199 protein-coding genes, 1 pseudogene, 4 riboswitches and 1 other annotated feature (2 of these 205 running past the window's edge) are annotated in these 230,686 nt (G+C 30.9%); of the genes and pseudogenes, 45 read left to right on the plus strand and 155 right to left on the minus strand.

What is annotated here, in order from left to right; genetic code table 11:
• From uvrB to G9F71_RS21595, 21 genes are all read right to left on the minus strand, one after another.
• Positions 1 to 679 carry the start of an excinuclease ABC subunit UvrB gene (uvrB, locus tag G9F71_RS21495; RefSeq protein WP_164948678.1) on the minus strand. It extends 1,307 nt beyond the left edge of the window, so 679 of the gene's 1,986 nt are visible here — the first part of the coding sequence; its start codon is at positions 677 to 679; its stop codon lies off the left edge, out of view.
• A 277-nt stretch (positions 680 to 956) separates the two neighbouring features.
• Complete coding sequence (locus G9F71_RS21500; RefSeq protein WP_224626538.1) at positions 957 to 1,736, minus strand: hypothetical protein; 780 nt, start codon at positions 1,734 to 1,736, stop codon at positions 957 to 959.
• Positions 1,737 to 2,075: 339 nt separating this feature from the next.
• On the minus strand, positions 2,076 to 2,477 hold the full coding sequence (locus tag G9F71_RS21505; protein WP_224626539.1) for a hypothetical protein: 402 nt from the start codon (positions 2,475 to 2,477) through the stop codon (positions 2,076 to 2,078).
• A gap of 290 nt (positions 2,478 to 2,767) precedes the next feature.
• Positions 2,768 to 3,964, minus strand: a complete 1,197-nt coding sequence (locus tag G9F71_RS21510) for an SH3 domain-containing protein (protein WP_164948679.1) — start codon at positions 3,962 to 3,964, stop codon at positions 2,768 to 2,770.
• A 289-nt stretch (positions 3,965 to 4,253) separates the two neighbouring features.
• Positions 4,254 to 4,703 (minus strand): hypothetical protein, encoded by a 450-nt coding sequence (locus G9F71_RS21515; RefSeq protein ID WP_164948680.1) that lies wholly within the window; start codon positions 4,701 to 4,703, stop codon positions 4,254 to 4,256.
• Between the two features lie 384 nt (positions 4,704 to 5,087).
• Complete coding sequence (locus G9F71_RS21520; protein ID WP_224626541.1) at positions 5,088 to 5,492, minus strand: helix-turn-helix domain-containing protein; 405 nt, start codon at positions 5,490 to 5,492, stop codon at positions 5,088 to 5,090.
• A 687-nt stretch (positions 5,493 to 6,179) separates the two neighbouring features.
• Positions 6,180 to 7,472, minus strand: a complete 1,293-nt coding sequence (locus G9F71_RS21525; protein WP_164948682.1) for a PDZ domain-containing protein — start codon at positions 7,470 to 7,472, stop codon at positions 6,180 to 6,182.
• Positions 7,473 to 7,671: 199 nt separating this feature from the next.
• Positions 7,672 to 8,952 carry a S41 family peptidase gene (locus tag G9F71_RS21530; protein ID WP_164948683.1) on the minus strand — a complete coding sequence of 427 codons (1,281 nt, stop codon included), beginning with the start codon at positions 8,950 to 8,952 and terminating at the stop codon, positions 7,672 to 7,674.
• 87 nt (positions 8,953 to 9,039) lie between these two features.
• Positions 9,040 to 9,933 (minus strand): permease-like cell division protein FtsX, encoded by an 894-nt coding sequence (gene ftsX / locus G9F71_RS21535; RefSeq protein WP_164948684.1) that lies wholly within the window; start codon positions 9,931 to 9,933, stop codon positions 9,040 to 9,042.
• Entirely contained in the window at positions 9,923 to 10,609 is a 687-nt protein-coding gene (gene ftsE / locus G9F71_RS21540) for a cell division ATP-binding protein FtsE (protein ID WP_125005272.1), read from the minus strand. Before ftsE ends, ftsX begins: the two co-directional genes overlap by 11 nt.
• Positions 10,610 to 10,876: 267 nt before the next feature.
• Positions 10,877 to 11,233: a hypothetical protein gene (locus G9F71_RS21545; protein WP_164948685.1), complete on the minus strand. Its 357-nt coding sequence runs from the start codon at positions 11,231 to 11,233 to the stop codon at positions 10,877 to 10,879.
• 116 nt (positions 11,234 to 11,349) lie between these two features.
• On the minus strand, positions 11,350 to 12,288 hold the full coding sequence (locus tag G9F71_RS21550; RefSeq protein ID WP_125005270.1) for a transketolase family protein: 939 nt from the start codon (positions 12,286 to 12,288) through the stop codon (positions 11,350 to 11,352).
• Entirely contained in the window at positions 12,288 to 13,112 is an 825-nt protein-coding gene (locus G9F71_RS21555; protein WP_164948686.1) for a transketolase, read from the minus strand. Before G9F71_RS21555 ends, G9F71_RS21550 begins: the two co-directional genes overlap by 1 nt.
• 235 nt (positions 13,113 to 13,347) lie before the next feature.
• Entirely contained in the window at positions 13,348 to 13,695 is a 348-nt protein-coding gene (locus G9F71_RS21560) for a type II toxin-antitoxin system PemK/MazF family toxin (protein ID WP_125005266.1), read from the minus strand.
• Positions 13,655 to 13,975: a CopG family transcriptional regulator gene (locus tag G9F71_RS21565; RefSeq protein ID WP_125005264.1), complete on the minus strand. Its 321-nt coding sequence runs from the start codon at positions 13,973 to 13,975 to the stop codon at positions 13,655 to 13,657. The genes G9F71_RS21560 and G9F71_RS21565 overlap by 41 nt, the downstream gene beginning before the upstream one ends.
• A gap of 159 nt (positions 13,976 to 14,134) precedes the next feature.
• Positions 14,135 to 15,295: an alanine racemase gene (gene alr, locus G9F71_RS21570; protein WP_164948687.1), complete on the minus strand. Its 1,161-nt coding sequence runs from the start codon at positions 15,293 to 15,295 to the stop codon at positions 14,135 to 14,137.
• Positions 15,296 to 15,352: 57 nt separating this feature from the next.
• Positions 15,353 to 15,994 carry a germination lipoprotein GerS-related protein gene (locus tag G9F71_RS21575; protein WP_164948688.1) on the minus strand — a complete coding sequence of 214 codons (642 nt, stop codon included), beginning with the start codon at positions 15,992 to 15,994 and terminating at the stop codon, positions 15,353 to 15,355.
• Between the two features lie 147 nt (positions 15,995 to 16,141).
• Positions 16,142 to 16,531 (minus strand): holo-ACP synthase, encoded by a 390-nt coding sequence (gene acpS, locus G9F71_RS21580; protein WP_164948689.1) that lies wholly within the window; start codon positions 16,529 to 16,531, stop codon positions 16,142 to 16,144.
• A gap of 347 nt (positions 16,532 to 16,878) precedes the next feature.
• The gene (locus G9F71_RS21585; protein WP_125005256.1) at positions 16,879 to 17,232 is read right to left on the minus strand and encodes a DUF6514 family protein; all 354 of its coding nucleotides are present in this window, start codon (positions 17,230 to 17,232) and stop codon (positions 16,879 to 16,881) included.
• Between the two features lie 368 nt (positions 17,233 to 17,600).
• The gene (locus tag G9F71_RS21590) at positions 17,601 to 18,200 is read right to left on the minus strand and encodes a hypothetical protein (RefSeq protein WP_164948690.1); all 600 of its coding nucleotides are present in this window, start codon (positions 18,198 to 18,200) and stop codon (positions 17,601 to 17,603) included.
• A 160-nt stretch (positions 18,201 to 18,360) separates the two neighbouring features.
• A complete protein-coding gene (locus tag G9F71_RS21595; protein WP_164948691.1) occupies positions 18,361 to 19,602 on the minus strand; it encodes a hypothetical protein in 1,242 nt (413 codons plus the stop codon).
• Between the two features lie 181 nt (positions 19,603 to 19,783).
• Between G9F71_RS21595 and G9F71_RS21600 the strand changes: the two genes are divergently transcribed.
• Entirely contained in the window at positions 19,784 to 21,277 is a 1,494-nt protein-coding gene (locus G9F71_RS21600; RefSeq protein WP_164952553.1) for a hypothetical protein, read from the plus strand.
• Between the two features lie 158 nt (positions 21,278 to 21,435).
• Here the strand turns inward: G9F71_RS21600 and G9F71_RS21605 are convergent, their stop codons facing one another.
• The 4 genes from G9F71_RS21605 to G9F71_RS21620 form a co-directional block, all read right to left on the minus strand.
• Positions 21,436 to 22,545, minus strand: coding sequence for a DUF58 domain-containing protein (locus G9F71_RS21605; RefSeq protein ID WP_164950775.1), 1,110 nt, complete (start codon positions 22,543 to 22,545; stop codon positions 21,436 to 21,438).
• Positions 22,546 to 22,556: 11 nt separating this feature from the next.
• On the minus strand, positions 22,557 to 23,504 hold the full coding sequence (locus tag G9F71_RS21610; RefSeq protein ID WP_164950774.1) for an AAA family ATPase: 948 nt from the start codon (positions 23,502 to 23,504) through the stop codon (positions 22,557 to 22,559).
• Between the two features lie 268 nt (positions 23,505 to 23,772).
• Positions 23,773 to 24,231 carry a COG2426 family protein gene (locus G9F71_RS21615; RefSeq protein WP_164950773.1) on the minus strand — a complete coding sequence of 153 codons (459 nt, stop codon included), beginning with the start codon at positions 24,229 to 24,231 and terminating at the stop codon, positions 23,773 to 23,775.
• A 179-nt stretch (positions 24,232 to 24,410) separates the two neighbouring features.
• Entirely contained in the window at positions 24,411 to 25,301 is an 891-nt protein-coding gene (locus G9F71_RS21620) for a DegV family protein (protein ID WP_164950772.1), read from the minus strand.
• A 195-nt stretch (positions 25,302 to 25,496) separates the two neighbouring features.
• On the opposite strand from G9F71_RS21620, the gene G9F71_RS21625 reads away from it, so the two are divergent.
• Entirely contained in the window at positions 25,497 to 28,040 is a 2,544-nt protein-coding gene (locus G9F71_RS21625) for an FAD-dependent oxidoreductase (RefSeq protein WP_164950771.1), read from the plus strand.
• 53 nt (positions 28,041 to 28,093) lie between these two features.
• On the opposite strand, the gene G9F71_RS21630 is transcribed toward G9F71_RS21625, so the two are convergent.
• A complete protein-coding gene (locus tag G9F71_RS21630) occupies positions 28,094 to 28,987 on the minus strand; it encodes an N-acetylmuramoyl-L-alanine amidase (protein ID WP_224626543.1) in 894 nt (297 codons plus the stop codon).
• A 236-nt stretch (positions 28,988 to 29,223) separates the two neighbouring features.
• On the opposite strand from G9F71_RS21630, the gene G9F71_RS21635 reads away from it, so the two are divergent.
• Positions 29,224 to 29,607, plus strand: a complete 384-nt coding sequence (locus tag G9F71_RS21635) for a hypothetical protein (RefSeq protein ID WP_164950770.1) — start codon at positions 29,224 to 29,226, stop codon at positions 29,605 to 29,607.
• 83 nt (positions 29,608 to 29,690) lie between these two features.
• On the opposite strand, the gene G9F71_RS21640 is transcribed toward G9F71_RS21635, so the two are convergent.
• From G9F71_RS21640 to yidA, 4 genes are all read right to left on the minus strand, one after another.
• Positions 29,691 to 30,374 carry a hypothetical protein gene (locus G9F71_RS21640; RefSeq protein ID WP_164950769.1) on the minus strand — a complete coding sequence of 228 codons (684 nt, stop codon included), beginning with the start codon at positions 30,372 to 30,374 and terminating at the stop codon, positions 29,691 to 29,693.
• Between the two features lie 409 nt (positions 30,375 to 30,783).
• Positions 30,784 to 31,440, minus strand: coding sequence for a deoxynucleoside kinase (locus G9F71_RS21645; protein ID WP_164950768.1), 657 nt, complete (start codon positions 31,438 to 31,440; stop codon positions 30,784 to 30,786).
• 394 nt (positions 31,441 to 31,834) lie between these two features.
• Positions 31,835 to 32,512, minus strand: coding sequence for a hypothetical protein (locus G9F71_RS21650; protein WP_164950767.1), 678 nt, complete (start codon positions 32,510 to 32,512; stop codon positions 31,835 to 31,837).
• Positions 32,513 to 32,787: 275 nt separating this feature from the next.
• Positions 32,788 to 33,612 (minus strand): sugar-phosphatase, encoded by an 825-nt coding sequence (gene yidA, locus G9F71_RS21655; protein ID WP_164950766.1) that lies wholly within the window; start codon positions 33,610 to 33,612, stop codon positions 32,788 to 32,790.
• A 345-nt stretch (positions 33,613 to 33,957) separates the two neighbouring features.
• Between yidA and G9F71_RS21660 the strand changes: the two genes are divergently transcribed.
• Positions 33,958 to 36,258: a diguanylate cyclase gene (locus tag G9F71_RS21660; protein ID WP_164950765.1), complete on the plus strand. Its 2,301-nt coding sequence runs from the start codon at positions 33,958 to 33,960 to the stop codon at positions 36,256 to 36,258.
• 235 nt (positions 36,259 to 36,493) lie between these two features.
• On the opposite strand, the gene G9F71_RS21665 is transcribed toward G9F71_RS21660, so the two are convergent.
• Both G9F71_RS21665 and cmk read right to left on the minus strand, forming a co-directional pair.
• On the minus strand, positions 36,494 to 36,670 hold the full coding sequence (locus G9F71_RS21665; RefSeq protein ID WP_164950764.1) for a hypothetical protein: 177 nt from the start codon (positions 36,668 to 36,670) through the stop codon (positions 36,494 to 36,496).
• A gap of 141 nt (positions 36,671 to 36,811) precedes the next feature.
• Positions 36,812 to 37,357 carry a (d)CMP kinase gene (cmk, locus tag G9F71_RS21670; protein WP_164950763.1) on the minus strand — a complete coding sequence of 182 codons (546 nt, stop codon included), beginning with the start codon at positions 37,355 to 37,357 and terminating at the stop codon, positions 36,812 to 36,814.
• Between the two features lie 186 nt (positions 37,358 to 37,543).
• On the opposite strand from cmk, the gene G9F71_RS21675 reads away from it, so the two are divergent.
• The 3 genes from G9F71_RS21675 (at position 37,544) to G9F71_RS21685 (ending at position 41,790) form a co-directional block, all read left to right on the plus strand.
• On the plus strand, positions 37,544 to 38,005 hold the full coding sequence (locus tag G9F71_RS21675) for a ferritin-like domain-containing protein (RefSeq protein ID WP_164950762.1): 462 nt from the start codon (positions 37,544 to 37,546) through the stop codon (positions 38,003 to 38,005).
• 290 nt (positions 38,006 to 38,295) lie between these two features.
• Complete coding sequence (locus G9F71_RS21680) at positions 38,296 to 39,792, plus strand: leucyl aminopeptidase (protein ID WP_164950761.1); 1,497 nt, start codon at positions 38,296 to 38,298, stop codon at positions 39,790 to 39,792.
• Positions 39,793 to 39,966: 174 nt separating this feature from the next.
• Positions 39,967 to 41,790 carry a MutS-related protein gene (locus G9F71_RS21685; protein ID WP_164950760.1) on the plus strand — a complete coding sequence of 608 codons (1,824 nt, stop codon included), beginning with the start codon at positions 39,967 to 39,969 and terminating at the stop codon, positions 41,788 to 41,790.
• Between the two features lie 122 nt (positions 41,791 to 41,912).
• On the opposite strand, the gene G9F71_RS21690 is transcribed toward G9F71_RS21685, so the two are convergent.
• On the minus strand, positions 41,913 to 42,857 hold the full coding sequence (locus G9F71_RS21690) for a ComEC/Rec2 family competence protein (protein ID WP_164950759.1): 945 nt from the start codon (positions 42,855 to 42,857) through the stop codon (positions 41,913 to 41,915).
• Between the two features lie 227 nt (positions 42,858 to 43,084).
• Here G9F71_RS21690 and G9F71_RS21695 point away from each other — a divergent pair, with 227 nt between their 5' ends.
• Together G9F71_RS21695 and mgtE are read left to right on the plus strand one after the other, a co-directional pair.
• On the plus strand, positions 43,085 to 43,228 hold the full coding sequence (locus G9F71_RS21695) for a hypothetical protein (RefSeq protein WP_164950758.1): 144 nt from the start codon (positions 43,085 to 43,087) through the stop codon (positions 43,226 to 43,228).
• A 359-nt stretch (positions 43,229 to 43,587) separates the two neighbouring features.
• Positions 43,588 to 44,931: a magnesium transporter gene (gene mgtE / locus G9F71_RS21700; protein WP_164950757.1), complete on the plus strand. Its 1,344-nt coding sequence runs from the start codon at positions 43,588 to 43,590 to the stop codon at positions 44,929 to 44,931.
• A gap of 71 nt (positions 44,932 to 45,002) precedes the next feature.
• Here the strand turns inward: mgtE and G9F71_RS21705 are convergent, their stop codons facing one another.
• Positions 45,003 to 45,479, minus strand: coding sequence for a hypothetical protein (locus G9F71_RS21705; RefSeq protein WP_164950756.1), 477 nt, complete (start codon positions 45,477 to 45,479; stop codon positions 45,003 to 45,005).
• A 70-nt stretch (positions 45,480 to 45,549) separates the two neighbouring features.
• Entirely contained in the window at positions 45,550 to 46,035 is a 486-nt protein-coding gene (locus tag G9F71_RS21710) for a VanZ family protein (RefSeq protein ID WP_164950755.1), read from the minus strand.
• A 147-nt stretch (positions 46,036 to 46,182) separates the two neighbouring features.
• Here G9F71_RS21710 and G9F71_RS27790 point away from each other — a divergent pair, with 147 nt between their 5' ends.
• The 10 genes from G9F71_RS27790 (at position 46,183) to G9F71_RS21755 (ending at position 55,984) form a co-directional block, all read left to right on the plus strand.
• Entirely contained in the window at positions 46,183 to 46,611 is a 429-nt protein-coding gene (locus G9F71_RS27790; RefSeq protein ID WP_411956135.1) for an SLC13 family permease, read from the plus strand.
• Between the two features lie 24 nt (positions 46,612 to 46,635).
• The gene (locus G9F71_RS21715) at positions 46,636 to 47,262 is read left to right on the plus strand and encodes a TrkA C-terminal domain-containing protein (RefSeq protein ID WP_164950783.1); all 627 of its coding nucleotides are present in this window, start codon (positions 46,636 to 46,638) and stop codon (positions 47,260 to 47,262) included.
• A gap of 227 nt (positions 47,263 to 47,489) precedes the next feature.
• Positions 47,490 to 48,623, plus strand: coding sequence for an ABC transporter ATP-binding protein (locus G9F71_RS21720; protein WP_164950754.1), 1,134 nt, complete (start codon positions 47,490 to 47,492; stop codon positions 48,621 to 48,623).
• Complete coding sequence (locus G9F71_RS21725; protein ID WP_164950753.1) at positions 48,616 to 50,193, plus strand: glycine betaine ABC transporter substrate-binding protein; 1,578 nt, start codon at positions 48,616 to 48,618, stop codon at positions 50,191 to 50,193. Before G9F71_RS21720 ends, G9F71_RS21725 begins: the two co-directional genes overlap by 8 nt.
• Positions 50,194 to 50,374: 181 nt before the next feature.
• A complete protein-coding gene (locus G9F71_RS21730) occupies positions 50,375 to 51,511 on the plus strand; it encodes an ABC transporter ATP-binding protein (RefSeq protein WP_164950752.1) in 1,137 nt (378 codons plus the stop codon).
• Positions 51,504 to 53,078 (plus strand): glycine betaine ABC transporter substrate-binding protein, encoded by a 1,575-nt coding sequence (locus G9F71_RS21735; RefSeq protein WP_164950751.1) that lies wholly within the window; start codon positions 51,504 to 51,506, stop codon positions 53,076 to 53,078. The genes G9F71_RS21730 and G9F71_RS21735 overlap by 8 nt, the downstream gene beginning before the upstream one ends.
• A 121-nt stretch (positions 53,079 to 53,199) precedes the next feature.
• Positions 53,200 to 54,336, plus strand: coding sequence for a TlpA family protein disulfide reductase (locus G9F71_RS21740; protein ID WP_164950750.1), 1,137 nt, complete (start codon positions 53,200 to 53,202; stop codon positions 54,334 to 54,336).
• A 39-nt stretch (positions 54,337 to 54,375) separates the two neighbouring features.
• Complete coding sequence (locus G9F71_RS21745) at positions 54,376 to 54,513, plus strand: CD1871A family CXXC motif-containing protein (protein ID WP_164943983.1); 138 nt, start codon at positions 54,376 to 54,378, stop codon at positions 54,511 to 54,513.
• Positions 54,506 to 55,375: a 4Fe-4S binding protein gene (locus tag G9F71_RS21750; protein ID WP_164950749.1), complete on the plus strand. Its 870-nt coding sequence runs from the start codon at positions 54,506 to 54,508 to the stop codon at positions 55,373 to 55,375. The genes G9F71_RS21745 and G9F71_RS21750 overlap by 8 nt, the downstream gene beginning before the upstream one ends.
• 24 nt (positions 55,376 to 55,399) lie before the next feature.
• On the plus strand, positions 55,400 to 55,984 hold the full coding sequence (locus G9F71_RS21755) for a TlpA family protein disulfide reductase (protein WP_164950748.1): 585 nt from the start codon (positions 55,400 to 55,402) through the stop codon (positions 55,982 to 55,984).
• Between the two features lie 82 nt (positions 55,985 to 56,066).
• On the opposite strand, the gene G9F71_RS21760 is transcribed toward G9F71_RS21755, so the two are convergent.
• From G9F71_RS21760 to G9F71_RS21775, 4 genes are all read right to left on the minus strand, one after another.
• On the minus strand, positions 56,067 to 57,113 hold the full coding sequence (locus G9F71_RS21760; RefSeq protein ID WP_164950747.1) for an LCP family protein: 1,047 nt from the start codon (positions 57,111 to 57,113) through the stop codon (positions 56,067 to 56,069).
• A 134-nt stretch (positions 57,114 to 57,247) separates the two neighbouring features.
• Entirely contained in the window at positions 57,248 to 58,666 is a 1,419-nt protein-coding gene (locus G9F71_RS21765) for a polysaccharide biosynthesis tyrosine autokinase (RefSeq protein ID WP_164950746.1), read from the minus strand.
• A 149-nt stretch (positions 58,667 to 58,815) separates the two neighbouring features.
• Complete coding sequence (locus G9F71_RS21770; RefSeq protein WP_164950745.1) at positions 58,816 to 60,408, minus strand: hypothetical protein; 1,593 nt, start codon at positions 60,406 to 60,408, stop codon at positions 58,816 to 58,818.
• 167 nt (positions 60,409 to 60,575) lie between these two features.
• Positions 60,576 to 62,159: a glycosyl hydrolase family 28-related protein gene (locus tag G9F71_RS21775; protein ID WP_164950744.1), complete on the minus strand. Its 1,584-nt coding sequence runs from the start codon at positions 62,157 to 62,159 to the stop codon at positions 60,576 to 60,578.
• A 211-nt stretch (positions 62,160 to 62,370) separates the two neighbouring features.
• Here G9F71_RS21775 and G9F71_RS21780 point away from each other — a divergent pair, with 211 nt between their 5' ends.
• Both G9F71_RS21780 and G9F71_RS21785 read left to right on the plus strand, forming a co-directional pair.
• Positions 62,371 to 64,605 carry an Ig-like domain-containing protein gene (locus G9F71_RS21780; protein ID WP_164950743.1) on the plus strand — a complete coding sequence of 745 codons (2,235 nt, stop codon included), beginning with the start codon at positions 62,371 to 62,373 and terminating at the stop codon, positions 64,603 to 64,605.
• Between the two features lie 162 nt (positions 64,606 to 64,767).
• Positions 64,768 to 65,832 (plus strand): acyltransferase family protein, encoded by a 1,065-nt coding sequence (locus tag G9F71_RS21785; RefSeq protein ID WP_164950742.1) that lies wholly within the window; start codon positions 64,768 to 64,770, stop codon positions 65,830 to 65,832.
• A 29-nt stretch (positions 65,833 to 65,861) separates the two neighbouring features.
• On the opposite strand, the gene G9F71_RS21790 is transcribed toward G9F71_RS21785, so the two are convergent.
• The 10 genes from G9F71_RS21790 to G9F71_RS21835 form a co-directional block, all read right to left on the minus strand.
• Complete coding sequence (locus G9F71_RS21790; RefSeq protein WP_164950741.1) at positions 65,862 to 67,406, minus strand: lipopolysaccharide biosynthesis protein; 1,545 nt, start codon at positions 67,404 to 67,406, stop codon at positions 65,862 to 65,864.
• On the minus strand, positions 67,399 to 68,589 hold the full coding sequence (locus tag G9F71_RS21795; RefSeq protein ID WP_164950740.1) for a hypothetical protein: 1,191 nt from the start codon (positions 68,587 to 68,589) through the stop codon (positions 67,399 to 67,401). The genes G9F71_RS21790 and G9F71_RS21795 overlap by 8 nt, the downstream gene beginning before the upstream one ends.
• A 168-nt stretch (positions 68,590 to 68,757) precedes the next feature.
• Complete coding sequence (locus G9F71_RS21800) at positions 68,758 to 69,906, minus strand: glycosyltransferase family 4 protein (RefSeq protein ID WP_164950739.1); 1,149 nt, start codon at positions 69,904 to 69,906, stop codon at positions 68,758 to 68,760.
• Complete coding sequence (locus G9F71_RS21805; protein WP_164950738.1) at positions 69,903 to 70,811, minus strand: glycosyltransferase family 2 protein; 909 nt, start codon at positions 70,809 to 70,811, stop codon at positions 69,903 to 69,905. Before G9F71_RS21805 ends, G9F71_RS21800 begins: the two co-directional genes overlap by 4 nt.
• 66 nt (positions 70,812 to 70,877) lie before the next feature.
• Positions 70,878 to 72,014, minus strand: a complete 1,137-nt coding sequence (locus tag G9F71_RS21810; protein ID WP_164950737.1) for a glycosyltransferase — start codon at positions 72,012 to 72,014, stop codon at positions 70,878 to 70,880.
• A 41-nt stretch (positions 72,015 to 72,055) separates the two neighbouring features.
• Positions 72,056 to 73,159: a glycosyltransferase gene (locus G9F71_RS21815; RefSeq protein ID WP_164950736.1), complete on the minus strand. Its 1,104-nt coding sequence runs from the start codon at positions 73,157 to 73,159 to the stop codon at positions 72,056 to 72,058.
• Entirely contained in the window at positions 73,156 to 73,650 is a 495-nt protein-coding gene (locus tag G9F71_RS21820) for a glycosyltransferase (protein ID WP_164950735.1), read from the minus strand. The genes G9F71_RS21815 and G9F71_RS21820 overlap by 4 nt, the downstream gene beginning before the upstream one ends.
• A complete protein-coding gene (pssD, locus tag G9F71_RS21825; protein WP_164950734.1) occupies positions 73,647 to 74,096 on the minus strand; it encodes a PssD/Cps14F family polysaccharide biosynthesis glycosyltransferase in 450 nt (149 codons plus the stop codon). The genes G9F71_RS21820 and pssD overlap by 4 nt, the downstream gene beginning before the upstream one ends.
• A 73-nt stretch (positions 74,097 to 74,169) precedes the next feature.
• Positions 74,170 to 75,216, minus strand: a complete 1,047-nt coding sequence (locus G9F71_RS21830) for a mannose-1-phosphate guanylyltransferase (RefSeq protein ID WP_164950733.1) — start codon at positions 75,214 to 75,216, stop codon at positions 74,170 to 74,172.
• Between the two features lie 36 nt (positions 75,217 to 75,252).
• Positions 75,253 to 75,921: a sugar transferase gene (locus G9F71_RS21835; RefSeq protein ID WP_164950732.1), complete on the minus strand. Its 669-nt coding sequence runs from the start codon at positions 75,919 to 75,921 to the stop codon at positions 75,253 to 75,255.
• A gap of 321 nt (positions 75,922 to 76,242) precedes the next feature.
• Between G9F71_RS21835 and G9F71_RS27430 the strand changes: the two genes are divergently transcribed.
• Positions 76,243 to 76,374 carry a hypothetical protein gene (locus tag G9F71_RS27430; protein WP_258880970.1) on the plus strand — a complete coding sequence of 44 codons (132 nt, stop codon included), beginning with the start codon at positions 76,243 to 76,245 and terminating at the stop codon, positions 76,372 to 76,374.
• 148 nt (positions 76,375 to 76,522) lie between these two features.
• On the opposite strand, the gene galU (G9F71_RS21840) is transcribed toward G9F71_RS27430, so the two are convergent.
• The 4 genes from galU (G9F71_RS21840) to G9F71_RS21855 form a co-directional block, all read right to left on the minus strand.
• Positions 76,523 to 77,434 (minus strand): UTP--glucose-1-phosphate uridylyltransferase GalU, encoded by a 912-nt coding sequence (gene galU / locus G9F71_RS21840; RefSeq protein ID WP_164950731.1) that lies wholly within the window; start codon positions 77,432 to 77,434, stop codon positions 76,523 to 76,525.
• A gap of 24 nt (positions 77,435 to 77,458) precedes the next feature.
• A complete protein-coding gene (gene galE / locus G9F71_RS21845) occupies positions 77,459 to 78,445 on the minus strand; it encodes a UDP-glucose 4-epimerase GalE (RefSeq protein WP_164950730.1) in 987 nt (328 codons plus the stop codon).
• A gap of 163 nt (positions 78,446 to 78,608) precedes the next feature.
• Positions 78,609 to 79,442, minus strand: a complete 834-nt coding sequence (gene rfbD / locus G9F71_RS21850) for a dTDP-4-dehydrorhamnose reductase (protein ID WP_164950729.1) — start codon at positions 79,440 to 79,442, stop codon at positions 78,609 to 78,611.
• Positions 79,443 to 79,506: 64 nt separating this feature from the next.
• Entirely contained in the window at positions 79,507 to 80,499 is a 993-nt protein-coding gene (locus G9F71_RS21855) for an LCP family protein (RefSeq protein WP_164950728.1), read from the minus strand.
• 248 nt (positions 80,500 to 80,747) lie between these two features.
• Positions 80,748 to 80,828: riboswitch (cyclic di-GMP riboswitch) on the plus strand.
• A gap of 18 nt (positions 80,829 to 80,846) precedes the next feature.
• Between G9F71_RS21855 and G9F71_RS21860 the strand changes: the two genes are divergently transcribed.
• Together G9F71_RS21860 and G9F71_RS21865 are read left to right on the plus strand one after the other, a co-directional pair.
• Positions 80,847 to 82,214, plus strand: a complete 1,368-nt coding sequence (locus G9F71_RS21860; RefSeq protein ID WP_164950727.1) for a right-handed parallel beta-helix repeat-containing protein — start codon at positions 80,847 to 80,849, stop codon at positions 82,212 to 82,214.
• Positions 82,215 to 82,555: 341 nt separating this feature from the next.
• Positions 82,556 to 83,764, plus strand: a complete 1,209-nt coding sequence (locus G9F71_RS21865; RefSeq protein WP_224626735.1) for a right-handed parallel beta-helix repeat-containing protein — start codon at positions 82,556 to 82,558, stop codon at positions 83,762 to 83,764.
• Positions 83,765 to 83,793: 29 nt separating this feature from the next.
• On the opposite strand, the gene G9F71_RS21870 is transcribed toward G9F71_RS21865, so the two are convergent.
• The 18 genes from G9F71_RS21870 to G9F71_RS21955 form a co-directional block, all read right to left on the minus strand.
• A complete protein-coding gene (locus G9F71_RS21870) occupies positions 83,794 to 85,005 on the minus strand; it encodes a hypothetical protein (RefSeq protein WP_164950725.1) in 1,212 nt (403 codons plus the stop codon).
• Positions 85,006 to 85,117: 112 nt separating this feature from the next.
• A complete protein-coding gene (locus G9F71_RS21875; protein WP_164950724.1) occupies positions 85,118 to 86,467 on the minus strand; it encodes a glycosyltransferase in 1,350 nt (449 codons plus the stop codon).
• Positions 86,468 to 86,561: 94 nt separating this feature from the next.
• Positions 86,562 to 87,713: a beta 1-4 rhamnosyltransferase Cps2T gene (gene cps2T / locus G9F71_RS21880; protein WP_164950723.1), complete on the minus strand. Its 1,152-nt coding sequence runs from the start codon at positions 87,711 to 87,713 to the stop codon at positions 86,562 to 86,564.
• A 45-nt stretch (positions 87,714 to 87,758) separates the two neighbouring features.
• Complete coding sequence (locus tag G9F71_RS21885) at positions 87,759 to 88,388, minus strand: CpsD/CapB family tyrosine-protein kinase (protein ID WP_164950722.1); 630 nt, start codon at positions 88,386 to 88,388, stop codon at positions 87,759 to 87,761.
• A gap of 27 nt (positions 88,389 to 88,415) precedes the next feature.
• Positions 88,416 to 89,084, minus strand: a complete 669-nt coding sequence (locus G9F71_RS21890) for a YveK family protein (RefSeq protein ID WP_164950721.1) — start codon at positions 89,082 to 89,084, stop codon at positions 88,416 to 88,418.
• A gap of 1 nt (position 89,085) precedes the next feature.
• A complete protein-coding gene (locus G9F71_RS21895) occupies positions 89,086 to 90,099 on the minus strand; it encodes a glycosyltransferase family 2 protein (RefSeq protein ID WP_164950720.1) in 1,014 nt (337 codons plus the stop codon).
• On the minus strand, positions 90,083 to 91,615 hold the full coding sequence (locus G9F71_RS21900; RefSeq protein ID WP_164950719.1) for a lipopolysaccharide biosynthesis protein: 1,533 nt from the start codon (positions 91,613 to 91,615) through the stop codon (positions 90,083 to 90,085). The genes G9F71_RS21895 and G9F71_RS21900 overlap by 17 nt, the downstream gene beginning before the upstream one ends.
• Entirely contained in the window at positions 91,605 to 92,795 is a 1,191-nt protein-coding gene (locus G9F71_RS21905) for a Coenzyme F420 hydrogenase/dehydrogenase, beta subunit C-terminal domain (RefSeq protein WP_164950718.1), read from the minus strand. The genes G9F71_RS21900 and G9F71_RS21905 overlap by 11 nt, the downstream gene beginning before the upstream one ends.
• Positions 92,796 to 92,830: 35 nt before the next feature.
• Positions 92,831 to 94,045, minus strand: coding sequence for a polysaccharide pyruvyl transferase family protein (locus G9F71_RS21910; protein WP_164950717.1), 1,215 nt, complete (start codon positions 94,043 to 94,045; stop codon positions 92,831 to 92,833).
• Positions 94,046 to 94,085: 40 nt separating this feature from the next.
• Complete coding sequence (locus G9F71_RS21915; RefSeq protein ID WP_164950716.1) at positions 94,086 to 95,114, minus strand: glycosyltransferase family 2 protein; 1,029 nt, start codon at positions 95,112 to 95,114, stop codon at positions 94,086 to 94,088.
• Positions 95,115 to 95,143: 29 nt separating this feature from the next.
• Positions 95,144 to 96,181, minus strand: a complete 1,038-nt coding sequence (locus G9F71_RS21920) for a glycosyltransferase family 2 protein (RefSeq protein ID WP_164950715.1) — start codon at positions 96,179 to 96,181, stop codon at positions 95,144 to 95,146.
• A 61-nt stretch (positions 96,182 to 96,242) separates the two neighbouring features.
• Positions 96,243 to 97,223: a glycosyltransferase gene (locus G9F71_RS21925; protein WP_164950714.1), complete on the minus strand. Its 981-nt coding sequence runs from the start codon at positions 97,221 to 97,223 to the stop codon at positions 96,243 to 96,245.
• Between the two features lie 55 nt (positions 97,224 to 97,278).
• Positions 97,279 to 97,848, minus strand: coding sequence for a dTDP-4-dehydrorhamnose 3,5-epimerase (gene rfbC, locus G9F71_RS21930; RefSeq protein ID WP_164950713.1), 570 nt, complete (start codon positions 97,846 to 97,848; stop codon positions 97,279 to 97,281).
• Positions 97,848 to 98,912: a dTDP-glucose 4,6-dehydratase gene (rfbB, locus tag G9F71_RS21935; RefSeq protein ID WP_164950712.1), complete on the minus strand. Its 1,065-nt coding sequence runs from the start codon at positions 98,910 to 98,912 to the stop codon at positions 97,848 to 97,850. Before rfbB ends, rfbC begins: the two co-directional genes overlap by 1 nt.
• 46 nt (positions 98,913 to 98,958) lie before the next feature.
• Positions 98,959 to 99,879, minus strand: a complete 921-nt coding sequence (gene rfbA, locus G9F71_RS21940) for a glucose-1-phosphate thymidylyltransferase RfbA (RefSeq protein WP_164950711.1) — start codon at positions 99,877 to 99,879, stop codon at positions 98,959 to 98,961.
• A gap of 89 nt (positions 99,880 to 99,968) precedes the next feature.
• Entirely contained in the window at positions 99,969 to 100,637 is a 669-nt protein-coding gene (locus G9F71_RS21945; RefSeq protein WP_164950710.1) for a sugar transferase, read from the minus strand.
• Between the two features lie 116 nt (positions 100,638 to 100,753).
• Entirely contained in the window at positions 100,754 to 101,668 is a 915-nt protein-coding gene (gene galU / locus G9F71_RS21950) for a UTP--glucose-1-phosphate uridylyltransferase GalU (RefSeq protein WP_164950709.1), read from the minus strand.
• A 522-nt stretch (positions 101,669 to 102,190) separates the two neighbouring features.
• Positions 102,191 to 103,027 (minus strand): YihY/virulence factor BrkB family protein, encoded by an 837-nt coding sequence (locus G9F71_RS21955; protein ID WP_164950708.1) that lies wholly within the window; start codon positions 103,025 to 103,027, stop codon positions 102,191 to 102,193.
• A gap of 231 nt (positions 103,028 to 103,258) precedes the next feature.
• Here G9F71_RS21955 and G9F71_RS21960 point away from each other — a divergent pair, with 231 nt between their 5' ends.
• Positions 103,259 to 104,050 (plus strand): nitrilase-related carbon-nitrogen hydrolase, encoded by a 792-nt coding sequence (locus G9F71_RS21960; RefSeq protein ID WP_164950707.1) that lies wholly within the window; start codon positions 103,259 to 103,261, stop codon positions 104,048 to 104,050.
• Between the two features lie 337 nt (positions 104,051 to 104,387).
• Here the strand turns inward: G9F71_RS21960 and G9F71_RS21965 are convergent, their stop codons facing one another.
• The 5 genes from G9F71_RS21965 to G9F71_RS21985 all read right to left on the minus strand — a co-directional run bounded on the left by G9F71_RS21965 (position 104,388) and on the right by G9F71_RS21985 (position 117,248).
• Complete coding sequence (locus G9F71_RS21965) at positions 104,388 to 104,657, minus strand: DUF1294 domain-containing protein (RefSeq protein WP_164950706.1); 270 nt, start codon at positions 104,655 to 104,657, stop codon at positions 104,388 to 104,390.
• 99 nt (positions 104,658 to 104,756) lie between these two features.
• On the minus strand, positions 104,757 to 108,350 hold the full coding sequence (locus G9F71_RS21970) for an SbcC/MukB-like Walker B domain-containing protein (protein WP_164950705.1): 3,594 nt from the start codon (positions 108,348 to 108,350) through the stop codon (positions 104,757 to 104,759).
• Positions 108,337 to 109,584, minus strand: a complete 1,248-nt coding sequence (locus tag G9F71_RS21975; RefSeq protein ID WP_164950704.1) for an exonuclease SbcCD subunit D — start codon at positions 109,582 to 109,584, stop codon at positions 108,337 to 108,339. Before G9F71_RS21975 ends, G9F71_RS21970 begins: the two co-directional genes overlap by 14 nt.
• A gap of 24 nt (positions 109,585 to 109,608) precedes the next feature.
• Positions 109,609 to 113,559 carry a helicase-exonuclease AddAB subunit AddA gene (gene addA, locus G9F71_RS21980; RefSeq protein WP_164950703.1) on the minus strand — a complete coding sequence of 1,317 codons (3,951 nt, stop codon included), beginning with the start codon at positions 113,557 to 113,559 and terminating at the stop codon, positions 109,609 to 109,611.
• Complete coding sequence (locus G9F71_RS21985) at positions 113,559 to 117,248, minus strand: PD-(D/E)XK nuclease family protein (protein WP_164950702.1); 3,690 nt, start codon at positions 117,246 to 117,248, stop codon at positions 113,559 to 113,561. The genes addA and G9F71_RS21985 overlap by 1 nt, the downstream gene beginning before the upstream one ends.
• A 450-nt stretch (positions 117,249 to 117,698) precedes the next feature.
• Between G9F71_RS21985 and G9F71_RS21990 the strand changes: the two genes are divergently transcribed.
• Both G9F71_RS21990 and G9F71_RS21995 read left to right on the plus strand, forming a co-directional pair.
• A complete protein-coding gene (locus tag G9F71_RS21990) occupies positions 117,699 to 119,045 on the plus strand; it encodes a TIGR00366 family protein (RefSeq protein ID WP_164950701.1) in 1,347 nt (448 codons plus the stop codon).
• 461 nt (positions 119,046 to 119,506) lie between these two features.
• Positions 119,507 to 119,776: a late competence development ComFB family protein gene (locus G9F71_RS21995; protein WP_125002419.1), complete on the plus strand. Its 270-nt coding sequence runs from the start codon at positions 119,507 to 119,509 to the stop codon at positions 119,774 to 119,776.
• A gap of 416 nt (positions 119,777 to 120,192) precedes the next feature.
• Here the strand turns inward: G9F71_RS21995 and G9F71_RS22000 are convergent, their stop codons facing one another.
• From G9F71_RS22000 to G9F71_RS22015, 5 genes are all read right to left on the minus strand, one after another.
• On the minus strand, positions 120,193 to 121,917 hold the full coding sequence (locus G9F71_RS22000; RefSeq protein WP_164950700.1) for a phospho-sugar mutase: 1,725 nt from the start codon (positions 121,915 to 121,917) through the stop codon (positions 120,193 to 120,195).
• 212 nt (positions 121,918 to 122,129) lie between these two features.
• On the minus strand, positions 122,130 to 123,518 hold the full coding sequence (locus G9F71_RS27655) for a nucleoside recognition domain-containing protein (RefSeq protein ID WP_411956136.1): 1,389 nt from the start codon (positions 123,516 to 123,518) through the stop codon (positions 122,130 to 122,132).
• Positions 123,519 to 123,592: 74 nt separating this feature from the next.
• Positions 123,593 to 124,351, minus strand: a complete 759-nt coding sequence (locus tag G9F71_RS27660; protein ID WP_164950699.1) for a FeoB small GTPase domain-containing protein — start codon at positions 124,349 to 124,351, stop codon at positions 123,593 to 123,595.
• A gap of 67 nt (positions 124,352 to 124,418) precedes the next feature.
• Positions 124,419 to 124,658, minus strand: a complete 240-nt coding sequence (locus tag G9F71_RS22010; RefSeq protein ID WP_164950698.1) for a ferrous iron transport protein A — start codon at positions 124,656 to 124,658, stop codon at positions 124,419 to 124,421.
• 263 nt (positions 124,659 to 124,921) lie between these two features.
• Complete coding sequence (locus G9F71_RS22015) at positions 124,922 to 125,893, minus strand: serine hydrolase (RefSeq protein ID WP_164950697.1); 972 nt, start codon at positions 125,891 to 125,893, stop codon at positions 124,922 to 124,924.
• 463 nt (positions 125,894 to 126,356) lie between these two features.
• On the opposite strand from G9F71_RS22015, the gene G9F71_RS22020 reads away from it, so the two are divergent.
• The gene (locus G9F71_RS22020) at positions 126,357 to 127,268 is read left to right on the plus strand and encodes a transposase (protein ID WP_164950696.1); all 912 of its coding nucleotides are present in this window, start codon (positions 126,357 to 126,359) and stop codon (positions 127,266 to 127,268) included.
• 348 nt (positions 127,269 to 127,616) lie between these two features.
• Here G9F71_RS22020 and G9F71_RS22025 read toward each other — a convergent pair whose 3' ends face one another.
• Together G9F71_RS22025 and G9F71_RS22030 are read right to left on the minus strand one after the other, a co-directional pair.
• On the minus strand, positions 127,617 to 128,990 hold the full coding sequence (locus G9F71_RS22025) for a sensor histidine kinase (protein ID WP_164950695.1): 1,374 nt from the start codon (positions 128,988 to 128,990) through the stop codon (positions 127,617 to 127,619).
• Between the two features lie 3 nt (positions 128,991 to 128,993).
• Positions 128,994 to 129,674 (minus strand): response regulator transcription factor, encoded by a 681-nt coding sequence (locus G9F71_RS22030; RefSeq protein WP_164950694.1) that lies wholly within the window; start codon positions 129,672 to 129,674, stop codon positions 128,994 to 128,996.
• Positions 129,675 to 129,830: 156 nt separating this feature from the next.
• Between G9F71_RS22030 and G9F71_RS22035 the strand changes: the two genes are divergently transcribed.
• Positions 129,831 to 130,049: a DUF1450 domain-containing protein gene (locus G9F71_RS22035; protein ID WP_125002434.1), complete on the plus strand. Its 219-nt coding sequence runs from the start codon at positions 129,831 to 129,833 to the stop codon at positions 130,047 to 130,049.
• 84 nt (positions 130,050 to 130,133) lie between these two features.
• On the opposite strand, the gene G9F71_RS22040 is transcribed toward G9F71_RS22035, so the two are convergent.
• A complete protein-coding gene (locus tag G9F71_RS22040) occupies positions 130,134 to 131,198 on the minus strand; it encodes an NlpC/P60 family protein (RefSeq protein WP_164950693.1) in 1,065 nt (354 codons plus the stop codon).
• A 217-nt stretch (positions 131,199 to 131,415) separates the two neighbouring features.
• Positions 131,416 to 133,539 carry a GGDEF domain-containing phosphodiesterase gene (locus G9F71_RS22045; RefSeq protein ID WP_164950692.1) on the minus strand — a complete coding sequence of 708 codons (2,124 nt, stop codon included), beginning with the start codon at positions 133,537 to 133,539 and terminating at the stop codon, positions 131,416 to 131,418.
• Positions 133,540 to 133,930: 391 nt separating this feature from the next.
• Here G9F71_RS22045 and G9F71_RS22050 point away from each other — a divergent pair, with 391 nt between their 5' ends.
• From G9F71_RS22050 to thrS, 3 genes are all read left to right on the plus strand, one after another.
• Positions 133,931 to 134,173, plus strand: a complete 243-nt coding sequence (locus G9F71_RS22050) for a hypothetical protein (protein ID WP_164950691.1) — start codon at positions 133,931 to 133,933, stop codon at positions 134,171 to 134,173.
• A 46-nt stretch (positions 134,174 to 134,219) separates the two neighbouring features.
• Positions 134,220 to 135,116, plus strand: coding sequence for a polysaccharide deacetylase family protein (locus G9F71_RS22055; protein WP_164950690.1), 897 nt, complete (start codon positions 134,220 to 134,222; stop codon positions 135,114 to 135,116).
• Positions 135,117 to 135,220: 104 nt separating this feature from the next.
• Positions 135,221 to 135,424 (plus strand) — a binding site (T-box leader).
• A 225-nt stretch (positions 135,425 to 135,649) separates the two neighbouring features.
• Positions 135,650 to 137,587 carry a threonine--tRNA ligase gene (gene thrS / locus G9F71_RS22060; RefSeq protein WP_164950689.1) on the plus strand — a complete coding sequence of 646 codons (1,938 nt, stop codon included), beginning with the start codon at positions 135,650 to 135,652 and terminating at the stop codon, positions 137,585 to 137,587.
• 69 nt (positions 137,588 to 137,656) lie between these two features.
• On the opposite strand, the gene G9F71_RS22065 is transcribed toward thrS, so the two are convergent.
• From G9F71_RS22065 to G9F71_RS22085, 5 genes are all read right to left on the minus strand, one after another.
• A complete protein-coding gene (locus G9F71_RS22065; protein ID WP_164950688.1) occupies positions 137,657 to 139,309 on the minus strand; it encodes a glutamine--tRNA ligase/YqeY domain fusion protein in 1,653 nt (550 codons plus the stop codon).
• Between the two features lie 510 nt (positions 139,310 to 139,819).
• Entirely contained in the window at positions 139,820 to 141,625 is a 1,806-nt protein-coding gene (locus G9F71_RS22070) for an ASKHA domain-containing protein (RefSeq protein WP_164950687.1), read from the minus strand.
• Positions 141,622 to 142,650: a methylcobamide:CoM methyltransferase MtbA gene (locus G9F71_RS22075; protein ID WP_164950686.1), complete on the minus strand. Its 1,029-nt coding sequence runs from the start codon at positions 142,648 to 142,650 to the stop codon at positions 141,622 to 141,624. The genes G9F71_RS22070 and G9F71_RS22075 overlap by 4 nt, the downstream gene beginning before the upstream one ends.
• Positions 142,647 to 143,318 (minus strand): corrinoid protein, encoded by a 672-nt coding sequence (locus tag G9F71_RS22080; protein ID WP_164950685.1) that lies wholly within the window; start codon positions 143,316 to 143,318, stop codon positions 142,647 to 142,649. Before G9F71_RS22080 ends, G9F71_RS22075 begins: the two co-directional genes overlap by 4 nt.
• Positions 143,319 to 143,415: 97 nt before the next feature.
• Positions 143,416 to 144,471: a uroporphyrinogen decarboxylase family protein gene (locus tag G9F71_RS22085; RefSeq protein ID WP_224626546.1), complete on the minus strand. Its 1,056-nt coding sequence runs from the start codon at positions 144,469 to 144,471 to the stop codon at positions 143,416 to 143,418.
• Positions 144,472 to 145,067: 596 nt separating this feature from the next.
• Between G9F71_RS22085 and G9F71_RS22090 the strand changes: the two genes are divergently transcribed.
• The 3 genes from G9F71_RS22090 to rsgA all read left to right on the plus strand — a co-directional run bounded on the left by G9F71_RS22090 (position 145,068) and on the right by rsgA (position 148,768).
• On the plus strand, positions 145,068 to 146,441 hold the full coding sequence (locus G9F71_RS22090) for a sodium-dependent transporter (RefSeq protein WP_164950684.1): 1,374 nt from the start codon (positions 145,068 to 145,070) through the stop codon (positions 146,439 to 146,441).
• 849 nt (positions 146,442 to 147,290) lie between these two features.
• Positions 147,291 to 147,581, plus strand: coding sequence for a CD3324 family protein (locus G9F71_RS22095; RefSeq protein ID WP_125002456.1), 291 nt, complete (start codon positions 147,291 to 147,293; stop codon positions 147,579 to 147,581).
• Between the two features lie 266 nt (positions 147,582 to 147,847).
• A complete protein-coding gene (gene rsgA / locus G9F71_RS22100) occupies positions 147,848 to 148,768 on the plus strand; it encodes a ribosome small subunit-dependent GTPase A (protein ID WP_224626547.1) in 921 nt (306 codons plus the stop codon).
• A gap of 66 nt (positions 148,769 to 148,834) precedes the next feature.
• On the opposite strand, the gene G9F71_RS22105 is transcribed toward rsgA, so the two are convergent.
• The 13 genes from G9F71_RS22105 to G9F71_RS22165 all read right to left on the minus strand — a co-directional run bounded on the left by G9F71_RS22105 (position 148,835) and on the right by G9F71_RS22165 (position 161,456).
• Entirely contained in the window at positions 148,835 to 149,266 is a 432-nt protein-coding gene (locus tag G9F71_RS22105; protein ID WP_164950683.1) for a hypothetical protein, read from the minus strand.
• 335 nt (positions 149,267 to 149,601) lie between these two features.
• Positions 149,602 to 150,804: an EAL and HDOD domain-containing protein gene (locus G9F71_RS22110; protein ID WP_164950682.1), complete on the minus strand. Its 1,203-nt coding sequence runs from the start codon at positions 150,802 to 150,804 to the stop codon at positions 149,602 to 149,604.
• 78 nt (positions 150,805 to 150,882) lie between these two features.
• Entirely contained in the window at positions 150,883 to 151,068 is a 186-nt protein-coding gene (locus G9F71_RS22115; protein ID WP_164950681.1) for an aspartyl-phosphate phosphatase Spo0E family protein, read from the minus strand.
• 273 nt (positions 151,069 to 151,341) lie between these two features.
• On the minus strand, positions 151,342 to 153,024 hold the full coding sequence (locus G9F71_RS22120) for a ribonuclease J (protein ID WP_253199233.1): 1,683 nt from the start codon (positions 153,022 to 153,024) through the stop codon (positions 151,342 to 151,344).
• A 750-nt stretch (positions 153,025 to 153,774) separates the two neighbouring features.
• Entirely contained in the window at positions 153,775 to 154,020 is a 246-nt protein-coding gene (locus G9F71_RS22125) for a hypothetical protein (RefSeq protein WP_164946685.1), read from the minus strand.
• Positions 154,021 to 154,276: 256 nt separating this feature from the next.
• Entirely contained in the window at positions 154,277 to 155,458 is a 1,182-nt protein-coding gene (locus G9F71_RS22130) for a cation:proton antiporter (RefSeq protein WP_164950680.1), read from the minus strand.
• Between the two features lie 64 nt (positions 155,459 to 155,522).
• A riboswitch (Fluoride riboswitch) is annotated at positions 155,523 to 155,588 on the minus strand.
• Positions 155,589 to 155,651: 63 nt separating this feature from the next.
• The gene (gene arsA / locus G9F71_RS22135) at positions 155,652 to 157,394 is read right to left on the minus strand and encodes an arsenical pump-driving ATPase (protein ID WP_164950679.1); all 1,743 of its coding nucleotides are present in this window, start codon (positions 157,392 to 157,394) and stop codon (positions 155,652 to 155,654) included.
• A 108-nt stretch (positions 157,395 to 157,502) separates the two neighbouring features.
• Positions 157,503 to 157,898, minus strand: coding sequence for an arsenite efflux transporter metallochaperone ArsD (arsD, locus tag G9F71_RS22140; RefSeq protein ID WP_164950678.1), 396 nt, complete (start codon positions 157,896 to 157,898; stop codon positions 157,503 to 157,505).
• A 68-nt stretch (positions 157,899 to 157,966) separates the two neighbouring features.
• Positions 157,967 to 159,034, minus strand: coding sequence for an ACR3 family arsenite efflux transporter (arsB, locus tag G9F71_RS22145; protein ID WP_164950677.1), 1,068 nt, complete (start codon positions 159,032 to 159,034; stop codon positions 157,967 to 157,969).
• Between the two features lie 117 nt (positions 159,035 to 159,151).
• Positions 159,152 to 159,580 carry an arsenate reductase ArsC gene (locus tag G9F71_RS22150; RefSeq protein ID WP_164950676.1) on the minus strand — a complete coding sequence of 143 codons (429 nt, stop codon included), beginning with the start codon at positions 159,578 to 159,580 and terminating at the stop codon, positions 159,152 to 159,154.
• A gap of 31 nt (positions 159,581 to 159,611) precedes the next feature.
• Positions 159,612 to 159,839, minus strand: a complete 228-nt coding sequence (locus tag G9F71_RS22155; RefSeq protein WP_164946691.1) for a thioredoxin family protein — start codon at positions 159,837 to 159,839, stop codon at positions 159,612 to 159,614.
• Between the two features lie 147 nt (positions 159,840 to 159,986).
• Entirely contained in the window at positions 159,987 to 161,003 is a 1,017-nt protein-coding gene (locus G9F71_RS22160; protein WP_125002485.1) for a permease, read from the minus strand.
• 93 nt (positions 161,004 to 161,096) lie between these two features.
• Entirely contained in the window at positions 161,097 to 161,456 is a 360-nt protein-coding gene (locus G9F71_RS22165) for an ArsR/SmtB family transcription factor (RefSeq protein ID WP_164950675.1), read from the minus strand.
• 244 nt (positions 161,457 to 161,700) lie between these two features.
• Between G9F71_RS22165 and G9F71_RS22170 the strand changes: the two genes are divergently transcribed.
• Positions 161,701 to 162,237: a DUF1003 domain-containing protein gene (locus tag G9F71_RS22170; protein ID WP_125002489.1), complete on the plus strand. Its 537-nt coding sequence runs from the start codon at positions 161,701 to 161,703 to the stop codon at positions 162,235 to 162,237.
• 150 nt (positions 162,238 to 162,387) lie between these two features.
• Here G9F71_RS22170 and rbr read toward each other — a convergent pair whose 3' ends face one another.
• From rbr to G9F71_RS22190, 4 genes are all read right to left on the minus strand, one after another.
• Entirely contained in the window at positions 162,388 to 162,972 is a 585-nt protein-coding gene (rbr, locus tag G9F71_RS22175; RefSeq protein WP_164946695.1) for a rubrerythrin, read from the minus strand.
• 200 nt (positions 162,973 to 163,172) lie between these two features.
• On the minus strand, positions 163,173 to 163,991 hold the full coding sequence (locus G9F71_RS22180) for a MetQ/NlpA family ABC transporter substrate-binding protein (RefSeq protein ID WP_164950674.1): 819 nt from the start codon (positions 163,989 to 163,991) through the stop codon (positions 163,173 to 163,175).
• A gap of 82 nt (positions 163,992 to 164,073) precedes the next feature.
• Entirely contained in the window at positions 164,074 to 164,718 is a 645-nt protein-coding gene (locus tag G9F71_RS22185; protein ID WP_164950673.1) for a methionine ABC transporter permease, read from the minus strand.
• Positions 164,719 to 165,717, minus strand: a complete 999-nt coding sequence (locus G9F71_RS22190; RefSeq protein ID WP_164950672.1) for a methionine ABC transporter ATP-binding protein — start codon at positions 165,715 to 165,717, stop codon at positions 164,719 to 164,721.
• A gap of 119 nt (positions 165,718 to 165,836) precedes the next feature.
• A riboswitch (SAM riboswitch) is annotated at positions 165,837 to 165,939 on the minus strand.
• A 92-nt stretch (positions 165,940 to 166,031) separates the two neighbouring features.
• A riboswitch (SAM riboswitch) is annotated at positions 166,032 to 166,152 on the minus strand.
• A gap of 303 nt (positions 166,153 to 166,455) precedes the next feature.
• Between G9F71_RS22190 and G9F71_RS22195 the strand changes: the two genes are divergently transcribed.
• Complete coding sequence (locus G9F71_RS22195; protein WP_164950671.1) at positions 166,456 to 166,863, plus strand: DUF2809 domain-containing protein; 408 nt, start codon at positions 166,456 to 166,458, stop codon at positions 166,861 to 166,863.
• Between the two features lie 166 nt (positions 166,864 to 167,029).
• Here G9F71_RS22195 and G9F71_RS22200 read toward each other — a convergent pair whose 3' ends face one another.
• The 15 genes from G9F71_RS22200 to G9F71_RS22275 all read right to left on the minus strand — a co-directional run bounded on the left by G9F71_RS22200 (position 167,030) and on the right by G9F71_RS22275 (position 177,504).
• On the minus strand, positions 167,030 to 167,635 hold the full coding sequence (locus G9F71_RS22200) for a histidine phosphatase family protein (RefSeq protein ID WP_164950670.1): 606 nt from the start codon (positions 167,633 to 167,635) through the stop codon (positions 167,030 to 167,032).
• A 52-nt stretch (positions 167,636 to 167,687) separates the two neighbouring features.
• Positions 167,688 to 168,212: an NUDIX domain-containing protein gene (locus G9F71_RS22205; protein WP_164950669.1), complete on the minus strand. Its 525-nt coding sequence runs from the start codon at positions 168,210 to 168,212 to the stop codon at positions 167,688 to 167,690.
• Between the two features lie 185 nt (positions 168,213 to 168,397).
• Positions 168,398 to 168,937: a DNA topology modulation protein gene (locus tag G9F71_RS22210; RefSeq protein WP_164950668.1), complete on the minus strand. Its 540-nt coding sequence runs from the start codon at positions 168,935 to 168,937 to the stop codon at positions 168,398 to 168,400.
• Between the two features lie 57 nt (positions 168,938 to 168,994).
• Positions 168,995 to 169,486 (minus strand): NUDIX hydrolase, encoded by a 492-nt coding sequence (locus G9F71_RS22215; RefSeq protein WP_164950667.1) that lies wholly within the window; start codon positions 169,484 to 169,486, stop codon positions 168,995 to 168,997.
• A gap of 334 nt (positions 169,487 to 169,820) precedes the next feature.
• The gene (locus G9F71_RS22220; RefSeq protein WP_164950666.1) at positions 169,821 to 170,675 is read right to left on the minus strand and encodes a cell division protein; all 855 of its coding nucleotides are present in this window, start codon (positions 170,673 to 170,675) and stop codon (positions 169,821 to 169,823) included.
• Positions 170,676 to 170,762: 87 nt separating this feature from the next.
• The gene (locus G9F71_RS22225) at positions 170,763 to 171,335 is read right to left on the minus strand and encodes a GNAT family N-acetyltransferase (RefSeq protein ID WP_164950665.1); all 573 of its coding nucleotides are present in this window, start codon (positions 171,333 to 171,335) and stop codon (positions 170,763 to 170,765) included.
• A 45-nt stretch (positions 171,336 to 171,380) separates the two neighbouring features.
• The gene (locus G9F71_RS22230; RefSeq protein ID WP_224626549.1) at positions 171,381 to 171,842 is read right to left on the minus strand and encodes a hypothetical protein; all 462 of its coding nucleotides are present in this window, start codon (positions 171,840 to 171,842) and stop codon (positions 171,381 to 171,383) included.
• 9 nt (positions 171,843 to 171,851) lie between these two features.
• Positions 171,852 to 172,496, minus strand: coding sequence for a hypothetical protein (locus G9F71_RS22235; RefSeq protein WP_164950664.1), 645 nt, complete (start codon positions 172,494 to 172,496; stop codon positions 171,852 to 171,854).
• Between the two features lie 16 nt (positions 172,497 to 172,512).
• Positions 172,513 to 173,286: an MBL fold metallo-hydrolase gene (locus G9F71_RS22240; protein ID WP_164950663.1), complete on the minus strand. Its 774-nt coding sequence runs from the start codon at positions 173,284 to 173,286 to the stop codon at positions 172,513 to 172,515.
• Between the two features lie 12 nt (positions 173,287 to 173,298).
• The gene (locus tag G9F71_RS22245; protein WP_164950662.1) at positions 173,299 to 173,550 is read right to left on the minus strand and encodes a VOC family protein; all 252 of its coding nucleotides are present in this window, start codon (positions 173,548 to 173,550) and stop codon (positions 173,299 to 173,301) included.
• A gap of 5 nt (positions 173,551 to 173,555) precedes the next feature.
• The gene (locus G9F71_RS27665) at positions 173,556 to 174,551 is read right to left on the minus strand and encodes an HD domain-containing protein (RefSeq protein ID WP_164946708.1); all 996 of its coding nucleotides are present in this window, start codon (positions 174,549 to 174,551) and stop codon (positions 173,556 to 173,558) included.
• Between the two features lie 72 nt (positions 174,552 to 174,623).
• Positions 174,624 to 175,613, minus strand: coding sequence for a GNAT family N-acetyltransferase (locus G9F71_RS22260; protein ID WP_164950661.1), 990 nt, complete (start codon positions 175,611 to 175,613; stop codon positions 174,624 to 174,626).
• Positions 175,614 to 175,783: 170 nt separating this feature from the next.
• Positions 175,784 to 176,293, minus strand: a complete 510-nt coding sequence (locus G9F71_RS22265) for a 2'-5' RNA ligase family protein (RefSeq protein ID WP_224626553.1) — start codon at positions 176,291 to 176,293, stop codon at positions 175,784 to 175,786.
• A gap of 14 nt (positions 176,294 to 176,307) precedes the next feature.
• Positions 176,308 to 176,727 carry an NUDIX hydrolase gene (locus tag G9F71_RS22270; RefSeq protein WP_164946712.1) on the minus strand — a complete coding sequence of 140 codons (420 nt, stop codon included), beginning with the start codon at positions 176,725 to 176,727 and terminating at the stop codon, positions 176,308 to 176,310.
• Positions 176,728 to 176,985: 258 nt separating this feature from the next.
• Complete coding sequence (locus G9F71_RS22275) at positions 176,986 to 177,504, minus strand: hypothetical protein (RefSeq protein ID WP_164946713.1); 519 nt, start codon at positions 177,502 to 177,504, stop codon at positions 176,986 to 176,988.
• 304 nt (positions 177,505 to 177,808) lie between these two features.
• Between G9F71_RS22275 and G9F71_RS22280 the strand changes: the two genes are divergently transcribed.
• Positions 177,809 to 178,270 carry a transposase gene (locus G9F71_RS22280; protein ID WP_164950659.1) on the plus strand — a complete coding sequence of 154 codons (462 nt, stop codon included), beginning with the start codon at positions 177,809 to 177,811 and terminating at the stop codon, positions 178,268 to 178,270.
• Positions 178,271 to 178,576: 306 nt separating this feature from the next.
• Here the strand turns inward: G9F71_RS22280 and G9F71_RS22285 are convergent, their stop codons facing one another.
• The 3 genes and pseudogenes from G9F71_RS22285 to cutA form a co-directional block, all read right to left on the minus strand.
• The gene (locus G9F71_RS22285) at positions 178,577 to 179,635 is read right to left on the minus strand and encodes a YhcG family protein (protein WP_164950658.1); all 1,059 of its coding nucleotides are present in this window, start codon (positions 179,633 to 179,635) and stop codon (positions 178,577 to 178,579) included.
• Between the two features lie 82 nt (positions 179,636 to 179,717).
• Positions 179,718 to 180,469, minus strand: a pseudogene (locus tag G9F71_RS22290) (AAA family ATPase).
• 22 nt (positions 180,470 to 180,491) lie between these two features.
• On the minus strand, positions 180,492 to 180,824 hold the full coding sequence (gene cutA / locus G9F71_RS22295) for a divalent cation tolerance protein CutA (RefSeq protein WP_164950657.1): 333 nt from the start codon (positions 180,822 to 180,824) through the stop codon (positions 180,492 to 180,494).
• Between the two features lie 166 nt (positions 180,825 to 180,990).
• Between cutA and G9F71_RS22300 the strand changes: the two genes are divergently transcribed.
• Positions 180,991 to 181,635: an HAD family hydrolase gene (locus G9F71_RS22300; RefSeq protein ID WP_164950656.1), complete on the plus strand. Its 645-nt coding sequence runs from the start codon at positions 180,991 to 180,993 to the stop codon at positions 181,633 to 181,635.
• Between the two features lie 151 nt (positions 181,636 to 181,786).
• Here G9F71_RS22300 and G9F71_RS22305 read toward each other — a convergent pair whose 3' ends face one another.
• From G9F71_RS22305 to G9F71_RS22340, 8 genes are all read right to left on the minus strand, one after another.
• A complete protein-coding gene (locus G9F71_RS22305; RefSeq protein WP_164946717.1) occupies positions 181,787 to 182,203 on the minus strand; it encodes a YjdF family protein in 417 nt (138 codons plus the stop codon).
• 213 nt (positions 182,204 to 182,416) lie between these two features.
• Positions 182,417 to 182,737, minus strand: a complete 321-nt coding sequence (locus tag G9F71_RS22310; RefSeq protein WP_164946718.1) for a carboxymuconolactone decarboxylase family protein — start codon at positions 182,735 to 182,737, stop codon at positions 182,417 to 182,419.
• 43 nt (positions 182,738 to 182,780) lie between these two features.
• On the minus strand, positions 182,781 to 183,305 hold the full coding sequence (locus G9F71_RS22315) for a PadR family transcriptional regulator (RefSeq protein WP_164950655.1): 525 nt from the start codon (positions 183,303 to 183,305) through the stop codon (positions 182,781 to 182,783).
• Positions 183,306 to 183,455: 150 nt separating this feature from the next.
• Positions 183,456 to 184,103: an HAD family hydrolase gene (locus G9F71_RS22320; RefSeq protein WP_164950654.1), complete on the minus strand. Its 648-nt coding sequence runs from the start codon at positions 184,101 to 184,103 to the stop codon at positions 183,456 to 183,458.
• A 135-nt stretch (positions 184,104 to 184,238) separates the two neighbouring features.
• On the minus strand, positions 184,239 to 185,447 hold the full coding sequence (locus tag G9F71_RS22325) for a nuclear transport factor 2 family protein (RefSeq protein ID WP_164950653.1): 1,209 nt from the start codon (positions 185,445 to 185,447) through the stop codon (positions 184,239 to 184,241).
• A gap of 973 nt (positions 185,448 to 186,420) precedes the next feature.
• Positions 186,421 to 190,356: a glycosyl hydrolase family 18 protein gene (locus G9F71_RS22330; protein ID WP_164950652.1), complete on the minus strand. Its 3,936-nt coding sequence runs from the start codon at positions 190,354 to 190,356 to the stop codon at positions 186,421 to 186,423.
• Between the two features lie 44 nt (positions 190,357 to 190,400).
• Positions 190,401 to 193,307, minus strand: coding sequence for a cellulose binding domain-containing protein (locus G9F71_RS22335; RefSeq protein ID WP_164950651.1), 2,907 nt, complete (start codon positions 193,305 to 193,307; stop codon positions 190,401 to 190,403).
• 144 nt (positions 193,308 to 193,451) lie between these two features.
• Positions 193,452 to 194,243, minus strand: a complete 792-nt coding sequence (locus G9F71_RS22340) for a flavodoxin domain-containing protein (protein WP_164950650.1) — start codon at positions 194,241 to 194,243, stop codon at positions 193,452 to 193,454.
• Positions 194,244 to 194,352: 109 nt separating this feature from the next.
• On the opposite strand from G9F71_RS22340, the gene G9F71_RS22345 reads away from it, so the two are divergent.
• Positions 194,353 to 194,949 (plus strand): TetR/AcrR family transcriptional regulator, encoded by a 597-nt coding sequence (locus tag G9F71_RS22345; protein ID WP_164950649.1) that lies wholly within the window; start codon positions 194,353 to 194,355, stop codon positions 194,947 to 194,949.
• Between the two features lie 426 nt (positions 194,950 to 195,375).
• On the opposite strand, the gene G9F71_RS22350 is transcribed toward G9F71_RS22345, so the two are convergent.
• The 12 genes from G9F71_RS22350 to G9F71_RS22405 all read right to left on the minus strand — a co-directional run bounded on the left by G9F71_RS22350 (position 195,376) and on the right by G9F71_RS22405 (position 211,684).
• Positions 195,376 to 195,930 (minus strand): PadR family transcriptional regulator, encoded by a 555-nt coding sequence (locus G9F71_RS22350; protein WP_164950648.1) that lies wholly within the window; start codon positions 195,928 to 195,930, stop codon positions 195,376 to 195,378.
• 356 nt (positions 195,931 to 196,286) lie between these two features.
• A complete protein-coding gene (locus G9F71_RS22355; protein WP_224626738.1) occupies positions 196,287 to 197,132 on the minus strand; it encodes an acetyl-CoA carboxylase carboxyltransferase subunit alpha in 846 nt (281 codons plus the stop codon).
• 2 nt (positions 197,133 to 197,134) lie between these two features.
• Positions 197,135 to 198,037, minus strand: coding sequence for an acetyl-CoA carboxylase, carboxyltransferase subunit beta (gene accD / locus G9F71_RS22360; protein ID WP_164950647.1), 903 nt, complete (start codon positions 198,035 to 198,037; stop codon positions 197,135 to 197,137).
• 16 nt (positions 198,038 to 198,053) lie between these two features.
• Positions 198,054 to 199,397: an acetyl-CoA carboxylase biotin carboxylase subunit gene (locus tag G9F71_RS22365; protein WP_164950777.1), complete on the minus strand. Its 1,344-nt coding sequence runs from the start codon at positions 199,395 to 199,397 to the stop codon at positions 198,054 to 198,056.
• Between the two features lie 94 nt (positions 199,398 to 199,491).
• A complete protein-coding gene (gene accB / locus G9F71_RS22370) occupies positions 199,492 to 199,980 on the minus strand; it encodes an acetyl-CoA carboxylase biotin carboxyl carrier protein (RefSeq protein ID WP_164950646.1) in 489 nt (162 codons plus the stop codon).
• Positions 199,949 to 200,188: a hypothetical protein gene (locus G9F71_RS22375; protein ID WP_207712065.1), complete on the minus strand. Its 240-nt coding sequence runs from the start codon at positions 200,186 to 200,188 to the stop codon at positions 199,949 to 199,951. The genes accB and G9F71_RS22375 overlap by 32 nt, the downstream gene beginning before the upstream one ends.
• 65 nt (positions 200,189 to 200,253) lie before the next feature.
• Entirely contained in the window at positions 200,254 to 200,832 is a 579-nt protein-coding gene (locus tag G9F71_RS22380; protein WP_164950644.1) for a flavodoxin family protein, read from the minus strand.
• Between the two features lie 26 nt (positions 200,833 to 200,858).
• Positions 200,859 to 201,650, minus strand: coding sequence for a 4'-phosphopantetheinyl transferase family protein (locus G9F71_RS22385; RefSeq protein ID WP_164950643.1), 792 nt, complete (start codon positions 201,648 to 201,650; stop codon positions 200,859 to 200,861).
• Entirely contained in the window at positions 201,628 to 206,697 is a 5,070-nt protein-coding gene (locus tag G9F71_RS22390; RefSeq protein WP_164950642.1) for an SDR family NAD(P)-dependent oxidoreductase, read from the minus strand. Before G9F71_RS22390 ends, G9F71_RS22385 begins: the two co-directional genes overlap by 23 nt.
• A gap of 11 nt (positions 206,698 to 206,708) precedes the next feature.
• Positions 206,709 to 207,920 carry an aminotransferase class I/II-fold pyridoxal phosphate-dependent enzyme gene (locus G9F71_RS22395; RefSeq protein WP_164950641.1) on the minus strand — a complete coding sequence of 404 codons (1,212 nt, stop codon included), beginning with the start codon at positions 207,918 to 207,920 and terminating at the stop codon, positions 206,709 to 206,711.
• A gap of 43 nt (positions 207,921 to 207,963) precedes the next feature.
• Positions 207,964 to 210,897 carry a beta-ketoacyl synthase N-terminal-like domain-containing protein gene (locus G9F71_RS22400; RefSeq protein ID WP_164950640.1) on the minus strand — a complete coding sequence of 978 codons (2,934 nt, stop codon included), beginning with the start codon at positions 210,895 to 210,897 and terminating at the stop codon, positions 207,964 to 207,966.
• 241 nt (positions 210,898 to 211,138) lie between these two features.
• Positions 211,139 to 211,684 carry a PadR family transcriptional regulator gene (locus G9F71_RS22405; RefSeq protein WP_164950639.1) on the minus strand — a complete coding sequence of 182 codons (546 nt, stop codon included), beginning with the start codon at positions 211,682 to 211,684 and terminating at the stop codon, positions 211,139 to 211,141.
• A 748-nt stretch (positions 211,685 to 212,432) separates the two neighbouring features.
• Between G9F71_RS22405 and G9F71_RS22410 the strand changes: the two genes are divergently transcribed.
• From G9F71_RS22410 to G9F71_RS22430, 5 genes are all read left to right on the plus strand, one after another.
• Complete coding sequence (locus G9F71_RS22410; protein ID WP_164950638.1) at positions 212,433 to 214,439, plus strand: serine hydrolase domain-containing protein; 2,007 nt, start codon at positions 212,433 to 212,435, stop codon at positions 214,437 to 214,439.
• Positions 214,440 to 214,566: 127 nt separating this feature from the next.
• Positions 214,567 to 215,265, plus strand: a complete 699-nt coding sequence (locus G9F71_RS22415) for a response regulator transcription factor (RefSeq protein ID WP_164950637.1) — start codon at positions 214,567 to 214,569, stop codon at positions 215,263 to 215,265.
• Positions 215,266 to 215,267: 2 nt separating this feature from the next.
• Positions 215,268 to 216,314 (plus strand): sensor histidine kinase, encoded by a 1,047-nt coding sequence (locus G9F71_RS22420; protein WP_164950636.1) that lies wholly within the window; start codon positions 215,268 to 215,270, stop codon positions 216,312 to 216,314.
• A gap of 19 nt (positions 216,315 to 216,333) precedes the next feature.
• A complete protein-coding gene (locus G9F71_RS22425) occupies positions 216,334 to 217,086 on the plus strand; it encodes an ABC transporter ATP-binding protein (RefSeq protein WP_125002566.1) in 753 nt (250 codons plus the stop codon).
• 1 nt (position 217,087) lies between these two features.
• The gene (locus tag G9F71_RS22430) at positions 217,088 to 218,365 is read left to right on the plus strand and encodes an FtsX-like permease family protein (protein WP_164950635.1); all 1,278 of its coding nucleotides are present in this window, start codon (positions 217,088 to 217,090) and stop codon (positions 218,363 to 218,365) included.
• Between the two features lie 975 nt (positions 218,366 to 219,340).
• On the opposite strand, the gene G9F71_RS22435 is transcribed toward G9F71_RS22430, so the two are convergent.
• From G9F71_RS22435 to G9F71_RS22480, 10 genes are all read right to left on the minus strand, one after another.
• Positions 219,341 to 219,910, minus strand: a complete 570-nt coding sequence (locus G9F71_RS22435; RefSeq protein ID WP_164950634.1) for a hypothetical protein — start codon at positions 219,908 to 219,910, stop codon at positions 219,341 to 219,343.
• Between the two features lie 97 nt (positions 219,911 to 220,007).
• Positions 220,008 to 220,217, minus strand: a complete 210-nt coding sequence (locus G9F71_RS22440) for a hypothetical protein (RefSeq protein ID WP_164950633.1) — start codon at positions 220,215 to 220,217, stop codon at positions 220,008 to 220,010.
• Between the two features lie 54 nt (positions 220,218 to 220,271).
• Positions 220,272 to 220,751 (minus strand): hypothetical protein, encoded by a 480-nt coding sequence (locus tag G9F71_RS22445; RefSeq protein ID WP_164950632.1) that lies wholly within the window; start codon positions 220,749 to 220,751, stop codon positions 220,272 to 220,274.
• Between the two features lie 13 nt (positions 220,752 to 220,764).
• Complete coding sequence (locus G9F71_RS22450) at positions 220,765 to 222,813, minus strand: AAA family ATPase (RefSeq protein WP_164950631.1); 2,049 nt, start codon at positions 222,811 to 222,813, stop codon at positions 220,765 to 220,767.
• The gene (locus G9F71_RS22455) at positions 222,810 to 222,986 is read right to left on the minus strand and encodes a hypothetical protein (protein WP_164950630.1); all 177 of its coding nucleotides are present in this window, start codon (positions 222,984 to 222,986) and stop codon (positions 222,810 to 222,812) included. The genes G9F71_RS22450 and G9F71_RS22455 overlap by 4 nt, the downstream gene beginning before the upstream one ends.
• Positions 222,973 to 225,105 carry a DEAD/DEAH box helicase family protein gene (locus G9F71_RS22460; RefSeq protein WP_164950629.1) on the minus strand — a complete coding sequence of 711 codons (2,133 nt, stop codon included), beginning with the start codon at positions 225,103 to 225,105 and terminating at the stop codon, positions 222,973 to 222,975. The genes G9F71_RS22455 and G9F71_RS22460 overlap by 14 nt, the downstream gene beginning before the upstream one ends.
• A gap of 4 nt (positions 225,106 to 225,109) precedes the next feature.
• Positions 225,110 to 228,388, minus strand: coding sequence for a sigma factor-like helix-turn-helix DNA-binding protein (locus G9F71_RS22465; RefSeq protein WP_164950628.1), 3,279 nt, complete (start codon positions 228,386 to 228,388; stop codon positions 225,110 to 225,112).
• Positions 228,372 to 228,587, minus strand: coding sequence for a DNA-binding protein (locus G9F71_RS22470; protein WP_164950627.1), 216 nt, complete (start codon positions 228,585 to 228,587; stop codon positions 228,372 to 228,374). Before G9F71_RS22470 ends, G9F71_RS22465 begins: the two co-directional genes overlap by 17 nt.
• A 494-nt stretch (positions 228,588 to 229,081) precedes the next feature.
• Positions 229,082 to 229,864, minus strand: coding sequence for a hypothetical protein (locus G9F71_RS22475; RefSeq protein WP_164950626.1), 783 nt, complete (start codon positions 229,862 to 229,864; stop codon positions 229,082 to 229,084).
• A gap of 651 nt (positions 229,865 to 230,515) precedes the next feature.
• Positions 230,516 to 230,686, minus strand: the 3' portion of a protein-coding gene (locus G9F71_RS22480; RefSeq protein WP_164950776.1) for a TnsD family Tn7-like transposition protein. The gene runs 888 nt beyond the window's last position; only the last 171 of its 1,059 coding nucleotides appear in the window; its start codon lies off the right edge, out of view; it ends in the stop codon at positions 230,516 to 230,518.

Below are 230,686 nucleotides of genomic sequence, written 5' to 3' on the forward strand. Positions count from 1 at the left end.
CAAATGATCTGATTTTATCTATTTCATCACCAAAAAACTCTACCCTAATTCCTTCACTGCTGGATGAAGCAGGAAATATATCAACAGTGTCCCCTCTTACTCTAAAGGTTCCCCGAATAAAATTAATGTCGTTTCTCTCATATTGTATATCTACTAATTGTCTTAATACTTCATTTCTATCCTTTTCCATGCCTTCCCGAAGTGAAACTGTAAGTTTTTTGTATTCTTCAGGATTTCCAAGTCCATATATACATGAAACTGAAGCCACCACAATAACATCATTACGCTCGAGTAACGCGGATGTAGCTGAATGTCTTAATTTATCAATATCATCATTTATAGATGAATCTTTTTCTATAAAAGTATCCGTTTGTGCAATATAAGCCTCAGGCTGATAATAATCATAGTAGGACACAAAATACTCCACACAATTGTCAGGAAAAAACTCTCTAAACTCTGAGCAAAGCTGTGCCGCTAAAACTTTATTATGAGCAAGCACCAAAGTAGGCTTTTGAACTCTTTGAATAATATTAGCCATGGTAAAAGTCTTACCTGAACCGGTTACCCCTTTAAGAGTTTGAAATTTTTTACCTTCCTCAACACCGCGCACAAGACTCTCAATAGCCTGTGGTTGATCTCCAGTAGGTTTAAACTTCGAATGTAATTTAAATTCATTCATAAAAATCACCGCCTTTTATTCCGCTTAATTCGATAACAACTATTAATTGCTATCATCTATCTGAACATTTGTTCGTCTACTCTATTTTAACTATAAGTATTTAGTATGTCAATATCTCCTACAACTAATTCACTAATAAGTACTCTAAATAGTAAGTGTGAAATTTTTCCGAAGTGACTTGCAAAAAAATTAAAAAAGCTTGCCCCATCATAACTGACAAGACAAGTAAATATAAAGTCGAATTACTATTTTCATAACTATGCCCTATAAGCACCTCTTATTTAGATTTTTTTAATATTAAGGATTCTTTTTTTCCATTCCATTCTATTTTTACTATCATATCTCTATCAGTAGATTTAGGAAATCCTGTGGGTAGTATAAGCTTGCCCGTATGAACCATGGTATTATCCATTGAGAATTCGCCCTCTTCTCCTTCACTCCTCGTATCTATTGAGTATTTTACAGCCTTTACCAAGTTAACTTCTTTCCCAGTGTACTTAAATGTATAATAAGTGTCATGTGAGTTCTCATTACCATCAATTTTATAACCTACATGCCAATTATCACTAGTGCCTTCATAATTAATTACTACATCTTCAACGCCTAAACACAAATTATTTGAAAGCCTAGAAAGTGCATCGCAACTATTTTTATCATTAGGATTATCGCCTATATATGTTAAATATTTATATATAGCTACTCGCTTTTCAGTAACAGCTTTCCATCTACTATTAGTTGTGTTAATTTCTGTTATACAGCAATAAAGCTCATTAATCGCACTAGTTAATTCATTGTGTTTTCCATTCTTACCATATGAAGTTAAATCTACTATAGATAAAGCTGTATATAAGTTAGATGCTGCTAATCTATAATAATAATTTTTTTCATCATCCTTCATTATAGTATAGTCCCGTGCAAAACAAAATTGGGACTGGGATAATGTGTATTTAAATAATTCATTTGCAGTTTTTTCTCGCCGCTTTAAACTAAAAAAACTATAAGTTCCAAACAGCAAACTAATTATTATCGCTAATATTAATAGATTTTGTTTTTTCATTAGAATTCCACCTTTGCATACCTTATCGTCTTACCTTCGCCAGGTACTTAAACTATTATAATTTTATTGGTTTTAAATCTATTCCCAGTGTTCTCATAAATAGCTACTACAATTGCTTAAATAAAAGGTGTTACATCTGCAAATACGCATATACTATATTATAACATTAAATCCAGTTAATTATATATAGTTTAATTCGCCTAATATATTCTAAAGATGCCCCCTTATTTGGAGAAAGCATTTCAGCAATATATACTTGACCTTATAGCATAATCTAAGAAAAAAAGACTTGCCTCCTCAGTCTAAACTGAGGAGACAAGTCTTTTTGCTTTATTTCAATTAAGCTTTTTCTACTTCTTGCTCGATTTCTATGTTTTCTGCATTAACAACATTTTCTTCAATAATATTATCGTCAACCTCAACTTTAGTTAGTAGCATTAAGCAATTTGAAACTTTTTTATTGACTATACCCACACCTAATATTAGAAATGCGATGCCACCATATATACCAATTGGTTCAAATATTCCTGGTAACAATTGCGATGTCAATAATGCTTTTCTTACACTAGCAATATCATATCCCTGGGTTACAGCTTGGCTAACCGTACTTTTAAATAAGAGGATATTATTAACTAATAATGCAACACCAATCAGTGCCACAACTGAAGCTACAAGATACATAACAATCGAGATAGAAGCTCCCTTTGATTTTTTAGATACATTTTTTTCTTTACTTTCCATAATAGCTTTTCCCCGTTTCTGCCCTTCAAGGCTATATTATAATTTCAATTTAATATTAAACCCATATTATTTTTTAAATAACATCTTCGTCTATTCATTAATACTAGTAGATAATTGTTGCATTAAGGTGTCAATAATGTTAACAATCTATAACCATTGAATCAAATCTTATATAAAAAAAAATAGGAACCTAAGTCCCTATTCCTTAAATATTATATACTTTTTAGTTTAAAATTAAACAATTAGTAATTGTTATGTACCCATAATAATAGTAATGATATAAATTTTACTTATTCTATTATTCTTTTACCTATTACAAAGTTATCTGCGTAATACCCGGTTAATTCAGATATTTTTACAACATCACCAGGTTTAGGACAATGTATAAATTTATTATCTCCAATATATATCCCAACATGAGATACTTCAGAAGGTACAGCTGAATTAGTTAGAAAAAAGACTAAGTCTCCCTTTTCAAGATTGTTTATATTAACAGATGCACCTATATTTACCTGGTCCATAGTCGTTCTAGGCAGATTTATCCCAAAGTTTTTATAACTATACTGCACAAATCCTGAACAATCGAATCCACCACTTAAATATTCCCCAGTAGCGTTGACTTTTGCTGGTGCTTCGCCACCCCAAACATAAGGTGTTCCCAAAAATGTATTTGAATATGACACTAAGTCATTTCCAGTTGTTTTTGTGTTATATTGTTGTCCATCTTCAACATATTCAGCTTTATTTGATGTAGTATCAACAAGACTTACATAGGATTTATATATATATCCCCATTCACCATCATACTTAATTTTATAGAACTCGCCTTGAGTTCCATATATATCTACTTTTTCCTTAGGATACTTTTTACCCATAACAATAACATCACTATCCAATGAAGCTGTTTTTCTTACGCTCAAAAAATCAGAGGCTGTAATAGTTCCAACACCTGTAGCTTTTGTTACAGGTGTTGGTGTAACACTGCTTGTACTATTTTCATTTACAATTTTTACATATAATTCACTTATATAGCTTGTTTTACCAGAGTAAGTTATTTTATAAAAACCGTTTGTATTTTCATATATTGTAACTTTACTTCCAATCTTAATAGATCCTATCACAGGATAGGTTGTCCCAGCTCCAGACCTTACATTTAAAGCATTTGCTGTTATAACTCCATATTTTTCTATGTAAGCTGGTTTTACACTCACTACACTTTTGGGAGGAGAAATATTTTTTACTATGTTTACGTATGATGTATGTGCGTATCCAATTTTCCCATTATAACTTATCTTATAAAAATCACCCTGTTTTCCAAGGGTATCTATCTTTGTATTCTTTGAAAGAAAACCTATAATGGAAGAAGAAAGTGAGGGATTTTGCCTAACACGTAATGAGTCTGTATTCACTACTCCACTATCAGCAGATGCAATTTGAGAACTCACCATTGTCAATATCATAACTATAAGCGCTATTCTTTTTTTCATTTATTTACCTTCTCTCTATATTCTAAAATTCAATTCGAGTATATAGTATACCTTAAATTACTTATGATTTTGGTTTTATATTTCGACATAATATAATTTACTAAATATTAAAATGTATTCACCCTCCCATTTATTTTGAATACTATTAAAACTTACATTAAAAATACTAGTTAAAATATGATGAAGTAATATTTAATATTATAGCACTGATATGCTATAAATTTGTTGTTTTCAGAAATTTATGATTCTTATCATAGATAAACCTAACATATATAAAATATACTAGCAATTATTCTTTACTATAGACTTTACTTACTTTTAATTTAAAGTCTAAAATTTTTGACAATGCATCTATGTCTCCTCTAAATGGGTAACATAATAGTCTATTTTCATTTTCAAAAATCATAAAAAATGCTGGCTCATTTTCAGGTATTATTATATAAACCTCTTTTACAAGTGCATTTATATATTTTCCTTGTACCTTAACAGAGGGATAAAGTGGAATTCTAATAGCATAACCATCATCTGTAAGAGGGTTGCTTTTACCATAGATATTATCCACATTTTTTATCCAACTTACAACCATATTTTGAATTTCTCTATTAACTTGAATTACTTTTACGACCTTATCTTGCTTTGGGTCAAAAATTTCTGCACATCTAAATTCTTCAGCACTAATTACTATTGAATGCATGATCATAATAAATAAAAATATAATAACTGGTGTTTTTTTAATCATAAATATCACCTCTTTATTAATATTCCCATAATGAATTATAGTTATGTCCCAATACACTTTGAATTTATGTATAGTTAAATTCTAACTATACCAATCGCCATTCATATTAACCAATTCATAAAGACCCCTCTTTATTTAATTATATATCATATCAATGTAATTATTCAAATTTTTAACAGTATTTTTTTACAATTTTATTTAGAGAATTCCCTGGAAAATGCCTGGACAACTTACATGTTTCCAGCAAAATTACCACTACCATACACACTCTGATAGCGTCTAAAAGAATTTTGGGCCCGGTCTATTGCAAAAAAAAATTGACTATGTAATTTTACAGTCAATTTTAGCAGTATTCCCTTAACGCTCTAGGATACATTTATATCTTTAGATTTTCCCTTTTACTTCTTTGATTCCTTTAATAATATAAGTAACGCCAACTGGCAAAAAAACACCTACCATTGACCAAATATAATTATCTGTAATAAATCCAATGGCCATTCCTACAATCATACCACCAACCATTAGCGACGACTCACCATCATCTTCTTCTCTTTCAACATCTTCATTGTAAACACATAATGTGTTTTTGTCCTTTACTAGGTCATCTATGGTTATTTTAAATAAATCACTTAATATTATCAATTTATTTATTTCTGGATACGTTTGTCCAGATTCCCATTTTGATACTGACTGACGAGATACATTTAATAATTCTGCAAGTTGTTCTTGTGACAATGCTTTTTCTTTTCTCAACCTTTGTAATTTTTCCGAAAAACTCAACTTGATCACCCCACCTAAATAATACCTAAACTTCGGTTGTCAAGCTATCAATTTTCATTTGCTTTTTTGTCAACTTACGGTTGCAATCACTGTAGAAACCTAAAAGTAACTATTTGTTTTATATAAATTATAATCATAAAGGTGAAATCATGAGGCTACCGCCTGAAAGAATTTCAGACTTATTCATTTTCTATATAATACTTTAATTATTATATAGAAAATTCACAGCCTATCGGCTAAAAGATTTTGGGACTGCTCCGTTGCAAAAGAATATGCAACACAGCCATATATTATGTCCCCCAAGGTTTTACCCCCAAATCTACAAAAAAAAGAAAGAATGAACTTTCTCTGGAGTGACTTGCAATACGAGACCCTGAAACTATTGAAATTCCATTTAGAAATTCTTCTTTTGCAAATATAAAATTCTCGTGAGCCTGCCAGGACGCATTTCTTTTAGGTATTTTTTCTTAGATTATGCTAACAAAAGTATATATTGCGCAGAATGCATTTGAATAAGCCTTAGTAATTCAAAATTTATTTTATTTACAGATGCGTGAAGAAAAACATATGTTTGAGCGTAAGCGAGTTTATGTTTTTTAGCAACTGTAAATAAAATAAATTTTAGAATTACTTGGCGAAGTGAAAGCATTTTAGCAATATATACTTGACCTTATAGCATAATCTAAGAAAAACCTTTTATTTTTTATCTATGTCTTTCATTTTGTCCAGCACATCTTTAAAGCTTTCATCATCCATCTTTACCACAGAGTTATCTTTTGGTAGCTCCCTTGGTACAATCACTATTCCTAGTCTTTTGTTCCCAGCTACATTGGTATAACTCATATCTTTTAATTCTCCAGATGGTTTTTTGATTTTTAAAAATAATGAACTAAAATTACCTTTAACTATATGTAAAATTTCTTCTTCAGCCTCTATTTTTTTATCATTAATTTGGACTATTAAATCGCCACTTTGAATTCCCATTTCAAAAGCAGGGGATTTAGGGGCTACCTCTAGCACCATAATTCCCTCATCGCCACTAACAAATTTAGGTTTTAAAGTGAGCTCCAAATGCTTTTCTAATTGCAACATTGCTTCATGCAGTGCAGCTGCAAATATTAAAATAAAAATTTGAACAGCTACACCAAATACCGCTAATTGAGATATGGCTGTTAAGAGCACGCCATATCCCATTATTAATGCTCCTGAAAAGAGAGTTTTCTTGCCCTTGCTCTTAGTAAAGGTAATGCTACTATAACCAATAACACCATAAAGAGCAATAGAAGCTATAATTGACTTTTCCAAGATTTTACTCGCTATAGCCCCTCTTATTGCAGGCATCCACTGTGGAGTCATTAAGCTCTGTCCTGCCACCAGGTCTGAGGTCTGAGAACTTAAAAGTATAAGTATAGAGATTGGTAATGCCCAATATCTTTTTAAGGCAAATCCACCAATAATTTTATTATCTCTATTTGTAAAAACAGGAATGGCTCCTCTTGATCCATCTATCATTACTAAACTTCCCTCTACAATATGTAATACACCCACCAAGGTCATTAATGTAAGAATATCTACGTTTATAAAATCCAATTTTGGCATATGTAGCATGATAGCTGCATATTTAAACACTAGGCTGGTTATACCTAAAACTGCACCAGAATAAGAAAAACATATAAATCTAGGCTTAAATGCCATAAAAAACAATGACAACATAAACAATAAATAAATATTTGAATTCTCATCAAAAACTAGGCCTAAAAATGTAAACAGAAGACTTGCTAGAGCCCCTGCAATAATTCCTATTACAATTTGTGATATAGTTAACTCAAAAGGTGAATCTAAACTCTCTCCCATTATCATTCTCTGCATAACCGATATTTTCTTATTTTTATTATAAAAAATTAATCCAATCATTATTAAGATAAACGCATTTGAAGGATCTACAATTGCATAAGCAACTGCTCTTAAAGTATGTATTGCAATGTCCATTCAGTAAAATTCTCCTTTCATATTGCTATGAAAAACTATATATTCCCCATATCACCCATGTAAATGCGTTACATCACCTACAGTGATGCGCTCAGCTAGTGTTATGCCATTACCTATGATGATGAGCCTCGCCTGCTGTTCTAACGGTTGTTAAAAACCAAGTATCCACCAAATTTATTGGTAGATACTTGGTATGTTATTACTTTATTTTACCCTTAGCTATCTCTAAAGCTTTCTTAAATTGTGGATCCAAAGTTCTATCATATGCTTTCTCTTTAAGTGCTTTTGGATACACCACCTCAACTTCTGGTTTTATTCCAATATGATGTATATTTTCTCCATTAGGAGTATAATATTTTGATATAGTTACTTTTAATGCAGTACCATCATCAAAACCATCAACATCTCTAGAAAACATAGTTTGAACTATGCCTTTACCAAAGGTCTTCTCTCCCACTAAGGTTCCAACCTTGTAGTCTCTGATTGCTCCTGCAAAAATTTCTGAAGCACTTGCAGATCCTTCATCAGTTAATACTGTGAGTGGCATTCCTACAGCTAGACCACCCTTAGACTTATATTCTGTCTTTTCCTTATTCTTATCTATTGTATATACTAAAACCTTTCCTTCAGGTACAAAATTAGAGGTTAAATCTACACATTGATTTAAAAGACCACCAGGGTTTCCTCTTAAATCTAACACTAGACTTTTCATACCCTTTCCTTTTAATTCCATTAATTTTTTATTGAAATTTTTAGCAGTATTTTCATCAAACATTGTAAGTTGAATATATCCAATATTTTTGTCTAACATTTCACCTTTAACTGTTACCATATCGATTTTAGCACGTTTTACACTAACTTCAAAACTGCCTTTATCTTTTCTACTAAGAGTTAAATTGACAGCTTCATTTTCCTTGCCTTTCATCATTGTAACAGCTTTTTCTAGTTCTTTTCCTGTGACAGCTGTTCCATTAACCTTTTCAATAACATCTCCTGGAAGTATTCCTGCACTTTTAGCTGGTGATGGATCGAAAGGGGCAATTACAACTATATTATTTTCTTTAACTCCTACCTGTAATCCAAGTCCTGTATACACACCTACTGTTGTAGCATTAAACTCTGCATACTCTTTTTTGTTCATAAAAACTGTATAAGGATCTTCTAGGGAATTAGTCATGCCCTTTATAGCACCTTCTACTAAAACCTCATCACTAATTTTACCATCATAATACTTATATAGTTTATTTCTCACTAAAAATAGTTTTTGAAACTTTACTACTTGGTCATAAGCGTCTCTTCCAATTATTACTTTCCCATTGGGAGTTCTTAATGAAATTTGAGTTGAAACTAATAGGGTTATTGCATTAGTGACAAGTACTATAACTATAATCCAAATAATCCATTTTGTTTTCTTTGTTTTGTGTGTGACATCATTATATTCTACAGTTTTATATTGTCCAGGTCTATTTTCATCACCCATTTTATACACCTCTTTGTAATTCTCTATATATTATTTATGTAAATATAATAAATTTATAACACTAATAAGAAAATAAATATATTGTATTTACACAATCAAGAATTTTCTTATGGACATAATACTTCCCACGGCCCCAATAACTATCCCGCCCAACATAAATTGCCATAGAATAGTGCTTAATATAAAATGAGGATTTATTAAACTAATTCCTAATAATACATTTGCTGAAGACTTTAGAAAAACCACTTTATAAGCATAATATAGTATTCCGGTAGAAATAATTGCCCCAGATACTCCAAGCATCATACCTTCAATAATAAATGGCCATCTTATAAACCAATCAGTAGCTCCAACAAATTTCATAATACCTATTTCTTTTTTTCTAGAATATAACGTAAGCTTAATTGTGTTTCCTATTAAGAACAGTGATACACTTATTAAAATTAAAAACAATACTAATCCTACTACCTTTAAAGTATTTGTTATTTTTATAATTTTATCAACTAATTCTCTAACATCATTGATTTTATCTATACCTTTTAGTCCTTCAGCAGCCTTAACTACATTATCTACTATTTCAGGTTTTTCTACACTTACAACATATGCATTTGGAAAAGGGTTCTTTTTCTCAAAACCTTGTACTAAGGATTTACTATCTTCTCCAAATTGTTTTTTTACTTTTTCTAACGCATCGCCCTTATCTTCAAATTTAATTTCTGAAACTCCTTGCACATTATCAAGTGCCTTTTGAATAACAGATTTATCACCTATTGTTATATCATCTTTAAGAAAAATTTTCACCTGTAACTTAGAACCTATTTCTTCCACTCCCGCATTAACATTAAAAACAATTAATAAGAATACGCCTAAAATAAATAGAGTAGCTGCCACTGTAGCAACTGACGCAATACTAACAGTTCTATTTCTTTTCAAACTTTTTAGTGCATCTACAAAATAATATTTAATTGTACTAATCTTCATAACCGTATCTTCCCCTCTGCTCATCTCTAGCTAGAACACCTTTTTCTATAGCTATTACTCTCTTCTTCATAGAGTCTACTATATTCTTTGCATGTGTTGCCATAACTATTGTAGTACCAGCCTTATTAATATCATTTAAAATATCCATGATACCTATTGCTGTTTCAGGATCTAAATTACCTGTTGGCTCATCTGCTATTAGCAATGTAGGATTATTTACTATAGCACGAGCAAGAGAAACTCTTTGTTGCTCTCCACCTGAAATCTCATGAGGATAAGCCATATGTTTTTTTGATAATCCGACTAAATCTAAAACCAAAGGTACCCTTTTCCTAATATCCTTTGGAGAACATTCTGTAACTCTCAGTGCAAATGCAACATTTTCATAAACATTTAAAGTATCAATTAATCTAAAATCTTGGAAAACCACTCCGATTTTTCTTCTAAAATAAGGTATCTGGTCTCTTTTTAATTTCGTTATATCTGCATTGTTTAAAATGACACTACCAGTAGTTGGTTCTATCTCTTTTAAAAGTATTTTAATAAAAGTAGATTTTCCTGCTCCACTGGGGCCTACAAGGAATACAAATTCCCCTTTTTCAATAGTAATATCAACATTTGACAAGGCTATTACATTATTATCATAAATCTTAGTTACTTTCTTAAATTCTATCATATTTAATTCTCCTTACCACTTTTCTGTAATTCATTTCAGTAAAATCCATAACAACATTATATCATAAGGACTAGGCTTATAATAAATTTTATTATAAAATTTTCGTGAATATTACTCAAAATACGCTAATTTACTTTTCTAAAAATTCACAAATAACATTTATCTTTATCGTTTCCTATAAAATTAAAATTATGAGTTATTATGAAATCCTTTGTAATATTAAAGCACTAAAGATTGATTAGCAAAAGATGCTGACTACAGCAATGATTAATAAATTTGAAATAAAACTAGGTCAATAACCGTTGAATAAACTAACATAAATAAGGAAACAAAGAATATTACACCAACTAAATTCAATTTTTCATAATACTCCATCCACTTTTCTTCATAATTTAGTGGTTCTAACATTTCTCTTTTTACAAAACCTATACCTGAAATAGCAAGACCAAAACAAGATATTCTAATAGCTGTTCTGTCTACTGAAGCTAATACCCCTTGTAGATTTAAATCACCATTGACTAAACCACTTATTACTCCAATTAAAGCTCCCATAATTATAGGAACTAAAAATATCTTTAATGATAGTATAAAACAATGTAATAAATCCTTTAAAATTTCTTTCATGCTTCTTCCTCTCCCCATAGTTATTCTTGATGTATTATATCATAAAATATCACAAAAAACATTATCGCGCAAAATAGTTAAAACCCCTATGTATTAATACATAGGGGTCCTTAAAATTATTTTAAACTGAGTCCTTTTTTAAGAGCTTTAACTATCTCATCTGTGGTTAATCCATAAGCTTTTAAAAGTTCATTTGGTTTACCACTTTCACCAAAAGTATCTTTAATTCCCACTCTCATAACTGGTACTGGGTGGTTTGAACAAACAACTTCAGCCACTGCAGAGCCAAGTCCACCTATAATGCTATGCTCTTCAGCAGTAACAATTAATCCGGTTTTTCTAGCTGCAGTAACAATTGCTTCTTCATCTATTGGTTTAATAGTGTGTATATTTAACACTTTAACCTTTATTCCTTCTTCTGCTAGTATGTTATAAGCTTCCAAAGCAGCATCTACCATAATACCTGTAGCTATTATAGTTGCGTCGTGTCCTTCTCTAAGTGTTACCGCTTTTCCAAGTTCAAATTTGTAATCTGGGTTATCATTTATTGTCTCAACACCCATTCTTCCTAGCCTTACATAACAAGGTCCATTGTATTTCGCAATAGCTTCTATGGCCGCCTGCGTTTCAATATTATCACTTGGGCTTATAACTACCATGTTGGGAATACTTCTCATTAGCGCTATATCCTCTATCGCTTGATGAGACGCTCCATCTTCCCCTACAGTTAAACCTGCATGCGTGGCACAAATTTTAACATTTAATTTCGGATAACAAATAGAATTTCTTATTTGTTCAAAAGCTCTTCCTGCTGCAAATATAGCAAAAGTACTTGCAAAAGGAATTTTACCACAAGTAGCAAGTCCCGCTGCTACAGACATCATATTTCCTTCAGCAATACCCATATTTATAAATCGATCTTCCGCAACTTTTTTAAAATCTGCTGTTTTAGTAGATTTAGATAAATCCGCATCTAAAACAACTATATTTTCATTTTCTAGTCCTAATTTAGCCAGTGCGCTTCCATAAGCTTCTCTTGTTGCAATTTTACCCATTATAGTGTACCCCCAATTTCTTCCAAAGCCATTTGGCATTGCTCTTTACTTGGAGCCGTGCCATGCCAGCTAGCTTGATTTTCCATGAAGGACACGCCTTTACCCTTTATGGTTTCACAAATTATAACTGTTGGTTTTCCTTTTGTTTTTTTAGCTTCTTCTATAGCATTCTTAATTTGAACAAAATCATGACCATCCACAGATATAGTATTCCATCCAAAAGCTGCAAATTTAGCATCTACTGGATCAGAACCCATAACCTCAGAAACGGTGCCATCTATTTGAAGTCCATTATGATCTACAAAAGCCGTTAGGTTATCAAGCTTGTAATGTGCAGCTGACATAGTAGCTTCCCATACTTGACCTTCAGCAAGCTCTCCATCTCCAAGTAAGGAATACACTCTATATGCTTTTTTATCAAGTTTTCCAGCTAGTGCCATACCTACTGCTGCTGAAATACCTTGTCCAAGTGATCCTGTAGACATATCTACTCCAGGAATAGTATTCATATTAGGATGTCCTTGAAGTCTTGATCCTAATTTTCTAAGTCCCATTAGCTCATCCTTATCAAAAAAGCCCTTTTCAGCAAGCACACTATATAATGCTGGTGCAGCGTGTCCCTTTGATAGTACAAATCTATCTCTATCAGGGTCATTTTTATTTTGTACACTTACATTCATCTCATTAAAATATAATGCAGTTATAATTTCAACACAAGATAATGATCCACCTGGGTGACCAGAACGTGACTCTGTAATCATAGTTATTATATTTTTTCTAACTTGCCTTGCAATTGCTTTTAATCTTTCTACTGTTTTTTCCATATGTATTCCTCCTAATATTTCTTTGGAACATTAATAATAATCATCTACCTATATTCCTATTTATCTTCCACAATTATTATAACAATATTATACACTATAACAACATATTTCTTAGAAATTCTACAAAAATAATTAAATAACTATAGTATTATTTAAAAAGTTATAGTTTTATTAAATTACATTAAGCTATTATTCCATAAAATAAAATAAGGGCAATGATTGCCCTTATTTTATTTTATAAACCTACGCTAATTAAAATCGCAGTATCTACTTTTTTCATATCGCTATCAGTCATATGACCAATTTTTTCTTTTAATCTTTTTTTATCCAGTGTTCTTATTTGTTCTAGCAAAACTACTGAATCTTTATTTAACCCATACTCTTCTGAAGAAATTTCAACATGAGTAGGGAGTTTTGCCTTATTTATCTGTGACGTAATAGCTGCAATTATAATAGTGGGACTGTACTTGTTGCCAATATCATTTTGAATTATAATTACTGGTCTAACCCCACCTTGTTCTGAGCCTACAACCGGACTCAAATCAGCATAAAATATATCTCCTCTTTTCACTATTGTTGTCATTAGACAAATCACTCTCCGAAAGCTTAACTTCGTAATCTTTAAAATCTTTAATATCAATTTCAAAACCCATGTCAGCTATTTCTAAATTTAATTCAGCCATTTCTAAATAACCTTGTTTCATTTCATCTATATAACTGAGTCTTTTCTTTTCCTCAATATATAGTATTATAGCTTCCCTAAAAAATTCACTTCTTTTTTTAGAATCTTTCTGGAGTGCCTTATTAAATTCAATATAGAGTGTTTCTGATAGGTTTACTACTAATTTCTTTGAAGTTGACATAGAAAATTTAATACCTCCCATTTGCTTAAACAACAATATGTACAAAATATATTATAATTCAACCTATGTCAATCTGTCAAAGAAATTATGGGTATTTTCACCCTTTTACAACAGGATTTTTACACATAAATAGTTTATTTTACATATAATACATTAATATTACACGTAATTTCTTATTTTCACAACTTTACCTTCGCTAATGTAGACTCTCGGAACTCTTTTGCCAACCATACAAACTATTTCATAGTTTATAGTTCCTATTAGATGCGCTATTGTATCCGCTGTAAACTTATTATTCTCATCTTCACCCATTAGTATAACCTCATCACCAATCTTCACTCCAGAAATATCAGTAACATCAATCATACATTGATCCATGCAAATTCTACCTATTACTGGAGCAAAGCTTCCATTTATAATAACCTTCCCCTTTTCAAATAGGAGCCTTGTATATCCATCCGCATAGCCAACTGGAAGTGTAGCTATAATACTTTCTCTTTCCGTTTTAAACTTTCTTCCATAACTCACGTATTCTCCAGGTGGCAAACTTTTTATGTGTACTACATTTGTTTTTAATGTCATTACAGGTTTTAAATTTATATTGTCCTTATTCACCTCTTCAGAAGGATAATATCCATATAATATTATTCCTGGTCGTACTGCCTCATAATGTGTTTCTGGTAAATCTATAATAGCAGCACTGTTGGCCATATGTCTTATATTTATGTTCACTTTTTTCTCTTTCAACTTTTCATAAAAATAATTGTATTTTCTAACTTGATTATAGGTATAAGTCTTATCCTCTTCATCCGCAGAAGAAAAGTGACAAAACATGCCTTCTATAATTATATTAGGTAGCTTGCTAATATTATATACTTCTTCTACACTTTCATCATTTGGTAGATAACCTATCCTGCCCATACCTGTATCTACAACTATATGAATTTTAGCTATTTTATTTTTCTTGTGAGCCATTTTTGATAATTCACTTGCAAATTCATAAGAGTATACAGCTTGTTCAATGTTATATTTTAATAAATCATCTATTAAATTTGGTGGTGTAAACCCTAAAATCATTATTGGGCATTCTATGCCTGAACGCCTAAGCTCCACTGCTTCACTTACTACAGCTACAGCTAGTCTATTAGCACCATTTTGCAGGAGCACTGGAGCCACATCTATAGCTCCGTGACCATAGGCGTCTGCCTTTACAACTGCTATGATATTTGCACTTCTAGCTACTCTTCTAATTTCTCTCATATTATAAGCTAATTTATCTAAATCAACCTCTGCCCATACAGGCCTTAAATGTCTAAACATGATCTTCACCTCATCTGTTATTGAAATTTACTTTTTGTCGTAGCTTGTAACTCCCACTTATAGAAATGGGATACTTTTCTTCTGAAATGTCGTTAAAAACTCTGATGGTTCTATTCTTACGTTTGGAAGAAAATTCGAATATGTTATGTTAATTTTTTCTTTACCCTTAATATCGTAAATAACCAATTTTTCTGGTATCATACTTTTAGTATTAACATACAGCAATGCATTATTAATATTTTTGTTGCCACCAGGTATAAATAAATCGATTACTGAATATTCAATGTCATTAATCTTTTCAATTGAATATTTTATTTCCTCATTGGTATACAATAATCCTATGTATTCTCCAATAAAACAAAGTTTAAGTACTTCGTCAAAATCTTTGCTCTGTACATACTTCGCTCCATTATTTTTATCACTAATATAAATATTCTCATTTGCTTTATAAATAAATACTCTGCTATTGTTTAGCTCTAGTTTGTATCCGCCTCCTCTCAAATAGGACTGCCTTGCCTTATAGTTAATGGTCTGCTTATCATTCTTTATATCCATGTTCATTTCTGTAGTATAACTTTCCATGTTTTTCAAAAAAGTTAAAAGATCATTAGTATTCTTAGGTTTTTTATTACAAGAAGTCATTAGTGTGAAGCTCAAAGTAAGTAAAAGTATTAAAAGTACCAGTAATTTTTTTTTCATTGTTATCCTCCTAGCATTTCTCTAGAGCAGATAGGTTTAACCCTGTTATGTACCATAACAAATCACTCTACTACTAATACTATTACTACTTCTTTCATACTATTACAAAAATTAATAATGACAATAAATCATTATCCTTGTCTATTTTTACACTTCCTCATTTTTTTCAACTTCCCATATAGCATAAGCAATTGCACTATCTTCCCCATGAGATATGCTAAGATGAATGTTATACTTCCCCTCTTTTTTAGCTATTAACTTTGCTTTGCCTTTTAAAATTACTATTGGTTTTCCAAGGGTTGTCCTGTCAATTTCAATATCTCTAAAATCAAACCCCCTAAATCCAGTACCTAATGCTTTAGCTACTGCTTCTTTAGCCGCAAATCTTCCAGCCACGTATTCCGGCCTCAAATTTCTACTTTTAAGATATTCTAATTCAGTTGCTGTAAAAATTTTTTCTAAAAAACTATTGTTGGCGACCATAGCATTTTTTATTCTACGTATTTCAATAATATCAGTACCTACTCCAATAATCAAAACTATCACTCCCAATCTTTAATCTGTACACTATAATTTTTATATTTGATTAAACACATATTTTAACTTTACTAATACTACAATAATATAATAAAATTATAATTATTTATAGTATTATTAATAAAAACTTAGCAGGAATCTACTATACCTTTAGGGTAGTGGGTATTGACAATATGTTTTATTAGTAAAATAATAACAAAATTTTTATCCTATATACTTCTATTATCAAGCTATAATTTTTTTATATAACAAAAAGAGGAGAAACCTCCTCGCCATCTTAGTTTAATAATATATCGCCACTAACTCATTACTAAAGTCACCAGAGCCCATGGCGATTTTTAAAAATATTAGCAAGTACCAATATTTTTTAGCATCTCATCAAAATCGCTAATATACTCATCTATATAGTCACCTAGTATATCAATCATGTGAATAGGTGATACTGTATTTTCATATAGCATTTTTATAAGATTTTTAACCTTATGTCTTTGAGGACTTATGTTTTCAACGCAATCCCTCTCTATAAATACCACTGTATCATCAATGATGTCTTGTCTTTCAATCTCAATACCATAGGCTTGTACTTCAGTAGATTCATTATCCATTGAAACAGAAACCTGACTCTTTACTAATCTATAAAAATAATTATGCTTTACATCAACCTCTGTTACTTTTTTAGATAAACTTTCTAAAACTACCATATTCGTCCCCCTTGTGTTATGTTATTGAAAATATAGTAACATTATTTTTCAGAAAAATCTGTCATTTCATGAAATGGGTTCAAATGTATTATCTCTTAAAACTGACAACTTCAACCTTTTGTGCCCATAATGTTATTATTAACAAAGTATCCACATGCATATCATTGTATACACATTAGCTTATTTTGTCGAAATCATGATAAATATATCTAAAAGTTTTTATATTTTAAATTGAATATATTTTGAAAAGTTGCAACTATTTTTTATTTGGCCCATAATATAATGAAAAATATAATTATTTTGTAAATATTTAGCATAATATTCTTTTATTTCGATAAATGTTTTATATATTTTTTAATCCAATAATGTTATTTGTATTTTTTTCCCTTTATTTCTTTTAGCATTTTGTGCCTATCCACACCAATGTATTTACATAAATCTTCCAATATTAATAATACTGCAATAACCATAGTACAATCTTCCTTGTAATATCCCTCTAGTTCATAACGATTTTTATACACAATAGTATTAGCTTTTTTACAACTAATAGTTTTGTATAATTCATTTAAGGTATTGTATAGTATAGAGTACGAAATTAAAATATAATCGCCTTTTGCTTTTTCACTACCATTAACTACCTCTCTAATAATTTTATTTAATGAAGTATTTTTATAATACTCTAGCATTTTTAACACATAATTATCCTGGATAAATTTACCGATTATTTCGGCATCTATCAAAGTTATTTCACCCTCTGTGTTAAAAAAAATGCTAGCATCTAATAAACCATTTTTCTGATCACTAATTTCTGATAACATTTTCCTCATTTTATAGTTGAAAAAACTAGTGAATTCGCCCTTTGTAATAAAATACTGCAGTTCTTTAGTAGACACAACATACACTAGCTCTGAAAAATTTTTATAAGCCTTATTTAGATAATTCTTATTATTGTAATCTATGTCACTCATAACCCTATGGCCCCCACTATAATAAATTAGTTGAGAATTTTAAGTCCTCTCTATTTAGTGTGGCTAATTAAATTCAAACTATACTAAAACACAGGAAAATAAATAACAAGTCAAGTATACTAGCATACTGACTTGTTATTTATTTTCCTGTGTTTTGACTTTATAGTTGCTTTTTAATGTTACTATGTCCCTTTCTAACGCTCTCCACATTTTCCTGAGTCATAGTATGCAATGAGAATTTAGCTTCGTTATATACTAGTGTCATCTCATCTAAGTTATCAGAATTATCCACATTAATTTTAGTTACATTCTTTAGTTGCGAGGCAGTCATATAAGGCTTATAAATATCTGCCCCCTCAGTTATTTTCTCAAAGCCTTTATATGTGTGGAGAATCTTATCTCTATTACTTTCACCACCTCGAAAAATTTTACCAAATAAGTTTTTAACCCAATGTTTTTTGTCCTTTTCTTTAACAATTCTTTCCTTTTCTTCTACAAATCCATTATAAATTCTTGTTTTATTTCTAAATCTTGATAAAAATTTATATATTACATATAAAATAAGTAGTAAAATTAGAATTTTAAAAATTAAAATAATGGAAGGTGGTATATTAATATCTTGATATTTAAGCGCAACCTGCTGCTTATTCAAATTCCCATTTATTATGTTTTGCTTTGGTTCAGAAATATTACGTCTTAAAATAAGTTTCCTTAGCATCTCAGAAATAAAACTCATTGGTACGCCGAAAATTGTAGTTAAAAGTGATGTTATTAGAACTAGAATTAAACCTGCTAACTTTATTAGCATATCTAATACCTTCGCAATAATTTTGTTAGCAAAATCTAAAGATAATGTAAGTACTGATATACCTATAATTATATTCGTAACTATAGATGTATTGCTCTTAACCGAATATATATATCTTCGAGTTTCCCTCATAAGTATAATAATCATGATTATATAGAGAACATGAAACCTATACATTGCATTTACAAAGTCACTTCCTAACGTAAAGGAAATCATCCAAATAAACACTAAAACTACCATAGACTTATTTATATCTTCTTTATATTGAGAGTAATCAATAGGGCTATCCTCCAATGAATAAGTTATTAAAGCCATAAATAACAAGAAAATTGTATTTATAAAAATGATTTGCCCTTTGAAAAACATGGAAGACATTACTATATTAAGTCCCAAAATCACTAGTATAAAAAGATTCTTTTTTAACTTCACGCTATTAAGATATTGTGTAAAAAAAACAGTACACAAGGTTATTAAAAACAGTTTATAATCCACTAGATTTTCAAATAACCATTTACTTAAAGTTGACCAAATTATAAAAGAAATAGTAACAAAGCTTATACTATACATACTTTTTACTTTTCTATACCAGCTCATACCGTAATCCCCCCTTTATAATCAGAGCTTTCACGGAAACTCCTTAGCTCCTGTGATTACTCATTTTTAGTATCATTAATTTTTGTTGATTCCCCCACTTTTTTTGCATAAAACACTTGACAAGTCTGTAAAATTTTGCGGTCCTCCTCTTAAAGACATGTTTTAATAGGAGGATTATTTTATGCTTAAAAATTGGAGCTCTCATGCTGATTATCAGCAATTTATTATTTCAAATCTCTCATGTTTCTACAAAGTTTTTCCTAAAAAAATTATACAACTTGAACCTTCTATATCTAAGTTGTATTGCTTAGACTTAGATATTCTTAGAGAGATATTAAAACCTTATTATTCTAATATTGGTAGACCCGCTTCTCTTCAACCTGAAATATTTCGTTCATTTTCTTTAATGCTTTTTCAAAAGGAAACAAGCATTACCAACTGGGTTAAAAAGCTTCATGCAAGTGAGTTACTTGCAACCTGTATTGGCTGCACTGAAAATAATGTCCCATCAATTGGTGCTCATTATGATTTTATCTCTAGATTATGGCTCTCAAGTCTGTCTATCGACAGAATAAAACTAAAAAATACATATCCGTATAAGAAGAAACCCGCTAAAACCAAAGAACCCGGTAAAAATAAAAAGCTTCCTAATAAAAAACCAGGTGTTGTTAAAAGAATTTCAGATTTTTTTGAAGCTGGTCGCTCATTTTCACTAAGAGCCGAAAGGCTGCTTCAAAAAATATTCTCATTAGTTGCTGTAGAGCCATCTTTTAATCTTAACCTAATAGAAAAAGATAAACTCACAGTTGCTGGTGATGGTACTTGCGTTCACTGTAAATCTTCTTACTATGGTTCTAAAGTTTGTGACTGCCGTCAAAATGGAATTTACGATTGCAAATGCCCTCGTAGACTTTCTGACATAAATGCTACCTGGGGTTGGGACAGTCATGAAAATCGTTGGTTTTACGGCTACACGCTCTATGCTTTATCTGCTTATAACAAGAAATACAAGATTGATCTACCTATTTATCTACGATTTGTAGAAGCAAGCAGACACGACAGTGTCACTGGAATAGTCGCATTAGCTGAATTTAGAGAACTGTTACCGCAGTTCTCTATATCAAATTATGTTCTTGACTCAGCTAACGATAACTATGCTACATATGAATTATGCTCTAAATGGAACATTAATCCTTTTATTGACATGAACTCCAAAAACAAAGGAAATTCTAAATATCCAGTTGCTCTAGATATTAATGAAAAAGGATTTCCTATCTGCATTGGTGTCCATGAAATGGTCTATAACGGTTATGAAAAAAGTCGTTCACGCCTTAAATGGCGTTGCCCTTTAGTTTTAAAAAAGGTTGCTAGTTGCTCTTGCCGTGAACAATGCTCACCTTCACCTTATGGGCGAGTAATCTACACTAAACCATCATGGGATTTGCGGTTGTTTACTCCTGTGCCTCGCGGCTCAAAACAATGGACAACTATTTATAAAACTAGAACCTGCTCAGAACGTATAAATAATCGTATTCTAAATGATTATAGGATTCATTCTTTACGAATATATGGTAAAAAACGTTATTCATTTATGACTATGATTGCTGGAATTAATATTCATCTAGATGCAAGACTTAAAATTTCAGGTTTTAGTATTTTAAATTTATTAGTGTAGCTGTTTAACAATCAAATGCTTTTTTCTGAAAATTCCTGCATCGTGCAGGCTTGTTTGCTATGACTATTTTTATCACTAACTGCTCTCTTAGCATAAAACTTATAGTCCTATATGGCTCTATACAAATTCAAGTTTTACATATTAGTTTCCGTGACTACTCAATCAATCTTTTCAATACCTGAAATGTGGGTCACAGTGGATTCTAAAGAAACATCTATTATTTTAATTAAAATGCCCTTTCTTTTCAATTTAGATAAAATACCAACACTGTCTTCATCTAAATATGGCGTAATAATTACATAAGTAGAATTTGGATTTAAATCTTTTATTTTACTTCTTAAATAATCACTAAATTTAATAGTAATACTATAACTCATCCTGGCACTAAGTTCCATTATTTTTCTAAGAGCATTAATATCAGGTGAAATTTCATTAATAATTTTCGTTTGCATTCCCATTAATTGACAGTTAGTCCACATTCCTGAAGGTACGCCTTCTTTAATGGCTTTAGACGCCAGTGATGCCGCCACTGTAATTCCATTTTCTATAAGTGTTGGTTGAATGGTACCCCAATAAGGCTCACCACATTGACCGTTTACTATTATTGTAAGGTCTCTATCTGATGTGAAATCGTATTCTTTTACCATAAGCCTGTCCATTTTCAAACTAGATTTCCAATGAATATCCTTCATTCTATCCTCTACGTTATACTCTCTTATGCCTTTAATATATAATGGGTCTTGATGAATCCATCTCTTAACATAATTATTACCTTGTAAATTGGTATTTGCAAACTCAACATTATTCATATTAATAAGTTTAGGATAAACCAAAATCTCTAGGAAGTCTTCTACTGCTACTGTTTCTGCAGAGCGTCCAAATAAATCTCCTACAGTGACATTAATATCTCTTAAGATGTAGGCTCCCCTTTTGTTACACTTCAATTTACAAATTCTTCTTTTTCTTTCATACCAACTTATAGTGTATTTACTTAAATGCCACAAATCCGCCCCTTCCTTAAATTTATTACTGTCTGATACAAATTCTATATCCCCTGGCATTTTTTCACTTAACATTAGAAATGATATAGGTAGCCATTTATTATTTTCAATGGTTGTAGTTAGTTTGAATTCCTCACCAGGTAATACTCTATCTTTATCAATATTTCTACTAATTTTCAGGTTATCAAACCCTTTTTTTCGTGTATACTCACCTATAAAAAAAATAATAGTTAATATGGCCAATATCAGAGCAAATTGTATAAACATAGTTTGCCCCCCTATAACTTTTCGAGTGGAGCTTGAATAGTACTTATTATTTCTTCTATAAGTGATTTACTCTTATTTCCCTGTCCTAAATCGTTCTTAAGCATTAATCTATGGCCTAAGATAGGAACTGCAAGTTCCTTTATATCCTCTGGAATTACATAGTCTCTCCCGCGCACAGCCGCAAGTGCTTGGCTTCCCTTCATCATATTTAGTGTAGCTCTTGGACTACATCCAAGCTCCACTTCCTTATGACCTCTTGTAGCACTAACTATTGCTATTATGTAATCTTTTATTTCTTCGCTAACATGTACCATAGTATAATTATTTTGAACATACTCTATATCTTCCATAGTAATCACAGCCTGAAGGTCATTTAATGGATCCGCTGTCATAAATCTATTCATCATAGCTTTCTCCTCGCTGGCATCTGGATACCCTAATGAAAGCTTCATAAAAAATCTATCTAATTGTGCCTCTGGTAATGGAAAGGTTCCAAACTGTTCCACTGGATTTTGAGTAGCAATTACGAAAAATGGCCTTTGGAGTTTTATAGTATTACCCTCCACAGTAATTTGCCCTTCTTCCATACACTCTAAAAGTGCTGACTGTGTTCTAGGTGTAGCCCTATTAATTTCATCGGCTAAAACTATTTGACTGAGTAGTGGTCCAGACCTAAACTCAAAGTCCTGATTCTTTTGATTATAATAATATATCCCAGTTAAATCTGATGGTAGTAAATCTGGTGTGAACTGTATTCTCTTAAAATTGCAATTCATAGAGCTTGAAAGACTCTTCGCAAGCTTCGTTTTTCCTAGTCCAGGAACATCCTCAATAAGCACATGCCCAGAACATATAAAAGCTACTATAATTTTATCTACACTGTCTCCTTTGCCTACTATAACTTTACCTATATTCTCCTTGATTTTGCCTCTAAATTCTTCGAATTTCTTTGTATCCATTTTAAAACCCCCCATTAGCTTATATATTTACATTTAGCGACTTATAAATTCTTTACTGTAAATATATCACATATAGTGGTCTTTTTAAATATAACATTAATATTTCTACTTGTTACTGTTTTATCAGTTTTAAAATAGTAGCTATTACTAGGTGTGACATTTCAACGTAATGACTTGCAATATAAAAGAAAAAAACTATTGAAATCGATTTAGAAATATAGCATAACCTAAGAAAAAAATCCCTCACCATTAGGTAAGAGATCATTTATTAAAGCATTTTCAAAAAAGCTGGAGCAGCTACAGCTAAACCTGTAATAATAACTCCGCATAAAAAAGATCCCACAACTGCACACATAACAGATCTTTTAAAATCCAGCTTTAAAAAAGCAGCTATTGCAGTTCCCGTCCAAACTCCTGTAGTTGGAAGAGGTATTGCAATAAATGTTATAAGCGCTATTTCTTCAAATTTTTCAAACTTAGCTTTATTTTTGCTTATCTTTCTATCAATTAGATTATAAAAGCCACTAAAAAATTTATATTTTCCTAAAAAGTCAAATATTTTATTAAAAAATATTAACACAAAAGGAACCGGTAGCAAACTTCCAAAAAAGCTTAACAAAAATACTGCTATTGGATTAATATGATACTCATATATTCCAAGAGGTATAGCCCCTTTCATCTCAATAAGAGGTACTGCCGACAGTAATACTACTTTTAACCATTCCATAAAAAATTCTCCTTATTTACATTTTTTTCTTAATGTATCTTCAAAAAAAATGACTAGTCACTATACTAGTCTTTTTTTGATACTTAATTTATTATTTATAATACTATTATAAGTATTATGATTACTTACTTTCAAGTGATATTATAAATAAAATAATATTTAACTGTATATTCACAATTCTAAATATCGATTACATGATGTTGTCTACTCTCACCAATAAAAAACACTGCCAAAGCCCCTGTCCCACTAAATCTTCCCACCACTGGTCCAATGTAATGAATAAGTACTTCTTTAACACTAACCTTTTCCAGTATCTCCTCTTTAAGTCTTACAGCTTCCTCGTAGCAATCTGCATGACAGATAGCTATGCTTTGAGTTTCAGGATCTATAATCTTATCCTTTACTATTTCTGCAAGCTTAGTTATGGATTTTTTACGACCACGAACCTTGAACACTGGCATTACACGTCCAATCTGGTTAAGCGTAAGTATAGGTTTTATATGCAGAACTAGCCCTAATGTAGCCGCTACATTAGATATTCTTCCGCCTCTTTTTAAAAAATTCAAATCCTGCACAGTAATATATGTATTTAAATTTTGTATATTTTTTTCTATTTCGCACACTATTTTCTCTGCGGTGCATCCGACCTTTTTCATTTCTACAGCTTTTCTAACCATAAGTCCTTGACCAAGTGATGCTGTTAACACATCAATAATATATATTATGACACTTGGAAACTCTTCTAATATAGCAGTCTTTCCAATATTAGCGCTATTATAGGTTCCGCTAAGACCTGACGAAACTCCAATATAAATTATATCCTGCCCACGCTTAGCAGCAGGTTCAAACATGTTGTAGAAGCTTTCAGAATTTGCTTGAGAGGTATTTGGAAGTGCCCCTTCCCTAAGATCATCAAAAAACTGTTTTTGACTTAAACTTTGTCCAAAATCATCTAAGTACTCTTTATCATTATAACTAAATGGTAACATAGCAAATGGTATGTTATTCCCATAAATATATTCCTTTGGCAAATCACAGCAAGAATCTGTCATAATAACAAAATCTCTCATTTGTACTCCTCCTACTTTTTATAATTCTGCAAATATTTCGTTAAACAATACAGTAGAAACTATAGCATAAAATGTGTTCACTGTAAAAGGAAATTGCATTTACGGGGTAAATTATTATTGCTTTCTAAATACGCCTATATTATAATGTTAAATAATAACTATTATTTTTCAATAGTAATTAAAGGAGTGTTGTAAATGAAGGCATTAGAAGTGAAAAAAGATATATATTGGGTGGGTGCACTAGACCCCAATCTTAGAATTTTTGATATAGTTATGTATACCCCTTTTGGCACTACTTATAACTCTTATGTAGCTCGCGGCAGTGAAAAAATTGCGGTATTCGAAACAGTAAAAGAGAAATTTTTTGATGAATATCTGGAAAGATTAAAGTCTTTAGACATCAATATAGAGAACATTGATTATATCGTAGTTAATCATACGGAGCCAGACCATGCAGGTTCAGTTGGTAAACTTTTAGAAATTTCTAAAAATGCTAAAGTAGTTGGTTCAGCTACAGCAATTAATTTTCTTAAGCAAATTGTAAATAGAGATTTTGAATACATAACTGTAAAAGATGGAGATATTATAAATCTTGGAAACAAAACCTTATCCTTCATTTCAGCACCTTTTCTTCACTGGCCGGATTCAATGTTTACCTATGTTGTAGAGGACAAAGTTCTTATAACTTGTGATTCCTTTGGAAGTCATTACTGTAATGCCGAAATGTACAATGACTTAAACCAAAGCGATGAAAATTATAGGGAAGCCTTAAAATACTACTTTGATGGTATTATGTCCCCCTTCAAACCTTATGTATTAAAGGCTATAGATAAAATCAAAGACCTTTCAATAGATATTATATGTCCAGGACATGGCCCTATTTTAAGAGAAGACCCTTGGAATATAGTAAATTACTACAAAGAGTGGAGCCTTCCAAGAGAATCTTCCCAGGAGCCACAAATCACATTATGCTACGTATCAGCTTATGGCTACACTGAGGCTGTGGCTAAAAAAATAGAGCAAGGCATAAAGACTTATTGTAATTTTAAAGTTAACATGTATGATGTTATACATAGCGATATGAATGATATTTTAAATAGTATAGATAAATCTGAGGGAGTAATTTTTGGTTCCCCTACTATGAATGGAGACGCACTAAAACCAATATGGGATATTTTAATAAATCTAAACCCTATAGTTCATGGCGGAAAAGTAGCTTCTGCATTTGGTTCTTATGGCTGGAGTGGAGAAGCTGTTCCAAATATAGAAGATAGATTAAAACAAATTAATCTAGATTTATATCCTTCCATGAAGTATAATTTTAAACCCACAGAAGGAGATTTAAACTTCGCCTTCAAATTTGGAGAGTCTTTTGCAGAGAAAATAGCTGAAAAACTCAAAATAACAAGTTGCCCAGTAAAGCCTTCTACACAAAAAAGATGGAAATGTGTAGTTTGCGGAGAAGAATTTGATGGACCAAACCCACCTGAAATATGCCCTGCTTGTGGAGCCAGTGCCGATCAGTTTATTCAAGTATCACAAGATGTAGTAACCTTTAGTTCTGATAAAAAAGAAAAATTCCTAATCATCGGTAACGGTGCTGCTGGATATTATGCTGCTGATGCCATAAGAAAAAGAAATAAGCAATGCGAAATAGAAATAATCTCAGATGAACCATACTTAACATACTATAGACCTTCCATCTCTGATGGTATAAGTGAAAATCTTAAAGAAGATACTTTTTATCTGTCTCCAAAACAGTGGTATGTAGATAATAACATTATCCTTACTTTAGGAGTTCAGGTTGAAAGTTTAAATCCTGAAGAAAAAAATATATTACTTAAAAATGGCAGCGCTGTTAGCTATGATAAGCTAATTTTAGCAAATGGAAGTCAAAACTTCATGATTCCTGTAGATGGAGTAGATAAACCAGGTGTCTTCACTTTAAGAAATCTAAAGGATTTAGAAGCTATTAGAAGTAAAATGAAAACCGCAAAAAATGTAGTAATTGTAGGTGGCGGACTTTTAGGCCTTGAAGCGGCTTATGAAATAAGCAAGACTGGTCTAGATGTTTGTGTGGTGGAAGTCAGTAATTCCCTACTTACTAAGCAATTAGATAGTGAAAGTAGCCTTATACTTAAGACTGCAGTTGAAAACCAAAATATCACAGTTATACTTTCCGATTCCGTAACCTCTATAGTAGGTGAAAAATCAGTTTCCTCTATTAAGCTCAAAAGCGGAAAAACACTGGAGGCAGACCTTGTGCTATTTTCAACAGGTATTGCACCAAATAAAAATATAGCCCATAAAACTAATATAATTACGAGCAGAGGCATACTAATCAATGATAGAATGGAAACTAATGTTAAAGACATCTATGCCTGTGGAGACATTGCAGAATTCAAAGGTAGAGTGTATGGTAATTGGCCTGCTGCTGTAGAAATGGGTAAAGCTGCAGGTATGAATGCAGTAGGAGAAAGTAAAGACTTATCCATCTCCCTAAGCGCCATTTCCTTTAATGCTATGGGCCTTGAATTATTGTCCGTAGGCGAAATTTCAAAAGAAGGATCTGTTGCTATTGCCTTAAAGGATGATGCAAACAAAATATACAAAAAATTATTCTTCACTGAAAACATCATAACTGGTGGTATTCTAATAGGAGATAATAAATCTTCAGCTAAACTAATAAGTGCTATCGAAAGTTCAAAATCAATAAAAGAAGTCCTAGATATCCTTTAGGTGTCAACGTTGAAAAGAACACATAAGACTTAGTTGTCTTATGTGTTCTTTTCTTATTGCATTAACGCCTTATCAATCCCCTCTGATAATGCTTTGGATAGTTTATTTTGATAATTTTCAGTTGATAGTAGCTTATCCTCTTCTATATTAGATTGAAAACCCATTTCCACTAAAATAACAGGAACCACCGACCAATTAAAACCTGTAAGATCACTTCTCTCCACAACACCTCTATTTTTTATACCAACGCCGTGGATTAAATTGTTAAGAACTATTTCTCCATATCTTTTACTTGTTTTATATATAGCCTTTGTGCTTTTGCTATCTGCTGGCACCAGCATTGATGCTCCCTTAACAACTGAATTATCATTTGAATCCGCATGAATTCTTATAACTAAGTCTGCCTTAGCCGTATTCCCAATCTTCGCCCTTGCAATATTCCCTAACATTTGTTTATTTTCTGTTTTAGTCATTATTATCTTATAGCCTTTTTTTTCTAATAAATTTTTTAGTTTAACTGATACTCCCATATTAACCAAGTACTCGGGAGTTTTTGTGTTAATACCCTCAGCCCCACCTGGCTCCTTTATTTTCATTATGTTAGAACCTGGAGCCTGCTGCTCTTTTTCCATACTAGTAACACTTGCATGTCCTGGGTCTATAACAACAACCATATCAGATTGTTTTTTCAAAGCCTTCTTATATTCTTGGGTTTTAACCTTTGTTTTTGCTATGACTGGGGTTTTAACTTCTTTTTTAGTTACAACCTTGCCTTTTGGTATTAGCTTTTCTGCTACTTTATTAGTTTTATTTATATTTCCGACCTTAACATTTATATCCTGTACAGATTTTCCATTTACTTTACTCACATAAATTGCACCATATAACGCTCCACCTATAATTGGTAAACAGATAAAAATCAATATAATCTTCTTCATTTTCGACATTTTAACACTCCTAACTCTTTTTCTTTGAAAATAGCAACAATTAATGCCTATCTTACTATTCCTTGGTGATAATGTATATACTTATATCGCTTTTAAATAAAATTTATAGATTGCAATGCAACCTTTACAAGATTTTGAGGAAAATGTTAAATGTTAAACTCCAATCATTCCCTAGTATTATAATAGGTTAAAAAACCAAAACTAAAAAATATGAATTAAAAAAAGGAGGCCTTTTCATGCCACGTAATAAAGATAAATACGTCAGCGAAGACCGTAATAAAATCGAAAAAGCTAATAGAATAGAGGAACTTGAAAACTTAGTAGAAAGCCATACTAGAACAAAGCGACATCTTGAAGAGCACTCTGACATTGCTTCACCTCAAAAAGTTAATGAATCAAGAGAAAAACAAGCTGAGAGAGAATACAACATTGAAATATTAAAGGATAAAATTATAAGCGGACAACAAATACGCTCTAATGAGTCAAAAGATCTAGAAAAAAACTATATCTTTGCTAAAGGATACATTGCTCATAACAAAGATCATATGGATATTGAAGCCTTAGATAACATGAAAGAAAAGCAGCAAAATAGAAGAGATAAGATGAGCGGATTAACATAAGAGGTAAAATATTTAAGCATAGAATTTATAAATTTTCTTGATTTTCTATAAATTAAAAACAGGCAAATCTAGAAATATAACTTCTAAATTTGCTTGTTTTTTCTTTTTAATATTTTATTTTTCTTTCCTTGTTGCTTACCCTCAATAGTTGCTGCAACCTCTAATTCTGATTTAAAAGGGTGTTTAGAAATGATTTTCGTATTTATAATCTTTATGTACTCTTGATCAATAATAAACCTATCACCATTGTCTCTTTCAACGATTAAAGTACGTGGATAGTACATTTCTCTTTTCTCATCCTTTTCAATACCCAGATGTATCCTACGTCCATAGTGAGTATCATACAGGATAAATTCGCAAGATACCTTAGAATGGCCTGTAATATTATTAAATCTTATAATTTCACAATGCCTCAATAGTTTATAAATGCATGAAAAGCAAAGAATTTTGTCCTTATCTCTAGAAAATTTTCTTTCATCTATGCTTCTTAACTTTTTAATAGTTATATCCTCATTAAAAACACCCATATAACCATTTTCACCACTATAGAATTTTTTTGACTTATAGGGCACTATATGTTGGAATCCCATCAAATGACAAAGATTAACATCTAAAAATTCCAACTTTATTATATCCTTGTTTTCTAGCTGGAGCATATATATGTTAGGGCAAATATATATATCATAAAACTCTTGCAAAAGCTTCAAAGAAATTTCAGAAATCTTGGGTAACCTATTTAAATTTAATAGCTCATCTGTAGTTAGCATATTCCCTCCATAAGGAATGTCGTAAAAAACTATCCTAAGTATAAATATTTTATAATGCCTTGTGATACTAATAAAGTCTTAACTAATAAAAGTTAAGACTCCTAAAAAAACATATATTCTAATAAAATGAACAGCATATTAGTATTTTATGCCCTAATCGGCTAAGCTCCCAGTATATTTATTGTCTCCTAGGCGAGAGTGCGGGGCTGTTCGCTTATTCCCTCACAAGACTTAAATATTTTCCAAGTCTATATACCCTATTATACTCCTCATAAACAAACAGTACAACAATATTATAGTATATTTATAATCATTGGGAATACCCAAAAGTGTACTTAAAATACCGGTTAAATATTATTTATGGAATTTCCAGTTCCAAACTCTTATTGCAAGGCACTCCGGCGATTTCTTACTTTATTTTTCCCAGTGCCCCCTCTATAATCCCTAGCACATATTTTTTATCTTTTTCATTATTTTCAAAATCTAATCCTTCCACATTTATCTTTAAAATTGGTGATATATTATATTGCTCAAAATAAGCTCTATAATTAGAATTTAGCTTTTCCCAATATTCACGTTCCACAATTTTCTCATACTCTCTGCCTCTTTTATTTATCTTATCCATAGCTGCATCCACAGATGTTTCAAGATATACAAGTAGTTTTGGCGCCTTACAATGTTCGATCATATTCTCGAACAGTTCAGCATATAACTCAAATTCTTCATTGCACATCTCACCTGAATCCTTTAACATTTTAGCAAAAATCACATCTCCATAAATACTTCGATCCATAACTGCATCTTTTACTTTTGAAGCTTCCTTAATATGCTTAAACCTTTTATTAAGGAAAAATATTTGAAGTGGAAAACTATATCTCTCTCTGTCATAATAAAATTTTTCTAATATAGGATTATCCACCACTGGCTCCTCAAAACGCACATAGCCCTTTTCTGCCATTATATTCATAAGTGTGGTCTTCCCTACTCCAACTACTCCATCGATAACTATCATATCCCAGTTTCCTCCTCTATTTATCTTACTTAGTGCCCCCTCGTAAAACCCCATAATATTATACTCTCCTTATATACTTTTAGGTATAAACCCTGCACATCTTTTAAATACTTTCATTCTAAAATTTGATTTCTATAAGCAACTCAAGACGCCTACCTATTAATAATTATTATGTCCCCCTGAGGAATGGCAATCATGAAATTTCCCCATAGTGACTTGCAATAAGAAGCGAAAAGACTATTGAAATTCCATTTGGAAATTCATATTTTGCGAATATAAAATTCTCGTAAGCCTGCCAGGACGGCAGGCTAGCGAACCCGAGCCAGGAAGGCGAGTGTGAGTGCTAGAGAATTTTATATTAGCAAAATATTAGAATTTCTTAATGGAATTTCTAGTCCCGAGCTCTTATTGCAAGGCACGCAGGAGAAACTTAATACTTTGTTATCCCCTACACAATTTTAACATTTTTCCTTTTTGAATAAGCTAAAATTATACCCAAAGCCAAGGATAAAAATGCAGCCATAAGAACTCTATACTCACCTGGCAATAAAAAAGTTATTGTATGTGCTGGTATCCAGAAAAAGGGGATAGTTTTAAAAATAACAAAACTCATAAACCCATACCAATCTATTTTGTCCGTTACAGCTCTAAGCTTAACTTTTTTAATCTCACTAAACTTTCCATGACCCAAATCTATATATGTATCGGTAAGCCTATGTAAGGTCATAAATGTAGGTCCAAAGATTAAATTCATAAAAGCACTTGTAAAAAATGCAAATAATAATTTAGCTGAAAAAGTATCAGGCACACCACTAGGCAATAACCCCTTCTTCATTGAACCAATTACTCCATTTGCAAATAAATCAAAAGCTATAACAAACCCTATACCCAAAAATCCCCAAACTATAAATTTATATATAATTCCTACAGGTTTCTTATAATTTCCAGTGACTATTCTAAGTGCTAAAAGCTCTCCCATTGTAGCTAAAATGGAAACCTTTACAAATCCCATTATGTAAGGATGTGCTTTATTAGCTAATGTATATATTTCATTAGTCCATGGAAATGCCAATAAAAAAATAATTATTAGTAATGCCCCTATCCATATTAAATCCTTTTTTTTCACTATAATTCCCCCTCTGTATTCCTTTGTATTATATCAGAATTCCAAAGCAGTTTACAGATTTTTAGGGCCAAATTGTGATTTTTTATAAATAAAAAAAGCTAGTAATTGGACTCTTACTAGCTTTTCGATATTTGTTTGAAAAAGTTTTTTTGTATTAATTTTGTCTTTAACTGGGGGGATAAAGATGATCAATACAAACTGAATTAACAGTTTCTATGTTTTTATTATATACTAATTAAATCTTATTGTCAACAACCATTATTATTTAATATTAATTATACTGCAAAAGCTTCTTCGCCATTCAAAATGAACTTATTAATTATATATGCTACTCCATCTTCTTCATTAGTTTTAGTTATAAAGTTGGCGATTTTTTTAACTTCTGGGAAGGCATTTCCCATAGCAACTCCTAGTCCAGCATATTTAATCATATGAATATCATTGCCTGCATCACCTATGCATATAACCTCTTCTTGCTTAATATTAAGTTTTTTTGCAAGGGCCGCTACTCCTGCACCTTTATTAACTGATTTATCAAGAAACTCTAAGTAGAAAGGTGCACTTCTAACTACTGTATACTTGCTACTTACCTCTTCAGGAATCTTTTGCATTATTTCCTCTATTATTTCTGGCTTGTCCACAAACATGACTTTTACTATAGTAGTATCTACAGCTACATCTTCCACAGCAATTATTTCGTTAGAAATACCATTCATTTCAGCCTCTCCCCTAGTGTATATAGTATCTTTAGGAGAAATCACACTAGTCTCTGTTAATGCATGTATATTAACATTTAGCTCTTTGCTTAGCTCATACAAATCTTTATAATCTTGGAGAGTTAATGTTGTTTTAGATATTATTTCCCCACCTTGAGAGCTTTGAACAAGTGCTCCGTTAAAAGCTACTGCATAATCATCCTCGGAAACTAAGTTAAGTTGTTCTAAATATTTTTTAAAACCAACTAACGGTCTTCCTGATGCTATTACGACTTTCACTCCATTTTCTCTCGCTTGTTGTATTGCTTCATAATTTGCTGGTGAAATTTTCTTTTCATCACTTAATAAGGTTCCATCCATATCTATTGCTATTAATTTATACATTCATAACCTCCATGTAACACATTTCTTAAAAATCACTTAACGTGATTAAATCTCTTTAAAGTATATCATGGATTTTTTCAAGTAATGGATTTCATATTTTGTAAACTTTGCGTGAATTTTTTATTTCTATATTTTTCATCTATTATAAAAGTATTTAATTTCATCATAATTTGGCTTATAATGCTTCTTTTATTACAAAATTTTTTAATTATAAATAGCTATTATGAATTTCAATACATAAAAATGTTAAGTTAGAGAAAAAGTGCTGACAAGTTTACAATATTAATATAAAATAATAACTATAATATGTAAAATAGGCTAATTCTATACAATAGGAGGCAAATTATGATGCTAAAAAAAGAAAAATCACTAATAATTACTTTATCTATTATTATTTTAGCAGCATTATTATATGCAATTTTCACATTAAATAAATTAAGCAACGCAAATACCTCATCCAATATTAAGGCTCAAAAAGGTGTATTAGAGCTTTCAAATTGGAATTTCCATAAAGATGGCTATACTTCCCTTGGAGGTCAATGGGAATTTTACTGGCAGCAATTATTGACACCAGAAGATTTTGCTACTAGTTCCCCACTTCCATCTTATATAGAAATGCCTATGGAGTGGAATAAATACAATAAAAATTACAGTTCTAATGGCTATGCTACATATACTTTAACAATAAAATTAAATGATAAATATAAAAACACCCTTTTAGGAATAAGTGTACCTTCTATGTTATCTGCATATAAATTATGGGTTAATGGAGACCTCTTTTCCTCTAATGGAATTGTTGGTACAAGCGCTTCTTCAGAACGCCCAGGCACTATACCCCTAACGAGTTATTTTATGAATAAAAGTAATAAAATTCATTTAGTACTTCAAATATCAAATTATAATTTTAGAAATGGTGGTACCCAAGACAAAATTTATCTAGGAACACAATCTCAAATGGCTAATAAAAGAGAGGCTTCCATCGCTCTTGAAATTCTTTACTTCGGTGTATTGCTTATAATGGGCTTGTACCAATTATGGTTATATGCTTTTAGAACAGATGATACTCCTAAACTGTATTTTGGTGCCCTCTGTATAACTTTATCTTTAATAGCCTTAATTGTTGGCAATAAATACTTTTTCACCATGTATAATAACTTAAGCTATAGCTTGGGGATTAAACTAAAATACTTAACTTTTTATGTTGGAGTTTATTTTATGATAAATTACATACATATACTTTTTAAAAATAATTATTCAAAATGGATTAGAAATGGTTGCAAACTTTTTTGTTTTTTCTTTATAACTACTACTATTTTTATATCCCCACTACTGTCCTCAAAGTTCCTTATGATTTTTCAAATATTCACTTTGTTAATGATTATTTATGCTGCTTTTATTATATTAAAATCATATCATAGTAAAAAACAGGGGAGTTTAATTATTGCAATTACTTGTTTAGTGCCCATTGCAATAACCGCTATGTCCATACTACGTTATCTAGGTTTGAATAATATCAACGACTATTCACTATCAGGATTCTTACTTCTCATATTTTTAAATGCTTTTATGTTGGCAATGAATGAATCTAAAGCTTACAGAAAAATAGAAAATTTATCTAAGGAAAAAGAACAGTATCTATTAGCAGAAAAACTTACAAAAGTTACCTTGCTCTTAAATTCTACCTTGAATTTACAAGAAGTTTTAGATAAATTATTAGAAAACTTAAAAGAATTAGTACCTTATGACAGTGCCTCATTTTTCATGGAAGAAAATAACCGTTTTAATGTTATGGCCGGAAATGGATTTGAAAATGTGGAAGATATATATATAATTTCTATTAATAAAGATGATGACAAGCTATTTAAAGAAATATGTAAAACTAAAACTACATTATTAGTTTCTGATGTTAAAGAAGATCCTCGTTTTAGTCTATTTATAGATAATTTTATTATTGAAAGTTGGATGGGAATACCTATACTGTTTAAAAACGAAATTGTGGGTATCTTAACATTAGATTCAACCCAAAAGAATATTTATACTAAGTATCACTGTGACATAGCTTTATACTTTGCATGCCATGCAGGAATGGCTATAGAAAACGCTAAACTACATGGTAGAACTAAGCAGCTAGCTAGCATAGACCCTCTAACTAGCTTGTACAACAGACGCAGTTTTTTTGAACTTGCAAATATAAACTTTGATAAAGCAAAATCATTTGCACAGACCATTTCAGGCATTATGATGGATATTGACGATTTCAAAAAAATCAATGACAATTTAGGTCACCATACTGGTGACCTGGTATTAAAGCATCTTTCTAAAATTTGCTCTGAAACTTTAAGTAATAGTCATATTTTAGGTCGTTTTGGTGGTGAAGAATTTATTGTTTTATTACCCACTACCTCCTTTGAATCTGCAGAAATAATTGGTGAAACCCTACGAAGTGCTGTAGAAAACAATCCTATGATTACTAGGGCATCAGGTTCAATACCTATAGCCTTAAGCATTGGAGTTGCTTCCATTACTCCAACAATACAAGATTTGGATTATTTGTTTATAGAGGCGGATAAAGCACTGTACCAAGCGAAATCTCTGGGTAAAAATCAAGTTGTATCAATAAATTTGGACACTTTAATAGTAACTTAAAATGGAGGTATATAATGAAATTGTTCAAATGGATGAACCCGTTGTAGATTATTTTACAGACTCTTAGTCTACTACATTACAAATCCCCGTAAGCAGGCCAGGGCAGATGACAATTAATAAAACAAGTATGGACTTTCTCCAAAGTGACTTGCAATTAGAATTTCTCAATCAAATTTCCAATTTGAAGTTCTTATTGCAAGGCATGCAGGAGAAATTTAATGCTTTTATTATTTTATTAAAGACTATCTATTTTTTTATGCTGACATCTTTTACAAACCTTAATTTTTTCACCACTACCCATAATTATTAGATCATACAACAATTTTATTCTTTCAGTCTTACATACAGGACAAGTTCCTCTTCCTCTCGATGGCAATTTCCACAAAGCCCTACCGCGAAATTCTTTTCCCATTTTAAATCCCCCTTTTGGTTTATTGTTCTCTAATCACTATTAATAGTATTAATTATTGAAGGAATTTATGAATGTTTTTTATTTTTATATTTCGCGGAACAAACTTTAAATAGATTGCACTTAATAATACACCAAGAAATTTTATACTTTCTCACTCACTCTTCTCACCTTATCTAAGACATCTTCTACTACCTCTTCCATACTGATATGAGAAGTATCAATAACTAAATCGTAGTTACTCGCCCTATCTATATCTATATTATAAATATCCTTAAATCTGCTAAGCTCGAGTCTCCTTCTTTCAATTATATTCTCCTTTGCTTCTTGTTTTGAAGCATATTTCTCTGATTTACCTCTTTCATTTTTCATAGCCCGTTCCACTGCAGTATCAATATCTACCTTTAGATAAATTTTAAAAGAATCGGGTATAAAATTCCATGCAAGTCTAGCATCAAAAATAAAATTTTCATTTTCTATTCCTATTTCTATAGTCCTATTGTCAACTTCACAATCTAAATTATTATCAAGCATATATTTATTGTATTCTGTTATAGATATTCCTTTTTCAACCGCTAGCTTTCTTTGTAGTTCACCTACACTAAAATAAGTATAATCTAACGCCTTACTTATAGCCTTAGCAACGCTGCTTTTGCCCGAATATAAGGCTCCTGTTATAGTTATTTTCAATTTAAAACCATCTCCAATACTTTAATTCACTAAGATAAATAATCCATGAAATTATAATATCAATTATACTTCATAATTATACTTTTTGTAACTGCTCCCTGTAACAGATAACAAGGGTTCTTCATATTATATATAATATTGATTTTATAATTATTTTCCCTGAAAAGCACTAAAAGGAGGGTTAAAATGTTTGCAAACCCATATACCATGTATGATATGAATTTATTAGAAAAGTCATTAGAAGGGATTAAATTAGCTGTTCAAGGTGAAAAAGAAGATGAATTATTCTATGATTACTTAATAAGCATTGCCCCAACAGAGGATGATAAGAAAATTATTGCTTCTATAAGAGATGATGAGCGTGGACATAATAAAATGTTTAGACAAATATATAGAAGCATAACTGGTTCCTTTGTACCGCCTGGTGAAGATGCTGAATTTGTAAAACCTATTTCTTACCTTGCTGGTATAAAAAAAGCTTTATTTGGAGAACTGAGCGCTATAGAACGATATAGAGAAATCAGAAGAGGTCTTCCATCTACAATTTATAGAGATATGCTTTTCAACATTATAACGGATGAAATAAAGCATAGTGCAAAATACAATTACTTATTTACCTTAAACAGTCCCAACATGCTAAGAAATTAACTTTTAAGCTAACTGTGACTTTGGAAATAATAGCTCTTCCGTAAATTATGAATTTTTTCTTATACTATGCTAACAAAAATATATATTAATTGGCGACATGAAAGCATTGTAGCAATATATAATTTTTGTTATAGCATAATATAAGAAAAAATAAATTGGTATTGACAAAATTAGTCACTAAGCATACAATCAAATTAGATATTACTTGATAATCATTATCGTTTTATAGGGATTAGGTATATGAAAATAAATGTGCCTTATATTAAAAATGAAAGAGAAGGTGAATATGTATGATATTCCATAGTAAAAATATAAAATCTAAAAACAATGAGGCTGAAACAAAATTTATTACATATTTTGAGGATTCAAAGTTAGAAGATTTAAATTTATCATTGGACAATGAATTACTGTCTAAAATTAGATTTACATTAGATAGTGAAGGCTTCAAATGTAAAAATGGCGAGCTTCAAAACATCAATTTATTTAGAAATGAAAGTCCTAAAAATATAATTCTAATTGGTATCGGCAAAAAAGAAGATTTTAATTTAGACAAATTAAGAAAAAATATAGCAAAAGCAGTAAAAGAAGCAGCAAATCTTAAATCTAAATCTATTGACATAAATATAGGAAATTTAGTTAGCCTAATGAACTTAGATGAGATCACTCGAACTATTTCTGAATCTACTGTCATGGCAGAATATAAATTTGATAAATATAAATCAGATAAAAAAGCGAAAATCTTAGAACAATTTACTATAATATATAATCTGGAAGATGAATTAGAAAGTATTGATAAGGGAATTAATGAAGGTATTATACTTGGACAAGCTAACCTACTCGCAAGAGAATTAGTTAATGAACCTGCTAATATATTAAGTCCTATAGAGCTAGCGCAGCAAGCAAAAAAAGCTGGTGATGAAAGTGGCTTTGAAGTTGAAATATTTGATGAATCTTCTATAAAAGCATTGAATATGCAAGCCTTCCTTGAAGTATCAAAAGCTTCTGCGAACCCACCAAGATTAATTGTAATGAGATATAATGGTAACCCGGTCAAGAAAGATGAAATTGTAGGCCTCGTTGGAAAAGGCCTTACTTATGACACTGGCGGATTATCTATAAAAACTACTGCCGGAATGGTTACAATGAAATCTGATATGGGTGGAGCCGCCGCTGTAATTGGTGCCATGACTGCTATAACAAAACTAAAAGCAAAGGTAAATGTAGTAGCAGTAGTTGCTTCTTGTGAAAATATGATCAGTGGAAACAGTTACAGACCAGGAGACATAATAGGCTCCATGGGTGGAAAGACAATAGAAGTACTTAACACCGATGCTGAAGGAAGATTAACTCTTGTGGATGCAGTAAATTATATAATTGAAAAAGAACATGCTACTAAAGTAGTAGATATAGCAACATTAACTGGAGCAGTTATCTCAGCTTTAGGCACTACAACTACTGGGGTAGTTTCAAATAATGATTTCTTCTATAGTAGATTAGAACAAGCTTCAAAAATTTGTGATGAAAAGGTTTGGAGATTACCTGCCTTTGATGAATATAAAGAATTAATAAAGTCTGATGTAGCAGACCTTAAAAACATAGGCGGTCCAAAAGCCGGAACTATAACAGCAGGATTATTCATTGGCGAATTCGTAGGAGAAAACCCTTGGCTACACCTTGATATAGCTGGAACTTCTTGGTCAGAGAAAGACAGTGGTTATGAATCTAAGGGTGCAACTGGTGAAGGTGCTAGACTTTTATATCACTTGATTAAGCAACTAGAAAAATAAAAAAACAAACTATCAAAATATTTATAAGTATTTTGATAGTTTGTTTTTTTAAGTAGGCCTTATAATTTTTCCTTATTATTCATGTATTTGGTCATATTATCCTAATATTGAAAATTGCGGAGCAAGCCTTTAGTATGATATTATATATATATTAAGAATGCCTAGGAGGATATTATGGAAACTGAAAAAAAACTTTATGCTAATCGAAAAAAACATTACGATAATCTATTAAAAAAACAAGCTGAAACGGTAAGTTTTATAAGCTTATTAAGATTTTTAGTCTTTGCAAGTGGCCTCGGATTTACTATTTTCTTTTATTTACGACCTAATTATTATTTATGCCTTTCTGTATTAATTACCACCCTTCTGATATTTGTATTTTTAGCAATTAAACATAACAAGATAAAACACAACAAAATTCGTTGTTCTACTTTAAGTGAAATTAACGAAAATTGTATAAAACGTCTTAATAATAATTGGAAGGACTTTTCTGATAAGGGTGAGGATTTTTCTGATGAAAATCACAATTATACAAAAGACTTAGATATATTTGGTGACAGCTCTCTTTTTCAATGGATTAATGCTTGCACAACTTATCTTGGCAGAAAAAAATTGAAGGATACTTTCTCTGCACCTATTTATGGTATTGAGGAAATATATAAAAGACAGGCTGCAATCAAAGAATTAGCAAACAATATTGGTTGGACACAAAGATTTCAAGCAGAAGCAATACTTAGCGAAAATAAAAATCATAACCCTGAAGAATTATTTCAATGGGTAGTGTCAAAAAATGAGTTTTTTCTAAAATCCTGGGTAATAGCTATAATAAGGATATTGCCAGTAATAACCCTATCAATTTTATTGTCCTCACTCATTTTTTCAAATGTTTCCTATAAAATAGGACTTTTAGGCGTTGCGATTCAAATAATACTTCTCTCAATTGGCTATAAAGAAGTAAGCAAAAATTTAGATACTGTACATCAATATAAAAATACGATTCTTATATATAATAAACTCCTTATACATATAGAAAAGAAGAAATTTAACTCAGAGTATTTAATAAAATTAAAAGAAAAACTTATAAATAGTAAGGGACTTACGGCTTCTTTTCAGATAAAAAAATTAGTAAATCTAGTAACCTTAATATCTGATAGAAACAATATGTATTATATTCCTATAAATATCCTTACTCTTTGGGATTATCAATGTTTAATTAATTTGCAACGCTTTAAAAAAGCTAGTGGTGCTTCTTTAAAATCTTGGCTAGAGGTTATAGGCGAAATGGAAGCCTTAAATAGTTTAGGGTCTATAGCCTATGAGCATAGTAATTGGGCAATGCCAAAGTTCCAGGAAGGCTCCCCTATTTTTAAAGCTAAAAGTCTGGGCCATCCACTACTGGGAACCAGCAGAGTATATAATGACGTTCTCATAGAGAAGTCACAAAATATTCTTTTAATAACTGGTTCCAATATGTCTGGAAAAAGCACCCTACTTCGTACCACAGGTATTAACTTAGTCTTAGCCTATGCCGGTGCTCCAGTATGTGCAGATGATTTTTACTGCTCTATAATGGATGTTTATACCTGCATGAGGACAAGTGATAATTTAGAAAAAAATATATCTTCTTTCTATGCAGAGCTACTCCGAATAAAAAAACTTGTAAGTGCTACGAAAAATAAAGCCCCACTCTTCTTCTTATTAGATGAAATTTTCAAAGGAACTAACTCTATAGATCGACATACAGGGGCTAAGGTTTTGGTAAGCAAATTAAGTAATGAGAATGCTCTTGGCTTTGTATCTACACACGATTTAGAATTAGGCGAAATAGAAAATACCAACATGAAAGTTAAAAATTATCACCTTAAAGAATATTATAAAGATGATAAATTATACTTTGACTATAAATTGCGTCCTGGGGTTTCTACTACTAGAAATGCATTATACTTAATGAAAATGGCAGGGCTTGAAATTCCACCTGACATTGAAATTCCTAAATAGAATTATGGCTTTTATTCCTACTTTTCAAAAAAAACTATCAAGATACCTGAGAGGTATCTTGATAGTTTTTTTAAGTAGCCCTATAATCCAAAGACACCCTTAATTGTTCAATACTATGTCCGTTAGCGTTGGCCGGCTTTATAACTACCTGGTTTTGTGTTAAAGCTTATGGTCTTTCCATTAGATGTGGCAATAATTGTACCTAGCTCGTCTGTCCTGTATACTGATATGTTTTTATTTTTTAACTTATCCATGGTTTCCTTATGTGGATGACCATAGTCGTTTCCTGTTTCACTAGATATAACTGCATACTTTGGGTTTACCTTGGTTAAAAATTTATCTGTAGTAGAAGAACGGCTTCCATGATGCCCTACTTTAAGTAAATCTGCTTTGATATTAAAACCTTTTGCAAGAATCTCCCCTTCTGATATATCCTCCGCATCCCCTGTTAAAAGGAAAGAATTACTTCCAAATTCTAATTTTACCACCACAGAGTAATTGTTTAAATCCTTATATTTACTATTGTTTGGTGCTAAAATAGTACATTTTGCAGTGCCTAAATTAAAGGTTTCGCCTGGCTTTGGTTCCGCTACCTTCATTCCTTTATTTTTTATTGCTACAATTACATCTCCAAAGGCTTTAGTAGTAGATGTTACTTTAGGTAAATATATTTTACCTATTTTAAAATCATTAATTATATAATCTAATCCTCCAATATGATCCTCATGTGGGTGAGTTCCAATAACATAGTCTAAGCTCTTTACACCTTGCTTTAGTAAGTAGCTTTTAACTAGCTTACCATCGCCATTATTTCCTGCATCAATAAGCATATACTTTGAACCTTGTTGTATTAAAATGCTATCTGCTTGTCCTACATTAATAAAATGAACTATCAAATTACCATTTTCATCTGACTTTATTCCTTGCTGCTTATTGGTACTTATTTGAAGTTTATCATTTGAAACGCTCATAGTGTTATTGCCTGTACTACTGGCGCACCCAGATAAAAGAAAAACAAATAAGAACAAGATTAAAAAGCGTATATATCTAATTTTAAATCTTTTCATAACAAAAACCCCCTTAAAACTTCAATTATCTACTACAATACAACACTTTTGTAGTTTTGTGAATTTTTTTGGTTTTTTTTGTAATTTTATTTTTATCTATATTACCAATTAACAATTAAACCATGTATATATTTTAACTTATTCCCTATGATTCAATAGTGTTTTAATTTTATTTTAGAGCAAAATAATATTATAGTAATATAGTATTATCGGAAAGGAGAAATGTTATGAAGATTAATTTAATATTTAAAAATTTTATTATATTAATTTCAATAACTACTTTTTTAAAAGGCTCCTTCTATGTAAATTCTTGCAATAAAGACGAAGATTTTAAAAATAAATATGGTGTTCAATTAGTTTTATCTAACTAATATTTACAAAAAAATAAAAAGGTTGTACATGCTAATATAAAGCTTGTACAATTTTTTCAAATTATACCTAATAATTCCTTATTGTATACTTTGCTACAGGTATGGCGTTACTAAGCAAAATCATTTCTATGTAATTGACTTTAAAGAGCTGGTATCATATAATAAATTAGATTAAACACGTAAGCTTTTTAGTATATACTAAAAAGCTATTTTTTATTGGAGGTGGTATAAATGGATTCAGGACCCAGTCATAATATTTATTATATAAAATTTAATATTATTATAGAGGAAGAATTCATTTATACTATTGATTTAATTTAACCATACATTCTTCCTCTCATAAGATTTAGGAGGCTTGCATGGCACATGGATTAAATGGAGATGCACTAACAGAGTTTTTAATAAATGGAAATATAGATGAAATAAACAAACTTATTCAATTTATCCATCCTACAGATATTTTACTAGCTATTAGCCAATATGAGGGAAATATTATAGATTTATTCCAAAACCTATCCCCAAATATCATTGCTGATATTATTGATGAAGCAGAGGATGAGGATAAATACAACCTTTTATCTATTCATTCCGAAACAATTCAAAAGAAAATTATACACGAAATGTCCTCAGATGAATTGGTAGACTTATTAGAAGCAGTTTCAGAGGATGAAGCTAAAAACATTATGATAAAAATGGATAAAGAAGATGTTGATGGAGTAAAAGAGTTATTAACCTACCCTGCAGAAAGTGCAGGAGGGATTATGGCCACTGAATTTATCAGTGTAAAAGAGAATATGACTATAGGTGATACCTTAGTTTATTTGCAAAAGGAAGCTCCAGAAGCAGAAACTTCTTATTATATATACGTATCAGATGAAAACCATCTTTTAAAAGGAGTTATATCCTTAAGAGATATAGTAGTAAGTAGTTTTGATGTAAGAATCTCTGATATTATGAACAGTAATGCCATGAGCATACCCGTTGATATGGATCAAGAAGAAGTGGGACACATATTTGAAAAATACGGATTTTTAACTATGCCCGTAGTCAATGAGTCTATGCAGATTTTAGGAATAGTAACTGCAGATGATATAATGGGAATTCTTAGTGATGAGCATACTGAGGATCTATATCGACTTGCAGGTTTACAAGAAGATGAAAAGGTTACTGGTTCTCTTAAAGCATCTGTCAGTAGTAGATTACCCTGGTTATTTGTAAATCTAGTAACCGCCATAATGGCAGCAGCTACTGTTAGTCTTTTTGAAGGCACCATTCAAAAGGTTGTGGCCCTAGCCACATTTATGCCCATAGTTGCCGGTATGGGTGGTAATGCAGGTACTCAAACTCTAACTATTATTATTCGTAGCATTGCTCTTGGAGAAATAGATGCTAAAAACTCGAAAAAAATATTATTAAAAGAATTTGGCGTAGGACTATGTACTGGTGTTTCAGTGGGTATTGCGGTAGCTCTTTTAGGCTGGTTTTGGGAGAAAAATGTGGTTTTTGGAGTAGTTATTGGTTTATCTATGGTGCTAAATATGATGGCAGCCACCATATCAGGTTTCGCAGTACCAGTTGTTCTTAAAAAGCTAGATATAGACCCAGCCCTTGCCTCTGCTGTATTTGTTACTACCGTAACAGACGTTCTCGGCTTCTTCTTTTTCCTAGGACTTGCCACTTTATTCTTACCTTTCCTAGTATAGAAATTCTATAAGCTAACAGAAAATAAAAACTACCAAAGTGCATTTAAATACACTTTGGTAGTTTAACTTTATTACTCTTGATTTTCTTGATTTCTAAGTTCTGTGCTTTTAAGGTGCATTCTTTCTCTAAGTGCATCAGATTTTTCCTTAGTTAGAATACCATCAGCTACCAGACCTTTAAATAATCCGCCTCTTTCACCTTCACATTTTCCACTTTTGCATTTTTTATCTGTTTTATTTTCCACCGATCTTTTCTGTGATTTAGCGTTTACATATTCTAAGACCTTGTCTCCTTCAGTTTGTGTAATAATACTTCCTGTTACACTCTCTTTAATTACAGTTTCTAGTGTAGCCATCATCTCTGCCTGTCTTTCTTGCTTTAGCTTTTCCTTATCCATAGGAACTTTAACATCCATACTTGAAGTAAGCCTGACATTTACACTTCCACTATCTTTTACTGTAGCAAAACTAAGACTCCCTCCAGAAAATACTAAGCCTGTGCATAACATTCCACTTAATATTTTTATTCTTAAAGATGTTTTTTTCATTTTCTAGTCTCCTCATAGCGAATTTTAGTACCTACTTATTATGACTATATTGAGTCAACAATATACATTACTAATACTTCACTGTTACCTTGTTTTTACGGATTTTATAACCAATATTATATATTAACATTGCTAAAATTCCACCGCTAAAATCGATTATTATATCAAAAACATTTGAGGTTCGACCTGGTACATATTTTTGGATAAACTCATCTAGTACGGGAAAAAGTAAAAGAAGAAATAGTAATAAAAATATTTCACTTGTTTTATACAATTTAAATTGCCTTACTACACTACATAGAAATATGCTCAGAATAAAGTACTGAAAAAAATGCGCATTTTTTCTTACATAATAGTTTACATCACTAAATTTAATGGCAGGTGAGCCAATGGTAGCTGCTGGAATCTTCATAACTTCACTTGCTACTTTTATAACTTCTTTACTAGCTTTTTGTGATATTTCTCCTTGCCTTGTGCCATTATAAAAAATTATACAGAGCCAAATAACACATAGTAACCCCTTAGCTATTGTTTTTCTTTTTAATGTATTTTTCATAAATTCTCCTATACTTAACCTTATTATTTTAAGTGTTACTATACTTTTTATGCATTACCTTAATACTAATATCCAATGGATTTCAAATCTAAAAAATGCTATACTATTCTAGCTTGAAATACTAAAAATAAGGTGAGTGATAAAAAAATGTTGAACACAATATCCTTTAAGCATAACACAACACAAATATTAAATATATTAAAAAATGAAGTAGTTTTTTCCTTAGCGCTAATATTGGCAATTATCACTTCATTTTTTTCCTTCCCTAAAATAGAATATATTGATTTTAAAGTATTATTTACCTTATTTAATCTTATGATTATTGTAGGTGCATTTAAAGATATGAGAGCATTGGACAAAATAGCTATAAGATTGCTTACTAAATTCAATAATTCTAGAAAAATTTCATTTATTTTAATATTTCTTACTTTTTTTAGTTCTATGTTAATAATTTATATTTTAACGACTTGCTGCCTGGATGACACTATTTTTTGTTTACAATATCACTATTATAATCTATACTTGATTTGGAAAAACTATTATATGTTTGAGGGGGTGAATTTATCAAAAGTTTAAATTTTACTTTTGATAAAATCAAAAATGCCAAATAACTCTACTTTAAAACCTATTTATCAAAAAATAGCTATAGATATTGCCAATAGGATAGTATCCGGGGATCTTTCAATAGGTGATAAGCTGCACGGTCGTTCTTCGCTGGCAAGTCAATATAATGTGTCACCAGAAACTGTAAGAAGATCTGTAAGTCTTCTTAGTCAAATGGATATAGTGAAAGTAACAAAAGGTAGCGGAATTGTTATAAACTCAGTAGATAATTGTTTGCAATTTATTGATAAATTTAAAGATATAGATTCTATAAGTTCTATAAAAAAGAGCATTGTGGATTTACTTGAAAAGAAAAAAGAGTTAGATAAAAATATAGAACATTCGATTGATGAACTAGTAGATTATTCTAGCAGATTTAAGAATAGTAACCCATTTATACCTTTTGAGTTTGAAATACATTCTGAAATGAGTATAATAAATAAAACTATATCACAGGCTGAATTTTGGCAAAATACAGGAGCAACTATAATTGGTATACGACGAGATGATAAATTAATACTCTCTCCTGGTCCAACTACAATATTTAAAGATAATGATATTTTTATAGTGATTTGTAGCGAAAATAATTATTATAGGATTAAAGACTTTCTTAATGAAAAATAAAAATTTATTTAAATGTGCCTAAACCCTTACATCACAACGTTTTATAACAATATGATGTAGGGTTTTTTTTGCGCCTATGAAAACCTTTTACAAAATTTAAAAAGTATTTGTATAAATCGTTTTCAAAAATTAAATACTAGATTATAGGTGTTAATACATTCTTTACAAAGTAACAACTCAATGTTATGCTTAAGTTGTTACTTTGTAATAATTAAGGAGGCTACACTTTGATCCAATTTAAAAATGTAAGTAAATCTATAAATGGTAAAGCTATATTAAAAGATATAAACATTACTATAGAAAAAGGACAATTAGTTGTTTTTATCGGACCTAGTGGTTGTGGAAAAACTACTACACTAAAAATGATTAATAAATTATTAACTCCAACCTCTGGTGATATTTTAATTAATGGAGATAAAATCGGAGAGAAAAACACTATAAAGCTTAGAAGAAACATGGGTTACGTTATTCAACAAGCAGGACTTCTTCCTCATTTAACTATTGGTGAGAATATTGGGCTAATAGCATCTATAGAAAAAATGCCAAAAGATAAAATAAAGACTAAAATCATTGAATTATTAAATCTAGTAGGACTTGATTCTGATGATTATACAAATAAATATCCTAAAGAATTAAGTGGAGGCCAACAACAAAGAGTAGGTGTCGCAAGGGCTCTTATAATGGATCCTGATGTAATATTAATGGATGAACCTTTTAGTGCATTAGACCCTATAACAAAAGCTCAACTTCAAGATGAAATATTCAACATACAACAAAATTTCAAGAAAACTATAATATTCGTAACTCATGATATGGATGAAGCCTTAAAACTGGCGGATAAAATTTGTATCCTAGATGCCGGAAGTGTAGTTCAATTTGATACTCCAGAGGAAATATTAAAAAATCCTATTAATGATTTTGTGAGAGACTTTGTAGGTAAAAATAGAATATGGAATCAACCAGAGCTCATTAAAGCAAAAGATATTATGATAGAAATGCCTATAAAATCAGTTGGTGAGCGAACAATACTCCAAGCTATTGAAATAATGAAATCTAGTCATGTGGATAGTCTACTTGTAGTAGATAAATCTAACCTTTTATGTGGACTTGTTACCTTAAAACAAATTAGATCAAATCCAGATAAGAGTAAAAAGATTAAAGATATAATGGAAAAAAATCTTATAACAGTAAATAACGAAGATTCTATAATAGATGTATTAGAAATTATAAAGAAAGAAAATATAAGCTTTGTACCTGTAATAGATGAAAACTTAAAACTGTCAGGCCTTATTACCAAAAGCAGCCTTTTGTCTATATTAAGTAATCAGTTTATAGATGAGGAGGTAGATGATAATGAGTAGTATAAATTCTTTTATAAATTTCGTAATAGATAGAAAATCCGAAATTTCCCATTTATTCATACAACATATTCAACTAACTATATTTTCAATTTTGCTTGCAGTGGTAATAGCTATACCCCTTGGAATACTTATAGTTAGATATAGAAAACTTGCAGGCCCCATTATTGGATTTACAAATATAGTTCAATCTATACCAAGTTTAGCATTGCTTGGATTTTTAATTCCTGTACTTGGTATCGGCAGTAAACCCGCAATTGTTATGGTAGTTATGTATTCTCTTCTACCTATTGTAAAAAGCACATATACGGGACTTACTAACGTAAACCCTTCACTTATTGAAGCTGCTGCTGGTATGGGACTTACTCAAACCCAAGTACTTCTGAAAGTTCGTTTCCCCTTAGCTATGCCCATTATAATGTCAGGTGTTAGAATATCTTCAGTTACAGCAGTAGGACTTATGACCATAGCAGCTTTTATAGGCGCCGGGGGTTTAGGCTTTTTAGTATATTCTGGTGTTGCAACTGTTAGTAATAATATGATACTAGCTGGAGCTATTCCTGCTTGTTTGCTTGCTATTTTTCTAGACTTCATTTTAGGTAGGGTAGAAAACATAGTAATACCTAGAGGTATAAGAACCACTCCTGCTAAAGCAAGAAAAAGTAATACAATCTTAGGCAATAAAAAATTTAAACTTGGAGCCTTGATATTAGTTCTTATAATCATTGTATCTTCCGTAGTTTCTAGTTTTGGAAAAAGTAAAAACACAATTGTGGTAGCCTCTAAAAACTTTAACGAACAATTAATACTTGGAGATATGGTTGCCTCTTTAATAGAAAGTAAAACGGAAATTAAAGTTGAAAGAAAATTAAATTTAGGAGGAACTGCTGTAGTATTTAGCGCTATGCAATCAAAGAATGTAGATGTATATGTAGAATATACTGGAACAGGTCTTGTAAATATACTTAAGAAAACTACTATGAAGGATCCAACTAAAGTTTATAATGTCATGAAAACGGATTTTTCTAAAAATTATGATATGGAAGTATTAAGCCCCTTAGGATTTAATAACACTTATGTAATAGCAGTAAAAAAAGATCTTGCTAAAAAAAATAATCTAAATACTATTTCTGATTTAGCAAAAATAAGTCCTACTTTAAATTCAGGATTTACTATGGAGTTTGCAAATAGGCCAGATGGTTATCTTGGAGTTAAAAAATTATATAACCTAAATTTAAAAAATTCAAAAGGTATAGATTGTGGACTTAGATATACTGCCCTTGAGAAAGGTGAAACACAGGTTTTAGATGCATTTGCTACAGATGGGTTACTTAAAAAATTTGATCTTCAGCTTTTAAAAGATGATAAGAATTTTTTCCCACCTTACTATGCAGTTCCTGTAATAAGAGCAGAAACATTGAAGAAATATCCTGAGTTAAAGGAGGTATTATCACTCTTAGAGAATAAAATTAGCGATAAAACAATGCGAGATTTAAACTATAGAGTAGATAATGGAGAACAATCAAGAAAAGTCGCAGAAGACTTTTTAAAGTCTATAAACTTAATGCATTAAATCAAAAAGAGCGTGATATACTGCTAAATTAGTATATCACGCTCTTTTTAAGTCTCTTAGAGCGCTTCACAGTTCATCACTTAAAATTTACTCTTTTTTCATGCAAACATGCATTCTTTACAAAGTAACAACTTGATGATATACTTAAGTTGTTACTTTGAAAGTTTAAGGAGGCTATATTTTGATAGAATTTAAAAACGTAAACAAAAGTATAAACGGCAAAATAATATTAAAGGATATAAATATCACTATAGAAAAAGGAGAATTGGTTGTTTTTATCGGACCTAGTGGTTGTGGAAAAACTACAACACTAAAAATGATAAATAAATTACTAACTCCCACGTCTGGTGAAATTTTAATTAATGGAGATAGTATCAACACTAAAAACACTATAAAGCTTAGACGTAACATGGGCTATGTTATACAACAAGCAGGTCTTTTACCTCATTTGACTATAGGTGAAAATATTGGTTTAATAGCATCTATAGAAAAAATGCCAAAGGAAAAAATAAAGAAGAAAGTCATTGAGTTGTTAAATTTAGTAGGACTAGCACCTGAGGAATATTCGAATAAATACCCGAGGCAGCTTAGTGGAGGCCAGCAACAAAGAGTTGGTGTGGCAAGGGCTCTTATAATGGATCCTGATGTAATATTAATGGATGAACCCTTTAGTGCATTAGACCCTATAACAAAAACTCAACTCCAAGATGAGATATTTAATATACAACAAAACTTCAAGAAAACCATAATATTTGTAACTCATGATATGGATGAAGCCTTAAAACTTGGGGATAAAATTTGTATCCTAGAGGCTGGATCCGTAGTCCAATTTGCTACTCCCGAGGAATTATTAAAAAGCCCAATTAATGACTTTGTACGAGACTTTGTAGGTAAAAACAGAATATGGAATCAGCCTGAACTAATTAAGGCAAAAGATATTATGATAGAAATGCCTATAAAATCAGTAGGAGAGCGAACAATTCTACAAGCAATTGAAATAATGAAATTTAGCCATGTAGATAGTTTACTTGTGGTAGATAAAGCTAATCTTTTATGTGGACTTGTTACCTTAAAACAAATTAGAAAAAATCCAGATAAAACTAAAAAACTTAAAGATATAATGATAAAAGATATTATAACCGTAAATAATGAAGATTCTATAATTGATGTATTAGAACTTATAAAGAAAGAGGACATAAGCTTTGTTCCTGTAATAGATGAAAACTTAAAGCTGTCAGGCCTTATTACCAAAAGCAGTCTTTTATCTATATTAAGTAATCAATTTATAGATGATGAGGAGGTAGATGACAATGAATAGTATAACTTCTTTTATAAATTTCGTAATAGAAAGAAAAACTGAAATATCAGATTTGCTTATGCAACATGTTCAGCTAACTGTATTTTCAATTTTAATGTCTATAATAATTGCTATACCCCTTGCAATACTTATAGTTAGATTTAGAAAACTTTCAGGTCCTGTCATTGGTTTTACAAATATTGTTCAATCTATACCAAGTTTAGCACTACTCGGATTTTTAATACCCGTAGTCGGCATTGGCAGTACACCAGCAGTTATAATGGTAGTTATGTATTCTCTTCTACCTATTGTAAAAAACACATATACAGGACTAACTAATATAAGCCCTGCACTTATTGAAGCTTCTGATGGTATGGGGCTTACCCAAACTCAAGTACTACTCAAAGTTCGTTTCCCTCTAGCTATGCCTATTATAATGTCAGGTATTAGGGTATCTTCAGTTACAGCAGTAGGACTTATGACCATAGCAGCATTTATAGGTGCTGGTGGTCTAGGATACTTAGTATATTCTGGTGTTTCAACTGTTAATAATAATATGATACTAGCTGGAGCCATTCCTGCTTGTCTACTTGCTATTCTTCTAGATTTCATTTTAGGCAAGGTAGAAAACGTAGTAGTTCCAGAAGGTATAAGAACTACTAGTAAAGCCGGCAAAACTAATTCACTATTTAAAAACAAAAAATTTAGAATTGGGGCTATGGCATTAGTTGTTATACTAATTGTAGGATCCTTAGTTTCAAGTTTAAATAAAAGCAAAAACACAATAGTAGTAGGTTCTAAAAATTATAATGAACAAATAATACTTGGAAATATGGTGGCCTCCTTAATAGAACATAAAACAAAATATAAAGTTGAAAGAAAATTCAATTTAGGAGGAACTGCTGTAATATTTAATGCTATGAAATCAAAAAATTTAGATTGTTATGTAGAATATACTGGTACGGGTCTCATAACTATACTAAAAAAACCTTCTATTAGTGACCCAGCTAAAACTTATAATGTAGTAAAAGAAGATTTTGCTAAAAATTATGGTATAGAGTTAATGAAACCCATAGGTTTTAATAATGCTTATATAATGGCAGTAAACAAATCTCTTGCTAAAAAAAATAATTTAAAGACTGTTTCTGATTTAGCAAAAATAAGTCCTACACTAAATGCTGGCTTTACTATGGAATTTACAAATAGGTCAGATGGTTATCCTGGGCTTCAAAAAAAATATAATCTTAATTTTAAAAATGTAAAAGGTATCGATGGTGGCCTTAGATATACAGCCCTTGATAAAAATGAAACACAGGTTTTAGATGCAAACTCTACGGATGGATTATTACAGAAATTCGATCTTGCACTTTTAAAAGATGATAAGAATTTCTTCCCACCTTACAATCCAGTTCCTATAGTTCGCTCAGAATCATTGAAAAAGTTTCCGGAATTAAAAGGAGTATTACTACAACTAGAGGGTAAAGTTACAGACGAAGACATGCAAAAGCTTAATTTAAAAGCAGATAATGGAGAAGACCCTAAAAAAGTTGCAGAAGACTTTTTAAGGTTAAAAAAATTAATAGAATAAGTTAAAACAGCCAAACTACCACTGGGTAGTTTGGCTATTTTTATGTATGCCTAATCATAATAGCAAATATCGTAACATAAATATGATTATATATAATAAATTTATTGGGGGTGGCATATTTATGAACAAAAAAAATATATCAATAGCCTTAGTGCTTTCTTTGATAGTAATATCCTCAGCAGTTTTTGTAACGGTGAAAAATAAGCAACCAGTAACTAAGAAACCAGTAGTGCTGCAAAATAAGGTTGTACAACCCATATTAACACCTCAGCAAGAAAGAAGAAAGCAAGGATATATAAAGAAGAATTCTCTGGGTGTAGAATACAAAATTAATGCAGTACTATGGACAAAGTATGATGATAACATATTAGTAGATGGAATTCCTAATGCTGACGATGAAGATAATACTAAGCCAGTATATGGTGGAAGAAAAGTTTCTTATATATCAAAAGATTTAATAAAACAATATGAAGAAGCTTCAAAAATAAAAGATAAAAAAGAAAACAAGGCTAAAACTAGTGAAATATTGTCAAAAGGAAAAGATTTTTATTCTATAGTAGTTTATAGAAAAGATAAATTGCCATCAGAAGTTCAAATTAAGAAAGATGTAAAATGTGAAAATCAACAAAAACTAGGTGAAAAAGGAAATTTTGTTTTCTACTTTGGATACAACAATTTCAATGACAAGGACTTGCCAGATGGAGAGAAAGTGATTTATAAGGAACTTTATGATGATGCCATGACTATAAAAAGCACAATCACTACATTTAAACCTTTAACTCTAGCAGATTCATTTAAGGAAACGAATAATTTTAAATTTAAATTAAAAGATTTAGATGGCACTGAAGTTTCTAGTGAAGTGTTTAATAAAAACAAGTTAACTATGGTTAATCTATGGGCTACTTATTGTGGATATTGTATTGATGAAATGCCTACACTTCAATCCTTAAGTCAAGAATTAGCTAATAATAAATTTGGAGTACTTGGTATTGCTTCTGATGTATATACAAAAGATGCTGTGGATAAAAGTTTAGTTGAAAAAGCTAAAAAAATTGTTGCAGAAAAAGGTGTACTATTCACAAATGTTATTCCAGACGATGCAATGAAATATGATGGCCCCCTTGGATATATATCAGGTTACCCAACTTCATTCTTTGTGGATAGTAAGGGGAATATTGTTGGTGATATAATAGTTGGAGATAAAACTAAAGCTGAATATACAAAAATTATTGAAAAGCTTCTAAAAGAAGTGAAATAACTATATATTAGTTTTTCGATTCTATAAGGGGGTTATAGTGTGAATCTTAAAGTAAAACAATATGGAATTCTTATAGCCAGTATATGCTTGATTTTTTTAGGAGTAAACAGGGGGGAATATAGCACCATATTAAAGAAAGCAGTAAATATTTGCTTGGAGTGTATAGGAATTGGTTAAAGATTTTAGAAGACGTATAGTTCAAGTAGTATCAAGCATAGTCATAAATGGTAATTTAAAAGGTTTTAAAAATGGAACTATTTACAAAGGTAATTTTAAAAAAATATGTGTACCAGGATTAAACTGCTATTCTTGCCCTGGGGCTATGGGTTCTTGCCCAATAGGCTCTATGCAAGCTGTAATTGGTAGTATCCGGTACAATGTTTCCTATTATGTCTTGGGCTTCGCATCTTTACTTGGAATACTATTCGGTAGGCTAATTTGTGGGTGGGTATGTCCATTTGGCTTAATTCAAGAATTGCTACATAAAATACCTTTTCCTAAGATAAAGGTTAGTAGCAAAGTAAACAATCTTTTAAAGTATCTTAAATATGTAATACTTGCAGTATTTGTTATAATACTTCCGCTAGGAGCAGCTCTACTTAATGATTTAGGAAATAGTGACCCATATTTTTGTAAATTAATATGTCCAGCAGGTACATTGGAGGGTGGAATTCCTTTAGTATTATCAAATAAAGAATTAAGAGGAGCAATAGGATTTTTATTTGCGTGGAAGGTATCATTGCTTATAATAATTATATTTTTATCTATGAGTGTTTATAGAGTATTCTGCAGATATATTTGCCCATTGGGAGCATTTTATTCGTTGTTTAATCCTATTAGTTTTTATTCATTTAAGGTTAATAAAAGTAAATGTGTGTCCTGTAATAAATGTACAAAAGCATGTAAATTAGATATAAAGGTATATGAAAATCCAAATAGCAGAGAATGCATTCGATGTGGTGAATGTATAAAAACTTGCCCTAAAAATGCTATTTCAAGAGGGTTTATACAAAAGAAGTTAAAAGGTACATTCAAATAAATTTATAAGGAAAGGTAGAAAAAAATGACTAAAAAAGTATTATCATTAGCTTTAATTTCAACTGTTATTTTTAGCTTAATAATTTATTCTCAAATAAATAAAAATGTTAATTTACCTGAAAGCACTAAATCTGTAGTGGTTATTAAAAAGGAAGATCCAATAATGGCATTGAAAACTATTAGCTTCACATTGAAAGGTATAAATGGTACGAAATACAAAAGCAGCGATATTTTTAATGGTAATAAACTTACAATGATAAACTTTTGGGGAACTTTGTGTAATCCATGCATAAAGGAATTGCCAGAACTTCAGGAATTAAATGATGAAATGGAAAGCAAAAATTTCGGAATAATTGGTATTATAGGCGATGCTACAAGTGAGGAAAGCTTAGAGGATGCGGCCTCAACAATAGAAAAAAAAGGTATAAGCTATGCCAACCTTATACCAGATAAAAAAATAGAAGAAGATTTTATCTCTAAAATGACAGGTTATCCAGTATCCATATTTGTAGATAAAAACGGCAATATAGTTGGTGAAATAATTACTGGAGCTAGGAGCAAAGTTGAATATAAAAAGATTGCAGATAAAATATTATCTACAATAAAGTAAATCAGGTGAACTAAATGTTAATAATAGGCAAACTACCACTGAGGGAGTTTGTCTACTTTATTGAGGATATTCTTCTTTCTTTTTAAAACTGAGAGGCTTTAGGCACTGGTTTTATGTCTTCGTAAATAAAATTATGAAGTTGGTCTGCAGTAGCACCCATATCCGCAATCAAATACCACACCTCATCCATTATTTTTCCTTTGCAGTATCCATCTAATGGGAATCTCGCCTGCTCCAAGGTCGTTATATTAGATGTGAGCACCTTTGTACCAAGCTTTATTATATCCATACTCTTCATGCTTGTTTCAGTATAGGGTAGAATCTTAGAAACTACAGATGGAAATTCTGTTATTCCTAATGACTGAATTTTTGTTATCATAGCTGATAATACAATCCTTTGTCTTTCTGTTCTCCGAAAATCACCACCAACAGTATAACGTATTCGTGAATATGCAACAGCCTGAAGTCCGTTTAGAGTCTGTAGTCCTGATTTTGTAACTTCACATACTTCTCTTTTCTCAATATTAGCAACTTCAATCATATAACTGTTTAGCAATTCAATTTCATCTTGATTAACTTGTATAGTTACTCCACCAATAGTATCTATAATTTTTTCAAGTTTTAAAAAATCAACCATAACATAATCTCTAATATCTAAATTAAAATTTTCATTAATAGTTCTTATGGCAAGCTGTGCACCCCCATAAGCATATGCATGATTAATCTTTGTATTACCATGATTTTTTATTTCTACATAGGTATCTCTCATAATAGATGACATTTTTATTTTTTTATGCTTTTTATCTATAGAAAGTATCATTATAGAATCTGAACGACTTGGTTCATTCACACCTCTTCTATCTATACCGAAGAGTGCAATATTTATTATTTCGTTAACCTCTCCCTTTTGCATCGGTACTTCAAGTTTAACACTTGAATTTTTATCTATTTTCAAGGGTGCCTCAATCATAATACCTAAATCCCCATCGCTCTTTGATATTACTGTAGTATTTATTTTACTAAATTTATAATAAGTGTAACTAAAGCTTACTCCAACAACTAGTATAATAATAATAAATGCACATAAAACAATTTTAATCCATAGTTTACTTTTATCTCTATCTTTCATTATGAGCAGTATAATCAGTGCTAAAATTAATTAATTTCCTTTCTATATCATATCCCATCTTCATCCCCCCTTTTTAGTTTATGTCCTGTTTTCTTTCCCTATGTTATATTTAACTACAGGTTTTGATTTTATTACTAAATATTTATAGGATTAGGCTTCTCATTATTATTTCGTTTTTTTCTTCCACTCTTATTTCTTAATTTACTGCTCTTTTCTTTACCATAAGAATAGTAATCATATCCATAGCCTATAAATGACCTTCTATCTACTTTATTTAATACAATTCCAATTATTGTAGCGTTGATATTTAATAATAGTTGTTTTGATTTTTTGCAGTTTTCTATTGTTGATTCCTCTGAACCTATTACTAATATTACTCCGATTTTCTCAGTAGCCAAGGTAAGAGCATCAGCAAATGCAATTATTGGGGGAGTATCTAATATTACATAATCATACTTTTTTTCCATGTCCTTAATAAAGTCCTTCATTTTCTGAGATGATAATAACTCTGATGGATTATAATTAGCTTTTCCAGCAGTTAACACATCAAATTTATCGTCAATTCCTATTGAAATTTCCTCAACTTTTCTTTCTTGTAAAACTATATCCACCAAACCTCTTGCATTGTTAGTAATATTAAAGTGTCTATGTATACAAGGTTTCCTAAGATCACAATCAATAAGTAAAATACTTTTCCCGGTCTGTGCTATGGTAGACGCAATGTTTGTGGAAACTGAAGTTTTACCATCTTTAGGCCCTGGGCTACAAACCATTAAGGTCTTTATACCTCTGTTTTCCATGGAAAACAACAAATTCGTTCGCATGGATTTAAATGCTTCTGTAACTGGAGATTTGGGCTCTTTTTCTACAATAAGATTCACCATTTTATTTTGTCTAGGAATTATTCCCACCATAGGTAGATTTAAATATCGTTGTACATCCTCTTCACTTTTAATTGTGTTATTTAAGTAATTAATTAATAAAACTAACCCTAATGACAATATTAGCCCTATTATAAATCCTATAGAAATGTTAAACTTTTTTTTAGGTGTAATAGGTAATTCAGGAATTAGAGCCTTGTCCATTATTTTTGCAATTCCTGAGGGTAAAAGATTTTGGGATTCTTCAATAAATGCCTGTGATAACGCATTAGCTCCTTCCGCCGCTATTTCCGGATTTTTGCTTTTATAAGATATTTCTATTATTTGTGTACCTATTTTAGGCGTAATGCTCAAATCCAACATAAACTCTTTAACAACTATCCCTGATTTTAGATTTTTAATGGCATTTTCAGCTACTACCCTTGATCTCCCAATTTCACTGTAGGTTTTTATTAAATCCTGATACATCATTACTTCACTTTGCGTAATTTTATCCGTACTATCCTTTCCAACAATGACAGTAGCTTTAGCCTCATATACAGGCTTTAGCACATAAAAACTTAATAACCCAGCTATAAGCGTTGGACAAATTATTATAAATAATATAACAACAATCTTCTTCCTAATTATATTTAAATAATCATTAAATTCTATGCCATTTTCTTCTCTCATGGCGCTCCTCCATTTTGTTATTATTTTCCATATATGTATTGTATTATTACAGGTCTGTTTTGTCAAGTCTACTTTTGATAAATGCCTTCTCCATTATAGAAACGAGACTCCTTTATAAAAAAATTTAAGGTATGCATCCTATATTAGCTCTATCTCCTGGGTATAATTTTACTTACAACCACAGCAATTAAAAGGATTGATAGAACAATAATACAACTCAAAACAAATTTAAATGTATCGTTTATATTATTAAGCACCGATAACCCCTTGTGAGAATCATTAATGCTACTATATATCACCACTGCCTTAGGTGGTATTGTATCAGTAAAGTTGTTCAGAACTTTATTAAATACCTTATCATGACTTATAATTTTTGATTTTACATTTGTCTGCATTAATGTAGGATCATATAAATAACGGTATAACTTTTTATTAATATCAATAGATAAATTCACGCTTATATCCTTCTCTAAATTACTACCATTTACAATAAGGAAACTCCAATTTTCATCTAGTTGCTTGCTAGCAGAAATATACACATCACTACTACACGTTGTTTCATAAACCTTAGTACCAGTCCCCCCCATTAATTTACTTATCATACTAAACGCATAGAAACTTGGCCTAGGTTCCATGCTCTCGGGCAGCCAATAAGTAGTTCCCCATTCATGTATCCCATTATAAAAGGAATCCTTATTACTGATTTTATCAAGTGGATATGGATACCCTTGGTCAAATAATAGCCATAACATTGATGTAGCACATCCCGCATTCATAAATCCAGCTACTGCCTGAGCAATATAATTTCCATAGAGTGGTGAGGATCTTAAATTTTTATCTGTTTCCCCGTATTCATCAAACCACATTGGTTTATTTATAAGTTTAGCATAATCAACCATTTTCTTAGCTTCATCATACCAAGCATTATAATCATGTAAATCATAGTTATGACCACTTAAAATATCTATTTCATTACTACAACCCAGAAGTGCCTCTTCAAAGTGTTCACCTCCATTACCATTATTAGGCCCAACTATTTTCACAAGATTTCTTCTATTATCCTCCACCAATTTTATATGTACTTCCTTAATAATATTCCTGTGCCAGTCCCATAGAGATAAAAATCCGGAAGGTTTTTCTGTATCCAAATAGCCCTGAGACCCCTCAGTTAAGAGAATAACATATTTTATATTAGTAAAACCCCTAACATTTACTAATTGATTTATGGATTCACTTAACCACTCAGAAAATCTAGGCAAGTATACTTTCCACTGATAGCTTTGCCCTCCCCACCAAACATCAGCATTAGTACCACTAGACCACCAAGGATTAATTGCAATATCTACATTTCGATCTTTCATTTTTTGGCACCAAGAATAAAATGCCTTCATCTTAACTGAATTCCAATCAAAATTGTTCATTAGGTCATCTCCACAAGCAAAATCAGGTCTGTACCAAGTCCTTGCTATATGTAAATTCATATTTTCTACTCTATTAAATTCTATTTTTCTATAATTGTCATTCATCCCTTTGCTCTCTTCCTCTGGCATATATGCAAATCCATGATAAACTGCATTTACACCAAGAAATTTTTCCTGTATAACCTTATTGTTATTAACTGATATTACTGAGGTTGCTTGTACTTGGAGCGGTAATAACAGCAACCACATAATTGTAAAAATTAATATTATAATACCTGATTCACCTAATTTCGACTTACCCTTAAATACTTTAAATTCCACTTTTATAATACACTCACCCCCTTTCTGTTTATCTTTTTTATATCAAATAAACCAACCTCCTATAATTTTATTCTTTAAATCCCTTTATTATTACCAAAGTAAATAACGTATAGAAAGAGAGACTACGCCCTCTATCTATTCTTCTATTGTAATTTAATTATAAATTTCTAAGTTTGAATCAACCCAAATCCTTTCCAAACCCCTGGAGTACCTGTTGTAATACACACCCATCCAATATAACCATTAGCTTTAGGGTTGCTATTATAGACTAAAGCTCCTTTTGTCCAAGTACCTGTTGTTGGAATTGCAGCTTTAGTAATAATCATTACACCTCCAATACTTACAGGAGTATTTATATTTGTAGCATTAACTATTGAGTTATCTTTTAGTAATAATCCGCCCAAAACAGCACCACCGCTTATAGGAAGATTTATTGGAGAGTCTTGCCATGATTCAGTATCAGGGTCATATCTATCAATTCGGAAGCTTTTATCTAAGCCATTTTGTCCATACACCCAATTTTTCGAATTATCCCTATGAATTTCTATCATAGCATCCTCCGTTCCTTCTAATCGTTGTGCTATGATACCATCTATTCTTAGATATTCTATTGGGATTCCATTAATAATTTTTAAGTTTTCATATACTCCTTCATCATGATCATCTTTAACATCAATCTGTTGTTTAGAACAAGTTATATTAATTATGCAGTCAGTACAGTAATTCAAATGCACACCAATATTTTGTGTTTTATATTTACCACTATCATCTTGCCTAAAGTCTGTACACATACAACTATTTAATACTACATTTGAACAAACATTTATATCAAAACCATTTTTAGTAAGATCTGATGTGGTTTGTTGATTTAACGAAGTTATCCCATTAGAATCTGCTACGCATCCTTGTAATGTCATATCCCTACAAACCTCCAAATACCAACCATGGCCATAACTTTCCTGTGCCTGACAATCAGTAAAAGTATTCCTTTGGCCATTATATATAAGCCATCCTGCTGAATCCTGAGATGAACGGTTTATTGTATTACATTGAAATGTTTTACAACTGAGCCATCGGTTCGCACTTCCATTTTCATAAAATCCTGCTAATCCATTTCTCCAACTTGTTATACAAACCATATTATTGTCTGACCCATCATGATAAAACCCAAACCCTCCACAGTAATCTATAGTAACATTTATATATCTTCCCTCTCTGTGTTGCCCTCCATATACTCTAAATCCATCTTCTGGAGCCTCTGTAATATGAATGTTTTTGAGAAATAAATGGCTGTCATCACCATAAAGTGCCCTAGCAAAATAAACTGCATGTCCTTTTGTGTTATTCGTTTTATTCCCATCAATCTTTAGCGATTCTAATCCACACCAACCCGTATATTCATCAAATACTTTTATAAAGTTATCATTAGTGTCGTTTTTCATTACAATCACAGAAGATTCTCCATCACCCAAAAGTCTAATTTTTTCTTTAAGAATTATAGATGATGCAATATAGGTATTAGAATGAAAATACACTGTACCTCCGCCATTCATAAACGCACTATTAATTGCATTTTCTATTGATAAAGTGTCATCTGTAATACCATCACCTTTTGCTCCATAGTCTCTTACATCATACCTTGATTTTTTCTCCTTATCTGCGAGAAGCAAATTAATTTTAGAGCTTGAATACACTGTAGTTGTAGACGGTGTATCATCCGTAGCCTCTAGTAAATTTAATTTATTATCCATTTTATCCTCTCCTAAGATTATGCATATACCAGACTAATCTTTATTTTTAACAAATAATATTTTTCTTTAGATTTATAATCATTATATTAAAGTTAATACTTCATGTGATTTTTATCTTGATATAATACAAAGTATTTATTTCTTTAATTGTAAATTTATTTCATAAATGATAAAATAATCAATAATAACAATGTTAAAAAGGGGGTTAACAATGAAAAAGTTTTTGCAATTTGTATTTATAGTTATTCTTTTAATTATTGGTTTATCTAGTACTATTATTGCTACTTCAACAATAGTTGAAGCTAGAACCTCTCCACCAAGATTATTTATAGACACTCCAACAGATGGAGTAACTATAACCGCTTCTGAAACTCCACTTTCCATTGATGGCTGGGCACTTGATCCTTCTGGAATTAAAAGTGTACAAGTATGCATTGATAATATATACAAGGGAGATGCCATTTTAGGAATAGAAAGGCCAGATGTAAATACTGCTTTCCCTGGCTATATTGGTGGTGCAACAAGCGGGTTTAGTTATGCTCTTAATATATCATCATTATCAAAAGGCAATCACACTATAACTGTAAATAGTACTGGGATTAACGGCGCGATATTGTCACAATATATTATAATAACTGTGAATTTACCCTCAAGAGCATTCATAGAGACTCCACAAGATGGTTTAACTATAACAACTTCTGAGATTCCACTTTCCATTAACGGTTGGGCTCTCGCTCCTTCTGGAATTAAAAATGTACAAGTCTATGTTGATAATATATACAATGGAGATGCAATTTTAGGAATACCAAGACCAGATGTAAATATTGCTTTCCCCGGCTATATTGGTGGTGCAACAAGCGGTTTTAGTTACGCTCTTGATATATCATCATTGTCAAAAGGCAATCACACTATAACTGTAAATAGTACTGGGATTAACGGAGAGTTGTATCCCCAAAATATTATAATTACTTGCGATGGTCCTAGTGATCCCTCGGTAGTATCAATCTTCAATTCACCCACTTCGGACAAAACCGTAATTTTCGATTCTTCACATTATGAAGAAATATTTTTGAAAGTGACAAAATCTTATGATACGCTTATATACGTGTACGGTGAAATTTCCCCTGGGGTTTATACCACTGCTCCATTGCAATTGATCAATTTAAATACAGGTAATTCATTAAATTTTATATCAACTTCTGGAACTTACTCTATTAAAACTAAGCAGTTTCATAATGTTAAATTTATGAATATAAATGCTTGGAATGGAAAAAGTAATTTAACTGCATCTGTATATGTTCAGAACCCTTCACAAGAAAACCCCTCACAAATTATAGGGGATTATAATAATAAAGCCCCTACTCCAAAAGTTCTAAACACCATTACTTCAGTAGGCACATTGCTAGCAGTTAAAGGTAGCAAGTCCTATTGCGCGGTTGGTAATATAATATACCGTTCTGATAATTGGGGTGCTGACCAGGTTTCCACAAATGTAGGCACAGTTATAGGCGCAACTTCTCTTTATAAAATGTTGATACTTGATAATGGTAATGTTTTAGTATGGGATAAAAACGGCAAAATATTCTTATCAACAAATAACTTTGCTTCCTTTAAAAAAGTATTTGATATGCTAAACTCCCCAACACATGATTTATTTGGAGCGAAAACTTATAAGAACTATGTAATGTTTACTCAATATAGCAACACAATAGGAGCTGCTTCAAAGGCATATATTAGCGAAGACTATGGTGTAACAATAAAAGAATGTTTTGATATTTACAAACAAAAAGGTTTTATTGAAGATGGCAATACAAAATTTCATACTCACGATTGTGCTATAGACCCCTACGAATTAAATTCAGCTGGAAAGCCAATGTTATGGACGTGTATAGGTGATGGCATTGGTGCTCAAATGATATTTTTCAGCAAAGATATGGGAGTAACTTGGACTAAATCATCACCTATTGGATATGGTCCTACGCAAACAACACAAATTATTCCTTTAAAAAACTGTGTATTATTCCTATCAGACTCAAGGCTAGTTTCCGTATTAAGATATGATAGACCAACTACAGGAACCAAATCAAAACAAAATTTAAACTTTGAAACCGCCTTTTTATTCCAGGTGGGATGGGGTAAAAATACAAACACAGAAGTTCCCATCGGCTGCACTTCAGCTATAGATTTTGAAAATTCAAAGGCATATTTTGGATTTTCAATAGTTGGTAATGCTTTTACAGGTAATATAACTGATGACACTTTATTAAAAGGTCAAGTTTATGCTACAGACGGTTATAAATTTTATGAGATATATAAAAATGCCTCCTTGGTAAATGGTTCGGGAGTAACTGCAGTATACGGAATAGATTCAGATAATGATAAAAGTATAGTTGCGAGGATTGGTGAATTTAATTCAGTTCGTTTAAGTTCAAAAATGTGGGATTAATTTAAAAGAGCTTCGATTATTTTTTGCTTTATAAAACTTATCTATCATATGTAAATATTTAACTAAATACGTTGTATAACCTTTCTTATTTACATAATATATTATGATTGTAAATATTTCAGCTTAAAATTTAGTGAATTATAATTAAAGGAGGTAGTCCCATTGGAATATTCCAGAGAGGAATGGATTATTCGTACAAAAGCGTTTGCAATACTTTTAGTTGTTATTGGCCATATGTTTAGAGGTTTTATTTCAGCTAATATATGTAACTATTCAAGTTTTAAATATATAGACTTTATTGTGGATAGCTTTGCTATGCCCTTATTTTTTATTTTAAGTGGGTATCTATATGCCAAAACCAAGCAAATCGATTCTTTCAGCAAATATAAAAAAATATCCTTCAATAACATCTTAAACCTAGGAATACCATATTTTGTATTTACACTAGTACAATCTACGATTAATATTATCTTAAGTTCAAAAACTAATGGTACTGTGAGTATAATAAATTTGCTAAGAATACCAATTGTCCCATTATTTCAATTTTGGTTTTTGTATACATTATTAATTATATTTTTAATAATTCCTTTGTTAGAAATATTGCTGAAAAATAAATATATTATATTAGCAATACTAATTATATTAAAATTTGCATCACCATATCTAGTAACAAATATTTTTTTAGTAGATAGTTTTTGTGATTATGCATTCTATTTTTATATAGGAAAAATATTATATTTAAAAAATAAAGCCCTTGTAACAAACAATTTGGCTTTAGCATTATTTTCTCTTATATATATTTTTTTAAATATATTATCTTATACTAAATTCGTTTATATCCATAATAGGTTTATAAGCAGTATTTTAGAAATAGCATTATCACTAACAGGGTCTTTATTTGCAATTTTTGTTACAAGTCTTTTATCTACAATAAATAATTTTATTAGAAATATATTCAATATAATTGGAAAATATTCTTTTCATATTTATTTGCTACATGTAATACCAATGGCAGGTATTCGTATAATTTTATCAAAAATTTTCAAAATAGATAATTTTGCATTGCATACAGCTTTAGGCTTAATTCTAGGTGTTTCCATTCCTATCATTGCTGGATATATCGCATATAAGATAAATATATTAAATTTCTTTTTCTATCCAACAAAATATATTTATAAGACTAAAGAAAACTTAATAAAAACTATGCCTAATATAAACTCACAGTAGTTAATGGTTTTAAGAATTATAAAGTCACTTCACTTATGCATCATCCCATTAACTACTCCCTGTAAATGTTTAAATTCATTAGTTCTTAAAAATATACTTGCAAATATTACATTAGGAATAATCAAACAAAATAACCCTCTGCCAACTATACTTAAAATCGTATATTTAGTAAACAAAGAACAAGCTAATATTGTTATTATTGCTGCACTAATTGTAATTAATGTATAGATTGTATATTTTATAAAGTATGGTCTAATTGGCTTTTGAAACCCACTTTTATATAGTACATATGGTTCTACCCAAAAGGATGTTGTCATTGTACTTATAAATGTCCCTAAAAATACCCCCGCAACACCAAATTTTTTAAGCAATATAATAGAGGCTGCCATATTTATTAGTGCCTCAAACCAGGGTTTAAACCTATAATTCCAAAACAATCCTAAAGTAATGTTATACATTAAAACCGTTTGTCTCATCCCCATCACAAAAAAATTCAGTACAATCATAATTACAATATAATCATCCATTATATACTTATAGCCTATCCACATTTTGATAAAGGGATTAAATAACGCCAACAATGCTATACTACAAAACCCATATAACCAAAAATTCATAAAAAATAATATATTGAATACCTCATGAGATTTTTCATTACTTTCTATAGCATTTAGATTACCAATACTGGCGGTTAAAGCTGTAAATACCTGTCCTAATACCCCGTTAATCATAGCAATAATCATAACATAATTAGAATATAACCCTACCCAATATACTCCGATAAAAGTAGATATTAAAATGTTATCTGTACTACTAACTACTACACCACCAATCTTATGAGACATCATTGCACCTGTGTTTTTAAATATACTTTTTTTAATCTCCTTATCTAAATATTTTTTTTCGCCTGTTTTTAAATAAGGATATATTTTATCAGCTTTTTTAGAAATTGAAAAATTCATTAAAAAACTAAATATAACCTGAAGTCCTAAATACAACAAGTATTTTCTTGTAACTAGGAGCAGGATGATTTGAATAATATTTTGAACAAAATTGAAGCAAACTTGATTTATGATATTAATATAATTTTTTTGATCTGCCATTATAAGTGAACTTTTATAAGCGAAAAAATATGTGATAACAGAATTGGCTAAAAACAATAAGTATATTATATTTAAATTTGGTATATTAGGTTTATCCTTAATTAAATAATTTAAAAAGGGAAGCAATAGAAGCCCTATTATTGCAACGGTACACCCAATAATACGATAAGCAGTTGCATACAAGCCCATTATAGCCTTGATCTTAACTTCATCTTTTTCTGCCAAAGGCTTGTACATACTATATATTATTGCACTACCTACGCCTAGTTCCGCTAAGGATAACATAGAAAGTATATTACCAAACAATCCGTTTATCCCCAAATAATTAGCACCTAATATATAAATAAATACGGTACGATTTACAAAACTAAGTATAGTTCCAATCAACTGCCCAACTAAACCATAAGCAGTATTTCTTATAGTGTTTTGTGTCCTCATTTTTTCAATCCTTTCAACATTTAAATTATTCAATATCTAATAAACTATTATACTTATCTAAATTCTCATGCTTATCTTCAATCTTTTCAGTATATTTAAAATTAAAAATGCTTAGAATTATCGCTAACATAAATATCATCTCAAATGTACTAAATACCTGAGTATATATTGACATGACTGTATAATTAATAACCATTATTAAATAAATAAGAAATCTAACTAGTTTTATTTTATTAGAGAAATAAAGGAGTCTAATAGAATAATAAGAGTACAAGAGTATAATGGATAATAAATAAATAAGTCCTCCTTGATAAGTTATAATTGATATTTCATTCATACCAAAATGTAGTGGTAACATAATGTCTCCATAGGTTGCACTTCCTATACCAGAACCCAATTTATACCCATTCCCATAGTCCAAAGCGTATTTAAACAAAATTACTCTTTCCTCATCTTCTTGCCCCCCACTTTTTCCAGAATACTGCTCATATTTTTCTTTAATCCTTGAATTATAAAATTCATTAACTTGCTCATTATTGTTGTATATATATACACCACATATGGTAACCAATATTATTATGCTGATAAATTTTACAAAACCTCTAATGTTAATTTTCAAGAACTCCTTTATAAAAAATTGCAATATAATTATAGGAAAAAAATAATAAAAAGCTGTATTATCACAATACGAAGATATTATTACCATAAAGATTATTTCAGATATTGTCATCCAGAGTATAAATTTTTTTTTGTATTTTTGATAAATATATATATTTATTAGAGTTAATGCTACCCAGTAGAATGTCATTCTGTGTGTTCCATTTACGCCTATTAATCCAGTTATTTGATCAAAATACAACGGGTTACCATCTGTAAATCTCATCATGAAGCCTGTGTTACTTATTTGTTTTATAATAATTGGAACATTAATGAAAAAATATAAATTAAGCACTACTGACAAATATTTTATTATTAACCTTTCTAAGGCTTCTCTCTTATTCTTAATAATAAACCCGAAAAAAATAATAATAAATATATTTGAAAATACATTAAATACATTCTTTAACAAGTGAGCAGATATGCCATTTTCACTTATATTAAAGTAAATAACCGTAATATTTACTAAAACAAATATAACTCCTATGATCCTCACCTTAGAATTATGCCTTTTCTTAGAATCTACAACAACAATTATAAAATATATAATATAAACCATAAAAATATATTGATAAAAATTTTTATTCCATAGCCAAGTAAATAGGAACATTTGAAAAAAACTATAGATTATAAATAAAAGCTCAAATAAATTGAGTTTTAATTTTTTTCTAACTAATATATCTTGATACATTGTATTCCCCACTCCCTTAACCTGAAATATATTTTCCTATGATTTTAAAATTTGATTATATAGTTTATATATTTCTTCTGCATTCCTTTTTGATGTAAATCTTTCAATAGCATAGGAATGACCATTAACACCCATTCTTTCAATTTCATCTGGATTATCAATAAAATATTTGATTTTTTCTGATAACCCAATATAATCACCTGTTTCATATAATAGTCCATTAAAATTATTTATTATAAGCTCCCCAGTAGCTGTATTATTAGCGCCTATTGCTGGGTTTTCGTTAAACATAGCCTCTATAGTAACTCTTCCAAAACCCTCGCTACCTGAACATACTACTTCAAGGCAAATACCTACTCTCAGAGCATCTATGTCCACTCTAAAACCCATTAATATTACATTTCCTTCAATATTATTTTCTTTAATAACTTCTCTTATCTCTTGAATATAATCTTCATTACCATTTCCAACAATAAAAAGCATAATTTCATCATAACCTTTTTTTATCAAATTATTCACAGCTAGAACAGCATCTTTTGTTCTTTTATGAGGAGCTACCTCACCAACAATCATAATATTAAAAGGCTTTAATGTTTTTATGTTTTCTGATTTCTTTTTTAAATTTCTAATAGAAACTCCGTCATATATTAGGGTAAGTTTATCTTTACTAAAGTTCTTAAGATTTTCATCATATAAAGCTTTAGATATAACTATTATTTTTTCTGAGTACTTGTATATGAAACTTAAACATTTCTTTTTTGATAAAAAGTATTTAAAATTCAACCCTCTTTCAGCAAACTCTCTTACATGAAATATATGAGGTATTCCAGTATACTTACTTAGCAACAATCCAAAGTTAACCACACTTGTATTTGTATGAATTAAATCTATTTTATTTCTCTTAATTATTCTAGAAATTTTTCTTGCATTAATAATGTTAATAATATTTTCATATAAAAATTTCACTTTACTTCTTATTTTGATTTTCTTGTTTAACCAAAAATAATAGGTAACGATAATTAACTTAACCTCTCTTTTACTTATCTCTTCATAAAAAGCTCCTTCTTTAGCTATAACTGTTACAAAGACCTTATTACCTTTTAATATCATTTCATCAATTAATTCTAATAATGCAATTGTCGCGCCACCTAATTCCATTTCATGAGATATATATAATATATTCAATTACATATGCTCCTCTTCTGGTTTCTTTTCTTTAAAAAATTATAATTTTTTATAGCTTTAACTATATTCTTATAATTATATCTTCCAATAAATATACAATGTAGCATATATATATTTGTATAAAGGGTAGCTATAGCCTTGTATCTATTTCCAAAATTTCTTTTTATGAATAAATACCTATTTCTGCACATATAAAATTGATAAGTTTCTGATAAGACTACCGTTGAGGCACTTACCTTGTGATAAATTAATGACTTAGGACAATACAATATTTTGTAGCCTGCTTTACTTACCTTCATACAATAATCAGTATCCTCATAATATAAAAAATATTCTTCTGATAAGTATCCTACTTTTTCTATTACCTCTTTATCAATTAGCATCATACACCCTGTGGCAAAATCTACATTTTTTTTCCTATCATATTGACCATTATCAGTTTCTCCACATCCAATTTGAAAAGATTCCCCTTTAAAATAATTAATGCCGCCACCAGCATACCATATCCTCCTAATTCCATGGTTGTAATAAATTTTACCAATTGATATACCTGGTTTCTCCTCTACATTAAGGGTTTCATCTATTAAATTAGTTAAAAATTCAACTTCCACCAAAGTATCATTATTTAAGAGCAATACATATTGTGCACCTTCTTGAATAGCGTACTTAATTCCAATATTATTGCCCCCTGCAAACCCTTTATTACTATTTGTTTGAATTATTTTATACTTTTTAAATTCCCCTTTTAATATTTTTTCCGATCCATCCTTTGAATTATTATCAACTATAACTATTCTATAATTTTTATAATTTATTTTTTCTATACTTCTTACGCATTCTATTGTGTCTTTATATCCATTATAATTTAAAAGTATTATATAAATTAATGGTTCAAAATTATTCATTCCGCCTTACCTCTCCATGAATTTACAATGGTAAACTTCCATATTATTTTTTCTATTAACTCTATACTACTTTAGTAGCTCCACTAGCTTATTAATATATAACTTGTCTATAAAGTTTTCAAGGTATAACTTTCTAGCTACATCATTATAATTATGATCTTTATTATTCTCAATATAATTTTTTATTGCTTTAATGTAATCTATGGGATTGTTACATAAAAAACCTGAACCACTATATTTATCTATATCGTAGCCTTCAAAAGCCTCTTTGGTGCCAAAAACCGTCTTTCCAAACATAAAAGCCTCAGCAACTTTTACCTTCATCCCCGCACCATCAAATAATGGAGCAATAACAAAATCACATTTATAATAATAACTGTCAATATCCACAACCGTACCTTCCACTTTAACTTTACTAGACATACCTTCAAACTTTTCTTTATGTTTCTCCATATTTTTACCTATTACTATAAGTTCTAAATCCAATTGCGATAACACCTTACTAATAAACCAGTTCATTGCATTAACGTTAGGAAAGTAATCCCCTACCCCTACAAATAAAGCTGTAGGTACCTTTTTATTATTATTATTATTTTTATTAGCTATCTCCACATTAAACCTGTCCTTCATAGTAACAGGTAAATTTAAGTCGCTTTGTTTGTTGTAGATTTTATTTAACTGCGCTGCATCTCTTTCATTTATGGTTATAATTTTATCGGAATATATTGAACTCAATCTTTCATTATATATAGTTGCTATATACTTAGGATAATATATGAATCCTGAATTCTTTAAATCCTGCTTTGCTAATTGATATTTTATATCATGATAAAAAATTACTACTTTTATATTGATAAATTCTTTTTTGATTTTTTTTGCCAGTTTCCCATACATTGAATTATCTATATATATAACGTCATAAGAATGCTGTCTAATTGTTTTTTTAATATCTGAAACTATATTTCCATTCAATACAGGATAATATAAATTCAAACAATTAATCAATGAACATAGCTTATTAGAAGGTGAATTATAAGTTTTTATGGCACCTTTAAATTGTTCTGACTGTTTATTACCTATAACAACCAAGTCAACATTTTGATCTCCTACAGCGCTTTTAACTAAGTTATAGTTTCTTGTACTCACGCTGGCAATACCTGTATTAGTCAAAGACATACCATCACTAATAAATAATACTTTCATATTTTCTCCTTTGCTGCCCATATCTACAGGAAAGGCTACAACTAATTATTAAGAATTTCCTCGTAATAATTTTTATACTTTCCCATAACATTTTCTAATTTAAATTTTTCACAATAAGTGTTATATGCATTTTCACCTAAATTATTAAGTTCTAAAGAGTTGGAATACAAATGATAAATTGCATCAGCTAATTGCTTTGAATTTCTAGGTTCAACTAATAATCCATCAACATTATTTGTTATAACTTCATTAGTACCCTCTATATTGGTAGCTACTATTGTTTTATTTTGAGAAAATACCTCCATGGGAAGCAATGGTAGTCCCTCCCTCAATGACGGTAATATAACTAAATCTAATTGATTAATTATATTTAATACATCTTTTCTAAACCCAAGAATAATAAACATATTTCTTAAATTGTGCTTTTCAATACTATTAATAATCTCTTCCTTCAAATCTCCTTCACCGACTATAACGTATTTAACTTTTGCATCTGTTTTTAACAAGTGTAGTGCTGCTTCAATATAATATTTAATTCCCTTTTCCTCAGCTAATCTACAAATAGTCCCTACTAAAAAATATCCTTCAGCCTTGCATTCCTTTAGCTCTCGAATTTCTCTGTACTCAAAGCTTTCATTAGTAACTCCGTTATATATAACTATTATTGCCTTAGCCTTTACATTAAAATAGTTTAATAAATTATTTTCAACTCCATTGCTAACAGCAATAATATTTGTATTCCTAAGTACATATTTTGTTAACCCTTTCTTATTTTCTTGTACTACATGCGCAGTATGAATAACTTTAACTCCAGTTAAAATTGATAATATTTTGGCATAAAAGGTGCCCATTCTATGTTGACTATGAACTAAAGTAATTTTTTCAACTTTTATTATTTTATATAGCTGAAATATAATTTTAATCACATTAGCCAGTGATTTATTCTCAAAGTCTCCAATTTTATAATGTTTCACATCTAATTCTTTTAAATCTTTTTCATAATTTCCACCTAAAGAGCAAACTACCACCTTCTTAAATTCATTTTTAAAATAATATGATAATTGCATTACAACCTTTTCTACACCACCATATGCCATTTCTCTTGTTAAATATAAAATACTACTATTTAATATTACCTTTTTCAAATCAATAACTCATCTGCAATTATTTTAAATCGGCTTACAAAGTTACTGGTGCAACTAACTTCATCTACCTCGTTATTTGCTACTATTTCACTGTAATTCACTATAATATCTTCTAAACATTCTATGTCGAAAACTGTTAAAACTCTATTTTCAGCCTTCATTCTTTTGCTGAAATACACTTGATGATCATCTACATGTTCATTAAATTTCTTTTGCCTTGGCACTACTATAGGTATTTTATTATACTGCAAAGCTAGTAGCATGCTACCCGGGCCTCCATGAGTTATTATTATCCTAGCTTCCTTCGCTAGCTTATTCATCCTCTCAAACCCAATAACCCTATCATAGCTACAATATTTAGGTAAATATTTAGTATATCCTATCTGGATTTTTACATCTTCCAAAATAATTTTTTCACCTTTAAGTCTGTCTATTTCTTTAATTAACCTATCAAAAGAATCTTCATGGGTTCCTACTGTAACAAATATCATATAATCCCTCCTATGTTTATCCCACTAGAGTAAAACTTCTTTTGTTCTTCCCATTGCAGTATAAACTTGTCAGTTATAGGATAGACTAATTTACCTGTAATTGTTGGCAAATCAATTCTATCGTATACTTCTATATATATAAGCTTTACGCCTAATAATTTCCCTATATAGAAAAAAGGTACAGCTACTGCAGCTCCAGTGGAAATTATTAAATCTGGTTTTTCCTTCTTTAATACCTTTATAGCTAAATAAGTGTTACGTATAAGATTTAGTATATTTCTATTGGTTGGAAAAAAGCAAAAATATTTTTTCTCCTGTTTAAGTAATGACGCTGAGTCCTCTTTATCAAATGTTACCCAAAACCTATCATGCTTTATCCAATACTCTTTAAGTAACCATAAATGTGTCAAATGACCTCCACTTGAACCAACTAAACAGATCTTCATATTATCTCCTTCCATGTATTGTTCTTTCATTATGACTCATAGTCTTGTCCTAATTGTTTATAACCCCGCCTTTTTAAATTTTCATCTTGATATCTCTTATACTCTCCATTCCATCCTTTTTCCCAACAAATATCATATCATCACTTTCAACCACAAATATACCTTGAAGCCCTGAGATAACTATTGGTTTACCATTACTAATAATAACGTTATTGCTACAATCAAATTTCTTAACATTACCCATACAAATATTATCATTACAGTCTTTCATCATGTATCTCTGGGCAGCTTCCCAATTTCCCACATCATCCCATCCAAACTCTCCTGGAATAACGTATATGTCTTTTGCTTTCTCCATAATTCCAAAATCTACAGATATACTATCAATATTATTGTATTTTTCTTCTAATACTCTTTGATAATCCTCTTCGCAGGTCGCTACTATTTCACTTAACACTTCAAAAGTATTTTTCAAATATTGACTGGTAAGTCTTAAAATATTGGCGACCTTCCAAATAAACATTCCACCATTCCAAAGGTAATTTCCATCTTTTAAATACTCCTTTGCCTTATGTAAATCTGGTTTTTCTACAAACTTTTTAACACTTCTAACTTCATATCCATTTATTAAACAATTTATATGGCTATAATTTATATAGCCATATCCGATTTCCGGTCTATTTGGTTTTACACCTATAGTTACTATGGCTTCTTTATTTTTATCTACAAATTCATGTGCTGAATTTAAAACTTCTAAAAAATTTTCTTCATCAGTAATAAGGTGATCTGAGGGTAATACTGCTATAGTAGCATCTCCATATATTTTGTTAATATGAAAAGCTGAAAGTGCTATGCAAGGTGCCGTGTTCTTTCCTACAGGCTCTATAATAATGTTTCTATTTGGTAAGTTAGGTAACTGCTCTCTAACTATATCCATATATCTTTTACCTGTTACTATAAATATCCTCTCTATAGGAATAAGTTTTTGTAATCTTTTCACGCTCATTTGAATCATTGTATCTTCACTAATAAGCTTCAGAAACTGTTTTGGCTTTTCTGCCGTAGACAAGGGCCAAAATCTAGTGCCCTTACCTCCTGCCATTATTAATGCACAAAGCATTAAGTACACCTCCTTTCTTTCAATTTTGAACTAATACTACCTTGCGCCATCATCCCCAAACAGCACTCTCACCGTTTTGAATATAAGTATTATATCTATCCATGTATTTCGTTCTTCCATATACTGAACATCCATTTCCATCCATTCTTGAAAACTCACATCACTTCTTCCTCTTACCTGCCAATAACAAGTTAAGCCTGGTCTTGCAACTAATCTTTGTTTTTGAAATGAGGTAAACTGCTCTACTTCTTTAGGCAGACTTGGTCTTGGTCCCACAAGTGACATTTCTCCCTTTAATATATTAAAAAGTTGAGGTAACTCGTCTATACTTGTCTTTCTTATAAATCTCCCTACTTTAGTTACTCTTGGATCATCTTTTATCTTAAACATAGGTCCTAACATTTCGTTTTTATCTTTAAGCTTTTTGAAAAGATATTCTGCATCTAAACACATGGATCTAAATTTATACATCATAAACCTAGTACCATCTTGTCCAACTCGTTCCTGTATAAAAAAAACAGGTCCTGCTGAATCTAACTTAATCCAAATAGCAACAACAATCATCACAGGACTTAGTAATAAAATTCCGCATAAAACGCCCATAATATCAATTATTCTTTTGATAATAAAATATCCTATATTTTTCTCATACTCTCTGGCATTCTCCAACTCTTGAACCATGGAATTTTCTTCTGATTGTTGCATATATATCACCTCTTCTTTTAAAATATAAGAATGACTATCCTCTATTCTATTTCACATTCTCACCAATTATAACCAAAATATTTTTTGTTACAAAACCACTGATTATCTCTATATGGAATTTTCAAACCCTATAAAAATGTAGTAACTCTTTTGTATTTAAAAAATATGATACTAATAACATAAATTAACAATCATCTAACATCCCAGTGGCCTGTCACCATAATGCATTGTGTTTTTTTTCATTAAGACATATAATCTATATATACCTTTATATGAATAAAAATCTATTAACTGTTATTAATGTGGGAGGATGTAGTCTTAATGATAAAATTTATAATTATTGGATTTATATTAACTATTATGTATGTTTCTTATGCTAGCCTAATGAAAGCAGCTGGAAAGGCCACCCCCCCAATGCCATATAACAATCCTAATGACACTAAAGATTTTTAACTTTATTGCCATTCGCACAAAATTTCTATATAATTCTTTTTCATTAAAATTCAAAAAAAATAAGATAGAATTTGCTCATGAGCAAATTCTATCTTATTTACGTTAATTATCTTTAAAGCTACAATTCTAAATTTTCATTCTTTAACAACTACGATCTTCTTTTTTCTACTTTTTTATATAAGTCACTAAACTCATCATTATATTTTAAAGTCTGAAGATATTCCATAAAAGGAACTTTTAATTCTTCTCTTTTTAGTGCAAACTCAACTGTGGCCTCAAGAAATCCTAATTTATCACCTACGTCATATCTTCTTCCTTCGAATACATAAGCGTACATATCTTGCTGTCCTATTAGAGTCTTTAGAGCATCCGTTAGTTGAATTTCTCCACCTTTACCTGGCTTTGTATTATCTAATATATCAAATATCTCTGGAGTTATGATGTATCTACCAAGTATAGCTACATTTGAAGGCGCTAAATCTACTGGTGGTTTTTCAACAAGGTTATTAACCTTGTATACTCTATTGCTAATTTGCACTCCATCGACTATGCCATATTTATCTACATTCTCCTCTTTTACCTCTTGAACTCCTAAAATTGTTGCTCCCTTTTCTTCAAAACAGTCCATAAGTTGTTTTAAACAAGGGATCTTTGCGTCAACTATATCATCACCTAACATAACAGCAAAAGGTTCATTACCAACAAATGTTCTTGCACAATTTATAGCATGGCCAAGTCCCTTTGGCTCTTTTTGTCTTATAAAATGTATATTTACCATGTTTGATATATCTCTAACTTGTTCAAGTAAGCCATCCTTATGTTTATTTTCTAGCTCTAGCTCAAGTTCTACAGATTTATCAAAGTGATCTTCAATAGACTTTTTATTTCTTCCTGTAATAATTAATATTTCTTCTATGCCTGAAGCCACAGCTTCTTCTATAATATATTGCATTGTAGGCTTATCAACTATAGGTAACATTTCCTTAGGTAGTGCCTTTGTTGCAGGAAGAAACCTTGTTCCAAGTCCCGCTGCTGGTATAATCGCTTTTTTAACTTTCATATAAACACATCCTTATTTTATAAGTTATTTTTCATACCCATTAGGATTATTTTTATGCCATTCCCAAGCTGTTTCTATGATGTTTTCAAGGGAATTATATTTAGGTTTCCAACCGAGCTCACTTGTTGCCCTATCACTAGAAGCTATAAGTACAGCAGGGTCTCCCGCACGCCTTGGCGCAATTTCAGCTTTTATAACCTGGCCTGTAACTTTTCTTGCAACTTCTATAACCTCTTTAACAGAAAAACCTTCCCCATTGCCTAAATTACAAATTATACTTTTACCACCATTTCTAAGTCTTTTAAGGGCAAGTAAATGTGCATTTGCTAAATCTGTTACATGTATATAATCTCTTACGCAGGTACCATCTTCTGTAGGATAGTCATCCCCAAAAATCATGATTTTTTCTCTTTTTCCTAGTGCTACCTCAAGAATTAATGGTATTAAATGAGACTCTGGTGAGTGATCTTCTCCTATTTTTCCATTTACATGAGCTCCTGCTGCATTAAAATATCTAAGAGCTGTATAGGTAATCCCATAGGCATTATCACACCACTTTAATATCTTTTCTACTGCAAGCTTTGACTCTCCATAGGGATTAGTTGGTATTGTCTTATCCTCTTCAAGGATAGGTATACTCTCCGGTTCTCCATAAGTTGCAGCTGTTGAGGAAAATACTATATGGCGTACTTTATGATCTCTCATAGCCTTTAGTAAATTAACAGTACTTCCTATATTGTTTTCAAAATACTTTAGTGGCTCCACTACACTCTCTCCCACTAGTGAGTCTGCTGCAAAATCTATAACTGCATCTATTTTATTCTCATTAAAAACAAGATCTAATAGGTTACTATCTCTTAAATCTCCCTCATAAAACTTGCCACCAAGTAATGCTTGCCTATGTCCTTTTTCAAGATTATCTAGAATTACAACTTCTTCGCCTTTTTCTAAAAGCTCCGCTACCATATGACTTCCAATGTAGCCAGCTCCGCCACAAACTAAAATAGCCAATATATTCAACCCCTTTCAAATGGTTTCAAAATTATTTAAGCTCGTTTGTAAGTTATAAGAATCCCACAATGCAATTATACTATTTAGCTTACTATTTTACTATGATTTTCACCTGGCAGTAGCCATCAAAAATGACTTTACGCCAGATTACTTTCTGACTTTATTATTTTAAATATTCACTAATAGCTTCTTCCCAAGTCCTAGTTATATCCCCACAAGTGAGTTCCATCATATAATTTCTAAGCACTGAATATTTAGGTCTTTTTGCCGGTCTTTTAAATTCATCTGTTGTGCAAGGCAAAACTTCTGTAGAAATACCTTTAAGTCTAAATATTTCTTTAGTGAATTCATACCAGGTGCATTCGCCTTTGCAGGTGCAATGAAACAATCCATAATTCTTATCTTCTATAAGTTTTATTATAACTCTAGCTAAATCCACTGTACTTGTAGGTGTTCCCTTTTGGTCATTAACTACTTTTATTGTTGTATTAGTTTTACTTAAATTTATCATAGTCCTTACAAAATTATTCCCTTCTCCGTAAAGCCATGCAGTTCTAACTATATAATGCTTAGGATTGTGGCTTTTAACTAATATCTCTCCCTCAAGCTTTGTTTTCCCATAAACAGTTTGTGGATTTACGAGGTCAAACTCTGTTAGTGATTTATCAGTATTACCATCAAAAACATAATCTGTTGATACTTGAACAATTTCTGCCCCAATTTCATTTGCGGCTATAGCCAAGTTTTTAGGTCCTATAGCATTTATCTTATATGCCATATCTATTTGTGATTCGCAGGTGTCAACAGCAGTAAATGCAGCACAGTTAATAATTACATCTGGTTTTTTTTGATTTACAAAATTATATACACTATGTAAATTTGTTATATCTAAATCTGATTTACCTGCAAGTATTAAATCAATGCTTTTTATATTTTTATATTGATTAGCCAGCTCTGTTCCAAGCTGGCCATTAGCTCCTGTAATTAGTATCTTCATAATTTATTCTCCTTTATATTTTATTTACAACTAGAAATAATTTAAATTATCACCTATGCCATATTTACAATGGGGCTTTAGGCACCGGCTTTATATCTTTGTAAATAAATTTGTGAATTTGGTCTATAGTAGCCGACATATCCGCAACTAAATACCACACTCCATCAATAGTTTTTCCGCTGCAGTAGCCATCTACTGGAAATCTCTCCTGCTCCAAGCTCTTTATATTAAACGTAACCATTTCTTTAGCATTTTTTATTATTTTCATATTATTCATGTTTGTTTCAGTATAAGGTAGAATCTTAGTAGCAACTGATAGAGATTCTGTCACCCCTAATGATTTAATTTTTGTAAGCACAGCTGATAATACCTTTCTTTGCCTTTCAGTTCTCCGGAAATCCCCGCCAGTAGTATATCGTACCCTTGAATACGCAACAGCCTGAAGTCCATTTAAAGTCTGCAGTCCCGATTTTGTAATTTTAGTAACTGCTTTTTTTTCGATTTTAGAAGCTTCAAGTATTTTATCGTTTATTGCACTAATTTCGTCTTGTTTAATATCTATATTTATTGTGCCAATATCGTCTATTATTTTTTCAAAGGCAATAAAATCCACAGAAACATAATCTCTAATGTCTAAATTAAAATTTTCATTAAGAGTTTTTATAGCAAGCTGTGGTCCACCATAAGCATATGCATGTGCAAGCTTTGTTTTACCATGACCACTTATCTCTACGTATGTATCTCTCATAATAGAAGACATTTTTATTTTCTTCTGCACTCCATCAATAGAGAGTATTATTATAGAATCCGACCGACTTGGCTGGTTTTTATCCTCTCTATCCAGACCGAAAAGTGCAATATTTACTATACCCTTTTCATTTTCTTTTTTTACAGATACTTCAGGCTTGATACCTAACCCTGCATCGGTTTTTGATATTTTTGAAGTATTCATTTTGCTAAGTTGATAAAATGTATAGCTAAATACAGCTCCACCACCTATTACAATAATAATAAATACACTTAAAACAATTTTCATCCATGGTTTCATTTTCTTCATATTTTCACCTTCCTATAATGATTAGTATAATCAATTTGGAAAGTGCTATTCAGACTTTAAAATAACCACAATTAATTATATATCTCCCATAAATTTATGGCAAATTTAAAATTTCAAAATAAACATGTTTTCACCCATTTTTATAACTAATTTAAGAAAATCTAAAGGATAGTAGATTGTTTTCGATAATATATATTAATGGTAATATTTTATTTAATCTTCTAGATAAATCTTCTAGATAAATCTTTTACCGATAATAGCAAACTTATCGAAAGGTAAGGACGCAAAGCCATAGGGCCTTACTTAGGTATGGTAGCCTAGCCACCGAAATAAAAGGAGTGATTCAAATGTTAAAAAACAATTTCAAAAAAAGCATAACCGCAATAATAATATTAATTTCTTTATCAAATGTTAGTTACTTTCTAACTACTACAAATGCTGCTGATCTAACATCACAATCCTCTAACATATCTATGACAACTAATATTCCTACTATTATAAATGCTATAAATTATAATTTAGATATAACAGGAGTATCAGATACCTCAATCCAATTTCAAAAAATGGTAGATTCTTTTTCACAAGGTGCTGTAATACAATTACCAAAAGGTATCTATAAATTTTCTAGTACTGTTAAATTAAAAGACAATATAAAACTACTTTCTTCTAATGATGTTATAATTAAAGGCACTGGCAAAAATACTTTATTTTCCGCAGGCAATTTTAACAGTTTTGAGGGTATAGAGTTTCAAAATTGCTCTACAGCTTTAAGTGTTTTTGAAAAAAATGGAGTTAATATAATAGGTTGCAGATTCACAAATAACATTGATTATGCAGGGATTAATTTTTATGGAGCAAGTAATTGTTCCCTTACAAACTCATATTTTTATGATATACACAAATATGGAGTTTTAATAGATAATGATAGCTGTAATATTATAATAGATAACAATAATTTTGATAACCCTAAGGTTTTTGGTGGCTATAGCATTGAACAAATAAGTGGGCATGTTTATTGTCTAAATGGAACAAACATCTACGTAACAAATAATATTTTGAATAACAGTGGAGGACAAGGTGTAATACTTGGTTACAATTCAACCACTGGAAAAGGCACAACCAATTCTGTAGTAGCCAATAATAATTGTCAAGGCAATGGTCAGGAAGGTGTTACAGTTTATGGAGGTAGCAAGAAGGTTACCAACGCAAATTCTATTATAAATAATACTTGTAAAAATAACAGATTTAATCAAATAGAAATATGGCAATCTAATAATAACATTGTTAAAAACAATACAGTAGAAGAATCAATAAAAGGCCGTGGAAATTTGGGCGCAATATGCCTTTTTGCTACAACTGGATCAACTGTTACAGGTAATAATGTATTGTCTTCGCAAACTAATGGCATAGCAATAATAGCAGGTACTTCAAATTGCACCGTTTCAGATAATATTATAGCTGATACTAATGGTAAAAATGATGTTAATACTCCCGAAAAAGGTAATGCCATATTACTTGACTGGAATGGGGTAGCTGATCCTCAATATATTACAATCACCAATAATAAAATTAGCTCAACTAACGGAATTATAGCTAAAAGTGGTATATACTCCACTTCTAATAAAAATCATAATAACAAAATAAGTGGTAATATAACCAAAGGCTACAAGTATGGAGATCACTTATATGCTCTAGCCACTTGTGGGAAATCATAATTACACTAGATAAAATTCTTATTTAGACCATGATTTTCAATTTTGTAATATAAAAGACTTCAGAAGGAGATTTATACTCCCACTGGAGTCTTTTGTTGTTGCTCTGTTAACACATAAAATGAACTTACTTATATCTATTAATGTTATAATTAAAGGGATACTCATTATATAACAATAGAATGAAATCCACATAAAAGGAGTGATTAAATATTTTAAAAATCAATATTAAAAAAAATATACTTTCAATTATTGCATTAATTTGTTTATCAATTATAATAACAACATTTATAATTATTAACAAAACAAAAGATCCAGATCTTCATAACATTAATAAAAATGATATTAAAAAATATTCATTAGACATAACTGGAGCAAGGGATACTTCTGCTTCATTTCAAAAAATGATAGATTCTTATCCTAGCGGTAGTACAGTAAAATTACCAAAAGGTACATATAGTTTTCAAGGCACTGTTAAATTAAAAGATGGAATAAAATTAATTACAGGCGGTGATGTTGTAATTAAAGGTACAGGTAAAAATACTTTATTCTCTGTAGGCAATAATAACAGTTTCCAGGGTATAGATTTTCAAAATTGTGCTACAGCTGTAAGTGTTACTGAAAAAAAAGGACTTGTGATAACTGATTGCAGATTCACAAATACCATTGATTTTGCAGCCATTAACCTTTCCAATGCAAGTGGCTGCTCAGTTACAAATTCATATTTCTATGATATACGCAAATATGGGATTTTAATAGATAATAATTCATCTAATATTACAATCCATAAGAATAATTTTGATAACCCCAAGGTTTTTGGTGGCTATGCTAAGGAACAAATAAGTGGTCATGTTTACTCTTTAAATGGAACTAAAATATCCGTGACAAACAATATTTTAAAAAATAGCGGTGGGCAAGGTGTAATATTCGGTTATAATTCCACCACTGGAAAAGGTACGACAGACTCTGTAGCAAGCGATAATCTCTGCCAAGGCAATGGCCAGGAAGGCGCTACAATTTATGGAGGTGAGAGCAAGGTCACTAATGGTAATTCTCTTATAAACAATAATTGTAAAAATAACAGATTTAATCAAATAGAAGTATGGCAGTCCAATAATAATATTGTTAAAAACAATACAGTAGAAGAATCAATAAGCGGTGTTGGTAATTTAGGAGCAATATGTCTTTATGATACAACTGGAACAACTGTTACGGGAAACAAAGTATTATCTGCACAAACTAATGGTATTGATATAACCGCAGGAAGTGCAAATTGCACTATATCAAATAACACTATAACAAATACAAACCGCAAAAATGATACAAATACTGTAGAAAAGGGTAATGGAATATTACTTGACTCTAATGGGAAATTGCAACCTCAGCATATAACAATAAAAAATAATAAAATTAGCTCAAGTAGTGGAGTTATAGCTAAGAGTGGTATCTATTCAACTTCTAATACAAACCAACACAACAAAATAGATAGTAATACAATAACAGGTTACAAAAATGCACTTCATGAATATGCTAAAATGACTATTGAAAAATAAAAAAACAACGAATCAAAAGGGATAATTTATTAGATTATCCCTTTTGATTCGCTTATATTGTTTCCCTCCTGAATTTTTTCAGGTGTCCATTTGCTTAGTATTAATCCATATATAATCCAATTTACTGGATTTGTAAAATACCCTCCATAAATCTGATATAAAAAACTAAATAACAGAAGGTTTGCCAGTAGCATGTTTCTTTTGAAGAGTACATTAATTAATAAAAACAAAATTAATATAACAAGATATGCTATTCCAAACAACCCGCCTTCTGCAATAAAATATGGAAATGATGCTGCTACCACAGCTGTCATACCAGTTGACTTGAAAATTTTCCTAGTGCTTTCTGTATTCAGATTCCCCAGGCCAACTCCAATTCCACCAGTGCTAGTTATTGCTGTACTCGTAAATTTTTGAGTAACATTTACTCTATAACTATTGGAAGAATCACTTCCATTTAGCGTATCAACAGTTCTCATATACATTGATGATTTAGTCACAATAGATACTATTATTATTGTAGTGAAAATTATGGTTAATCCATATCCAACTAAAATGTTTTTATAGTTCATCTTTGCTATTATAATTACAAATGATACAGAAAGTATGGTGCCAAGCAAAATTACTGAAGCCCCATAAGCTCTAGATAACACTAATAAAATTAAGCAATTCACGGTATAAACTATGTATTTTCGATTTACCTTCCTATCTTTTTCCACAATAATCAAATACATTAGTATAATAATTATAAAAGATAAATGAAAGCCCAATTCGCTAGGTTCTATATAAAATAAATTGAGTCTGGTAAGGCTATATTTATTTATAGTATCATGGAGTCTCCAAAAATATTCGTTACTGGAGAATATCAAAGCCATGGGTGTAAATATTATGTATATCCTACAAACATAATCAATAAATTTTTTAATTTTAAAATCATGCACTTCCCTACTTACCAAAATCATTAGAGAAATACATATAGTTATTTTAGAAACATTAACCATAAGCTTTTGAATATCCAAATTAACCATGATCATCCTTTGAAGGATACCATAAATTGCGATAGGTAGTGCACATATTATTAAAAGTGAAATGTCTTTTTTTCTTTTAAATATAACAAAAATAATCCCGAATATACCTAGTGCATAAAAAAAATCTAAATTGCCAGTTAGAGTTTTAGGAGCAAATGGTAAATTGGCAGCCATCTGATGAAAACAATACAATAATGCCATTAACATTTCCATTTAACTATTTCTCCATTTCTTTAATATTTAATTAAAACTTAAATTACCTTTATCTTTTAATTAAATCATCACCTGCGGTGCTGTTTTTAACGACTTCAGAAGGAGATTCACCTCATGGAAGTGGGTGAATTTCCTTCTGAAATGTCGTTAAATCATCATACAATTTCATTACATCCTCAGTATGATTTTTCATTGTATAAATGCTTTTTAACGCAATTATATTTTCATTAATATAAGATAATTTTTCTCTGCTTTCTATTATAGTTTGTAAATTATTATATAATTCATCTTCTGAGGCTTTGATTATGATGCCAGTAACTTCTGGAATTATCATATCTTTAAACCCTACAAAATCAGTCATAATAACAGGTACCCCATAAGAAAATGCCTCTAGAGCTATGTACCCAAATGTCTCATACCAAATACTAGGTACTATAAGCACATCTGTATTCTTGAATATTTGTTCTAACTCAGAATAATTATAAGTACCCTTTATCTTTACTTTTCCCATATATTTATCTATATCTATATTTACATTTCTTCCGTAAATATTTAAACTCCAATTGTTAACATTGTTTTTCATTAACTTTTCAAGCACCTTCAATAGAAAAAATAAACCTTTATATTTCTCTATTGATCCAATATATGTTATTTTTAACGGTTCATTGCTGCTACTACTTTTTTTTATTCTATTATCCTCTATATTTGAATGAGAAATATTAAGAATTTTGCTATTTACATTGTCAATATATTTCTCATATGCATTTTTGGCAACTGTGCTGTTGTAATGAATGTAATCTATATTATTAATTATATCTATAAAGCACTTTCTTAAGTTAACATAGTCCTTGGCACAAGTGTTATTATTCTTTCCTTTTACCGGTTGGTATTCAATTATACTATTGTTTCTTTTAATAATTATTCTCTGCTTATAACTTCTTAATTTTTTTATAATTAAACTATTCTTTAGTTTTCTATAAGTCTTTGACTGCATTAAGACCACTAGCGAATTACTGTAGCCATTTCTATTGCAATCTATACAGTTTTTCCCATTGTCATAATCCACACATATTGACCCTTGTAAATTAATAAGATTAACTTTAGGGCATATTCCAAAATAATCATGAGATGTAAATATGGTTTTTATATTTAACTGTTTTGCAGCTGTAATCAACTCTTTATTAAGTCCCATCAATGTGTGAATATGTATGATTTCTACCTTTAAATCTTTTAAAAAATCAATATAAATATTCACATCTATATTTTTCAAATATACTTTTGGATTAGGTATTCCGCTTAATAACGGAATGGAAAGAGGATTTAATATTTCAAATACCTTAATACTATTAAAGGGTTTATCCACAAAGGATTTATCTTTATTAATCCGTAACTTCCTATTAAGCGAAAAATGTCCTGGATATAACAAAGAAACTTCATTTCCATTTTTAACTTGGCTTAACATAAGGTCTACAGAATATTTAGTTAATCCTCCTGTCCTAAGAGGGGGGAGTCCTAGGGAATAATGCAATATTTTAATAACGCTGCACCTCCTTTATTTATAAGAAAAGCTCCTCATAATCATTAACAATCTTGTCCCAAGAATAAAATTGTTCAATAATATTTTTAGCTGTTCTAGACATTATTTCTATTTCATTTTCTTTTAATTTTTCAGCTCTATTTATTGTGGATGCTAAGTCACCATCTTGTTTACTAAAATACAGTGCTCCCTCTTTTCCTACTTCCTTATTAAAATTAACACCTAAAAGCAAATTAATATCAGTACTTGAAAGAGCTTCTAGTAGTGAAGGATTTGTTCCTCCTACTTCATGTCCATGGAGATATGCAAATGCCTCTTCTCGTATTTTTTTTAGAAGTTCATTATCATATACAGTTCCTACAAATTTTACTCTTTTATCACTAGTAAAATTTGTGGCCTTTAGTAATCTATCATAAAATTTATTTTTCTCTAAATTTGTAATTATAACTAGATCTTTATCAACATCAGACTTCATAAATTCTCTTATCATAGTCTCATAATTATTCTCAGGTACAAACCTTCCAACTATTAAGTAGTATGATTTTCTTTTTACTGAAAACTTATTAAACCAGTCTGTTATCATTGCATCATTTGACCTTAGATTAGATCTTCCAATTTCCGCTCCATAAGCTATAAATGTAGTTTTAGGATTATACCCCTTGTACTCTGATTTTATATAATCCTCTATACCTCTTGAATCGCATATTTGTAAATCTGCATGTTTAACCATTAATTTTTCAGAAAATTTCCAGTAAGCCCTTATTGGTGCAATCCATTTACTTCTTTTCCATTCATGTCCATCAGGATTTACATAAAGCTTTATTCCTAAATCTTTTAGTTTTTTCTTGTAAAACCATAAGAATGGCCCAATACGACAAGCAAGAATAAGAATAATCGAATTAGATAAATTATTATCCTGAATATACTTTATAGATTTGCTTAAAGCTTGCAAGTCATACAGCACAGCTTTAGCGCTACCTATTTCTTTTACCTGTACATTAAAACATCTTGCCTTATTATAATAAAACTCTTCATTTCGCACATTTAGACAAGCTACATGATACTTTATAGCATCATTTTTTTTATAAAGAGTTAACTTATCTACAAAAGTTTCAAACCCGCCATAATTTGCTGGTATTCCTTTTGAACCTATAATAAATATATTTTTCATTTGTGCACACCTCTATTTCTCTTTTGTAAGATTATTAGCAATCTATTAATTTGTTTTATTCAAAAATACGCCTATAATACTGGCATTTACCTTTTCCAAAATTTCTTTACCTTTTATAGCAGTTTTTCTTTCTGTCCCACCATACTTAACCACAAGTACACAACCATCTGCATTTTTTGCTATAGCCTTAGCATCAGCACTTTCAGTAAGTGGTGAAGAATCAATAATAATATAATCATAATCCTTTTTTAAAAATCCGGTAAATTCATTAAATTTCTCTGATACAAAAAGTTCCGCATAGTTTAATGCATTTGCGCCAGAAGTTATTATAGATAAATTCTTTTGTTTTGTAGTATTAATTGCTGCTTCAAGCTTAATATTTCCTGACAGAAAATTCACTAGACCTTTATCATTTGATAAATTAAACATATTATGTATATTAGAATTTCTTTGGTCACAATCAATAAGTATAGTTTTTTTACCACTTTGAGCCAGGACTAAAGAAAGATATGCAGCTGTAGTGGACCTGCCTACCTTTTCTTCTGCACTGCATATCATAATAACTTTACTTTCACTGCCCTTGCACAGAAACTGAATATTTGCTTTTAATTCGTAAAATGCTTTAGCATTAATTGAATCTAATTTATGATTTTCTGCAATATTTATTTTTTCCATTAAATACCCATCCTTTATGAAATATATTTATATGTCCGTTTTTTTTCTTTTAGGCAAATTTCCAATAACATCAAGTCCTAAATATTTCTCTACATCATCTTTAGTCCTAATTTTTTCATCAAAATAACCTGTGAAGGTTACAATAAATATTGAAAGAAAAAGTCCAAGTAAAAATGCTAATACAACATTAAGAAATTTAAATTTATTGTTTACAAGACCATTTTGAGCTGAATTTTCCATGATTTTCATGGTTTGGGTCGGATATATTCGCTTTACTTCTTTTGTAAAAGAGGTATAAACTGCATTAGCTATAGCCACGGACTCCTTTTGCGATTTTCCACTAGCTATAATTGTTAAAATTGGGGCGCCATCTGCTACACTAACTTCGTAACTTTTTTGAACTTCTAGAGCAGAAACAGAGCCATTTAATGCTTTACTAGTGTTTTTTGCAATAGTGGAAGAGCTTGCAATTTCCTCAAATGTACTAATTAAACCTTTGGCATTAACTATATCTTCTTTTTCGCCTATTATAACGCCTATTTTTGTTTGATAAATTGGTTTAGCACTTTTCATTAAATAAAAACTAAAAACCGTTGCTGTCAATGTTAATAACAATGTTAGCAGGAGTATAATCCATTTCCCTCTTTTTATAACATTTATAAACTCTTTATAACCTACAGTAGTTTCATTGTTCATTTTAATACCTCCATGGTAATTGTTTGCTTACATTTCTAACAATCCTAATTATTTTAGAACTTATTCTATAGAACAAATTAAAAATAAAATATAATCCTCTTGCATATGTAATCTTATCTTTCATATTTAATACTCCCATTTTTCTTAAAACCTCATATTGCTGTACTAATATTTCTTTATTTTTATATGTTAGAGCTAAAGCCATTTTTCGTCTTGCATATTTTGCTGTTATTATCTCACTGTAAAATGCTTTATCAACTTCCATAGAATTTATCACATTCAATAAAATATTCTCGTGATTGCTATTTTTAATTAAAGATGTTTGTAAATTTATATTTTCATCGGAGTGAGAATGACTGTCATTTCTCACTACATAATTATATAAGGATTCATCTATATATCCGCATTTATATTTATAAGCAATAGGTAATAACATTTGAAAGTTTTGGCCAGCTGTAGACGCATATATTTCGCCCTTAGGATTTACATCTAAAAATGCATTTGTTCTAAGCATATAGCAACCGTTCCAGCAATATGTATCTTCACTTAATAGATCTTCAAATATCTTTTCATTGAACCTATTAGGATTTTTACCAGCTATAGTTCCAATTGGCTTTATTATATCTCCTTCATTAAAAATATATGCATCTGTTCGAACTAATCCATATTGCTTATTTTTTTCTAAAAAATTCACCTTTTTCTCTATAGAATCTATGGACAGAAAATCATCTGAATCCGGCCAAGTTAAATACTCACCTGTAAATAGTTTTAATCCTACATTTAGTGCTGCTGCTTGACCTGCATTTTCTTGAAAAATGTAAGTTAAATTCATTCCATTTTGCTGGAATTTACTAATATATGATTTTACTACTGCTTCTGTTTTATCCGTTGAACCATCATTTATAAATATTAACTCAATATTTTTATAGGTTTGATTTAATACTGATTCAAGATATCTTTGTGCAAACTTTTCACCATTCAAGCATGGCGTAATTATACTAACCTTTTTTTCCACTCCTAAATCCTCCTTTGTTTTCTTTGACTATGTTAATAAGTTGTTTAAATTCATAGGATTTTCTAAAGAGTACCACTATTAATAAATTAGGTATAACTACACATATAAAACCTCTTCCAATTAGATTTACCCAGCCAGCATTAAGAAATAGCATTTTGCATAAAGTGCTTGTGACAAAAATATTTACCACCACAACCAATAGATACTGAGTATATTGAATTAGATATTTTTTACATGATGTTTCAAATATATATTTATAAACAACATAGGGTCTGTAGATCATTGGGACAAAAGCACTTATAACCGTTCCCCAAAAGACTCCTGCTAAACCAATATATTTAACTAGTATAATAGAGAAGAATAAATTAACTATTGCTTGAATTAATGGAACAAACCTATCCTGCGCATAAACCCCTCCAGATGACTTTACTATTCCGAGTGAGACTCTCATTCCCACTAAGTAATAGTTTATTATTACGGGGATTATTATAGATAAATCTAGAATGTATTTATTACCTATCCATAATGTAATAAATGGATTAAGGAGATTGTAAAAACAGATTGTAGCAAATCCAAAAAACCAAAATCCCAAGAAATTTAAGACTCTAAATTTCTCTAATCGTTTTTCAGGTTTTTCTTTGGCAATAAGATCACCAAAACTTGCAGATGTGCTGTTAAATATTATCATTATTATTGCGTTTACCGTAGTTATAAGTAAGGTATAGTTTGAATAAAAACCAACAGCCTTAATACCTACAAATGTAGAAATTACTATATTATCAGTTCCATTAACACAATAATCGCCTATTTTATGATAGAACATTGCTTTTACATTTTTAATAATTACATTTAATTCACTTTGAGGTAACTTTTCTTTAGTTTTAAAGTCAATATCTTTATACTGCTTTGTAATAACATTATTAATAATAATTCGCTGTATAAACCCAAATATTATTTGAACAAATAAATAATATATAAAGCTCTTTGTTACCATAAGAATAACTATTTGACCTAAAATAGTTATTGCAGACATTGCTACATTAATAGGTACCAGAGTATAATCCTTTTGATATGCTGAAACCAACGTGGTTTTATAAGATAAAAAATATCCTGAAACTGTACTAAATAAATAAAGTAAATATATTGTTCTTAAATTTTCAATTGTATTTGCATCTTTAATAATATAATGTAAGAAAAACATTAGAATAAAGCCAAAAACAGCTACAATACATCCAATTAAACTATATGCCTTTCTGTAAAAAGTCATTAAAGTACTAATTTTATTATTATCTTTTTGAGCAATAGGCTTATATAAACTAAAGTTAATAGCTGTACCTATACCCAGTTCTGCTAGAGATAACATCATTAATATGTTAGAAAACAATCCATTAACGCCCAAATATTGGGCTCCAAGTGTGTAAATAAATATACTTCGTGATACAAAGCTTAAAATATAAGTAATAAAAGTGCTTCCTAAATTGAAAATAATATTATTTAATGAATTTTTAATCCTCACTTTTAAATTTCTCCTTAATATATTTTTTGATTTTCTTTGGTAATAATTTTCTTACCACCCTTTTAGGTATACTTTTAGATTTCTGTATGAATTCTGGTTTTACCATATATCTAAAGTGTAATTTCTTTAGGGAATAATCCATTTCTAAATCAGCATTAAACCTATCAAACAATTCTGGTTTATGGATGCCTGTTGAATATTGGCTTATCTTTAATTCCTCAAAAGATACCTCTTCTAAATGTATTTTTTCTTTTATACTTTCCAATAATTTAAAACCCTTGTCCGTATTTGATAATACAATTGAAGAGCCTTTTTCATCAGCACTTCGCATAGGTCCCCAAAAATCACCCAGTCTTATATCTGAATATATTTTATTAAATCTTAATTTGCAATTGTAGCAACTTTCATTCAAATTTAAGTTTGATAAAAAGAACTTTAAATAAAGATCCTCATTTAATGTTTTTGTATAATTATTATCTCCACTTATCTTCATTGAAAAGTCATGCCAACCATAGGTTTTATCCCTGAAATTTAATGATGTTATATTGCTTATTTTATATTCATCCTTCAAATACACAAGGTACTTATCCCATAACTTATAGGATGGAACTCCGTGACAAAAGAAATCTACCAATATAAAGTTATCCTCAATTCCGTTTAGCTGTATATACTTTCTTAAGCCATACATCTGGCATGGAGTCCCAAAAATTACATATTTCTTCTTATTATCTATCTTATCAAAAGCACCTGTTGTAAGACTCTGTATATATTTAGAACCTGTAATTAAATCTAACTCTTCCTGCCTATCTATAATTACATGCTCTGCCCTATCTAATTCGTAATTATACTTTACTCCACAAACCAAATAATCATTTAACAGTCCATAATTTGCAATTTCTCTACCGGCTCCACCAGATGAGCTCTTCTTCCTTATGTCTTTATCCTTGCTATATACAAGAAAAGGTATAGCCTTTTCTATATCATATTCATTTTCTGGTGTTATAAATTTATAACAAACCTTCCTACAAAGCCCACAACTTGTACATTTATTTTCATCTACATTAGGTTCATAAAATCCTTTAGTAGTTAATGATATACTTATAGCCTTTTGTGGACATATTAAACTACAAAGAGAACAACCAGTGCAAGAATCTTCAGTGGACTTTAATATATTCTTCATTAATTACTACGACCTCCCCATAAAACATCTAATTATTATTTGTTTGATTTTCTTATTTCACTAACCAATTCTTCCAGTTCACTCTCTACAATTTTGCTAGTTTCTGAAACTTTAGTATCTATCTTTTTAACTAAACTATCATAGTTTTTCAAAATAAAATCAACTTTTTCATTTACTAATTTACTTATTTCATCACATTTCCACAGTTTTTCATCTGCTGATTCAATAACTAACTCATTCATATCTAATCCATCACCTATTACTCCCGAATACTTAACGCTATAGGATAATGAAATAGCAGGTTTTCTCATATAAAAAGTTGATACACCCGAATGCATCCTTCCTGTTATAGTAAATAATCCATTTCCAAGTATTTCTCTAGCTTCTGATGGTAACATTGCATCTGTTATAGCAACAATTTTTCCTAATGTTTTTTTATCCAATTTTTCCATTATCTTATTTATTGCTCGTCTATCATCATTATCTGATTCTAAAGTGTCAGGTTCTGAGACATGCATAAGTAAAACTATTTTTTCAAATTTATCACTTACCCATAATTCTTTAATAATATTTACCCAATTTCTAATATAATCATCAAAATTGTTTGTATAACTTTCAACAAGCCCTGAAGGTACTAAGGTTATATATTTATTCTCTTCCAGATTGTATTCACTTACTTTGTTATCATATTGATATTGCATTGGTAATTCAATAAAGGCTAAATCTCTTCCAGATTTTGCATTTTTAAAATTTAAACTTTTTAGATAATTTAAATTTTTATCATCTCTTGTATGAATTTTAGTTTCACTTAAACACTGCCTAGCTAGTTCTCCTCTATTACCTGTAAAAGGTCCCATTGTATGACCTATTAAATATATATTCTTACGCTGACTTTCCTCTTTTAATTTATATAATTCACTTTCTAATCGATCTATTCCATAGTACTCAGATATGTCATCTCCACCGATAATTATTATATTTTCTATGTTTTCAATAATTTTATTTAACTTTATACGTCTAATTTTATTTATACATTTTTTTAATAGATTATCTGTAGCGTCTATTCTAGACCTTTTTATGTTTGCGCCTGCTACTTCACTTTTTAATCTTTCTAAATCTATATCAGAGTTAACATCCACATAAAATATAACATTATCATAATTCTGATTTATTTTATTAATTAAGGTTATTGCCATCATGCAACTTCCATAATTAAAGGTATTCCATATATGTTTTATATAAATTTTCATAAAATCTACTCCTAGCTATTGATTTTTAATCCTATTTTTTTTAGTCTCTTATATTATTTTGTATTAATTTAATTTTTACCAAAAATAAAACTAATACAACATTTTTCGATTTCATATATTTAACAATTAACCTGCTAAGTTTTCCAATCACATTACAATTACCTAAATATTCTATAACGCCTTCATCATTTAATAGCGCCCCTATTTTTTCACATTTATTTTTAAAATTTAAATGATTTTTAGCATAGGCTATTCCATATAAATATTCAATTATGCAATAAATAAAATGATTTGCCTGGTATTCTATAGCCTTATCATCATATTTACCCCACTTCTCCAGCTTATTTATAAGGGTTATATTCTCTTCTAAAATAACATTTAAATAATTCTCTGAATACTTTAACCATACTGGATTGGCCTTCTCAATTCTATAGCCATAAAACGCAGCACCTAAGACTATACATTTATCTATATGATCATAGTAATTAGCATTAAATACTGTATCTTCTCCACGTTTGAAATTCTCAAATTTCAAATCATATTTCTTTATAATTTCTGATTTGTAAATCTTATTCCATAGAGTATCTCCAATTTCTTCTTTCCTTAATAAAATAAAATTACTTAAAATTTCATCTTTTGTCTCAAAAAAATGTTTTCTTGGCAATACTTTAGTTCTTCTTAAAATTTTCCCACTTACGTCTACAGTAACATTAGTTTGACCTGATATAATTAAATCAACCTGGTGCTCCTCAATACACTTATACATTTCCTGAAGTAGATTGTTTTCATACCAATCATCACAATCAAAAAATATAATGTATTTACCCGAAGAAACATCTATTCCTATATTTCTTGCAGCCCAAGTCCCTCCATTTTCTTTACTAATTAATCTTATTCTACTGTCTTTCTTTGCATATTCATTACACATTTCTACGCTGTTATCAGTAGATCCATCATTTATTATTATTAATTCAAAATCTTTAAATGTTTGATTTAAAATCATTTCTATACACTTATTAATATATTTCGCTCCATTATAAATCGGAACTATAATACTTATCTGAGGCATAATAACACTCCTTAATCATCAGCTACTTATTACTTCTTTAAAGATCTAAATTTATATAATATGCGAAATATAAGACCGTAAGTTCTTGTCTTTATAAGTAACGCATTAACTTTATATTTAAGTGATAGTTTACTATTACTTATAATTTCAGAAATTTTAAAAGCTGTGACCTCTTTTTTAATTATTTTTTTAAAATCTAAATAATTGCTCTTTTCTCCTGTTTCACAATACTCAGTCCAATATTTATTGTGTATTACCCATAAGGTTTTTATCATATACACTGCATAATAATGAATTAATTTTTCATAAAGCAGTGGATCCGCTGTTATATAATCTCTCATGATATAGCAACCTGCTAGCATATCCTCCATTGACTTTATTGAAAATACTTTTGTAAGTGACGCTTCTCTTTGCCTGTAATAATATAATGGTTCACTCATTAAAAAGATTTTCTTTGAACAAGCCAGTGTTAAAAATAGTACAGGAGTATCTTCACATACTATAAAATCAGGAAACAAAATTTTGTTTTCTGTAAAAAGTTCTCTTTTATGCAGCTTATTCCATGCATAAGCCTTGATATCATTTAATAAAAACTTCCTAAGAGCCTCAATTTTATCTATATGGCCTTCTTTATCAATTCCTTCTATTGTCTGATGGTATTTTTCACTATTCGATTTATATTTATGAGGCATGTCCATATATAATATATAATTGCAAATAACTATGTCTGCACTCTCTCTTTTAGCAGCGTTGTACATTTTTTCAAACATATTTAATTCAATAAAATCATCTGAATCAACAAATGCTATGTATTCTCCAGTTGCTACACTCAGCCCTGCATTTCGAGTTTCACTAATCCCACTATTTTTCTGATTTATAATAATCAATTCAGGGAATTTTATTTTATACTCTTTCAATATTTCATAACAATTATCTGTAGATCCATCATTTATTATAATAATTTCTCTATTATTAATAGTTTGCTTAATAACGCTATCTAAACACTCAGGCAAGTATTCTTGTACATTATAAACAGGTATTATAATACTTACATCTACTCTATTCAACGAAATACCCCCCTTTTGACTATCATCTTTATCTCTACTTATCACCTCTGAAGTTGCATTGCTAATTAGTTGTTTTATAAGAAGTTTTTATATAAAAAGCCTTCTTGAATTTATGAAAAGTGATATCCTTTAATAAAATTCGTAAATATTTTGAACTTATATAACTTTTAAGGATTAGATAAATTCTATAAACTTCATTTTTTTTCTTATATTCTTTTGATTTAGTAAGTCCTTCTAAGGCTAAACTATATTTACTTTCTTCATTAGCATCAATTTTAATATTCTTTAAACATTCCACTGATTTACTTTCAAATCCAAATTTCAACCTATCTTTATACATCTTAACAACGTGTTTAGAGTATAAAAGCTGTTGCAATGAATTACTTTTGGAAATTCCACTGCTTCTAATTCTATATTTAACTAAGAACTCATTTGTACTCGCAAGTTTAAATCCGCTAGTTATAAGTCTTAGTAAAAAATCATAATCTTCTGCGCAAGTAATTTCTCTGTACCCGCGAAGCTTATCTGCACATTTTTTTTTAAAAAACCAGGTTGGATGATTAACAAAATCTACATTTACTAAACAACTTTTTATTAATTTCATATCCTCTGGCATTATTGCATCTTTGTATAATTCCTTGCCATCTTCATCAATATTAATGCACCTTGCTCCCATAAAATCTATATCTGGATGACAATCAAAATAATTTATTTGTTTTTCAAACCTATCAGGCAATGATATATCGTCTGCATCCATTCTTGCTATAAAATCACCTTTTGCATGACTTAATGCAAAATTCAAGCTTTTAACTAACCCAATATTTTTTTCATTTTTAAAATATCGTATCCTTGCATCGCATTTGCAATAATTTTCAATTAATACATCTAATTCACTGTTATTTGGGTTATCTAAAATAATAATAAACTCTAAATTTTTATAGCTTTGAGTTAATATGGATTCTATTGCTTCTATTAACCAATTTTCTTTTTCGTTGTATACACTCATAATTACAGACACTAACATTTGTTTATTGCTATTCATAGAGTACACCTCGTTAAACCTTCGATTTATTTGTGTGAATTTCGAGTAATTTCACCTATAGAAGTGAGTGACTTTCCTTCTGAAATGCCACAAATAGTTGCGCCTGTTTATCTTTCTCAGAAAGTAACACTTTTCCTATATCTTTCAAAGGCCATTCTATACCAATGCTAGCATCATTCCAGGCAATTGCTCCCTCAAACTCAGGGTGATATAAATTAGTACATTTATATACGAATTCTGCCTGCTCTGACATTACAAGGAACCCATGAGCAAAGCCTTCAGGTACATAAAATTGCCTTTTATTCTCACTACTCAGTATTGCTCCAACCCATTTACCATAGGTTTCAGATCCGCCTCGCAAGTCCACAGCTACATCAAATACTTCACCACTTAGAACTCTAACAAGTTTTCCTTGAGAATACTCTTTTTGAAAATGTAGTCCTCTAAGTACTCCCTTTTTAGATTTAGACTGGTTATCTTGAAGGAACACCATATCTAGCCCTGCTTCTTTAAATTCATCAAAGTTATAAGTTTCCATAAAATATCCTCTGTTGTCTCCAAAAACTGTAGGCTCTATTATATATAAATCTTTTATTGTAGTTTCAATAAACTTAAATTTTTTCATTATAATGTTTTTACTCCTTCATACATCTTTTTATAGTACTTTTGATATTCTCCCGAGGTAACATTTTTCATCCATTTATCATTATCCAAATACCACTGAATCGTATTTTTTATACCTACTTCAAAAGTTGTTTCAGGATACCATCCCAGTTCATCCTTTATCTTTGATGGATCTATTGCGTATCTTCTATCGTGACCTTTTCTATCTTCAACATACACAATTAATGCTTTTGTTATTTCCTTATCTACATTTTCATTTAAATAAGAAATGATGCCTTTAACTATTTCAATATTAGCTTTCTCATTATGTCCACCAATATTATAAACTTCTCCAGTTGTTCCTTTTGTTAATACCATATCGATAGCCTTGCAATGGTCCACCACATATAACCAATCGCGAATATTTAAACCATCTCCGTATACAGGCAAATCCGCATGCTTTAAACAATTGTTTATTAAAAGAGGTATAAGCTTTTCTGGGAACTGATATGGTCCGTAATTATTTGAACATCTAGTTATGTTCATTGGCATCTTAAATGTATCAAAGTATGCCTTTACCATTAAGTCACTTCCAGCCTTTGATGCTGAGTAGGGGCTATGTGAATCAATAGGTGTTGTTTCTACAAAATACCCTGTTTCACCTAAAGAACCATATACCTCATCAGTAGACACCTGAAGAAATTTGACACCTTCCTTGAAACCACTTTCAACCTCCCACGAATTTTTCGCACAGTTTAAAAGATTTACTGTTCCAAGTACATTTGTTTGAGCAAATATCTCTGGGTTCACTATGCTTCTATCAACATGAGATTCTGCTGCAAAGTTTACAACATAGTCAATATTGTATTCCTTGAACACCTTTCCCACTAATTCGCTATCACAAATATCTCCCTGTATAAAAATATAATTTGGATTATTTTCAATTTGTTTAAGGTTTTCCAAGTTTCCTGCATAAGTTAGATTGTCCAAATTTACTATTCTAACATCTGAATATTTCTTTAGAATATAGTGAACAAAGTTTGATCCTATAAACCCTGCTCCTCCTGTTACTAAATAAGTTTTCATTTTACTCCTCCAAATTCTATACCTTTTGATTTTATAACTCCGAATTTTATAACCCTAAGCAAGCAGCTATTTCTTTTATTGCTTCTTTATTTGCTTTTTTATATTCCATAGCAATATCCATTAAATAAGTACCATAACCAGTTTTTAAAAGTGGTTGTGCTAGTGTTTTGAGTTCTTGCATAGTTATCCAACCATTTCTATAGGAAATTTCTTCAAGACAGGATATATATGTACCTTGAGTGCTTTGCACCGCTTCTACAAAATTTGAAGCCTTAAGCATGCTCGCATGAGTTCCTGTGTCAAGCCAAGCAAGTCCTCTTCCAAGTAGGTTTACCTTAAGTTTTCCCTCCATCATATAAATTCTATTTAAATCCGTAATTTCAAGTTCTCCTCGCTCCGAGGGTTTTAATTTTTTAACTTTTTCTACAACAGTGTTATCATAAAAATATAGTCCTGGAATGGCATATTCTGACTTTGGATTTTCAGGTTTTTCTTCTAGCGAAAGTACATTTCCATCTTTATCAAACTCAACAACTCCAAAAGAATTTGGATTTTTAACATGGTATCCAAAGATCACAGCTCCCTCCTCAAGTTCCGCGGCCCTGCTTAGACTTTTTGTAAAACTTTGTCCCCAAAATAAATTATCTCCAAGTATCATCGCTACCTTATCATCACCAATGAATTTTTCTCCGATTATAAAGGCTTCCGCCAGTCCATTTGGTGCTTCTTGGATAGCATATTCTATTTTGAGTCCTAGTTTACTTCCATCTTCAAATAGCTCCATAAAACCTGGCAAATCTCTCGGTGTTGAAATTATTAATATTTCTCTTATCCCAGCTAACATTAAAACGGACATAGGATAATAGATCATTGGTTTATCATATATGGGTACCATTTGTTTTGATAATGCTTTTGTAACCGGGTAGAGCCTTGTGCCTGACCCTCCAGCTAATATAATACCTTTCATAACTATGTTTCCTCCCTTTACTAATCTTTTAACCTAAAAAACCATTATTCTTTTTTAAAAAACTCTCCACTTTCAATTCAGATCCAATCTTAACTAGCCTTCTCGTCCCCAAATAGCACTCCTACCGTCTTGAATATAAGTCCTATATCTACAAGTGTATTTCTATCTATTAAATACTCAACATCCATTTCCATCCATTCTTCAAAGCAAATATCATTTCTTCCTCTTACCTGCCAATAACAAGTTAACCCCGGTTTTGCAATTAGCCTTTGTCTTTGAAAAGATGTAAATTGCACTACTTCTTTGGGCAAACTTGGTCTTGGTCCAACTAAGGACATGTCGCCTCTTAATATGTTAAAAAGTTGTGGGAGTTCATCTATACTTGTCTTCCGTACGAACTTACCAACCTTAGTTATTCTAGGATCCTCTTTTATCTTAAACATAGGTCCTGACATCTCATTTTCACCTTGAAGCTTTCCTAGAAGACCTTCTGCATTTGAACACATAGACCTAAATTTGTACATTTTAAATTGTGTTCCATCTTTACCAACCCTAATTTGAGCAAAAAAAACAGGACCCTTTGAATCTAATTTAATCCAAATGCCAACAACAATCATCACTGGACCTATTAATACAATTCCACATAAAGCACCTATAATATCAATTATCCTTTTGATTATAAAATATCCTAGCTTTTTCTCATATTCAGCAGCAGCCGTGCCCTGTGTAACTCTTGAATTTCTTTGTGATTTTTGCATCTATATTTCCTCCTTTTTAGGATTATGCAAATAAGTGATAAATCATCTTAAGCTAATTGCAATACCTTTTGCTATTTGAGTATGTATTAGAATTCATATTTCTTAACTTTTCATTACTAGAAACTACCAGTTCTTATTACTTCTTCATATAGACTCCTAAAGTTCTCATTATATTTTAAAGTTTGAAGATACTCCATAAATGGAACTTTTAAATCAGCTCTTTTTAAAGCAAACTCAACTGTGGCCTCAAGAAATCCTAATTTATCACCTACGTCATATCTTCTTCCTTCAAATATATATGCATACATATCTTGCTCCGCTATTAATGTCTTTAGTGCATCAGTCAACTGAATTTCTCCACCTTTGCCAGGCTTTGTATTATCTAATATGTCAAATATCTCTGGAGTTATTATATATCTACCAAGTATGGCTACATTTGATGGTGCAATGTCTACTTGTGGTTTTTCAACAAGGTCATTTACTTTGTATACCCTATCACTAATTTTAATCCCATCAACTATGCCATATTTATTTACATTTTCAAGTTCTACTTCTTGAACCCCTAAGATTGTTGCGTTATTTTCTTCAAAACAATCCATAAGTTGCTTTAAGCATGGAGTAGCCGCATCAACTATATCATCACCTAACATAACAGCAAAAGGTTCATTGCCTACAAAGGCTCTTGCACAATTAATAGCATCTCCAAGTCCTTTAGGTTCCTTTTGTCTTATAAAGTGTATATTCACCATGTTTGATATATCTCTAACCTGTTTAAGAAGGTCATCTTTATGTTTATTTTCTAGTTCTAGCTCTAGTTCTACTGATTTATCAAAATGATCTTCAATAGATTTTTTATTTCTTCCTGTAATAACCAATATTTCTTCTATCCCAGCCTCAACAGCTTCCTCTATAATATATTGCATTGTAGGCTTATCAACTATAGGTAACATTTCTTTAGGTAATGCTTTTGTAGCAGGTAAAAACCTTGTTCCAAGTCCCGCTGCTGGTATAATGGCTTTTCTAACTCTCATATAAATTTTCTCCTTTTCTTCTGTACGTTATTTTTTTAAAGATAGTTGTAATTCTTATTTTCATAAATCTAATTACTCTCTAAATGCTACATGTTAATATCTTATATTTATACATTTATCGACTTAATATGATGTTTTATTCTTTATTTACATAATTATTTGTTGTAATTATTTTTTATTTTTATATTCAATTAAATAAATTGTTAAACCTAGCATTGTTTTTACCATATGGTAGAGTATATCATAATATTACAAAATGTGTGTTAAGTTTTTATTAAATTTATATGTTTTTTAACTTTTACGACATAAAACGTGCGTTTTTTTATCTTTTTTAACATGATTTTCTATTTTATTTTAATATAAATTAAAATTATTCTATAAATATCATTAAATCTAGCTAAACGCAAGAAAAGAATCAGAAGTTTTAAGTTCTGATTCTTTTCTTGTTTTAATAGATATTAAGTATGAATTTTCGACCCAGTGACTTGCAATAAGAAGCGAAAAAACATTGAAATTCCATACTTAATACTTCTTGCACTTTGGTTTTTCTTTACCTTCTCTTTCAAATGCTAACAGTGCATTAACCTCTCCACCTAGTAATATTATAATAGAAGTAATATAAAGCCACAGCATAAGCACTATCACTCCTCCTATACCGCCATATACACTAGAATAGTTATTGAAGTTATTCACATAATAAGCAAATCCTAAAGAAGATAACAACCAACCTAAAGTACTAAAGGTCGCTCCTGGAATTACTTCTTTCCATGTAAGTCTCCTACAAGGAGTAAAATGGTACAATGCTGCAAATATAAACACCATCCCAGATAAAGTTACCAAGTACCTTATGATATCCCAATTTAATATAAACTTACTGGATACATGGAATTTCGTTACAATCGTTCCACCTATCATTTGTCCAAATACAACTAATGCTACTGCAGCTATAATAACCACTTCAAGTCCTACCATAAACAATATAGATATAATTAGAGTTTTTAAATAAGATCTTGTTTCTTTTTCATCGTAGGCCTTATTTAATCCCTTTATTATAGCTCTGAACCCGCTAGATCCAGTCCATATTAAACCTATTATACTTAGCGATACTAAATTCCCACTTGTTTTTTCAAACACATCTATAACTGTAGTGTAAATTAAATCAAAAGTGCTTTTGGGCATTATTTGGCTTAGATATACTAGAACATCATTGCTCTTTAAATCACTATAGCCTAGCATACTAAGTAGTAGTAATAGAAAAGGAAAAAAAGATAACAATAAATAATAAGTAACTTGAGCTGCCAAGGCCGTAATATCATCATCAATAACCCTTGATACAAGTTTTTTTAAATTTTTAAACATATAAGCCACCTTTCACTCTTCCTATTTAAAATATCATATGAAGGTTCCACATGTAGAATATCCTGATAGTAATCATTCTACATGATTTCACCTGTCATTGCCTTTGATATAAATATGCATAATCTTATGTAGTTAACGCAGAAGAAATTTCAAACTTAGCCTTCTATCCTTCTTCTGTTATAATATGTATTATAGCAAGATATTATTAATAATTAAAGAGGGGATGTTAATATGAAATTAGCACTAGCCCAAGTAGATATTGCATGGGAAGATAAAACTATTAACAAAGAAACTACATTACAATTTATAAAACAGGCATCTACTGAAAATGTGGATATGATACTTTTCCCTGAAATGACTTTAACGGGCTTTTCTATGAATACTTCTTTAATAGGAGAAAATAATAATGAAACCACAGAATTCTTTAAGGAAATGAGTTCTAAATTTAATATTTTTATAGGATTTGGATATGTAGAAGGCAGCACTAATAGTAAAAATAAATACTCTGTAGTAGCTCCCTCTGGAGAAGAACTTGTAAACTACACAAAAATTCATCCTTTTTCCTTTGGAGGAGAACCTGAATTTTACCAAAGCGGAAACCAAATAGAATTTTTTAACGCTTTCGATTTTACTATTGCCCCTTTTCTCTGCTACGATTTACGCTTCCCAGAAGTCTTTCAGGTAGCTTCAAAACACGCCACTTTAATTACCGTAGCAGCTAACTGGCCAATAGATCGCCGTGAACACTGGATTACCCTACTAAAAGCAAGAGCCATAGAAAATCAATGTTACATAGCAGGTGTGAATCGAGTTGGCAAAGGAAATGGATTGACCTACAGCGGTGACTCCATGATTATAGATCCATTAGGAAATATAATAAGTAGTTTATATATGGAAGATGGTCTAATTATAGCTGATATCTGCAAGTCAGATGTATCTCAGATTAGAAATAACTTTAGCCTTAAAGAAGATAGAAAAGACGGACTATATTGTAATCTGTATTTAAGTGCTATTAAAGTTTAAACTGAAGGAATTTTTTTCAATAAATTAATAAATTTAGATTATTTCAATAGATAAAAGTTAATATTATAATATATTTTTATATAATATATTTTCAGATAATTAAAAATTTATCCACAATTCAAACAAAGTTATCCACATAAAGAGGATAACTTTGTTTAAATATACATTCAATAAGGCAAACAGTGATACTTTTCCCCATTTTTCTGGAATCCATTCACTTTCACAAAATAGTTATACACAGGTACGAAATAAGTCTAAAGCTTCTAATTTACTATCCAACATTTCACCTTTATTGTATCCTCAAAAGGGCATAATTTCAAAGCTTAAATTATGAAACTTACAGTATTTTATAAATATATGCAAAGAATATAAACACTTGAACTATCAGTATTAAAGGTATTCCTATCACAAACTTTTTATGCTTAGTTTTATGCCTAAATAATTGCATACCCATAAATATACCCAAAGCACCAAAAGCAAAAGCTACAGTAAAAAGAGTTTTTTCTGGAGTTCTCCATCTCTTCTTTTGTGATTTATTCTTATCTGAATACATCACATAAATACCGTATAAGTTAATAGCTAAAATATAATATAAAAATATTTTCATGTTTTCCCTCCAATTGAATTCAAAAAAGATTAGAATTTCTTAATGCAATTTCACGTTTCAATCACTTATTACAAGGCACGCAGGAGAACTGCTATACCTTTAAGTGTACTCGAGCTTTACCTTGCTTCCTCCCTGTCCCTGCTCTGCAGGCGTTACTATTAGCTTTATAGGAACCCTATTCTTAAGCTCTTCCACATGACTTATTATCCCCACAGAAAGCGTACTTGAATGGAGCTTCTCAAGTGAATTCATTACTATTTCTAAAAGATCTGTATCTAAAGTTCCGAAACCTTCATCTAAAAAGAAGAATTCTAGTGGAGCACTTCCTTTTAATTGAATTTGTGAGGATAGTGCAAGTGCAAGACATAATGAGGTCAAGAAAGTTTCTCCACCAGACAAGGTGTTGGTTTCGCGTCTTGTTCCTCCATTGAAATCATCCCTCATTACAAAAGCTCCATCAGCATCAAGCTCTAAAGCGTAACGTCCCCTCGTTATTTCCTTCAAACGTTTTGAAGCCTCCAATGATATATATTTTAGCTGCTTCATAGCTACATATTCTACAAATTTATTCCCTTGAATTAAGGTGTCAAGTTCTCTTAAAAGACCTAGCATATGTTCTACTTCGCTACGCTTTATTATAAGGGCTGCAAATTCTTTTAGCTTTCTTTCCATTTCCTCTAAGATACGATTTTCAACGCCTACCGCCTTATTTTTTTCTTCTAAAACATTTTGCAGTATTTGTCTTTTTTCTTTTAACTCTTCCCAAAAATTAGGGTCTATTTCTTTTCCGCAAAGAAGATTTTCTACTCTTTGCAAATTATCTAGGATTCTACGAAGCACCTCTTCGTAATGTTTTATTTCAGCATCTAAAATCATCAAATCTTCTTTGGAAATTAAATATTGAATAGCTAAATCAGTGTTTTCAAAGGAATTTTCACTAAGAGATATCTTTAATTTTTCTTCTCCTATACCTAATAGTTTTAAAAGCATTGTATTTTCCTTTTCTTCACTAGTCTTCTGAGTCTCCACATTTTGCTTTTCTATATTTTCTCTTTCTAAAACTTCTCTTAAATTTGCCTCCTTCAAAGTTATGTTTTTTATTTCACTTCTTACCTTTTCTATTTCAATTTTAGGGGTTAATTCCTTTGAAGGCTTGAATCCACAGAGTTCTACAATTTGAATAGTCAAACGCTCTATTTCCGCTCTTTTTTCCTTGCCACTGGTTTCTATTTCTGTTTTTGAGGTAGTAAGGCCCTTTAATATTTTATCCACTTCATCTCTTTGCTTTTCCAGTATTACTAACTCCGCTCTATACTTCCTTGCTGTGGCGGTTAACTTTATTACTTCATTATCCCTGGCTTTAAGTTGCTTTATTTTTTCACTTATGGATAGGTTTTTTATACTATCCCTTTGCTTATGGTCATATTCTTCTCTTTGCAAATCTTCTTTTAAAAGCATGTACTTATTCTGAAGTATCTTTACGCTTTCTGTAGCAATAGATAAATCTACATTTATCGCTATTAGTGTTTCCTTTTCCTTTTTCAAACCTTCGTAAAGCCTAGCTTCCGAAAGGTCTACTTTGCTTTTTTCATTTTGTAGCACAACTAAGGCTAAGTCTAACTCAGTTTTTTGCTTATTGTAAGATTCTGTGTTTTCTCTAAACTTAATTAATTCCTTTTCACTTATACTCTTCTGCTCTTGTAATTCCAAAATATTTACGCCTTGGAGCTTTTCAGAAACCTCTGTAAGGCTCTTATTTATATGCTCAGCATCTCTTAAAAATTCTGCTGCTTTAATTTGCTCCTTTTGAAGTTCTTTAGCGAGTTTTTCTAAGTTTAGCTCACCATTTTGCTTTAATTTTTTTAATTCTTCTAAGTTGGTGTTTACTGATGCCTGTGCTAAATGCGTATGATGCTCCGATCCGCATACTGGGCATAGGTCTCCTTGTTTTAAATTGGAAGCTAGAACTGCTGCCATGCCCCCTAGTTCTATATCTTTTATTTCAGCTTCTATGCTTTTAATCTTAGCTTTAGCCACTTCTATAGTTTCTGACTTGTTTTTTAAATCTAAGCTAACTTTTTCACTTTCGGTGTTAATAATGTTATATCTTTCCTTAAGCTCACCCACTATTTTATGGTTTTCTACAGCTTTTTCTAGAGTATCCTGAAGTTTGCTATAATCCTCTTGCCTATCTAACAACAAATTACTATCTCCCGGGAAATTATTCGTAAGTTCCACGGTTTTTTCTTTTAAAACCACTAATTTATTCCTACTATTTTCCTGAAGTAGCAATGCTTCACTATGCATTCCCTCCGTTATAAATATAGACTTTTGGGATGCTTGTTCTTTATTTTTAAGTATATCTACATTTTTCATGGCAAGGTCAACTTCTAGCTCAATGTTATAGGTATTCTGCAGTTTTTCCCTATATTCTGGCAATATTTCTATTTCATTTAAACTTTCTTCTGTACCTTTTAGTTTGTTTTCTGCTACTGCTTTATTACTTTCTATTAGCTTGTACTTTAAATTATTTTCATTTATATTTGTCATAAGTACTTTATGTTGTTCTAAAAGAATAGCTTTTTCATGGGCCAGATAATTTATTTTTTCTTCAATAGTTGTAGCTTGTTTAAGGCTTACTTCCCTTTCAATTAATCCAGGAAGTTTATTGTTTTTATCCATCCAGGCTCCCTCATAAGAGGTTTTTGTTATATTTAACCTTTCACATAAAACTAAAAAAGCATTGTTTAATTTTTCAAGAGTGAAATTATTTTTAGCTAAACTCTCTTTAATTTCAATTACATTGTCAATAAAGGGTTTTACCTTTATTGCTGCGCTTCCTTTAGTGGACTTTTCAATTTTATTTTTAATTTCTTCTTCCTGAAGTTTTAGCTGGGCTTCCTTATTTACATACTGTTTTTTTTCTTCCTGTAGCTCCCAGAGAGTTTTGCAGTGCTCGTACTGTTTATCTACTGCACTTTTCTGAGTCCTAAGATCACTTTCTTCTTTTTTTAAACGGGCTAATGTCTGAGTTATCTCACTAAGGGCCTCTTGTCCTACATTTTCATAGCCCTTCATTTCTCCCTCCAGCTCATTTTTTGTTATTAAGTTTTCATTTCTAACTCTTTTTATTTTCTCGTAGAGCTTTGTTCCATATTTTTCTAATGCAAATATTCGCTCTAACATATTTCTTCTTTCTTTTCCTGTAAGCTTTAAAAATTCATTAAATTTACCTTGAGGTAGTACTACTGAACGCGTAAAATCCTCAACTTTTAGTCCTATAATATCTATAATATTTTCCTCTACGTCCTTTGGTCCCTCTGCTAGCACTTTATTTTCTTCTGAGTTTTCTTTATTTATTTCTATAAGCCTTGCATAGGCAGTTTTAAAATATCCAGTTTTTAATCTCTTTATGCACCTTTCTGCTCTATACAGCTTTCGAGTTTTTCCAAGTCCTATTTCAAAATCGTAGCTTATTTCTACCACATTTGTTTCTGTATTTACAAACTCCTTGGTTTCTCTAGATACTTTTCCATAAAGAGCTATGGTTATGCCATCTAGTATGGTAGATTTACCACTAGCTGTGGGACCGAAGATACCGAAAAGTCCTTTTTCTGTAAGCTTTGAAAACTCTATAGTTTGCTCTTCTACAAAGGAATTCAAACCCTTTATTTTAAGATTAACTGGTTTCATTTTCCGCATCCCCCTCTATTGCTATACTTAAGAATAACTCCATTAACTCTTTTGAAGGCTCTAGCCCTGATTTTTCCTTTATAAAATATTCACTAAATAATTCTTCCATGGATTTTTCCCTTAGACTTTCAGCTAAATCTTCTTCCCTTTCTAGGCCTTCTAGTATTGGCTGTATGGAAACTATGTCACGGCGATTTTTTTTCATTTCCTTTATGTGTTCTGTGCTAATTATTTCTTTGGTCTTTATTTCAAGGTATACCCAAATGTTTCGCTGGCTTTCTGCTATGCATTTTTCTAAGGCTTCTTCCACGCTACTACATTTCCATACTTCTATAGGCTTGTAATTTCTAAATAGAAGTTGTGATATTTCCGCCTCCTGGCCAGCTTTAACCTCTACAAGATATGCGCCTTTACTATAGTTTATTTCACTTTTGCTATATTGAATTGGGGACCCGGAATATCTTATCTTCCCCTTAGTTCCTGGTACTTTTTGTGGTCTATGAAGATGTCCTAGGGCCGAATACTGAGCATTTTCCGGAAATTTAAGTGGGGAAACTGAAAGGCTTCCACCCAGTTGTATACTTCTCTCTGAACCACTTTCCTCTCCGCCCATAACATAGAGGTGAGATACTGCTAGATTTACGGTATCCTCTCTATATTTAGTTGATAGCTTCTCAAATAGTTGCCCTATTCTATCAGAATAGCTTTTTTGTCTATCTTCGTCAGTTAACCCCATTGAAAGCACTTCATTTAACCTTTTCTCACTTGGGTAGGGCAACGTTATAATAACTGCCTTCTCCCCCCTTATCCTAAGCTCTAAATAGCCTTCGTCACTTTCTATTATTTCAAAATCATGTTCCATTTCAAAATTAACTTCTCCAAATACGCCTTCTCTGGCTATGCTCTTTGGTTCCCCTAAAAGTATTACTCCATGCTTATAAGCAAGGGGGCTAGCTGCTACTAACCTCTCTGGATTGTCGTGATTTCCTGCTACTACAAGCACTGCTGTTTTACCACTACTGGTGATTCTCTTAAGAGTGCTATAAAACATTGCTTCTGCCTTTGCTGGGGGATTACCATTGTCATAGATATCTCCAGCTATAAGTACTAAATCTATATTATTATTTGCCACTATCTCTATAAATTCCTCTAGAAATTCTTCCTGTTCCTCTAGCCTACTGAATTGCTCTAAGGTTTTTCCTAGATGCCAATCGGAGGTGTGAAGTATTCTCATTTTATTCTCCCCTTTCTTAAAACACTATTTAACTCGCAAGGCTTCATCTATACTAAATAAATATAGATAACTCTCTTTAACTGTTTTTCCAAGAGTAGCCTTAAGTGCCCTTGCATAATAATCTAGTTGAGGCTTATATTTTTCTATTAGCTCATCCGTATCACCATTTTTTACTGAGTCTGTTTTATAATCTACTAGAATTATTTCTCCATTTTCTTCAAAATAGCAATCGATTATTCCTTGAAGGATTATTTTTTCTTCTCCATATATGTCAGTGGGAAGGTTTTTATAAATATCTGTTGAATTAATCTCCATATGGAAAGGTACTTCTCTTTTTAATAGATCAAGCCCATAGGCTTTTACCATCCGAGCTCCAAGCTCTGTTTTAAATAACTTTACTAGTTTTGCTGCCCGTACAGCTTTGCCCTCTTCTTTTGACAATAAAAGTTTTTCAATGTAAATTCGGATTTGAGCCTCTATTTCACTTGTGGTTGACACTTTATTCAAATCTAGTCTTTGCACTACTGCATGCATAGCTGTTCCTTTTTCTGCTGGTGTTAAGCCCTTTAGTTCCTCTAAAAATCTTGGTTTACTTATAAGTTTCGGCACATACATATTTTCTGAGGTACCTTCTGCAAGCTCTACATTAACTTTTCTTTTTAGCTCCGTTACTGTAAGCACTGTGGGCATTTTTGTAGACATTTCATATTTATAAATAAATCCTAGCCTTTTTTCTATCTCTGCCATATTTTTTTCATCTGTGATTTTTTCCTGGAGCATTATTAATTTTTCCTGCGTACTCACAAGGGTTTCTTCCTGCGCATCTTGTATTTTGACTATGTCATCTCTATTCCAAAGCCTAACCTGAAATCTTGCAGGGTGCTCCAATAGATTTACGTTATCATCTTCTATTCCAATTAACTTCCTTAGCATCTTTCCATCTGCGTGCCTTATTACGGAAGGTACTATCCAGTCTAAATAGCTTTTCGCTTTTAGAATTTCATATTCTCCAAGCTTTTCAGTATTTTCTTCTAAACTAAAGCTCATTCTTCCTATATTTTTCTCTATGTTTTTTATTGACCCAGTTATAATTAACTTTTCCTTTGCTCTTGTAAATGCTACGTACAGTACTCTCATTTCTTCTGAAAGGCTTTCTATCTTTATTTTCTTTCTTAGTGCTTGTTTTAAAACTGTAGGGTAAGAAATTCTTCTTAGCGGGTCCACAAAATCTGGACCGTAGCCTAAATCATGATGAAATAATATGCTCTTATTTATATCCATTAGGTTAAAGTTTTTCCCTGTACCACTTAAAAATACTACAGGAAATTCTAAGCCTTTACTTTTATGAATACTCATTATCCTAACTACGTTTTCATTTTCCCCTAAGGTTTTAGCGCTGCCCATATCTCCACTGCTTATTTTTAGCTTGTTTATGAAGTTTATAAAATTAAACAGTCCCTTATAGCTAGTTTCGGCGTATTGCCTAGCCCTTTGGAAAAGCACTCTTAAATTTGCCTGTCTTTGGACTCCCCCTGGCATGGCTCCTATATAACCATAATAACCTGTGTCTGTGTATAGGTACCAGATAAATTCATCAATAGGCATATACTTACATATTTCTCTAAAGTGATTTAATTTTTTTAGGAATTTATTAAGCTTTTGGGCAATTGATTCATTTTGCTCTGTTTCCTTAGCATCCGAAAAATTTACCATTGCCTCATAAAAAGAGATTTCCCTCTGACCTATTCTTATATCTACTAGCTCCTCTGAAGTAAAACCACCTATTGGCGAACGCAAAACTGAAAGCATAGGGATATCTTGTCTTGGGTTATCTATAATTTGAAGGAGACTCATGATTATTTGAATTTCTATGGTGTTAAAATATCCTGTGCCCGTATCTGCATAAACAGGTATTCCTTCAAGTTTTAACTCTTCTAAAAATGAAGGCGCCCAATTTGAGGTGGCACGAAGTAATATTACAATATCCTTATAATCTACATTTCTATAAGCTTTGATATTTTTATCATAAATTTTAAAGGCTTTACATCCATCGTTTAGCATTAGTTCTTTTATTCTTTTTGCCACAATTCTAGCTTCTAATTGAATATTTGTAGGGGTTTCTTCCTCTGAGCTTTTGCTAGCATCCTGGTCTTCTGAATCCTTTGACTGATTTTCATCTTCAACCTCTGTATTTTCCTCGGAGATATCTATAACATCCTTTTCAATAAGATGTAGCTCCACAGCTCCGCCTACTACCCCTGGCTCTTTAAGCTCTTCAAAAAATGCTCCTAAATTTAGTGCTTCTTCATCTGTATAGTCAAGATCTCCAATATTTTTGCACATTATTCCTTTGAAGATATAATTTACAGCATTTATAACTGGTTCTCTGCTTCTAAAATTTTTGTATAGTGTTATTTTTCTTGTTTTTGCACCCTCAACCTTTTCATAAGAACTATATTTCCCTAAAAAGAGCTCTGGTCTTGCCTGCCTAAATCTATATATGCTCTGCTTTACATCTCCTACCATAAATACATTTGGAGCCCCTATTTTTTCTCTTGAAATTATATTGAGTAAGGTTTCTTGAACCATGTTACTATCTTGATATTCATCTATCAAAATTTCTTCGTATTTATTTCGCAGTTGCAGGGCTACAGATGAAGGTTCTGGTTTTCCGTCCAAGCCTAGTACTACTTCACCTTTTTCATTCCTTTGCATTAAAATATAAAGACAAAAATGCTCAAAGTCGTTAAAATCTATAATGGAGCGTTCTTTTTTCTTTTGTGTATATTTTTCCTCCAAATCTATAACTAGCTGCGATAATGCCATCATTTGAGGATATAGTTTTTTTATGTCTTCAAGAGCTGTTTCTGAATTTGCGTTCATTACCTGCTGCCCTAGCTCTTGTAATTGTTTTTTTACCTTATTTCTTATATCCTGCACTGCCTTTTGTTTTTCCTTGTCTTTGCAAGCCTTTATGCTTGGTAGCTTTTGGAAACTTAAATTTTCTATAGTCCCTGCCAAATTATTAAAAGAGTTTTTAGATGCAGATAAAAGGTCAGAAATAATTTCCAAATCACCTTTAAAAACTTCAAAGTACAATGCTATAGCTTCATTTCCTTCTATGATTTTCAATGCTTTTATCATTACTTTTTCAATGCCTTGTAGCTCTATTTTAATATCTTCTATTAAAACTGCGGCCCAAGGGGTATCGCTAAGACTGTAACCTTCTTTAATATTAAAATCCTCTGCTGCATCTAATAGCCATTTTGCTGGATCTGTGGAACTCATAGCAAAATTATAAAGGCTTAAGACTATAGCTTGAAGGCCTAAGTCTTCTTTATTATTGCTATAGGATTCGACTAGGTTTAAGAAACTATTTTCTTGCTCAAAGCTAGGGGCCTGCACTGGCTTTGAGCTACTATTTTCTTCTAGGCCATTCTCCCATTCTTGATTATCCTCTTTTGCTTGGTCCATCTGATCTTCAACAATGGATACATATCTTTCTTCGAAAAGTTCTTCTAGAGCTTCCTGCTTTAAAAGTACTGCTTCTGTGGTGTCAGCTATTCGAAAATTAGGGTCTAGATCTACTATATGAAAATTGTTTCTAATAACCTCAAGACAAAAAGAGTGAATAGTTGTAATGCTAGATTTATTTAATAGTGTAAGTTGTCTTTGCAGTAACTTACTTTTTGGATTTTTATGAAGTTCCTTTGAGATCGCTTGCGCTATCCTCTCTCTCATCTCTGACGCAGCTGCATTTGTAAATGTAACTACTAGAAGCTTATCAATATCTGTTGGCCGCTCTTCATCTGTTACTATTTTTATTATTCTCTCCACTAGCACTGCAGTTTTCCCGGAACCCGCAGCTGCTGCTACTAGAATATTACAATCACGAATTGTTATAGCCTTTTGTTGATCCTCCGTCCATGAAACCTTTTTTTCTGCTTGCTTAATTTCACTTGTATCCTTATCCATTACTCTTTCACTCCCATCTCTTGGGTATTTACACTATTTAACTGTGGTTCTTTTTCAGATTCACTGGCTAAAAGTTCCCAGATTTCCTGGTCCTTTTTATCCTTTATTATTTTATAGGTGTTTTCCTTTAATGTGGGATCAAATTGACAAATAGCTGAGTATTCACAATAAGCACAAGGAGTGATATCCTTTTTCTTGTAGGGTTTTATGTCTATTTCCCCACTTAACATTTCCTCGCAGGTGCATACCAAATTTTCCTTTACATGTTTTAGTAGCATCTCAAATTGCTCTTTAGTCGCCACGGATGACCTTGAGCCCAATTCTCCATCTTTCTTAATAGAGGCTGGAACAACTAGTGATGCCCCTTGAATATTTCTATCCATTTCCCTAATTATCTTAGTATCTGCTAGCAGTAGGCCCTTCATTTTCAAAGCCTTCATTATGGCTTTTTCTAGCTCCTCTTCATCTAAATTATTTTTAGCTTTTATTACTGGGTCATCTATTTTAAAATACAGTATACCCGCGGGGAAAATCGTTTCCTTAGAAAGAGAACTTTCTCTAGAAAAAGCTATCTCATTTGTAAGCATTGCGTCTAAATAAGTCAATAGCTGTATTTGAAGTCCGTAATATACATCCGATAGCTTAAAATCCTTATTTCCGGATTTATAATCTACTATTCTGTAGAATTCTTCTCCCTCATTTATTAATTTATCTACCCTATCTATTCTGCCCACTAAATTTACGGTTTCTCCTGTGGATAGTTCTATTTGTATCGGTGGATAATCTCCATCATTAAAGCCAAAAGATACTTCGTAGCCAAAAGGTTCAAATCCACTGTTTTTCATCTGCTCAACTATGACAAAGATGGTTCGCTTTAAAACTCTTTTTAATCTCTCAGTAAAGTACTTATACCTTGGGGTACTGTTTAATATATAACCACTTATGCCGAGGTCTGCTTCCGTTTCTACAATGGTTGCTATATTTGTCTCGCACCATGTCTTATCAAGATCCGCCCATTTTATTTTACTTTTATCCACAAGCTTTGAAAAATTATCAAGCACACTGTGCATAAAACTACCTAAGTCTGGTGAAGAAAAGGTGAAAGTTTTTCTTTCTTTTGCTTTTAATCCATATTGCACAAAATATGCAAAGGGACATTCTTCATATTTTTCTATTCTAGATACGCTAAAATAGTTTTTCTCTCCATAAAGTAGCTTTACTTTTTCTTTTTCTAGCATTTTCACTTCATTCTTATAATCGAAACCTTTAAACATGCTGTTACTCTTTTCTTTCCATTCTGCTTCTTTTTGATACCACTTATAAACTTTAACCCAAAGTTCCGATATATACCCAGTCTCTAAATATTTTCTAAGAGTAAAGATTAAACCATTAAAAGTAGGAACTTTAGCACATACCTCTGACATCTCATGAGCCTCTTGCATATCCTGCGCATTGTGCATTTCATGCATATCGTCACCGTACTGCGTTATATTGCTTTGTTCTACCAGCTCTTTAAATAAGGCTTTAAATCTAGATATTATAATAGAAGGTCTTAGGGTTTTACCTTCATAATCTCCTATGGGATAGCTTATATTTAAATATTTACTAGGTATAGTTATGGTAGCATAAATTAAGTACTGCTCATTGAACATCTCAGTTTTTGTGTCATTGGCCATTTCTACTCCATTTTCTTTTAAAATTAATCTGTCACTGTCTGTGAATATTCCCTCTTCTTTATTTGCCTTTGGGAACACCCCATCATTTACGCCTATAATGTATAGGGCACTTATATCATGACTTTTTATGCGGTCTAGGCTAGTGATGGAAACTCCATCTAAGGCTGGTGGAATAAGTCCCATTTGATGTTTGCTAAAGCCTATGGATAGGATTTTTACAAACTCCTCTAAAGATAGACTCTCGCATCCTAGGACCTCTACCATCTGATCTAGTAGTTCCATAACTAGGTTCCATATTTTGCCGTACTCTATCACCTGCTCTTGAGCACCTTGATTTTTAAAATTCTCTATCCACTGCTCTAGCGTTTTATATACCTTTATTGATTCTAGGAATTCAAATAGGGCGGTACAGATTTTTATAGTTGTGTTTTTACCTTTTAATTTTTCATTTAATGCTAATAGTGGCTTTATGAAAGCGTCTCTTGTATCATTAAGAATTTTAATGGTGGCTTCTATTTTTTCAGCTTCCAAGGCTTCTTTGGTGACTGGAGTTTCTATATTTATTTCTGGGTTTTGATGTTCTTGAGGTTGTTGGTTTTCCGCAGTTTCGACCTCTTCTATGTTTTTTTGTAGCTCTGCCTCTGCTGCCTTGCGATCATAATAATCTCTAAAATAATATTCTATTTTTTCTTGCCATAGTGCTACTTCTGTCCATTTTTTTTTGCCCTTTATGCCTGTTTGTATTACGAAGTTTTCTAATATATCTATATTTTCCACTTCTATATCCAGTAAGCCTGTTTTAAGATATCTAAACACCGATTCATAACTAAAGTTCTTAGTGAAAATCTCAACAGTTGATGTTATTAGCACAATTAGAGGATTACTTGTTATATCTTTTTTCTTATCTATAAATAAAGGGATATTGTATTCTGTAAATATTGCTTTAATTAACTTTTCATAGGATGGTAAATCTCTAGTTACCACTGCAATTTTATTAAATCTTATATGTTCATCGCGGCATAGTCTCAGGATATCCTTTGCCACATGCTCTATTTCGGAATAGGCATTTAGACCTTTAAACACCTTTATATTTTCACACTTTTCAGTGGATGCAGTGTACGGGAAAGCAAAATAATTTTTTTCTAGAAAAGAAAGCTGTGCATTATCCTTAAATTTATGCTCTTTATTTTCTTGTAACTCTATAGGCGCATCAAAAGTTGTTCCAGTTTCCTCAGCTATTTTTAAAAGTTTATCTTCTGTAAATTTTATAGAATAAAAGGCATCTGCCTCATCCATACCTTTTGAATGCTCTGAGCTTTTTAGCGGCAAGGTTATATTTACCCTTTTAGCCTTTTTATATAGCTTTTCAATTATTCCATATTGTTGCGGTGTAAAGCCCGTAAACTCATCTAACCAAAACTCGCAGCCATCAAAAATATTACATTCATCAAGTGCACTATATAAACGTGTCAAATCGTCATCAGGGTCTACATAGTTTTGATTTAAAATATTATCAAATTCTCCATATATAAGTGATAAATCAGTTATTTTATCTATTAGTAAAGGATTTTCCCCTAAATTTTCTTTTACAAGATTTAAATCTTCCACGGAAATTCCATATTTTTTAAATTCTGTGATAGCACTAGCTACATTATCTACAAAACCTTTTTGCCTTGATGCTGCACTAAACACTTTAAATTTCTCTTGTTTTTTTTGCATTATGCTATTAATAAGCATTGCTTTACCTGAGGTGTCCATAGGTTTACAAGTTATGCCCCCAACCTCACTAAATACTTTGTAAGCTAACCTATTAAAACTAAGTACTTGGATATTTTTTATTCCTGTAGATCCAACTACTTTTATAAGATTTTTTTCAGCTTGGAAAGAGAATTGTTCTGGTACTAAAAGTACCAAGGGCAGTTCACGCTCTTCAACACTTCTATCTTTTATATCTTCTAAACAGAAGGTACTTTTTCCCTTGCCAGCTCCTCCGTATATAAATCTTAAACTCACAAAAACACATCCCTTCTTTTTTAGGCCTTACTCACATATACTATACCGTGTATAATTTTACCATAATAAATGCATTTTCTCGAGCAGTTGCCATTATCGTTATTATATTATAACATGCTAGGCATAGTAACCCCTGACGTTTAAACACATAATTTTACATATATATTAATATTTCTTTAACAAACATGCAGGTATTTGTATTTCAATATAGAATAATAATATATATAAATCTTATAAATTTACACATTAGTGTAAATTATGTATTAATTCCAATGAATATATTGAATTTTATATTCATATATTTTATTTTTATTAGCCTTGGCATTGGAATATGAGAATTATATAAATTATTGTTCTTATATTCGAATACTAATATAATATCTAAGATTTATGCTTCGCGTTTTCATAACATTATTAAAAATTTAACAATATTAAAGGAGAGGAATTAAAATGTTTAAGAAATTCACAAATGGTTGCGTTAATCTTGTCCGAAAGTATTTGCCAGATCCATTTATATTTGCTGTACTTCTAACATTCTTTGTATTGATTTTAGGGGTAGTACTTACTGGTCAAAGTCCCTTAGCTATGACTGTTCACTGGAGCAAGGGCTTATGGACTCTTCTTTCTTTTTCAATGCAAATGGCATTAGTATTAGTTACAGGCCACGCGCTTGCCAATGCACCATCTTTTAAAAAGGGCCTTAAAAGTCTTGCGCAAATACCTAAATCACCAACTCAAGCAATTGTTCTTGTTACTCTTATTTCTACTGTAGCTTGTTGGATTAACTGGGGTTTTGGTCTAGTTATTGGAGCTATTTTTGCAAAAGAACTCGCTAAAGAAGTTAAAGGTGTAGATTATAGACTTTTAATAGCTTCTGCTTATTCCGGCTTTTTAGTATGGCATGCTGGTCTTTCTGGTTCTATACCACTAGTAATTGCTGGTGGTGGTGCTGACGTAGCAAAGGCCACTGCAGGCGCAGTTACTACAGCTATACCAACCAGTGCTACATTGTTTTCAGGTTTTAATTTAATTATATTAGCTGTACTTTTAATAACATTACCTCTTGTAAATAAAGCTATGCATCCTGATAAAAATAATACTGTTACTATAGATCCAAAGCTTTTGGTGGAAGAACCAGTAGTGATAATGGCTAAAGGAGAAATGACTCCTGCTGATAAACTTGAGAATAGTACTATTATCTCACTGTTATTATCACTTATGGGCTTTACTTATGTTATTTATTACTTTATTAAAGGTGGTAGCCTTGATTTAAATATTGTTAATGCTATTTTCTTATTCCTTGGAGTTGCTCTTCATAAAACTCCTAGAAGGTTTGTTGCTGCAATTACAGATGCTGCTAAAGGAGCTGCTGGAATTATACTTCAATTTCCATTCTATGCAGGTATTATGGGGATGATGATAGGTGCAAGTGCTTCTGGTATTTCTCTTGCAGGAGTTATGTCTACTTCTTTTGTTAGTATATCTAATCAACATACCTTCCCGCTCTTTACTTTTTTAAGTGCAGGACTTGTTAACTTCTTTGTACCATCTGGTGGTGGCCAATGGGCTGTTCAAGCTCCTATTATGATGCCTGCAGGTGCTGCTTTAGGTGTACCTGCTGCGAAAACTGCTATGGCTATTGCTTGGGGAGATGCATGGACTAACATGATTCAACCTTTCTGGGCATTACCTGCTCTTGGAATTGCTGGACTCAGCGCTAAGGATGTAATGGGTTTTTGTATAGTTGACTTATTGTGCTCAGGTGTTATTATTGGACTAGGATTATTCCTTTTTTAAGAAGTTTTTATTATAATAACTAAGCTAGTGTCTACCTCTAGAAAGTAATTCCTAGAGGTAGACACTTTTTTTCTGAAAATACAAAAGCGGCCTCCCAGGAATCCGCTTTTTGTGTACAATTTACTATCTATACATCCATTATTTTTAGATTTTCTGATATTATGAGTTCCGCACCAGTAATTGATCTAACTTCTTAAACTATTGTGTCTTTATGAATTTCAATAAGTCTTCCTATATAAGAAGTTATAACCCTTTTTAATTTAAATCTAAAGATATATTTATATAAATGACAAACTGTCAAGCTAATAACAATAAGAATAACGCCTTATGGAAATAAACTCCATGGAAATGCATTAGCGAAATAAATAGAATATGCAAGATTTTATATGTAAATTCTTTAACATATGTGCTATAATTTGTACATCACGCTATCTAGCAATAAAAGTACTAGGAGGATTATAATGTATAATTTAAAGAATTTTTCTGAAACTGAAGTAAGCGTACTGTTAGAAGAGATATTACAAAAACATGATACTATTTGCAAATGTGAAAAGTGTAAATTGGATATTAAGGCTTTATCATTAAATGCCTTGTCCACAAAATATATTGTTTCTGAGCAAGGTGAAATATATACTAAAGCACTAAATGAGGTTGACAAGCAGGAACAAATTAATGTTGTCATGGCTATTACAAAAGCTATTGATGTAGTATCTGCTAATCCGAAGCATTAGATAGTTTTAATAGTCGGTTAAGTAAATGTTTACATAAAAAAATCAATTTCAACTAAAAAACACCCTATAAAGTGGACACTTAAGGCCTGCTTTATAGGGTATTTTTGTGTACTTGATCATTAAGTTGAAAGCATATAGTGATAGTATAAATAGTTTATAATGAGTATGAAATTTCTCCGAAGTGATTTGCAATACGAGACGCTGAAACTATTAAATTCCATTTAGAAATTCTTCTTTTGCGAATATAAAATTCTCGTAAGCCTGCCAGGACGGCAGGCTAGCGAAACCGAGGCAGGACGCCGAGTTTGAGCGCTAGAGAATTTTATATGAGCAAAAGATTAGAATTACTTAATGGAATTTCTTGTTTTTAGTTCGTTTGCAAAGCACGTAGGAGAAATTTCATCCCTTTAGTATGTTTATTTTGTGCTTTGAAGTTTTCTTATGATTATCTCTTTCATTTCTGCTAGTTTATTTTCTGCTATTTCTAAAGTTTTCCCCTTAGAATACATGTATATCTTAATTTTTGGTTCTGTACCTGAAGGTCTTACAGCATACCAACTCTCATCCTCAAAATAGAATTTAAGTACATTAGATACTGGAATTCCACTAGACTGTTCTGTGCCGAGAGTTATATCATAAGATTTTTCTATTTCGTAATCAATATATTTAACTAGCTTTGCTCCGCCTAAAGTCTTTGGATTTTCTTTTCTGTACTCTTCCATCATTCTAGAAATTCTTTTTTGTCCTTCTATACCTTCTAAAACTATAGATATTAGATTTTCTCTATAATACCCAAATTCTTCGTAAATCTCATTTAGTATGTCTATTAGAGTTTTACCTTGAGATTTATAATAGGCTGCTGCTTCACATAAAAGCATGGAGGATATTACCCCATCTTTGTCACGAACGAAAGTACCAGCAACATATCCGATGCTTTCTTCATATCCAAAGATAAATTCATTGCTATTGTCCCTCTTAAAATCAGGAATTTTACCACAAATGTTTTTGAAACCTGTTAGTACTTCAAAGGTTTCTACACCGTATTTTTTCGCTATAGCCTTGCCTAAATCCCCTGTTACTATGGATTTTACTATGGCTGCGTTCTTTGGAAGTGTTCCTTTTTCCTTCATTCCCTCAACTACATATTTTATGAGTATTGCTCCTGTTTGATTACCATTAAAGGCAACATATTCACCATCTTTATCTCTAACCATTATGGCAAGTCTATCACAATCTGGGTCTGTAGCTATAAGTAACTCTGCTTCTTCTTTTTTGCCAAGAGCCTGGGCATATTTAAATGCTTTTACATCCTCTGGATTTGGATATCCCACTGTAGTAAAATCTGGATCTGGATTTTCTTGTTCTGGTACCACTATTATATTTGTAAATCCTCGTTCCTTTAGCACACGCCTTACAGGTACATTTCCTGTTCCATTTAGGGGTGTATAAACAATTTTTATATCTTTATCTATGTCTTCTCTTATAGCTAAACCTTTTACTTTTTCAAAGTACTCATCATCCATGGCTTTTCCAAGCATTACTATTAGGCCTTTTTCCTTAGCCTCTGACATATCCATGATTTTTATAGCACTAAAGTCTGAAATACTCTGAATTTTTTTTGTTATATCCGTAGCTATTGATGACAAAATTTGCGCGCCATCTTCCCAATATACCTTGTATCCATTGTATTCACGAGGATTATGGCTGGCAGTTACTACGATTCCTGATGCAGTATGTAATCTTCTTACCGCATAAGATAATTCTGGAGTAGGTCTTAGCTGCTCAAATAAATAAGCTTTTATTCCATTCGCTGCTAGAACTTGTGCTGCTGTAGCTGCAAATTCTTCAGAAAAATGTCTACAGTCGTATGCTATAGCTACGCCCCTATCCATATACTCTTTGCCATAGCCTTTAATATAATCTGCAAGTCCTTGAGTTGCTCTTGAAATAATATATATGTTCATTCGGTTAAGTCCTGCGCCTAATTTCCCTCTTAGGCCCGCAGTTCCAAACTCTAAATCCATGTAAAACCTATCTTGAATTTCTTTAGGGTCTTCTGCTATTGACCTTAATTCTTCTCTAGTTTTTTCATCAAAGTATTCATTGTTTAACCATTCTTCATATTTTTTCATATAAGTCATCTTAACTCACACCTTTCCAAATCATTAATATTATATAACATTATACATTATTATCTAAGTTTTTTAAACAAGACTTTTATAGGGACGGTTAACAATTAATTAATTTTTAATTAGTTGTTAACCGCCCCATTGTTTTTTGACATTGTTTTTTCATGATTAATAATAAAAAATTCTTAAACGTCCCCATGCTTTTTTTGGCTTAGTTTTACTGGCTAAAAAATTCTATAGATTTGAGTAGTACAAAAACAAACGATTATAGCAATGACTGTGGGCATTAATATAGCTAATATTGTCCATTTTATACTACCTGTTTCTTTTTTGATAGTCCATATTGTTGTAGCACAAGGAAAGTGTAGTAGTGAAAATAACATGGTGTTTATTAATGTTAAGTAAGTCCACCCATTATTAAGCAAAATTTCTCGAAGCTGACTTATACTTTCAAACTGAAGCATGGAACCTTTGGATAGGTATGCCATTAAAAGAATAGGCAGTACGATTTCATTTGCTGGAAACCCTAAAATAAAAGCTATTAAGATAAAACCGTCTAAGCCTATGGCCTTAGCAAAGGGATTTAGAAAATTTGCTACATGAGCTAGTATGCTTATATCTCCGATTATTACATTTCCAAGGATATAGGTTATAGCACCAGCAGGCACCGCTACAATTATGGCTCTTCCTAGCACAAACATGGTTCTATCAATTATAGAGGTATATAGTACTCTTCCTACTTGCGGTTTTCTATAGGGTGGTAGCTCTAGGGTAAAACTTGAGGGCATGCCTTTTAGTATTGTTTTTGATAGTGCATAGGATGTTAGTAATGTCATTCCTATACCTATAAGCACTAAAGCTACTACCATTAGTGCAGCTATAATAGAGCTAGTAGTTGAGGAAAAACTCACACCTACAAACACCATGGATAGTGCTATTAAAGCGGGAAATCTTCCATTACAGGGCACAAAATTGTTGGTTATTATTGCTATAAGCCTCTCTCTTGGAGATTCAATTATCCTACAAGCTATTACGCCACAAGCATTACAACCAAATCCCATACACATGGTTAGTGCCTGTTTGCCATGGCAACAAGCTTTTTTAAAGACGTGGTCTAAATTAAAGCATATTCTAGGCAGATAACCACTATCCTCTAGAAGTGTAAATATAGGAAAAAATATTGCCATAGGTGGAAGCATTACAGATACTACCCATGCAAAGGTTCGATATACACCTAGTACTAAAAGGTTATTTAGCCAAAGGGGAACATGAATATATATAAAGAATAATCCAATCTTTGCTTCTATCCAAAATAAGAATTTCGCTATAAGCTGTGATGGGTAATTTGCTCCCTGAATTGTAAGCCAAAATATCACTGCGAGTAGTAGTATCATTATGGGTATACCAGTTTTTTTAGAGGTGACTATATCATCAATTTTTTGCTCCGATAACATTCTTTCAGTGTCTTTTGTAACGGTTTTTCTAGTTATATCCTCTGCTGTTTTATAAATGGTGGATACAATTGTGTCTCTTACATTCCTATTGTTTTTGTTTCTAAAAAGTTTAGTTTTTTCTAGAACTACTTTTATATTTATGTCTTCCTTTAGGTTCAATAAATACACCTTCCATTAATTGCTGGTGTAGGCATCTTCAAAGGAATAACTAGTAAATATACTAGTCTATTTTTTTAGATGCCTAAGTCATAATCTAAAAATTTACCTATAGAATTTATTAGAGATTCATCTCCATCTAAGAGTCTTAGGGCAAGCCATTTAATGTTAATTTCATTCATAAAAATTGAATGTAGCATTGGTGTGATCTGCTTAAGCTCCTCTTCAATATCTGTAGGATATTGAATTTGTAATGGACAGGTATGAATTTTATTAGTGCATAAATCATATATGCTATCTTTCAAAATATTCATACCTATATTACTTCTAGCAGTAGTTGGTACCACCGGAATACCTAATTCTTTTGATAAGGCCTCAATATTTATTCTTATCTTTTTACTTTTAGCCTCATCCATAAGATTTACGCAAGCCACTACATTACCCGTAATCTCAAGAACCTGCAAAAGTAAATTTAAATTTCTCTCAATACAGGTGGCATCCAGAACCACCACTGTTACATCTGGCTTTCCAAAACATATGAAGTCTCTAGCGACTATTTCTTCTACAGAACTTGCGAGAAGAGAATAAGTGCCTGGTAAATCCACAATAATAAACTCTTTATCCTTATGGGCATATTTCCCTTGAGAGTTTACTACAGTTTTACCTGGCCAATTTCCTGTATGCTGATGAAGTCCCGTTAGTGCATTGAAAACTGTGCTTTTACCTGTATTTGGATTTCCTGCAAGTGCAATTACGTAATCCTCTTCCTTTGTCTTTTCTATATTAAACAGGTCCTTTAGCCCTTGCTTAGTACTAGAAGTGTGAGTTAGGCCCATATTTCTTCTCCCTTTCTATTGCTATTGATATCTTTCAACAAACAATTTTTTTCATTTCAGAGCTACACTATATGTGTCTCACCATAATGTTTTTTGCCTCTTCTTCTCTTAGTGCAATGCAAGTATCTCTTATGAGATAGGCGGTAGGATCTCCAAAGGGACTCTGCCTAAGTACATGTATAATAGTGTTTGGCACTATACCTAAATCAAGCATTCGTTGTCTTGATAAGCCTTTTGAAATCAATTCTACTACTTTGACTTTTTTGCCTACAGCAATGTCCGTTAATTTAGCTGTTCTATTCTCCATTTTTTTCACCTACTTTACTAATATAAGGTATCTAGGCACAGGATAAAGATAGTAGTATATTTATTAAAATGTGCCCTTGCTTTATATTATGAGATTAAAGGTGAAATCGACACTTAAAATAAAAAAAGTATATACTATGTAAATTAATTTACATAATATATACTTTTTTTGAGATAACAAAATATATCTCTTATATTTTTACTTAAGTTGTAGATGAAATCTATATTTAATTTCACAATTTACTTGGTGTATCTGTCCACTTATTATTTTTGAGCGTCATATATCATCTTGGATACTTTTGCAATAGTTTCATCTGCATTTGGAAGTTCTTCTGTAAAAATCACAAGAATGTATGGATTATCCTTACTTACAATGGCAATATCATTTACACACTCACCAAAGTCACCTATTTTATGAGCTACAATCCCCTTCGGAATATACTTATCTATCCTATCATGGTAGTCTGTTTTTTTCATGGTTTCAATCAAACCACTATAGTATTTATTATTATCAAGATTTAAATATAATTTCTCTAAAATTTTAAAAGAATCCTTTGGTGTAGTATTATTTTCACTATGTACTGTAGGATGCCCAAGGATTTTTTCGATATACTTATATTTATTTTCATCGCCGACTTTTCTTAAAATCATATTTATAGCTATATTGTCCGAATAAATTATTGAATAGTCACTTAAGGTCTTGAGTGCAATAGGTTTACTTAAATCTGTTCCTTGAAGTTCTCCTGCACCTTCTTCATAATCGCATTCTTTAAATATCAATTTTTCATTTATATCAATTTTTCCTTCTTGAATCATATCATACATAAGCATATTTATAGGTACTTTTATTGTGCTAGCTGCTAAAAACTGCTTGTCTTGATTTATTTCAATAAAATTTTCAGACTCTATGTCATAGTAAACCAATCCAACTTTATTTATATTGCTTCCTAAAAATGTTCTAATCCCTTTTTCTAAGTCCTTTAACTGAGCCTGTTTCTTAGAATTTTCTTCTACCTTGATTTGATTGTAGTCTAATGATTGTTTATAATCTATATCTCCATAGTCAATTTTAGATATGGGTTTGGATATTCCATAGTTATTACTTTTATTATTAGTAGAAATAAAATGAAGCGTAGCAACACTTCTGCTGGCCCCTACCGGCTGTTTGCTTAAGTAAGTGGTTGCAACGAGTGCTATTATTATTGCTATGGAAATGCCAATTTCCTTACCTTTCATCTGACCATTCCCCCTTGTACTACGCTGTTAAAGATGTCCTTTGTTATTGTTATCTCTTTAAAATTCTTTTACTATAAAAATATACTAATTATATGTCGTTTTAATGACAATTCTGTTAACAATCTATGAACTTATTTTCTTTCCTTTATAAGCTTGGGGACGGTTAACAATTATGTATATATAAGCTTGGGGACGGCTAACAATTATGTATATATTTAAAAAAATAAAATTATTACTACTTTCATCTTCATAAAATCTTCATGCCAGGTGCTTATAATTTAAATTAGTTATTATAATTAAAAAAGAATGTATAGCTGGAAGTTGTTGTTCTCTTGGTGGTAATGAGTAACCAAACAGACAGGGACGGTTAACAACTATTTAATCATTAGCTTAAAAATATGAATATCATCTCCACACTTAGGCAATAATTTTAAGAAAAGCTTATGAGTAGGGGTGATTTTTTATGGCAAGAAAGGCAAGATTAAAAACAGCTGATGCTATATTTCATATTATGTGCAAAAGTATCAGCGAGGTAGATTTATATAGGGATTCTGAAGATAAGGAAAAGTATTTATCGCTTGTTAAGAAGTATAAAAAACTTTTTAATGTTAAAATTTACGGGTACTGCCTTATGGATAACCATGCACATTTATTGGTTGATGCTAATGGAGCAGATATATCAAAAGTAATGCATGGAATAAATTTTTCATATGCAATGTACTTTAATAAAAAGTACAAAAGAGAAGGACATCTTTTTAAAGATAGATTTAAGAGCAAAATAGTTGATAATGAGCACTATTTGAAGGCCGTATCGTTATATATACATAATAATCCTACAGATATTGCTAAATATAAAGACTGTCCTGAAAAATATTCTTTTTCTAGTTTGGGAATATATGTTGGTAAAAGACGTGACCTTTTCAACATAGTTGATTATGAATTTGTCATGGGATTTTTCGGTAATGATCTTGATACTGCAAGAAAAAATTACTATAGCCTTGTTTTTGGATGCGACGACGAAAAATTAAAAGAAGAATTTGAATTCCAAGATGAAAAAACAGAATATAGAAGTGGAAGAAATGTACTTGTAAGAAAATTCATATCTGAAGATATAATAGAATTTATAGCCTCAAAGATGAGTATATCTAAGATCCTACTTAATACTAAATACAGTAGAAAGCTTGTTCATGCAAAAGCATTAACAATTGTTCTAATGAGGAACCTCGGTAATTTTAAGTCCAGTGATATATCAGGCGTGCTTGGTAATATTACACAGGCCAGAATATCAAAATTAAGTAGCATAGGTATTGAATTAATTGGCTCTGACAAAAAATATGAAAGTATTATCGAGGATTTTATTAAATCCTATGCGTAGTCAGTATTTATTTATATGCTTTTTTATAATTTAAAATATGTAATTTAATGTTAGTCATTAAAATTCTTCTTAAATACTTAACCAAACATATCTATTTCCTAATCTGTTGTATTAACTAAAAAAAATAAAAATTGTTGATACTTATTTTTAACTTATTAATAGTGGACAAGCATTCAAAATAAATATTTATCCGCACTCTTAAGATAATTAAAATAAGCTACTAATAAGTACATTTAGAAATTAAAGGGTATAAGCTTTTTTTTAAAAAATTATACCCTCTCAAAAATAGAGTAAATAATTGTTAACCGTCCCCAATTATTTAGACCAGTTCATTTATTTATTTAATTGTTAACCGTCCCTATACCTCTTAAAGTAAACAGTAACCACGCACCCCTTCCCTTCTTTACTTATAACATCTATGCTTGCCTTATGAAGGGTTAATATGTTTTTTACAATGGTTAATCCTATTCCCATACCTTCTATTTCGTGTCTACTTTTATCTGCTCTATACAATCTTTCGAATATATAAGGTAAGTCTTCCTCACTAATGCCAATGCCTGTATCTTCTATTTTTAATATTACTTTTCTATCAGTTTCTTTTAAAGTGATATTAATTTCACCTTGCTCTTTAGTAAACTTAACTGCATTTGAAAGTAAATTAATAATTACCTGTTTTATTTTATCTGTGTCCCCTAAAATGTTAAATTGTTTACTGGTATTGCATTCTAAGGTCATGTTAAGATTTTTATTTTCAGTTATTAATTCAAATTCCTTTACAACTGAGGTTAGAGTGTCCTTCAAAGACATTTCTTCCAGGTTTAGAACTGACTCTTCCCCTTCTACCTCTTTCAGGGCATTTAAACTATCTAAAAGCTTTCCAAATCTAATAACTTCTTCATTAAGATAAGTCAATCTTTCATTATCTACGGGAAATATACCATCAATCATAGCTTCAAAATTATTTTGAAGAATATTAAGAGGGGTTCTAACTTCATGAGATATATCTGATATCAGCCTTTTTCTGAGTACATCCTGATGTTGAAGCTTTTCTCCCAGTGTATTTATGCTATTTCTTAAATCTTCAAGTTCTAAAATACTACTCTTCTCCGTTGACCTTTCGTGATAATTTCCATTCGAAAGATGAACAGAAATTTTTGAAACTTGCCTAAGAGGAGTAGAGAATTGCTTCGAAATAAACAGACTAACTAATATTGTTATTAAAGTTGAAAGTACAACACTTAAAATAATACTTTCATTTATTGAAACTTTGAAATTTACATCCTCTTGGGATAATATTACCGGAGCATATTGCCCTATTTCTACGTATCCTACAATTTTGTCTACAGGTTTTATTTGAAAAGTACTTGTAGTATAAATCCCTTCATCTTTAACATGCATATTAACATTAGGATCTTGGGCCATATCCTTTGGGTTCATTCCCCAAACTATCTTTTTATTTTCATCTTTAAGTGTAAGGCAATAATTACTCATATAAGCTTCATGCATAATTTCTATTCCTGATGTTTCATTCCACTTATTAGTTCTTTTATATACCTCTTCTAAATATTTTACTATTCTAGTATTCCTCTTATTTTGTATTTCCACTAAATACTTATCAAAGGTCCTTGATATTGCTATGTTTACCAAAAGTGTGGCTATCAAAAGTACTAATATAGAGGTGCACACTAAAATAATACTTAATCTTTTTCTTATGCTTTGCATAAATTAGTCACCACCAAATTTATAACCAATTCTAGTTACAGTTACTATATATTTAGGGTTCCTACTATCCTCTTCTATCTTTTTACGTATATTTTTAATATGTACATCTATTGTTCTATCAAATCCTTGAAAATCTATTCCCATAATTCTTTCAATGAGCTGTTCCCTAGTAAATACCTTACCCCCATTGGATGAAAGAATATATACTATATCAAATTCATTTGGTGTAAGTGCTATTTCTGTGCCACGTACCTTAACTATCCTTTTCTCATAATTAATTTCTAAGTCTCCATTATTATAAACTTTTGTTTCAGACTCATGTCCATTAAGCCTTCTAAATAGCGCATTTACTCTTGCAGTTAGTTCTCGTGGACTGAAAGGCTTAATTAGATACTCATCTGCTCCAAGGTTTAATCCTTCTATCCTATCATCTAATGTACTCTTTGCTGTAAGCATAAATATGTGGACTTCCGAAATTTTCCTAAGAATACTACACACCTCTTCACCAGCTATGTCTGGTAACATTAAATCCAATATAACTAAGCTGAATGGTATTTTCTCGAAAAGTTTTATTCCTTCCATACCCCTTGTAGTACAATAAACCCCATATCCAGCTTTTTCAAGATATGCTTTTAGTATTTCTGAAACCTTTTCCTCATCTTCAATAATTAATATATTGTCCATGTTTAATTCTCCTTTGTTTAAATTAATTGTTAACCGTCCCTAAGCTATTCATCTATATAATTTCCCTTCAGGATTATATTCCCATAATATTTAGCATAGAATATGAATATATATTCTTTTCATCTTATAATTGCTAAATTTTAAGGAGTTGATCTAATGAAAGTTAAATTCTGCAAGCATAATAAATGGAATGATGCTGTTATTACTATGATAACTGAAACTCATCCTAATATAAAGATATCTATAAAAAAGTGTTTTGGAAAATGTCATAAATGTAAGTCCCATCCTATAGCCATGGTAGGCAAGGAACTATTAGTGGGTGTCGATGAAGAGGATTTGTATAATACTATAATCAGTAAATTATTAATCCCTTAGGTGCCTGAAAATAAATAACAAGTCAATATACTTAGCATTTTGACTTGCTATTTATTAAAATGTGCCTTAAAGCGTAGCTATTTTCTAATTTAATCGTCTAGCGGTTATATAATCACCTCTCGTCATAGGTGAAACTTTAATTACATCTCCTGTGCGAGGAGAATGAATGTAATTATTATTACCAGCGTAAATACCTGTATGCTTAGGCTTGTTCCCGACTCCAAAAAACACCAAATCACCTGGTTGAAGATCACTTTTAGATACTCCTATACCATCATTTATTTGATCATATGTGGATCTTCCCACCGATATTCCAAAATGGCTATATACGTATTGCGTAAATCCTGAGCAATCAAAACCAGTGGAAGGTGATGTGCCACCCCATATATATGGTATTCCAATGAAGTTAGAAGCATAGCTTATTATAGAATCTTTTGATAAATTAGTGGTTCCCCTTGAGTACGTATACTTATCTACTGATTTTTCTATGCTTTGATTTACTAATACTTGCTCTTTACCGCTCCTAGTTATAAGATTATTTTCCTTGATATCTAACTGAGTTATCAATTTGTTTTGTGATTCTTTATCCAAGATTATCTTGTCTAACTTTTGCTTGTTATCTACCTGCAAATTAAGTAATGCAACCTTTGTATTATTTAGAGAATGCTGCTTTTCATTTAATTTATTTTGGATTGCTTCAAACTCACCCATTACTTTTTTGTCAAACTTTATTATGATTCTTACATTCTCTACTCTCGATATAAAATCTCCAAAGCTCTCTGCATTCAGTAAAACACTAGTATATCCATCAAACCCGTTCATGTACATGGTTCGCATTCTAGCATCGAATAATTCTTGTTCCTTTTTCGCTTCATCTCCAACCTTAGTTATCTCTTCTACAGCACTTTTAATTGCCTTTTCGGTTTGTAATATTTTAATTTTATTCTCCTCTGTTTTAGCCATGTTTTTTTCAATTTCATTATCATATTGTTCTATTTTTCTTTCAATTGTTTGACTTTCGGTTTGAGTTCTAGTTAGTGAATACTTCTGTGATTGTAACTTCCCGTTTACTTTAACCACTAATGCATTTACATTTAAAGTGAAAATTAAAGTTGTCACAACTGCCATGTTTCTAAATACATGCTTCATTTTTACATCCCCCTCGTTCTTTTAGAATTTATAAATAAATCCTAGATAAAATGTATCAAAAACTCATATGTACTTTGTTAAGCTTAATTTCATTTACTTAATTATACATTTATGTATTATTATAGCATAAAAATATTCTATTGAACATCCCTTATTATATTTATTATTTTAAAAAAAACAAAGAGCAGTGATTTAAAAAATCACTGCTCTTTGTTTTTTAATTATATGGTTTAATCCAATTAGTTTTTAAGAATTTTTCTTCGATTTCATCTGATGGTAGCGGTTTGCTAAAATAATAGCCTTGTATTTGATTACAGCCCATACTTTGCAATAGTTTAATTTGTTCCTTTGTTTCTACTCCCTCTGCAATAACGTCTAACTCAATTTTTTGTGCAAGTTGTATTATCCCATCTACTATGGCTTTTTCTCTTTCATTTGTAACAATATTGTCGATAAAGGACTTATCTATTTTCAATGTATTTATAGGTAGCTGTTTTAAATAGCTAAGAGAAGAATATCCTGTCCCAAAGTCATCTAAGGCAATGTTTATACCTAAGCCTCTAATTTCAGTAAGTAGTTTAACACCCTTTTCAAAATCTTTCATAAGAATACTTTCTGTAATTTCCAGTTCTACGAATCTTGTATTAACCTCTGTTTCAGTTATTATTCTTTTTAAATTTTCTTCAAATTTATCATTTTGAAGTTGAACTGCTGATAAATTTATTGCAATAGTATCATATAAATACCCTTTACTTTTCCATAAATTATTTTGGATGTAAACAGTTTTTATAATCCAATCACCCATAGGAATTATTAATCCGCTTGCTTCTGCTACAGGTATAAACTCTGATGGAGATATTTTTCCAAGCTCAGTACTATTCCATCTTAAAAGCGCTTCAAATCCTTTTATTTTATTATTTATAATATCTATTTGTGGTTGATAATATATTTCAAACTCATTCTTTTCAAGTGCACGCCTTAAGCCTTTTTCTATTTCAACCCTTCTTACCACTATATCACTCATATTTTTATTAAAGAAAGAATATTTGGCTTTACCATTATATTTAGAACTATACATTGCAGTATCTGCATTTTTTAATAGTATATTGGTTTCATAACCATCATCCGGAAATACAGTAATGCCAATACTTGCTGAAGTATATACTTGCTTACCAACTATACTTATTTCACAATTCAATGAACTTAATAGTTTTTCGCAAAGACAACTTATCTCTGAGTAATCCTCAATGTTTTTCATTAAAATAAAAAATTCATCTCCACCTACTCTTGAAACAAGATCCCCTTCTCTAATAGAAGCTTTAAGAGAAATTGCAACATTTTTCAATAATTCATCTCCATAATCATGGCCTAAAGTATCATTAATTTCCTTAAAGTTATCTAAATCAATAAACAATACAGCATGTTTAGCTTCCTTATCTTTTGCTTTAATAATCTCACTCTCCAGGGTATTAATAAATAATTTCCTGTTAGGTATGTCTGTTAATATATCATAATACTTCAATTTATTAATTTTATTTTCAAAATCCTTTTGTCCAGAAATATCTGTAACAGAGCCTGAAACTTTAGTTGCAAGACCATTTTTGTTTCTCAGACACTTGCCTCTGATCAAAACCCATTTGTCTCCGCCACCATTATACTTGATTTTCAAACTGCTCTGGTAATATAATGTTTTTCCATTAATATGATTGTTAAAATCATCTATCGCTATTTTTCTATCTTCATCTGCAACTAACTTAATTAAATCCTCCAGTGAAGTTATGTCATCTTTATCATATCCTGTAATATCACTAATTTTATCTGAAGAAAAAAACTCTTTAGTTATAAGATCAACTTCAAATATAGCATCATTAGCTCCTTCTAAAGCTAGTTTATATCTTTCTTCACTTTTTTCAATTATTGCTTGTTTTTCATTTAATTCATCAAATTGTGCCCGAAGTTCCTCTTGTGCAGCTATTAATTGCTCATAGGTGGCTTGAATTTCCTGATAATTTTCTTTTATTGTATGAGATGAAGCCTTACTTTTTTTAGTGAATTCGTTAATTAAAAAATATATTATAAAAGATGATATTAAAGCATAAGACCATCCTTTGATGCTTTGCATACGTACCATTAAAGATTTATTTTCAATAAGAATGTTTAAAATCCTATCTGAAAATAGTATCCAAAACCCACTAATTAAAGCATATACAATAGCCACCTTAAGCGGCATATTTTTAAGTGCAACATCATCTTTAAACAACCAATCAATATTAAGTAACTCAATATTTGCCTTTAATTGTTTTTTTGCTATCTTATTCAAGTCAATTTTCTTTTCATTCACCTATATTCCTCCCATTAACACTTACAAAACAATTTATCAGTTTTATTTTTTATTTTAACATTATCCTTTATAATTATCGTAAAATTATGATTTTTATTAATAGTTTTTCACAATTTATATTATTTTTTTTATTTTTTCTTATATTATCTATTTTTAATTATCATAATACTGCAATTACTTAGTTTTACCATTAATTATGGCAAATATTATTATACAATATAAACCATAAAATTGTATATATTTATATATAAATTATTTTTTTTAAAATTTATCCTATATTTTAGTTAATATTGTTAATATTTATGTTTGTAACTTTATCGTAATGTATTATAATATAATATAGCGTATTATATTATATATCGATAAATTTTTTAACAAAGGAGCTCAAGAAATGAAAAGAAAAAATACTATTGCTACTATAATTTTCAGTATCTTATTTTTAGGTTCAATATATGCCCATTTTACAAATAATAATAGAATTAAAGATACTATAACCGAAAATAATTCTTTAAAAATTGAATTTCAGTCGCTAAAATCTGAAAATCAGACTCTAAAAAAGGTTAATAATCAGCTCCTCGAAACAAATGCTAAGGTTTCAGAAAAGGTTAATAAATTAAAACTTATTATAAATTAATATAATTAATTTAAGCAGATGAAAATAAAAAAAGGACGGTTTTACTATGAGAAATTCAAGAAAAAAGAAAAAAAGCTCATTACCACTTCTATTAGTGAAAATTTTCATTCTTACTATATTTGTTTCTTCAATTGTTAAAGCAGCTGTTGGCGAAGTAACTGTTGTAAAAAGTGAACATGAAGCTACTAAATTACAACAAGAAATAACCCAAATGCAGTCCCATAATGAGAAGTTAAAATCAGAAAACAAAAGTCTTCAAGACAAAATTAAAAAAAATGAACTATCTTATAAGGAAACTTCCCTTAAAGCAAAAATAGCTTATTTAACTTTTGATGACGGCCCATCAAAGAACACTTTAGAAATATTAAAAATCTTAAAACAATATGACATTAAGGCCACTTTCTTTGTAAATGGTCACCCTGCTTTAAGAGATTTATATAAACAAATTGCTGATGGTGGACATGCCTTAGCTAACCATACTTATAGTCATGAATATAAAGATGTTTATACCTCCCCAGATAACTTTAATAATGATGTGAAAAAATTAGATGCTTTTCTTACTGAAATAACTGGCAAGGAGCCTAATCATATTTTAAGATATCCAGGTGGTTCTAATAATACTATTAGTCATAATTATGGTGGTAAAGAGATAATGACCGGTGTAATTAAAAAAATGACCATAGAAGGATATAAATATTTTGATTGGAATGTGGATTCCACTGATGCTTCTGCTTACCGTCAAGACAAAAATAAAATTGTACATGCTGTTCTAACTGAAAGTTCTCAAACAAAACATGCCATTATTTTAATGCATGATTTAGCACCAAAAACTACAACTGTACAAGCCTTACCAGAAATAATTGAAGGTCTTAAAAATCAAGGATTTATCTTTGATGTCCTTTCTAAGGATACTTATGCACCACAATTTAACGTAGTAAAATAACCAAATATAGTTATTTTCTAAAATGCATATTATAGTTCTAAACTAATATTATTGACACCTTGACATTTTTACCGCAAGTGCTATAATTACTTTAAATTAAATATTTTAACACTACGAAGAGAAAAGTAAGCCATATCATGTTTACAGAGAGAGAATACATTAGCTGAAATTATTCTTAAATGTTCATTGCTGAAGACCACCTCTGAGTGACTCCAATAAAGTCCGGTAATTCCGTTATAATTAATAAGTGGTTTATTTTTATAAACAATTTGGGTGGAACCGCGGGAAATTATAATCTCGTCCCTTTTCTATAGTTAGAATTGGGATGAGGTTTTTTTGTTTTATAAAAAATATGTTTATAAAACTTGTATAACATTAACGAAGTGAACTTACGAGTTTAATAGTTCTCGCATATATATATATTATCTATCACAAAAACTACTACTTAATTTAAAAGAAGGCATTCAGCCACAAGCCTAAAGGCATGCTGGTTTTCTACTAAAAATTCATAAAAAAAGAAGGGAGTAATATATATGATAAATATTAAATTAAAAGATGGTTCAATGAAATCTTATGAATCTGGAATGACTGTAATCGAAATTGCGAAAGATATTAGCGAGGGACTTGCAAGAGTTGCCTGTGCTGGAACTGTAAATGGTGAAACTGTAGACTTACGTTTCAAAATTACTGAGGACTCTGAACTTAGTATATTAACTTTTGATGATGAGGAAGGTAAAAAAGCCTTTAGACATAGCGCTACTCATATTTTAGCTCAAGCAGTAAAGAGATTATTCCCTAGTACAAAACTTGCCATCGGACCTGCTATAGATGGAGGTTTCTACTATGATTTTGATAAACAAGGTTCTTTCTCTGCAGATGAAATTAAAGAAATTGAAGTAGAAATGAAGAAAATTGTTAAGGAAGATTTACCAATAGAAAGATTTGAACTTAATCGTTCTGAAGCTATTGCTTTAATGGAAGAACAGGATGAAAATTTTAAAGTTCAATTAATCGAAGACCTACCAGTGGATGCAGTTTTATCCTTTTATAAACATGGTGAATTTACAGATCTTTGTGCAGGTCCACATTTAATGTCTACAAAATATATAAAGGCCTTTAAACTTACTCAAGTTGCAGGAGCATACTGGAGAGGTAGCGAGAAAAATAAAATGCTCAGTCGTATATATGGAACTGCCTTCACAAAAAAATCTGATTTAGATGCTCATATACTTCAAGTGGAAGAAGCTAAAAAAAGAGACCATAACAAGCTTGGACGAGAATTAAAATTGTTTACAACGTCAGATGTTATAGGTCAAGGATTACCTCTACTTATGCCTAATGGTGCAAGGGTAATTCAACTACTTGAACGTTTTGTTGAAGATGAAGAACAAAGAAGAGGCTACGTTATAACTAAGACTCCTCTTATGGCTAAGAGTGATTTATATAAAATGTCTGGTCACTGGGATCATTATAAAGATGGAATGTTTGTGCTTGGTGATGAATCTAAGGATGAGGACGTTATGGCACTTCGCCCAATGACATGCCCATTCCAATTTACAATTTTTAATTCTGATCAAAAGAGTTATAGGGACCTTCCAATTAGATATGCTGAAACTTCAACATTGTTTAGAAATGAGTCTTCTGGTGAAATGCATGGCCTTATCAGAGTACGTCAGTTCACTATTTCAGAGGGTCATTTAGTTGTTAGACCTGATCAATTAGAACAAGAATTTAAGGATGTTGTAGCTTTAATTAACTATTTCATGGAGACATTAGGACTCAAAGATGATATAACTTATAGATTCTCTAAAGGGGATCCAAATGATAAAGAAAAATATATCGACAACCCAAAAGCTTGGGAAGATACTGAAACTAAAATGAAGGATATATTAGACCATTTAGGAATAAACTATAAGACAGCTATTGGTGAAGCTGCATTCTACGGCCCTAAGCTTGATCTTCAAATCAAAAATGTTCATGGTAAAGAAGATACTATAATCACTGTACAAATTGACTTCGCACTACCAGAAAGATTTGACATGACTTATGTTGATAAAGATGGAACTAAAAAACGTCCATATGTTATCCATAGAACTTCTATTGGTTGCTACGAGCGAACACTTGCAATTTTAATAGAAAAATATGCCGGTGCTTTCCCAACTTGGCTTGCACCAATGCAAGTTAAAGTATTACCTATTTCTGAAAAGTATCATGATTATGCAGATAAGGTAGTAGCTAAGCTAAAGGCAGCGAACATTAGAGTAGAGGGAGACTATAGAGCAGAAAAAATCGGGTACAAAATCCGTGAAGCTCGCACGCAAAGAGCCCCTTTCCTACTAATAGTTGGCGAAAAAGAAGCTGAGCTAAATGAAGTTTCTGTTAGAAGCCGTAGAAATGATGATGAAGGTTCAATTGCACTAGATTCCTTTATTGCACGAATTAAAAATGAAATAGAAACTAGACTATTATAATAATAAAAGCCAGTATAGGAATTATTCCTATACTGGCTTTTATTACGTTTGTTAAATACTATATTTTGTTTAGATTTTAAAAGAACTTTTTAAAGATACTATTCTATTAAACACTAATTTATCTTGCAACGTGTATCTAGAATCCACATTGAAATATCCATGTCTGAAGAATTGAAATTTATCTTGCACCTTTGAAGATTCCATATTGGGTTCTACAAATCCTTGCAGTATTTCAATAGAATTTGGATTTATTTGATCTAAGAAAGTTTTTCCTTCTTCTTGCTCTTCATCTAAAATTAAAGGCTCATATAATCTAAATTCTGCTGGCACCGCATTTGTTGCATCTACCCAGTGAATTGTTCCTTTAACCTTTCTTCCTGTAAATCCAGTGCCACTCTTAGTTTCAATATCATAAGTACAATGTATTTCAGATACATTTCCCTCTGAATCTTTAACTAAATCATTACATTTTATAAAATATGCACCTTTGAGTCTTACTTCATTTCCTGGAAACAATCTAAAATATTTCTTTGGTGGATTCTCCATAAAATCCTCTTGTTCTATATATATTTCTTTTGAGAATGATACCTGGCGAGTTCCCATGGATTCATCATCTTGATTATTCTCAATTGTAAGCATTTCTACTTGAGATTCTGGGTAATTTGTAATAACCACTTTTAATGGTTTTAAAACTGCCATAGTTCTAGGTGTTTTTGGGCTTAAATCTTCTCTTATAAAGTGTTCTAGCATTTGTCCATCTACTGTACTGTTAGCTTTTGCAACTCCAATTTCTCTACAAAAATTACGTATAGCATTTGCAGTGTAGCCACGACGTCTAAGTCCAGCTATGGTTGGCATACGTGGATCATCCCAAGCATCTACAACGCCTTCGTCTACTAATTGTTTAAGATTTCTTTTACTCATTACGGTATTTGTAATATTTAACCTTGCAAATTCTATTTGTCTTGGTTTATTTTCCATTTCACAATTATTTATAACCCAATCATATAGTGGGCGATGATCCTCAAATTCTAAAGTACAAATTGAATGTGTAATTCCTTCAATTGCATCCTCTATTGGATGTGCATAATCGTACATAGGGTAAATACACCATTTATCACCTGTATTATGATGCACTGCATGAGACATACGATAAATTATTGGATCTCTCATGTTTATATTAGGAGAGCTCATATCGATTTTAGCTCTTAGAACCTTTTCTCCATCTGCGAATTCACCTTTTCTCATACGGTCAAATAGATCTAAGTTTTCTTCCACAGTTCTATTTTTGTATGGGCTTTCTTTTCCTGGCTCCCTTAAAGTACCTCTGTACTCTTTCATCTCGCCCGCTGTTAAATCACAAACATATGCTTTATTATTTTTTATTAATAATACAGCACGATCATACATCTCATCAAAATAGTTTGAGGCAAAAAATAGTTCATCCCACTTATACCCAAGCCATTTTATGTCCTCTTCTATGGAATTAACGTACTCTTTATCTTCCTTTGCTGGGTTCGTATCATCAAAACGTAAGTTTGTCTTACCGCTAAATTCATCTGCCAGTTCAAAGTTTAAAATAATTGATTTTGCATGACCAATATGCAAATATCCGTTTGGTTCTGGCGGAAAACGAGTTATGATTTTACTGTGTTTTCCTGTTTCTAAATCTTCCATAACAATATTTCTTATAAAATTTGATGAAGCAGTTTTGTTTTCCATATTTGTCACCTTCCTTTTAATCTAGCTTACGCGTAAGTTCGCTTACAAGTAAGTGCTTATAAGCTAGCATACTTATAATTTTGCGTACTTATAAATTTTCTCTATATTCTAATAAATATATCACAAAAACAGATTTTTTTCTAGGATTTTTATGGTATTTTTTAACGTAACCTTTGATTTACCCACATACTGTGATGATATGACAACTTTAATAAGATTTTTCACCTCTTATATAAGTTAGATTACCTACTACAATAAAAATAAAACTTCAGTTGGAATATAAATCTCCTTCTGAAGTAGTTAATATTATAATATCTAAGATGCTTAGTAGCTATGAAGGTCATACTTTAATCTTTAGTTTACCCAATATTCAGGAATAATAAACCTGCAGGTTTCCACCCAAGTGACAAGTTTACGATGTCACTTGTAACATGGATGGCCACCGCAGCTTAAATAATATAATAATTTCAAGGCTAATCATGTCCTACAGCAATCCATATGCGTTCTTCTCTAAGAAAAACTCAAGCATTTTGTAAATAGTTTCTCGTATCCATCCATAGTAGAAAGTTCAAAATAATTTACATCTTTAGCTATGGTTTCTATATCCTCTCTTACCTGCTGTGATAATAAACACATAACTGCTCCAGATTTAGAAGAGTTTCCAACATAGGTTATTTTGTCCCTTAAGGCTTCCGGAATTATGCCTATACCTATTAAGCTATCCACATTTAAATGTTTACCAAATTGTCCTGCAATAATTACCTCTTGTAAATCTACCATATCTATTTCCATTAAATTAAGTAACGCATAAAACCCAGATGAAATAGCCCCTTTTGCAAGTTGCACCTGACGAATATCCTTTTGTGTTATGTATATTTCCTTAGCGCCCATTGCAATATGTATCTTTCGTTTCCCATTTTCCTCTATTATTAAATGTTCGAGTCCTGGATTACTTTCCATTACTGACTCTTTCTTTTTTATACGACCAGTTTTTTCAATAAGTCCTACTCGTGCTATCTCTGAAATAGACTCCAAAATTCCACTGCCACAAATCCCTACAGGGGTTTTATCACCTATTACCTTTAAGCTTATTTTATTTTCATGAATTTTTATACCTTCAATGGCACCTTCAGCCGCTCTCATGCCGCAGCTAATATTCATACCCTCAAGTGCCGGGCCTGCAGCACAAGAGCAAGAAGAAAGCTTTCCAGCCTTTGATATAACTATTTCTCCATTAGTTCCTATATCAATAAATAATATATTTTCATCTGCCTTTTGCAACTTTGAAACTATAATTCCTGCTGTAATATCTCCGCCTATAAAACTAGACACTGAGGGCACACAATATACTCTACCAAAAGGTGATATATTTATACAAAGACTCCCTGCTGAAATATTTTGAGCCTTTTTAAAGACTGGTGTATATGGTGCTTTTCCTATAGAATCCGTATTTACACCCAGTAGCAAATGCATCATAGTTGTGTTTGCAGCTATTGTTATTTCATATATACTAGAAGCTGCTATACTATTTTCGTTACATAACTTCAAAGTTAAGCCATTTATGCAATTGATAATACCTTTATGCAATAACTCTAACCCCTTAGGGTTACTTTGGACAAAGGCAATTCGAGAAAGTACATCTAACCCATACTCTGTTTGAGGATTTATTTCACTTACTGAGGCAATCTCTTCCCCCATAGTTAAGTCTACTAGTGATGCTACAACCGTTGTTGTTCCAATATCCATAGCTATTCCATAAGTTTCCTTCACAGTATTACCAGGTTCTATGCCTATAATATGGCCACCTAAATAAACTCCAGTAAACTCACCTTGCTTAAAAGCCTCTGGTAAAAGTTTAAGCAAATCAATGTTATTACTCTCTATTTTCTGCTGCACAACATCTTCTATTATTTCCTCATAGGATAAATCATTTTTAAAGTTTTGTTTTATAAGCTTATAAACTTCTTTATGTATCATTGGATTTATACTTATAGAAGGCATGTAACCCTCTGTCAAAATTTCATGTTTTATGTTTTTGTCTTCTAATAACTCTACCGTTAAATCACCCTGTGGTTTTACATGGCAAGCCAGCCTTATACCCTGTTTTATTTCTTCTTTTGTTAAATGACTAGTTTCCTCTTGCGTTAGCTGATTTATTTCACCCTTTAGAATTTTAATTTTACATTTTCCGCAGGTACCTCGCCCACCACAAGGACCTTCCATGCCTATTCCCTTTTCTTGTATTATATTTAATAGGGAAGTTTTTACTACAAATTCATATGTTTCTCCAGTACTTGCAATTGTTAAATAGCTCATATTATTTCACTATATCCTTTGGCAGCATCCACCATACTACGAATATTATCCATACTGGTTTTTGTACCTATTCCACAGGCTGGGGATAAAATATCACAACCACTGTGCATACAATTCTCAGCTATACTCTTTATATTTTCCTGAGAGCTATTCTCTAGAGCAAAGGTGCTTACATTTCCCATTATAACTTTATTATCAACAAACTCTACCATTTGAGTGACATTAGTTATTGCATCAAAGCTTATAGCATTACTATGTAACTCCTTTAATTCACTGTAGATACTTTTAAGTCTCCCGCAAATATGAATAATGGTTCCACCCGCGCATTCATGCTTTAGTGCATCAATTATTGTATTTAAATAAGGTAGCGCAAATTCCCTAAACATTTTAGGTCCTAATATTTCTCCAGTACCACTTGGATCAGAAATAGTTAAAACATCTGCTCCAGCTTCTATCTGTGCTTTCCCAAAGGTAATAAGATTTTCTGTAACGAATTTCATAAATTTATGAGCTTCTATAGGATTACGCCTTAACTCCTTATAGTAAACCATAGGTTCCATTAGTGAAGAAGCTAAACTAACAGGTCCTGTTAAATTTGCCACTATAGGCACCAGTGGATTTTTTATTTTCAGAATTTTAATTGCTTCTAGTACCACTTTCGCTCTGCCCATACTTACATCTATATTGTTTAATTTATCCCACTCTGAGGCATAATTAATTGGATAATTAGTAACCCTAGGTTCATTAATCTTTGTGCCCATATATACAGTCGCACCCATGGCTTCTGCTTCTATGGTCATACAAAAAGGCACTCCAAAATTCTCAAAACCACCATTTTCGTAAACTCCGAAGCTAAGCCCTGCCATCATCCCAGCATCACTATGAGCTTCTGGCCAGTTAACTCCTGTGATATCCATTACCTCTTCCGTTATCATATTCATCATTCCACCTGGACAAATGCAAGGTGGACGATCCACCCTTTCCCCTTTTAAAACCTTAAACAATCTTTCCTTTGGGGTAATCATATTTTAAGTTCTTCCTTTGCCTTATTAATCAATTCCTTTGCCATTTTAGCTGCTCTAGAGGCATCTGCGGTATATACATCTGCTCCTATTTTCTCAGCAAAGCTAGATGATACTGGTCCCCCACCTATCATAACCATAATTTTTTCTCTTAAATTTTCATTCTCTAATATTTTAACAACTTCTTCCATACCGCACATAGTAGTAGTCATAAGAGTAGATAAGCATATAATATCTGCATTTATTTCCTTGGCTTTTTCTACAAATTTAATAGCTGGCACATCTCTTCCCAAATCTTCTACATAAAATCCTTCAGTCTCCATCATAATTTTAACTAAGTTTTTGCCTATATCATGTGTATCACCTTCTACTACGCCTATGACTACCTTATGTTTTTTATCCCCATCTTTACTTTTTAAATGAGGTTTTAATATATCAAGGCCCGCATACATAGCATCTGAGCAAATTAACAATTCTGGAATATAATATTCCTCCTCGTCATATAATTCTCCTGCTCTACGCATTCCATGAGCCAGTCCCTTATCAATACCCTCGTAAGCATCAAAATTATTTTCAATAAATTGTTTAGTTATTTCTATAGTTTTCTCCTCTTCCATATCTACCACGGAATCAGAAATTGCTTGTAATAATTCTTCTTTTAAATTTGACATTTATTATTCCTCCTCTATATGCAGTTCATCAACCTGCCATTTGTGGAATCGGCAGTTATCGAAATCCGAACTTGCCGCCTTGGTGGCACTAGCTTTGCTATCTCTTTTGACCATATATTCTTGCGGAATCCATAAGTGCTATTATTTTATCTGGATGCGTTCCTATAGGTATATCGCAACCTGAGCTTAAAACAAATCCTTTTGGACTGTCATATGCCTTGCTTATACATAACTTACCTGCATTATGTATTTCTTCTATAGTTCCTCTGAGTATAGTTTCAACTGGAGCTACATTTCCTATTAAACAAACTTTATCCCCAAATTGCTCTTTAAGTTCACCTATATCATCTATATTGTCCAAGCTTAAATTTCCAATACCTACATCCACCATATCTGCCCATATTTTTTTAGTTGTTCCACATATGTGAAGGGTGGTACCACTTCCTCGTCTTTCGATAATTCTATCCATACATTTTTTCAAATATGGCTTTGCAAATTCTCTAAATGTCTTAGCACTAATCATAGTACCTGACGCAACAGGTTCAGCAATACTTGGACTTAACCCTAAATCGCATACTGCGTCAATATAGTTTATAACACTTTGGGTGGATATTTCGAGTAATTTATGTACCATTTCAGGGTTTCTAGTTATATCCTTTAGGAAATCTTCTGTTCCTCTTAAAAAAGCAGCAGTAGTAAATGGGCCTCCCATGGAACTGCCTACAAATACTTCATGACCAATTTTCGCATTAGCTACTTTAAGCGCTTCAAGAAAATATGATATTCTTCCATCTTTATAAGGATCTATAGGTGATAGTTTTCCTATATCCTTATAGTCCCTTAATATAGGTTTACTAAAGTAAGGTGTTCCATTTTCCGGAAATTTAAATTCACTTCCCATAGCCTCAGGTATTCCCTGAAGCCCTGGACCAACACCTATACTATCTGGTCTGAATGTTTCAAAACTTTTCACCGCTACATCTATAATTACTTCTGTTGAAAAATTATGTTCTTTAATTGTATGTCCAAAAAGCGGTGCACAAGCCTCCCCTAAAAATGGACCACATGGGATTCTATCAATTTGTTTTCCAGCTGAAAATGCCTCCATTCTTTCTCTTGGTGTCATTTGATCTGGCTTTATAATTTGATTCATCTTAATTCCTCCTTGATAAATTCTATACTAAATTTTTTAAAGCATTTAAAAAAAATAAAATAACATACTGATTTGTTATTTTTTTCAGATACTTTATAGAATTATATAACTACTATAGTGCTCTAACCATTAGAAATGTTAACTATAAGTTTTTACAAGTACTATATTTAGTACACATAAAGTTTACACTCTACTTTAATCATATGCAAATCAGTTTTTCAAATAGTATTTGACTCATCTATAGCTATTTTTTATCTCTGTTGACTTAATAATATATACATGATATTTTGTTAAAGGCATGAAAATATATGTCTATTTTTATGCGATTTTATACTATTGCTCAAAATATACATATATACATATGTTAATTATGGTTAGTTTGTGTAAATTTGATTTCTTTTAAACAGAGCTTTAATCCCGGGTATAGAGACCTGTTTAATGACATTTCAGAAGGAAGATCTCCCATTTCTATAAGCGGGAGATGTATACTATAGCGAAAATAAAACTTCATAAAGAATTTAAATCCTTTATGAAGTCGTTAACATTCAGCTTTGAAGCTGATGATTTAATTAAATATAAAGAGGAGTGATTTTGTAATGTCGGAGAAAAAAAAGAGAGAGACCTTTTCATCAGGATTTGCAGTTTTTTTCGCAACTTTAGGTTCAGCAGTAGGTTTAGGTAACATATGGAAGGTACCTTATTTAACAGGAGCTAATGGCGGAGGAGCGTTTCTCTTAATATATGTTTTATGTGTTGCATTAGTTGGTATTCCAATTATGGTGTGTGAATTTTATATTGGTAGAAAGTCAAGAAAAAATGCAGTTGGAGCCTTTGAAGAGTTAAAGGCTGCTAAAGGTTGGAAAAGTATTGGATTTATAGGAGTAGTTTCAGCCTTTCTAATTATGTTTTTCTATAGTTGTGTTGCTGGTTGGGTTTATTCCTATGTTTTTAAAGCAATAAAGGGTGACTTTGTAGGGGTTACTTCAGCTACATCCTCAGCAAAATTCGCATCAACACTAGTTGGACCAATGCCTCCACTTATATGGCAGTTTATAGTTCTTATAGTTGTTTCTATAATTTTAATTGCAGGAGTTAAAAATGGGATTGAAAGAATAACAAAAACACTTATGCCTGTATTATTCATACTAATTCTTGTATGTGATGTAACTGCATTAACACTTCCAGGAGCATCACAAGGATTAAGATTTTTATTCCATGTAGATTTTTCACAGATAAATGCATCTGTTATATTAACTGCTCTTGGTCTGTCATTTTTCAAGTTATCATTAGGAATGGGAATTATGATTACCTACGGAAGTTATTTCACACAAAATAACAATATGATAGCAACTTCAGTAAGAGTTGCATTATCTGACTCATTAGTTTCAATACTAGCAGGAATTGCAATATTCCCAGCTGTATTCTCATTTGGTATGAAACCTAGTGAAGGTGCTGGGCTTTTATTTAAAACCATACCACTTGTATTCTCAAAAATGCCTTTTGGTAATATATTATTAGTAGCATTTTTCTTATTAACTGCTATTGCAGCTACAACAGCAATGATATCTAATGTTCAAGTTCCAGTTGCATATTTTACGGAAGAAAAGGGTATGGGCAGAAAGACAGCGGTATTACTTACAACAGGCATAATGATGTCAATTGGAATTTTGGCAACATTATCTGCTGATTCCGCAAGTGTCCTTGGTAATATTCATATATTAGGACAAAAGGGATTTTTCGCTTCCTTTGATTACCTATCTTCCAATATATTACTTCCAGTAGGGGGACTTTTAACAGCAATTTTCATTGGATACTTTGTTAAAAAGGAAGATTTTAAACTAGAGCTATCAAATCAAGGAACTTTAAATAACGCTAGTATAATAAATGTTTTATATGTATTTATTAAATTTATAACACCAATTCTACTTATAATTGTTTTCTTAAATTCAATAGGAATAATTAAATTGTAACTGTAAAATATTTAAGTAAAATGAGCCTCAACAATTGTTGAGGCTCATTTTATTTAAATATCAGTAAATAAAAATCACTTTACATATTAAAACTCATTGTGGATTTTTAGGAAAAAACAATTATAATAGTTCTTTAACTTGAGACTTCAACTTAAAATATGCAATAATAAACACAGGCAGTAATCTAGTGAAAGGAGATGATAATATTGATAATTACTAGGAGGTGGCTTTTGACCTAAAAAGGTTAAAAGTTACCATTAAATATGAGGTGACTTGTGGCTACCTCATATGAATACTAGGAGGCGACCTGCCTCCTTTTATATTAACTTGCCACCTGGGTGGCACCAATTCTTATTGACACAAGCACAGTTCTATAATAGAATGAAATTGTGAGAATAATCAATTTAAGTAAAATAATTCAGATGAAGGAGGATGTTGTTATATGATAAATTTAATTGAGGCTTTTGAGGTACTTTATCAATAACTAAATATTATTCGAAGGCAGTATAAAATTTTGTAGAATTTTTTTTTGTTCTATCTATAAAATATAAAACGGGGCTTATTAACCCTTTGTTTTGTGTGCTTTCGAAATGTAATTAATAACCGTCATCTGAAACGTTAAAATGAATTTAAAGTTTGGCAGAATGCACGAAGTTATCGTGTTTTTTTTATTGCCTTTTTTAATATTCCCGTGGATGGTTTTTATATCCACGGGATTTTTATATAGAAAAATAAACAGGCTAACAATTCAGATTTGTTATCCATACAAATAAATATAGGAGGCGGTTTCAATGAAAAGTTCTAAAACACTATTAAATAACATTGAAAATAAGGGGGAGGAATTTAATATTGTGTTACAAGAATGGGAAAGATGTATTGCCGTCAGCTCTTTTAAAGGAACTACAAAAATATATTCAAGGTGAAATTATATATATTCCAAAAAAGGATAATGTACGGAAGGGTTGGGGTGAAAATAATGGCACTCGAAAGATTCTAAGACAGCGTAATATGGAAATATATGAATTTTATAAAAATGGAACTACAATTTCTAAACTTACAGAATCTTATAATCTATCAGAAGATAGCATTAGAAAGATAATTTCCAATGGCATTTCAGAAGGTAAGTCCACAGTTTCTTAAAGTGGAAAGAATCACTATAACAGGGTGCAGATTTAAGTGGGACTGTAACTCTCCTTCTGAAGTCTTTGGCACCGCAGGTGATTATTAATATGAATAATGAAAAATTAAATGCATAGGAGAGGATATTTATTTATAGTTTAAAACAATTAGGCTGGAACGAATTTTATAAAGAAGAATTTGAGACTTTTATAGAGGATGGTTATACCGTAGCAAGAGTTTTTGCAGAGCATAAGCATATTTATAAACTTTATACAGAGCAGGGAGAAATGCTATCGGAAATATCAGGTAAGTTAAGACACGGAGCAATGGACAGTGATGAATTTCCAACAGTTGGAGACTTTGTAGTAGCAAGTCTTCGAACTTCTGAAATGAGAGCTACCATTCATAGAGTGCTTCCTAGAAAAAGCAAATTTTCCAGAAAGGTTGCAGGAATTAATACTAGGCAGCAAATTGTTGCTTCAAATATAGATACAGTTTTTCTTGTTAATTCTTTAAATAAGGATTTTAATGCAAGAAGAATAGAGAGATATTTAATTATGGCCTGGGAAAGTGGGGCTGCTCCAGTTATTTTGCTTAGTAAGGCTGACTTATGTGTGGATTTGGCTTCAAAATTAAGTCAAACAGAAAAAGTGGCTTCTGGAGTACCAATTCACATAGTAAGCACCGTTGATAATATAGGTATGGATGATTTAAATCAATATTTGAAGCCCGGTAGAACCATTGCATTACTTGGTTCTTCAGGAGTTGGAAAATCTACCTTGCTTAATTACCTGGCAGGAGAAGTTATTCAAGAGACAAATGAAGTACGGGAGTATGATGACAGAGGCAGACACACTTCGACCTCTAGAGAGATGTTCATTTTAGATAGTGGTGCTATTATGATAGATACCCCCGGAATGAGAGAACTACAGCTATGGGGTGGCACTGAAGGCATAAGTGAAGCCTTTGAGGATATAGAAGCATTAAGTTCTCAATGTAGGTTCTCAGATTGTATGCATAAAAATGAGCCAGGTTGTGCCATAAAGCAAGCTATTAAAGATGGAATTATTGATGAAAAAAGATTTAAAAGCTATTCAGCCCTGCAAAAGGAATCTAAACTCATTGAAAGAAAACAGAAGGATATAAACAGAATAGCTGGAAATAAAAAAAGCAAAGAATATATAGACCATAAATATCGTGGGCTTTAAGTTTATTCCATTGAAAATTTAAATTTTCCACTATAAAAAAGTAACATATTTTTTTTGAAATTTATGTTACTTTTTATTATAAAGTCCTGCCGATTCATCCATTATAGCAGCATCATTAATCTCTTTTATTAAACTTTTAATGCTATTTATATTTTTTTCATTATTCATTATACTTCCCGTTTGTGATATATCTTTTATCATCTCTACAATATATACCTTATTTTCTATAGTAACAGGAGATGAAATAATAATGAATATTTTTCCATCAGAAATCTCCATCTTTATAAAAGTATCATTTTCAAGACAAGATTTCATAGAGATGCAGTTGTTGCAAAATCCATCCGTTTTCCAAAAATCAAAACATGATCCTTCTGCTATTTCAGTATTATCTTCCCCCAAATTCACAACTTTCTTAATGTTTGGATTTACAATTCTTACTGTATCATACAAATTTTTAAATATTGACAATCTTTCTTTGATTATTTCAATGATTTCCATACAAGACTCCTTTATAAATCCTGGTTTATAGTAAAATTTTTATGGTTCTTTGTGGATTTTCTATGATTCCCTTAAGATTATTTATAATTTTCATTTATATATAAATGGCTGTATATTCTTATAACTCATATTAATTATACATTGTTTTTAGTTTAATGCATATATTTTATTCCCTATAATATAGCTAATGTCACAAAATAATAGAATTTCCTCAAATAAAAAAAATGGAATGGTTTATATTTAAATCCACTCCATTTTTCATTTATAGCTTACAATAGCTTGAAATCATATATCATAATTCCACATCAATATGCCACTTGCCACGTGAATTGCACCTAAATTTTCATAAAGAAAATAGCCTCATAGTATTCATTTGGCAAACAATTTTCATCTAAATTAAGTTCTTTTGAAATTTTTGATACTTGATCCCATTGTCCATTTTCATAGGCTATAATTAATTTAAGTAATCCACTGTAGCCATTATCATTAATGCCATTTAAAGCATCCTTTACTTCAATGGGTATTAATAGCTCCTTGAGTATTTCTTCTAGTGGTTTATCTAATAACAAATCTATCATAGATAACATTCCTAGCAAATAAGCATTAAAAGGATTAAGTTTTTTTCCAACTTTACTAGCTATTAATTCTGCAAACCTTGCTCTTGTTAAAGAGTTAATTATTAAAATTTCTGGTTTATCTTCTCCCATATTTCTAAAAGCCATTAAATATAGCCACTTTTTTATTTCTTTTTCTCCAAGAAGTGCCAATGCTTGTTTCATTGACTTTACTTCATTTACAAAACTATAATTCGCTGAATTTATAAGTTTTAATAGTTTAAAAGACAATGATATATCTTTTTTTATTAAACTCTCGATGCCATCTATAGCGAAGTTATTACTACTGATTTCATGTAATAGTTTCATATAAATAGCCTTGTTTTCTGATATTCTTTTACCTGAAAGTATTGTGGGCTTACTAAAATAATAACCTTGAAAATATGTATATCCCAGTGACATCGCTTCATTGAAATCTTCCATAGTTTCAACTTTTTCTGCAAGAAACTTTATGTTTTCAGAGTTTACCTGTTCCATTACTTTTTTTCTTTCGGGGCCTTTAGTTATTTGAAAATCCACTTTAATAATGTCTGCTATCTCTATAAGTTTTATATATTTATCAGAATAAACAAAATCATCTAAAGCTATAGTATACCCTAATGCTTTCAATTTTTTACATAGCTCTAATATTTCCTCTGTAGGTTCTATATCCTCCAATATCTCGACTATAACTGATTCCGGGGGCAATACCTCAAAAATATCAGATTTTAATATATTTTCGGTAAAGTTAATAAAAGCCTTTTTACCCCCTGTTACTTTATCTATTCCTATATTTACAAAGCTATTTTTTATAACTGCGATAGTTGCTCTATCGCCATCCTCACTTTGGTATATATTTTTTTCACTATCTCTAAATAATAATTCATACCCAAATAGTTTATCATATCTATCAAGAATAGGTTGCCTAGCTAGAAAAACATCCATATTTATCCCCCTATGTAATATATTTTTTTAATTTCCATATTCATGACTTTCTCATATAATTTTCTAAGTGGCCGTCCCTTATTTCCCAATTCCCATCATATATTCAACAATTAATTTGTCTAAACTTCTACTTGCAGCGAGCCTTTCGTCTTCTCCATCGGCATTTTGGTCTGTACAGCATATTTCATTTAAAATATCTCTTAAATCATTGATTCTTCTATTTAGATCTTCCATTGTAATATTATCAAGAGTTAAATTACTCATACACACCTCGCTTTCAAAATAGTTACATTACTCTATCTCTATTAAATGCATTTATATTAATGGTTGATATTTCTATTATACATATATTTACACGTTTTTACAATATTATATAATATTTTTTTTTTTTTTTAACTATTATAAATACAAATTAAATATAGATTAAAAAAAATGCATTATTGTAAAATATAGGATATTGGTGATCCATTAGATAAAAACTAAATAAAAAAACCAATTCTTAATTAAATTAAGAATTGGTTTTTTATTTAGTTTTTATTATATTTCCATTATTATTGGTATAATTATAGGTCTTCTCTTAGTTTTTATATATAAAAACTGACCTAATGCATTTCGTATACAAGATTTTATTACTGCCCATTCTTTAATTTTATTGTTTAAACACTGCTCTAACTCTTTTCTGACAATATCCCTAGCTTCATTAATAAGCTCATTGGATTCTTTCATATACACAAATCCTCTAGTTATTATATCCGGCCCTGCTAGTATACTATAAGATTCTCTTTCTATAGTAACTACCACAGTAAGAATACCCTCTTCTGCTAAGTGTTTTCTGTCTCTAAGTACAATATTCCCAACGTCTCCTACGCCAAGTCCATCTACCATTATAGCTCCGGTTTGCACTCTTCCAGCAAATTTACATTCATTTTGTGATACTTCTAAAATCTGTCCTGTTTCACCAATAAAAATATTTGCTGGGTCCATTCCTATTTTTTCTGCAAGTTGTGCATGTTGTTTTAAATGTCTATACTCACCATGTACTGGCATAAAAAATTTAGGACGAACTAATGTGTGAATTAATTTTAATTCTTCTTGGCAAGCATGCCCAGAAACATGAATTTCTTCAGTAGTATTATATATTACATTGGCACCCTTTTTGAATAATTCATTTATAACATTATATATGAATTTTTCATTTCCTGGAATAGGTGATGCGGATATAATAATTAAATCACCTTTTTGTATTTCAATACTCCTATGTGTAGATGATGCCATTCTTGTTAATGCAGCAAGCGGTTCCCCTTGACTACCAGTAGTTACTATTGTTACCTTTTCATCAGGGTAATTATGAATTTCTGCCACGGTAATTATAGATTCCTGTGGTATATGCAAATATCCGAGGTCCATAGCCACTTGTGAGATTCTCTCCATGCTTCTTCCACTAAATGCTATTTTTCTTCCAACCGAGATTGAAGCATTAGCAATTTGTTGTATTCTATGGATATTTGATGCAAATGAGGCTACTATTATTCTACCATCTGCTTTTTGGAATAATTTATTTAATGATTCTCCAATTACTTTCTCAGATATAGTAAAACCAGTACGTTCAACATTAGTACTATCAGCCATTAAAAGTAGTACTCCTTGCCCACCTAATTTTGCAAATCGCTCTAAATCTATAACTTGCCCATCAATTGGAGTATAATCTATCTTAAAATCTCCTGTGTGTATAATTCTTCCGATAGGCGTATGTATAGCAATAGAGCAAGCGTCCGCTATACTATGACTAACTCTTATAAACTCTACACTGAGCTTTTCTAACTTTACAATATCACCGGGTTTTACTACATTTAACGTACAGTCTGCCATTATCCCATGTTCTTGTAACTTATTTTCCACAAGTCCTAAGGTTAAACGTGTTCCATACACAGGAACATTAATTTGTTTTAAAATATAAGGTAACGCTCCTATATGGTCCTCATGACCGTGAGTTAGAAAAATTCCTTTTACCTTATCTCTATTCTCTAGAAGATATGTTACATCAGGAATAACTAAATCCACCCCATACATATCTGCATCTGGAAATGAAATTCCACAATCTATAACAACAATCTCATCCTTATATTCTATTGCAGTAATATTCTTTCCAATTTCTCCAAGTCCACCTAGTGGAATAATTCTGATTTTGTTTTTAACTTTACTTTTATAATTATTATTCAATATTTTCCCGATTTCTAAATATTAAGCAATCTATTTATCCAATATTTTCGTTCTGTCGACTAAACAGCATGGTGTATCACAGGATTAAACTGCTTAGGTTAGTTCTTTTATACTAACAGGTCTATTATAAAAACAGTACCGTCATAAAAACACACTATTCCAAGTATTTTCTTCCTATTAACTAACCATAAATCAGGATTTTCACCTACCTTTTTTTTATATTTGTTAGTACAGTTGTTTTTTCCTTTCTTAAATTATTTTTAAATAAACCTATATTTCAAAGTGTTGCTTTTTAAGTAAACATCACTCTCTTTATTTATCTATATATTTTATAATACTTTAATTATCAAACTAAATATGATTAACTTTAATACATTTATAAAGAATTCAATTATACTAATTAAATATAATTATACCATATTACATTTGATTATATTCGATTATAAAATAATAAAGGTTGAGAAATAATTTCTCAACCCAAAAATAACACTTTTTACAGTGTAAATTATTATTAAAAGCTATTTTCATCAATTTGTTTTAGCATCCTCAAACCCTTGTCTTACCTATCATTCCCAGGTAATTTTAGCCTTTCTTACGATACTTTTTTTCTATTTTAAACTTACTAAAATAGTTCTATATAATAGAAATAATTGTCCACTTTATAACGCTAAAAATGCAACTCCAAAGAAATATACCACTTAATACTAGTGTGTATTATTTTCCCTGCAAGTTGCATTTTAAGTTATTTAATTATTTTTCTAAAATAAATGTCTTTTTAAATAGTCCACCTTGCTTAGTATAGTGCAAAATACATTCTTTGTCGTAAACATTATGTATCTCTAGATTTGTAATTCCTTTTGTTTTTAGAACTAACTTTACTTTATTAAATTCTTCGATTTCTGGTTTGGAAGTTAGCATAGTGTAGAAAAGCTTTTGTGAATAGGTAACCCAGGTCTCTAACAAGTCGTCAATTGGTGTGTTTACATCTAGATTCATTTATCTTCCTCCTTGTATAATATGAATAATATTATTATATCCAATGCGTGTTTTTTTCTTATGCACTCCTATTATATATATAATCAACTTATATTACAATTTATATTGATTTATAATATTATATTTGTTATAATATCGCTATTTTATAGAGGGCTCAAAATTATTATAACCATTTATAATTATTAACCATTTTATAAATTTTGATACAGTGAAAAAAAACAAGTAATTATGGGATGTTTATTTATTTTCATGTATCTTAATCCTCTGGCAACAATTTTTCTCCTGATATTTTAATGCCAATAGCTCCTAGTGGAGCTGTAATAAATATAGATAATACGGCAATTGCTAATATAACTTCCCCGGATTTCACTCCAGCAGCTAGAGGTACAGCTCCCATGGCTGCTTGCACAGTAGCTTTAGGAATATAGGAAATCACACAAAACAGTCTCTCTTTTGCATTTAAATCAGTTCCCATGAGTGATACTAATACCCCTATGCTTCTAGCTACTAACCCAAGGAGAATAATAATTAATCCTAATACACCTGAACTTACGGCAACGTATATATTAACCTGTGCTCCCACTAATACAAAAAGAAGAATTTCTGCAATTACCCACACCTTATTAAGTTTTAACGACAGCCTATTTGCTACTTTAGAATACCTTTCTAATAAGATAAAACCAATAGTCATTACACCTAGAAGGCTTGCAATGGGTACTATCTCCTTAAAAACATCTTCAACTCCTGTAAGCATAATTGCTGCAGCTATTAGTATAAAAGTTTTTTTAGTATCTCTCATGTGATATTTTTTGAATATTAACGTTAATATAATCCCTACAATTACACCCAATGCTATTCCAAGTAAGATAGATATAGGAATATCTAATATTTTCATTGGAATATTTACATTTTTACCGCTATATAAACCTAAAAAGGTTGAAAATATAGTTATTGCAAAAACATCATCAATTGATGCCCCTGCAAGTATTATTGTGGGTATACCTTTCTTTTCTCCTTTACCTCTGGATATAAAATTAAGCATAGGTGGTACAACTACTGCGGGTGAAACTGCGGCTATTATAAAACCAAGCATCCCAGCCTCAATTTTCGATATTCCAAGTACATAACTTGCTATAAACATAATGCTAAGACCTTCAAAAATGCCAGGTATGCAGCTCATTTTTAATGCAGGAACACCTACTTTATTTAAAGTGTCCTTTTTAATTCCAAGACCTGCTCTTAATAAAATAATAATAAGTGCAATTTTTCTTAAATCCGGAGAAATTTTAAGTATGTCCGGGCTTATTATATTCGTTCCATAGGGCCCTAGTAAAACTCCTAGGATTAGCATTCCAAGCAGTCCTGGAAGTTTTAACCTTTCAAATAGCTTATTGAATACTAGTCCTAAAATAATAATAATTGCTAAACTCATTGCCATGTTGTAAGCACTACCTTTTCTTTAATATTTTTTGCAAAATAAAAGACCCCTACTTAAAGACAAGCTCTAAGTAGGAGTCATTAATTGCAAAATCACAATAGTTAAGGTGAACTCCATCACCTATTTTATAAATATATTATACTATATTTATAATTAAAAACAATAGTTATCCTAGAATATATTATATATACCTTTACACTAATAACTCATTTAACTTGTCACCTTTAATTTCATCAGGGCTCCAAGCTATGACAGCAAACTTACCCTTTGTATTTGCATCAACCTTGTTAATCCATTGAATTTCATTGCTTGCCTTTGCAGAAAGCAATTTATTGGTAGTACCCGTGGCATGCAGTGATGAGTTTATAACCCACCATTTTGTTGAAATTTTTGCACGTTTTAAATCTTCTTCAAGACGCATTGCTTCATATACAGGTGTAGCCTCAGCAAGTGTTACAATGATGACTTCAGTTTCATTAGCATTACGGAGCCTTGGCAACAGTTTTTTCACAGATTGTGGAATGTCTCCCTGCGATCGCTTGATTTCTTGGTTATAGCTTTGCGTGGAATCAAGTAGCAAAAGAGTATGCCCTGTTGGAGCAGTATCTATAACAACAATTTGCTCTTCCGACTTATCCACTATTTGAGCAAAGGCTCTAAAAACTGCAATCTCCTGAGTACATGGAGACCTAAGGTCCTCTTCTACGTATTCAATATCCTCATCTGCCATGCTTTCTCTAGCCTTAGAAAGCACTTCCTGCTTATATTTTTCTAGTTCAGCCTGCTCATCAATGTGACTCATAGTTATGTTGCTGCTCTCATTAATAACAAATTTAAGATGGGCCGCTGGATCAGTTGTAGTAAGATGTACTTTTTTTCCCTTTGCAGATAATCCTAGTGCAATGGCAGCTGCAATTGTAGTTTTACCTACACCACCCTTGCCCATAGTGAAAATTACTTTTTTATTACTCTTATACAAGTCCTCAATAACATCTTTAAGCTGGGGAATGGTTTCCGCCTTTATCTTTTCACTACTGAAACTATAATTGTCTTTGGTAAGTAGTGCACGCACATTTTCCATACCAGTTATATTATAAGCTCTAAGCGGTACCATATAGGTAGTAATATTTTGCAGGCCTTCTGGCATTTGTTTAAGTGATTTTTGTTGTTTTTGGTACAGACTTTCAGATACACTATCATCATAAGAAGTCAGTACTCCATTTATTATCATTGTTTGATTGTTTACTCCGATTTCTGAAAGTTCTCTCGATGCTCTTTCTGCTTCTTTAAGAGGTGTCATTTCAGGGCGAGAAACTAGCATAAGCGTTGTTAAATATCCATCTCCCAAGGTTTCTACTGCTTTTTTATAGATTTCTCTTTTACTCTCCAGCACAGAAAGTTGACCTAAGCAAGATGCACCATGTGTGTTTTCGCTAATAAAATTGCTCCAGGCCGATGGTAATTGAAGCATTCTAAGGGTATGACCAGTAGGCGCAGTATCAAATATAATGTGGTCATATTCCTTTTGCACTTTTTCATCCGTTATGAATTTTGAAAATTCATTGAAAGCTGCAATCTCAACGCTGCAAGAGCCAGAAAGCTGTTCTTCCATATTATTAAGCACTGCATCAGGCAATTTCCCACGATAAGGTGCAATGACACTCTCTCGTTGTTCTGCTGCTGCCTTTATTGGGTCAAGGTTCGCAACAACTAGATTTGGTACTTGCTTAATTTTGATACCCTTATTGGTAAGTTCAGTGTTAAAAACGTCCTGCAGATTTGATGCAGGATCTGTACTTATAAGAAGCACTTTTTTCCCTCTATCAGCAAGGTTAACTGCTGTAGCACAAGCCGTAGAAGTTTTTCCTACACCACCTTTGCCTGTATAAAATAAATATTTTGTAAATTTAATATTTTGTGGATTGAAAATTTCCATGCTTAATTACCTCCAGTTTCATTATTAATTTAAAATGCCAACCCACTCCTTAGTGGATTGGTTTGGCATTTTCGTAATTTTTAATTTTTATAAACTCTAATTATAGTATTAACAGCAGTCACCGTTGCCACAACCACATCCTCCTGATTTAGGAGCCGCTTTTATTTTAAAACTTTTAGGTTTTTCGCCTAAAAAACTCACTTCTACATTTAAAAATTTCATTAATTCTTCATTTGTTGGATATCTTCCTACTAACACAATTTCACCGTCTAAGATAGTAACCGGTAGATCATCAATACCCTTTTCCTTTATGAAATTATTCACTACTTTATTATCCACAAACTCCTGTGGTGAACTTGATAGGTTAAATCTCTGCACCTCAACGCCATTCTTTTTTAATGCATTAAGGACAGTTGAAACCCTAAGAAGCTCAGGATCAACCCCTACTCCACAAAGTCCTGTTGAACAACACATTGCTTTTTCAAATATTTGCATTTTTTTCATTATTAATCTCTCCAATCATTTTATTACTTTAATACTTTTAGCATCTTTAATATATTTAATACTCTTAATTATTTTTTATTATGAGCTACTGGCTGTGGAAACCAATTACTAGTCTTGTTTGCTATTTTTACAAGAATCAGCATTACTGGCACTTCAGTTAATACCCCTACCACTGTAGCGAGAGCTGCAGGAGAGTCCATACCGAACAGCGCAATAGCAACGGCAACTGATAATTCAAAAAAATTTGATGCTCCAATCATTCCAGCAGGTGCTGCAATATCATGTGTTAGTTTTAGCTTTCTACCTGTTAAATAAGCAATAAAGAAAATCAAAAATGTTTGAATAGTTAGTGGCACTGCAATCAATAAAATGTGTAGTGGATTGTTTAAAATGGTTTCACCTTGGAATGAGAATAACAATACCAACATAAGTAGTAACCCAACAGTAGTTGCATTATCAAACTTGTGGAGGAAGGTATTTTCAAAATATTCTAGGCCTCTTTTCTTCGTCATCATAACTCTGGTCAAAATTCCGAAAGCTAGAGGAATAACAACAAATAAAACTACTGATAAAATAAGTGTACGCAAGGGAACAGCAATGTTGCTAACGCCTAATAATAGTTTCACTATGGGTATAAATGCAACCAGTATTATTAAATCATTGGTGGCTACTTGCACAACGGTATAAGCTGGATTACCTTTTGTAAGAGAACTCCAAACAAATACCATAGCAGTACAGGGAGCCGCTCCTAGCAATATAGTTCCTGCAAGATATTGAGTAGCTAGTTCTGGTGCGATAAATGCTTTGAATACAACAAAAAAGAAAAATGAAGATATTGCATACATAGTAAATGGTTTTATAAGCCAATTTGTTATCCAGGTTATATACAAACCCTTTGGCTCCTTCCTAACATTCTTAATGCTTTCGAAATCTACCTTCATCATCATAGGATAAATCATTACCCAAATAAGTATAGCAGTGGGAATGGAAACCTTGGCATATTCAAACTGATTTAGGAATTCTGGAATTTGTGGAATAAACTTTCCAATAAGCACGCCTACTACCATACAAATTGCCACCCAAACTGTTAAGTACCTTTGGAAAAATCCCATATCCGATTTTTTAGCTTGACTCATAATTAATCACCCCTTAATTTCACAATAATTTTACATTTATAATGCCAATAAATTATGTTTCTATTTTATTATTACATAAGTCTTGAAGTTTACATTTACACAATCTTTCGCAATACACTACCACACCACTTCTCCACTTAAATCAATTTCATTATTTTCAATTCTTTTCTTTAGATCCTTTATTTTTTCTTCAATTATTCTTGCTGTCTTTATAAATTCGTCATCAGATTTTCCAGTAGGGTCATCTAATCCCCAATCTTCTTCATGCCTGTGAGCCAGTATTGGACAAACTACATTACAGCCCATTTTTATTACAATATCAGCTTGTGGTATATCTTGAATTAATTTAGATGTGTGAGTTTCATTCATGTCTATTTTATATAAATCCTTTATTATTCTCACCGCATCTTGGTTAATTTGAGGCTTAGTTTCAGTACCTGCTGAGTACGCTTCAAACACCTCTGAGCCAAACATCACTCCCAGTGCTTCTGCCATCTGTGACCTACAAGAATTGTGAACACATATAAACGCTACCTTTGGCTTCATAAAATAATCCTCCTTTACTTTGGTGGTTTAATTATAAATATTTCTTAATTTCCTCAGCTGAGGGCACTCTTCCCATTATCTTAACTTTTTCATCAACTACAAGAGCAGGGGTTTTCATAACTCCATAAGCCATTATTTGTTTAAAGTCTTCAACTTTCTCTATAGTTGCCTCAATGCCTAACTCCTCTACTGCCTTTCTTGTGTTTTCCTCTAATTTCTTGCAACTTGAACATCCTGAACCTAAAACTTTAATTATCATAATAAATCCTCCTTATATATATATCCCTTTGGTAGATACCAACTATTAATTGTTATCCCCCTAAATTTATATTATTGTGCGAATGTAGAGCACAATTTTATTATATTTTTCTAGTACTAAATCATCATCTGCGATGCTGAAATGTTGTTAAACTAATAAAAATGAAAACGCATTAAATAAATATCCTATTATAACTATACCTGTTGCAACTATAGCCACAAATATGGCTAATAATTTAGGTTTAACAACCTTACTAAGCATAATTATTGATGGAAGTGAAAGAGCAGTTACTGCCATCATAAATGATAATACTGTACCAATTCCTACACCTTTACCAAATAACGCTTCTGCTATTGGTAAGGTTCCGAATATGTCAGCATACATTGGTATGCCAACGGCAGTAGCTAGTAATACTGCAAATGGATTGTTATTTCCAACTACAGTTTCTATTATTGATTGGGGTATCCAATTGTGAATTGCAGCTCCAATACCCACCCCTATTAAAACATATAGCCAAACCTTATGAAATACATCTTTAACTTGCTCCTTTGAATAAGATATTCGTTCATTTCTTGTCATCCCAATTATTTCTGCATCCACATTTTCTATCTCTTTCACATAACCTTCTACATACTTTTCAAGCCCTAATTTATCAATAATGCTTCCACCTACTACTGCTAAAATTAGTCCTACAACAACGTAGGCTATAGCAATTTTCGCACCAAAGAAAGACATTAAAATTAATAATGATGCCAAATCTACTAGTGGTGAAGATATAAGAAAAGAAAAAGTTATTCCAAGGGGTAGTCCTGCTGCGTTAAATCCAATAAATATTGGAATACTAGAGCAACTACAAAAAGGTGTAATTGTTCCAAGTAATGCCCCTAGTATATTTCCCTTGATACCCTTAATATTTCCAAGAAGTTTTTTTGTTCTTTCTGGTGGAAAATAACTTTGGATATAGGATATAAGGAAAATCAATACTGATAACAATATAAATATTTTTATGGTGTCATAAATGAAAAAATGTACACTTCCACCTAATCTTTCTTTAATTGATAACCCAAATACATTTTCTACAAGTCCCTTAATAAGATTTGAGAGCCAAGTCATTTTTAAAATCTCATTATTTATCCAACTAAATATTTGTGATATTACATTCATTCTTGTCACCTACCTGCATAATATTTTTTTCATTTATATTGTGAAATTAAATCATACCTTCTCAATTGTTCATTATTTTCCAAAAATATATCTTTAACTATTAGGATTGCATTTATTTTTAAACATTTCTGTATACTCATCACCCTTTTGAAGGTTTTTTAAATCTTTTTTTATGGTATCGTAATCTTCTAAATTTGTGATTATTTTCTCTAATATGTCTTTAAGAAGCCCATTATCCTTATCTATGTAATAGTATATAAATTGTTCTTGTCTTTCATCTTTTACAAAGCCCATATCCCGAAGTTTACCTAAATGCTTTGAAATTTTAGGCTGACCTTCTTCTAGTATTCCTTGAATTTGGCATACACAAAGTTTTTTATGATATAGAAGCACCAAAATTCTCATACGTGTTTCATCAGATAACACTTTAAATAAGTTCAATAATTTTTCCATCCGTTTCACATCCTTTAAAGCAAATAATAATATAGTATATATCCATATGGGTATATAAGTATAGTATTCCTAAGTGATCCTTTTGTCAACCGCTTTTGAAAAAAAGTGCCAACCAAATTAACCACCTATTTATAAAACGGGAAGTATAGTATAATAACTTAAATAAAGTCATGGACAATAACGTATTTTTATTTTAAATCAAATTGTATATACATTTTAAAGTTATATAAGGAGGGATATTTACATGGAAAATGAAAAAGAAAAATCAGATACCGAAAAAATCGTAAATGAAATATTAGAACAAGGAGAAATTTTTAACGATATTGAAGAAGAACTACTACATGAATTAATTGGAAATAAAATATCCAAAGATAACGTGATTGCTCATGCACAGACTCTTACTTTCGGAAATAAAATGGCTGATAAAATAGCTGCATCAGTAGGAAGCTGGAGTTTTATAATAATTGCATTATCAATTATAGCAATATGGATAGTATTAAATTCCATGTTCAAAAATTTATTTGACCCGTTTCCATTTATACTTCTTAATCTAGTACTGTCTTGCACTGCCGCTATACAGGCCCCTGTAATCATGATGAGCCAGAATAGACAGGAAGATAAAGATAGGATAAAATCAACAAATGATTATAAAATAAATCTTAAATCTGAATTAATAATTCAAGATTTGCATAAGAAAATGGATATATTAATTCAAAATCAAAAAATATTAGTAGAGAATCAATCTAAAATGGTAGAATACATTGATAGTTTACCAAAATAAAGTGCCATCCACATGGAAATTACCAAGTTGTATAATTTCACTGTTTTATTTAAAATCAATTTAGAAATTAATAATCATTTTATAAATAAAATAATGGGAAATGGATTATCTTATTAATAATCCATTTCCCATTCTTATATCTACTTTATATTAATAATTTTCAGCTAATACCTCAAAATATGCTTTTGGATGTGCACAGGCTGGGCATATTTCTGGAGCACTTTTTCCCTCAAAAATATAACCACAGTTGATACATTTCCAATTAACTACTGTATCTTTATTGAATACTGAATTATTTTCTATATTGCTTAATAGTTGTCTATATCTTTCGTCATGATGCTTTTCAACCTCAATAATTTTTCTATAAACAAAAGCAACATCAGCAAATCCTTCTTCCTCAGCAACTCTTGCAAATTCTGGATAAAGTTCTGACCATTCTTCCTTTTCTCCATTTGCTGCCCATAATAAATTTGACTTAGTATCTGATAGTCCTACAGGATATGTAGCATTGATTTCTACCACTTCTCCATTTAAACTTGTGCTTAAAAATTTAAAAAATCTTTCAGCATGCTCTTTTTCATTGCCTGCTGTTTCTGTGAATATATTAGATATTTGTACATATCCCTCTTTTTTCGCTACAGACGCATAATAAGTATATCTATTCCTAGCTTGTGATTCACCTGCGAATGATTTCATTAGATTTTCAGCTGTTTTTGTACCTTTTAACATTTTCATAAAATGCCTCCTTCTTTCTCCGAAGAGAAGATAATTGTGTATACTAAAGTATTCTATAAATGATATAGCTTTCCTCTTTTAAGGCATCTTATTTTAAAAAAACTTGCCACTTAAAAGTGAGTTCACACTTGAAAGTGAGTTTACCTTGTATCTAAATTATAAAGTGCCACGTAGGTGGCACTTTATTTCTTATCTGGTGCCTAAAATGCTGGAATTATATTTCCTTTATATTTATCTTCAATAAATTTTTTAACTTCTGGAGAATTTAAAGCCTTTGAAAGTGCCTGTATATAAGGTTTAGTTTTATCTTCACTTCTAACTGCAAGCACATTTGCATAAGGAGAATCTTTTGATTCAATTGCTAGTGAATCCGCTTCTGGATTTAATTTAGCCTCTATAGCAAAATTTGAATTTATAACTGCTGCGTCCACATCTTTTAATATCCTTGGAAGTTGAGGAGCATCTAGTTCAGTTATTTTAAGTTTTTTTAAATTTTCCGTAATATCAAGTTTTGAAATAAGTTCACCACTTTTTAATTTTATGAGTCCAGCATTTTCAAGTACTCTAAGTGCTCTTGCTCCATTTGTAGGATCACTTGGAATAGCTATTTCAGCCCCATCTTTTAAATCACTGAGTTTTTTATATTTACTAGAATACACGCCCATAGGTTCTAGATGAACCTTTACAGTATAATCAAGTTTTAGATTTTTTTCTTTACTAAAAGATTGCAAATAAGGTACATGTTGAAAGAAATTAGCATCTAGTTGTCCTTCAGCTAGTGAAGTGTTTGGTGTTACATAGTCAGTAAATTCTACTATTTCAAGTGTATATCCTTCTTTTGCAAGGATTGGCTTTACTACCTCTAATATCTCTTTATGAGGCACAGGCGTGGCACCTACTTTTATGATTTTTTTCTCAGGTGCTACCTTTGCAGGTGCAGCCACTTCTTTTTTTGCTCCACAACCACTTACTGTTAAGATCACAACTATTGTTAATAATACGCTTAATATTTTTTTCATTTTTAATTTTCCCCCTCGTATTTCTGTGGTGTAGATAACAATTATTAATTGTTATCCCCCTCGCATTTGTATAATTTAAGATTTATCTAATCATTTTTCTGTACAATAAATTTCCTAAGGCTTGAATAATTTGCACAACTACAATTAAAATAATAACAGTGTATATCATAATGTCTGTTTTAAATCTATAGTAGCCATATTTTACTGCTACATCTCCCAGGCCGCCGCCACCAATTGTCCCAGCCATAGCTGAGTAACCTATAATATTTATTATAGTTAACGTAACTCCAAGAACTATAGATGGCATCGCCTCTTTTACCATAACCTTAAATATAATTTGATAGGTTTTTGCACCAACAGATTTAGCCGCTTCAATGATTCCGTAATCAACCTCCAGTAGTGCAGATTCTATTATTCTTGCGGCAAAAGGAGCTGCTCCTAGAGTTAATGGAACTATAGCTGCATTCGTACCTATGGTTGTTCCAACAATAAGTTTGGTTAAAGGGAATATAGATATCATTAATATAATAAACGGAAAAGAACGAAGTATATTTACTACTAAGTTTAAGCTTTTATAAATTAGAACATTTGGTCTTAGCCCTTTAGGACTACTTATAATAAGTCCCACGGCTGTTATAAACCCTAAAATCACTGTAAAAATTGTAGACACCCCTACCATATATATTGTGTCTAAAAGTGCAGGTAGTAAAACATCTTTAAATAGCATTTATATTCCCCCCTCCTTATATTCATCCTTCTTCAATAAATAATTAATAAGCTCCCATTCTATAGATTTTCCATCTAAATATTTTAATATTTTTTCCCTATTTTCATCACTTGCATTTATTATAAGACTTCCCATTACATTATCTCTGAATTTTTCAAGCCTGCCCCATACTATTGAAAAATCTATATTTAACTCCCTGGCTATGGAAGTTATTACGCAACTCTGGCTAATTTCTTTCGGAAAAAATATTTTAATATTATGCCCTGTACTAGGTAATAATTCTTCCTCTCCTATAAGTGTTTTCATTTCACTTGTTGGTCTAATAAATAATTCATCTGTAATACCGCTACTTTTAATCTCACCTCCTTCTAAAAGAATAAATTTATTACAAATCTCTTTTACCACCTCCATTTGATGTGTAACCACAATAATTGTTATATTAAATTTGTTATTGATATCTCTTAAAAGCTCCAATATAGATTTTGTAGTTTTAGGATCTAATGCAGAGGTAGCTTCATCACAAAGTAATATTTTTGGATTAAGTGCCAAGGCTCTTGCAATTCCAACTCTTTGCTTTTGTCCTCCGCTAAGTTCGCGTATATTGCTATTTACTTTATCATTAAGTCCAACTAATTCTATTAAGCTATCTACTCTTTCTTTAATAAGGTTTTTATCAGTTCCCCATACTTCCAGTGGAAACGCTATATTTTCAAAAACATTTTTTCTGTTAATCAAATTGAAGCTTTGAAATATAATACCTACATTTTTTCTAAATTCCCTAAGCTCTTTTGAACTTAACTGCTTTACTTCTTTTCCCATTATATTAATGCTACCTGTATCATAGGATTCAAGCCCATTAAAACATCTAAGTAAAGTGGATTTGCCAGCACCACTGTGACCAATCACTCCATAAATATCGCCTTTATCCACTGTAAAAGAAACACTATTTAATACTTTGTCATTGGAAAAACTTTTACTTACGTCACAAACTTTAATCATAAAATCTCATCTCCTCTTCATAATTTATTACTTTTTTCATTGCAATTATCGCTACTCGAAATTATTTTCCTAAAAAAAATAGAACCCAAGAATAAACTTGGGCTCTAATGCCAAACTTATTCTTATCTTGCAGCAATACTGCAGGATTTAACACCATGTATCATATATGATACTGGTTGTCGGGTTTCATAGGGCCAGTCCCTCCACCTCTCTTGATAAGACAATATTAAATTTTATTTCAAACTTATTTTAAAAACAAAAAACCTCTCCCATCAGTATAAATGATGAAAGAGGTATAAAATTACAAGGCACCTCTCTCATCTTCCGCCAAGTTCTAAGGAACTTAGCGCAGGAATTAGCACCTTTTCAGACGAATGATATCTGACGGTTGCCGAGGTGTCATAGGGCCAGTCCCTCTACCTCTCTTGATGAGAATTAATTGATTTATTAAATTAAAGTTATATTATCACCATTTGGAGGAAATGTAAAGGTATTTTTTATTTTATTTTTTTATTATTGCAATTGCTTCTCCAATTTCTTCAATCATATAAAGTATGGAAATTTTACCTTGCGATGCAAACTTCATTGGAATTTACGTAAACAAACTTTACAACATGCTATAATTATAGTTAATAGAGGTACTAAGCAATTTGAAGCGCAGCATAGATTAGCTAAATAACAAAAATTGTGAGAAGAAAAAATAGGAAATTAAAAGAATAATTTGGAATGAGGTTAAATATGATTTATAAACGCAATAGGCTATTTTATGGATTCATGATAATAATTGTAATTATTTTAGGATTATGTTCGAGAAAGACGGCTACTGTCATACCAGATTTTTTGAATACATATTTGGGTGATGCTCTGTGGGCATTAATGGTTTTTCTTGCTTTTGGTTTTATTTTTAAGGGTACGAAAACAAAGTTAATTGCATTGATGGGAATATCATTTTGCTATATTATTGAATTAAGCCAATTGTATCATGCTATTTGGATAGATAATATGAGAAGAACAACTTTGGGTGGATTGGTATTAGGATATGTATTTTTATATACTGACTTATTAGCCTATGCTATTGGTATTGGATTAGGTATAATTATTGATTATTACATTGCATTGTATAAATCTAGAATTGACAAATCATAGCCATCCCATTTTTTTTGCATCCGCCATATCCAACTATATCATTATTTTCATTAAATACACCCACCGTAAAACTTTCTAGGCTTCCCTTAATGCCTTAATCTTAAACTAAGGGAATCCTAAAATGGATTCCCTTAAAATTCTTTATATTATTCGCACTAAACATATTCTAATCTAAATGTGAAATATCCGCCTCTAAAATAATTTCAATTTTCTTATCTTCCACTTCCAGTACTGTTAAACATGTATCATACATAAAGGGTTTACTCCAAAAATCCTCAATAGAATAATTCTTGATTATTGAATATATTGCCTTTATTACAGCTGTATGGGTTACTATTAAAATATTTTCACCAGTAGTATTATTTATAATATCATATAATGCTTTTTTTACCCTGTGAATCAATTCATGGAAGCTTTCTCCATCTATAGGTTCATACAATTGAGGCTTGCTCCAGAAATTAAACTGCTGGGTAGGATATAGCTCTTTTACTTTTTCATGGTCCATACCTTCCCATATACCAAATCCCATTTCTTTTAAATCTTCAATTTTAATTATCTCAGTATCCTTATTTCCTCTAATGTATTTTGCTGTGTCAAAAGCTCTCCCCAGTGGACTGCAATAAATATAATCAAAATCTACAGATTGCAAACTATCACCTAGCTTTTTAGCGTTATCAACACCTATTTCGGTTAAATTTGAATCTTGCCAACCCTGCATCCTACCTTCTTTATTCCACTCCGTTGCTCCATGTCTTGTTATATATATTTTCAATTTTCACCCATCCCCTGACTATAATAAAATAATATATAATATCAAATAATTATTATATATTGCTACTGTTTAAAAGACATTTGGCACTCTTTAGAAACATTAAATCTCTACTCTGAATGAATCTCCCAAGATAATTATCTGGTGCATCATTTTCAAGAATAGATATAGCTTCATCTAAGGTCACCCATTTTAGTTGAAAACCACTATTTCTTTCGACCTCTGTAAATGATGGCTTTTTAATATCCCCTTTTACCTCAGAATAATAGCAATATGATATTTGTAATAATTCATGCTTATCTCTATATTCTATGATTGTTCCAATTTCACCTAAAACATCAATATTAACTCCAGCTTCTTCCATTACTTCACGATTTAAAGCAGTTTTAATATCCTCACCTGCTTCAATTCCTCCGCCTGGTAGCTTGTGATAGTTATTCTTTGATACAAATAATAAGGCTATTTTCTGTGAATCATTTACTACAATTGATCTTGATGCTTTCCTAATCTTATATGAAATATTTATATTTTCGTAATTGTAACCAATATCTTTTTCATATATTTCTTTTATTAAATCCATTGTATCTTGCCTCCTTATTTTAAATATGTCATTAATAAATATTTGCTCAATTAATAACTTTTTGCTCTATATTCCCTATTCTAACACACTTTCCGGTTCAAATATATGTCATAATTTTCTCTTACATTGATAGTGCATACATCAAGACTTAAAGTAACTTTGGTCCTATAAACTTTGAAACTATTTCAATTTACCTCTTCTTTTTTCCCACTAGATATTTCTATAATATACTGCTTTGCTTGCCTTCTATTTTTAAACACTATTATTTGTTTATCTTTACTTTTTTCGAGTCTACTTATATTTGCTTGTCCTGATGCCTTAGGAAAGTTCCAAATATATTTCATAATTTCAAAGTCAATCTTCTCTGGGCACCCCTCTGGCATATCTGGCCTTACTTTATTTATGTTTGTTATAACTCGTTTAAAATAACTCAGCAAACATACTATTCTACTTAATTTAAAACAAATTACTGTATCAGCTTTTTCAAGACGAATATCCATGGTACCACCATAATTACCATCTACTATCCATTCACAGCCTAATATTAAACACTTTTGTTTTTTTGCCCAGTCTTCCTTCGGGGTCTCAATCCAGCCATTATTCCAAAACTCTTTATCAAGATGAATAAGTGGGAGGTCTACTACCCCTGCAAGTTTTCTTGAAAATGTACTCTTGCCACTACCCGGTGAACCTATTACCATTATTCTTTTTCCTATATTATTCATCTATACCCCCTTTAATTTTTAATTGTACTAAATATATATTTGTATTCACTCTTTTTTCTACCTCTTACCTATAAATTTCTTTAATGTAGCTACATGCATTGGATAAAATCCATTTTCATTATTATCTAACATGTCTTTTAATTCATCTATGGAAACCCATCTAATATTTTTACTTTCATTTGTTTTATCTAATATTTGTCCCGAAACTTTACATATAAAAGACTGAACCATGATAGGATAATTACCCTCTATATTTTGAGAACAAGCAAAGGGAATATAATTTATAACCTTGAAGCCATTTGATTTATTAATTACAGCTTCATCTTCTCCTAGGATTTCAATGACCTTAAGCCCCGTTTCTTCCCAAATCTCTCTTCTTAAACAATCAAATATATTTTCAAATTCTCTAATTTTCCCTGCAGGTATTTCTATTAGTCCGTTCTCTGCCCCGCCATTCTCCTTGCACCTCTCCTGAATCAAAATATAGTCAATTCCTTTTTCATTTTTAATTATAATTCCACCAACTGCTGGTTTTGAAAATACTTCCATTTTAAAATCTCCTCTATAAAATTCTATAATAAACTTCTTTATTTTCCGCCTTTTCATTTGTAATCTTATATCTATTCTACAAGTATTTACTAAATCCTTTCTGCTTTTATATTTCCTTGCCTTATGTACCATTTACATAAATACTATAATAATAATCCTATATATGTCATTAAAAAAAGCTGACTTTCAACAACTCGTTCCGTTATGAGGTGCAAAATGCAAAAATGATTGTTTTTTGTACCTATAATTGCTTATAAATTCACACGCATAAACCCCCTATATTTAACAAATAATATAGATGGTTTATGTGTAAATAATTCAGACTATATGAACATTATGAATTAATTTTGGATTTTGCGAACCAAGTTATAGATATAAAATATCCTATTATAGGGGAAACTCCGTATCCCATCAATGGAACTGGAAAATTTCCAAATAGAGTAGAAATTAAAATAATTATAAAATACATCCCAATGCTTACTGATAACAATTTATATTTTTTTGGTGAAAAAAATATAAATGGCAGTGGCAATATTACAAGAGAAATAAACCCTAAACTAAGCCATATTATTCCCATATTCGCTACCAAACTAACTATATTTTCAACATAAGATACCGGTGGTAATGCATCTAAAAATACCCATGAAATAATAATCAACGCAGAAAGTAATACTACAATACAAGAACGAAAAATATTGTTATTAATCTTATTCCATAACAATAGTATCATTGAGATAGTAAATGCAGTTAGCATAGAAGCATCTGGTTGCATCGCAAGTAAAATTGCTATAACTATTGTAATAGCAGCTGAAAACCACCAATCTCTTATTTGTAACAATTTCCATAGTTCTATAATTATAATAGGCAGTACAATTACTGCAACGTAAAACTTAATTGGCCCAACAGATACCCATCTATGAACTCCTTCTATTCCTGAACTAATAAAAGTTAGAAGTAAAAGAATTACTGCAACTACAATAGTTGTGGTATTAGTGATTGCATTATTTTTAACTTTAGATTTTTTTAATAGTATAAAGTATGAAATTATTCCAGCTAATACTAAATAAAAAATATTTTGACCAAAAATAGCAATTGGTACTTTATTGGTGTACATTGCTATCACCCCAATAATTATTGATGGTACCGCCATCAATAACGGTATAAAATTCAATAACCTCAATTTTTTCATTTTTAACTCCTTACCAAATAAATATATTTTCAAATTCTCTAATCTTACCTGCGGGTATTTCTATTAATCCATTCTCCTTGCATCTCTCTATAAGTTTTGAACTTGTGTTAGATTAATCCAATGTTCTCGTAAAATTGCATAATGAACAACGTCATAGAAAGTACCTTTAACCTTTACTTCTTGTAGACCTGTTCCTTCATATTTCATTCCACATTTCTGCATAACACGACCCGAGCCTTCATTTCCTACATAATGTGTAGCTTCAATGCGATTCAATTCCAATTTTGAAAATGAAAGGTCTAATATTAAACTTAACACCTCTGACATGTAATTATTGTTCCAATATTTTCTATTCAATACATACCCAAAATTTGCTTTATTATGTTCAATACATACTCTTAAATCAATACATCCAATACATTTATGCTCTGATTTTAATTCAATTGCAAAAACTCCAATTTTACCTATATAAATTTTTTTTACTACTTCCTCAGTTTGTGATATATCCTTATATGACGGCCATGTCAAATATTTTGTTACAATATCATCACTGGTATATAAGAATACATCATCTACATCCTCTATACAAAATGGTCTTAAAATTAATCTGTTTGATTCTAAGATAGAGTTCTCTTTTATAATTTCACTGTAATCAATCATGTTCTTCACCTCATTATATATAATCTTTTATTTTACTTTTTACTACTAATATTTATAGTCTACATACCCTTTCATTTTACTTTTTACTACTAATAAAAAATTCATTAGACTGAATACTATAGCTACTAATAAAATAAATAAACCATTAAGATTAAATATGATTATTAACATTCCAGATATAATACAGCATGTGGAATTTAATATTGAAAAATTTAATTGTAACCTCAAAAATTCACTTAATTTTATAATTGTCATTTCGTTTCTTCTACTAAATCTTCTATTGTAATAATTAACTTTATCTCTAAACAAAACAGAATATGTTAAATAAATTACTCCCATTAAAACTGCTAATATACCAATCCAGTTCATTTCATTCCCCCACTTTTTATTCCATTTACTAATTTGTTTTAAATCTATCTTCTGCGCTATACTAATTTGCTTATATCCGTGAAATAATTGAGTAACCTCTATAAATATCCCCCTAATCTCGGCATTAGCATAATTCAAATACGCTACTTAATCAATAGTTTCAACTTTTTTTGTTAACAGGTCTATAATTCGTGTTCTCTTATCTGCTTTTGAAATAAAAACAATTTCACCACTAGCATCAATACAATATGATATTGAAATTGACACTCCACAATTTCTGTATGAACCATCCGCATGGCTTGTTCCTATAATAGTAGTTTTATAGGTTATTGCAATATTTTTTGCTACCTCTACCCATTCTTCAAACTGCTTTTCACTGAACATCCCTACACCTATTGGATGTGCTATAAAATCGAGTCTTCCACCTACAATTTTTAACCCTTCGCCGCCTTTTAGTATTTCTCTACAAAGTAAATAGCCTATCCTTAATCCATCATTATCAACAACTGATGGGCTATATAGCTCTTCATCCTCTGGAGTCTTTGCTCTATCTAATACTTTTTCGCCTAAACTATTTATAATTAATCCCCTATCCTTATCCTTACTTTTATATCCTGTTATAATAGTTTTATTGTATTTTTTAGCAATTTCACATGTGGCCAGTAATGCATCTTCATCTACTAAATATCCTTCTGGGTATATAATCATATCAATATTTGGGTTATTCTTTATTTCTTTTTCAAGTTGATCAGCATTTTTTTCATGAATGGGCTGTCCTACCAAGATTCTCATAATCGTCACACCTCCTTTATATATGTATACTGAATTCACAAAAATGAAATATTCCATTTCCTTGTTTTAACATGCCTTTATCTTCTATATCTTCAAATGCCTTTTTAATACTACTTATTAAGTCAACTTTTACATTCAGCTCATTATGCGCTGGCAATACCTTTGATATTCCTTTTAAACTACTAATTTTATCAATAGATTTTTTGAAAAGTATAGGGTCTGTACTCGGATAGAATGCATATAAATTCCCTTTATAAACCAAGTCTCCTGTATATAAATATCCCTTTTCCTCTTCTATAAGGCAAATATGCCCAGGTGAGTGTCCCGGAGTATGTATAACCCTGATTTTTCTTAAACCAATATCTATAATATCGTTGTCATTCAATATTTTAGTTGGATCTCCAGTATAAATTTTATAATCCTCGATATTAAATTCGACTGGTGGATTCTTACTAAAAGGCTCCGACATTACATTTTTCTTAATTACACTAAGTGGAACAGGAATACCGGCTTTTAGCCATTCCGAATCATTTTTATGAACACAAATAATATTAAACAACGCGTGTCCACCTATATGATCCCAATGTACATGAGTTGTGACTACTATCACAGGTAATTCTGTCAACTTATTAATTTCTTTTTTTATATTTCCTATCCCTAACCCTGTATCAATTAAAAGAGCAGATGTTTCGCCTATTAGTAAATAGGAGTGTACTTTTTCCCAATGTCCATATTCACTTATTGCATAGGTTTCATCATCAATTTCCTCAATTGTAAACCATTCATCCATATTAAATCTCCTCTATAAAATTCTGCAATAAGCTTCTATATCATTAACCTGAAAACTTGGTAAACAATTATCACCCCAATTAACCATTTCTTGGGCTTTACTATTATCAAATAGGCAAAACTTAAAGCCATCAATATTAAAACTACTAAATACTTCATCCCTTTTTTCAACAGATTGCTCAAGCAATTTCTCATAAAAATCAATTGCTCTATTCATATCTTTTACACAAATATATAGTGAATTTAATGTAAAATTTAGTCCCATCTTAATCACCCTTCCAAAACCACTTTAGCACATTCATATTTTCTCTTCATAATCTCCTTTGCTTCTGGGCACAATTTGTTCCAGCTTCTTTCAATTTTTCCACTTACCCACTCAGCACCTTCTTTTACCTCCATTTTTTTATTATGATAAGCCAGATGTAATAATGATGGAACCTGATCTATATGAGCCATTGCATCCGCACTTGCTATACATACCGCTTCTTTAGTTTTTTGCTGCTTTTTTACGCTACCCCTGTGACATAGGATGCAGTCTTTTATAATTTCTATTTTTTCCTTTGGATAATCTAACTCTTTAAGAATTCTCTCTGCTTCTATAGCTCCATATATATGATGCTGCTCATACATGTTTTTATCTTTTACACTTGCATAATCATGTAGCAATGCTGCTATCTCAACTAGCTCTTCGTTAGCACCCAACCTTTTCGCCAAAATTTTAGCATATTTAACTACACCAACAATGTGACATGACCAGCCTTCATAACCAAATATATTATCTTTACTCTTACACTGCTCTTCTACTATTTTTGAGATGGTGCTTATTAATTCTCTTGTATTTAACCCTTTTACTGCCCATTCAAGTAAAATAGGTTGAATTTGTGGGTATGTTAAATTCTCTGGCATATCATCAAATAAGGCAATTTCTCCAATTTCTAAATCAGGTAGTTCTTCCAACTCTTCAATTTCTGCATAATATAATCTTCCATAGCTTTCATTAAAATCTTCTTTTCCTTCAAAATACTTGCATAAGTAATCACCTATAGGTTTCATATTAAATTTCACTGCGCCAGTTTCTTCTTTTAATTCCCTTGCTGCAGTATCATTAATATCTTCATTTAATTCTCTATGTCCTCCTGGCGTTTCCCAAGTTTCTCTTTCTTTATGCTTACAGTAGACGAATTTACCCTTGTACTTTGAAACTATGACGGCAAATTTTAACTCTTTATCCTTCACTGTCCCTAAATCATATACTTTAGTTTCCATACATACCCTCCATAAATAATCTTATACTTCTCCCCTATTAAGTTTTCCTTAATAGCATCCATCATTTTTTTATTAACAGCCATACGCACCTTGCAATTCAATAAACCTTTCCTTGGTCATTTTAAATAAAATCTCACTATCAGACCTTGATACTATGTTAAACCCAAAGCTTTGTAGAGCCTTTTGACCTTTTTCATTTATCACATCATCATAAATAACTTGTCCACCGAAATCATAGAAATAGTAACTTAAGAGAAGACTTATTGCTTCTTTACCATATCCTTTGCCTCTATATTTACTTTGTATTTTTATATTGAAATCTGCCTTTTTCTCTTCTGCATCAAATCTATGAAAACTTACTTCTCCTACTGGAATATCATCATTATTATATATTAGGCAGTAAAAATTCTTTCCATCTGATGGATCTACCATTTTCCTATACCAAAATTCTCGTCTTTCTGCTGGAAAGGTTACAACTCCACCAACATCATTCATGGTTTCTTCATCTGACCATAACTCCGCTATAAAGTCTAATTCAGCAAAATTAGGCTGCCTTATATAAATATCATTACAATAAACATCATTAATTAATGCCCCTTCTCTGTCTATTCCTTCTTTTACAAATCCACATTTTTCATAACATCTTATTGCCCTTGCGTTATAATCTAAGACTCTTAAATACACCTTATGATATTCTAAAACTTCAAAGGCATAATCTAAAACCATTTTAGTAACCTTTGTTCCAATCCCTGCGCCATACAAGTTGTTGTCATATATTTCAATAGATAATTTGGCTTTGTTATCTTCTTTATATGGCCTAAGGCCAACGATTCCAATACAATTGCCATTATACTCAATAACCCACTTACATGGATGTTGAATTATTCTTTCATACCATTTCATAGCTTCATCTATGGTGAATTCACCTAGCTTACTGATATTACCACCGCACATTATAACGCATTCCATATCTAGTCCTAACTTTTTACGGCTAGCAATATCTTCTTCTATTGGTTGCCTTAATATAATATTATAGTTTTCTAATTTCGGAGCATTATTCACACTATTACCCCCTACAATACTCAATTTAACTTTAATTCAAATATTTTTTCCTTATCATTGCTATTTACTTCTACAAAACCCATAGCTATAAATAAATTCTATGATCGCTTATTCTACATGACTGAATAATATTTTTAATAGCCATCTAACCTCCTTCTTATCACTAAGTCTTATGCTCCTAGCGGAATGTTTAATTCTATTATTGAATCTTCATTTTCATCAATAATTTCAACACTTATTGTATTAACAACTGTCCCAAATACATCATCTATATTCTTGGTTTCCTCTACTGCCATTTCAAAAGCGTCCAAATCACTAATACTACCAACAGTCATATGTGGCAAAAAATCTATCTCCTTTAACCATTGCGGGTAAAATTCTTTTAAAATCCCCTTACACAATCTTTTATGTATCTCTACTATTTGAGCATTACCTTCTTTTATATTTAGAAATAGATAGTTTCCTGCTAGGGTGGAAGCAGTAATTCCACTAAGGCTAATATGAAAAGCTTTTATGTCCAACACCATAATTTCTATATGCTCTTTTAGCTTATTTGTATCTATTTCACTTTCAAAAGGAAACACCAAGGTAATATGAGGTTTTACACACTCTGCAAGTGGATCATATTTTTTTCTTATATCATCTATAATCTCTTCATTTTCAAAATGTGGAAATATCATAATACATCGCTTTATCATATAATTCGCATACCTTCTTCAATCTTTTTCATATCCCAATTTACCATTCTCTCCTTAAAAATCTCATGCATCATGTTAATGCTTACCTCATTAAATTTAAGCCATTCATACTTATCATGTTCATCTGATAATTTAAAATCGCCCTCTTTTATTTTGCATAAATATATAACCCCTGTTATCTGATGATTTTTCGAAATAAAATTCCAGGTATCTAATAATCTTATAGGCTCTACAACAAAATTTGTTTCTTCCTTTAATTCTCTTATAAGAGTTTCTTCTGCGGTTTCTCCAAACTCCATCCTACCGCCTGGCAGTTCATAAAAATCATGCTTTGCTCCAGTCTTGTGTAATGCTAAATACTTACCATCTCTTAGTATAAGTGCTTTTGTAGCAAATTCGATTTTGCTCGTTTCCATTTAAATCACTCCAATATTTATAATTTTTGCTCTCAATTGGGTTAACTTACTTTCAAATTCATATAGCCCCTAAATATTTTAACATGTATACTTGATTATACCATTTTATACTAAATTTCTCTATCCGTTCCGCATTTCTATTTTACAGATTATTTTTAGATAAAAACAAAAGGCACTCCATAAGAGTACCTTTTCTAATCTGAACCAATACTTATATATTCATATAGGTCTTTTTTAATTTCACCCTATAGCCACTTGTTACTTTTCGTCGACTGTCCAATAATCTTTTGGCATTTGTACTACCTTCCCCGTCAGTGGATTAACCATAAAATATTTATTACCAATAGTTGATTTGATTTCATAATAATACGCTCTATTTGATACAAACAATTGTTCTGGGTTATTAACTAGAGGCACAGTATCTTTCTCCTTAGAAATGTCAATAAACACAGTATTTCTACTTGAATGTACATATCGCTGAACAATTTGCTTTCCTTCATCGTATGTATATTTTGGTAAAGTATAGTAAATTATTAAAGGTGAAATAAATAATATTAGCCCAATCGCAATAATTTTTAATTTCAAATAAGCATTTTGGTTTTTAAATAACGCTTTATAGTAAATTGGTTGACCTATAAACAAAATAAAAATTCCAATGTTGTATATTCCCGCATACTTATTGGCGATCTTGTAGGCAAAATACCATTCCAATAATGATATTAATGTAATACAAATAAATATAATATCCTTTGTTTTTTTATCTTTAAATATCTTCATTTATACCACTCCCATCTTCCTTCAATATTAATTCATATTCTCCTTCAATTTTTTTATTACTCATTAAGTCATCACCTGGGGTTATATAGTACTATCCAGGGCTAAATCTTTTCACTATTATATCATCCATTTGAAATAAAATCCATATTTATAACTAATTTTACATTTCGACCTATGTAGCCCTTCTTTCTTTAGCTATTAAATTAATATTAATGAATAATTCTATGTATACTGAATAAAAAACACTCCTTATTGGCAATAATTGAAGTAAGTTAATTATTAAATATTAAGGGGGAGTATTCTTATGTCAGACATTTCTAAAGAGATTTTAAGAGATTATATCAAGGATCAAAATTTTACAAGTACAAATGAGATTCTAGCTTCTGTAAATGACATGTTTAGAGACATCCTTCAAGAAGCATTAGAATCAGAGCTGACTTCACAACTTGGATATGACAAATACGATGTATCAGAAAAACAAACACTAAACAGTAGAAATGGACATTCTAAAAAGACCGTAAAATCCGAACTTGGAACAATAGTTCTTAACATACCGCGTGATAGAAAAGGTAAATTTAAATCTAAAATTTTGCCTAAGTATCAAAGAAATATAACCGGTATTGAAGATAAAATATTGGCTCTTTATGCAAGCGGAATGACTACAAGAAGCGTCGCTGAGCAAATTAAAAATCTATATGATGTTAAAATATCCGCTGAAACAGTATCAAATATATCAAACAAGATCATTCCTGTGCCTCTTCCTTAATGATTTTAGGTGTATTTTTTATTTTAGTCATTATCCCTATATCCATTTATAAAATAAATAAACTGTACAATCTCACCTTTGATGAAGATGTACAGTTTTTATTTTTTTATTTTATTTTCTCAATTCTTCATTTTCGTTTATTGATTTTGCAAATGAGAATCCCCTCTTGGTATTTTTCTTTTATTGAGCCATCACCACTCAAAATATCTAGTTCAAATTTTCGTCTTTTTTTGTTTATAACCTTTTATTTTAGTAATTATTCTCATTATTTTTTGAAGGATTAATTTTTTAGTGTCTTCATGTCACTTAACTTTCACTGCCATTATCCCTTTGCTGCAATTGTAACCTTGCTTTTAATATTGCCTTACGAAGCTTTTCCTCAAATACTTCTTTCGGAGGCAGTTGTGTTATATATTGCGCTACATGAATTCCACTTTTATCTAATTCTAAAAGTTCTACTGTTTCCTGTGATTTCTTTGCACAAAGTATTAACCCTATCGGTGCTTCTTCGCCTTCGTTTCTTTCATACTTATTTAGCCACCTTAAATATAGTTCTACCTGCCCTTTGTGTTCTGGTTTAAATTTATCCAATTTAAGTTCAACAGCCACAAGTCTTCGCATTTTTCTATGATAAAATAATAAATCTATATAATAGTCTTCATCATCTATAGTGATTCTTTTTTGTCTCCCTAAAAAAGCGAAATCCGAACCCATTTCTAATATGAATTTTTCAAGTTCCGCAAGTATTCCATTTTCTAAATCTTTTTCACTATATGTGTCTTCAAGTCCTAAAAAATCCAATACATATGGGTCTTTAAAAAACAAATCTGGTGTCATTTTATTTTCTTCTCTAAGTAATTTTAAATCATTTAATATCGTTTCTTCTGGCTTCTTAGATATAGCTGTTCTTTCATACATCATTGAACTAATTCTTTCTCTTAAAGTTCTTACACTCCATCTTTCAGTATTACACATGGTTGAATAGAACTCTCTTTTTAAGTTATCTTCCAATGATATAAGTTCCTTAATATGAGACCAAGTCAATTGTGCAGACAGTGTATGCACAATTTTAAAGTCCCCAAAAGTTTCATAAAAAGAAACCATATTAAACAAATTTCTTCTACCATATCCTCTTCCATAATTCTCAATTAACTCTTTACTTAAATTATCTATTGTCTTTTTTCCATAATCGGCCCTTTCTTTTTTTATAATATCTTCTTTTATGGTTCTTCCAATATTCCAATATAAATTTATAAGTTCAGTATTAACAGACCTATAAACTTTTTCCTTAGTGTTATCTATTAATCCAACAATATCATTATAAAGTAATTTTATTTCATAACTCTCTACTAATTTATCATCCATATCTCTAATCCCTTCTTTATATGCACTTATTCTTATATATCATAATACCAATATTATATTATCACCAAAATGCTCATTATTATTAATGATTCCCTTCCATCAAAATATCAAGCATCCTACTCCTATTATTAATAAAACTCTTCATTATTTGATAGTTTTCAGTTTCCTCATATGCAACAACTTCTATCTTTTCTTTTATTTCATAAATAGTTGATTCAGGATAGGCCATTATAATTGGAGAATGAGTTGCAATAATAAATTGAGAACCCAACTTAATTAATTCATTTATCCTTGTAAGCATAGACATTTGCCTTGAAGGAGATAATGCAGCTCTGGTTCGTCTAGTATATACAGCCCATTACTGCCAAACCTATTCATAAATACAGCAAAGAAAGACTCTCCATGAGATTGTTTATGTAGTGATTGTCCTCCGTATGAAGAGACCAGCCCTGGCCTCACTCTCTCAAGTTCATCAATATTTGTTGCAAGATTATAGAAACTCTCCGCTCGCAAAAAAAATCCATTCTTAGGCTTTTTAACTCCCTTAACTAACTTTATATATTTGTATAATTCTGAGTGCGTATCCATAGATGAAAAGTTGAAATTAATTGTTCCACCTTCAGGATTAAAGCCATAGGCAGTTGCTATGGCCTCCAAAATCGTTGATTTACCCGATCCATTTTCCCCTACAATAAATGTTACTTTTGGATGAAACTCTAAACTTGATAGTTTCTCTATGGCAGGTAAGCAGAAAGGATATTTTGAAAAAGATTCTATATCATCTTTATTAAGTTGTATGCTTCTTAAATATTGACTACACTCTAACAACCCCATATTCATCCTCCTATTTAGTTTTCTATTCAAACAGTTCATTTACAATTGGAATAATATTGATTAATGGTTCTTCATAAGGATGAATTTCTTTAATAACCTTAATGACATTTTTAACGTATTCTTTTTTACATCTTATCTCAATCTTACATTCTTCACCTTCACATACTTTACCTATTTCACCATTGAAAGGATTAGAGCCTTCTAAGGGTCTCCAATATCCTCTGACATTTGTTATAGATATAACATTATCATAATTTCCAATCCTACAAGCATTCACTTTATTCAGTTCATCTCTTAATCTTATTACATATTCTTCTGGAACATATATTTCTATTTTCACTTCTTTAAATTCCATACCCACAATCTCTCCTTTTACTCTTTTAAATTTTCATAATTTCATTCAAATATAATTTATATTATAGCACGTATTAGTAATATCCTTACATATTACAAAAGCCAAAAGTTCATGTTATAATGTAATTATTAATCCATTTCATGGTTAATGAGGGGTAGTATACGGCATGAATATTTTAAATTCAGGATACAAACATATAATATGGGACTGGAATGGTACACTGCTTGATGATGTAGAAGTGGTGATAAATGTTATGAATTCACTATTACAAAAAAGAAAAATGCCTGTAATTAATAAAGAAAGATATTTGCAAATCTTTGATTTTCCTGTGATTAATTATTACACAAAGTTAGGTTTTAATTTTTCATTGGAACCATTTGAAAAAATTGCAAATGAATATGTGGAACTATACAGAGATGCCTATGGAAGCTGCAATTTACAACAAGATGCGCAAAAAATATTAAAATTAGTAAGTGACTCTGATATAACTCAATCTATACTTTCAGCATCACAACAAATTTACTTAGATGAATCTATTGATTTTTACAAAATCAATGATTTTTTTGTTAAAGTTGTTGGTTTAAATGATCATTATGCTGTGAGCAAGGTTGAAAATGGAAAAAGGTTGATTCGAGATCTTTCTCTTAACCCAAAAGAAGTGCTTTTAATTGGTGATACAGTTCATGATTATGAGGTGTCAAAAGCTATAGGTTGTGATTGTTTTTTAGTAGCCTGTGGCCACCAGCATTTAGATAAATTTAAAAATTATGATGTACCAGTATATAATTCTTTAAGTGATCTTATACTTTAATAATTACAACGGCCTCCACAAATAATACATTTTTAATCAAAACATGAAGGAGTATGTGGGGGATTATCCCTACATACTCCTTCATGTTTTTGAGCACATTTTATTCTCCAGTGAAATATCTTGTAATACCTACCATAGATTTTTCTACTTATTAGTGACCCCTATGCTTACTTTTCTTATTTTGTTGTCTTGATTCATATTTTCTTTGCTTTTCTTCTTCTTTTTCTTCTCTTGAAACTATCTTTTTTTCTGTTTTGTTTATCTCATGTTGTAGTTGCATAGCAAGTTGAGCTTTTGTACCTATCCCTTTGTTTTCCATTTCTTTTTTTATTTCTCTTTGGTATCTTTTAGGATTTATCCTTCCTTTTTCAACAGATTCAATACATAAAGGACTACTAAACCTTAAATTATAAAAGTTTTTTAATATAAAATCAAACACTTCATAATCTTTTGGTTCAGCCCCAAAGGTAATCTTAGATACTTCATATTTTCCACCATAGACCTTTTCAAATACTCCTACCCAAAATCCCCCTTCAAAAAATACATTTAATTTAATACTAATTTCCATTTAATACTTCCTCCTGCTTATTAATCTTTACTAAAGAGAGTGGACGACCCCAGGAGGGAAGGATACTGCTACCTATAAAACAATAGATAGGTTCGGACTACCAACCGAAGCTGTGATTTTATCTCTATTTAAACCATATTACTTTATTTTGTAGATTGAAAAAAAACGCTTTAAACCCTTTTTAACTTTTTTAAAAGTTCATCATATCTAATCCTATTCATTATCATACGCATTTATGGCTATTGGCAATGCTTGAATTACTATATTACCTACTGCAGGCAGTCCAACCAAAACAGCACTTATTATTTCCTCTCTTGTGGCTCCAAGTGATTTCGCATGTTTAACATGGAAAGGTAGCCCTCCCTCAAGTCTTGCCGAAGCTAGCACTGCAATGTATGCCAACTCCTCTGTTTTTGAATCTAGTTTACTTATAGCATCTAATTTTTGTACTGTTTCCATCCATATCTTTTGATATTCTGGTGCTTCCTTAATAAAAGTTTGGAATGCGTTACTTACTGATGACATATCACTCATTACAACTTCCTCCTCATAATATATTTAAATATTTATTATTTCTTTAAAAGTTCTCACTTATAAACTCTTCCAACCATGAGATTTCAGTATCCAAAAATGCTAATGGTCTTTCAAATAATGCTTTTATATGCGGCCTTTGCCTCGCTGTAGGATGCTGATTATATCTTTCAAGTAAAAATTCTTTTCTCTTAATTAAATTTTCTTTGTGATTAGTTAAAGCTTCCTTTAATTCTTCTTTTATTAATAAATAGGAAAACAGCATACCTATGTCAAATTCACTTGGATCACTGTTATATTCACTTATCATCTTGATAATCTGCTCTTTAATAAGTACTTTTGTTTCATCCTTGATCGAATATACTTTCCTCTTAGGTGAACCATATTCTTTTTCGTATTTTGAAACTATATACCCATTCTTTTCAAGTTTGTTTAAAGAATTATAGATTGATGAAAATCCAATATTGGTCCACCCTCTCATATTTCTTTGTTCTATTACAGTTTCAAATTCATACCCATAATAATCTTTGTCACATAAAAGAGATAAAAGTATGACTTCAATCTGCGTCATTTTCTCTCCTCCTTTGCTATTCTAATAATAGAATAGCATTATATGAAATATATGTCAATATTATATGTTGATTAATGTAGCTATCAATATATCATAAAGGATTGCAGTGGAATTATCCCTGCAATCCTTCATGTTTTTGAGCAAACTTTATCATTTTGGGTCAGTATTTGTTGTTTGCGTACACTTTACTACATCTGATATTTCTTCAATGATATAGTCATATGCATCTACTTCACCAAATCCATAGCTAGCAAATACAAAAGGTATATTTGCGAGTTTTGCAGCATTACAATCTCCCTGCGTATCTCCTACGTATACAGGGTGTTCAAGATTATTTCTCTTCATAATAACCTTAATGTTCTCACCTTTTACTAAACTTGAATTTCCTGCACATTCAAAGTCTTCAAAATATTTACCGAGCTCATGATATTCAAGGAAGGCTTCTATATATCCACATTGGCAGTTACTTACTATGAATAACGAATAACTTTTAGATAGCATTTGTAAAATACTTTCTAGGTCTTTATAGAGCATACCACCTTCCTTTAGAAGTAGTTTTCTTTCTTCTTCACAGCAAAGTTGCAAAATCTTTGTTTGTCCTGCTTCCTCTAAATAAGGGAATAGTTTAGCGCCTATCTGCTTAACCTGTAGCCCCATAATACTTTGCATTACCTCTCGTGTAATAGGACTCCTAATCTCTTTATTATTTTGGCATACCTTATCCCAAGCTTTTAGCACTGTGTCAGTTGAATCCCAAAGCGTCCCATCCAAATCAAAAATAATCGAATCTATATCCATTGTTTATCTCCTCTATTTCAAATATATATTTGTAAACTTAACCCCTAAGAAAAATTCCATTTTATGATATAACCCCTCAGCTGGATTACCCATAGTAATCCATAATATTATTACTGGGATATTTTATTTATTTTTTTATTCTACTATTGAAGCTGCCTCTGTCTTCCCTTCAAGAAACCAACTAAATGGAAGAGAAAATTGAAGATATTTGAATACCCAATTTTGCTTTTCTCGAATAAGTACTGCTTCAAACCTAAATGGCCAAACATATTCTTCTCCTCTAGCATTTTCCTTGAGGGTGCCTGCAATTCTCCTTCTTATATTAAAAAGCTTATCCTTATCATCTAAATCACTTGTAAATATATTCTTGATTATATCTACAGTATTATCAAAAGCACTATTTTCGGAAATTGTCTTTTTCATAGTACCGTGAGTGACTATCCAAACTACATCTTCGTTGGAATTAATTAAACAATCCTCATAATCTAATTGCATTTCATCGTAGCATGCTCTATGATTTTCTATCAATCTCTTTATTTCCTCTTGGTTACTATAAACTGTTTTGTCTGTATTAATAATTAATGGATTCTCCGTGAAATATTTACTAGCTATTGCACTTATCTCCTTATTGGCTTCCAAGTATTCATTATTAAAAGCTTTTAGAAGATTTAATATTTCATCTTTATAAACTAATGTATTATTAATAGAATACTCCTTCATTTTGTCTCCTTCTGCATTAAAACTCTCTATATCACCAGAAATATTATCAATTCGTGCATCCGGCATATATCCCACTACTGGCAGTGAAAATTGCATTTGTTTTATTATCCATCGATTTTCTTTCTTGATTAGCACAAAGGAAATACGCAAATCCCATAAATAATGTCTTTCCTCACCATCCCATTTATTTAACAAATGACATAGCTTCCAATTAATTTCAGTTAACTTTACTTTATCAGGTTTTTTGCTATCAGAAGAAACTCCATCAAAATATTGCTTAATATAGCCCAAATGCCGTGTATAAGTATCCTCATTACTATAAAAAGAATATTTAATTGTACCTGTAGTGTGGATTAAAGCTGTGTTCCCAAGTGGTATTATAGTAGCTTCATCAGCCTTAATTCTCAAATCTCCCCAATATTCCCAATCACTTAAAAATATATCTTTAACTTCTGCATGACCTAAACACAATTCACCGCAGCTTGTGCCAAGCACAATTACCTTTTCATCTTTATCAAATAACGCATCCATGAAACTATCAACTTTGCTTACATCTCTTTGTATATAAGCCTCTTCAAATATATTTAATACTTCTCTTAATTCATTATTAATTTCATTTTTCATACATGTACACCCCTTATTAATATGTTTTTGTTCTTTTAGTTTTATATATCCTAATTCAATAATATTTAATAATGAATTTACTTCTCTACATAAACCAAAAAGACTGTAATAAAGCAAAGCCTTATTACAGTCTAAAAACATCTACAATATTTTACATAACAAAATAAGCATGTACTAAATAAATTCTAAGGATTCTGTAAAGGTATCCAAAAGAGCAATCCAAGTTCTTGCAATATATCTTCTCAACTTAATATTGAAATTTAACACCACTAATAAAACTGGACCTAGCCTGAATTTATAATAGTAAATAAAATGTAAAACAAAGGATTTTAATTTTAGTCCTATAAATTTGACAGTCTCTACTTGCAAATCTCTAAAAGAAGTAAAACAAATAAACCTAATGAATTAGGTAATTTAAAACTCTTTTAATTTTAATTTTCTATTTGGAAAATTAATTAGCAAGTAGTAATAATCATTTTATAGCACCTCCTATGTATTTATGTGTAAATTGTACCTATTTTAGGTTTAAAAGTCAAGAAATTTATCAATTTTAATCCTTTAGATAATACTTTTTCTGGCTTTATAAAGCTGAGTGTCTTTATTGGTGCTAGTTTTAAATAAAAATTGTCCACAATGAAACCCAACTTTATTAGTCTAATGTGGATAACTACGTTAATAGCTTTACTATATTATGACTATTTGATATGTTTCATCAAGTTTAATTGATATTGGCTTAAGTTTTTCATCAAGTAAACTACTTAAATCTTTTAAAATATTTTTCTGATGTTAGTTATAAAAAAGTTTAACTAAACTCCACCATATCCTTATGGGATTGACCCTATTATATATAAAAATTGCTCCCAGCTTCGATTAAACTTTTTTACAAACAATCAAACTTTGTTTTAAATTATCAAACTTTATTACAAATAGTCAAACTTTTTTATAAAGTTACAACAGTCCCCTAATAATTATGCTATTTTTCCTGCCACAAAGATGCTACTGCAATTGGATCCCAGCCTTGAAGCGAGGTATGCCCTTGTAAGCATTTGTAGTTTTGTCCTGAATATGAAACTATATCTCCTGTCTTATACGATACTCCAGGTGTCCAAACTGGGTATACCTGACCTATTACTGTTCCTGTTACAGTTACAGTTACTTGATTTGATGTAATGGTTTTTGTTCCATCAAAAAGCTCTACTGTATAAATATAAGTTCCTGGTTCTTTGCTGGCAACTTGCTGAGTTAAAGTTGCTTGTAAAGTTTGAGGCACTATTATGCCACTTGTAATTACGCCTGTACTATCTTTAAATTTATATGAACTAGCAGTATTATATCCTGGCACTGCAGCTTTCAATGTAAAGCTACCATTAGCTACCGTACTTGCTGAAAGCTCTGCTGCTTTTAATGAATACACTGAACTTAGTACTTCACTATCTGAAACAGTATAGGTTACTGTTTCAGATAACGTAGCACCTGTAGCATTAACAAGTTCTGCCTTATACACATAAGTTCCTGTTGCTTTTCCTTTAAATGATACAGAATCTATTTGCGCATTTGAACCATTTGCTACTAATGGTTTAGTTGAAATTAGCACTCCATTCTCATATAGATTCCAAGAAGTACCATTCTCTCCCCACCACATATTCATAGTTATTTTATACGTTGAACCACCGTTCCAGCTATCTTGACTTAAGCTTGGTTTAGCTGGCAAATTACCTACTACTTTTGAAACCACTACTGATACTTTGTTAGATATAAGTGATACCTTTCCATCGGTTACTACTACTGTGTAATCATAAGTACCTGGTGCCTTACCTGTACTATCATGTACTATTGTTTGTATTGTAGTTTGTCCTGCTACTAATGTACCAGTATTTACTTGCTTAGTACCTTCCATTATTGTATATGAAGTTGCTGTATTATTAGCTGGCACTGTTGCTGTTAGTTTATATTCTCCATTACTTTCGCTTCCTGCAGTTAAAGTTGCTACCTGTAGTTTATTTACTATTGGTGCTATCACTATTACAGTTACTTGATTTGATGTAATGGTTTTTGTTCCATCAGAAAGTTCTGCTGTATAAGTATACGTTCCTGGGTTTTTGCTCGTAACTTTCTGAGTTAAATTTACTTGTGAAGTTTGAGGCGTTATTTTGCCACTTGTAATTACTCCTGTACTATCTATAAATTTATATGAAGTAGCAGTATTATATCCTGGCACTGCTGCTGTCAATGTAAAACTACCATTAGCTACTGGACTTGCTGAAAAATCTGCTGCTTTTAATGAATAAACTGGACTTACTATTCCATCAAAATATGCACGATAGTTAGTTAAAAACTCATAATTACTTTTAGCGTCCCAATTAATTGACCAAGTCATTAAACCTTTAAAGCCTGGATAACCCTTTGCATTTGAAATGGTATATTTACCTCCAAAAGGAATTCCCTTCATTATATAATCTAATGCCTTTTTCATTTCTGTAGGATTTATATATCCGCCACTTGGAGCTGCTAAGGAACATGATGGCAATCCTATCATAACCTGATTTTCTCTTAGCGCTGGAAATATATTATTAGCATTTCCGCCTACTGGGAATCCGTGAAGTAACATATCTGCCATAGCTACCTCATAATCAGCTGTACCTTGATTATAAGTTACACCATCCATTCCAACTCCGCTACCAGCATTGTAATGCTGTACATGGATATAAGTTAATTTATCTTTTACACCGTAAATAATTGGTAAGTAAGCTCCCCAAATATTTCCATAAGAGCTATATCCTCCTTGAACGTATGCAGTTTCAGGAGCCATACTTAGTATGAAATTAGGACTATAGTGCTCTGAAATAGTTCTTATTGCCGTAATAAGATTTACAATTTGTGGTGTGCTTGGATTTTTAAAATCAGTATCCCCGCCATTCAGGGAAATGCCTGACTCTAAATCAATATCGACTCCATCAAAACCATATTTATCTATTAGAGCTTCCAAAGATTTAACAAATTTTTCTTTTGCAGTATTATCAGGTAATAATACTACACCATTTTGTCCGCCTATTGAAAGCACAACTTTCTTTCCCTTGCTTTGCAAATATGCGACGTCAGACTTAAATTCTGACTCTGTACCGTAGCAAGGCGAAAACTCAACTACAGCTCTATCTACACTTGTTTCACCAAAAGATATATTTAGAACATCCCATTTAGTTGAAACATCTCTAAGCTTAACAATTCCTGTTCCGTTATCAAAGTTATGCCAATATCCTACAAGGAGCTTATCACCAGATATTGGTTTTACTACAGGCACTAGTACAGATACTTTATTTGATATAAGTGATGCTGTTCCATCGGTTACTACTACTGTATATTCATAAGTACCTGGTACCTTACCTGTACTATCATATACTATTGTCTGTTTTGTATTTTGTCCTGCTACTAATGTACCAGCACTTACTTGCTTTGTACCTTCCATTATAGTATATGAAGTTGCTGTATTATTAGCTGGCAGTGTTGCTGTTAATTTATATGATCCATTGCTTTCTTCTCCTGCAGTTAAATTTGCTGCTTGTAGCTTGCTTACTACAGGTGCGCTCATTTTATCCCATATTATGGTTGTCATTGGAGATCCCTTTGATAAATTATCATTAGAAGCATCCCATATGAGCATTCCACCATACCCATTGGCATTTACATAATCACATCTATCATTTAATGTCTTTTCATCTTCATAAGTTAAAAATTCACCTTTTGATGCATTATATAAATATACTGCATTTGCTTTAGTATCATAGTATTTATTCCAGCCTGGTGTAGTTTCTAATTGCTTTAATTTGAACCAAGGTTCTTGTCCACCGGGTGAGGATGGGTTATCTATAGAGCCAGTATAAGCTCCAGTTGCTGATTGATATAAACCATCTCCATTTGGTCCTGGTTTAACACCTTTCCAACCTCTTGAATAGAATGGGGATCCCATATTAAGCTTTGATGGAGAAATCTTATAAATATCTCTATATGCTTTCATTGCATAATCTGAGGTATATTTATTCTTTAAATCTGTTGGAGTTGTACCTGAAGGATCTGCAGGATTAACATATAATGCTGCTTGGTGATTAGTAGTTAATTCCCATGCACCATGAATGTCATAGGTCATAACATTCATATAATCAAGGTATTTTTCATATTTAGATGGTTCTACTAACGCCATCTTGTCATAGCCTGCAGCCGCTGCTACAGTTAACATTTTACCTGATAATCCATTTGCATTATATGCAGCTCTTATGTCTTGCAGTAATAATGTGTAATTAACTTTATCTTCTGGACCGCCTGGACATCCTTTATCATATTGATCATTTAGATCTGCCTTTCTATCTATGCCGGGATATTCCCAATCTATATCAATACCATCTATAAATGGGTACTGCTTTAAAAATGCAACAACACTATCTGTAAATACTTTTCTAGTTTGTGCAGTCATAGCCATTGCATGGAAATTTTCTCCTCGTGTCCAACCACCAACAGAAACAAGCACCTTCTTATCTGGATATATACCTTTATAATACTTATATTCTCCAAAACACCCTTTCAGCGGAGAATCCCACCCTCCTGAATGCTCCATTGACTTCTCATAGTCTGCAAAAGTATCTATTGAAGTAATCTTAAAATCTTTACTTACTGAGAAAAATGAATGATTAACTATATTAACTTTTGTCCATGGTATATCCTTTGGTTGCATTGATTGATGCGCAGCATTGTACATTGCCCAATTAGGAAAATAAGTAATTACATTTTTCTGAGCCACTTCTGTCACTGGCTTAATTTCTTTAACCATTTTAGCCTCTACATTTGTTGTTATCCCCGTAGCTATGGTAAACATTAATGCTGCTGTAGTTATCCATGAAATAATTTTAGGTCCTTTCATTAATAAATCCTCCTCATATACTCTGTATTATAGTGTCTTTGACCTTATTTACAAATTACCTTTAGATTATAAGGTTTAAGGGCTCCTATGTTACCTTGACTTGCGCCTGTTAATACTAAAGTTTTACCTTTTCCAATTGCTCCATTCCATGCTTTTGACTTTAGTGTGCAAGTTTTTCCGGAAACAGTTAAATCCCCATCATATACAGCGGTGATTTGCTTATCAAAATCAAACATCACTTGCCAATTACTAATATCTGCATTGGTGTTATTGGTTAATGTTACTTTTATACTAGAGCCACTTCCCCAATCTGAAATCACAGAAAAATCTACCTTTAAACCAGATACAGGAAGATGCGGAGTTACAGCAGCAGAAGTAACAGCTACTTTCAGAATATCGCTTGCTGTTGTTGCATCCTTATTTATTAAACTCATTTTATATTCATATGTTCCTGTTGCTACTCCAGTAAATGGTTGAACAAAACTTTGTGCTAAATCCGTTACGACTCCAGTTTTTATTATTTCGTTGTTTTCGTATAGATTATAGCTTGTGGCATTTGACTTTGCTGGAATTCCCACTGATATATTATAGCTACCATCATTGCTAACCTTGTCCACAGTTAATATTCCCTTAAGTGGATGCGTAATTGGTGGTACAGTATTGTTATTTACAGTAACCGTTAAATTACTGCTTGAGGTTGAACCATTAGCATTAATTAAATCCACAGTATACATATAAGTACCAGTGGGTTTATTAATAACAGGCACGGATAAGCTTTGCGCTGCCGTAGCTACTTGTCCATTTTTCATTTCAATTCCATTTTCATATACTTTATAGCTAGTTGCCTTAGATGAAGCTGGAATATCTACTGCTAATTTATATGTTCCAGTATTAGTAGCATTGTCAACGGAGATTTTAGCAACCAAAGGCAAATCCATAGGAATAGTTTCTGAGCCATCTAATTTAAGTGGATTTTTTAAATATCTTTGAGCTTTAGTAATCCACCAGTAATTATCCGGTGCTGGAGAGCCTACAGCGTCCGTACTTGCTCCAACTCCTGCTCCAAATAATATAGAAATTATACCCGAAGCCTTTGCTTCCTCCATATGTGAACCCCAGGTTACAGTATCCCCCGATACTTTTATTTTAGCGTCCTTTGCTTCACTTTTGGAAAAGTAATTTAATCTGTTTCCTGAACCAGGCTTAAATGAATCTCCAAAGAAATAAGTTGGAGCTGAATCCTCATAATTAGCTACTTCTCCAGTTAAATCAGGAAATCTTCCACCATTGTATGGATTTGGCTCTAGGCTACTATTAATACGGCCTACAGGCAACTGCCATAATATTACCGGCTTCTTAGTTTGTTCATTTAAGGTTTTTGTGTATAACAAATAGTTGTTCCAGATGTCTGAATTCCATAGCCATCTTGAAGAACTAGGATTATCCTTAGCTCCATTTTCATAGCCACCATCTAAACCATATTTATCTATAGAAATAAAATCTGCCCCATTAGATGTTATCCCTGCTGCCATATAATAATTTGCTGTCTCTGTTGCAACTTGCTTTATAATTTTTCTTCCAGCATCCCAGCCAATAAGTTCAGTTTTGTGCAATATTCCTTGTCCAGGAATTTCTGGACCATCATAGGCCCATATGTTAAACTGCCATCCGAAATATGCTGTTTTATAATATTTCCTTACGGTATAATTAATAGCTTGTACTAAGCCATTTACATTGTTACCGAAAGCTGGGTCTTTTGTTTTATCTAAAACTCCTGAAGAGTAAGCAGCATCTACCAACGCTTTAATCTGCTCTGGCTGCTTTCCTGATTTTTGCATCATATAACCTAAAAAGTCAGGTTCAAGTACTAATCCAATTGTTTCATCTCCCCCATATTGGGTGCAAATATCTAATAAAAATTTTAAATCCTTAAAATATCCTTCCATATAGGTTTTATCATTAATGTGTTTAAAATCTACGTCATAACTTTCGTCATTATCTGGAATGTTATAATACACAAAGAAGGGAATCATACCTAGCTTCAAGCTCTCAGCTATATAGCCTTTAGCTCTTGCTCCGTCCTCTGTTGTCCAGGTTCTCCACCCCTTTTCATAACCACCATTTATATAAATATATCTTATGTCTGTACGTTTATTTCTGTCATCACTATTCGTATCCTTCCAAAAGTTTAAATCATTATCTGTATCCTCAGAAACTTGCCCAACAGACAAATATTCTGGCATACCAGGTAAAGTGCCATCGGCTTTTTTTACTCTTATACCAATTTGTCTTATATCACCAGTAGCCCTATCTACTACCTTAATACCACTTCTTCCTGCAGCTAAGCCTTCAAGTCTAAGTATATTCCCATTAACTATTGAAGCTTTTACTGAAGAGGTATTACTTGAATTTACTGTAAAATCACTGTTTGCATTTTTAGCATTAGAAAGTTTGTAATCTTTTATACCCTTAGCAATCGTATGTTGAAGCTTAACACCGATATCATCAACACCATCAATTAATATTTTAGTGTCTCCATCCTTACCTACCTTAACTCCAAATACAGGGCTAGTGCTTGTACCATAACTGTTATTTAATTGTGCGTAGTAATTATAACTACCAGTAGCAGTTCTATTTCGTATAGGCACTACAAAGCTTTGTGAACCAGGCGAATTATCCATTAAAGCGCCTTCACTAACTACCTTATATTCGCCACTAATCCCTAATCTTTCAAATAATTTATAGCTTGTACCATTGTTGCCATACCACAAATTTATGCTGATGTCATAATTGCCATCCACATCTGTACCCCATTGATTTGATGCTAAGGTTGGAACTCCAGGTGTTGCAGCAGCTGCAGCAAAAGTTATTTTTGTTGGCAATAAAGTAACAATAAAAGCTATGATAACTAATGAAGTTAAAATTTTTTTAATGCTTTTTTTCTTTGACATTTTTATCCCCCTATGTTTCTTGATAGTGTTAACATTGTTTTTATTATAAAAATGTAATACTCTCCCTACTTTATATAATTGTTGCATCTAAGCTCAACAAAAGCCCCAAAGTATAGGTTCGCATCAGCTTTGGTAAGACGGTATCTAGTGCCTTTGGGCATGACGTTTAGCCACACGAATAGAATCTTTCCATGTGCCATGTAGATAAATTGATCTTGTTGTACAATAAGATTGACATAATCTACATTGTACACAGTCCAATTCCCTAATTGGAACTGCTTTTTCATACTGTAATTCAAAGATGCCTAACGGACAGTTTTTTAAACATTTGCCACATCCAATACATTTGTTTTGATTGACGGTAACTATATCCCCTTTTAAAATAATTTCATTCTCACCTTTTTTTATTTTATAAACATTAGGAACCCCCTCATTTAATGATTCCATATGTGGTAAAGAAAGATAATCGTCTATATTTTTATATTGAGGAAATAATCCACTTACAAACCGAGCGGCCTTCCTTTGATCACTTTCATTTGGTTTTCCTTTATTTCCTCCACCTACTATAGTAAAGGGTCCGGTACAGTCGTATCCTTTTGTTGAGAATTCACCAATTATTATCCGCCCTTTTTTAGTTAGTAACATTTTTAAAGGTTTATGGTAATTCCCAAGTATAGGTCTCCCATGAGTAGAAAAAACAAATGTAGGTTGTTCATAAAATTCAGATTTAGATATGAATTCCATCAGCATAGAGTTATGCTGGGCGAAAAATATGCCAGAACCAAATCCAATCGTTTTATATTTCTTTAAATCCAAATTCTCAGCCTGTTTTGTATTTACCAAAAGGCAATTCAACTCATCAGCCATAGCGGTGGCGAGTTTTAAAGTGTTACCATTGTACACAGAGTCACAAACAATTAAGACATCTTCATTCATTATTTTACCCTCTTTCAAACTCAATATTGACAGTGTAAATATTGTAGCATGAAATATTTACACTGTCAATATACTGTGTTATAATAAATTTTGAGAGGAGTGTGTCAAAATGGAATCCACACCATATCATCACGGTAATTTAAAAAATTTACTCATTGAAGCTGGGATTGAACTAATTAATGAGGATGGAATCAAGCAATTTTCTTTACGTAAAGTTGCAAGTAAATGTAAAGTAAGCCATGCTGCTCCATATAATCATTTTAAAGACAAAGAACAACTTTTAAATGAGATGAAAGACTATGTCATTTGTAAATTCATGATTACACTGAATCATATAATAACCAACTATGATAATAAATCGGATCTGATGGTCGATCTTGGAATAGCTTATGTCGATTTCTTTGCAGAAAATCCACAATACTTTCAATTTATTTTTTCTCAAGGAGAATTTGGTTTACAAATATCTTTTTCTGATAAGGATATTTCCCACAGCGAGTTTCCACCCTTCGAACTGTTTCGGAAAACTGCGAAACAGTGCATGCAAATTGCAAATTTATCACCTGCTTTATTTTCTGTGAATATTATAACTATGTGGGCAGTGGTTCATGGACTTGCCTCTGTATTTGCAACAAAGTATGTTCTTTATGACGGAGATAGAAATTCTTTTATAAAGAAGATACTCATGGAAAAAATCTCTTTATCATAATGGGGTAGTACCCCATAGCCATCAAGCTAAGAAAACTCTATAAAAATAAATCCCCCCATTTGTAAAAATGTTATTATTAGAAAGATAATAAAAACACATCAATGGGGGTATTTTACAAATGATATAATAAACCTTAAAATTGGATAAAGATATAAGGTTTTTTACAACTGAAATTAAAGCATAGGAATTCGGTTGCTTATGCTACTTTATAGAAAACTTATTTTGCTACTCATAAGCCCTTTAAAATGAGCACTTTAGCATTAAAAAATAAAGGCCTTGAAGCCAGTAAAATTAAAACTTATGAAATAAAAGTTTCATTAACTATTATACTCCGTGTTTAACCGACATCCATTAATAACAAGCATATTCAAACTTACACCTCATTTCTTCCGATTTTCATTAAATCTAAAATTGTTTATCCTTTTGTTATTTGATTAAATCTTTTAGCTCAAGAATACTCTCCTCTGCCCATTGGATGAAAACTTGATTCACCATATATCCTCTTTTAAGTATCATATTCCAATACATTATCTCTTGGGTTACATTTGATTCTTTAGCATATATTTCACTCAGTTCTTTAATTGTCCCATATGAATCAATTTCTTCTTTTTTCTCCTTGATATACCGCTGTAATTGAAAAATTAATTCTTCATTAGAGAGATTAGAACCGAAAAAAATTCTTACTGCAAATTCATCTCTAAAAGTTGTTGATAGTGTTGCAGGAAATTTTTTCATCCAATCCTGGAAGTGTTCTTTTCCATTCTCTGTAACAATATATTTTTTTTTATCAGGCTTACCTTGCTGTGGTTCAATATAAAATGTAACAAATCCTTTCCCCTCAAGTGACCCTAATTCCCTATAAATTTGACTTATATGAGCGGACCAAATAAAACTAACGGATTTATCAAAAAGACTTTTCAAATCGTAACCTGTCATTGGTTGATAAATTAATAATCCTAATACTGCATTTTGTAAAGACATATTTGTTACCTCCAAAACTAATTATAAAATGTTTGATTTGTTAGCAATTCCTTTTACGTGTCAACTAATTCCGAATTTCTTTTGTTGTAATCCTTGTATATAGCCTTCTCGAATCAAATTTAGGTTCTTTCTGGATTTGAGCATATATCATCCATAATATTGGTTAAGTGCTTTTCTGCTTTTTTACGTCCTCTCTCATTGGAAGCATCTTCACATCTCATTCTAGTTCTTAACTCATGCCTAACCTGTCTTATTGTACTATTTTTACAGGTATAGTTAATCCCATTTTGTTAGTTGTACTATTAATACTCAATGCTAAACCTTATTTTATGCCACTTTTTGAAATAAAAAATACCTCAATTTTCTTCATACACTCCAATACATCTATATTTTTCGTATCTATGTTCAATAAGCTCCTTTTCAGTTTTATCAAGTAATATTGGTAATGCCTTTAATAAAGCATTTTTTATTGATTCCGCTGTTTTGCCTACATCCATATGTGCACCACCAACAGGTTCATTTATAATTCTATCAATAATTCCGTACTGTTTTAAATCCTGAGCCGTGATTTTCATAATTTTTGACGCTTCTTTTGCACGACTACTATCCTTCCAAAGTATGCTTGCAAATCCTTCCGGTGAAAGAATAGAGTATACCGCATGTTCTAGCATCCAAACTTCATCTGCCACCCCCATTGCTAGCGCTCCACCACTTCCACCTTCTCCAATAACAATAGAGATAATAGGAGTTTTAAGGCTTGATATTTCAAGAAGATTTATAGCTATAGCTTCTCCCTGTCCTCTTTCCTCTGCACCAATTCCACAAAAAGCGCCTGGAGTATCTATAAAGCATATTACAGGCCTTTTAAATTTTTCAGCTTGCTTCATAAGTCTTAAAACTTTTCTATAGCCTTCAGGATTTGGCATACCAAAATTCCTCTTAATTTTTTCCTCAATAGTACTTCCCTTCTGTTGTGCAATAACTGTAACCGCTATACTATTAAAAATAGCGATGCCCCCCACTATTGACGCATCTTCTCCAAAAGATCTATCACCATGAAACTCTATAAAAGAATCAAATACTCTTTCAATAAAATCTAAGGCTAATGGTCTTTTCGGTAATCTAGCAATAGTTATTTTTTCCCAAGGAGTAAATTCTTTGTGAGTTAATTCTGTAAGTATTTTACCTAATCTTCCTAATATCACTACATTACCTCCTTATGCATAAAAAGTATTTGACCCAATGTTTTCTTAAGCTTGTGTCTGGAAACTATTTTATCTACAAATCCATGATCTAATAAAAATTCAGCCCTTTGAAATTCTACAGGTAGCTTCTGCTTTATAGTCTGTTCAATTACCCTTTTACCTGCGAAACCAATAAGTGCTCCTGGTTCAGCTAAAATTATATCTCCAAGCATAGCAAAACTTGCTGTTACCCCACCAGTGGTTGGATCAGTTAATATTGTAATATAAAGTAATCCTGCCGAACTATGCCGCGCGATAGCGGCGCTCACCTTTGCCATCTGCATGAGTGAAAAAATCCCCTCCTGCATCCTAGCTCCACCTGAAGCTGTAAATATTATAATGGGTAATTTTAGTTTTATTGCCTTTTCTACAGCTCTAGTTATTTTTTCTCCCACAGCTGACCCCATGCTTCCCATCATGAAACGACTATCCATAACAGCTATAACTGTTTCAATGTCATTAATTTTACCTTTTCCGGTTATAACTGCTTCAATCATATCTGTTTGTTCTTGAATTGCCAATATCTTCTTTTCATAATCAGGAAAATTAATGGGGTTTGCACTTCTTAAAGTTTTATCGAACTCATGAAAGCTTGCTTCATCGATTATTTGATTTATTCTATCTGATGCAGAAACCCTTATGTGAGTATCACATCTTGGGCAAATCCTCAAATTTTCTTCTAAATCTTTTATATATATTATTTCACCGCATCTTCCACATTTATTCCACATTCCATCCGGTATAGAAGGTTTGCTTTTTCTATCTTTTACTAAAAATTTCACCCCTCGAGTGGAATTTTTACCATCTAAGGTGGTCTTACTTACAGTCATATATTTAGTTTTCTTGAACAACTCTTTAGCCATTGGTTTCCACCTATCCTTACAAATTAAACTCATCTACGATAGATCCAGTGTTATATTTACCTTCTATAAATACTTTATTATTTAAAATTGAAAGCTGAAAATCAATATTAGTATGTATTCCTTCAACTACAAATTCTGCAAGAGCTCTTTTCATGATTACCATAGCGTCTTCTCTTGTCTTACCATAAGTAATTACCTTTGCAATCATAGAATCATAGTTAGGTGGTATTACATAGTTTTGGTAAATAGCGCTATCTATTCTAACTCCTGGCCCACCTGGAACTACTAACATTTCAATTTTACCCGGACTAGGTCTAAATCCTTCTGCTGTATTTTCCGAATTTATTCTACATTCAATTGCATGTCCTGTAATTTTTATATCCTCTTGAGTAATGCTCAGTTTCTCTCCTGCTGCAATTCTGAGTTGCTCTTTCACTAAATCTACTCCTGTAATCATTTCAGTTATAGGATGTTCCACTTGTATTCTAGTATTCATTTCCATAAAATAGAATTTACCATCATGATCAAGTAAAAACTCTATTGTACCTGCGTTCTCATAACTAACAGCTTTTGCAGCATGAACAGCCACTTCACCCATTTCTTTTCTTAGTTCTTCTGTCATTACAGGTGATGGCGCTTCTTCAAGAACCTTTTGGTTCCTTCTTTGAATTGAGCAATCTCTGTCTCCTAGATAAATTACATTTCCAAATTTATCCCCAAGAATTTGAAACTCAATATGTCTTGGGTTTTCAATCAATTTTTCAATATACATTGTATCGTCTCCAAAAGCACCATTAGCTTCTGCTTTAGCAATTTCAAAGAGATGAATAAATTCTTCCTCTTCTCTAACTATTCTTATACCTCTTCCACCACCACCAGCAGATGCCTTTACCATAACAGGAAAACCTATAATTTTTGCAGCTTCTAATGCTTCTTGGCTATCAGATACACTACCTTCTGAGCCCGGAATTACAGGTATACCTGCTGCTATCATTAATTCTCTTGCCTTAGATTTATTACCCATACTTCCAATAGTCTCTGGTGATGGCCCAATAAATTCTATGCTGCATTCTCTGCACATCTCAGCAAACTTTGCATTTTCAGAAAGGAAGCCAAAACCAGGGTGTATAGCCTGTGATCCAGTTAAAACTGTAGCGCTTATAATATTTTTCATATTTAGATAGCTATCCTTTGCTCTTGCAGGACCTATACAAACAGCATAATCAGCCAGTTGAGTATGTACAGCCTCCTCATCAATTTCAGAGTATACAGCTACAGTTTCAATACCAAGCTCCCTGCAGGCGCGAATAACTCTAACAGCAATTTCGCCTCTATTTGCAATTAAAATTTTGCTAAACATCATTATTACCCCATTTACCCATTATTATTAATTAATAGCAACGGTTAATTCACTCACAAAAAAAATTCACCATAAGCAGTAACAATCGCTTTTATTATCCACACTCTCTAATTTTGAATAAAGGCTGTCCATATTCAACCATACTCTCACTTTTAACTAATATCTCTACGATTTCTCCATCTACATCACTTTCAATTTCATTCATAAGCTTCATAGCTTCTAAAATACATAGAATAGAACCTTTTTTAACCTTTGATCCAATATTTACAAAATTATCTTTATCTGGTCCTGATGATGCATAAAAAGTACTAACTATAGGGGCTTTAATTACGTATAAATTTTCTTCACTAACCTCCACAACTTTTACAACAGCTTGTGCTTTAGGTGATTCTAATACCTGTATATCTGAAGCCACACTTTGATTCTCTACAAAAGGCTCTACTCTACAAACTGTATTGGAATCTATAACTTGCTTGGGCCCCTTTGCCATCTTTATACTATCACCTCCACATTCAATTTCAAGGCTATATAACTCTGAATTGTTTATTGTTTTAATAATCTCTTGAATTGCCTGATAATCCATACCTATCTCCCTTCGCATTTCCATTTTTCAATTCATATTCTGTATCATATCCATTTGCATAAAACGCACCACTCGATTGGAAACCTTTTGCTATTAATTTTTCTTTCAACCCTTTATAGTACTCCCCTAAACTTATATTTCCTCTAGTGAAAAAAACAAATGCTTTTTCTCTTGTGGTTTGTGCATTGTAGGTGTGATACACAGACAATTAATATCTTTACCTTTTGAATTTGTTCAATTTCATCTTTCATATAATTACTCTCCTGTTTTCAATTATATACTCTTTCCTACTTTTTCTGCTTTGTTCATTATTCCTATCGGAATTGTCTTGTTTCCCATCGTGTTAGGAAACACGATGGTATCTATTTTGATCATACCGGACAACTTAAAGAATTCATTCATTGCTCTTAATGCCCCCTTGCTTTGACCACCAATAATATTAATTGGGAAAGGTGTAGAACATGCAGTTATAATAACATATTCTTTCTTTTTATAAAGTAACGATTTCGGTGATTTACCCTTCTCTGTTTTAATGACATAACCAGTCATTCTGTCAAACATATTCTTTACTATAGCGGGAACGTTTGCCCAATAAGTTGGTGCTGCCAAGACAACCACATCTGCTAAAAGAATCTCCTTTGCAAGATTTTGCAAGTCATCATTTATGATACAAGCGCCTTTACTCCTACATACCATGCATCCCCTGCAAAAATCTAATTTGATATCATAAAGATTTATTTGTTTAACCTCATTCCCATTTCTTTCACTTTCATGCAACACTTTTGCAAGTAGTGTTGCAACCTTACCTTTGGATTTTGGACTTCCCAATATTCCTAATACTTTTTTTTTCATTGTTCTCCCCTTTCAAACATGTTAAATCATTTTTCTTTAATTATGCAGAAAGTACAACATGAATTTTTAATAAATTGATAATAAATTTCAATTCCTACAATATTGTCCTTAACAACTTCATTCATTTTTTCATCGAACTTTATGGTGATAAAATTTGTTAAATCAGTATAATAAACCTGTATCGAATTAAATCCATGGAAAAACCCCACTCCTAAGGCCTTTCCGATTGCTTCTTTAATCGTCCAAAACAATGTCCACTTCTTTATAATACTTATCCCTAAACTTTTTTCATTTAGTTCATTTCTTTCTTTTAAATTTGAAATCATGCACATAAAAGAATCATCAAAGGTTTTTACCATTTCGATATCCATACCTACAATGCAACCTTCACCTACTAATGCACCAGCAAATTCATCGCAATGTGCAATTGTAACATTCAAATTTTGTTTTTCCCCACGGAAAGTAATTTCTGGTTTTCCCTTTTGCTCACCTGTTAGAATATTTTTTATTTCAATATCTTTATACATTAGAGTATCTTTTTCACTTAGACTTAAAAAATATTTCTTTATCAGCTTTTTGGAAATAATTCTGCCATGTAACAAATGATATTGTCTTTTTTTATTCCGATAATAACTATTGAAATATTTTTTTTCCCACTCTCCAAGATATTCCCCCACAAATTCATCCGATATTTCATCATTTTCATTTGTGAAGGATAAAAGAGAACGGAACAAAATACCTACCTTATAGGATTCCTCATCATATATATATGGACATTCTTGTAATTGAATTTCATTAAAAGAGCATGTAATCATCATTTTGTTTGTTAATCCTAATTAATATCAAATCGTGTATATCCAAAATCACTTTATTATCTTTATCTAATATCTGCAAATCATATGCAATGGTATCGTCCTTATTCTCTAAAATCTTGTAATACGTATACACTTTTTCATTCTTTACAAATGGTCTATACAACGTAATTTCTTTAATATACTGTGGAACTATAACATATCCGTTTTTATGGAATTCACCAAGAAGTGTACATCTTGCGGCACTGTCTATGGTTATTGGTGAAATAAGCATTTCAGGGATGGAAGTAAAAGAAAAATCAAATCTGTCATCTGGAACCGTAACTTCACCTATCATTTCATTTTTATTCATATATCCTGCATAGTTAAGATAACGTAAAGTATCGCCAAATGTAATGTATGCTTCTGCTCCGCTATAAAATTTGTCAATATTCATAGGAGTTGCATTTTTAATTGCCTCTTTTATGTTAATTGATGCTTTTGCTTCTGCTTGTCTTTTCTTAGAAAATATCACATTTCCACAGGAATGACTTCTATTTGCATCAAGTACAATCCCCTTCTCATTACAGAAATCTGAGGATATTTCAACTTTATACTCCCGTTCTTCCTCTGTATTTCTTATTAAATCAGCATTTATTTTTAAAGTAAGTGGTTTTCCAAAATATTTAACAAACTTTTTAAATTCTACATTTCTAACCTTAGATATAAATAGGTCTTTCTTTTCTATCTCATTCATCAATGCTCCAAGTTCACAATAGCTTTCTATGTGCATAACTCCTGGGAATGTTAATCTTCCTTCAACCTGATGATCCTTTAAATACATATCTTCACCAGAATTTATAGGCCTTTGCACTACTATATTTTTCTCTTTTTCATAGCTTTCCACCCTCTCTAAGAGAGGATATTTTACACGGTTATAAATCCATCCCCTTTCATCATGGGTGAGTTCTATTTTTATATTACTCTCATCAAGTAAAAATCCTTGACCAAGAGGTTTGTTTGTACCAAGTTCACCATATATGATTGCTTCTGGGTAATTTCCACCATACACAAGCTCAGTAAGAAATTTCTTAACCCCTTCACGTACACTTATAAACGTTAAACCTCTTCCTTCCTTTTGAACCTTTTGCACATCCGGATCTGCAGCCATACCTACATCTTCCCATGCTGTCCATCCTATTACAAAACTATTTAACTCTGGTCTTTCCCTTTGAAGTTGAAAAGTCATTCTCGCAATAATATCAGCACCAGCTGCATAATCAACTTGTCCATCCATTCCAAATCGTCCGGAAATAGAACCGATACTCATAAAGAACTTCAACTGTTCATCTTTAAATTCATGATATAAATTATAGAATCCGCAGGCTTTTACCTTTACCACATTTATAGTATGTTTTTCAGGTTTTTTGGGTACCTTACCAAATGACCCCAACCCCGCTCCATTTACAATTCCAGTTATTTTTCCAAATTGAGCTTTTACTTTATCATATAGCGCCCTTACTGAGTTCCTATCAACCACATCACAAGTCATATACTGTAATTTGTAACCTGCTTCTTTAGCATTTTTTATATTTAAAAACAGTATTCTTGCACTCTTCAATTTTTCAAACTCCATTTTTATTTCAAGTGGAGTCATAGTTGGATTTTCCTTCTTCATTTTCTTGAAATACTCTTGGCTATACTTAACCAATTCTTCTTCACTCATTTTTAACCAAACTTCATCACCTATAGGTAGTTCTGTTCTTCCAGTTACAATTATGTTAGGATTATATAACTCAGCCAATCCTTTTACGGATTCAAATATGATTCCACGTCCTCCTCCTGAAACCACTATAACATCCTCTTTGTCTATTTCAACTTTTCTTATATTCTCATTTATGTCTATATCTTTAGGAATTACGCAAATGGTTTTTCGGTGCTCACCATTATAGCCAATTTCAATTAATTCTTCTATCAAACTGAATTCCTTTTCCAATGTTTCTGCCATATATTTTGCATCGGTCGTATTCGTAAAATCCACTACCTTGCCGTTAAAAGATTTGATTTCCTTCTCAAGACTCTTATAAAACCCTGCTGTTAACGCACCCACGGGATTTCTTGATGTACCTTCTTCAAGTCCAAATATTCCACCCACATTTGTAGCGGCAAAACATCCGCAATTCTCTCCTGCTTTTTCCAGGTCATCATAAATTGCTTTTATACCGTAGAAAAGAACATTAAAGCTACTTTCAACTTCTTCTTCCCAATTTTGCTGATCATCATTAAAATACGAGAAATTTTCCTTTAATGAGTACAAATTTACAATGCCATGCACAATTTTTAAACTTGTTTTGGCTTCTTCAAAAGATTTAGTAATCTGTCCTCTACTATGAAAATCGGTTTTAATGCCTTTTTCTGAGTATTTTTCTGGGTTTTCAGTTATAATCCTTATGTTGGCTCCTTTGGCGGACAACATTTTTATTAATCTATTGGTTATTTCACCGCTTATTCTGTCTTCAACTACAATAATGTTTTTATTACTAAAATCATATTTTTTTCCTTTATTTAAATCATAAGGTCTCTCTACTGTAATCGCAATGTGTCTCCTGTTATTTTCTTCATCGCAATAGTTTATAATCTTATCTCTGATGACTTTCTCATTATCTACTTCTAAAGATTCCCTAACATTATTGCCCCTTATGTTTACCCTTTTCAAGGTATACTCTACAACTTTGCTGATGGTATTAAATTGTTTAATATTTACATCTTTTTCAGGTTCGTATCCATACTTTTGTCTTATCTGCGCAAATATTTCAGCTTGCTTTACAGAATCAATTCCCAGATCTGCTTCCAAATCCAAATCCGTCTCCAACATTTCAATTGGATAACCTGTTTTTAGCTGTATTATGCATTTCAATTCATTTTCTACTTCTGCACAATCTAAAAGCACTTTAACATCTGGCTGAAAGTCATTAACTACTTCTAAATCTTCCTGAACATTATTGCCCCTCATATTTACCCTTTTCAATGTATATTCTGCAACTTTGCTGATGGTATTAAATTGTTTAATATTTACATCTTTTTCAGGTTCGTATCCATATTTTTGTCTTATCTGCGCAAATATTTCAGCTTGCTTTACAGAATCAATTCCCAAATCTGCTTCCAAATCCAAATCCGTCTCCAACATTTCAATTGGATAACCTGTTTTTAGCTGTATTATGCATTTCAATTCATTTTCTACTTCTGCACAATCTAAAAGCACTTTAACATCTGGCTGAAAATCATTAACGACTTCTTTAGCTACTTCTAAAACTTGCTGAACATCATCGCCCCTCATATTTGCCCTTTTTAATGTATATTCTACAACTTTGCTGATGGTATTAAATTGTTTAATATTTACATCTTTTTCAGGTTCATATCCATATTTTTCTCTTACCTGTGCAAATATTTCAGCTTGCTTTACAGAATCAATTCCCAGATCTGCTTCCAAATCCAGTTCTACTTCTAACATTTCAACTGGATACCCGGTCTTTAATTGAATAATTTTTTTTACCTCTTTTTCCACTTGCACCTGTGATATCTTAGTACTCTGCTTTAGCGGTTTTTCCATTTTCACTTTTTTATTTTCTTCTGAAACCTTCCTTTGAATCACTTCAAGGGATTTTTCTGCAATAGTTTTATATTCGCCCTTAGAAATAATCATATTGTAAATTTTCTCAAGTGAAACTGTGTTGTGATTTAGCAACTCCTGTTCATCCAAATTAAACTTCATTTTAATTTCTTCCAAAATCCTATGTAAAACGTCTTTATTTAAAGCGAGACTTAAGAACATAGGTTCTGATGATACCTGAATCAATGATTTAGGGTATCCTGAATGAAACTGAATAATGTCTTTCACATGACGTATTACGTCGTGATTTTTATTTCCTATGCCTATAGACGCGTCCGTGTTCATATTTCTATTCTCCTCTTTTTTGTTTAATTTATGAATTGTTATATTTGTTTTAGCCCTTTCAAAAGATACTACTTCTCCCAATGCAGGAATAACAGATGCAGTGCAAAAAATGTCTTCCTTCTCCTTAAGAATCTCTTTTACAAGCTTCGTTAAAATATCCTTTGGTCCTATTTCTATAAAGTTTTTCACTTCAAGATTATCATGTAAATTGTTTACTATATCACAAAAACTAAATGGTGTTACAAGTTGTTTTGACAAAAATTCCGCCATTCTGGAGTTTGAAGTCATCTCATCACTGTATAACTGCCCACTAATTGTAGAGAATACAGGAACATTGGGTTTTTTAAACATAAAAGTTTTAAGTTTTTCTTCAAAATATTTGACTGCCGGTCTCAACATTTCAGAATGAAATGCATGTGAAACCGGTAGCACATGTGCGATAATATTTTGCACATGGCATTTTTGCTCAATTTGTTTTATCGTATTGCTTTCTCCAGATATGACAACTTGTTCCGGAGAATTATGCAAGCTTACTGTGTAATATCCTGCTAAGTTGTTCAATAATTTTTGCAAAACTAGATCTTCCCGCTTTATTTTAAGGCTAATCATTGCTCCACGACTGTTTTCATCTATTTGATTTAATGCCATTGCTCTGTGATAGGCTATCTGTACTCCATCTTTAAACGAAATGACCCCACTTGCAGCTAACGCTGCAATTTCACCAAGACTATGCCCTAAACAAACATCAAACTTTATATCCATCTCCTTAAAAAGTTCATATACAGCCATATTTGCAGTATAAATTGCCGGTTGCATTACCTCTGCTAGTTTAATACTTGCTTCAACAAAATATTTTTGTTTTTCATCTTCATAAAAAATATGCTCAGTAAGTGTCTTTCCTGTTAATTCCACATAAGCGCTGTCTGCTTCATCTAATATTTTCCTCACAAGTGAATATTCACTTGCTAATCCTTTTAACATATTTGCATACTGGGTTCCATGCCCTGGAAACATAAGAGCTGTCTTACATTCTGCTGATTTATTATTAGTAGCTATGTATACACCTTGGTTTGCCAAAATATCAATTGTCATCTTTAATAAATGTGATTTTGTATTCATAACTCTTCCTCCTAAATTACCTTAAATTCCTTCCCAACCTTTTCTAACTTACATAAAGCCATGTCTATTTCTTCTTCACTTAAAGCAGCAGTAATTGTTACTCTAAATCTGCTCTTATTCATCGGTACTGCTGGAAATAAAGCACTGGCAATATAGACACCCTCCTCCATAAGACGCTTAGTCATTTTCATGGTTGTCATATCATCTCCTATATAAATAGGTACAATTGGTGATATGCTATCCATTATGTTATAGCCTAGTTCTATTAATCCTTTTCTGAAACGTATTGTATTAGCCCATAATTTATCTCTTCTCCAAGTTTCTGTTTCCATTAAATCGTAGGCTTTTAATACTCCCGCTACAACTACTGGGGGTAAACTTGCATTAAAAATGTACTGATGTGAAACGTGTCTCATATAATCACAAACATCTGCATTTGCTGCAATGCATCCTCCTACACCAGCTAAAGATTTGCTGAATGTAGACATTTTTATATGCACTTTATCTTCTAATCCAAAGTGCTCTGAAGTTCCTCTGCCCGTTTCTCCATAAAACCCTAATGCATGTGCATCATCAACCATAATCATCGCATCATATTTTTCTGCCAATTCAACAATTTTGTCTAGAGGAGCTATATCTCCATCCATAGAGTAAACTCCATCAACAACAATTAATTTTTTTTCAAAAGCTTCTGAACGGGAGAGTATATAATCCAATTTATCCATATCATTATGTGTAAAAATACGAGCTTGCCCTTTAGACATTTCAATACCATCTACAATACTCATATGATTCAATTGATCCGTGATAATCAAAGTTTTCTCATCAGTAGCCATTGCAGTAATTGCCCCTAAGTTAGACATATATCCAGCGCTGAACACAACCGCAGATTCTGTTCTCATATACTGAGCAATTCTCTCCTCAAGCTTTTCATGTAAAATAGTTGTCCCATTATGCAATCTTGCTCCGCAAGTACCTGTCCCATATATATCCAGAGCATCCTTCATAGCCTTTATAATCTCAGGATGGGTAGATAACCCTAGATAATTATTAGATGTTAACATGATTACATCTTTACCTTTACATTTAGAGGTTCCTTTTTGAGGCCCTCCAAAAGGTGGCTCAAAAACGTAAAGTCCTTCCTTTTTAGCGTCATTTATACGATCAACAAGACCTTTAAATTCTTTTTCATACCCCTTAGGCATTTTACTGGTTTTTAACATTTATATCTCATCCTTTCATTTGGTTATTTTAGAAAGCAATAATTTAATGTACCATTTTTAATTTTCTTATCAATTCCTCTTCTGTTTTGTACATTACTGCCATACGATAATTTGAAACCGAAACATATTCTTCCGAATCACAAGCAATTTTTCTATCCTCTAAAACGTCATTAATTTTATTTATTAATTCTATCCAGGTATCGGCCCCAATTAAATATATATGTTCTTCTGATTTTGAAGTCGAGCTCAATTTATTCTGAATCATCACCTCACTCACTGGCTTTTTCGTAGCATTTTTTCCATCCAAGCAAAGGAAAATGTCTCCGCCTAAAAGAGAGAAAGATGTTATTCCTACCATATATCTATTGTCCGCCTCATCTATCCCTGCTTTTTTGAGATGAGATAAATCATCCTTATGTAGCGACAATACTGATTTTAAAAGTATAAATCCTGATTGAGCACCAAAGTAAAAAGGTTTTCCACCTCTTTCGTTTTTAAAGCTGTCACAGCATTCATGATATCCCAATTTACTAATGTTAAATATCTCCTTATTATCTTTACTTGATATAATTTGATTTTCAGCATTTATACTTCTTTGATTTTCTCCTTCATGGTAGATATCTCTTATTCTCGCATATACCTTATCCTCTTCTGTAACATCTGAGAATTTTTTTAGTATAAAGAATACTGCACCTTCACTTGGTGTAAAGTCAGAAACGGGACTACCGCAGTGAGGACAATTTAATTTTTTAGAATTTTTAAAATTATTGAATACTTCCAAAAACTCCGGAGCCATATTCGCATGTACGCCTCCAACAATAATAGTATTGGACTCACCCAATTGAAGACTCATTATTCCTTGTTCAAGTGCACTCATGAAAGAGGTACTATCAGCATCAATTACAAGATTTGCTCCACTAATATTAAAATAATTTGCAATTCTGCCCGCAATGATATTATCCATGTAGCCAGGTAAAGTATCCTCTTCCACTTTAGGTATATATTTTCTATACTGTTGCGTTATATATTCTGAAATTGCGTCCTTAACTGTTGAAGGGAGTTGTTTATATTCTTCAATGTTCTCCATGATTTTGATATACTCAACAAAACGTATTCGAAGTGCAGATAAAATTGAAGCTTCCAATCCTAGCATAGCGCCCACAAAAACGCCTGTAGTTTCTCCGTTTAATTTTTCTTTGCCATAATCGGCAATTGCCTCACCCGCTGCAGTCATCGCCATAAGCTGACTCTTATCAATTTGCGGCAAGATTACAGGCGGAATTTTAAACTCCATCCACTTAAACTTGAAGTCTTCCATAAAGCTTCCGACCACTTCTTCTTCGTCTTCCTTTTTAAAAATCTCATTTATTTCACTATTCCAACGGGTTTCTGGATAGCTTAGACTTACCTTCACAGGGTTTGCAATCTGTTTCCACCATTCCTCCACGCCAACAGCTTTATTATCAATACAACCTATTCCTACAATCGCAACGTCTAACTCCTCGCTACTTCTCTTAATTATATTTGCTGTTTCATTTAAAAGATTCATATGGTAATTCTCCATGTAATCTTCAACTACCATGCTGCCATTTATTCCTCCAAATCCAAAAGCATTCACTGCAGCGCATCTTGGCCTAGAAACATTTCTAATTGGCCAGTCCTTGATCTCACTGTTTACATAAATCGGTGACTCTTCAATTTTTAAATCTTCTGGAGAATTTTTATAATTATATGTACATGGTAAAACATTCCTTTTCATACCCTCTATTACCTTTATCAAGTTGGCCATCCCTGCTGCTGAAAATGTATGTCCGATTTGTGATTTAACAGAACCTATCGCAACAGACTTAATTAGTTGATTTTCATTTTCAAATAGCATTTTAATAGCGTTTACTTCAACCTTGTCTCCAATTAAAGTAGAAGTTGCATGAGCTTCAATGTAATCTAAATCACTTGGTTTAAGTCCTCCCTTTTTCAAAGATTTTCTGATAGCTTTAACCTGTCCAAATGAACTAGGAGCATAAATAGACTTTCCTTTTCCGTCACTTGCAACTCCAATACCTCGAATTACCACGTGAATTGGATCTCCATCTTTTATGGCATCATCAAGCCGTTTTAAAATGACAGTTCCAGCACCTTCACCAGGAATCAATCCATTGGCACTAACATCAAGGGGACTTGAATGGGTAGGAGACAATCCGCCAATCTTAGCAAAAGCGACATTTCCTGTTACCCCCATATTGCCCAATACACCACTTACAATACAGGTTTTTAGTCTTCTAGTCTGCAACCACTTGATTGCCTCATCTATAACCACAATTCCACCACCACAGGCCGCATCAACAACCATTGACGGTCCATTTATGTTTAATACATCCCTTACAGCTTTCCCCAGTGTACTTGATAATGCTTTCCCCCAATTGGATTCACTAATATTGGGATACTTCTCTTCAATAGCTCTTAAGAATCTTTCTTTTATTTTTTCTTTTTCTATCTGCTGCAAACTTTTAAATTCCTCGTTTTTTTCCAAATAATAAAGAAATTCTTTTGCCCTGAATTTCAATGAATAATCGAAAAAGTATTCATCTCCAAGCATGTTGCCAACAAACATTCCAATATTCTTATTTTTAATAGAATCTAACTCAATCCCAGCTTTTTTAAGTGCTTGTATTATGGTATCCATCATCATAAGTTGTGTTCTGTTCAAATTTAGAATCTTTTCTTTTTTAATATTATAACGTGAATAAGGGAAATCATAGGAATCGACATAGCCCCCAAGCCTGCAATAAGTTTTATCTTCCACATTACGGTCTTCGTCGTAGTAATATTCCCATGTCCATCTTTCCTTAGGCACAACACCAATTCCAGATTTTCCCGAAATTATTACATCCCAAAATTTTTCTGCATTATATCCATCAGGTGGATAAACACAGCCATATCCAATAACGGCAATAGGTTCAAATCTATTTTTTTTCATTAAATACCTCCATATACCTTTTTATTTATTACTTGTCCTTTGAAATTTCAACAAATATTTTAGTTAATTGTTTCGGTTTTGAGAAAAAGGGAGCATGATCTGAATTAATTTCATATACTTTTTTACATGGTACTAATTTTAATAAGTCCTCTTGATAAGAAGTAACAACAGTTAATGCACCTGCAATATAGATAAGCTTTTCTACTTTATTCGGTCATTATTTAGAGTTATTCGTTTAATGCTACTCTTTAAGTTCGCTAATACACTCTTCCGCCCATTTTATATATGCTTGGTTTAGCATATAACCTCTTTTTAATATCATGGACCAGTAGAAATTTTCATTTGTTACTCCTATTCTTTTGCCATAGTTCTCCATACATTCTTCAATCGAACCAAATGAATCTACTTCATTTTTTCTTTCTTTAACATACTTGTGTAGTTGAAAAATCAATTCCTCATTAGAAAGATTCACACCAAAGAAGATGCGTAAAGCAAATTCGTCTCTCAATGTTGCTAAAAGCGTTAAAGGAAATTTTTTTAGCTGCTTTTCAAAATTTTCTCTTCCCTCTTTCGTAATAGTATAAATCCTTTTATTTGGTCTATCATGCTGCGGTACAGTCTGTGATGTAACAAATCTTTTTTTCTCTAATGTGCCTAATTCTCTATAAATTTGACTTAAATGGGCCGATCCAATAAAGTTGATTGATTGGCCATGAAGATTCTTCAAATCGTATCCTGTCATTGCTTGATAAGTTAGAAGACCTAAAATCACGCTTTGTAATGTCATGCTTTCCACTCCTTTCTAGGCCAGCTATAATATTATAATAATTTAAAATTATTAAAAATATTTTTTTGTTTTAACAACTTTTATCATTTTCTTGAAAAAAATGCTTAATAAAAAAAATTATGTATTTGCGGGGGCACAATCATAAAAATGCGTTATTTACATTTATTCCTCATATTGTAATATTGCAATTAATGCATTTTCAAGATTTCAATATAATAAACTGTTGATTCGATTATATTATTTTCATTAAAACCATATTTACCCAATATTTAGATTGTAGCAACCAAAGTTTTTAAGGATTTGAGCCTATTAAGATAACTTAACTCGAATTTAACCAAAATTTAAAATATATAACATATTATATATAACATGTTATATATAATATGTTATATATAATGTATTATATATTTACTCAAAAGTCAAGCATTGCAAAAAATGTAATAAAAATTATGTATCATTCTCTTACGACGGTTAATAGGGGTATTTGTAGTCACTGAACAGCTTTATACCATTTATTTAATGGCAATAGGTGCTTACTCTCCTTCAAAATATAGAAGTTTCAATGCTGTTAAATGAAATTACTATAAAATAAAACGCTCCAAGTTCAATAAACCTTACAAAACTGTAAGGTTTTATTATATAAATCAATTTATTAGTTTCCTTAATTCATATACAATTTATTTATGTTTGGAGCCTTTAAATGAACACCAAACAAATCAATTAAGAGAAATTAAGGAGGTCTACTACTATGAAAAAATCTACCACTTATATGCAAAGATTTTTAATAATTTTTATAGTTATTGCATATGTGCTTCCGTCTTTATGCTTTCAAATAAAATCCTTAGCACATATTCTGAGTACGGAGCAAACTGTTACAACAAAAGAAAGTAAAGAAAAAAATTCTATATCTTTATTAGGTAACAACAATAAAGAGCCTTTAAATAAGGACAATGTAGAAAAGTTTGCAGATGGTCTTTTCAATGAACAGATTAAAAAATTTAATGTGCCTGGAGCAGTTTTTGCTGTTGTTAAAGACAATACTGTTCTTTTTGAAAAAGGATATGGATATTCAGATATAGATAAAAAAATACCTGTTGATCCTAAGACAACTGTTTTTAGAGTAGCTTCAATTTCAAAACTTTTTACTGCTACAGCTGTTATGCAGCTAAAAGAAAAAGGTAAGGTAAATTTAAAGGAAGATGTAAATAAATATTTAAAGGATTTTAAAATAGAAAACAAATACTCAAAACCTGTAACACTTGAAAATCTCTTGACTCACACCGCTGGTTTTGATGAAAGAATTATGGGAGAATCTGTAACAAAAAGTTATCTACAAGAAAAACCACTAAAAGATAACTTAATATCTCGCCTTAGACCTCTCATTCGTGAACCTGGTGAAGCTCCCCAGTACAGTAACTATGGTATGTCTGTAGCTGGTTATGTTGTTGAAAGTATGACTGGTACTCCTTTTAATAAGTATATGGAAGATAATATATTGAAGCCTCTGCATATGAATAACAGTAGTTTTTCTTTCAACAAAAAAATACGTGGCAACTTATCTAAGGGATATGATTACAAAAATGGCATCTATAAAAAAGTTCCTGTATATGGATCCACCTTTGCGCCAGTTGGTGGATTAAAAACTACAGCAGATGATATGACTAAATTTATGATGGCACATTTAAATCATGGTGCCTATGATAATACAACCATCTTGAATAAAGATACTATAGGGGATATGCATAAAAAGCATTTTCCATTGGATATAAATATTCCCGGTTTATGCTATGGATTTGAAGAAAACAATATAAATGGGGTGAGAGTACTTGCCCATGGAGGTAACGATTATGGTTTTAATAGTCTCTTATTTTTAATACCAGGCAGTAATTTGGGATTTTTTATTTCAACCAATGGTGATAACGGAGCCAATATATGTGGAAGTATGGCCAATGAATTCATGACTAAATATTATCCACAACCTAAAGCACAAACCAGTATAAATGATGAAGTTAAATTTACAAAAAGTAATTTAAAAGAACTTAAAGGTGTTTACCAAGCTAGTAGATATCCAAGAAATGAAATAGGTAAATTAGTGAAATTAGCACCGCTACTGGTTCCGACCTTAAATATAAAAAGCAAGTCAGATGCATTGATCGTAAAATACCCAGGTGGGCAAGATCTCTATAGAGAAATAGAACCTTTACTTTTTAAGAATGTGGAAAGAGGTGATACTATTGCCTTTAAAGCAAATAAACAAGGAAATATATCTTATATGTTTTATCCTGGTTCACCAATTGCCTATGAGAAAATTCATTGGTATGAAAATCCTTTATTGCATAAAATCATTTTTGTACTTTTCTCAATATTATTTTTAGGTCTGTTCATTGCAATGATATTGATCAATCTAAGAAAAAAAGCTAATAAAGAACCTTTACTTTTTAAATACCATAGATGGATTCTACCCTCTATCTGCATTTTAAATTTAGTATTTTTACTAGGTATGGCTAAAGAATGTATGGTTTTATCCTCATCTCTTACTTTTTTACCGGAATTACCTAAGATGATGATATATCTATTAGTTATTCCAATAATAACTACCATAATTACTTTTGCACTAATGATTTCAACATTGATATATTGGAATAAAGAAAAATCTAATTCCGGTATACTTGTGCGTAATATACTAACTTGTTGTGTGTTTTTAATTTTTAGCCTTTTCCTAAATTATTGGAATCTCTTAGGATTCAAGTTTTAGTTAAAAATTAGACTTAAGTTTCCATTGCCATCAAATGCAGTCTTCTTTCCGCCTTTTTAAATTATGATATAATATAGTAAAGTTACTATATTATATCTTAGGGAGCTTTAAAAAGGAGGAATCTGTTTTGTATAAGATACTTGTTGTTGAAGATGATACTCGGCTAAATAAACTCGTAACAGAGTATCTTCAAAAATATAGATATGATGTTACTTACATACAAGATTTTAAAAATGTAGATTTGGAACTAGAAAATTCAAAAGCTGACTTGATTCTTTTAGATATAAATCTCCCATATTCCGATGGGTTTCAATTGTGTAAAACTTTTAGAAGAACCTCAAAAATACCTGTAATCATTATTTCTTCAAGAAATAGTGGCGAGGAACAAATACGTGGACTTGAACTCGGAGCAGATGATTATATTACAAAACCTTTTAACTTTGACTTTCTGCTTGCTAAGATACAATCAACAATGCGAAGAGTATACGGTGAATATGCAAATGAATCAACTATAATTGAAAGTATGGGAGGTATTAAGCTTAATAAAGATACTTTTAAAATACATTATAATGGAATTGAACTTGAGCTTAGTAAAAATGAGTTCAAGCTCTTAAGTATACTTATTAAGAATGAAAATAGAATAGTCAGTAGGGAATACCTTTTAGAAGAGCTTTGGGATGATACCACTTTTGTAGATGATAATACATTAACAGTTAATATAGCGAGAATAAGAACTAAACTTAAAGAGTTTGGTGTTAGTGAAGTTATCTCAACCAAATGGGGTATAGGATACATGTTTCAATGTGATTCTGAGCAAGAGGGCTAAATATGAACAAAAAGATATTGTTAAACTTTGCAAAAGATAAACTATCACTTACTATTGTATATTTTCTTAGTACAATTTTGATTCTTCTTTACATTTACTCATTAGGTACCCAAATTGATGTGTTATATCCTTTGTTACTATCTATAGTACTATACGTACTTTTAATATTAAGTGAGTGGGCCAAATATTATAAATTTAATAGAAGTCTCAATGAAGGCATAGAAAATAGGTACTTTAATTTAAATCCAAAGACAAATCAGCAACTAGAAACAGCTAGGGCTATATTTAAAATTCATGAAAACTATACAAATAAAATAAGTAAAATTCATGCACAAAATACAGATAATAAGTATTTTTTATCTCAATGGATTCATAATATAAAGACTCCACCTTCAATAATCGATCTTATCATTCAAAAAGCAACTAAAGAAACAAGCTTTAGTAACGAGGATTTCACAATGAACCAAATGAATATATTAAGATTGTTCTTTGATATAAGAGAAGAAAATAATAAAGTTAAGAATGGTTTAGATCAAATTCTAAACATTAGTAGATTAAATGATTTTTCAAAAGATTATGAGCCTCAAACAGCGGACCTCGTGCAATTATTGAAGGAGGTCATCAATAATAAAAAAAGTCAATTTATCTATAATAATGTATTTCCTAAAATAGAATTTAAATATGAAAAAATATTGATTGTTACAGATGAAAAGTGGAATAAATTTATGCTTGAACAACTTATAGCAAATGCTATTAAATATTCTAAAGATAACAAAGAAAATACATATATATTTTTTAATATATATAGAAATGATAAAGAAACAAAGTTAACAATTAGAGATGAAGGTATTGGAATTCCCAGCTATGATATAAAAAGAGTTTTCGAACCATTTTTCACAGGAGAAAACGGAAGAAAGGTGGGCGATGCTACTGGCATAGGCCTCTATATATGCAAAGTAATATCAAAGAAGTTGAATCATAGCATAGCCATAGAATCTGAGATTAATAAGGGAACTACTATTTCAGTTACTTATCCATCAAAAATTTAAAGACAATGGGGGGATTGCATTGGAAGTTTTATGTGCTGAGGATATTGTTAAGGTGTATGGAGGAAATTTAGAAGTTAACTCTAATAATGTATTAAACGGTATAAATCTAAGCATTGAAAGTGGAGAATTTACTGCTATTATGGGACAATCAGGAAGTGGTAAAACAACTCTGCTTAATATATTATCAGGTATTGACAGGCCTAATAGTGGAACAGTGAAAATAATGAATAAATATATAACTTCCTTAAGCAAAAAAGAAAAATCTATTTTTAGGCGTGAAAATTTAGGAATTATATTTCAAAGCTTTAATCTTCTTGATAATATTACACTTGCAGAAAATGCTGCACTTCCATTGATATTTAAGGGAATCAGTGCCCCAATAATTGATGAAAAAATAAAAGAATATTTTATGTTTTTTGATATATACGATATTAGAAATAGATATCCCTATAATGTGTCTGTAGGAGAACAACAAAGAGCAGCCGCATGTAGAGCTCTAATAAATGATCCATATATTATTTTAGCTGATGAACCAACTGGAAGTCTTGATCCAAATACTTCTAAAAAATTTATGAAGTACTTACAAATGATAAATGATGCGAAAAAAGCAACAATTCTTATGGTTACACATGACATATACGCTGCAAGCTACTGCAGACGAGTGATTTTCATAAAATCCGGAAAAATATTTGTAGATATATATAACAAAGGAGATCAAAATGCCTTTTTTAATAGAATATTGGATACTCTAGCAGTGATTAGTGGTGAATGATATGAATTATGGAAAGATGCTTAAACAAACTATAAAATTAAATTTAGATCAATATTTCTTATATATATTTTCACTAATAATTTCAGTTATATTCTTTTTTACTGAATCAACACTATATAATTCATATGTAGCAGTAATTAAACAAAAAAATATTTTTGTATTACCAGCAATTGCTGTCTTTAATACCGCATTGTGGAGTATTTTTACGTACATTTCCTTTATAAAACACAGACAAAAGGAGTTTGCAACATTTTTGGCTTTGGGCATGACCTGTAATGAGCTAAAAATTCTACTTCTCCTAGAAAATATTTTAAATTTTTTCATATATGTGCCTATAGGATTAATTTTAGGTATTATATTTTCAAAAATCATTGTACTTTTCATATTTAAACTCGCAGGAATTTCTGCTTTTACTTTTGAATTTAAATCAATTATCTACATAATTACTATTGGACATTATATTTTACTTACTACTATATTCATTTTATGGACATCTAAATTTATTAATAGTCTGTCCCTTATAAAAATAGCAAATCATAAAAATTTATATATGGTACATTCTAAAAAAGAAAATTTATTAAGAATAGCACCCTATGTTTTAATACTATGTTGCATTCATTTTAATGAAAGAATAGTCCTAAATTTACAATCTAGATATTATATTGACTATTCTTTAATATGTATAGTAGTAATTTTCATATTATTTTTAATTTTTATAAATATATTTATTGTTTTCGCAAAAAAAAGTAAAAATTTTTATTATAAGAGAATTTTTTTAATAAATGAATTAGAGGATTCTTTGAAGGATAATAAAATTATAATTTTCTTTATCGCTTTTTTAAACTTCACCTTTATTATTTCCGAAAGAATTTGTAATTTGCCTAGTTTAAAAACACGTTTTAACACTTACAACATTTTTCAAATGTCTTCTTTTAATTCCATATATATTTTTATTGTATTATTAAGTTTTATCGCTTCTTCCACTATATTATATTTTAAAATCAAAATAGATCTAGATAACTGGCAATTTGAGAAAATCAAATTATATAATATTGGACTAATTGATACCGAAATAGATAGTATATTACTATGCAAATTTAGGTTAATATTTTTTTCACATATATTTATAACAACTATCGCAAGTTTTGTATATCTTTATATTTGCAAATTAGGTAAAGAATTTATGATAAATACAATTAAAATATTTATATGTTATTTTATTATACAATTATTGGGATATATTATTACTAGAATAAAAATAATTAAAACGAACGGATAAAAATAATATTTTCTTGATTTTAAGATACGCATCAACAATTAAAACAACTTGTGTTTTTTACCTTTACTAAAGCTTAAAGATTTACTATAAATATAATAATATATCCAGTTATTAATCAATAAATTGCCAGTTAAACTAATTACATTTAATATATTTTAAGTATACGTTATTTACTCCGTATTTTTTTACAATTTCGTAAGAAAACATATAATTCATTATACTATTAGTACCGTAAGTTCGACATATCACAATTAATGTACATTTAGACGACTAAATATCAATATATTAACATCTTTTTTGATAACTATATAAAAAAAGTTTACAAAAAGCCATCAGAATTAAAAATCTGATGGCTTTTCACCTTTAATATATAATGCAAGAATTTATTTATATGCACGTTTACTTAAATACTTTCTTAGGTACTTAAATACATTCTTAGAACATACACACTACTGTAGCTTTGTAAAAAAGTTTGATCAGAATACCTCTTATGAATGGCTTAATCTCGTAAAGTTGATTTATTATTTTTATAATAAAGTTTGATCAAAACTAAACAAGTAACTCATAACTAGCTTTTTATTTTTATAATAAAGTTTGATCAAAATAACCATTTAGAGTTGTTTTAATCTTAAATTGTTATGCTTCTACATTAAAAGTTTTTTTTAGAACACCTACATTTAGATGTAGCTTTATAAGAAAGATTGCCTCGAATATTTATTTGAAATTGCATTACTACATAATTGTTATAAACACACATAATATTTTTGTGTGTTTTATAATTATATTAAAGATATTTCCTGTTCAATTGTGATTTTATAATGTTGAGCACGTCTATTGTTTTGTGTAAATTAGAAAAAATATGATAATCCTATTTGGAAATTACTATGGCAATTTATTATTTCTGTAGTAATTTTTATTTTTATTATGAAAACATTATTACAATTTAATAGACAACCATTTTATATTAAAAACCTCTTAATCTTTGCTAAGTATTGGCCAGCCATAATTTATTCTCCAGCAATTTTCTATTAACAACCTTCCGCCCTTATCTTGTAAAACATCATTTACTACATCATCCAATTTGGTTTTAGTATTTAGTTTCGAATGATATATCTTTACAAACAATTCAGTTTGACTTATATCTTTATGATAATATAAACCTAGTGATCCTGTACCAGCATTATTAGTATAAAAATGACTTCTTAATCTATTAAAAACTTTATCACTTTCCCCATTATAAAAAATTTGATTGTTACTATGTTCGTAGATATATTTCCCATATAAATTTCTTACTTCTTCAATTCTTTTGGTATAATTGATACAACTTCCAGGAATTTCATAGTATTGATTTATCATTAATTCTTTTTCAATATCTTTACACCTTATACCAAACCAATATACGCCCACTACATCCTTCTTTACCCACTCATTGTTTTTATACCATACCTTTTTAAATGTATCTTCATTCCATATATCTTCATTTCCAAAATCAATAGTTATACTATTATCCCAAACGTATTTAGTAATCAAGTTAATCTCTTGCATATTGCATCTTCTTTCACTTTACTATAATCCTCAAAATATAAATTCACCGATATATCTACGCTCTACTGTTTTTTTAAATTTCGTGTTATATTATCAATTATTTCAAAAATAGATATTTCTTTATCTCTAATTGTTGCCAACCTAAGCTCAGAACGCACATATATGTATCAACGAAATATTTTTCTAGTGGTCTCCACATGCTGATATATTCACGTATAATTTCTGATTTTTCGAAATCCAAAAGTACATAATTATAGGAAAACCAACCAAAAAGTTGTGGTGTAGTTTGGATACCTACTAATTTCATTTGATCTTCTATAAATATACACCACATTTGTAATTGCTTTAAGTATTACAATCATTAAAACGGGCTACTGACTCTCTCCGTATGTATAAACCTAAGCAAATCAACATCATATTCATCATATTCTCTACTAAGCATTTTATTATTCCATTTTTTTTCAAATACCTCATCGCAAATTATTTCCATGCCTCCTTGGGCATATTTTTCAATAAGTTTCAAACATTTAGAAAGAAAATTTTCTTCAAGAAAATTTTCAAAATTTTTCCCTATGGTTTCATCATTAATTATAATGGCATATAAAGTTGAAAGTTGATTTTCAGTTATTCTACGACTGTGAATTGATTTGTCGCTACGAATTAAAATATCCTTTGCGATATTTCTTTTATAGCCAACTGCCACCATAAAAACAAACAAGCTTATTCTATCATCAAATACCTTGCACTTATCATCATCTACTAAAACTTGATAAACATTTTCATATCCTTTTTCAATATTAAACCTATAATCTAATGCCTGTATCTCATTAAACTTAATCATTTCATATGCCTCCTTATCTATTGGCCACAAATTCATTAATATTATTAACTAATTTTATTTTAGTATAACCGTCACTTATCTTGTCTAAGCGATAAAATTTACCCCAACGATTAGTTTCCTTCATTTTTTTAACTTCACTTCGAGTGAATTCTGTGTCAGTAACCAGTAATACCCATTGTGAAGTAAGATATGGCATTTCAGTTATTAAACTATCTCTATTGGCACCATCAAGCTTTGCAAATGGTGTGTCCATAAATAAAGGCATATTTATAATTGAATTTTCGCTTCCAGCCGCTACGCTTGCCAAAGCAGACACAAAAGATAGTGACAACATCTGTTTTTGACCTGAAGATATATCTTGAAATATAGAGATGTCATTCCATCCTTTTGCCTTAATCTCATATTGCTCATTAATTGATATCTGGCTTATAACCCGTTTATCCTTTTCTGAAATCAACTTATTAAATATGATTGTTGCTTCAGATGACAAACGCGATCTCATCTTTGAGCTATATGAGTCCTGTATCTCAGAAAAAATATTATTTAGACGCTCATAATACTGGTATACACTGTTATCTTTTTTCAGTTTTTCATCATCATTTCTTAGCTTTTTAATCTCAGCTTCTTTCATAATAATTAACTGATTTGAAATTTCAACGTCACGCTCCAACCCACCAACTCGTCTATTTGTATCACTCGCATCGATTTTACACTTTTGCAAACTATTTTCAATTCCTTGAAGTTTATCTTCCGTTTTACTAAACTCATTTTTCTGCTTTTCAATATCATCAAGTTGCCTTCCAAGTTTTTCTATGTCTTCCAATTGATCACTATAGTTCTTTACATACTCTTGAATATTGACATCAACATCTTTGTCGAATTGTAATGAATTATTAACATTTCTCTTAAATTCCCTAATAAAATCAGAAAGTTGCATCTTCCCATACTTCCTTTTTATATCAATCAATTTTTCATACATCGCATCATTTGAGGTAAATTTTGTCCCACAAATACATTCATTTGAGTCAATTATGTGTTCTATCAAATCCAGAGTAATCCCACTATGAAATCCTTTTTCTTTTTCCTCTTGCTCAATAAAATTCTTTGATCGCAATAAAGTATCCTCAATAAGCAAACTATGTCCATCCTTTGATAATAGTTCTTGTATGTTACCTCTAATATTTGAAAGAATAGTAGTTGTTTTATTTTTACTATCAATGATGTTCGCCCTTTGTTTAAACATCTCTTTAATAGGCTCATTTTCCTGTTGTTCTAATTCTAATTTAACAATTGTTTCTCTAACCTTTTCAAGTTCAGATTTTTGATGGTCTAAACTGTCCTTTAAATCCACAGCTTTTTCTTTTATCTTTTCCAGCTCTTTTTCTTCTGATTGCAGCTTTGTATTTGCATTTGAAGTAATTTTTTTTCTTTGCTCATTTTTTAGCTTATCGGTTATTTCAACAGCCTTTTTCACAGAATCTATCTGAAGCAACTTCATTATTCCATTTTTAATTTCCTGCCTTGAAGATGTGTTTGTAGTCGAAAGCGCCTCAATTTTATCTCCATCAAAGAAAAATAAATCTTTAACCCTATCACTAATAATATTATTAATCTTAACAGAAACCTCTGATTGTTTTGTTATAACATCTTCTACATTTCCGCCTTGGGCGCTAATAGTTAACTTAACCTCAACTTCAATGCTACTAAGTATATTCCCATTTTTTTCAAACATATCATAAATTTTTCGTTCCAATACATACTTTTTGCCTTTATTTTCAAATACTAGCTCAACTAAAGCCTCAACAGGCATTCCAATGTTTTCTTTTAGCACATTAAGGTTTACTAAATGAATACTGTTAGAAGATGTTCCTTTATCTAACTTATCTTTTGGCAATTCCTTCTCATTAAATAGACAAAATATAATTGCTCTAAAAATACCAGTCTTACCATTTCCGTTTTCACCAAGAATAACCGTAATGTTCTTGTCATCTCTTGAAAACTCCATACTCTGTTCGCCATAAAATTGACGAAAATTATTTAGCTTAAGTTCAAGTAGTTTCATTTTATTTCCTCCCCTATAGCCATATCAACTTTTCGCCTTATATTTTCTTTTATTCTTTCTTCTGAGGAATGTTCTTCACTTATATGAAAAAGAATGTCCTTTGCTATTTCTCTCAGTGTACCTACAGAACGATTTTCTACTTCTTTAAGAAGATCTAAATTAATACTTTTCATTTGTCACGTCTCCTTTTTCAATATCATCTCTATGTTGCAATTTTAGGTCATTGTAAATTTCATATGGAAGTTTGTCCATAAGATACTCCAAGCCATATTTAGATAAATATGGGTCAATAATCGAACGAGCTTCATACTTGTTTTCTGCATTGCTCGAAAACTCTGCAAATCTCGGTAGTTCTTTTGCAATAATGCTCATTAGGGCTTTATCATATGATTCATCCAATGCATCTCCATCTATATCAGGCATAACAATAAAATCATAAATCTGCGCTCTTTTTTTACCATCAAATTTCCTTAAAATCCTACCGCGTCTTTGCACAAATTCCCGGGGATTTGATGTGCTAGCAAGAAAATATGCCGACTGTGTACTCGGTATATCAACACCCTCATCCAAACATTTTATTGCTACTAAAATTTCAATGTCACCTTTAGCAAATTGATTTAAAATTTCGATTCTGCGTTTATCTGGGACATCATAAACAAAATCATGCACTTTAGCATTCAGATTGGAGATTTTAGAAATAATTTCTTTATTCTCACCAGGTGCACAATAAACCAATGTATGAGATAGTTTTCCTTGTAGCCTCTTCTCTTTGAGCATGCTTAGAAGTTTAGGTTTTTTACTATTTGCATTTGATAATATATGTGATCGTTTAATTAGCAATCTCTCAAGTGCAGAGCCCTTGTCAATTTCATCGCTATAATTACTTAACTTACTAATTTTTCTTGTTAAGTAAACATATTCATCTAACTCATCTGTATCAAGATGAACTATAATTGGCTGGTATTCGTATCTAGTCAAATGTCCATTTTCTATAGCAGTTTTTAAATCATACTCAAAAACCGTTTTAGAAAAGTATTTTCTAAGGCGAATTGTTCCCACTTCATCAAACCATCTATCAGGGGTAGCCGATAATCCCAATCTATTTTGAATAGCATCAATCATAATTGTGCCATATTTGCTACTGCCTGTATAATGGCACTCATCAGCAATTAAGAATGAATGCTTCCTAATTTTTTTGATTAATTCTATAAAATTGGGAGAAGATGCGGTTTTATATGTAGTAACTAAGCAACCTATATCTTGTAATCCCGCATTAAAGTTTTTAATATTTCTATTTGCATTGTCATACCAAAAGTTTATGCTTTTGTAACAACATACAACATTTTCATAGCCAAAGTCTGATAAGACGTTTTCCCACTGTATAATTAGATGTTTAAAAGGCACTACAATTATTAGAAATACTTTTTTATTTAATTCTATATATCTCCTTGATGCCTCAATAGCAGTAATTGTTTTACCTGTACCGGTTGCCATTTCAAATATTCCTTGCCAATTATTTTCAATTAGTTTTTCAATCGCAGTATTTTGATAATCCTTCAATTCTAATATATACTGTGGTAAACATATTTGTTTTTTTTCAGTTTTTTTTCTCATATAGGGTCTCTCTGGCAATTTATATTTTTCAAACTCTGATTTAAGCATTTGAGGAATATTGTATATTTTATAATAACTATTTTTCCCACTTTCTAGCTTTAAAAAATTTTGATAATGCTCTTCTAAATAATCAGCTTGACCATTAATCCATCCCTTAAATACCGAGATTCCTTCGCCATTATATGTTGCCTGCAACGAATCGTTTAATGATCCATGTAGGCAAACTCTATCTCCATTTATATCTTCGAATATTGCAATTTTATCGTGATAATTACCTACTATATTCTGGCAAACAACAAACTTCAAATCTATGTATCCATCTGCAATTAACCACGAAAACAAATTCAATGTATCCTTTTTAGTTTTCACATCAAACCCATCAATCGATTCTGTGATAGATTTATAAATAATTGCATCCACTTTAGCATTCTCACCGGTAGCAATAGCCTTCCAATCATCTTCATTAAGTTGAGGAGATGTCAATAAATATATTTTTCCATTATTTTTTACAAGCTCCTCCAGCCCTTTTGTAACAATCTTAATCCATGCTGATGAAAAATAACCCACCCCTCTATAATACAATCTGCTATTTGCTAACAATGGGATAATCAAATCATCAACTACGCTCGATTTTGAAGTGTCATATATTAAATTTATTTCTAAATCTTTAAAACTCATAAGTTCACCTCCCAATATTTACTCTACCAAATTCATCAATAGTAACTTTCGATGAACTAAAAAACTCTTCAGGCAGCTTGTTGTAAATAATTTTCTTTAATATAAGGAATTCTTCTATTTGCGACAAAACCATATTACCTTTATCATTGTATTCAGTTTCGATAACATGAATTATTATGTCATCAATTGTTTTAAAGCATGATGTAGCTGCAACAATAATGGTACTATCGTATCGCCAGTCACTTCCCTTCCTCATAATCATTCGATAACAATCATTCCAATTTTTCTTAATGATAGAATTGACAATATACCTGTTCCAATCAATTATTTGTTCTTTTATTTTAAGTTTTTTCTTACATAAATTACATGAGTCAAATTCAGAAAGAACAACATAGTTTTTATCAGATAGTAGATTTAACAACTCATAAAAGACTTCATCTTCATCGTTCTCATTTAACACGACATCAGTATGCAAAGCATATAAATCCATGTCAATCTGAAATAGGTTGTTTTGAGCCTTAGAAATATAATTTCCTGCCGTCATTTCATTGAATGAGAAATCATTCATCATTCTATATTTTATCTCGCCATAGCTAATAATTGGCTTGTCTTCAAACATCTTATATATTAATTGAATCGTTGTAAATTGCTGTTTTGTTTTTACACTTAAAATATGGGGTCTTCTGCTAAAGAAAAACTCATCTCCAAAATAATAACTTGCTAATGAGAATAAAGAAACTGCGTCGTTTATGCCATTTTTCATTAAAAAAACAGTTGCGTTTTTCAGTATCATATAGCTGTTTACATACCCATCATCATTCATACTACTTTTTATTTTAACAAAAAAGTTTTCTCTGAAATCCTGTGGCAAATCCAACTTAGACACATGAAGTAAAGAAGTGCCACTATCCCAACACAAAATATTTTTATTAAAATTAATTCCACTGCTAATCATAGCCTCTGTCCATTTTAATTGTTGTTTTATATTTTTCAACAACATTTTCCCATTATTTTGTAGTAATAAATTTTCTAAAATTATTTGTGTATTTAGATCCTGGCTATCTAATTTTTTAATAGAAAGCTTTTTGCAAGAATAATGGTTTCCAAAATAGTATTTTATTACGCCATACAAGGCTTCCTTGTTTGGGATATTACTCTCATCTTCAATTATTTCATTCTCCAGAGTATTATAAATGTAATCAGCAGATATGGAAGCACTACTTTCTAATGTAACATCAATTAATTCTTTGAGTTTGTTAATGAGACTGTCGGAAATAATTACATTATTGATGTGCATTTTTGTACTTTTCCCCCATAGTATTGCTGAGGTTCCCTCTCTATCAATTAATGCCCATGTATTCCTTAGATTTTCTTTATCAAACTGATCTAAACCATATTCAGTAGAAACAATTTGTTGCATTTTTACTATATTGTCTTGAGTATTTTTAAACCCTAGAGGAAAGTAATCTCTTAATACAATTAGGCATAAAAATTCTTTAGATATTTTCTTACTTGAATAATAATCTTTATATTGTTTATATCCGCATGCTTTTATAAAAGTTTCAAAAGCAAGTGTATCAATAAAATCAATACTGTTTTCCTGTAACAATTCCTCTATGTATATCATCTCGTTATAAAAACTAAATACATTGCCTAAATCTTCAAGTATCTGATTTAATTTTTCACGAACAATATTTACATTAATATTAATAAAAAATTCGTCCAATTCTTTAAAGTACTTAATATGATTAAATTCATTGTTAATAAGACAATCCCTCGCCAATAGGGCATTTTCATAGCTACCGATGATGTCTACCAGTAAATCAAACTTTAAATTTTTATTATTTATGAAATATTTTTTTTGACTTATTACTTCATCCAAAAGAGATAATAATCCACAAATTGCAATAACAGCTTTTTTTTCTTTTTGACGAACTCGTTCTCTTGTCACCTTTAACTTCTTACCTATATATTCTAATGTAACTTTATGTAATACTCGTTCTCTATACACATCAAATCCATCTGACAGTGTAATTTTATTAAATTTTTCTTTTACATATTCTTCTATCGAAAGAGTAAATAAATTTAAATTTTCAGTAAGTTCCTGAGCCTTTTTCTTTCCCACGTTGGCTATTTTGCTAAAATCATTTGTATCAAACTCTGAGAGATCACCAATAGTGTTAATACCTATTGAGTTAAAATAATGCACTATATTCTCTTCATACACATAGCTAATTTTTATTGACGTGAAATCCTTGTTTATGTTTGTTGTACTATTGTAACCCTTAAACAAATGACTTTCTGAATTTGATAATATATTTAAAAATGTTTCTTTAATTATTTCTATTTTTCCAACACCAATACCAGCAACCTTACATAACAAATCAAAATCAAAAGAGGTTAAATCTTTAGCCATAATAAAATTATTATCTGCACAATAACTTCTAAAAACTGAAAATTTATTCTCACTGAAAATTTCTTCAAGTAAAATCCCCTCTTTATCTGCTGGTATAGCGATGCTTGAACTTTCATTTTGTATTATGATTTCACCACTAACATACTTTTGATATCTTTCTTTAATACTGTTAATTCTACCTTCACCAAAACCTCTTAACAAAATAAGTTTATCAGTATTTAAATTTTTCATATCCCGCAAGAAAAGCAAGTTATTATCGTAGCAATACTTGTTAAAATTATTAAATATTCCTTCATTAAATAATTTAGAAATTAATAAATCTTCATTTACTATTGGGCGCTTTAATTGAGATATACCAACCACTATTCCTATATCGACATCATTTTCACCGACTGTAAATCCTTTATCAAGAAACTCTTGTTTAAGTAATTTATTATTGATTGATTTATTGAAATATAAAAAAGATTTTAGAGAAATCCCATCAAAAAACATATCGCATTTAACATTAAATCTATCGTTAAAGTTTCCTAAACCCACTTCCTCAAAATTAAGCTTTTTATAATTGCCTTGATCAATGGAAACAGATAATACATCCATATCACTACAATAGGTATTATTTGGTAGAATAGAAGAGGTCTTTTCTGAAACAAATTCAAATCCACGCAAAGCAAGCTCATCTATTAAATTAATTGCAGACTGGTGATTTGAAATATAGTATTTTCTTAATAGGTCTAACTCTATATATTCATTATTTAAATTAGCATTTGAATATCTAACAAATCTGCTAAAACCTGTGCTTGCTTTTATTAAGTTATCATATGTTATCCAATTTGGTTTTTTAATGTATTCATTACAACCTGAATTCATAGCCAGACCTCTTTTGTGATTTATTTCCCTTACTTTCCTTTAATCTGCCGTCAACTGGCTTATTTGAATAACTAGGTAAAATCCAAGTTTTCCCGGCTTTCTTCACTCCGTCAATGCGACCTTGCTCACAGAGCACTGCAACACGCCTTGCAGAAATCCCCCACATATCTGATGCTTTTTTAGTTGTTATAAAATCCATCCCAACACCTCATTATGTTTAGATAAGTATATTTTATTCTCTTATCTGAATAATACCAATATTATTTCTCCTGATTTTATTATTTAAAACATTATACACCTTTGTTATGTAATATGTTTCTTTGTAAACACAACTACACACACTGTACTGAAATCCTTTAACTACTATTTAAATACTAGTTACATAATATTTAAAAATCAATACCACTATACCTATATTTGTATTTATACTTGTTATTTAAAAACAAAACTATTTTTCCGTAAAATATTTGTAAATTCAGTAAAAAAAACAAAGTCTGAAGTTCAATTTCTCTAACCTTGGGCTTTCAATTATTGTTATTTAGTTTATTTAGGAGCAGATTCTTTATATTAAATAAAGGTATAATATATAGGTATGTTCAATTTATATAGTTTCTATTTACTTACTATTAATATTTTTTCAAATGATACTGTATTAAAAGTTACCATTAACATCTATCACAATTATAAACTTACTTACTCTATTTTTTCTATAGGAAATATAAAATCAGGTAATATTTCCTTGAATCCTATGTTATCATGTACAAATTTAAATGTTTGTTCTTTTTTATTAATGTTTTTTTCTCCAATAGGCTCGTTAGTATAATTAGAAAACCTACTTTTCAAATCGTCAATACTTTCCATTTTACGCCCTACAAATTGAGGCCAATTAATTACAATATATTCTTCATGTTTAATATTATTTCTCACATCTCCTTCACGACATTTCATTTTTGCTTTCATTGGAACTAAATATTTAACAATTCTTTTATTAGAGATTAACTCTTCAGATAACTCTTTATATAAATCAAAACAGCAATTTTCAACTATCACACCAGACCATTCTTGCATACATTCCATCTCATAAGCATCAATAAATGATTGTCCAACAACAATAGGAGGATTAACATATATTTCTCCTTTAGTCAATGTTCCTCGAAGTGGAAACCCTCGAAGTATTGATTGTGCTAATAATCTATTTAAGACTAAAATAATTTTCTTTAAGGCTTCCTCTGAAGCGTTCTCAGTATATAAAACAATACTATCTGAAAATTGATACACTTTAATATCATCATCAAGATTCAAATTATGTTTATCTTCAATATAAACACTTTTACCATCTAATGAAGATTTAATTGAACTTTGAAACAATGTGAATAATTCATTCCCTAAATTATCTAAATTACCATTGAAATTTTTTACAATATTTTTGAAACCTAAAATATCAATAAAAGCTATAAATCTTTCACCTGTGCACATTTATTAATTCTCCTTTAATTTTAAGTTATACTATTTTCAGCATTGCATATTATCCATTATTTTAATACTTGGTATTTTATATAAAAATTATACAATAAACCATACATCTCTAAACAATACGGAATTTATCTTTCAAGTTATTTACTTGTTCTCGATGGTTTTGCTTTAGGTATTGGAACCCTTGGAGCTTATGGTATAGAAACATTTCCATCTCTACTTTCCTTTTTACCTGACATTCGTTATTCTTCTTTCTTTAGGTTAGTATATCAATATTGAGAATAACATTGACTAAAGTTTAAAGTTGTTTGTATTATACAAATAGATCAACCTTAATTCACAATAAAATTATAACTCACTCCCCACATTGTTACAACAAAATTTTTGTTTATATGTCAAATTTACCCATGTAAACGCCATATTATTTAGTTTTGAATGCTTTCATCACTGTTAATTTTTTCATCAGCATAATATTTTTCTGCAGATAAAAAATGGATACTAGGGCAATCCAATATAATTCTTCTTGGTGCTCTAACATCCTTAAAATATGCAAATACAATCTAGTTACTAATTTATTTGAAAACTTCTCCAATCCATATTGACTTTATTTTTTATCTTTTTTCAAAATACTGACTCTTTATAATCACTGCTTCCTTACTCATATATCCCCCTATTATTTTGCGAATCAATATACCCCAATACCTTATCTTTTATTTTTCCAAAAGCTTCACTTCTAATTCCGGCAATTCTTTGTATTTCCCATATCCTTATTGGTTCAATTTTATCTATTTTATTTCTAATTATCTTTTTACATCTTCTAACTTG

Source organism: Clostridium sp. FP2 (genome assembly GCF_011065955.2).
GTDB lineage: Bacteria > Bacillota > Clostridia > Clostridiales > Clostridiaceae > Clostridium_AD > Clostridium_AD tagluense.

Excerpts from the sequence above, each read along its gene's own strand:
- mgtE (WP_164950757.1), top strand. The coding sequence starts at position 43,588 with ATGGCACATGGATTAAATGGAGATGCACTAACAGAGTTTTTAATAAAT.
- G9F71_RS21680 (WP_164950761.1), top strand. The coding sequence starts at position 38,296 with ATGATATTCCATAGTAAAAATATAAAATCTAAAAACAATGAGGCTGAA.
- G9F71_RS27660 (WP_164950699.1), bottom strand. The coding sequence starts at position 124,351 with ATGGGCCTAACTCACACTTCTAGTACTAAGCAAGGGCTAAAGGACCTG.
- G9F71_RS21975 (WP_164950704.1), bottom strand. The coding sequence starts at position 109,584 with ATGAGAATACTTCACACCTCCGATTGGCATCTAGGAAAAACCTTAGAG.
- G9F71_RS21855 (WP_164950728.1), bottom strand. The coding sequence starts at position 80,499 with ATGAAGAAAATGAAACCATGGATGAAAATTGTTTTAAGTGTATTTATT.
- G9F71_RS21510 (WP_164948679.1), bottom strand. The coding sequence starts at position 3,964 with ATGAAAAAAAGAATAGCGCTTATAGTTATGATATTGACAATGGTGAGT.
- G9F71_RS21685 (WP_164950760.1), top strand. The coding sequence starts at position 39,967 with ATGGAAACTGAAAAAAAACTTTATGCTAATCGAAAAAAACATTACGAT.
- G9F71_RS22330 (WP_164950652.1), bottom strand. The coding sequence starts at position 190,356 with ATGAAAGGACCTAAAATTATTTCATGGATAACTACAGCAGCATTAATG.
- G9F71_RS22245 (WP_164950662.1), bottom strand. The coding sequence starts at position 173,550 with ATGGGACTAAATTTTACATTAAATTCACTATATATTTGTGTAAAAGAT.
- G9F71_RS21690 (WP_164950759.1), bottom strand. The coding sequence starts at position 42,857 with ATGAAAAGATTTAAAATTAGATATATACGCTTTTTAATCTTGTTCTTA.
- G9F71_RS27430 (WP_258880970.1), top strand. The coding sequence starts at position 76,243 with ATGATAAAATTTATAATTATTGGATTTATATTAACTATTATGTATGTT.
- G9F71_RS21660 (WP_164950765.1), top strand. The coding sequence starts at position 33,958 with ATGATGCTAAAAAAAGAAAAATCACTAATAATTACTTTATCTATTATT.
- G9F71_RS21705 (WP_164950756.1), bottom strand. The coding sequence starts at position 45,479 with ATGAAAAAAACATCTTTAAGAATAAAAATATTAAGTGGAATGTTATGC.
- galU (WP_164950731.1), bottom strand. The coding sequence starts at position 77,434 with ATGAAAGTTAAAAAAGCGATTATACCAGCAGCGGGACTTGGAACAAGG.
- G9F71_RS21630 (WP_224626543.1), bottom strand. The coding sequence starts at position 28,987 with ATGTCGAAAATGAAGAAGATTATATTGATTTTTATCTGTTTACCAATT.
- rsgA (WP_224626547.1), top strand. The coding sequence starts at position 147,848 with ATGCTATCGGAAATATCAGGTAAGTTAAGACACGGAGCAATGGACAGT.
- G9F71_RS21955 (WP_164950708.1), bottom strand. The coding sequence starts at position 103,027 with ATGTTTAAAAATTTAAAAAAACTTGTATCAAGGGTTATTGATGATGAT.
- G9F71_RS21600 (WP_164952553.1), top strand. The coding sequence starts at position 19,784 with ATGCTTAAAAATTGGAGCTCTCATGCTGATTATCAGCAATTTATTATT.
- G9F71_RS21725 (WP_164950753.1), top strand. The coding sequence starts at position 48,616 with ATGAGTAGTATAAATTCTTTTATAAATTTCGTAATAGATAGAAAATCC.
- accB (WP_164950646.1), bottom strand. The coding sequence starts at position 199,980 with ATGGATTATCAGGCAATTCAAGAGATTATTAAAACAATAAACAATTCA.
- G9F71_RS21555 (WP_164948686.1), bottom strand. The coding sequence starts at position 13,112 with ATGGAAAAAACAGTAGAAAGATTAAAAGCAATTGCAAGGCAAGTTAGA.
- G9F71_RS27790 (WP_411956135.1), top strand. The coding sequence starts at position 46,183 with ATGTTGAACACAATATCCTTTAAGCATAACACAACACAAATATTAAAT.
- G9F71_RS22280 (WP_164950659.1), top strand. The coding sequence starts at position 177,809 with ATGTCAGACATTTCTAAAGAGATTTTAAGAGATTATATCAAGGATCAA.
- G9F71_RS21565 (WP_125005264.1), bottom strand. The coding sequence starts at position 13,975 with ATGTCAACTTCAAAGAAATTAGTAGTAAACCTATCAGAAACACTCTAT.
- G9F71_RS22000 (WP_164950700.1), bottom strand. The coding sequence starts at position 121,917 with ATGACTTATATGAAAAAATATGAAGAATGGTTAAACAATGAATACTTT.
- G9F71_RS21905 (WP_164950718.1), bottom strand. The coding sequence starts at position 92,795 with ATGAAGAATATATTAAAGTCCACTGAAGATTCTTGCACTGGTTGTTCT.
- G9F71_RS21810 (WP_164950737.1), bottom strand. The coding sequence starts at position 72,014 with ATGAAAGTATTATTTATTAGTGATGGTATGTCTTTGACTAATACAGGT.
- arsD (WP_164950678.1), bottom strand. The coding sequence starts at position 157,898 with ATGAAAAAAATGCAAATATTTGAAAAAGCAATGTGTTGTTCAACAGGA.
- alr (WP_164948687.1), bottom strand. The coding sequence starts at position 15,295 with ATGTTTAGACATTTAAGGCCTGTATGGGCAGAGGTTGATTTAGATAAA.
- G9F71_RS22030 (WP_164950694.1), bottom strand. The coding sequence starts at position 129,674 with ATGGACAATATATTAATTATTGAAGATGAGGAAAAGGTTTCAGAAATA.
- G9F71_RS21805 (WP_164950738.1), bottom strand. The coding sequence starts at position 70,811 with ATGAATAATTTTGAACCATTAATTTATATAATACTTTTAAATTATAAT.
- G9F71_RS22195 (WP_164950671.1), top strand. The coding sequence starts at position 166,456 with ATGATTTATAAACGCAATAGGCTATTTTATGGATTCATGATAATAATT.
- G9F71_RS21575 (WP_164948688.1), bottom strand. The coding sequence starts at position 15,994 with ATGAAAAAAAAATTACTGGTACTTTTAATACTTTTACTTACTTTGAGC.
- G9F71_RS21860 (WP_164950727.1), top strand. The coding sequence starts at position 80,847 with ATGTTAAAAAACAATTTCAAAAAAAGCATAACCGCAATAATAATATTA.
- G9F71_RS22165 (WP_164950675.1), bottom strand. The coding sequence starts at position 161,456 with ATGGAAAAATTATTGAACTTATTTAAAGTGTTATCTGATGAAACACGT.
- G9F71_RS22235 (WP_164950664.1), bottom strand. The coding sequence starts at position 172,496 with ATGAGAATCTTGGTAGGACAGCCCATTCATGAAAAAAATGCTGATCAA.
- G9F71_RS21820 (WP_164950735.1), bottom strand. The coding sequence starts at position 73,650 with ATGATATTTGTTACAGTAGGAACCCATGAAGATTCTTTTGATAGGTTA.
- G9F71_RS21635 (WP_164950770.1), top strand. The coding sequence starts at position 29,224 with ATGCCACGTAATAAAGATAAATACGTCAGCGAAGACCGTAATAAAATC.
- G9F71_RS22115 (WP_164950681.1), bottom strand. The coding sequence starts at position 151,068 with ATGAGTAATTTAACTCTTGATAATATTACAATGGAAGATCTAAATAGA.
- G9F71_RS21960 (WP_164950707.1), top strand. The coding sequence starts at position 103,259 with ATGAAATTAGCACTAGCCCAAGTAGATATTGCATGGGAAGATAAAACT.
- yidA (WP_164950766.1), bottom strand. The coding sequence starts at position 33,612 with ATGTATAAATTAATAGCAATAGATATGGATGGAACCTTATTAAGTGAT.
- G9F71_RS22300 (WP_164950656.1), top strand. The coding sequence starts at position 180,991 with ATGAATATTTTAAATTCAGGATACAAACATATAATATGGGACTGGAAT.
- thrS (WP_164950689.1), top strand. The coding sequence starts at position 135,650 with ATGATAAATATTAAATTAAAAGATGGTTCAATGAAATCTTATGAATCT.
- G9F71_RS22010 (WP_164950698.1), bottom strand. The coding sequence starts at position 124,658 with ATGGAGAATAGAACAGCTAAATTAACGGACATTGCTGTAGGCAAAAAA.
- G9F71_RS21765 (WP_164950746.1), bottom strand. The coding sequence starts at position 58,666 with ATGAGAGAAGAAAATGGCATAGAATTTAATGATTATTTAAATATAATT.
- G9F71_RS21780 (WP_164950743.1), top strand. The coding sequence starts at position 62,371 with ATGAAAAAGTTTTTGCAATTTGTATTTATAGTTATTCTTTTAATTATT.
- G9F71_RS22015 (WP_164950697.1), bottom strand. The coding sequence starts at position 125,893 with ATGAAAGGTAAGGAAATTGGCATTTCCATAGCAATAATAATAGCACTC.
- G9F71_RS22445 (WP_164950632.1), bottom strand. The coding sequence starts at position 220,751 with ATGATTAAGTTTAATGAGATACAGGCATTAGATTATAGGTTTAATATT.
- G9F71_RS22345 (WP_164950649.1), top strand. The coding sequence starts at position 194,353 with ATGGAATCCACACCATATCATCACGGTAATTTAAAAAATTTACTCATT.
- G9F71_RS22270 (WP_164946712.1), bottom strand. The coding sequence starts at position 176,727 with ATGGAAACGAGCAAAATCGAATTTGCTACAAAAGCACTTATACTAAGA.
- G9F71_RS22240 (WP_164950663.1), bottom strand. The coding sequence starts at position 173,286 with ATGGATGAATGGTTTACAATTGAGGAAATTGATGATGAAACCTATGCA.
- G9F71_RS21610 (WP_164950774.1), bottom strand. The coding sequence starts at position 23,504 with ATGGATACAAAGAAATTCGAAGAATTTAGAGGCAAAATCAAGGAGAAT.
- G9F71_RS21665 (WP_164950764.1), bottom strand. The coding sequence starts at position 36,670 with ATGGGAAAAGAATTTCGCGGTAGGGCTTTGTGGAAATTGCCATCGAGA.
- rbr (WP_164946695.1), bottom strand. The coding sequence starts at position 162,972 with ATGAAAATGTTAAAAGGTACAAAAACAGCTGAAAATCTAATGAAATCA.
- G9F71_RS21885 (WP_164950722.1), bottom strand. The coding sequence starts at position 88,388 with ATGGAAAAAATAAATATTGCAGAAAATCATAAATTAGATTCAATTAAT.
- G9F71_RS22325 (WP_164950653.1), bottom strand. The coding sequence starts at position 185,447 with ATGAAAAATGAAATTAATAATGAATTAAGAGAAGTATTAAATATATTT.
- cutA (WP_164950657.1), bottom strand. The coding sequence starts at position 180,824 with ATGGAATTTAAAGAAGTGAAAATAGAAATATATGTTCCAGAAGAATAT.
- G9F71_RS22380 (WP_164950644.1), bottom strand. The coding sequence starts at position 200,832 with ATGAAAAAAAAAGTATTAGGAATATTGGGAAGTCCAAAATCCAAAGGT.
- G9F71_RS22170 (WP_125002489.1), top strand. The coding sequence starts at position 161,701 with ATGGAAAATGAAAAAGAAAAATCAGATACCGAAAAAATCGTAAATGAA.
- G9F71_RS22075 (WP_164950686.1), bottom strand. The coding sequence starts at position 142,650 with ATGATTACCCCAAAGGAAAGATTGTTTAAGGTTTTAAAAGGGGAAAGG.
- G9F71_RS21715 (WP_164950783.1), top strand. The coding sequence starts at position 46,636 with ATGCCAAATAACTCTACTTTAAAACCTATTTATCAAAAAATAGCTATA.
- G9F71_RS22320 (WP_164950654.1), bottom strand. The coding sequence starts at position 184,103 with ATGGATATAGATTCGATTATTTTTGATTTGGATGGGACGCTTTGGGAT.
- G9F71_RS22315 (WP_164950655.1), bottom strand. The coding sequence starts at position 183,305 with ATGACGCAGATTGAAGTCATACTTTTATCTCTTTTATGTGACAAAGAT.
- G9F71_RS21500 (WP_224626538.1), bottom strand. The coding sequence starts at position 1,736 with ATGAAAAAACAAAATCTATTAATATTAGCGATAATAATTAGTTTGCTG.
- G9F71_RS27665 (WP_164946708.1), bottom strand. The coding sequence starts at position 174,551 with ATGGAAACTAAAGTATATGATTTAGGGACAGTGAAGGATAAAGAGTTA.
- G9F71_RS22210 (WP_164950668.1), bottom strand. The coding sequence starts at position 168,937 with ATGAATAATATAGGAAAAAGAATAATGGTAATAGGTTCACCGGGTAGT.
- G9F71_RS22090 (WP_164950684.1), top strand. The coding sequence starts at position 145,068 with ATGTCGGAGAAAAAAAAGAGAGAGACCTTTTCATCAGGATTTGCAGTT.
- G9F71_RS22430 (WP_164950635.1), top strand. The coding sequence starts at position 217,088 with ATGAATTATGGAAAGATGCTTAAACAAACTATAAAATTAAATTTAGAT.
- G9F71_RS22190 (WP_164950672.1), bottom strand. The coding sequence starts at position 165,717 with ATGATTAAAGTTTGTGACGTAAGTAAAAGTTTTTCCAATGACAAAGTA.
- G9F71_RS22150 (WP_164950676.1), bottom strand. The coding sequence starts at position 159,580 with ATGAAGCCAAAGGTAGCGTTTATATGTGTTCACAATTCTTGTAGGTCA.
- G9F71_RS22105 (WP_164950683.1), bottom strand. The coding sequence starts at position 149,266 with ATGGAAATCATTGAAATAATCAAAGAAAGATTGTCAATATTTAAAAAT.
- G9F71_RS22225 (WP_164950665.1), bottom strand. The coding sequence starts at position 171,335 with ATGATTGATTACAGTGAAATTATAAAAGAGAACTCTATCTTAGAATCA.
- G9F71_RS21605 (WP_164950775.1), bottom strand. The coding sequence starts at position 22,545 with ATGTTTATACAATTTGCTCTGATATTGGCCATATTAACTATTATTTTT.
- G9F71_RS21550 (WP_125005270.1), bottom strand. The coding sequence starts at position 12,288 with ATGGGTAAAATTGCAACAAGAGAAGCTTATGGAAGCGCACTGGCTAAA.
- G9F71_RS22285 (WP_164950658.1), bottom strand. The coding sequence starts at position 179,635 with ATGGATGATAAATTAGTAGAGAGTTATGAAATAAAATTACTTTATAAT.
- G9F71_RS22055 (WP_164950690.1), top strand. The coding sequence starts at position 134,220 with ATGAGAAATTCAAGAAAAAAGAAAAAAAGCTCATTACCACTTCTATTA.
- G9F71_RS21625 (WP_164950771.1), top strand. The coding sequence starts at position 25,497 with ATGAAGGCATTAGAAGTGAAAAAAGATATATATTGGGTGGGTGCACTA.
- G9F71_RS22405 (WP_164950639.1), bottom strand. The coding sequence starts at position 211,684 with ATGACATTACAAAGCGTGATTTTAGGTCTTCTAACTTATCAAGCAATG.
- G9F71_RS22460 (WP_164950629.1), bottom strand. The coding sequence starts at position 225,105 with ATGAGTTTTAAAGATTTAGAAATAAATTTAATATATGACACTTCAAAA.
- G9F71_RS21990 (WP_164950701.1), top strand. The coding sequence starts at position 117,699 with ATGTTTAAGAAATTCACAAATGGTTGCGTTAATCTTGTCCGAAAGTAT.
- G9F71_RS22125 (WP_164946685.1), bottom strand. The coding sequence starts at position 154,020 with ATGAATCTAGATGTAAACACACCAATTGACGACTTGTTAGAGACCTGG.
- arsA (WP_164950679.1), bottom strand. The coding sequence starts at position 157,394 with ATGGAAATTTTCAATCCACAAAATATTAAATTTACAAAATATTTATTT.
- G9F71_RS21525 (WP_164948682.1), bottom strand. The coding sequence starts at position 7,472 with ATGGACATTGCAATACATACTTTAAGAGCAGTTGCTTATGCAATTGTA.
- G9F71_RS21995 (WP_125002419.1), top strand. The coding sequence starts at position 119,507 with ATGTATAATTTAAAGAATTTTTCTGAAACTGAAGTAAGCGTACTGTTA.
- G9F71_RS22265 (WP_224626553.1), bottom strand. The coding sequence starts at position 176,293 with ATGATATTTCCACATTTTGAAAATGAAGAGATTATAGATGATATAAGA.
- G9F71_RS21560 (WP_125005266.1), bottom strand. The coding sequence starts at position 13,695 with ATGACAACAATAGTGAAAAGAGGAGATATATTTTATGCTGATTTGAGT.
- G9F71_RS22410 (WP_164950638.1), top strand. The coding sequence starts at position 212,433 with ATGAAAAAATCTACCACTTATATGCAAAGATTTTTAATAATTTTTATA.
- G9F71_RS22070 (WP_164950687.1), bottom strand. The coding sequence starts at position 141,625 with ATGAGCTATTTAACAATTGCAAGTACTGGAGAAACATATGAATTTGTA.
- G9F71_RS21870 (WP_164950725.1), bottom strand. The coding sequence starts at position 85,005 with ATGGAAATGTTAATGGCATTATTGTATTGTTTTCATCAGATGGCTGCC.
- arsB (WP_164950677.1), bottom strand. The coding sequence starts at position 159,034 with ATGAGTCAAGCTAAAAAATCGGATATGGGATTTTTCCAAAGGTACTTA.
- G9F71_RS21795 (WP_164950740.1), bottom strand. The coding sequence starts at position 68,589 with ATGGTTTATATTATATATTTTATAATTGTTGTTGTAGATTCTAAGAAA.
- pssD (WP_164950734.1), bottom strand. The coding sequence starts at position 74,096 with ATGAAGATCTGTTTAGTTGGTTCAAGTGGAGGTCATTTGACACATTTA.
- G9F71_RS22475 (WP_164950626.1), bottom strand. The coding sequence starts at position 229,864 with ATGTGCACAGGTGAAAGATTTATAGCTTTTATTGATATTTTAGGTTTC.
- G9F71_RS22110 (WP_164950682.1), bottom strand. The coding sequence starts at position 150,804 with ATGGATGTTTTTCTAGCTAGGCAACCTATTCTTGATAGATATGATAAA.
- G9F71_RS22365 (WP_164950777.1), bottom strand. The coding sequence starts at position 199,397 with ATGTTTAGCAAAATTTTAATTGCAAATAGAGGCGAAATTGCTGTTAGA.
- G9F71_RS21710 (WP_164950755.1), bottom strand. The coding sequence starts at position 46,035 with ATGAAAAATACATTAAAAAGAAAAACAATAGCTAAGGGGTTACTATGT.
- accD (WP_164950647.1), bottom strand. The coding sequence starts at position 198,037 with ATGGCTAAAGAGTTGTTCAAGAAAACTAAATATATGACTGTAAGTAAG.
- G9F71_RS21915 (WP_164950716.1), bottom strand. The coding sequence starts at position 95,114 with ATGCCTCAGATAAGTATTATAGTTCCGATTTATAATGGAGCGAAATAT.
- G9F71_RS22470 (WP_164950627.1), bottom strand. The coding sequence starts at position 228,587 with ATGGATTTTATAACAACTAAAAAAGCATCAGATATGTGGGGGATTTCT.
- G9F71_RS22155 (WP_164946691.1), bottom strand. The coding sequence starts at position 159,839 with ATGATAATTAAAGTTTTAGGTTCAGGATGTTCAAGTTGCAAGAAATTA.
- G9F71_RS22160 (WP_125002485.1), bottom strand. The coding sequence starts at position 161,003 with ATGAATGTAATATCACAAATATTTAGTTGGATAAATAATGAGATTTTA.
- G9F71_RS21620 (WP_164950772.1), bottom strand. The coding sequence starts at position 25,301 with ATGAGAGATTTTGTTATTATGACAGATTCTTGCTGTGATTTGCCAAAG.
- G9F71_RS21675 (WP_164950762.1), top strand. The coding sequence starts at position 37,544 with ATGTTTGCAAACCCATATACCATGTATGATATGAATTTATTAGAAAAG.
- G9F71_RS21530 (WP_164948683.1), bottom strand. The coding sequence starts at position 8,952 with ATGGGTGATGAAAATAGACCTGGACAATATAAAACTGTAGAATATAAT.
- G9F71_RS22385 (WP_164950643.1), bottom strand. The coding sequence starts at position 201,650 with ATGATGATTACATGCTCTTTTAATGAAATTCAATTACAAGAATGTCCA.
- G9F71_RS22025 (WP_164950695.1), bottom strand. The coding sequence starts at position 128,990 with ATGCAAAGCATAAGAAAAAGATTAAGTATTATTTTAGTGTGCACCTCT.
- G9F71_RS22205 (WP_164950669.1), bottom strand. The coding sequence starts at position 168,212 with ATGGATTTAATAAAAGAAATATATGAAAAAGATATTGGTTACAATTAC.
- cps2T (WP_164950723.1), bottom strand. The coding sequence starts at position 87,713 with ATGAAAAATATATTTATTATAGGTTCAAAAGGAATACCAGCAAATTAT.
- G9F71_RS22440 (WP_164950633.1), bottom strand. The coding sequence starts at position 220,217 with ATGAAATTAGTAGGTATCCAAACTACACCACAACTTTTTGGTTGGTTT.
- G9F71_RS22335 (WP_164950651.1), bottom strand. The coding sequence starts at position 193,307 with ATGTCAAAGAAAAAAAGCATTAAAAAAATTTTAACTTCATTAGTTATC.
- G9F71_RS21695 (WP_164950758.1), top strand. The coding sequence starts at position 43,085 with ATGAAGATTAATTTAATATTTAAAAATTTTATTATATTAATTTCAATA.
- G9F71_RS21945 (WP_164950710.1), bottom strand. The coding sequence starts at position 100,637 with ATGCAAAAATCACAAAGAAATTCAAGAGTTACACAGGGCACGGCTGCT.
- G9F71_RS22310 (WP_164946718.1), bottom strand. The coding sequence starts at position 182,737 with ATGAGTGATATGTCATCAGTAAGTAACGCATTCCAAACTTTTATTAAG.
- G9F71_RS22065 (WP_164950688.1), bottom strand. The coding sequence starts at position 139,309 with ATGGAAAACAAAACTGCTTCATCAAATTTTATAAGAAATATTGTTATG.
- G9F71_RS21760 (WP_164950747.1), bottom strand. The coding sequence starts at position 57,113 with ATGAAAGATAGAGATAAAAGTAAACTATGGATTAAAATTGTTTTATGT.
- G9F71_RS21965 (WP_164950706.1), bottom strand. The coding sequence starts at position 104,657 with ATGAAAATATTTTTATATTATATTTTAGCTATTAACTTATACGGTATT.
- galU (WP_164950709.1), bottom strand. The coding sequence starts at position 101,668 with ATGAGAGTTAGAAAAGCCATTATACCAGCAGCGGGACTTGGAACAAGG.
- G9F71_RS22395 (WP_164950641.1), bottom strand. The coding sequence starts at position 207,920 with ATGTTAAAAACCAGTAAAATGCCTAAGGGGTATGAAAAAGAATTTAAA.
- G9F71_RS21925 (WP_164950714.1), bottom strand. The coding sequence starts at position 97,223 with ATGAATAGCAATAAACAAATGTTAGTGTCTGTAATTATGAGTGTATAC.
- rfbC (WP_164950713.1), bottom strand. The coding sequence starts at position 97,848 with ATGAAAAAATTTAAGTTTATTGAAACTACAATAAAAGATTTATATATA.
- G9F71_RS21740 (WP_164950750.1), top strand. The coding sequence starts at position 53,200 with ATGAACAAAAAAAATATATCAATAGCCTTAGTGCTTTCTTTGATAGTA.
- G9F71_RS21835 (WP_164950732.1), bottom strand. The coding sequence starts at position 75,921 with ATGCAACAATCAGAAGAAAATTCCATGGTTCAAGAGTTGGAGAATGCC.
- G9F71_RS22185 (WP_164950673.1), bottom strand. The coding sequence starts at position 164,718 with ATGCTATTTAAAGATGTTTTACTACCTGCACTTTTAGACACAATATAT.
- rfbA (WP_164950711.1), bottom strand. The coding sequence starts at position 99,879 with ATGAAAGGTATTATATTAGCTGGAGGGTCAGGCACAAGGCTCTACCCG.
- G9F71_RS21640 (WP_164950769.1), bottom strand. The coding sequence starts at position 30,374 with ATGCTAACTACAGATGAGCTATTAAATTTAAATAGGTTACCCAAGATT.
- G9F71_RS21545 (WP_164948685.1), bottom strand. The coding sequence starts at position 11,233 with ATGAAAGAAATTTTAAAGGATTTATTACATTGTTTTATACTATCATTA.
- G9F71_RS21595 (WP_164948691.1), bottom strand. The coding sequence starts at position 19,602 with ATGAGCTGGTATAGAAAAGTAAAAAGTATGTATAGTATAAGCTTTGTT.
- G9F71_RS22340 (WP_164950650.1), bottom strand. The coding sequence starts at position 194,243 with ATGAATGAAGATGTCTTAATTGTTTGTGACTCTGTGTACAATGGTAAC.
- addA (WP_164950703.1), bottom strand. The coding sequence starts at position 113,559 with ATGGATAAGGATACAAGTGAAATTAAGCAAGCAGAAAAAAAGGTTTCA.
- G9F71_RS22085 (WP_224626546.1), bottom strand. The coding sequence starts at position 144,471 with ATGAATCAAATTATAAAGCCAGATCAAATGACACCAAGAGAAAGAATG.
- G9F71_RS21830 (WP_164950733.1), bottom strand. The coding sequence starts at position 75,216 with ATGCTTTGTGCATTAATAATGGCAGGAGGTAAGGGCACTAGATTTTGG.
- G9F71_RS22455 (WP_164950630.1), bottom strand. The coding sequence starts at position 222,986 with ATGAAAAGTATTAATTTAGATCTTCTTAAAGAAGTAGAAAATCGTTCT.
- G9F71_RS21775 (WP_164950744.1), bottom strand. The coding sequence starts at position 62,159 with ATGGATAATAAATTAAATTTACTAGAGGCTACGGATGATACACCGTCT.
- G9F71_RS22450 (WP_164950631.1), bottom strand. The coding sequence starts at position 222,813 with ATGAAACTACTTGAACTTAAGCTAAATAATTTTCGTCAATTTTATGGC.
- rfbB (WP_164950712.1), bottom strand. The coding sequence starts at position 98,912 with ATGAAAACTTATTTAGTAACAGGAGGAGCAGGGTTTATAGGATCAAAC.
- G9F71_RS21970 (WP_164950705.1), bottom strand. The coding sequence starts at position 108,350 with ATGAAACCAGTTAATCTTAAAATAAAGGGTTTGAATTCCTTTGTAGAA.
- G9F71_RS22130 (WP_164950680.1), bottom strand. The coding sequence starts at position 155,458 with ATGGCAATGAGTTTAGCAATTATTATTATTTTAGGACTAGTATTCAAT.
- G9F71_RS22050 (WP_164950691.1), top strand. The coding sequence starts at position 133,931 with ATGAAAAGAAAAAATACTATTGCTACTATAATTTTCAGTATCTTATTT.
- G9F71_RS22420 (WP_164950636.1), top strand. The coding sequence starts at position 215,268 with ATGAACAAAAAGATATTGTTAAACTTTGCAAAAGATAAACTATCACTT.
- G9F71_RS21590 (WP_164948690.1), bottom strand. The coding sequence starts at position 18,200 with ATGAGTGACATAGATTACAATAATAAGAATTATCTAAATAAGGCTTAT.
- G9F71_RS22390 (WP_164950642.1), bottom strand. The coding sequence starts at position 206,697 with ATGAATACAAAATCACATTTATTAAAGATGACAATTGATATTTTGGCA.
- G9F71_RS22220 (WP_164950666.1), bottom strand. The coding sequence starts at position 170,675 with ATGAAAAAATTGAGGTTATTGAATTTTATACCGTTATTGATGGCGGTA.
- G9F71_RS22465 (WP_164950628.1), bottom strand. The coding sequence starts at position 228,388 with ATGAATTCAGGTTGTAATGAATACATTAAAAAACCAAATTGGATAACA.
- G9F71_RS21505 (WP_224626539.1), bottom strand. The coding sequence starts at position 2,477 with ATGGAAAGTAAAGAAAAAAATGTATCTAAAAAATCAAAGGGAGCTTCT.
- G9F71_RS21645 (WP_164950768.1), bottom strand. The coding sequence starts at position 31,440 with ATGGGGTTTTACGAGGGGGCACTAAGTAAGATAAATAGAGGAGGAAAC.
- G9F71_RS22435 (WP_164950634.1), bottom strand. The coding sequence starts at position 219,910 with ATGCAAGAGATTAACTTGATTACTAAATACGTTTGGGATAATAGTATA.
- G9F71_RS22400 (WP_164950640.1), bottom strand. The coding sequence starts at position 210,897 with ATGAAAAAAAATAGATTTGAACCTATTGCCGTTATTGGATATGGCTGT.
- G9F71_RS22180 (WP_164950674.1), bottom strand. The coding sequence starts at position 163,991 with ATGAAAAAAATATTAAGCGTATTATTAACAATAGTTGTGATCTTAACA.
- G9F71_RS22215 (WP_164950667.1), bottom strand. The coding sequence starts at position 169,486 with ATGGAAGTATTTTCAAAACCAGCAGTTGGTGGAATTATAATTAAAAAT.
- G9F71_RS21910 (WP_164950717.1), bottom strand. The coding sequence starts at position 94,045 with ATGAAAATTTATATAAAACATATATGGAATACCTTTAATTATGGAAGT.
- G9F71_RS21735 (WP_164950751.1), top strand. The coding sequence starts at position 51,504 with ATGAATAGTATAACTTCTTTTATAAATTTCGTAATAGAAAGAAAAACT.
- G9F71_RS22020 (WP_164950696.1), top strand. The coding sequence starts at position 126,357 with ATGGCAAGAAAGGCAAGATTAAAAACAGCTGATGCTATATTTCATATT.
- G9F71_RS22080 (WP_164950685.1), bottom strand. The coding sequence starts at position 143,318 with ATGTCAAATTTAAAAGAAGAATTATTACAAGCAATTTCTGATTCCGTG.
- G9F71_RS22275 (WP_164946713.1), bottom strand. The coding sequence starts at position 177,504 with ATGAAGATATTTAAAGATAAAAAAACAAAGGATATTATATTTATTTGT.
- ftsX (WP_164948684.1), bottom strand. The coding sequence starts at position 9,933 with ATGAAGATTAGTACAATTAAATATTATTTTGTAGATGCACTAAAAAGT.
- G9F71_RS21755 (WP_164950748.1), top strand. The coding sequence starts at position 55,400 with ATGACTAAAAAAGTATTATCATTAGCTTTAATTTCAACTGTTATTTTT.
- ftsE (WP_125005272.1), bottom strand. The coding sequence starts at position 10,609 with ATGATAGAATTTAAGAAAGTAACTAAGATTTATGATAATAATGTAATA.
- G9F71_RS21875 (WP_164950724.1), bottom strand. The coding sequence starts at position 86,467 with ATGTTAAGCCAAGTTAAAAATGGAAATGAAGTTTCTTTGTTATATCCA.
- G9F71_RS22040 (WP_164950693.1), bottom strand. The coding sequence starts at position 131,198 with ATGAAGCATGTATTTAGAAACATGGCAGTTGTGACAACTTTAATTTTC.
- rfbD (WP_164950729.1), bottom strand. The coding sequence starts at position 79,442 with ATGAAGATACTAATTACAGGAGCTAATGGCCAGCTTGGAACAGAGCTG.
- G9F71_RS22350 (WP_164950648.1), bottom strand. The coding sequence starts at position 195,930 with ATGTCTTTACAAAATGCAGTATTAGGATTATTAATTTATCAACCAATG.
- G9F71_RS22035 (WP_125002434.1), top strand. The coding sequence starts at position 129,831 with ATGAAAGTTAAATTCTGCAAGCATAATAAATGGAATGATGCTGTTATT.
- G9F71_RS21585 (WP_125005256.1), bottom strand. The coding sequence starts at position 17,232 with ATGGTAGTTTTAGAAAGTTTATCTAAAAAAGTAACAGAGGTTGATGTA.
- G9F71_RS21515 (WP_164948680.1), bottom strand. The coding sequence starts at position 4,703 with ATGATTAAAAAAACACCAGTTATTATATTTTTATTTATTATGATCATG.
- G9F71_RS21890 (WP_164950721.1), bottom strand. The coding sequence starts at position 89,084 with ATGAACAATGAAACTACTGTAGGTTATAAAGAGTTTATAAATGTTATA.
- G9F71_RS22305 (WP_164946717.1), bottom strand. The coding sequence starts at position 182,203 with ATGGAAATTAGTATTAAATTAAATGTATTTTTTGAAGGGGGATTTTGG.
- G9F71_RS21615 (WP_164950773.1), bottom strand. The coding sequence starts at position 24,231 with ATGGAATGGTTAAAAGTAGTATTACTGTCGGCAGTACCTCTTATTGAG.